This is a genomic window from Pseudalkalibacillus hwajinpoensis, from assembly GCF_015234585.1.
Lineage (GTDB): Bacteria > Bacillota > Bacilli > Bacillales > Guptibacillaceae > Guptibacillus > Guptibacillus hwajinpoensis_B.
Map to the genome: position 1 here is coordinate 807,402 of NZ_JADFCM010000001.1, position 230,686 is coordinate 1,038,087.

General features: G+C 39.3%; 249 protein-coding genes, 1 pseudogene and 4 riboswitches (2 of these 254 only partly in view). Of the genes and pseudogenes, 184 read left to right on the top strand and 66 right to left on the bottom strand.

Features of this window, described 5'->3' with window-relative positions:
* A protein-coding gene (locus IQ283_RS03780; RefSeq protein ID WP_194218805.1) for a DJ-1/PfpI family protein crosses the window boundary here: on the top strand, positions 1-509 show its 3' portion. It extends 43 nt beyond the left edge of the window; the window shows 509 of its 552 coding nt (coding positions 44-552); its start codon lies beyond the left edge, outside the window; it ends in the stop codon at positions 507-509.
* Positions 510-549: 40 nt separating this feature from the next.
* Here the strand turns inward: IQ283_RS03780 and IQ283_RS03785 are convergent, their stop codons facing one another.
* Together IQ283_RS03785 and IQ283_RS03790 are read right to left on the bottom strand one after the other, a co-directional pair.
* A complete protein-coding gene (locus tag IQ283_RS03785) occupies positions 550-1,092 on the bottom strand; it encodes a DUF6944 family repetitive protein (RefSeq protein ID WP_194218806.1) in 543 nt (180 codons plus the stop codon).
* 80 nt (positions 1,093-1,172) lie between these two features.
* Positions 1,173-2,375 carry an MFS transporter gene (locus IQ283_RS03790; RefSeq protein WP_194218807.1) on the bottom strand — a complete coding sequence of 401 codons (1,203 nt, stop codon included), beginning with the start codon at positions 2,373-2,375 and terminating at the stop codon, positions 1,173-1,175.
* A 171-nt stretch (positions 2,376-2,546) separates the two neighbouring features.
* Between IQ283_RS03790 and IQ283_RS03795 the strand changes: the two genes are divergently transcribed.
* Complete coding sequence (locus IQ283_RS03795; RefSeq protein ID WP_194218808.1) at positions 2,547-2,705, top strand: DUF1540 domain-containing protein; 159 nt, start codon at positions 2,547-2,549, stop codon at positions 2,703-2,705.
* 57 nt (positions 2,706-2,762) lie between these two features.
* Here IQ283_RS03795 and IQ283_RS03800 read toward each other — a convergent pair whose 3' ends face one another.
* Entirely contained in the window at positions 2,763-3,203 is a 441-nt protein-coding gene (locus IQ283_RS03800; RefSeq protein ID WP_194218809.1) for an SRPBCC family protein, read from the bottom strand.
* Positions 3,193-3,987, bottom strand: coding sequence for a helix-turn-helix domain-containing protein (locus IQ283_RS03805; RefSeq protein WP_194218810.1), 795 nt, complete (start codon positions 3,985-3,987; stop codon positions 3,193-3,195). The genes IQ283_RS03800 and IQ283_RS03805 overlap by 11 nt, the downstream gene beginning before the upstream one ends.
* Positions 3,988-4,231: 244 nt before the next feature.
* Here IQ283_RS03805 and ilvD point away from each other — a divergent pair, with 244 nt between their 5' ends.
* On the top strand, positions 4,232-5,926 hold the full coding sequence (gene ilvD / locus IQ283_RS03810) for a dihydroxy-acid dehydratase (protein ID WP_194218811.1): 1,695 nt from the start codon (positions 4,232-4,234) through the stop codon (positions 5,924-5,926).
* A 244-nt stretch (positions 5,927-6,170) separates the two neighbouring features.
* Entirely contained in the window at positions 6,171-7,043 is an 873-nt protein-coding gene (locus tag IQ283_RS03815; RefSeq protein ID WP_206759426.1) for an NERD domain-containing protein, read from the top strand.
* Between the two features lie 164 nt (positions 7,044-7,207).
* Here the strand turns inward: IQ283_RS03815 and IQ283_RS03820 are convergent, their stop codons facing one another.
* On the bottom strand, positions 7,208-7,630 hold the full coding sequence (locus tag IQ283_RS03820) for a VOC family protein (protein WP_194218813.1): 423 nt from the start codon (positions 7,628-7,630) through the stop codon (positions 7,208-7,210).
* 209 nt (positions 7,631-7,839) lie between these two features.
* Here IQ283_RS03820 and IQ283_RS03825 point away from each other — a divergent pair, with 209 nt between their 5' ends.
* Positions 7,840-8,253 (top strand): acyl-CoA thioesterase, encoded by a 414-nt coding sequence (locus IQ283_RS03825; protein ID WP_194218814.1) that lies wholly within the window; start codon positions 7,840-7,842, stop codon positions 8,251-8,253.
* A gap of 25 nt (positions 8,254-8,278) precedes the next feature.
* On the opposite strand, the gene IQ283_RS03830 is transcribed toward IQ283_RS03825, so the two are convergent.
* Positions 8,279-9,013: a SurA N-terminal domain-containing protein gene (locus IQ283_RS03830; protein WP_194218815.1), complete on the bottom strand. Its 735-nt coding sequence runs from the start codon at positions 9,011-9,013 to the stop codon at positions 8,279-8,281.
* Between the two features lie 190 nt (positions 9,014-9,203).
* Here IQ283_RS03830 and hpaB point away from each other — a divergent pair, with 190 nt between their 5' ends.
* Together hpaB and IQ283_RS03840 are read left to right on the top strand one after the other, a co-directional pair.
* Entirely contained in the window at positions 9,204-10,646 is a 1,443-nt protein-coding gene (gene hpaB, locus IQ283_RS03835; RefSeq protein WP_194218816.1) for a 4-hydroxyphenylacetate 3-monooxygenase, oxygenase component, read from the top strand.
* Positions 10,647-10,764: 118 nt separating this feature from the next.
* Positions 10,765-12,090, top strand: a complete 1,326-nt coding sequence (locus IQ283_RS03840) for a short-chain fatty acid transporter (protein ID WP_194218817.1) — start codon at positions 10,765-10,767, stop codon at positions 12,088-12,090.
* Between the two features lie 43 nt (positions 12,091-12,133).
* Here IQ283_RS03840 and IQ283_RS03845 read toward each other — a convergent pair whose 3' ends face one another.
* Positions 12,134-12,331 (bottom strand): hypothetical protein, encoded by a 198-nt coding sequence (locus tag IQ283_RS03845; protein ID WP_194218818.1) that lies wholly within the window; start codon positions 12,329-12,331, stop codon positions 12,134-12,136.
* A 193-nt stretch (positions 12,332-12,524) separates the two neighbouring features.
* Between IQ283_RS03845 and IQ283_RS03850 the strand changes: the two genes are divergently transcribed.
* The 3 genes from IQ283_RS03850 to IQ283_RS03860 all read left to right on the top strand — a co-directional run bounded on the left by IQ283_RS03850 (position 12,525) and on the right by IQ283_RS03860 (position 14,971).
* Positions 12,525-13,181 carry a GTP pyrophosphokinase gene (locus IQ283_RS03850; protein ID WP_194218819.1) on the top strand — a complete coding sequence of 219 codons (657 nt, stop codon included), beginning with the start codon at positions 12,525-12,527 and terminating at the stop codon, positions 13,179-13,181.
* 15 nt (positions 13,182-13,196) lie between these two features.
* A complete protein-coding gene (locus IQ283_RS03855; RefSeq protein ID WP_194218820.1) occupies positions 13,197-14,189 on the top strand; it encodes a Gfo/Idh/MocA family protein in 993 nt (330 codons plus the stop codon).
* A gap of 176 nt (positions 14,190-14,365) precedes the next feature.
* Complete coding sequence (locus tag IQ283_RS03860) at positions 14,366-14,971, top strand: nitroreductase family protein (protein WP_194218821.1); 606 nt, start codon at positions 14,366-14,368, stop codon at positions 14,969-14,971.
* 18 nt (positions 14,972-14,989) lie between these two features.
* Here the strand turns inward: IQ283_RS03860 and IQ283_RS03865 are convergent, their stop codons facing one another.
* Complete coding sequence (locus IQ283_RS03865; RefSeq protein WP_194218822.1) at positions 14,990-16,432, bottom strand: carbon starvation CstA family protein; 1,443 nt, start codon at positions 16,430-16,432, stop codon at positions 14,990-14,992.
* 338 nt (positions 16,433-16,770) lie between these two features.
* On the opposite strand from IQ283_RS03865, the gene IQ283_RS03870 reads away from it, so the two are divergent.
* Positions 16,771-17,748: an acyltransferase family protein gene (locus IQ283_RS03870; RefSeq protein ID WP_194218823.1), complete on the top strand. Its 978-nt coding sequence runs from the start codon at positions 16,771-16,773 to the stop codon at positions 17,746-17,748.
* A gap of 89 nt (positions 17,749-17,837) precedes the next feature.
* On the opposite strand, the gene IQ283_RS03875 is transcribed toward IQ283_RS03870, so the two are convergent.
* Positions 17,838-18,206, bottom strand: a complete 369-nt coding sequence (locus tag IQ283_RS03875; protein WP_194218824.1) for a winged helix-turn-helix transcriptional regulator — start codon at positions 18,204-18,206, stop codon at positions 17,838-17,840.
* A 240-nt stretch (positions 18,207-18,446) separates the two neighbouring features.
* On the opposite strand from IQ283_RS03875, the gene IQ283_RS03880 reads away from it, so the two are divergent.
* The 13 genes from IQ283_RS03880 to IQ283_RS03940 all read left to right on the top strand — a co-directional run bounded on the left by IQ283_RS03880 (position 18,447) and on the right by IQ283_RS03940 (position 26,792).
* Positions 18,447-18,944: a DM13 domain-containing protein gene (locus IQ283_RS03880; protein WP_206759427.1), complete on the top strand. Its 498-nt coding sequence runs from the start codon at positions 18,447-18,449 to the stop codon at positions 18,942-18,944.
* Between the two features lie 12 nt (positions 18,945-18,956).
* The gene (locus IQ283_RS03885; protein WP_194218826.1) at positions 18,957-19,649 is read left to right on the top strand and encodes a response regulator transcription factor; all 693 of its coding nucleotides are present in this window, start codon (positions 18,957-18,959) and stop codon (positions 19,647-19,649) included.
* The gene (locus IQ283_RS03890; RefSeq protein ID WP_194218827.1) at positions 19,646-20,689 is read left to right on the top strand and encodes a sensor histidine kinase; all 1,044 of its coding nucleotides are present in this window, start codon (positions 19,646-19,648) and stop codon (positions 20,687-20,689) included. Before IQ283_RS03885 ends, IQ283_RS03890 begins: the two co-directional genes overlap by 4 nt.
* Before the next feature lie 3 nt (positions 20,690-20,692).
* Entirely contained in the window at positions 20,693-21,820 is a 1,128-nt protein-coding gene (gene msrB / locus IQ283_RS03895; RefSeq protein ID WP_194218828.1) for a peptide-methionine (R)-S-oxide reductase MsrB, read from the top strand.
* A 113-nt stretch (positions 21,821-21,933) separates the two neighbouring features.
* Positions 21,934-22,302 carry a YidH family protein gene (locus tag IQ283_RS03900; protein WP_194218829.1) on the top strand — a complete coding sequence of 123 codons (369 nt, stop codon included), beginning with the start codon at positions 21,934-21,936 and terminating at the stop codon, positions 22,300-22,302.
* A gap of 138 nt (positions 22,303-22,440) precedes the next feature.
* A complete protein-coding gene (locus tag IQ283_RS03905) occupies positions 22,441-22,701 on the top strand; it encodes a metal-sensitive transcriptional regulator (protein ID WP_194218830.1) in 261 nt (86 codons plus the stop codon).
* A gap of 53 nt (positions 22,702-22,754) precedes the next feature.
* Positions 22,755-23,234 (top strand): DsrE/DsrF/DrsH-like family protein, encoded by a 480-nt coding sequence (locus IQ283_RS03910; protein WP_194218831.1) that lies wholly within the window; start codon positions 22,755-22,757, stop codon positions 23,232-23,234.
* 12 nt (positions 23,235-23,246) lie between these two features.
* Complete coding sequence (locus IQ283_RS03915; RefSeq protein ID WP_194218832.1) at positions 23,247-23,606, top strand: rhodanese-like domain-containing protein; 360 nt, start codon at positions 23,247-23,249, stop codon at positions 23,604-23,606.
* Between the two features lie 11 nt (positions 23,607-23,617).
* Positions 23,618-23,926, top strand: a complete 309-nt coding sequence (locus tag IQ283_RS03920; RefSeq protein WP_194218833.1) for a rhodanese-like domain-containing protein — start codon at positions 23,618-23,620, stop codon at positions 23,924-23,926.
* A 20-nt stretch (positions 23,927-23,946) separates the two neighbouring features.
* Positions 23,947-24,510: a sulfurtransferase TusA family protein gene (locus IQ283_RS03925; protein WP_194218834.1), complete on the top strand. Its 564-nt coding sequence runs from the start codon at positions 23,947-23,949 to the stop codon at positions 24,508-24,510.
* 80 nt (positions 24,511-24,590) lie between these two features.
* A complete protein-coding gene (locus tag IQ283_RS03930) occupies positions 24,591-25,712 on the top strand; it encodes an MBL fold metallo-hydrolase (RefSeq protein ID WP_242057232.1) in 1,122 nt (373 codons plus the stop codon).
* 16 nt (positions 25,713-25,728) lie between these two features.
* A complete protein-coding gene (locus tag IQ283_RS03935) occupies positions 25,729-25,956 on the top strand; it encodes a sulfurtransferase TusA family protein (RefSeq protein WP_194218836.1) in 228 nt (75 codons plus the stop codon).
* A 56-nt stretch (positions 25,957-26,012) separates the two neighbouring features.
* A complete protein-coding gene (locus IQ283_RS03940) occupies positions 26,013-26,792 on the top strand; it encodes a sulfite exporter TauE/SafE family protein (protein ID WP_194218837.1) in 780 nt (259 codons plus the stop codon).
* 54 nt (positions 26,793-26,846) lie between these two features.
* Here the strand turns inward: IQ283_RS03940 and IQ283_RS03945 are convergent, their stop codons facing one another.
* A complete protein-coding gene (locus IQ283_RS03945; RefSeq protein WP_194218838.1) occupies positions 26,847-28,133 on the bottom strand; it encodes a hemolysin family protein in 1,287 nt (428 codons plus the stop codon).
* Between the two features lie 354 nt (positions 28,134-28,487).
* On the opposite strand from IQ283_RS03945, the gene IQ283_RS03950 reads away from it, so the two are divergent.
* The 5 genes and pseudogenes from IQ283_RS03950 (at position 28,488) to IQ283_RS03970 (ending at position 30,889) form a co-directional block, all read left to right on the top strand.
* Positions 28,488-29,084, top strand: coding sequence for a TVP38/TMEM64 family protein (locus IQ283_RS03950; RefSeq protein ID WP_194218839.1), 597 nt, complete (start codon positions 28,488-28,490; stop codon positions 29,082-29,084).
* An 85-nt stretch (positions 29,085-29,169) separates the two neighbouring features.
* Positions 29,170-29,472 carry an EthD family reductase gene (locus tag IQ283_RS03955; protein ID WP_194218840.1) on the top strand — a complete coding sequence of 101 codons (303 nt, stop codon included), beginning with the start codon at positions 29,170-29,172 and terminating at the stop codon, positions 29,470-29,472.
* A 110-nt stretch (positions 29,473-29,582) separates the two neighbouring features.
* Positions 29,583-30,200, top strand: a complete 618-nt coding sequence (locus tag IQ283_RS03960) for a flavodoxin family protein (protein WP_194218841.1) — start codon at positions 29,583-29,585, stop codon at positions 30,198-30,200.
* A gap of 378 nt (positions 30,201-30,578) precedes the next feature.
* Positions 30,579-30,683, top strand: a pseudogene (locus tag IQ283_RS24075) (YjcZ family sporulation protein); the annotation flags it as partial.
* A gap of 119 nt (positions 30,684-30,802) precedes the next feature.
* Entirely contained in the window at positions 30,803-30,889 is an 87-nt protein-coding gene (locus IQ283_RS03970) for a YjcZ family sporulation protein (protein ID WP_136948892.1), read from the top strand.
* 43 nt (positions 30,890-30,932) lie between these two features.
* Here the strand turns inward: IQ283_RS03970 and purU are convergent, their stop codons facing one another.
* Positions 30,933-31,799, bottom strand: coding sequence for a formyltetrahydrofolate deformylase (purU, locus tag IQ283_RS03975; RefSeq protein ID WP_408962563.1), 867 nt, complete (start codon positions 31,797-31,799; stop codon positions 30,933-30,935).
* 285 nt (positions 31,800-32,084) lie between these two features.
* Here purU and IQ283_RS03980 point away from each other — a divergent pair, with 285 nt between their 5' ends.
* From IQ283_RS03980 to IQ283_RS04010, 7 genes are all read left to right on the top strand, one after another.
* Positions 32,085-32,846 (top strand): DeoR/GlpR family DNA-binding transcription regulator, encoded by a 762-nt coding sequence (locus IQ283_RS03980; RefSeq protein WP_194218844.1) that lies wholly within the window; start codon positions 32,085-32,087, stop codon positions 32,844-32,846.
* A 218-nt stretch (positions 32,847-33,064) separates the two neighbouring features.
* Entirely contained in the window at positions 33,065-34,072 is a 1,008-nt protein-coding gene (locus IQ283_RS03985) for an LLM class flavin-dependent oxidoreductase (protein ID WP_194218845.1), read from the top strand.
* 84 nt (positions 34,073-34,156) lie between these two features.
* A complete protein-coding gene (locus tag IQ283_RS03990) occupies positions 34,157-34,507 on the top strand; it encodes an IDEAL domain-containing protein (protein ID WP_242057233.1) in 351 nt (116 codons plus the stop codon).
* A gap of 70 nt (positions 34,508-34,577) precedes the next feature.
* Positions 34,578-34,994 carry an RrF2 family transcriptional regulator gene (locus IQ283_RS03995; RefSeq protein WP_194218847.1) on the top strand — a complete coding sequence of 139 codons (417 nt, stop codon included), beginning with the start codon at positions 34,578-34,580 and terminating at the stop codon, positions 34,992-34,994.
* Between the two features lie 71 nt (positions 34,995-35,065).
* Entirely contained in the window at positions 35,066-35,566 is a 501-nt protein-coding gene (locus IQ283_RS04000; protein ID WP_194218848.1) for a Crp/Fnr family transcriptional regulator, read from the top strand.
* 114 nt (positions 35,567-35,680) lie between these two features.
* The gene (locus tag IQ283_RS04005) at positions 35,681-36,316 is read left to right on the top strand and encodes a nitroreductase family protein (RefSeq protein WP_194218849.1); all 636 of its coding nucleotides are present in this window, start codon (positions 35,681-35,683) and stop codon (positions 36,314-36,316) included.
* A 219-nt stretch (positions 36,317-36,535) separates the two neighbouring features.
* Complete coding sequence (locus tag IQ283_RS04010; protein WP_194218850.1) at positions 36,536-38,290, top strand: ABC transporter ATP-binding protein; 1,755 nt, start codon at positions 36,536-36,538, stop codon at positions 38,288-38,290.
* A 38-nt stretch (positions 38,291-38,328) separates the two neighbouring features.
* On the opposite strand, the gene IQ283_RS04015 is transcribed toward IQ283_RS04010, so the two are convergent.
* Complete coding sequence (locus tag IQ283_RS04015; protein ID WP_194218851.1) at positions 38,329-39,681, bottom strand: alanine/glycine:cation symporter family protein; 1,353 nt, start codon at positions 39,679-39,681, stop codon at positions 38,329-38,331.
* 196 nt (positions 39,682-39,877) lie between these two features.
* Between IQ283_RS04015 and IQ283_RS04020 the strand changes: the two genes are divergently transcribed.
* From IQ283_RS04020 to IQ283_RS04055, 8 genes are all read left to right on the top strand, one after another.
* On the top strand, positions 39,878-40,645 hold the full coding sequence (locus IQ283_RS04020; protein WP_194218852.1) for an SDR family NAD(P)-dependent oxidoreductase: 768 nt from the start codon (positions 39,878-39,880) through the stop codon (positions 40,643-40,645).
* A 415-nt stretch (positions 40,646-41,060) separates the two neighbouring features.
* Positions 41,061-42,992: an endonuclease MutS2 gene (locus IQ283_RS04025; RefSeq protein ID WP_194218853.1), complete on the top strand. Its 1,932-nt coding sequence runs from the start codon at positions 41,061-41,063 to the stop codon at positions 42,990-42,992.
* 129 nt (positions 42,993-43,121) lie between these two features.
* Positions 43,122-43,493 (top strand): VOC family protein, encoded by a 372-nt coding sequence (locus IQ283_RS04030; RefSeq protein ID WP_194218854.1) that lies wholly within the window; start codon positions 43,122-43,124, stop codon positions 43,491-43,493.
* A gap of 183 nt (positions 43,494-43,676) precedes the next feature.
* Positions 43,677-44,144 carry a divergent PAP2 family protein gene (locus IQ283_RS04035; protein WP_194218855.1) on the top strand — a complete coding sequence of 156 codons (468 nt, stop codon included), beginning with the start codon at positions 43,677-43,679 and terminating at the stop codon, positions 44,142-44,144.
* A gap of 242 nt (positions 44,145-44,386) precedes the next feature.
* The gene (locus IQ283_RS04040) at positions 44,387-45,490 is read left to right on the top strand and encodes an NADH:flavin oxidoreductase (RefSeq protein WP_242057234.1); all 1,104 of its coding nucleotides are present in this window, start codon (positions 44,387-44,389) and stop codon (positions 45,488-45,490) included.
* A 187-nt stretch (positions 45,491-45,677) separates the two neighbouring features.
* Entirely contained in the window at positions 45,678-46,727 is a 1,050-nt protein-coding gene (locus IQ283_RS04045) for a GGDEF domain-containing protein (protein ID WP_194218857.1), read from the top strand.
* Between the two features lie 82 nt (positions 46,728-46,809).
* Positions 46,810-47,448, top strand: a complete 639-nt coding sequence (locus IQ283_RS04050) for an SDR family oxidoreductase (RefSeq protein ID WP_194218858.1) — start codon at positions 46,810-46,812, stop codon at positions 47,446-47,448.
* A gap of 209 nt (positions 47,449-47,657) precedes the next feature.
* Entirely contained in the window at positions 47,658-49,067 is a 1,410-nt protein-coding gene (locus IQ283_RS04055; RefSeq protein WP_194218859.1) for an alanine/glycine:cation symporter family protein, read from the top strand.
* Positions 49,068-49,143: 76 nt separating this feature from the next.
* Here the strand turns inward: IQ283_RS04055 and IQ283_RS04060 are convergent, their stop codons facing one another.
* The gene (locus IQ283_RS04060; RefSeq protein ID WP_194218860.1) at positions 49,144-50,112 is read right to left on the bottom strand and encodes a class F sortase; all 969 of its coding nucleotides are present in this window, start codon (positions 50,110-50,112) and stop codon (positions 49,144-49,146) included.
* Positions 50,113-50,299: 187 nt separating this feature from the next.
* On the opposite strand from IQ283_RS04060, the gene IQ283_RS04065 reads away from it, so the two are divergent.
* Genes IQ283_RS04065 through IQ283_RS04085 form a run of 5 tightly spaced genes read left to right on the top strand, consistent with a single transcriptional unit; the run spans position 50,300 to position 54,020 of the window.
* Complete coding sequence (locus IQ283_RS04065) at positions 50,300-51,070, top strand: hypothetical protein (RefSeq protein WP_194218861.1); 771 nt, start codon at positions 50,300-50,302, stop codon at positions 51,068-51,070.
* Positions 51,071-51,073: 3 nt separating this feature from the next.
* A complete protein-coding gene (locus tag IQ283_RS04070) occupies positions 51,074-51,454 on the top strand; it encodes a GntR family transcriptional regulator (protein WP_194218862.1) in 381 nt (126 codons plus the stop codon).
* A complete protein-coding gene (locus IQ283_RS04075) occupies positions 51,451-52,149 on the top strand; it encodes an ATP-binding cassette domain-containing protein (RefSeq protein ID WP_194218863.1) in 699 nt (232 codons plus the stop codon). Before IQ283_RS04070 ends, IQ283_RS04075 begins: the two co-directional genes overlap by 4 nt.
* Position 52,150: 1 nt before the next feature.
* Positions 52,151-53,077 (top strand): ABC transporter ATP-binding protein, encoded by a 927-nt coding sequence (locus tag IQ283_RS04080; protein WP_194218864.1) that lies wholly within the window; start codon positions 52,151-52,153, stop codon positions 53,075-53,077.
* A 1-nt stretch (position 53,078) separates the two neighbouring features.
* Positions 53,079-54,020: an ABC transporter permease gene (locus IQ283_RS04085; protein ID WP_242057283.1), complete on the top strand. Its 942-nt coding sequence runs from the start codon at positions 53,079-53,081 to the stop codon at positions 54,018-54,020.
* A gap of 11 nt (positions 54,021-54,031) precedes the next feature.
* Here the strand turns inward: IQ283_RS04085 and IQ283_RS04090 are convergent, their stop codons facing one another.
* Positions 54,032-54,931, bottom strand: coding sequence for a DUF4349 domain-containing protein (locus IQ283_RS04090; protein ID WP_194218866.1), 900 nt, complete (start codon positions 54,929-54,931; stop codon positions 54,032-54,034).
* Between the two features lie 135 nt (positions 54,932-55,066).
* Between IQ283_RS04090 and IQ283_RS04095 the strand changes: the two genes are divergently transcribed.
* The 11 genes from IQ283_RS04095 to IQ283_RS04145 all read left to right on the top strand — a co-directional run bounded on the left by IQ283_RS04095 (position 55,067) and on the right by IQ283_RS04145 (position 70,844).
* Positions 55,067-56,152 carry a mechanosensitive ion channel family protein gene (locus IQ283_RS04095; RefSeq protein ID WP_242057235.1) on the top strand — a complete coding sequence of 362 codons (1,086 nt, stop codon included), beginning with the start codon at positions 55,067-55,069 and terminating at the stop codon, positions 56,150-56,152.
* Positions 56,153-56,255: 103 nt separating this feature from the next.
* Positions 56,256-56,786: a hypothetical protein gene (locus IQ283_RS04100; RefSeq protein WP_194218868.1), complete on the top strand. Its 531-nt coding sequence runs from the start codon at positions 56,256-56,258 to the stop codon at positions 56,784-56,786.
* 147 nt (positions 56,787-56,933) lie between these two features.
* The gene (locus tag IQ283_RS04105) at positions 56,934-57,620 is read left to right on the top strand and encodes a response regulator transcription factor (RefSeq protein WP_194218869.1); all 687 of its coding nucleotides are present in this window, start codon (positions 56,934-56,936) and stop codon (positions 57,618-57,620) included.
* On the top strand, positions 57,592-58,929 hold the full coding sequence (locus IQ283_RS04110; protein WP_206759428.1) for a sensor histidine kinase: 1,338 nt from the start codon (positions 57,592-57,594) through the stop codon (positions 58,927-58,929). Before IQ283_RS04105 ends, IQ283_RS04110 begins: the two co-directional genes overlap by 29 nt.
* A 357-nt stretch (positions 58,930-59,286) precedes the next feature.
* Positions 59,287-59,461, top strand: a riboswitch (cobalamin riboswitch).
* Positions 59,462-59,615: 154 nt separating this feature from the next.
* Entirely contained in the window at positions 59,616-61,829 is a 2,214-nt protein-coding gene (locus tag IQ283_RS04115) for a ribonucleoside-diphosphate reductase subunit alpha (RefSeq protein ID WP_408962575.1), read from the top strand.
* A 14-nt stretch (positions 61,830-61,843) separates the two neighbouring features.
* The gene (locus IQ283_RS04120; RefSeq protein WP_194218872.1) at positions 61,844-62,881 is read left to right on the top strand and encodes a ribonucleotide-diphosphate reductase subunit beta; all 1,038 of its coding nucleotides are present in this window, start codon (positions 61,844-61,846) and stop codon (positions 62,879-62,881) included.
* Between the two features lie 158 nt (positions 62,882-63,039).
* Positions 63,040-64,134 (top strand): glutamate 5-kinase, encoded by a 1,095-nt coding sequence (proB, locus tag IQ283_RS04125; protein WP_194218873.1) that lies wholly within the window; start codon positions 63,040-63,042, stop codon positions 64,132-64,134.
* Positions 64,135-64,287: 153 nt separating this feature from the next.
* Positions 64,288-65,019, top strand: a complete 732-nt coding sequence (locus IQ283_RS04130; RefSeq protein ID WP_194218874.1) for a MurR/RpiR family transcriptional regulator — start codon at positions 64,288-64,290, stop codon at positions 65,017-65,019.
* 119 nt (positions 65,020-65,138) lie between these two features.
* Complete coding sequence (gene mngA, locus IQ283_RS04135; RefSeq protein WP_194218875.1) at positions 65,139-67,082, top strand: PTS 2-O-a-mannosyl-D-glycerate transporter subunit IIABC; 1,944 nt, start codon at positions 65,139-65,141, stop codon at positions 67,080-67,082.
* Positions 67,083-67,104: 22 nt separating this feature from the next.
* Positions 67,105-69,720: a mannosylglycerate hydrolase gene (gene mngB / locus IQ283_RS04140; protein ID WP_194218876.1), complete on the top strand. Its 2,616-nt coding sequence runs from the start codon at positions 67,105-67,107 to the stop codon at positions 69,718-69,720.
* Positions 69,721-69,737: 17 nt separating this feature from the next.
* Entirely contained in the window at positions 69,738-70,844 is a 1,107-nt protein-coding gene (locus IQ283_RS04145) for a glycerate kinase family protein (protein WP_194218877.1), read from the top strand.
* Positions 70,845-70,885: 41 nt separating this feature from the next.
* Here the strand turns inward: IQ283_RS04145 and IQ283_RS04150 are convergent, their stop codons facing one another.
* Complete coding sequence (locus IQ283_RS04150) at positions 70,886-71,254, bottom strand: MerR family transcriptional regulator (RefSeq protein WP_194218878.1); 369 nt, start codon at positions 71,252-71,254, stop codon at positions 70,886-70,888.
* A gap of 96 nt (positions 71,255-71,350) precedes the next feature.
* Between IQ283_RS04150 and IQ283_RS04155 the strand changes: the two genes are divergently transcribed.
* A complete protein-coding gene (locus tag IQ283_RS04155; protein WP_194218879.1) occupies positions 71,351-72,109 on the top strand; it encodes an SDR family NAD(P)-dependent oxidoreductase in 759 nt (252 codons plus the stop codon).
* Positions 72,110-72,147: 38 nt separating this feature from the next.
* On the opposite strand, the gene IQ283_RS04160 is transcribed toward IQ283_RS04155, so the two are convergent.
* Positions 72,148-73,164 (bottom strand): P1 family peptidase, encoded by a 1,017-nt coding sequence (locus IQ283_RS04160; RefSeq protein ID WP_194219591.1) that lies wholly within the window; start codon positions 73,162-73,164, stop codon positions 72,148-72,150.
* Positions 73,165-73,368: 204 nt separating this feature from the next.
* Between IQ283_RS04160 and IQ283_RS04165 the strand changes: the two genes are divergently transcribed.
* Entirely contained in the window at positions 73,369-74,091 is a 723-nt protein-coding gene (locus IQ283_RS04165) for a YebC/PmpR family DNA-binding transcriptional regulator (RefSeq protein WP_194218880.1), read from the top strand.
* 67 nt (positions 74,092-74,158) lie between these two features.
* Here the strand turns inward: IQ283_RS04165 and IQ283_RS04170 are convergent, their stop codons facing one another.
* Positions 74,159-74,455, bottom strand: a complete 297-nt coding sequence (locus IQ283_RS04170; protein ID WP_194218881.1) for a hypothetical protein — start codon at positions 74,453-74,455, stop codon at positions 74,159-74,161.
* Positions 74,456-74,842: 387 nt separating this feature from the next.
* Between IQ283_RS04170 and IQ283_RS04175 the strand changes: the two genes are divergently transcribed.
* The 4 genes from IQ283_RS04175 to IQ283_RS04190 are packed head-to-tail and all read left to right on the top strand — an operon-like array spanning position 74,843 to position 79,047.
* A complete protein-coding gene (locus IQ283_RS04175) occupies positions 74,843-75,919 on the top strand; it encodes a nucleotidyltransferase domain-containing protein (protein WP_194218882.1) in 1,077 nt (358 codons plus the stop codon).
* 2 nt (positions 75,920-75,921) lie between these two features.
* A complete protein-coding gene (locus tag IQ283_RS04180; RefSeq protein WP_194218883.1) occupies positions 75,922-77,622 on the top strand; it encodes a ThiF family adenylyltransferase in 1,701 nt (566 codons plus the stop codon).
* Complete coding sequence (locus IQ283_RS04185) at positions 77,619-78,116, top strand: Mov34/MPN/PAD-1 family protein (RefSeq protein WP_194218884.1); 498 nt, start codon at positions 77,619-77,621, stop codon at positions 78,114-78,116. Before IQ283_RS04180 ends, IQ283_RS04185 begins: the two co-directional genes overlap by 4 nt.
* Positions 78,094-79,047, top strand: a complete 954-nt coding sequence (locus tag IQ283_RS04190; protein WP_194218885.1) for an SAVED domain-containing protein — start codon at positions 78,094-78,096, stop codon at positions 79,045-79,047. Before IQ283_RS04185 ends, IQ283_RS04190 begins: the two co-directional genes overlap by 23 nt.
* A gap of 135 nt (positions 79,048-79,182) precedes the next feature.
* Here the strand turns inward: IQ283_RS04190 and IQ283_RS04195 are convergent, their stop codons facing one another.
* A complete protein-coding gene (locus tag IQ283_RS04195) occupies positions 79,183-79,671 on the bottom strand; it encodes a hypothetical protein (protein WP_194218886.1) in 489 nt (162 codons plus the stop codon).
* Positions 79,672-79,872: 201 nt separating this feature from the next.
* On the opposite strand from IQ283_RS04195, the gene IQ283_RS04200 reads away from it, so the two are divergent.
* The 16 genes from IQ283_RS04200 (at position 79,873) to IQ283_RS04275 (ending at position 91,852) form a co-directional block, all read left to right on the top strand.
* On the top strand, positions 79,873-80,256 hold the full coding sequence (locus tag IQ283_RS04200) for a hypothetical protein (protein ID WP_194218887.1): 384 nt from the start codon (positions 79,873-79,875) through the stop codon (positions 80,254-80,256).
* A gap of 136 nt (positions 80,257-80,392) precedes the next feature.
* Positions 80,393-81,295: an EamA family transporter gene (locus IQ283_RS04205; RefSeq protein ID WP_194218888.1), complete on the top strand. Its 903-nt coding sequence runs from the start codon at positions 80,393-80,395 to the stop codon at positions 81,293-81,295.
* Positions 81,296-81,522: 227 nt separating this feature from the next.
* On the top strand, positions 81,523-82,572 hold the full coding sequence (locus IQ283_RS04210) for an ArsR/SmtB family transcription factor (protein ID WP_194218889.1): 1,050 nt from the start codon (positions 81,523-81,525) through the stop codon (positions 82,570-82,572).
* Positions 82,573-82,589: 17 nt separating this feature from the next.
* Positions 82,590-83,822: an MFS transporter gene (locus tag IQ283_RS04215; protein ID WP_194218890.1), complete on the top strand. Its 1,233-nt coding sequence runs from the start codon at positions 82,590-82,592 to the stop codon at positions 83,820-83,822.
* Positions 83,823-84,168: 346 nt separating this feature from the next.
* Complete coding sequence (locus IQ283_RS04220; protein WP_194218891.1) at positions 84,169-84,603, top strand: hypothetical protein; 435 nt, start codon at positions 84,169-84,171, stop codon at positions 84,601-84,603.
* Positions 84,604-84,779: 176 nt separating this feature from the next.
* Positions 84,780-84,944 carry a hypothetical protein gene (locus IQ283_RS04225; protein WP_194218892.1) on the top strand — a complete coding sequence of 55 codons (165 nt, stop codon included), beginning with the start codon at positions 84,780-84,782 and terminating at the stop codon, positions 84,942-84,944.
* A gap of 481 nt (positions 84,945-85,425) precedes the next feature.
* Positions 85,426-85,590 carry a hypothetical protein gene (locus IQ283_RS04230; RefSeq protein ID WP_194218893.1) on the top strand — a complete coding sequence of 55 codons (165 nt, stop codon included), beginning with the start codon at positions 85,426-85,428 and terminating at the stop codon, positions 85,588-85,590.
* 26 nt (positions 85,591-85,616) lie between these two features.
* A complete protein-coding gene (locus IQ283_RS04235; protein WP_194218894.1) occupies positions 85,617-86,204 on the top strand; it encodes a hypothetical protein in 588 nt (195 codons plus the stop codon).
* Between the two features lie 233 nt (positions 86,205-86,437).
* Positions 86,438-86,587 carry a hypothetical protein gene (locus IQ283_RS04240; RefSeq protein WP_194218895.1) on the top strand — a complete coding sequence of 50 codons (150 nt, stop codon included), beginning with the start codon at positions 86,438-86,440 and terminating at the stop codon, positions 86,585-86,587.
* Positions 86,588-86,675: 88 nt separating this feature from the next.
* A complete protein-coding gene (locus tag IQ283_RS04245; RefSeq protein ID WP_194218896.1) occupies positions 86,676-87,008 on the top strand; it encodes a hypothetical protein in 333 nt (110 codons plus the stop codon).
* Positions 87,009-87,154: 146 nt separating this feature from the next.
* Positions 87,155-87,622, top strand: a complete 468-nt coding sequence (locus IQ283_RS04250) for a hypothetical protein (protein ID WP_194218897.1) — start codon at positions 87,155-87,157, stop codon at positions 87,620-87,622.
* A 17-nt stretch (positions 87,623-87,639) separates the two neighbouring features.
* Positions 87,640-88,398 (top strand): hypothetical protein, encoded by a 759-nt coding sequence (locus IQ283_RS04255; protein WP_194218898.1) that lies wholly within the window; start codon positions 87,640-87,642, stop codon positions 88,396-88,398.
* Between the two features lie 57 nt (positions 88,399-88,455).
* On the top strand, positions 88,456-88,686 hold the full coding sequence (locus tag IQ283_RS04260) for a hypothetical protein (RefSeq protein WP_194218899.1): 231 nt from the start codon (positions 88,456-88,458) through the stop codon (positions 88,684-88,686).
* 181 nt (positions 88,687-88,867) lie between these two features.
* Entirely contained in the window at positions 88,868-90,100 is a 1,233-nt protein-coding gene (locus tag IQ283_RS04265; RefSeq protein WP_194218900.1) for an MFS transporter, read from the top strand.
* 220 nt (positions 90,101-90,320) lie between these two features.
* The gene (locus IQ283_RS04270) at positions 90,321-90,503 is read left to right on the top strand and encodes a hypothetical protein (protein WP_194218901.1); all 183 of its coding nucleotides are present in this window, start codon (positions 90,321-90,323) and stop codon (positions 90,501-90,503) included.
* A gap of 557 nt (positions 90,504-91,060) precedes the next feature.
* The gene (locus IQ283_RS04275) at positions 91,061-91,852 is read left to right on the top strand and encodes a DUF2935 domain-containing protein (RefSeq protein WP_194218902.1); all 792 of its coding nucleotides are present in this window, start codon (positions 91,061-91,063) and stop codon (positions 91,850-91,852) included.
* 289 nt (positions 91,853-92,141) lie between these two features.
* Here the strand turns inward: IQ283_RS04275 and IQ283_RS04280 are convergent, their stop codons facing one another.
* From IQ283_RS04280 to IQ283_RS04300, 5 genes are all read right to left on the bottom strand, one after another.
* Positions 92,142-92,819: an ABC transporter ATP-binding protein gene (locus tag IQ283_RS04280; RefSeq protein WP_194218903.1), complete on the bottom strand. Its 678-nt coding sequence runs from the start codon at positions 92,817-92,819 to the stop codon at positions 92,142-92,144.
* Position 92,820: 1 nt separating this feature from the next.
* Positions 92,821-93,849: an ABC transporter permease gene (locus tag IQ283_RS04285; RefSeq protein ID WP_194218904.1), complete on the bottom strand. Its 1,029-nt coding sequence runs from the start codon at positions 93,847-93,849 to the stop codon at positions 92,821-92,823.
* Between the two features lie 89 nt (positions 93,850-93,938).
* Complete coding sequence (locus IQ283_RS04290) at positions 93,939-95,312, bottom strand: sensor histidine kinase (RefSeq protein WP_194218905.1); 1,374 nt, start codon at positions 95,310-95,312, stop codon at positions 93,939-93,941.
* Positions 95,312-95,986: a response regulator transcription factor gene (locus tag IQ283_RS04295; protein WP_194218906.1), complete on the bottom strand. Its 675-nt coding sequence runs from the start codon at positions 95,984-95,986 to the stop codon at positions 95,312-95,314. The genes IQ283_RS04290 and IQ283_RS04295 overlap by 1 nt, the downstream gene beginning before the upstream one ends.
* Before the next feature lie 157 nt (positions 95,987-96,143).
* On the bottom strand, positions 96,144-97,115 hold the full coding sequence (locus IQ283_RS04300) for a DMT family transporter (RefSeq protein ID WP_194218907.1): 972 nt from the start codon (positions 97,113-97,115) through the stop codon (positions 96,144-96,146).
* A 127-nt stretch (positions 97,116-97,242) separates the two neighbouring features.
* On the opposite strand from IQ283_RS04300, the gene IQ283_RS04305 reads away from it, so the two are divergent.
* The 14 genes from IQ283_RS04305 (at position 97,243) to IQ283_RS04370 (ending at position 108,614) form a co-directional block, all read left to right on the top strand.
* Complete coding sequence (locus IQ283_RS04305) at positions 97,243-98,631, top strand: PLP-dependent aminotransferase family protein (protein WP_194218908.1); 1,389 nt, start codon at positions 97,243-97,245, stop codon at positions 98,629-98,631.
* 36 nt (positions 98,632-98,667) lie between these two features.
* Entirely contained in the window at positions 98,668-99,576 is a 909-nt protein-coding gene (locus IQ283_RS04310) for a DMT family transporter (protein WP_194218909.1), read from the top strand.
* 473 nt (positions 99,577-100,049) lie between these two features.
* On the top strand, positions 100,050-100,259 hold the full coding sequence (locus IQ283_RS04315) for a hypothetical protein (RefSeq protein ID WP_194218910.1): 210 nt from the start codon (positions 100,050-100,052) through the stop codon (positions 100,257-100,259).
* Between the two features lie 57 nt (positions 100,260-100,316).
* Entirely contained in the window at positions 100,317-101,036 is a 720-nt protein-coding gene (locus tag IQ283_RS04320) for a cytochrome c biogenesis CcdA family protein (RefSeq protein ID WP_194218911.1), read from the top strand.
* Positions 101,037-101,173: 137 nt separating this feature from the next.
* A complete protein-coding gene (locus tag IQ283_RS04325; protein ID WP_194218912.1) occupies positions 101,174-101,569 on the top strand; it encodes a hypothetical protein in 396 nt (131 codons plus the stop codon).
* A gap of 163 nt (positions 101,570-101,732) precedes the next feature.
* The gene (locus IQ283_RS04330) at positions 101,733-101,882 is read left to right on the top strand and encodes a hypothetical protein (RefSeq protein WP_194218913.1); all 150 of its coding nucleotides are present in this window, start codon (positions 101,733-101,735) and stop codon (positions 101,880-101,882) included.
* A gap of 1,136 nt (positions 101,883-103,018) precedes the next feature.
* Positions 103,019-103,618 carry a hypothetical protein gene (locus IQ283_RS04335; RefSeq protein WP_206759429.1) on the top strand — a complete coding sequence of 200 codons (600 nt, stop codon included), beginning with the start codon at positions 103,019-103,021 and terminating at the stop codon, positions 103,616-103,618.
* Positions 103,619-103,818: 200 nt separating this feature from the next.
* Complete coding sequence (locus tag IQ283_RS04340; protein WP_194218915.1) at positions 103,819-104,244, top strand: SMI1/KNR4 family protein; 426 nt, start codon at positions 103,819-103,821, stop codon at positions 104,242-104,244.
* Positions 104,245-104,511: 267 nt separating this feature from the next.
* Positions 104,512-105,081, top strand: coding sequence for a sigma-70 family RNA polymerase sigma factor (locus tag IQ283_RS04345; RefSeq protein ID WP_194218916.1), 570 nt, complete (start codon positions 104,512-104,514; stop codon positions 105,079-105,081).
* Positions 105,071-106,144 carry a DUF4030 domain-containing protein gene (locus IQ283_RS04350; protein WP_194218917.1) on the top strand — a complete coding sequence of 358 codons (1,074 nt, stop codon included), beginning with the start codon at positions 105,071-105,073 and terminating at the stop codon, positions 106,142-106,144. The genes IQ283_RS04345 and IQ283_RS04350 overlap by 11 nt, the downstream gene beginning before the upstream one ends.
* 168 nt (positions 106,145-106,312) lie before the next feature.
* Positions 106,313-106,879: a hypothetical protein gene (locus IQ283_RS04355; RefSeq protein ID WP_194218918.1), complete on the top strand. Its 567-nt coding sequence runs from the start codon at positions 106,313-106,315 to the stop codon at positions 106,877-106,879.
* 182 nt (positions 106,880-107,061) lie between these two features.
* Positions 107,062-107,499, top strand: coding sequence for a GNAT family N-acetyltransferase (locus tag IQ283_RS04360; protein WP_194218919.1), 438 nt, complete (start codon positions 107,062-107,064; stop codon positions 107,497-107,499).
* A gap of 120 nt (positions 107,500-107,619) precedes the next feature.
* Complete coding sequence (locus IQ283_RS04365; protein ID WP_194218920.1) at positions 107,620-108,186, top strand: GNAT family N-acetyltransferase; 567 nt, start codon at positions 107,620-107,622, stop codon at positions 108,184-108,186.
* Between the two features lie 173 nt (positions 108,187-108,359).
* Positions 108,360-108,614 (top strand): hypothetical protein, encoded by a 255-nt coding sequence (locus tag IQ283_RS04370; protein ID WP_194218921.1) that lies wholly within the window; start codon positions 108,360-108,362, stop codon positions 108,612-108,614.
* Between the two features lie 472 nt (positions 108,615-109,086).
* On the opposite strand, the gene IQ283_RS04375 is transcribed toward IQ283_RS04370, so the two are convergent.
* Positions 109,087-110,154 (bottom strand): SDR family oxidoreductase, encoded by a 1,068-nt coding sequence (locus tag IQ283_RS04375; RefSeq protein ID WP_194218922.1) that lies wholly within the window; start codon positions 110,152-110,154, stop codon positions 109,087-109,089.
* A 410-nt stretch (positions 110,155-110,564) separates the two neighbouring features.
* On the opposite strand from IQ283_RS04375, the gene IQ283_RS04380 reads away from it, so the two are divergent.
* Together IQ283_RS04380 and IQ283_RS04385 are read left to right on the top strand one after the other, a co-directional pair.
* Positions 110,565-111,407, top strand: coding sequence for a tyrosine-type recombinase/integrase (locus tag IQ283_RS04380; RefSeq protein ID WP_194218923.1), 843 nt, complete (start codon positions 110,565-110,567; stop codon positions 111,405-111,407).
* Between the two features lie 265 nt (positions 111,408-111,672).
* A complete protein-coding gene (locus tag IQ283_RS04385) occupies positions 111,673-112,116 on the top strand; it encodes a cell wall hydrolase (protein WP_194218924.1) in 444 nt (147 codons plus the stop codon).
* Between the two features lie 79 nt (positions 112,117-112,195).
* On the opposite strand, the gene IQ283_RS04390 is transcribed toward IQ283_RS04385, so the two are convergent.
* The 3 genes from IQ283_RS04390 to IQ283_RS04400 are packed head-to-tail and all read right to left on the bottom strand — an operon-like array spanning position 112,196 to position 115,689.
* A complete protein-coding gene (locus IQ283_RS04390; protein ID WP_194218925.1) occupies positions 112,196-112,615 on the bottom strand; it encodes a GtrA family protein in 420 nt (139 codons plus the stop codon).
* Entirely contained in the window at positions 112,584-113,564 is a 981-nt protein-coding gene (locus IQ283_RS04395) for a glycosyltransferase family 2 protein (RefSeq protein ID WP_194218926.1), read from the bottom strand. The genes IQ283_RS04390 and IQ283_RS04395 overlap by 32 nt, the downstream gene beginning before the upstream one ends.
* Complete coding sequence (locus IQ283_RS04400; protein WP_194218927.1) at positions 113,557-115,689, bottom strand: glycosyltransferase family 39 protein; 2,133 nt, start codon at positions 115,687-115,689, stop codon at positions 113,557-113,559. The genes IQ283_RS04395 and IQ283_RS04400 overlap by 8 nt, the downstream gene beginning before the upstream one ends.
* A gap of 191 nt (positions 115,690-115,880) precedes the next feature.
* Here IQ283_RS04400 and IQ283_RS04405 point away from each other — a divergent pair, with 191 nt between their 5' ends.
* Together IQ283_RS04405 and IQ283_RS04410 are read left to right on the top strand one after the other, a co-directional pair.
* Positions 115,881-116,564: a response regulator transcription factor gene (locus IQ283_RS04405; protein WP_194218928.1), complete on the top strand. Its 684-nt coding sequence runs from the start codon at positions 115,881-115,883 to the stop codon at positions 116,562-116,564.
* The gene (locus IQ283_RS04410) at positions 116,561-118,027 is read left to right on the top strand and encodes a sensor histidine kinase (RefSeq protein ID WP_194218929.1); all 1,467 of its coding nucleotides are present in this window, start codon (positions 116,561-116,563) and stop codon (positions 118,025-118,027) included. Before IQ283_RS04405 ends, IQ283_RS04410 begins: the two co-directional genes overlap by 4 nt.
* A 73-nt stretch (positions 118,028-118,100) precedes the next feature.
* Here the strand turns inward: IQ283_RS04410 and IQ283_RS04415 are convergent, their stop codons facing one another.
* Both IQ283_RS04415 and IQ283_RS04420 read right to left on the bottom strand, forming a co-directional pair.
* A complete protein-coding gene (locus IQ283_RS04415; RefSeq protein WP_194218930.1) occupies positions 118,101-118,514 on the bottom strand; it encodes a DUF3021 domain-containing protein in 414 nt (137 codons plus the stop codon).
* Positions 118,515-118,970 carry a LytTR family DNA-binding domain-containing protein gene (locus IQ283_RS04420; RefSeq protein ID WP_194218931.1) on the bottom strand — a complete coding sequence of 152 codons (456 nt, stop codon included), beginning with the start codon at positions 118,968-118,970 and terminating at the stop codon, positions 118,515-118,517. It lies immediately after the preceding gene.
* 244 nt (positions 118,971-119,214) lie between these two features.
* Between IQ283_RS04420 and IQ283_RS04425 the strand changes: the two genes are divergently transcribed.
* From IQ283_RS04425 to IQ283_RS04440, 4 genes are all read left to right on the top strand, one after another.
* Positions 119,215-119,436, top strand: coding sequence for a hypothetical protein (locus IQ283_RS04425; RefSeq protein WP_194218932.1), 222 nt, complete (start codon positions 119,215-119,217; stop codon positions 119,434-119,436).
* 33 nt (positions 119,437-119,469) lie between these two features.
* Entirely contained in the window at positions 119,470-119,874 is a 405-nt protein-coding gene (locus tag IQ283_RS04430; RefSeq protein WP_194218933.1) for a hypothetical protein, read from the top strand.
* A gap of 41 nt (positions 119,875-119,915) precedes the next feature.
* The gene (locus IQ283_RS04435; RefSeq protein WP_194218934.1) at positions 119,916-120,059 is read left to right on the top strand and encodes a hypothetical protein; all 144 of its coding nucleotides are present in this window, start codon (positions 119,916-119,918) and stop codon (positions 120,057-120,059) included.
* A gap of 91 nt (positions 120,060-120,150) precedes the next feature.
* Positions 120,151-120,465: a TIGR04104 family putative zinc finger protein gene (locus IQ283_RS04440; RefSeq protein WP_194218935.1), complete on the top strand. Its 315-nt coding sequence runs from the start codon at positions 120,151-120,153 to the stop codon at positions 120,463-120,465.
* Between the two features lie 163 nt (positions 120,466-120,628).
* Here IQ283_RS04440 and IQ283_RS04445 read toward each other — a convergent pair whose 3' ends face one another.
* From IQ283_RS04445 to IQ283_RS04475, 7 genes are all read right to left on the bottom strand, one after another.
* Positions 120,629-120,790: a DUF4021 domain-containing protein gene (locus IQ283_RS04445; RefSeq protein WP_194218936.1), complete on the bottom strand. Its 162-nt coding sequence runs from the start codon at positions 120,788-120,790 to the stop codon at positions 120,629-120,631.
* 187 nt (positions 120,791-120,977) lie between these two features.
* Positions 120,978-122,084 carry a hypothetical protein gene (locus IQ283_RS04450; protein ID WP_194218937.1) on the bottom strand — a complete coding sequence of 369 codons (1,107 nt, stop codon included), beginning with the start codon at positions 122,082-122,084 and terminating at the stop codon, positions 120,978-120,980.
* Positions 122,085-122,318: 234 nt separating this feature from the next.
* A complete protein-coding gene (locus IQ283_RS04455) occupies positions 122,319-124,274 on the bottom strand; it encodes a beta-propeller fold lactonase family protein (RefSeq protein ID WP_194219592.1) in 1,956 nt (651 codons plus the stop codon).
* An 18-nt stretch (positions 124,275-124,292) separates the two neighbouring features.
* On the bottom strand, positions 124,293-126,368 hold the full coding sequence (locus IQ283_RS04460; RefSeq protein WP_242057237.1) for a hypothetical protein: 2,076 nt from the start codon (positions 126,366-126,368) through the stop codon (positions 124,293-124,295).
* 174 nt (positions 126,369-126,542) lie between these two features.
* Positions 126,543-126,998 (bottom strand): NUDIX hydrolase, encoded by a 456-nt coding sequence (locus tag IQ283_RS04465; protein ID WP_194218939.1) that lies wholly within the window; start codon positions 126,996-126,998, stop codon positions 126,543-126,545.
* 23 nt (positions 126,999-127,021) lie between these two features.
* Positions 127,022-127,828: an ABC transporter permease subunit gene (locus tag IQ283_RS04470; protein WP_194218940.1), complete on the bottom strand. Its 807-nt coding sequence runs from the start codon at positions 127,826-127,828 to the stop codon at positions 127,022-127,024.
* A complete protein-coding gene (locus IQ283_RS04475; protein ID WP_194218941.1) occupies positions 127,825-128,712 on the bottom strand; it encodes an ABC transporter ATP-binding protein in 888 nt (295 codons plus the stop codon). Before IQ283_RS04475 ends, IQ283_RS04470 begins: the two co-directional genes overlap by 4 nt.
* Positions 128,713-128,860: 148 nt before the next feature.
* Here IQ283_RS04475 and IQ283_RS04480 point away from each other — a divergent pair, with 148 nt between their 5' ends.
* The 3 genes from IQ283_RS04480 (at position 128,861) to IQ283_RS04490 (ending at position 130,448) form a co-directional block, all read left to right on the top strand.
* The gene (locus IQ283_RS04480) at positions 128,861-129,472 is read left to right on the top strand and encodes a TetR/AcrR family transcriptional regulator (RefSeq protein ID WP_194218942.1); all 612 of its coding nucleotides are present in this window, start codon (positions 128,861-128,863) and stop codon (positions 129,470-129,472) included.
* A 116-nt stretch (positions 129,473-129,588) separates the two neighbouring features.
* Positions 129,589-129,708 carry an FbpB family small basic protein gene (locus tag IQ283_RS04485; protein ID WP_370314259.1) on the top strand — a complete coding sequence of 40 codons (120 nt, stop codon included), beginning with the start codon at positions 129,589-129,591 and terminating at the stop codon, positions 129,706-129,708.
* Positions 129,709-129,806: 98 nt separating this feature from the next.
* A complete protein-coding gene (locus IQ283_RS04490) occupies positions 129,807-130,448 on the top strand; it encodes an MOSC domain-containing protein (RefSeq protein WP_194218943.1) in 642 nt (213 codons plus the stop codon).
* Between the two features lie 154 nt (positions 130,449-130,602).
* Here IQ283_RS04490 and IQ283_RS04495 read toward each other — a convergent pair whose 3' ends face one another.
* Entirely contained in the window at positions 130,603-130,875 is a 273-nt protein-coding gene (locus IQ283_RS04495; RefSeq protein ID WP_194218944.1) for an HU family DNA-binding protein, read from the bottom strand.
* Positions 130,876-131,010: 135 nt separating this feature from the next.
* The gene (locus IQ283_RS04500; protein WP_194218945.1) at positions 131,011-131,169 is read right to left on the bottom strand and encodes a Fur-regulated basic protein FbpA; all 159 of its coding nucleotides are present in this window, start codon (positions 131,167-131,169) and stop codon (positions 131,011-131,013) included.
* Between the two features lie 156 nt (positions 131,170-131,325).
* Between IQ283_RS04500 and IQ283_RS04505 the strand changes: the two genes are divergently transcribed.
* From IQ283_RS04505 to IQ283_RS04520, 4 genes are all read left to right on the top strand, one after another.
* The gene (locus tag IQ283_RS04505) at positions 131,326-132,096 is read left to right on the top strand and encodes a GNAT family N-acetyltransferase (RefSeq protein ID WP_194218946.1); all 771 of its coding nucleotides are present in this window, start codon (positions 131,326-131,328) and stop codon (positions 132,094-132,096) included.
* Between the two features lie 151 nt (positions 132,097-132,247).
* The gene (locus tag IQ283_RS04510) at positions 132,248-133,609 is read left to right on the top strand and encodes a PhoH family protein (RefSeq protein WP_194219593.1); all 1,362 of its coding nucleotides are present in this window, start codon (positions 132,248-132,250) and stop codon (positions 133,607-133,609) included.
* 114 nt (positions 133,610-133,723) lie between these two features.
* Positions 133,724-134,728 carry a S8 family peptidase gene (locus tag IQ283_RS04515; RefSeq protein WP_194218947.1) on the top strand — a complete coding sequence of 335 codons (1,005 nt, stop codon included), beginning with the start codon at positions 133,724-133,726 and terminating at the stop codon, positions 134,726-134,728.
* A 317-nt stretch (positions 134,729-135,045) separates the two neighbouring features.
* Positions 135,046-135,849, top strand: coding sequence for a cupin domain-containing protein (locus tag IQ283_RS04520; RefSeq protein WP_194218948.1), 804 nt, complete (start codon positions 135,046-135,048; stop codon positions 135,847-135,849).
* A gap of 150 nt (positions 135,850-135,999) precedes the next feature.
* Here IQ283_RS04520 and IQ283_RS04525 read toward each other — a convergent pair whose 3' ends face one another.
* From IQ283_RS04525 to IQ283_RS04565, 9 genes are all read right to left on the bottom strand, one after another.
* On the bottom strand, positions 136,000-136,758 hold the full coding sequence (locus IQ283_RS04525; RefSeq protein ID WP_194218949.1) for a potassium channel family protein: 759 nt from the start codon (positions 136,756-136,758) through the stop codon (positions 136,000-136,002).
* Positions 136,759-136,882: 124 nt separating this feature from the next.
* The gene (locus IQ283_RS04530) at positions 136,883-137,749 is read right to left on the bottom strand and encodes an ATP-binding cassette domain-containing protein (protein WP_194218950.1); all 867 of its coding nucleotides are present in this window, start codon (positions 137,747-137,749) and stop codon (positions 136,883-136,885) included.
* A 9-nt stretch (positions 137,750-137,758) separates the two neighbouring features.
* On the bottom strand, positions 137,759-138,559 hold the full coding sequence (locus IQ283_RS04535; protein WP_194218951.1) for a hypothetical protein: 801 nt from the start codon (positions 138,557-138,559) through the stop codon (positions 137,759-137,761).
* A complete protein-coding gene (locus IQ283_RS04540) occupies positions 138,540-139,106 on the bottom strand; it encodes an RNA polymerase sigma factor (RefSeq protein WP_194218952.1) in 567 nt (188 codons plus the stop codon). Before IQ283_RS04540 ends, IQ283_RS04535 begins: the two co-directional genes overlap by 20 nt.
* Complete coding sequence (locus IQ283_RS04545) at positions 139,103-141,358, bottom strand: ABC transporter permease/M1 family aminopeptidase (protein WP_194218953.1); 2,256 nt, start codon at positions 141,356-141,358, stop codon at positions 139,103-139,105. The genes IQ283_RS04540 and IQ283_RS04545 overlap by 4 nt, the downstream gene beginning before the upstream one ends.
* The gene (locus IQ283_RS04550; RefSeq protein WP_242057238.1) at positions 141,355-142,218 is read right to left on the bottom strand and encodes an ATP-binding cassette domain-containing protein; all 864 of its coding nucleotides are present in this window, start codon (positions 142,216-142,218) and stop codon (positions 141,355-141,357) included. Before IQ283_RS04550 ends, IQ283_RS04545 begins: the two co-directional genes overlap by 4 nt.
* Before the next feature lie 109 nt (positions 142,219-142,327).
* On the bottom strand, positions 142,328-142,972 hold the full coding sequence (gene trhA, locus IQ283_RS04555; protein ID WP_194219595.1) for a PAQR family membrane homeostasis protein TrhA: 645 nt from the start codon (positions 142,970-142,972) through the stop codon (positions 142,328-142,330).
* A 72-nt stretch (positions 142,973-143,044) separates the two neighbouring features.
* Positions 143,045-143,224 carry a hypothetical protein gene (locus IQ283_RS04560; RefSeq protein ID WP_194218954.1) on the bottom strand — a complete coding sequence of 60 codons (180 nt, stop codon included), beginning with the start codon at positions 143,222-143,224 and terminating at the stop codon, positions 143,045-143,047.
* 73 nt (positions 143,225-143,297) lie between these two features.
* Positions 143,298-144,779, bottom strand: coding sequence for an FAD-dependent oxidoreductase (locus tag IQ283_RS04565; protein ID WP_242057239.1), 1,482 nt, complete (start codon positions 144,777-144,779; stop codon positions 143,298-143,300).
* 385 nt (positions 144,780-145,164) lie between these two features.
* Here IQ283_RS04565 and IQ283_RS04570 point away from each other — a divergent pair, with 385 nt between their 5' ends.
* The 9 genes from IQ283_RS04570 (at position 145,165) to IQ283_RS04610 (ending at position 154,300) form a co-directional block, all read left to right on the top strand.
* Complete coding sequence (locus tag IQ283_RS04570; protein WP_194218955.1) at positions 145,165-145,497, top strand: hypothetical protein; 333 nt, start codon at positions 145,165-145,167, stop codon at positions 145,495-145,497.
* A 45-nt stretch (positions 145,498-145,542) separates the two neighbouring features.
* A complete protein-coding gene (locus IQ283_RS04575; RefSeq protein WP_194218956.1) occupies positions 145,543-145,818 on the top strand; it encodes a YusU family protein in 276 nt (91 codons plus the stop codon).
* Positions 145,819-146,257: 439 nt separating this feature from the next.
* Complete coding sequence (locus IQ283_RS04580; RefSeq protein WP_194218957.1) at positions 146,258-147,172, top strand: proline dehydrogenase family protein; 915 nt, start codon at positions 146,258-146,260, stop codon at positions 147,170-147,172.
* 186 nt (positions 147,173-147,358) lie between these two features.
* On the top strand, positions 147,359-149,755 hold the full coding sequence (locus IQ283_RS04585) for a 3-hydroxyacyl-CoA dehydrogenase/enoyl-CoA hydratase family protein (RefSeq protein WP_194218958.1): 2,397 nt from the start codon (positions 147,359-147,361) through the stop codon (positions 149,753-149,755).
* Between the two features lie 19 nt (positions 149,756-149,774).
* Positions 149,775-150,950 (top strand): acetyl-CoA C-acetyltransferase, encoded by a 1,176-nt coding sequence (locus IQ283_RS04590; protein WP_194218959.1) that lies wholly within the window; start codon positions 149,775-149,777, stop codon positions 150,948-150,950.
* A 30-nt stretch (positions 150,951-150,980) separates the two neighbouring features.
* Positions 150,981-152,765: an acyl-CoA dehydrogenase family protein gene (locus IQ283_RS04595; RefSeq protein WP_194218960.1), complete on the top strand. Its 1,785-nt coding sequence runs from the start codon at positions 150,981-150,983 to the stop codon at positions 152,763-152,765.
* A 272-nt stretch (positions 152,766-153,037) separates the two neighbouring features.
* Entirely contained in the window at positions 153,038-153,397 is a 360-nt protein-coding gene (locus IQ283_RS04600) for an arsenate reductase family protein (RefSeq protein WP_194218961.1), read from the top strand.
* A 101-nt stretch (positions 153,398-153,498) separates the two neighbouring features.
* Positions 153,499-153,888 (top strand): glycine cleavage system protein GcvH, encoded by a 390-nt coding sequence (gcvH, locus tag IQ283_RS04605; protein ID WP_194218962.1) that lies wholly within the window; start codon positions 153,499-153,501, stop codon positions 153,886-153,888.
* 163 nt (positions 153,889-154,051) lie between these two features.
* Positions 154,052-154,300 carry a YusG family protein gene (locus IQ283_RS04610; protein WP_194218963.1) on the top strand — a complete coding sequence of 83 codons (249 nt, stop codon included), beginning with the start codon at positions 154,052-154,054 and terminating at the stop codon, positions 154,298-154,300.
* A 101-nt stretch (positions 154,301-154,401) separates the two neighbouring features.
* Here IQ283_RS04610 and IQ283_RS04615 read toward each other — a convergent pair whose 3' ends face one another.
* Complete coding sequence (locus IQ283_RS04615; protein WP_194218964.1) at positions 154,402-154,905, bottom strand: peroxiredoxin family protein; 504 nt, start codon at positions 154,903-154,905, stop codon at positions 154,402-154,404.
* A 139-nt stretch (positions 154,906-155,044) separates the two neighbouring features.
* Between IQ283_RS04615 and IQ283_RS04620 the strand changes: the two genes are divergently transcribed.
* From IQ283_RS04620 to IQ283_RS04640, 5 genes are all read left to right on the top strand, one after another.
* Positions 155,045-155,572, top strand: a complete 528-nt coding sequence (locus IQ283_RS04620) for a TraR/DksA C4-type zinc finger protein (protein WP_194218965.1) — start codon at positions 155,045-155,047, stop codon at positions 155,570-155,572.
* A gap of 153 nt (positions 155,573-155,725) precedes the next feature.
* Positions 155,726-156,055: a toprim domain-containing protein gene (locus IQ283_RS04625; protein WP_194219597.1), complete on the top strand. Its 330-nt coding sequence runs from the start codon at positions 155,726-155,728 to the stop codon at positions 156,053-156,055.
* A 72-nt stretch (positions 156,056-156,127) separates the two neighbouring features.
* The gene (locus tag IQ283_RS04630) at positions 156,128-156,445 is read left to right on the top strand and encodes a thioredoxin family protein (protein ID WP_194218966.1); all 318 of its coding nucleotides are present in this window, start codon (positions 156,128-156,130) and stop codon (positions 156,443-156,445) included.
* A 336-nt stretch (positions 156,446-156,781) separates the two neighbouring features.
* Positions 156,782-157,546: an RNA polymerase sigma-I factor gene (gene sigI / locus IQ283_RS04635; protein ID WP_242057240.1), complete on the top strand. Its 765-nt coding sequence runs from the start codon at positions 156,782-156,784 to the stop codon at positions 157,544-157,546.
* Positions 157,547-157,567: 21 nt separating this feature from the next.
* Entirely contained in the window at positions 157,568-158,815 is a 1,248-nt protein-coding gene (locus IQ283_RS04640; protein ID WP_194218967.1) for an anti-sigma factor domain-containing protein, read from the top strand.
* Positions 158,816-158,891: 76 nt separating this feature from the next.
* On the opposite strand, the gene IQ283_RS04645 is transcribed toward IQ283_RS04640, so the two are convergent.
* Positions 158,892-159,317 (bottom strand): TlpA disulfide reductase family protein, encoded by a 426-nt coding sequence (locus IQ283_RS04645; RefSeq protein WP_242057241.1) that lies wholly within the window; start codon positions 159,315-159,317, stop codon positions 158,892-158,894.
* A gap of 213 nt (positions 159,318-159,530) precedes the next feature.
* Positions 159,531-159,641: riboswitch (SAM riboswitch) on the top strand.
* Between the two features lie 150 nt (positions 159,642-159,791).
* Here IQ283_RS04645 and metX point away from each other — a divergent pair.
* The 14 genes from metX (at position 159,792) to IQ283_RS04715 (ending at position 176,290) form a co-directional block, all read left to right on the top strand.
* Positions 159,792-160,880: a homoserine O-acetyltransferase MetX gene (gene metX / locus IQ283_RS04650; protein ID WP_242057242.1), complete on the top strand. Its 1,089-nt coding sequence runs from the start codon at positions 159,792-159,794 to the stop codon at positions 160,878-160,880.
* A 1-nt stretch (position 160,881) separates the two neighbouring features.
* Positions 160,882-162,180, top strand: a complete 1,299-nt coding sequence (locus tag IQ283_RS04655) for an O-acetylhomoserine aminocarboxypropyltransferase/cysteine synthase family protein (RefSeq protein WP_194218969.1) — start codon at positions 160,882-160,884, stop codon at positions 162,178-162,180.
* 865 nt (positions 162,181-163,045) lie between these two features.
* On the top strand, positions 163,046-163,951 hold the full coding sequence (gene ilvE / locus IQ283_RS04660; RefSeq protein ID WP_194218970.1) for a branched-chain-amino-acid transaminase: 906 nt from the start codon (positions 163,046-163,048) through the stop codon (positions 163,949-163,951).
* 374 nt (positions 163,952-164,325) lie between these two features.
* Positions 164,326-166,047 carry an acetolactate synthase large subunit gene (gene ilvB / locus IQ283_RS04665; protein WP_408962576.1) on the top strand — a complete coding sequence of 574 codons (1,722 nt, stop codon included), beginning with the start codon at positions 164,326-164,328 and terminating at the stop codon, positions 166,045-166,047.
* Positions 166,044-166,565: an acetolactate synthase small subunit gene (gene ilvN / locus IQ283_RS04670; protein WP_194218971.1), complete on the top strand. Its 522-nt coding sequence runs from the start codon at positions 166,044-166,046 to the stop codon at positions 166,563-166,565. The genes ilvB and ilvN overlap by 4 nt, the downstream gene beginning before the upstream one ends.
* A gap of 33 nt (positions 166,566-166,598) precedes the next feature.
* Complete coding sequence (gene ilvC / locus IQ283_RS04675; protein WP_194218972.1) at positions 166,599-167,624, top strand: ketol-acid reductoisomerase; 1,026 nt, start codon at positions 166,599-166,601, stop codon at positions 167,622-167,624.
* Positions 167,611-169,152: a 2-isopropylmalate synthase gene (locus IQ283_RS04680; protein WP_194218973.1), complete on the top strand. Its 1,542-nt coding sequence runs from the start codon at positions 167,611-167,613 to the stop codon at positions 169,150-169,152. Before ilvC ends, IQ283_RS04680 begins: the two co-directional genes overlap by 14 nt.
* 16 nt (positions 169,153-169,168) lie before the next feature.
* Entirely contained in the window at positions 169,169-170,275 is a 1,107-nt protein-coding gene (gene leuB / locus IQ283_RS04685) for a 3-isopropylmalate dehydrogenase (RefSeq protein ID WP_194218974.1), read from the top strand.
* A 27-nt stretch (positions 170,276-170,302) separates the two neighbouring features.
* Positions 170,303-171,709, top strand: a complete 1,407-nt coding sequence (gene leuC / locus IQ283_RS04690; protein WP_408962564.1) for a 3-isopropylmalate dehydratase large subunit — start codon at positions 170,303-170,305, stop codon at positions 171,707-171,709.
* A 15-nt stretch (positions 171,710-171,724) separates the two neighbouring features.
* Positions 171,725-172,315, top strand: a complete 591-nt coding sequence (gene leuD, locus IQ283_RS04695) for a 3-isopropylmalate dehydratase small subunit (RefSeq protein ID WP_194219601.1) — start codon at positions 171,725-171,727, stop codon at positions 172,313-172,315.
* Positions 172,312-173,322 (top strand): threonine ammonia-lyase, encoded by a 1,011-nt coding sequence (gene ilvA, locus IQ283_RS04700; RefSeq protein WP_242057243.1) that lies wholly within the window; start codon positions 172,312-172,314, stop codon positions 173,320-173,322. Before leuD ends, ilvA begins: the two co-directional genes overlap by 4 nt.
* A gap of 132 nt (positions 173,323-173,454) precedes the next feature.
* A riboswitch (SAM riboswitch) is annotated at positions 173,455-173,564 on the top strand.
* Between the two features lie 179 nt (positions 173,565-173,743).
* Positions 173,744-174,766: a methionine ABC transporter ATP-binding protein gene (locus IQ283_RS04705; protein WP_194218976.1), complete on the top strand. Its 1,023-nt coding sequence runs from the start codon at positions 173,744-173,746 to the stop codon at positions 174,764-174,766.
* Positions 174,759-175,427 (top strand): methionine ABC transporter permease, encoded by a 669-nt coding sequence (locus tag IQ283_RS04710; RefSeq protein ID WP_194218977.1) that lies wholly within the window; start codon positions 174,759-174,761, stop codon positions 175,425-175,427. The genes IQ283_RS04705 and IQ283_RS04710 overlap by 8 nt, the downstream gene beginning before the upstream one ends.
* A 23-nt stretch (positions 175,428-175,450) precedes the next feature.
* The gene (locus tag IQ283_RS04715; RefSeq protein ID WP_276511796.1) at positions 175,451-176,290 is read left to right on the top strand and encodes a MetQ/NlpA family ABC transporter substrate-binding protein; all 840 of its coding nucleotides are present in this window, start codon (positions 175,451-175,453) and stop codon (positions 176,288-176,290) included.
* 51 nt (positions 176,291-176,341) lie between these two features.
* Here IQ283_RS04715 and IQ283_RS04720 read toward each other — a convergent pair whose 3' ends face one another.
* Positions 176,342-177,292, bottom strand: coding sequence for an L-lactate dehydrogenase (locus tag IQ283_RS04720; RefSeq protein ID WP_194219603.1), 951 nt, complete (start codon positions 177,290-177,292; stop codon positions 176,342-176,344).
* A gap of 251 nt (positions 177,293-177,543) precedes the next feature.
* Between IQ283_RS04720 and IQ283_RS04725 the strand changes: the two genes are divergently transcribed.
* The 14 genes from IQ283_RS04725 to IQ283_RS04795 all read left to right on the top strand — a co-directional run bounded on the left by IQ283_RS04725 (position 177,544) and on the right by IQ283_RS04795 (position 192,351).
* The gene (locus IQ283_RS04725) at positions 177,544-177,846 is read left to right on the top strand and encodes a carboxymuconolactone decarboxylase family protein (protein ID WP_194219604.1); all 303 of its coding nucleotides are present in this window, start codon (positions 177,544-177,546) and stop codon (positions 177,844-177,846) included.
* Between the two features lie 749 nt (positions 177,847-178,595).
* Positions 178,596-179,381, top strand: coding sequence for a Fe-S cluster assembly ATPase SufC (gene sufC / locus IQ283_RS04735; protein WP_194218980.1), 786 nt, complete (start codon positions 178,596-178,598; stop codon positions 179,379-179,381).
* Positions 179,382-179,399: 18 nt separating this feature from the next.
* On the top strand, positions 179,400-180,707 hold the full coding sequence (sufD, locus tag IQ283_RS04740) for a Fe-S cluster assembly protein SufD (protein WP_194218981.1): 1,308 nt from the start codon (positions 179,400-179,402) through the stop codon (positions 180,705-180,707).
* Positions 180,708-180,710: 3 nt separating this feature from the next.
* Entirely contained in the window at positions 180,711-181,931 is a 1,221-nt protein-coding gene (locus IQ283_RS04745) for a cysteine desulfurase (protein WP_194219605.1), read from the top strand.
* A complete protein-coding gene (gene sufU, locus IQ283_RS04750; protein ID WP_194218982.1) occupies positions 181,921-182,364 on the top strand; it encodes a Fe-S cluster assembly sulfur transfer protein SufU in 444 nt (147 codons plus the stop codon). The genes IQ283_RS04745 and sufU overlap by 11 nt, the downstream gene beginning before the upstream one ends.
* Before the next feature lie 101 nt (positions 182,365-182,465).
* A complete protein-coding gene (gene sufB / locus IQ283_RS04755) occupies positions 182,466-183,863 on the top strand; it encodes a Fe-S cluster assembly protein SufB (protein WP_194218983.1) in 1,398 nt (465 codons plus the stop codon).
* Positions 183,864-184,031: 168 nt separating this feature from the next.
* Complete coding sequence (locus tag IQ283_RS04760) at positions 184,032-184,886, top strand: DUF72 domain-containing protein (RefSeq protein WP_194218984.1); 855 nt, start codon at positions 184,032-184,034, stop codon at positions 184,884-184,886.
* Positions 184,887-184,901: 15 nt separating this feature from the next.
* The gene (locus IQ283_RS04765) at positions 184,902-185,720 is read left to right on the top strand and encodes a sulfite exporter TauE/SafE family protein (RefSeq protein ID WP_194219606.1); all 819 of its coding nucleotides are present in this window, start codon (positions 184,902-184,904) and stop codon (positions 185,718-185,720) included.
* A 15-nt stretch (positions 185,721-185,735) separates the two neighbouring features.
* Positions 185,736-187,124: a bifunctional metallophosphatase/5'-nucleotidase gene (locus IQ283_RS04770; RefSeq protein ID WP_194218985.1), complete on the top strand. Its 1,389-nt coding sequence runs from the start codon at positions 185,736-185,738 to the stop codon at positions 187,122-187,124.
* A gap of 93 nt (positions 187,125-187,217) precedes the next feature.
* On the top strand, positions 187,218-187,511 hold the full coding sequence (locus tag IQ283_RS04775) for a YunC family protein (protein ID WP_408962577.1): 294 nt from the start codon (positions 187,218-187,220) through the stop codon (positions 187,509-187,511).
* Between the two features lie 137 nt (positions 187,512-187,648).
* Positions 187,649-188,419, top strand: a complete 771-nt coding sequence (yunB, locus tag IQ283_RS04780) for a sporulation protein YunB (RefSeq protein ID WP_194218987.1) — start codon at positions 187,649-187,651, stop codon at positions 188,417-188,419.
* 157 nt (positions 188,420-188,576) lie between these two features.
* Positions 188,577-188,757: riboswitch (Lysine riboswitch) on the top strand.
* A 150-nt stretch (positions 188,758-188,907) separates the two neighbouring features.
* A complete protein-coding gene (locus IQ283_RS04785; RefSeq protein ID WP_194218988.1) occupies positions 188,908-190,485 on the top strand; it encodes a Na+/H+ antiporter NhaC family protein in 1,578 nt (525 codons plus the stop codon).
* Between the two features lie 233 nt (positions 190,486-190,718).
* Positions 190,719-192,245, top strand: a complete 1,527-nt coding sequence (locus IQ283_RS04790) for a sodium-dependent transporter (protein WP_194218989.1) — start codon at positions 190,719-190,721, stop codon at positions 192,243-192,245.
* Position 192,246: 1 nt separating this feature from the next.
* On the top strand, positions 192,247-192,351 hold the full coding sequence (locus tag IQ283_RS04795) for a methionine/alanine import family NSS transporter small subunit (RefSeq protein ID WP_194218990.1): 105 nt from the start codon (positions 192,247-192,249) through the stop codon (positions 192,349-192,351).
* Between the two features lie 42 nt (positions 192,352-192,393).
* On the opposite strand, the gene IQ283_RS04800 is transcribed toward IQ283_RS04795, so the two are convergent.
* Entirely contained in the window at positions 192,394-193,380 is a 987-nt protein-coding gene (locus tag IQ283_RS04800) for a M23 family metallopeptidase (protein ID WP_276511797.1), read from the bottom strand.
* A 183-nt stretch (positions 193,381-193,563) separates the two neighbouring features.
* On the opposite strand from IQ283_RS04800, the gene lipA reads away from it, so the two are divergent.
* Positions 193,564-194,451: a lipoyl synthase gene (gene lipA / locus IQ283_RS04805; protein ID WP_194218991.1), complete on the top strand. Its 888-nt coding sequence runs from the start codon at positions 193,564-193,566 to the stop codon at positions 194,449-194,451.
* A 51-nt stretch (positions 194,452-194,502) separates the two neighbouring features.
* On the opposite strand, the gene IQ283_RS04810 is transcribed toward lipA, so the two are convergent.
* Positions 194,503-195,162 (bottom strand): YhcN/YlaJ family sporulation lipoprotein, encoded by a 660-nt coding sequence (locus IQ283_RS04810; RefSeq protein ID WP_194218992.1) that lies wholly within the window; start codon positions 195,160-195,162, stop codon positions 194,503-194,505.
* A 126-nt stretch (positions 195,163-195,288) separates the two neighbouring features.
* Between IQ283_RS04810 and IQ283_RS04815 the strand changes: the two genes are divergently transcribed.
* Positions 195,289-195,594 (top strand): YutD family protein, encoded by a 306-nt coding sequence (locus tag IQ283_RS04815; protein WP_194218993.1) that lies wholly within the window; start codon positions 195,289-195,291, stop codon positions 195,592-195,594.
* An 11-nt stretch (positions 195,595-195,605) separates the two neighbouring features.
* On the opposite strand, the gene IQ283_RS04820 is transcribed toward IQ283_RS04815, so the two are convergent.
* Both IQ283_RS04820 and IQ283_RS04825 read right to left on the bottom strand, forming a co-directional pair.
* The gene (locus IQ283_RS04820; RefSeq protein WP_194218994.1) at positions 195,606-195,875 is read right to left on the bottom strand and encodes a hypothetical protein; all 270 of its coding nucleotides are present in this window, start codon (positions 195,873-195,875) and stop codon (positions 195,606-195,608) included.
* 49 nt (positions 195,876-195,924) lie between these two features.
* Complete coding sequence (locus IQ283_RS04825; protein WP_098444844.1) at positions 195,925-196,197, bottom strand: DUF3055 domain-containing protein; 273 nt, start codon at positions 196,195-196,197, stop codon at positions 195,925-195,927.
* Between the two features lie 180 nt (positions 196,198-196,377).
* On the opposite strand from IQ283_RS04825, the gene IQ283_RS04830 reads away from it, so the two are divergent.
* Positions 196,378-196,824, top strand: coding sequence for a DUF86 domain-containing protein (locus IQ283_RS04830; RefSeq protein ID WP_194219608.1), 447 nt, complete (start codon positions 196,378-196,380; stop codon positions 196,822-196,824).
* A gap of 160 nt (positions 196,825-196,984) precedes the next feature.
* Positions 196,985-197,749 carry a TIGR01457 family HAD-type hydrolase gene (locus IQ283_RS04835; RefSeq protein ID WP_194218995.1) on the top strand — a complete coding sequence of 255 codons (765 nt, stop codon included), beginning with the start codon at positions 196,985-196,987 and terminating at the stop codon, positions 197,747-197,749.
* A gap of 31 nt (positions 197,750-197,780) precedes the next feature.
* Here the strand turns inward: IQ283_RS04835 and IQ283_RS04840 are convergent, their stop codons facing one another.
* Positions 197,781-198,278, bottom strand: a complete 498-nt coding sequence (locus tag IQ283_RS04840; protein ID WP_194218996.1) for a phosphatidylglycerophosphatase A family protein — start codon at positions 198,276-198,278, stop codon at positions 197,781-197,783.
* A 167-nt stretch (positions 198,279-198,445) separates the two neighbouring features.
* Here IQ283_RS04840 and IQ283_RS04845 point away from each other — a divergent pair, with 167 nt between their 5' ends.
* The gene (locus IQ283_RS04845) at positions 198,446-199,447 is read left to right on the top strand and encodes a hypothetical protein (RefSeq protein ID WP_194218997.1); all 1,002 of its coding nucleotides are present in this window, start codon (positions 198,446-198,448) and stop codon (positions 199,445-199,447) included.
* A gap of 44 nt (positions 199,448-199,491) precedes the next feature.
* On the opposite strand, the gene IQ283_RS04850 is transcribed toward IQ283_RS04845, so the two are convergent.
* The gene (locus tag IQ283_RS04850) at positions 199,492-199,716 is read right to left on the bottom strand and encodes a NifU family protein (RefSeq protein ID WP_194218998.1); all 225 of its coding nucleotides are present in this window, start codon (positions 199,714-199,716) and stop codon (positions 199,492-199,494) included.
* Between the two features lie 211 nt (positions 199,717-199,927).
* Between IQ283_RS04850 and IQ283_RS04855 the strand changes: the two genes are divergently transcribed.
* Entirely contained in the window at positions 199,928-200,236 is a 309-nt protein-coding gene (locus IQ283_RS04855; RefSeq protein WP_194218999.1) for a DUF1462 family protein, read from the top strand.
* A gap of 81 nt (positions 200,237-200,317) precedes the next feature.
* Here the strand turns inward: IQ283_RS04855 and IQ283_RS04860 are convergent, their stop codons facing one another.
* Positions 200,318-201,382 (bottom strand): NAD(P)/FAD-dependent oxidoreductase, encoded by a 1,065-nt coding sequence (locus IQ283_RS04860; RefSeq protein ID WP_194219000.1) that lies wholly within the window; start codon positions 201,380-201,382, stop codon positions 200,318-200,320.
* A 217-nt stretch (positions 201,383-201,599) separates the two neighbouring features.
* Here IQ283_RS04860 and IQ283_RS04865 point away from each other — a divergent pair, with 217 nt between their 5' ends.
* The 15 genes from IQ283_RS04865 (at position 201,600) to IQ283_RS04935 (ending at position 215,059) form a co-directional block, all read left to right on the top strand.
* Entirely contained in the window at positions 201,600-201,824 is a 225-nt protein-coding gene (locus IQ283_RS04865) for a DUF1450 domain-containing protein (RefSeq protein ID WP_194219001.1), read from the top strand.
* Positions 201,825-202,060: 236 nt separating this feature from the next.
* Positions 202,061-203,284: a NupC/NupG family nucleoside CNT transporter gene (locus IQ283_RS04870; RefSeq protein WP_194219002.1), complete on the top strand. Its 1,224-nt coding sequence runs from the start codon at positions 202,061-202,063 to the stop codon at positions 203,282-203,284.
* Positions 203,285-203,420: 136 nt separating this feature from the next.
* Positions 203,421-203,660, top strand: a complete 240-nt coding sequence (locus IQ283_RS04875; RefSeq protein ID WP_242057244.1) for a hypothetical protein — start codon at positions 203,421-203,423, stop codon at positions 203,658-203,660.
* 21 nt (positions 203,661-203,681) lie between these two features.
* The gene (gene dapF / locus IQ283_RS04880) at positions 203,682-204,542 is read left to right on the top strand and encodes a diaminopimelate epimerase (protein ID WP_194219003.1); all 861 of its coding nucleotides are present in this window, start codon (positions 203,682-203,684) and stop codon (positions 204,540-204,542) included.
* A gap of 42 nt (positions 204,543-204,584) precedes the next feature.
* Positions 204,585-204,794 carry an aspartyl-phosphate phosphatase Spo0E family protein gene (locus IQ283_RS04885; RefSeq protein WP_276511799.1) on the top strand — a complete coding sequence of 70 codons (210 nt, stop codon included), beginning with the start codon at positions 204,585-204,587 and terminating at the stop codon, positions 204,792-204,794.
* A gap of 75 nt (positions 204,795-204,869) precedes the next feature.
* Positions 204,870-205,226 (top strand): HesB/IscA family protein, encoded by a 357-nt coding sequence (locus IQ283_RS04890; RefSeq protein ID WP_194219005.1) that lies wholly within the window; start codon positions 204,870-204,872, stop codon positions 205,224-205,226.
* Between the two features lie 367 nt (positions 205,227-205,593).
* Positions 205,594-206,346 carry a sugar phosphate isomerase/epimerase family protein gene (locus IQ283_RS04895; protein ID WP_194219006.1) on the top strand — a complete coding sequence of 251 codons (753 nt, stop codon included), beginning with the start codon at positions 205,594-205,596 and terminating at the stop codon, positions 206,344-206,346.
* A 129-nt stretch (positions 206,347-206,475) separates the two neighbouring features.
* On the top strand, positions 206,476-207,465 hold the full coding sequence (locus IQ283_RS04900; RefSeq protein WP_194219007.1) for a LacI family DNA-binding transcriptional regulator: 990 nt from the start codon (positions 206,476-206,478) through the stop codon (positions 207,463-207,465).
* Positions 207,466-207,555: 90 nt separating this feature from the next.
* Positions 207,556-208,869 (top strand): ABC transporter substrate-binding protein, encoded by a 1,314-nt coding sequence (locus tag IQ283_RS04905; RefSeq protein ID WP_194219008.1) that lies wholly within the window; start codon positions 207,556-207,558, stop codon positions 208,867-208,869.
* Positions 208,870-209,019: 150 nt separating this feature from the next.
* A complete protein-coding gene (locus tag IQ283_RS04910; protein ID WP_194219009.1) occupies positions 209,020-210,366 on the top strand; it encodes a carbohydrate ABC transporter permease in 1,347 nt (448 codons plus the stop codon).
* A gap of 36 nt (positions 210,367-210,402) precedes the next feature.
* Positions 210,403-211,230, top strand: a complete 828-nt coding sequence (locus IQ283_RS04915; protein WP_194219010.1) for a carbohydrate ABC transporter permease — start codon at positions 210,403-210,405, stop codon at positions 211,228-211,230.
* Positions 211,231-211,251: 21 nt separating this feature from the next.
* A complete protein-coding gene (locus IQ283_RS04920; RefSeq protein WP_194219011.1) occupies positions 211,252-211,971 on the top strand; it encodes a ThuA domain-containing protein in 720 nt (239 codons plus the stop codon).
* Positions 211,972-211,995: 24 nt separating this feature from the next.
* Positions 211,996-213,024, top strand: coding sequence for a Gfo/Idh/MocA family protein (locus IQ283_RS04925; RefSeq protein ID WP_194219012.1), 1,029 nt, complete (start codon positions 211,996-211,998; stop codon positions 213,022-213,024).
* Between the two features lie 4 nt (positions 213,025-213,028).
* The gene (locus tag IQ283_RS04930; protein WP_194219013.1) at positions 213,029-214,069 is read left to right on the top strand and encodes a Gfo/Idh/MocA family protein; all 1,041 of its coding nucleotides are present in this window, start codon (positions 213,029-213,031) and stop codon (positions 214,067-214,069) included.
* A gap of 21 nt (positions 214,070-214,090) precedes the next feature.
* Entirely contained in the window at positions 214,091-215,059 is a 969-nt protein-coding gene (locus IQ283_RS04935) for a sugar phosphate isomerase/epimerase family protein (RefSeq protein WP_194219014.1), read from the top strand.
* A 55-nt stretch (positions 215,060-215,114) separates the two neighbouring features.
* Here the strand turns inward: IQ283_RS04935 and IQ283_RS04940 are convergent, their stop codons facing one another.
* Positions 215,115-215,936, bottom strand: a complete 822-nt coding sequence (locus IQ283_RS04940; protein ID WP_194219015.1) for an SDR family oxidoreductase — start codon at positions 215,934-215,936, stop codon at positions 215,115-215,117.
* Between the two features lie 191 nt (positions 215,937-216,127).
* Between IQ283_RS04940 and IQ283_RS04945 the strand changes: the two genes are divergently transcribed.
* Positions 216,128-216,319, top strand: coding sequence for a hypothetical protein (locus IQ283_RS04945; protein WP_194219016.1), 192 nt, complete (start codon positions 216,128-216,130; stop codon positions 216,317-216,319).
* Positions 216,320-216,368: 49 nt separating this feature from the next.
* On the opposite strand, the gene IQ283_RS24245 is transcribed toward IQ283_RS04945, so the two are convergent.
* Both IQ283_RS24245 and IQ283_RS04950 read right to left on the bottom strand, forming a co-directional pair.
* The gene (locus tag IQ283_RS24245) at positions 216,369-216,497 is read right to left on the bottom strand and encodes a hypothetical protein (RefSeq protein ID WP_276511800.1); all 129 of its coding nucleotides are present in this window, start codon (positions 216,495-216,497) and stop codon (positions 216,369-216,371) included.
* A 24-nt stretch (positions 216,498-216,521) separates the two neighbouring features.
* On the bottom strand, positions 216,522-217,529 hold the full coding sequence (locus tag IQ283_RS04950) for an NAD(P)/FAD-dependent oxidoreductase (RefSeq protein WP_194219017.1): 1,008 nt from the start codon (positions 217,527-217,529) through the stop codon (positions 216,522-216,524).
* 372 nt (positions 217,530-217,901) lie between these two features.
* On the opposite strand from IQ283_RS04950, the gene IQ283_RS04955 reads away from it, so the two are divergent.
* The 5 genes from IQ283_RS04955 (at position 217,902) to IQ283_RS04975 (ending at position 221,607) form a co-directional block, all read left to right on the top strand.
* Positions 217,902-219,104 carry an NAD(P)/FAD-dependent oxidoreductase gene (locus IQ283_RS04955; protein WP_194219018.1) on the top strand — a complete coding sequence of 401 codons (1,203 nt, stop codon included), beginning with the start codon at positions 217,902-217,904 and terminating at the stop codon, positions 219,102-219,104.
* A 214-nt stretch (positions 219,105-219,318) separates the two neighbouring features.
* Positions 219,319-219,801, top strand: coding sequence for an NUDIX hydrolase (locus tag IQ283_RS04960; protein ID WP_194219019.1), 483 nt, complete (start codon positions 219,319-219,321; stop codon positions 219,799-219,801).
* Positions 219,802-220,018: 217 nt separating this feature from the next.
* Positions 220,019-220,159, top strand: coding sequence for a YuiA family protein (locus IQ283_RS04965; RefSeq protein WP_194219020.1), 141 nt, complete (start codon positions 220,019-220,021; stop codon positions 220,157-220,159).
* A gap of 419 nt (positions 220,160-220,578) precedes the next feature.
* Positions 220,579-220,896: a YuiB family protein gene (locus tag IQ283_RS04970; RefSeq protein ID WP_194219021.1), complete on the top strand. Its 318-nt coding sequence runs from the start codon at positions 220,579-220,581 to the stop codon at positions 220,894-220,896.
* A 123-nt stretch (positions 220,897-221,019) separates the two neighbouring features.
* A complete protein-coding gene (locus IQ283_RS04975) occupies positions 221,020-221,607 on the top strand; it encodes a 3D domain-containing protein (RefSeq protein ID WP_276511808.1) in 588 nt (195 codons plus the stop codon).
* A gap of 46 nt (positions 221,608-221,653) precedes the next feature.
* Here the strand turns inward: IQ283_RS04975 and IQ283_RS04980 are convergent, their stop codons facing one another.
* The gene (locus tag IQ283_RS04980) at positions 221,654-222,463 is read right to left on the bottom strand and encodes a cobalamin-binding protein (RefSeq protein WP_194219023.1); all 810 of its coding nucleotides are present in this window, start codon (positions 222,461-222,463) and stop codon (positions 221,654-221,656) included.
* A 16-nt stretch (positions 222,464-222,479) separates the two neighbouring features.
* Positions 222,480-222,962, bottom strand: a complete 483-nt coding sequence (locus IQ283_RS04985) for a divergent PAP2 family protein (protein WP_194219610.1) — start codon at positions 222,960-222,962, stop codon at positions 222,480-222,482.
* 357 nt (positions 222,963-223,319) lie between these two features.
* Between IQ283_RS04985 and IQ283_RS04990 the strand changes: the two genes are divergently transcribed.
* The 3 genes from IQ283_RS04990 (at position 223,320) to IQ283_RS05000 (ending at position 226,345) form a co-directional block, all read left to right on the top strand.
* Positions 223,320-224,642 carry a Na+/H+ antiporter family protein gene (locus IQ283_RS04990; protein ID WP_194219024.1) on the top strand — a complete coding sequence of 441 codons (1,323 nt, stop codon included), beginning with the start codon at positions 223,320-223,322 and terminating at the stop codon, positions 224,640-224,642.
* Between the two features lie 122 nt (positions 224,643-224,764).
* The gene (locus tag IQ283_RS04995) at positions 224,765-225,361 is read left to right on the top strand and encodes a sulfite oxidase-like oxidoreductase (RefSeq protein ID WP_194219025.1); all 597 of its coding nucleotides are present in this window, start codon (positions 224,765-224,767) and stop codon (positions 225,359-225,361) included.
* Positions 225,362-225,607: 246 nt separating this feature from the next.
* Positions 225,608-226,345 (top strand): PAS domain-containing protein, encoded by a 738-nt coding sequence (locus IQ283_RS05000; protein WP_194219026.1) that lies wholly within the window; start codon positions 225,608-225,610, stop codon positions 226,343-226,345.
* Between the two features lie 45 nt (positions 226,346-226,390).
* On the opposite strand, the gene IQ283_RS05005 is transcribed toward IQ283_RS05000, so the two are convergent.
* Together IQ283_RS05005 and IQ283_RS05010 are read right to left on the bottom strand one after the other, a co-directional pair.
* Positions 226,391-227,773: an N-acetylmuramoyl-L-alanine amidase gene (locus IQ283_RS05005; RefSeq protein ID WP_194219027.1), complete on the bottom strand. Its 1,383-nt coding sequence runs from the start codon at positions 227,771-227,773 to the stop codon at positions 226,391-226,393.
* A gap of 154 nt (positions 227,774-227,927) precedes the next feature.
* Positions 227,928-228,512: a YiiX/YebB-like N1pC/P60 family cysteine hydrolase gene (locus IQ283_RS05010; RefSeq protein WP_194219028.1), complete on the bottom strand. Its 585-nt coding sequence runs from the start codon at positions 228,510-228,512 to the stop codon at positions 227,928-227,930.
* A 168-nt stretch (positions 228,513-228,680) separates the two neighbouring features.
* Between IQ283_RS05010 and IQ283_RS05015 the strand changes: the two genes are divergently transcribed.
* On the top strand, positions 228,681-229,400 hold the full coding sequence (locus IQ283_RS05015) for a hypothetical protein (protein ID WP_194219029.1): 720 nt from the start codon (positions 228,681-228,683) through the stop codon (positions 229,398-229,400).
* A 22-nt stretch (positions 229,401-229,422) separates the two neighbouring features.
* Here the strand turns inward: IQ283_RS05015 and modB are convergent, their stop codons facing one another.
* A complete protein-coding gene (gene modB, locus IQ283_RS05020; protein WP_194219030.1) occupies positions 229,423-230,082 on the bottom strand; it encodes a molybdate ABC transporter permease subunit in 660 nt (219 codons plus the stop codon).
* On the bottom strand, positions 230,075-230,686 hold the 3' portion of the coding sequence (modA, locus tag IQ283_RS05025; RefSeq protein ID WP_194219031.1) for a molybdate ABC transporter substrate-binding protein. It continues 147 nt past the right edge of the window; the window shows 612 of its 759 coding nt (coding positions 148-759); the start codon falls outside the window, past its right edge; it ends in the stop codon at positions 230,075-230,077. Before modA ends, modB begins: the two co-directional genes overlap by 8 nt.

Here is a 230,686-nt window from a genome sequence, read left to right on the forward strand (position 1 = left end):
CGCTTGAGATTTTCTACCCTTACTATCGCTGTCTAGAGGAAGGTTTTGACGTGACGATCGCATCCCCTACCGCTAAAAAACTACAAACGGTATGCCACGACTTTACAGATGAAATGGAAACGTTTGTTGAGAAGCAAGCCTATGGAATTGAATCACACGCAACGTTTGCAGAAATTAATCCGGCAGAGTACGATGGTTTAATTATTCCAGGCGGACGAGCACCAGAATACATTCGAATGGATGAGAGCGTACCTGGCATCGTAAGACATTTCTTTGAAGAAAATAAACCAGTAGGTGCAATTTGTCATGCGGCACAGGTTCTTAATGTGGTTCCTGATATTATGAAAGATCGCGAATATACCGCGTATCCAGCATGTAAACCAGATGTAACCGCATGTGGCGCTACATACATTGATGAAAAGGTTCATACGCGCGATAACCTCGTCTCGGGGCAGGCCTGGCCAGATTTACCAGGATTCATGAAAGAATTTCTCCGTTTATTAAAATAATGACACACGAAACCCCCTGATTGATCGATCAGGGGGTTCTTTAAGAGGAAGGATATTTTGTTTGGCCAATTGCTGAAATGACAGAGCCAACCGCCTGAATCCAGCTTCCTACGACATTAATATTTGTTGCTTCTTCATTATTGAGTTCTTTAATTCCTGAAATTGCTTGTAGTGAATTACCGACCGCCTGAAGGAAGTTCCCATAAATGCTATACAACGCTGAAGCAGAGACTTCTCCGTCTAATGCATCTGCAAGAGATACCCCTCCACCAAGAGCTTGGAGCCAGTTTCCGTCAATATTCAGTATTTGCTTCACTCGATCATCAAAATCAATCAGAATCCCTGTCACAACCGTCGAATTCCCAATTGCCTGAAGCTGATTGCCAATCTTGTCTAATGAAGGGGGAGTAATCGTATCAGCGATTAGAGCGTTTCCTGTTCCCTGCATCACATTTCCAATAAGATTTAAACTATCAAGTATTGAGGAGGGGATTTCTTTTATAGGTGTACTTCCAATAGCGGCTAAGATCGTTCCAATTGCCTGTACCCATGATCCAAATACACCTTTTATTTCATTGTTCATGATGTGATCGCCTTCTTCAAAAGTCGCCCTATTGTATTCTATACAAAATAGGAAAATCGGTTAATCAATTTGATTGGAAACTAACTCACATCAACATTCAAAGGCTTAATATAGACGTTCTGGCGATATTTAAAGAAGAAAATAGCTGTGATTGCCATCGACATTATTCCAAAGATGACAGACATCATTTGAAGTCCGATCAAATCAAGCATCAATCCCGTTAATAAGAGCACAACTTGAAAAATGATGCGATCAAGCATGTTGCGGAATGAGAAGAAACGACCGTGATATTCTTTAGGTACCCTCGTTTGGAAAATGGTAGCAGCTGTTGGAAAGAAGCAGCCGACTGAGAAACCGAATACCGCAAATGCTACAACGGAAAGAATCGGGCTGTTTGCGAAAAAGAGCAGCAGTTGAGAGAGGCCAATAATAAATGAAAAAAGAAATAAAATTGTGTATGGTGATTGTTTCCTAGAAAGCCTTTTGACTGCGAAAGCACCGATCATGAAGGAAAGACCTTCAGCGGTGTAAATCCAACTTTTGATGAGAGGATTATCTTGAAGCTCACTAATACTAATAACAAGCAAATTAAAACCACCAATAAACAAAAGAGGAACCATCGTCATAATTAGTGTCATTGTCACAATGGGCAGCTGTTTAATGATAGGAAACAAATGCTTAAAGCCACTTACTGCTTTTGAACGATGTGAAACAGAGGCGGTCGGTTCATCGATCGCAAGAAAAAGCGTAAAGATTACAAGTATAAGGTAGGCTCCTAAAGAAAGAATATACATAGTCGATAAAGACATGATCACAAGAAAGATTCCGGCAATAGCTGTACCCAGTACTCTTGAAAGTGTAGCGACATTCATATGAATCCCGTTCATTTGCAGGAGCTCTTTTTCTTTCACGACAAGTGGAATGGCGGCTTGGAGAGCAGGAAAGTAAAAAGCCGCAGCGGTCTGAATAAGAATGAGAAAAACAACCATCCAGAGTACGGACCCCGTTTGAAGAGCCACTAACATAAAGATCACGCTAATGGCTCGTGCAAGTCCAGCTACGATCATCACCGTCTTCTTTTTCACTTGATCGGTCACTCGTCCTGCATAGGGGCCAATCGCTACACCAGCAAGAAGTCCGATCGCAAGTATGACAGCTTTCATAAAATCAGAAGGCACTTTCTCTTGCATAAATTCTAAGTTACCAATAATACCGAGCCATAAGCCGAGTCCAGCTACAAATTCACCGGTTAATAAAATCCAGACATTTTTGTTCTGCCACATCATTTTGACCTCGATCTTCTTTAGTTTCTAATATCATACCATGAGCGGTAAACATAAATTACGGAATTCGAAGAAAGTTTTAATGCTAACGAATGGTAAAGGACCTAATATAATCCGATCGGTATGCCTTCAGCTTATTTTGTTTATGCTAGAAAGAAGGAGGTGAAGGGAATGGCTATGGATGTATTATGCGAGGTATCAAATTGTGTCCACAACCGAAATGGTAAGCAGTGTGGAGCAGACGAAATCTACGTTGTCAGTCATAAAGGAAATCAAGCAAGCAATAGTGAAGAAACGGATTGTAAAACATTTGAGCCTGGTACCCTTTAAACTCTTTGAGGCGTTACCATTAAAAAAAGCCGTCCTCAAGCGAGGGCGGCTTCTCGTTTACGCTTCCAATAGTTGTTTTAAATGAGCATAGTCTTTCTCAATGGAGCGCTGCACCAATTTACTCAGAACAGGACGAGCAAGTGAAAAGAGTCTTCCTGGATTTCCTTCAACGACAGCCTTAACGACACAACCTTCACCTGCAACTTGTACTTCTCTTGTGACTTTAATCGGAAACGTACTATCAACGCTTTCGATTTGAATTTTGTGGTACGGATTGTATTGGCGAACAATAAAAGTGGTTTTGATTTCTTTTCCGAGAAATTTAGCTACTTGATCGTATGTCGCCCCTTCTCTCAACACCCCATTGGTAAACTTAGCCGAAACCATACCGCTTTGCCAATCTGGATTGTTCTCGAAATTTGTGATGTAGTTAAAAACAACTTCAGGTGGCCGCTCAATCAAAATACTTGTTTTCACTTCGATTTTTTTAGTTTGCATTGTATCTTTTCCCTTGTTCTACATAATTTTTAAGGAATGTCCCAAGCAGCTCTTTCCACCCTTCCTCATAAGCGGAATGCCAGTTAGGATCAAGTAGACCTGATGCTTGATGAGAAAGGGAGAGGAGCGTTGCCCCACGATCTTCTTTTAGTGTATATGCGTAGCCACTCGTAACTGCCCCTGTCATGCCAAGAAGGCCATTTAAGCGAATTTCATATGGTGCATGTAGATAAGTGATGGTACCCCAAAGAGCCTGACTGTTTTTTCCCTTTTCTATAAATTGACCACCTATTTCATTTTCAAATGAAAGTGTTGAGTCTTCTCCACATAAGCGATAAGCCCACCAGGAGTTAATGTCTTCTGTCAATGAAGCAAAGACTTTTTCGATCGGTGCTTCAATGCGCACTTCCTGTTCAATTTGAAACGTATCTAGCTTAAATTCGTTCTCCATTTGAGTAATGCCCCTTTCAATAGTTGATTGTAATGTTAATAAAGAGGAAGCAACGTTTGATTGAACATGACTCATCCACCGATCAGCCATTTTTTGTAGCGAGACAGCGTTTAAAAAATTCAGCCGCTGTCTTCCTTTGCGGCGAACAAGCACAAGGTTGGCTTCTTCAAGTATTGTGAGATGCTTCATAACTGCATAGCGACTTATATTAGCGAAAGCCTCACTTATTTCACCCGTTGTTTTTGGACCGTTATTTAGCAAGTCCAATATCTCTCTTCGAATGGGGTGCGTTAATGCTCTGAATGTGATCGATAGTTCTTCTTCTTTGTTCATCTCATCACTCCGAAATGTGACTATAAGGTAACATAATAAGTGGCCCAATCGTAAGCTATTCTAACCAAACCAACAAGTGAGAATGACAGGTAATGAATGGAATATTTACTTGGCTATCAAATGTTTATAAGAAATTTCTGATATTTGTTTGCGTTAAAGCATGAAAACTAGTATCATCAAAGAATATAAATTTGGAATTGAATCAATTATCTAATTTTATAGGTGATGTGGAAGGGTGATTGGAATGGAAGGCAAAAAAGATCTTCGAATCAGAAGTAAAGTAATCAGTGAAGGTGTAAATCGAGTACCTAACCGCTCCATGCTTCGAGCAGTCGGTTTTACCGATGAAGATTTCAAAAAACCAATGATTGGTGTAGCGAGTACGTGGAGTGAAGTTACGCCGTGTAACGTACATATTGATTCTCTTGCGCGTGAGGCGAAAGCGGGCGCTAAGGATAACGGCGGCGCGCCAATGATTTTTAATACGATTACCGTTTCTGATGGTATTGCGATGGGGCATGAGGGGATGTTCTATTCTTTGCCAAGTCGCGAAATCATCGCGGATTCAATTGAAACGGTCACAAATGCAGAACGTCTTGATGGCATTGTAGCGATTGGCGGCTGTGACAAAACAACGCCAGGTTGCTTAATCGCAATTGGTCGTATGAACATTCCGTCCGTATACGTGTACGGTGGTACGATTCAGCCAGGTAAACTGAATGGAAATGATATCGACATTGTTTCATCATTTGAAGCGGTTGGACAATATCAAGCTGGTACGATTAACGATGAAGAGCTACACAAGGTTGAATGCTCTGCATGTCCTGGAGCAGGAGCATGTGGGGGTATGTATACCGCAAACACAATGGCATCTGCGGTTGAAGCACTTGGAATGAGTATTCCTGGATCATCTTCAACACCAGCAGTAAATGATTACAAAGAATCTGAATGTCGTCAGGCGGGGGAATTGGTGGTTTCACTTCTTGAGAAAGATATTTACCCTCGTGACATTATGACAAAAGAAGCATTTGAGAATGCGATCACAGTCGTAATGGCCCTTGGTGGATCAACTAATGCCTTCTTGCATCTAACGGCAATGGCTCACTCAGCTGGTGTCGACTTATCATTGGATGATTTCGAACGCGTTCGTGAACGTGTTCCATACATCGCAGACATGAAGCCGAGCGGTAAATATGTGATGCAAGATCTTTATGAGATTGGCGGCGTACCTGCCGTCATGAAGCTTCTTCATGAGCATGGCTTGCTTCACGGAGATTGCCTCACAGTGACTGGAAAAACGGTCGCAGAAAACTTGGCCGAAGCCCCATCGCTAAAAGAAGGACAAGAAATCATCCGTTCTCTAAATGATCCGATTAAAGCAAGCGGACCACTTGTTGTTCTTCGAGGTAATCTAGCTCCTGAAGGTTCTGTTGCAAAGATGTCCGGTCAAAAGATTAGCCATTTTGCAGGACCAGCTCGCGTTTATAATAACGAAGCAGAAGCAACTGCAGCAATCGAAGCGGATGATATTAAAGAAGGTGACGTTCTCGTTATTCGTAATGTAGGTCCTAAAGGCGGGCCAGGAATGCCGGAAATGCTATCCATTACTTCCATGATTGTTGGGAAAGGATTGAATGGGAAGGTAGCGCTTATGACAGACGGTCGCTTCTCAGGTGGATCACACGGTTTCGTTATCGGCCACGTATCTCCGGAAGCATTTGTTGGTGGACCGATTGGCCTCTTAAAAGAAGGCGACACCATTACCATCGATAGTGATAAGCAACAAATTAATTTTGATGTAACAGATGAAGAACTACAGCGTCGCCGTGCAGAATGGGTACGACCTGAGCTAAGATACAAAACAGGTATTCTCGGTAAGTACGCAAGACTCGTTTCCTCATCCGCAAAAGGCGCTGTAACGGATCTGGATATTGAATAAATTTTCGTTCGAAAGCCAGCTTTCTTCTGTATGAAGAAGCTGGCTTTTTCATTTTATTCAACAAAGGAAATGATCGAGTGGCGGAGAATGAATTTGTATACGTAAAATAAAAGCTAGAGGAGTGAGTACCCGTTTGATAATGAAAGAACACGATCCCCCGCTACATCTCCACAAATTAAGTACCTTATTGAATCGCCTCCCTTCTCATCATCTGTGCTATGAAGAAGTAAAGGAGCAACTTTCCATGTACCAAGCAGGAATATCAGGTGAGAAATCCATGGATTTCCCTCTAAGTTTTTTAGACGATAAGCGGTTTTCAATCTATCATGACTTGCGAATTTCTGACGGTGTTCATCATTTTCAAATAGATACGCTTGTAATCAGCCAGCACTATCTTCTGATTCTTGAAGTGAAAAACATTTCAGGCATTCTCAATTTTGATACTACGTTCAATCAATTAATACGCATTTCTGACACGAAAGAAGAAGCCTTCCCAAACCCCCTCACTCAGGTGGAACGTCAGCGTTCTCAACTTCGTGCTTTACTTCAAAAAATGAAAATACCTGAAGTACCTATTGAAACGCTTATTGTAGTGGCTAACCGAAGAGCAGTTTTAAAAGCGACCGAGGCGGTTCAGTTCATTTCTTCAAAAGTTATTCGAAGTGAGTACCTGCCTACAAAAGTGAAGTCACTGGATCAACGATATGGGGAATTATGGTTAACGATGAAGGAAGTACGAAAGCTGGGGCGTACTCTTGTTAAGCTACATGAGCCGCTTGACCGAGATGTACTGAAGCGATTTTCAATTTCTCGGAATGACTTGCTAGTTGGTGTAGCTTGTCCAGAGTGTGCTCGCCTGGCTATGAGGAGGCTGCACGGTAGGTGGTATTGCGAGAGGTGTGGTGCCTATTCGCGTGATGCCCACTTAAGAGCGCTTCAAGATTATGCGTTGCTTGTGTCTAGAGAGATTACGAATCAGGAGGCGAGACGGTTTTTGAGGATGGATTCCGTGTCTGCCGCATCAAAAATGTTAAGAGCCATGAACCTTCAGTGTAAGGGCATCAAAAAAGGTAGGAAGTACTATTTGGAAGTGGATTTGAACAGGTTTAGCCAATAAAATTCGATTTTGGACAATAAATCTCAGATTTGGCCAATATATTCTGGATTTAGCCAATAAAATCAAATTTTGGCCAATAAACGGCTATAGAGCCCCCGAATTTCGCTGGAGGCATCCAAACAACCACAAAAAAAGCCCCCCACACGCGTGGAGGACCCCCATCACTATTTAGACGACTCGGATTTCTCAAAATTAAGATCCCAAATCACTCCATAGGCATCCTTAACCTTCGCAAATGTCGCTCCCCAAAAGGTATCCTGAAGCTCCATATAAACGGTGCCTTTTTCTTTCAAGCGCGCATAGAGCGACTCAATTTCTTCAGCGCTATCAAGTTCGAGGGCAAGAGAGATGTTATTACCTACAGTTACGTTTTGGTTCAAAAAAGTATCCGATACCATGAAAAAGAGCTCATCTTTTTTGAATCGTGCGTGCATGATGTAATTGTCCATTTCTGGTGGTGTTTCGAAGTCTGCTTCTCCGAACGTTTGGAGATCGGTTATCTCGCCTTCAAAGACTTCTTCGTAGTATGCCAAAGCCTCTCGCGCTGTGCCTTCAAATGTGAAATAAGGAATCGGATGGTGCTTCATAGTCTTCACTCTCCTTTAAATGAGGTCGCTTGTCTATCTAGATCTAGTATAACGTTATGACTAGAAATACTAAAGAACATTCGTTCGTCACGAAATGTCGCAATTCAACGAGGGTTTTTCGTAGGGCATATGAAAGGAAACTCACGCTCTTTTAAAGAAAGGAAGAGTGGCTTTTCAGAGCGAATTAGTAAAACAATAGGAGGTGCTCTATGTATCAGAAAGTAATCGATCCAAGGGTCTCAGAAACAGATGGAGCAGGACATATTAATAATACGGTCATTCCAGTGTGGTTTGAATCTGGTCGAGATCCGATTTTTCGATTGTTTAATCCAGATTTAACCTTTCATGATTGGCACTGCGTCCTTCTAAAAATGAATGTGACATACATCTCCCAACTCTATTACGGAACGCCGATAACTGTATACACTTGGATCAAGAGAATTGGGCGAACGAGTTTTGAGGTTTATGAGGAAATTCATCAGAAAGAAAAAGTTTGTGTAACAGGATCGGCCACGTATGTGAACTACCATTTTGATCAACAAAAAAGCATGCCAATATCAGATGAAATACGAAGGCAGTTTGAAGCACATCTTTACACAAATCAAAAAGCCACTAGCGAGTAACTTTGCTAGTGGCTTTTCATAAAAGTTAGATGTTGATTTTAACGTCAGCATCTTTCTTTAATTTCTCAACTAATTCTTGAGTTTTCTTCGATTTTTGTTCATCTTCTAGACCTTTTTTGATCTGAGGTTTCACATCTTCATATGCTGGCATTTCTTCTGAAGTACCCTGTTCTTTTGCTTGATCATAGTATTCTTTCATTTCTTCTTCAGTCACTTCATCAACTTTGATTTCCTGGTCGATGTAAGTTGTATATTGGATGTTCTTCGCAATTTCTTTTTCAAGATCTTCCATTGTCATGTCGCTTTGTTCAAGTGCTGCTTCGAATTTCTTCTCATCTTCATAGCCCTCTTTAATACCAGCAAGCTCTTCTTTGATCTTATCGTCAGAAGCTTCAATGCCTTCTTTCTGAGCGGCTTGGAGAATTAATTCCTGTCCAACCATGCTTTCAGCGACTTGTTTTTTCATTTGGTCTAGCTGATCTTTAGGCACTTCCTGGCCCATTTGTACGTACTGCATTTGGCTCTGGCTATAAAGGGCATTGAAATCTTCCCCTTTAATTTCTTCACCATTAACGGTTGCTACTACCTTATCTGCATCAACTTTATCAACTTCCGGTTGTTCCTGCTCTCCGGATTGTGCTTGTTCTTCTGTATTTGTATCTTCTTCTTTCTTGTCATTACTGCTTTCTTCATTTCCTCCACAGGCAGCTAATACAACGATTAGTAAACCTGTTATGAGTAAGTAAGTTAATTTACGCAATTCACATGCTCCTTTCAAAAGGCTGTGTCTATTGTTCCACAAAAAGAGAGAGTTGAAAACCCCTAACAGTAAGTATGGGATAAATACCACATTCTTATTACATTCTTTCGTGATTCAGGTGGAAGCACTAACTTCTAGGATGCCTAGCGCATAGAGTAATAAGAAGTTTATTACTAAGAGGTGAGACTCCATGATTAATGGGAAGCAGTATGTTGAACGTATTGATGCACTTAATAATGAAGTATGGATTGCAGGGGAGAAGTGCTCAGGCAAAATATCGGAGTTAGCACCATTTAAAGGAATAGTGAAAAGCAAAGCTGCTCTATACGAGTATCAGTGTAAGGAGGAGAATGAAGAGCTTTTTCGTTATGCGTTACCTCATTTAAAGGAAGCATATGGGTTTTCCTATCATCAACCAAAACGAATAAAAGATTTATCCAATCGTCGAAAAGCAACACAGGAGTGGGCAAGGTTGAATGCGGGGTTAATGGGGCGCTCGCCTGACTATATGAATACATTACTTATGACACTTGGTGTTGCGGATAAACATTTTGCTGAGGACCGGGAAGTCTTTGGTGACAACATCAAAAGATTATATGAAAAAGCAAGAACAGAAGATCTATCCATAACGCATACATTTATTAATCCCCAGGTAAATCGGTCCATTGGTCAGTATTTTGATGACTCTACGATCACAGCTGCTAAGGTTGTAGAAGAAAAGAAGGAAGGCATTGTCATTCATGGTGCAAGATTGTTAGCGACACAGGGGGGATTGACGGATGAACTGCTCGTCTTGCCCGCAGGTGGGCATACGTTAGATGATTCGTATATCTTTGGTTTTATGATTCCATCAAACACAAAAGGTCTCAAATTTCTATGTAGGGAATCATTTTGCTATAGCGATTCGAAGTTCGACCATCCATTAGGCTCACAATTTGAGGAAATTGACTCTATTGTTGTGTTTGATCAAGTGCTTGTACCATGGGAATGTGTTTTTATATATAAGAATATCCAGACCGTTGCTGGAATGGAAGATGCGACTGGTATGTACACGTTTCTACAATTTCAATCAGTGTGCAGGCAGGTTGTGAAGTTAGAGTATATTCTTGGGCTTTGCGAATCAATGGGAGATGCCATTCAAATTCAAGAGTATGAGCATGTGAAGCAAAAAATGAGTGAAATTATCACAACTCTTGAGATTATGAAAGCTCTTTTACTAGCATCGGAGGTCAATAGTCAGCTCAATCAATATGGAACGCTTGTACCTGATAGTCAGCCGTTGAAAGCTGCCAGTCAATACTTTCCAGCTGTTTACCCGAGGTTAATTGAAATTATTCAGTTGCTCGGCGCAAGTGGATTAATTTCCATACCAACTGAAAAAGATTTCAATTCCGATATCCAAGAAGATTTAGCACAATATTTGCAAGGAGCGAATATTGAAGCGAAAGAGCGAGTCAGATTATTTCGAATGGCTTGGGACCTTGGTATGAGCGCCTTTGGTTCTCGTCAAACACAATTTGAAAGGTTCTTCTTTGGGGATCCCGTCCGTCTTGCAGCTGTTCATTATAACCGATATTATACTCAGCCATATGTCGATATGGTTGAGGCATTCTTAAATAAAGTAGGAGAATAAAGTCGCCGCTGTGCGGCTTTTGATTCAATTTGTAAGCGTTTTCTGAGGTGTGGAAGGAGACGGGATTGTTATTACCGAATGATGTGGAGGGGGCACAATACATAGAGGAGTTGAAGATATGCTAAAAGCATCTATTTCATTTTCGAATCGCATCATGCAACGCTATTTACCCGATCCGTTTTTATTTGTGATCATCCTCACTTTCGTGGTATTTGCATTTGGACTTGTTTTTACTGGAAGTTCACCGGTTCAGATGGTGCAATACTTTGGAGAAGGGTTTTGGAGTTTACTAGCTTTTTCTATGCAAATGGTACTCGTTCTTGTAACAGGATATGTTCTTGCGAGTAGTCCTCTTTTCAAGAAAGGCCTTCGTTTTCTTGCGGCGAGAGCGAAAACACCTGGACAAGCCATTGTGTATGTCACACTCGTATCGTTACTAGCAAGCTGGATCAACTGGGGATTTGGTCTTGTGATCGGGGCATTATATGCGAAAGAGCTTGCTAAAAAAGTAGAAAAAGTAGATTACCGATTGCTGATCGCAAGTGCCTATAGTGGATTTCTTGTGTGGCATGGTGGATTAGCTGGATCGATACCATTGACTATTGCAACACCTGATCATTTTACAGCCGATCTCATTGGAACCATATCAACGAAGGAAACGATCTTTTCCCTATTTAATCTCGTTATTGTCGCGTCATTATTTATTCTGTTACCCCTTATTAATTACTTTATGTCTCCAGCGGAAGAAGAGCGTGTCCAAATTGATCGCACTTTGCTAGAAGAAGGGAACCTTCATGCTGCAACTGTGGAGGGAGATTTAACACCTGCTGAGCGTCTCGAGAATAGTCGCGTCATCTCGATGATCATTTCATTTGTTGGGCTTGCTTATCTTGTTTATTATTTCGTAAACGCCGGATTTGAACTGAATTTAAATATCGTGAATTTTGGCTTTCTCTTCCTGGGAATTCTTTTTCATGGTACACCGCGTCTGTTTCTTGAATCTGTAGGTAATGCAGTTAAAGGAGCTAGCGGGATTATTATTCAATTTCCTTTTTATGCAGGAATAATGGGGATGATGGTGGCTTCTGGTCTTGCTGCTCAGCTTTCAGAAGGGTTTGTTTCCATCTCAAACGAATTTACCTTTCCATTCTTTGCTTTTTTAAGTGCGGGAATTGTGAATTTCTTTGTCCCTTCTGGTGGGGGACAATGGGCGGTTCAGGCACCTATTATGCTAGATGCAGCAAAAGCGCTTGAGGTTTCCGTTCCTAAAACGGCAATGGCTGTCGCATGGGGAGACGCCTGGACAAATATGATCCAACCGTTTTGGGCATTGCCTGCTCTTGCGATTGCGGGATTAAAAGCAAAAGACATTATGGGATACTGCTTTATTGTTCTAATCGTAAGTGGAGTGGCAATTTCGTTAGGGCTTGTTTTCATAAGTTAAGGGAGGGGATTTCCTCCCCTTTGCAATAGGGTAGTGGATTGATTTAATTCGCGCGATCTAGCTTTTGGTTTCGTATGATTCCATAGATTGCAGAAGAAGTGAAAAAGAGACAAAGTATAACAAAAGTAAGGGTGTAGGCTAATTTGCTCTCACTATACATATCATAGGCAAACATCCCCATTGCCACGGCGCTAATGAATAGATTGATCAGGGTGAACGGATGAAATTTTGGTTTATCCATTATTCTCCTCCTATTCCTGTTAGTTTAACATAATTTCTCAAAAGAATTAGGCGACAAAATAAAATCGACAGGCATAATAAATTTCTATCAATCCTAGGACGCGTAAAAGAATATTGTTTAGAGTTCGTCAAAGATCGTTCATACTCCATTCACAAAAATGTGGTACCGTATGTGGTGAGAGGATGATTTCAGTATGAAGAAGGAATTCCAAGAACGAATAGAAGAATGGAAGAATTTTTTATTTATTTATAAATTTGCTCTGGATGAAATTAATACAAAGTTAACTATCTTAAATGATGAATTTCAATTTGTACATCAACATAACCCTATTGAGCATGTAAAGTCTCGCATTAAGTCACCAGAAAGCATTATGGCAAAGCTTGAGCGTAAAGGTCTTGAAGTGACAACTGAAAATGTAAAAAAACATATAAACGATATTGCTGGAGTACGGGTGACGTGTTCCTTTACAAATGATATTTATCGAATCTATGAAATGATTGAAAGTCAGGATGACATTCGCTTAATTGATGTAAAAGATTATGTTAAGAATCCAAAGCCGAATGGCTATAAAAGTTTGCATCTGATTGTTGAAATTCCGGTCTTTTTATCAAAGGGTCCTGAGTTAGTAAGAGTTGAAATTCAACTGCGTACAATTGCAATGGATTTCTGGGCAAGCTTAGAGCACAAAATTTATTATAAATTTGAAGGTGAAATACCTGGAAATCTTAGTGATGAATTAAAAGAGGCAGCCGAGATTGTACATTATCTTGATGCCAAAATGATGAGAATTAAAGACGAAGTAAATGAATTTAAAGAGCATGAAAAAGAAGAGAAGCAAACAATAACTTAACTTAGGGGTGTTCATGTGAAGAAAATTCGCTGGGGAATCATCGGTTGTGGGAATGTGACAGAGAAGAAGAGCGGCCCGGGTTTTCAGAAAGCCGAGAACTCAGAGCTCGTTGCTGTTATGCGTCGAGACGCAACACTTGCTGAAGATTATGCTAAAAGACACAATGTTCCAAAGTGGTACACAAATGCAGAAGCACTCATTGATGATGAAGAAGTAGATGCGATTTATATCGCTACGCCACCATCAACACATAAAGAATACGCCATTCTTGCAGCTAGAGCATCAAAGCCTGTTTATGTGGAAAAGCCTATGGCACTAAATACAGAGGAGTGCGAGGAGATGATTAAGGCATGCGATGAGAACCACGTGCCACTGTTTGTTGCCTTCTATCGCCGTGCTATGCCTGCCTTACTGCAAGTGAAGGAAGTAATCGAGAGTGGAGCTCTTGGTAACATTCGATTTGTTACTACGGTGCACCATAAGAAAGCATCCGAACAAGAAAAGAACGGAAACTTGCCATGGCGCGTGCAGCCGGAAATTTCAGGCGGTGGTCACTTCTTTGACCTTGCAAGTCATACGTTAGATTTTCTTGATTATGTACTTGGACCTATTGAAAGTGTAAATGGATTTGCAACGAATCAGGCGGAGCTGTATCAGGCTGAAGATATTGTCTCTGGTTCATACGTCTTTGAATCAGGTGTTCACGGTACGGGGCAATGGTGCTTTAATTCTTATAAGAATGAAGATTGGAATGAGATTGTTGGTGATAAAGGGTCACTCCTCTATTCTACTCTCCAAGAGCGTCCAATGATTCTGAAAGATGAACAGGGCGAACGTGAAATCGAAGTCGACTACCCTGAGCATGTTCAACAGCCTTTGATTCAGACGATCGTGAATGAGTTGAATGGAGAAAGTCATTCACCAAGTACTGGTAAGACAGCTTTACGAACAAGTAAAGTAATGGATCAGCTTGTGGCAAATTATTATCAAAAGAGCGGAAGCCTATAAAGTAGGCTTCTTTTTTTATTCGTTAAAAGTGATCTAAGGGGTAAAATTCATAATATGATTATTTTCCATTTGACATTGATAATCATTATCAATAAAATAAGTATTAGAATAGTTTATCTGAATAGATCTAATTGCCACAACGATAAGCAGGTATATATAGAAAGGGTGCTTTAGACATGTATGAGATGATTCAGGATACAATTGTTTCGAGAAGAACGATTCGCAAATTTCATCCAGACGATATTCCTCTACATACAATTGTGGAGATACTTGAAGATGCCAAATGGGCTCCAAACCATAAATTTAGAGAACCATGGGAAGTTGTCCTATACAAAGGGGATGGGAAAGGTCAACTCATTGATCAAGTGCAGGAAAGCATTGTCCGAAATGAGTTGGATGAAGAGAAGAGCGAGAAGAAGAAGGAGAAAATCAATCAATTCATTAATGAAATCCCCATTCATTTAGTTGTTTATATGAAATCCTCTGAATCAGCTAAAGAAAGACATGAAGATTTTGCAGCTACATGTGCGTTCATACAAAATGTCCAGCTTCTTTCCTGGTCAAAAGGACTTGGGGTCGTGTGGAAAACAAATGGATTTATTTTTGATCCGGTGTTTCGAGAAGGAATCGGGCTAGAAGCTGATGATGTTATTGTTGGCATGCTTCATATTGGAAAGCCCGCTGTTATTCCGAATCCTAAAGAGCGGAAATCCATTAAGAACAGCCTCACAATTTGCGACACGGCGCCCCAATCTAAAAAAGAACATTCCTCTTATATGTAAAGAGGAATGTTCTTTTTTCTATGCTACTTTTTCTACTGGTACGTTTTCTTTTTTGCGTGCATTCCACAGCTGATAACCAAACCATCCAGCAGTTAAACATGTGATGCCTCCACCCATGAACATGGATGTCGCATAAGGTAGCTGAAATCCTTCTGGTGCAAGAAAGAGATAGGTAGCTACGGTCATAGTCATGAAAAGTGCTGGAACGCTACAAATCCAATGGAATTTTTGCTTTTTAACTAGATACATGGCCGCTGTCCAAAGCATCACAGTGGCAACAAGCTGATTCGTGAATCCTACGTATCTCCAAAGGAAAGTGTAATCAATTTGGGTTAAAAGAAAAGTTGGTGTGGCAACAGCTGCCGTTAACAAAAGCGTTTTGCCTTTTCCATCTGCCACTTCTGACTTTCCTTTTTTAGTAAACAAATCAGCTAACATCATTCGAGACGATCGAAGTGATGTATCCCCCGTTGTGATTGGAAGTATGATGACGCCAACGATTGCTAAGATGCCTCCAAACGTTCCAAGTAAGGATGAACTGATTTCATTTACAACCCCAGACGGTCCTCCTGCTGCAAGGGCACCTTGAAGTCCACCTGTACTTCCAAAGAAAGTCATTCCGGCAGCCGCCCAGATAAGAGCAATGACTCCCTCTGCAATCATCGCTCCATAGAAAACCTTTTTTCCATCGCTTTCACGTTTCATTGTTCTTGCAATGATTGGGCTTTGAGTCGAATGGAATCCTGAAATCGCTCCACAAGATACTGTGATCATTAAGAGTGGCCATAATGGCAAATTATCTGGATGAAGATTGGCTAGTGTTAAGTTTGGTACAGGATTGTCCATAAAGAACAAGCCGATTGCGATTGACACGGCCATCAGAATAAGAATGACGCCGAAAATCGGATAAATACGCCCAATAATTTTATTAACTGGAAGAATGGCTGCTAAAACGAAATAAGCAAAGATTAAGACTAAGCTCATTGTAAAATTAAGCGGTGTAACCTGCGCCATCAGTTGGGCAGGTCCAGCTGTAAAGGCAGCAGCTACTAGAATCATCAGAACGATCGAGATAATATTGATTGTTCCTTTTGCGCCCTTCCCAAGGTAACGACCTACGAGAGATGGATATTGTTCACCGTTATGTCTAAGCGACATCATACCGGAGAAATAATCATGAACAGCCCCTGCGAAGATGGAACCAATGACGATCCAAATAAACGCAACTGGTCCATAAAGAGCACCAAGAACGGCTCCAAAAATAGGACCTAGTCCAGCAATATTAAGTAGCTGAATCAAACTTCCTTTCCACCAGCTCATTGGCATAAAGTCCATGCCGTCTTGCTTTGTATATGCAGGCGTTTCACGATCATCGTCTATGCCGAAAATTCGTTCAACCACCTTAGAATAAACGTAATAGCCAACAATCAATAAACAAATGGCTCCGACAAATGTGATCATGTCTCCCGCCTCCTTTTCGATGTATGAAAATATAACATTCATTCTACTCACCACCGGGAGAAAAAACAATAGAATTATTCAGAAAAAATACATTTTTCTATTAATTCAAACGTTTTCACTAAAAATTGGTTCGTTTGACCTGGTGTTAACTAGTAAAAAGGGTGTGAATTACACGAAAAAATCATCTGAATATTCTTTCTTTTGGTGATATTGACAGATTAATATAGGTAAGGTGCGAATAACTTACAAAGATATAGGGTGAAAATACGAAAAAGTGGGTATATAGAGAAAGACGATACGTGTGATCGTCTTTCAATCCTTTGAGGAGGTTGTTTTTCGTGTCAGAACGTATTGCGTATTTTGATAATAGTAAAGCTATATTAATATTGTTAGTAGTGGGCGGACATATGCTGACTCCATTTATTGACGATTCACGTTTTTTGTATAGTCTCTACCACGTTATTTTTATTTTTCACATGCCTGCATTTATTTTCCTAGCTGGTTATTTCACTAGAAAAGCATCTGGAACTAGGTATTTCTGGAAAATATTCACAACATTTTTATTACCTTATGTGATTTTTCAAGTTGTTTATTCGATTTATTATACAAACCTTTATCAAAAGTCATTTGCAATCGAGTTTCTAACGCCGCGATGGGCAATGTGGTTCCTTTTATGTATAGCCGCTTATAAACTGATTTCACCGCTTTTGCTTAAAATGAAAGCAAGCATTTTGCTTCCATTAAGTATTGGTGCAGGGCTCGCTGTGGGTTATTTTGATGTTGAGAGATTTTTATCATTAGATCGACTTTTTGTTTTCTTGCCTTTCTTCGTACTTGGGATGGTCATGGGATGTCGAAAAAAACCGATCAGATTTCCACATATGAAGTGGATAGCCCCTGTTGTGCTCGGCGGATTGTTCCTACTGTTTTATTTATACAAAATAGAAGGACTTGCTGATCTACTTTATGGTACGTATGTTTATGAATCAAACACAGACTTGTTGATTCGACTAACTTATTATGTTGGTACAGCAATTGTGATGTTCTTGTTCTTTTCAATGATTCCAGAGGGACCAATTGTATTTACACCACTCGGATCAAGAACTTTTGCGATTTACTTGTTCCATGGATTTGTTATTAAATGGTTCTTAGAACAGCAGTCGTCTGAAGTTATCGCCACGATATGGGGCGTACCTTTTATTTTAGTCTTTACTTTATTTATTTCCACTTTGTTCGCAATGCCTTTCTTTTCGAAACTATTGGCGTTCGACAGGTGGCTACCATCTCCTGACAAATTGACATCTGCACGAAGATAACAAAAAAACGGTACGTCACTATTGAGTGGCGTACCGTTTTTTATATGGGATGGTTGATTCTGACATGAGCTCCGTGGAAAGAATGGCAATTAGGCTTTCATTGTGTCACGCTCTTCAGGCTGAAGAAGAACGTCTTCTTTACACGGATAGGTTTTCTCAATATGTTGTTCTCCCCAAGCGCAAAGTGAATCCAGAATTTCTTTTAAAGACCATCCATAGTCCGTAAGAGAATATTCAACCTTAGGGGGGATTTGGTTATAGACCTTTCTTAGTATCACACCATCTGTCTCTAACTCACGTAGCTGTTGGGTCAGCATTTTCTGAGTAATGCCAGGCATCAACTTTTTAAGTCCACCTGTACGCTTTGTGCCTTCTATTAAATGACAGAGTATGACGACTTTCCACTTTCCTCCGATCACTTCCAGGGCAGCTTCGACAGGAATATTATATTTTTTCATCGTATATACTCCTTACAATAAATATATGGTTGAATTCTATACTCATATCCTATCACCTATAGCTTTGTTTAACCAGAAAAATGATGATACACCCGGACCCCTTTTCAAAACCGATCAAACATCTACGCAACGTTTAAAATGAGTTACACTAGAGAAGAGTTAATCAAATCGTAATACTTTCTTCAGAAATCACTAATTTTTATTTCTTATGATGAGGATATCCTATAAGAGGAAGGAACGATGTTGATGAGTAAGAAAGGATGGATTGGAAGTATCTTTCTTGTGCTTTTGATCGTGGTTGGATGGTGGATGGTTTCTCCTCTTTTTCTTGATGAAGTGGTTGATGAAGATCTCCCGACAACGATTGAAGCAACAACTAATGCTGAAGAGACATCCAATGAAGAATCACCAGCTGTATCCCACTCAGGGATGTTCGTCGATGGTGATGATACCCATCATGCTTCAGGTGACGTCACATCGTTTTACACCGATTCGAAACAATGGGTTAGGTTTGAGAACTTCGAAGTGACGAATGGTCCTGACTTATATACTGTACTCGTAAAAGAAGGGCAGTCAACAGATGAAGGAACGATACTTGGGAAATTGAAAGGAAATGTTGGCAGTCAGAACTATCGCATTCCTGATTCGTCTTCACTTGAAGAAGGCGATCGGATTGTCGTTTGGTGCAAAGCTTTTGAAGTTGATTTCGGCTTTGCGGAACTGTTTCATAAGGAATAGAGGTGAAGTGCATTGGCAGAGAAAATCCTACTAGTGGATGATGAAGAATCCATACTTGACGTTAGTAGGAGGTATTTGGAGAGAGATGGGTATCACGTGATTACTGCAGCAGATGGAGAAGAGGCTATAAGTAGGTGGGAAAAAGAGAAGCCAGATCTCATTGTACTTGATTTGATGATGCCGTTAAAAGATGGAATGGAAACGGCGGAGGAGATTCGAGCGGTCGATGATGTTCCTATAATTATGCTGACAGCTTTAGGTCAGGAACGAGATCGTCTTTTAGGATTAACGGTCGGCGCGGATGATTATTTAACTAAACCGTTTAGCCCAAGAGAGCTTGTTCTTAGAGTGCGAAATATATTGCGTCGGACGAAACGACAACATGCGGAGAAGGCCTCTTTCTTAACGTACGGTGAGCTTACAATTGATGAATCTCGAAGAAAAGTAACAGTCGATCGGAATGAAGTGGAATTGACTGTTAAGGAATTTGAACTTCTCTATTTGTTAGCCAGTCATCCTACACGTGTCTTTCCTCGCTCACAATTGATTGAAGCGATATGGGGATATGAATTCGACGGTGATGGCAATACGATAAATGTTCATATAAGACGTCTACGTGAAAAAATTGAAAAAGATTCAGCAGAGCCTAAATGGATTAAAACCGTATGGGGCATCGGGTATAAGTTTGAAGGAGAATCAACATGAAATTGCGAACGATGCTAATGCTTGCCAATGGGATATCGATTGCTTTTATCCTAGTCTTTCTCATTATTAGTTACGTAAGAATGGTCCTTTCACCTGAACTGATCCTCACCCTTACGTTCATTACGATTGGAGCTGGTTCTCTATCGATGTTGGCTCATTTTATATTCACATCGCAAATTTTGAAGTCAGTGAATCAGATGACGGAAGATACGAGCAGAATCGCTGAAGGAAAGTTCGATGTCAAGGTGGCAGAGCAAGGGCCAACAGAAATACAGGAGCTTGCACAGCATTTCAATGTGATGTCCGAGAAGCTAAATCTAATGTTTTCAGAAGTGAAGCGTTCGGAGCAATACAAAACAGAATTGATTGCGAACGTTTCTCATGATTTAAGGACACCTGTTTCTTCGATTCGATCCTTTGCTGAAGCACTTCAAGATGGCGTCGTTACAGATGAGAAAACAAAAAGACAGTATCTAGATACGATCGAAAGAGAAACAGAACGGCTTAGCCACTTGATTGAAGAGCTGTTGAATTTATCTCAACTAGAAAGCGGCACTTTACCATATGAACCTAGATTCGTTCACCCTGACGTCGTTTTAGTTGAAACGCTACAGCAGTTCGATCGCAAGCTACAAGAGAGAGAGATTGAACTTGCAGTTGAAATTGATGAAGAGTTAGGTGTCATCCCTATGATGCCAGACCATATCAAACGCGTGCTTACGAACTTAATTCAAAATGCAATCGCGTTCTCAGATGATCATTCTACGATCCATATTACACTGAAAAAGGTTGAGACAGCTGCTCTCTTTTTTATAAGAGATGAAGGAAACGGAATTCCGAAAGAAGAACAAGAACGGATTTTTGATCGTTTTTACCGTGTTGAGAAATCGCGTAACACAAGGTACGGGGGTTCCGGACTGGGTCTAGCCATATCGAGACAATTGATTGAGCTTCATGGAGGGAAGATAGGCGTTGAAAGTAACGTAGGTCATGGCAGCGAATTTTGGTTTATGCTTCCACTTGAGAAGAAGGAGGAATAATGAATGAAGATAACGAGATGGTTTCTGTTAATTGGAATTGCGGCAGTGCTCGTATTTGCTATTCCAAAACTTTATGATGTGATTTTTAAACGTTCTTATGGAAGCGAGCCAGCACAAGCTGTACAGGATAATGAAGCGGTGGCGACTTTTGCAGGAGGATGTTTCTGGTGTATGGAGCCGCCGTTTGAGAAATTAGATGGCGTAAGAGAAGCGGTCTCAGGCTATACTGGCGGGAATACAGAAAACCCTTCTTATGAAGAGGTATCTTCTGGTGGAACCGGGCATGTAGAAGCTGTCCAAGTATATTATGACCCTTCCGTTGTGAGCTATGATACATTGTTAGATGTATTTTGGAGACAAATCGATCCTACTGATGATGAAGGACAGTTTGTTGATAGGGGAGACCAATATTTATCTGGAATTTTCTATCATAATGAAGAGCAAAAGAAAGCTGCTATAGCGTCTAAGGAAGAAATTCAAAGTTCAAACAGATTTAATAAACCTATTGTCACGCCTATCGAACAAGCAGAAACATTTTATGTAGCGGAAGAGTATCATCAAGATTATTACAAAGAAAATGAACTGCGTTATAAATATTATCGAAATAATTCAGGACGAGATCAGTTTCTTGAGAAAGCATGGGGAGATGATCTTGAGGTAGATGCACCAGAAGCGAAGACAAATCTCACGTATTCTGATGAAGAGCTAAAAGAGATGCTTACACCGATTCAATATAGTGTGACGCAAGAGGACGACACAGAGAAAGCTTTTGATAATGAGTATTGGGATAACAAAGAAGAAGGAATCTATGTCGATATCGTTTCAGGAGAACCTCTTTTTAGTTCAGCGGATAAATATAAATCAGGAACAGGATGGCCTAGCTTCACAAAGCCCCTTGTACCTGAGAACATTGTAGAGAAAGAGGATAAAAGCTGGTTTACGGTTAGGACGGAAGTAAGAAGTAAGAACGCTGACTCTCATTTAGGTCACGTGTTTGAAGATGGCCCTGAACCAACAGGTCTCCGCTATTGCTTAAACTCTGCAGCGCTTGATTTTATTCCAAAAGACGAAATGAAAGAAAAGGGTTACGGAGAATATTTGGATGAATTTGAAGAAGGGGCAGAATCCTAATGGATTCTGCTTTTTTTGTTCATGATAGAAGAATAAGAGTAGTTGAATAAGATTTCTACATTGAATACATACACTAAGGGGTATATAATACATATCATGTGAGGTGAATAAGGGTGGAAAATAAAAAGGCAGATGGACGTGTGCAACAGTTATTAGCGAATGAGCGCACGTTTCTAGCATGGGTTCGAACTTCTATTGCGATCATTGGTATTGGTTTTCTAACAGCAAGCTTACATTTTACTAGAGCTGCTGGAGAGAGAGCTGATGATCAGGTCGCCGTGTTCATTAGTTTCTCATCTTTATTTTTTGGATTATTAACGATCGCCGGAGGAGCGGTGCAGTTCTACCGAACGAAAAAACGCATTATGAAATTTGAGGTTCCTTCTTCTTCATGGATTGTTGTGTTTCTTCTTATAGTAGTGTTGTTAATGATTGCACTGATCGCCACGTATTTTATTATTCAAATCAATTGGTATTCTTAAAACCAGGGTGTTGACATTTCATACAGGTGCGTTATAATACCCCTATAGGTATTAAAAAACACAAACGAATTCGATTTACAGATAAATTTTTTTACTTGATTTTATACCCCGCAGGGTATAAGGTGAGGAGGAAATGCAATGCAATACGATAAAGCAGTTATGAATCGATTGAAGCGAATTGAAGGACAAATTCGCGGTGTTATCCAGATGATGGAACAAGAGAAAAGCTGTGAAGACATTGTAAATCAGCTTTCTGCCACTCGTTCTGGTATCGATCGTTCGATTGGATTAATTGTAAGTTCAAATCTTGAACAGTGTCTTCACCAACAGATTGAACAGGGAGAATCTACTGATGATGTTGTGAAGGAAGCTGTTAATCTTTTAGTAAGAAGTCGATAATAAAAAAATTTAACACATTATATACCCCTAGGTGTATAAGAGGAGGAAATAGAATGAGTGAACAAAAGAAAACAACGATTGTCCTATTTAGTGGAGATTACGACAAAGCAATGGCTGCCTACATTATCGCGAATGGTGCCGCCGCATATGACCATGAGGTAACCATTTTCCATACATTCTGGGGGTTAAACGCTCTTAGGAAAGATCAGCAAGTTGAAGTCAATAAAGGGTTCCTAGAGAAAATGTTTGGCAAAATGATGCCCCGCGGTGCTGATAAAATGGGTCTTTCAAAAATGAACTATGGTGGAATGGGTAAGAAGATGATTAAGAACGTCATTAAGAAGCACAATGTAACAGAACTTCCGCAGCTGATTGAGCTTGCGCAAGAACAGGAAGTGAAGCTCGTTGCTTGTACGATGACAATGGATCTTTTAGGTCTTCAAAAGGATGAGCTGCTAGAAGAAATCGAGTATGCAGGTGTTGCTGCATATCTAGGCGACGCTGAAGATGGTAACGTCAATCTCTTCATTTAAGGAGCGAAAAGAATGGAACTTTTGCTAATAGCTGTCATTGTGATAGCTGGATGGTTCATTTATAAAAAGGTAGGACCAGGAAAAGGTGTAACAACGATCACCTCTGAAGAAGCAAAAAGGAAGTTTGGCGATCGCAATGTTCAATTTATTGATGTTCGTACACCTGGTGAATATAAAGGTCAAAAAGTGAAGCAATTTAAAAATATGCCGCTCAACGAACTTAGCAAACGCACAAAAGAACTGGATCCTAATAAAGAAGTCGTCGTGATTTGTCAAAGTGGAATGAGAAGTTCAAAAGCTTGCGGAGAATTGAAGAGACAAGGATTCACGGCTGTATCGAATGTTCGCGGCGGAATGAATATGTGGAAATAGGGGGAATTAGAATGTCTGGTTATGTAAAAGATGTAACGCCAACTGAAGTGAATAACATGTTGAAGGAAAATAAATCAATTAGTATTGTCGATGTTCGCGGACCAGAAGAGGTGGCAGAAGGAAAGATTCCTGGTGCCTACAATCTACCGGTTAATGAATTACAGGGAAGAATGAATGAGCTTGATAAGGATACGGAGCATATTATCGTCTGCCGATCAGGTGGCAGAAGCAGCATGGCTTCTATGGTTCTAAAATCAAACGGGTATTCCGTGTTAAATATGACAGGCGGCATGCTTGAATGGACTGGAGAAACAGAATAACGACTACAGGAGGTAGACTAATGATACAAACTGATCACGTACTCGATGCAAAGGGCCTAGCGTGCCCGATGCCAATTGTGAAAACGAAGAAAATGATGAAGGATCTTGAATCAGGAGTCGTTCTTGAAATTCTAGCAACAGATAAAGGATCAAAAGCAGATCTTAAGGCATGGGCTGACAAAGTAGGGCATCACTATCTTGGAACAATTGAAGAAGGTGACGTTTTGAAACATTATCTTCGTAAGGCTTCAGATGGTGAGACGACACTTGAGCAGAGTCATCCACATGTGATTTCAAATGCAGATCTTACAGCTAAACTCTCAGATGATGAAATGACGATCGTTGACGTAAGAGAACCAGCAGAATATGCGTTCAGTCACCTTCCAAATGCGATTTCTTTGCCACTTGGCGATTTAGATAACCGTATGGCAGAGTTAGATAAAGGGAAGAAGATTTATGTAGTTTGTCGTACAGGTACAAGAAGCGATCTTGCGGCTCAAAAGTTATCTGAAAATGGCTATGATGTGATCAATGTTGTGCCAGGAATGTCCGAGTGGGATGGTCCTACTACATCTGATCTTTAGAAGATAAAAGGGCGGGGATTTTTTCCCCGCGTACAACTTAATTTTTTTTGGAATCATAAATACGGATGGGGGTATATGAGGTGGATTTGAAACAAAAACATGCAAGTGAAGTAGCAAAAAAAGTGATTAATAAGCAAGAGCTTTTTATTCTCGATGTAAGAAATGAAGAAGCTTATGGCGATTGGAAAATCGAAGGAGAATCTGTTACGTCTATGAATGTTCCTTACTTCGATTTAATTGACGGCGTTGAAGAGATCCTGCCAAAGCTTCCAAAGGATAAAGAAATTCTAGTTGTATGTGCAAAAGAAGGTTCTTCGATCTTTGTAGGTGAAGAACTCGTTGAAGCGGGAATGGAGAATGTATCTTATCTTTCTGGCGGAATGAAGGCATGGAGTGAATACCTTGAGCCTGTTAAAGTAGGCGATCTTCCGGGAGGAGCACTCTATCAATTTGTTCGCCTTGGTAAAGGGTGTCTTTCATATTTGATTGAATCAAATGGAGAGGCTGCTATTATGGATGCGAATCGAATGATTGAGAATTACACAACCTTTGCAGAAAACAAAGGTCTTACGATTAAAGCAACATTTGATACACATCTTCACGCAGATCACATTTCTGGGGGGAAGTCGTTAGCTGACCAGGTAAATGGAACGTATTACCTTCCAGAAGAAGATGCTGGTGAAGTAACCTTCGAATATTCAGCACTTAAAGAAGGAACTTCAGTGTCTATTGGAAACGTAACAGTTGAACCGATCTACTCTCCAGGACACACCATAGGAAGTACGTCACTTATGATCAATGATGCTTACCTTTTAACTGGTGATATTCTATTTGTTGAATCAATTGGTCGCCCGGATTTAGCTGGCAAAGCTGAAGATTGGGTTCTTGACCTTCGCACAACACTTTATAACCGGTATAAAGAGATGGCAGGGGAATTAGTTGTTCTTCCAGCTCACTTCTCAAAAATGGCTGAGCTTGATGAAAATGGAGCCGTGTCTGCAAAACTCCAGGATCTTTACCAAAAGAATGATGGTCTAAATGTGGAGAAGGAAGAAGATTTCAGAAAAATGGTAACCGAAAATCTTCCTCCACAGCCTAATGCTTATCAGGAAATTCGTGAAACAAATATGGGGAAAATTACCCCAGATGAAGAAACAAAAAGAGAAATGGAAATTGGACCAAACCGCTGTGCGGTTAACTAATAAGGAGGAATTACAAATGGATGCACAAAAAACATTAGATACAAAAGGGCTAGCATGCCCAATGCCAATCGTAAAAACAAAAAAAGCAATGAAAGACATGGAGTCAGGTGAAGTTCTTGAAGTTCAAGCGACTGATAAAGGAGCTCAAAGTGACCTTACTGCATGGGCGAAATCAGGTGGTCATGAACTAATGAAGTCTGAAGAAACAGACGGCGTGTTCTATTTCTGGATTAAAAAAGCTTAGTAAATGATAGGAGGTACTGGATAAGTACCTCCGTTTTAATGTAAGGGGTGAACAGGATGGATTTGAGTTTTATAATAACGATTTTTGCAATTGGATTTATTGGATCTTTTATTTCAGGAATGGTTGGAATCGGTGGCTCGATTATTAAATACCCGATGCTACTTTATATCCCACCACTACTCGGTTTTGCGGCATTTAGTGCCCACGAAGTTTCTGGTATTAGTGCAGTTCAGGTATTCTTCGCAACCATTGGTGGTGTTTGGGCTTACCGTAAAGGTGGTTATCTTAATAAGCAATTGATCCTCTACATGGGGGTTAGTATTCTAATCGGTAGTTTTATTGGAGGATATGGTTCGACCATTATGTCCGAACAGGGAATCAATGTCGTCTATGGACTGCTTGCTGCGATTGCAGCTGTCATGATGTTTATACCGAAAAAAGGCATTGATGATATACCGCTTGATCAGGTGAAATTCAATAAACTACTTTCATCAGCTCTTGCCTTTATTGTAGGTATTGGCGCTGGGATCGTTGGCGCCGCAGGAGCATTCCTTCTCGTTCCGATCATGCTCGTCGTGCTAAAGATTCCGACGCGGATGACGATTGCATCTTCTCTTGCGATCACGTTTATTTCTTCGATAGGTTCGACGGTTGGAAAACTCGCAACAGGGCAGGTTCTTTTACTTCCTGCTGCGATAATGATTGTCGCAAGCTTAATTGCTTCGCCACTTGGTGCGAATGCTGGTAAGAAAATAAATACAAAAATTCTTCAATGGGTGCTTGCTGCCCTTATTCTTGGAACGTCTATTAAGATTTGGATTGACCTTCTCTCATAATCGAAAAAAGCTGTCTCTCTCATTGCTACATGCAATTTGAGGAGACAGCTTTTTTTATACTTGTTGCTTAATTTCTAATTCTTTAATCTGATGTCCATCAACTTCACGAACTGTAAATTGATAGCCGTCTACGGTAAATGATGTTCCTTGTTCCGGTTCTATATCATGAGTTAAGATCCAGCCACCAATTGTATCCACTTCAGTATGATCAATTGATGTTCCGAGTAGCTCATTGATATCACTAATTAAAGCTTTTCCATCGACGATTGTTTGTCCATTTGAATCTTCTCGTATAGGCGCTTTTTCATCAAAATCAAATTCATCTTGAATTTCGCCAACAATTTCTTCAAGTATATCTTCCACAGTAACGAGTCCGGCCGTTCCACCATACTCATCGACTACGATCGCGATATGATTATGACTCTTTTGCATTTTCGCTAGCAGTGTCTTAATATGAGCTGTTTCAATAACGTGATTAATGGGGTGGATGTATTCATTAAGTATAAGCTCTTCGCCCCATTTGTACTGTGTTAAAATTTCTTTAATGTTTACGACCCCAACGATTTTATCTTTATCCCCATCAGCGACAGGATAACGTGTATATTTACCGTTCTTCATGATCTCAAGATTTTCTTCAGTAGTGTTGTCCAAAAATAGACAGGTCATTTCCGTTCTTGGAATCATGATTTCTCGGGCCATTCTTTCATCAAATTCAAAGATATTATTCACAAATTCCATTTCGGATTTATTGATTTCCCCACTTTTGTAGCTTTCAGATAAAATGAGTCGAAGTTCTTCTTCAGAATGGGCTTGTTCATGCTCATTCGCTGATTTAAGACCAAATAACTTTACCACGCCTCTAGCTGAACCATTTAATGCCCAAATAAACGGATACATTATACGATAGAACCAGATAAGTGGACCAGCTAGAAGTAAACTAACAGCTTCCGCTTTTTGAATTGCAAATGTCTTCGGAGCAAGCTCACCAAGAACAACGTGTAGGAAGGTTATAATCGCAAAGGCGAGCGCAATCGTAACAGGTGTAGCGATTGAGTCAGGAAGGTTAATAAGCTCAAATAAAGGATGCAGAAGCTGTTCAACGGTTTCTTCACCAAGCCAACCAAGAGCTAGCGCTGTAATGGTAATACCTAATTGACATGCTGAAAGATACCCATCTAAGTTACCAAGTACCTTTTGAACGGCTTTGGCTTTCTTATTTCCTTCACTCGCAAGTGCATCTATTCTCGTTCTTCGAATTTTTACGATCGCAAATTCAGATGCTACGAAAAATGCCGTTAATACAATTAACAATAGAACAGCAATTACTTTGATTAGTTCCAATAAGGCCCTTACAGAGTTGTAAGGGTTCACCTCCTATGTAATAGTTATTGTAACGTTATTATAACGATGTTTTCCTCTTTTGGGGTAACGTAAAACAAAAAATTCTACCTCAATGAGAATGTTTGAACGCTCCAGGTTGTAAGAAATAGATTTTATCATTCATAAGATGCTATGATCATTTTTGTGACCATACCTCACCAACCTGATAATGATATCGTGAGCGTTTATGTTATAGTTTTTTCAGAATCGGGGTTAATTATGAAAAAGTCCACCAAACCCTTGATAGGGATAGGAGTATGTCTCCTAATCGTTATTATAATCACCTTTTTAATCAATCCGCCATGGTTGGCTCAAATGCGTTCATTTATTTCGCTTGATTCACTCCCTCTTCTCGCTGATTACTTTCGCTCCTTAGGAATATGGGCGCCTGTTATTAGTATTGCTTTAATGATTGCGCAAGGAATTCTCGCGCCGCTCCCATCCTTTGTCATTACAGCAGCTAACGGTCTCGCTTTTGGAATTCCACTTGGCTTCCTCGTTTCTTGGTCAGGTGGAATGGCAGCTGCTCTCGTGATGTTTTGGCTGGCAAGGTGGTTTGGAGCCGCATTTGTTGAAAAAGTAACAAAGAAGAGCGACCTTCTTGAGAAGGCCAATCGGTACAGTGGGAAAAATGGTTTTTTCTTAATACTCGTAGCCAGATTAGTCCCGATTGTATCGTTTGATTTTATTAGCTTTCTTGCAGGGTTAAGTCGCATTTCATTTCGATCGTTTGTGTTAGCTACTGCGCTAGGTCAAATTCCTGGAACCATTTTATACACAATTGTAGGTCATGATTTAGCAAACTTAGAAAAATACCAAACGCGGTTTATATGGGCAAGTGCGATCATCATTGTTCTGCTTATATTCGGGAAAATGAGGTCGAATCGAAAAAAGCTAAGCGGATCAGTATAAACTTTAGCGGTGCATATTACTTTCTTATCAGCTTCACTGACCTTATGATGTAGATGAATAACTAAATCAATGGGAGCGATGAAAAGTGGCAAAAATCATAGTGATTTATCAAGAACCGAAAGATGTCGATGAGTTTAAGAACTATTATGAGAACAATCATATGGCTCTTGTAAAGGATGTTCCGAACGTTACGAATGCTGAAGTTAACTATGTGACGGCAGCAATGAATACAGACAAGAACTATTTCTTAACAGCTACTATTGAATTTAGTTCAAAAGAGCAATTAGAAGAAGCAATGCAGTCACCGGCATGGGCAAAAGTATCAGAAGATGGACAAAACATGATGAAGTTCTTAAATGAGGCTCCATTATTACTTATAACAGAATAGCAAAGGAAAGAGCACTTGAATCTTATTTCAAGTGCTCTTTTGTTTAAGTTTTTTTCTAGGAGGTAAATAGTTGGTAGGAATAACCAAAGGTGAAGGAGGAGTTTATTAATATGAAAGCACTATTTCTAAATTGTTCTCTTAAAACGAGTGAAACGACTTCTAACACGGATGCTCTTTATCAAGAAGCAGAAGCGATTTTTAAGAAAGAGGGAATTGAATCTGAAAGCATTCGCATAAGCGATTATAAGATCGCTTATGGTGTTTCGGAAGATGAAGGTCATGGAGATGAATGGCCAGTTATTTTTGAAAAAGTAAAAGAAGCGGATATTATCATACTAGGTACTCCTCTCTGGCTAGGTGAAAAGAGTAGTGTCGCTACGCTTGCAATCGAGCGATTATACGGAGGAAGCGGATTAACAAATGAGAAAGGGCAGTCGTTATACTACAATAAAGTAGGCGGCGTCGTGATTACAGGAAACGAAGATGGTGCTAAGCATGCAGCGGCTTCTGTGCTATACGGGTTTTCTCATATTGGCATTACCGTTCCTCCAAACGTAGATGCTTACTGGGTTGGAGAAGCCGGACCAGGCGCTTCTTATATCGAAGCGAACGGTCAAAAGAATGACTTTTCTACCGGTCATGCGAAAACAATGGCGTATAACTTAATTCATTTTGCACGAATCTTTAATGAAAATCCTATTCCTGCTAAAGGGAACACGATGGAATAATGCAATGAGCTAAGCCTCTTCCAATAGGAAGGGGCTTTTTTTTAGGCTATGGTAATGATTGTTGAATGACGGCTCATTCGAGATCTCAATAAGATGATCTGGTTATGAATTGGAAAACGAGAACGCGAATTCACCGGCGCGCCCAGAGTCACATATGTTATTAAACGACCAAATACGGGGGGATCTCAGTGGATGAACTGATTTTGTTTCTGATTCTTTTCATTCTTCTTGTCATTATTTTACTTGCTGTAGCAGGCATTATTTAAGCGTGACAAATAAGTAGAAATGATAATTCTATCTAACTATGGACACCAGCCTAATCCTTCTTTTTCTTACGACATATAGTATTAGTAACCTTCCAGGAAAGGGGGTTTTCTAATGAGTGGTGGAAAAGAGCAAGGGCATGGCGGAGGCTACGGTAAAGGCTTTGCGTTGATCGTAGTATTGTTTATTCTTTTGATTATCGTTGGAGCTGCGGCAGTTGGTGGAGCTAACTACGGCGGTCAGTGTGGTGGTTACGGAAAAGGTGGCTACGGCGGTTACGGCGGAGGATATGGCTACTAAACCTTTCTTGTTAAATTAGCATGAAGGGAGGGATACGCATGAGTTACGGTTATGGTCAAGGTTTCGCGCTAATCGTTGTATTGTTCATTCTTTTGATTATCGTTGGCGCAGTATGGGCTTACTAAAATAAGCAAAGCACCCGATTCGGGTGCTTTTTCTTATGGAACATTATTGAAAAACAATTGTTTTGTTGCCGTGAACAATAACACGCTTTTCAAGGTGCCATTTCACTGCGCGATAGAGGACGATGCGTTCAATGTCTTTGCCATGTCTTTTCAAATCGTTCACATTATAACGGTGAGTAATACGAGTGATGTCCTGTTCGATGATTGGACCTTCATCAAGCTTTGCATTCACATAATGGGCTGTTGCCCCGATAATCTTGACGCCTCGATCAAAGGCCTGTTGATAAGGATGACCACCGATAAAGGCTGGTAGGAATGAATGATGAATATTAATGATGTCGTTGTGATAAAGGTTAATAATTTCTTCAGGTATGATTTGCATGTACCTTGCAAGAATAACCGTATCGATCTGTTGCTCTTCAAGTAAATGAAGATGTTCAGCTGTTGCTTGTGCTTTCGAATCTTTTGTCACTGGAACATGATAAAAGGGGATCCCAGCGCTTTCCGTTAATTCTTTAAAGTCTAGATGATTACTAATAACCATTCCGATTTCCGCATGTAGCTCCCCCAATTGCCATCTCCATATCAACTCTTGAAGACAGTGATCTTCTTTCGTAGCAAAAATAGCGAGACGAGTTTTTTTAGAAGAAGCCGTTATGGACCACTCCATTTGAAATGGAGATGCCGTTTCTTCAAAAGCCCTTTTAAGTTCTCCTAATTGTTCGTTTAATTGAGGGTGGCTAAATTCGATGCGCATAAAAAAGTGTCCCAAAACAGGATCGGTCGAATGCTGGTCAGAGTGAATAATATTTGCACCATTTGTGAATAAAAACGTTGAGACAGCTGAAACAATTCCTTCTCTATCTGGGCAAGATATTAATAAAATGCCTTTATCTAAATTTCCCTTCATCATTAGCCTCCATTTATCTAGTAAATATTTTCAATAATACATTATTTCAAGGTAAAGCGCAAAAGGATTTTATGGTCTGAGATCTTTCTGTGAACGGACTATTTAAGTTCTATCTTGTTTACCATTGTAATGATGAGAAAAATCATCATGGAGCAATAAGAGGAAATAATAAAAATAAGTAGCATTACTTATAAAAACTTATATAAAATCGAAAACACTTAATAAATATTGATTTATTACTTACGAAAACTTATAATGTAAGTGCATGGAAATGAGGTGTAGGAAGTGTATCAAGAAGAAAGAATGCTAGCGATTTTAGATCATCTAAAAAAACACGGAAGAATATCCGTAGATCAAATTTGCGAGTTATTTCAAGTGTCAAGAGACACTGCGAGACGTGATCTTGTGAAGCTTGAAGAAGAAGAAGCCGTTACGAGGACAAGAGGTGGAGCCGTACTTCCTCAGCTTCGTCATGAGATCCAGTCTTATCATGATCGCTTAAAAGTTGTGTCAAAGGAAAAACAGCGAATAGGCAAAATGGCCGCAGGCTATGTTAACGCAGGTGACGTCGTTATTCTTGATGCATCCACAACCGTTCAGTCATGCGCTGAATTTCTATTTGAAAAACAAGCAACAGTGATTACAAATTCCATTCATCAAGCAGATATTCTATCGAGCGGAAGTCATATTGATATTCATCTTCTTGGAGGCAAACTCGAGAAAGATCATCGTTTCCTATATGGTTCGGCTGTAGTCGAAAAGGTGGCGACCTACAATGCAGATATTGCTTTTATAGGAGTCATAGGAATATCAGAGCAGGGATTAACCATTGCTCATGAAGAAGATGGAATGGTTAAAAGAAAGATGATTCAACAATCTCAGTATGTTATCGCTCTTGCTGATAATTCAAAGTTCTATCGTTCTGAGTTTTTTACTTTTGCTCATCTTGAAGATATTGATCTTATTATTACGGATCAAATTCCTGAAGAGAAAGTGCAGGAAATGCTAAGGCGACATCAGGTTAAGCTCGTTGTTGCAGAGACTTAAGTTTCTACAATGACGTCATATAAAGAGAGCTTATGATTTTCTAAAGAATGGACCGGCGTAACCAATTGGGCGTGACGGTCCGTTTTTTTGTGTCTTAAAAGGGTAACTACTAGTATGAAGAGGTTCATCTAATATTAAGCATATTTATTGGTCAACAATTTTTCATCTGATAAGATAAACTGTAATGATGATTTTTACATTAAAGGAGCGGAAAGAATATGAAGTTAAGCGTACTTGATCAATCACCTGTATCAAGAGGCAATACGCCAACAGAAGCACTTAGAGAAACAACAGTACTTGCACAAGAAGTTGAGAAGTTAGGCTTTCATCGATTCTGGGTTTCAGAACACCATAGTACGAAGAGTCTGGCTGGGTCTAGTCCTGAAGTCCTAATCTCACATCTGGCAGCGAACACAAAGCGTATGAGGATTGGCTCTGGTGGGGTCTTGTTACCACATTATAGTCCATACAAAGTAGCGGAAAACTTCCGTATGCTTGAAACGTTAAATCCCAATCGTATTGATCTTGGACTTGGACGCGCTCCAGGAGGGATGCCGAATGTTACAAAAGCTCTCGCTGGGGGAAACAGTATGGGGATTGATAACTATTTAGAGCAGGTGAACGAACTAGCTGCCTATTTAAAAGGGGAAGACCCTGAGAGAATGAACGTACGAGCAACACCGCTTGGAAGTACGGCACCTGAGATGTGGTTGTTAGGATCAAGTGGGGCAAGTGGAATGATGGCAGCGCAGCGCGGACTTGCGTTTACCTTTGCACATTTCATTAATGGATATGGTGGAACGAATGTGGTTGACAAATATCGTTCTCGTTTTGTACCATCTGAATTTAACGAGACACCGAAAACAAATGTAGCTATATTTGTCATTTGTGGTGAAACAGAAGAAGAAGCAGAATATTTGGCATCTAGTTTGGATTTATCGATCTTATTAATCGAACAAGGAAAGTCAGGTGACGGATTTCCATCCCCTGATGAAGCGCGTAGCTTTCCATATACAGTGTTTGATAAAGAACGGATTCGGGAAAACAGAAAAAGAATGATCGTAGGTAGTCCGACCCAGGTAAAAAAACAAATTGAAGAATTAGCAAATGCTTATCAAACAGATGAAGTGATCATTAATACGATTACACACGATTTTCAATCTCGACTGAAGTCTTATAAACTCATTGCAGATGCATTTCAAATAGATGAGAAACCCTCTTCTTGACAAAATGAACTGTAATAATTAGAATTACACTATACCTTGACTCAGTTGGAACACAAACTAGTCTTCCAAATAAGGAGGTAAATGATGATGAATCAATTACATCAACAAACTCAATATCAAAAAGGTGATTGGGTAAAAGGAAAGTCAGTCCATGATGAACTAATTCATGGATATGTTGAATCTGTAAATAACTATCTTGGAACGATTAAAGTATTTGTTCTAGAATGTGATAATCCTGAAACTGTAGGAAAAGTAATCGAAACTTTCCAGAATCGTATTTCCCAGCTGGAGGAACCAAATTTTGAACAGGATGAATCCTTCTTGTTAAACCTTATTGAAGTTTCTTTAATTACGAAAGATAAACAATGGTTCATGGAACTTTCTGCACAACTTAAGCAGCTTCGACATGAGTCGGAGGAAGCAGTTCCCTGTTAAAATTTTCTTGCCAGCTACAAAAGAAGTACGATAGGATGGAAGTGGAAGAAAGTGTTGGGAGGCGCTGCAATTGAATAGTGATTTTACTCTCGCCGTACACAGTCTGGCTTTGCTCGCAATTAAGCCAGGGCAGATGGCAACTAGTGATTATCTTGCCGGAAGTGCTTCTGTCCATCCCGTTCGTATGAGAAAAATTCTTAGTTTACTCAAGAAAAACGGTTATATCGTTTCAAAAGAGGGTGCTGGAGGTGGGTTTACTTTATCTTGTCGTGTAGAAGATGTCACGCTTGATAAGATCTATAACCTTACTTCTATAGGTACTCTTCAACCAAGATGTCCTGATTCGAATCAGTATTGTCTTGTGGGAGCGAATTTATCAAATGTACTGGGCGATATTTTTACAGATGCTGAGAATCATTTAACAGCATTCTTGAAACAATATACGATTCGTGATATTATTCAAAGCCTAAAACAAAAACAATTATAAGTAATTGTTTTTGTTTTATATCTTAACTGTAACAAAAAAAGTTTCAATAAAAACGTTGGGGGTGAGCAGACATGAGTACAGGTCTGGTGGTAAGAAATGAAGGAAGCAAGCTTAATATGAAAGATTGGAATCGATTAGAAAGATCCGGTCAGCTAATCAAGAGAAACAACGGAAGATTTTTGATAAAGCCAGAACATACAAATCGCGATGTATACATTATTAAAAGTGGTAGTATTGCCATTTATCATGCGGATAACATGAATGAGTCTCTAGCAGTTCTTGGGCCGAATGATGTTTTGGGCAATCGCTCTATTTTTGTACATCAAAACTTGTATGCAAAAACAATAACTAATGTTGAGCTCATTCAACTTGATCAAACGTCCTATCGTGCTTTGTATCTGGCTTACCCTGAATTAGCAATTAAACTAACAACGGAGCTATCAAGATTAAAATTAATCATTGATTTTCCTGAACGCACAGCAACTTCTTTTGTGAAGCAGGTTAAAAATGGATTTCAGAATTTGATTAATAAAAATACTAGCAAAAAGGGAAGATACTGCCACAATTGCTAATGATTTTTTGTTTTCTAACTGTAATGATATATGTTACATTATAGTATAGGTGAGATAGGTTATTAGACCATCAATAGAGAAATTTTATGGATAGAAAAAGGAGAGAAATAAACGATGTCTGTTAGTGTACAAGAGAACAATCGAGTTCTAGATGTTATGAAAGATCGTCATTCTGTAAGAAAATTTGAGAAAGGAATCGAAATTCCTGAGGAAGTTATGAATGAGATTTTAAATGCTACGATTGAAGCTCCGTCTTCTTGGAACCTTCAACATTGGAAGTTCCTTGTTATTGAAAGTGATGAGCAAAAAGAAAAACTACTTCCAATTGCTTTTAATCAGCAGCAAATCGTAGATAGCTCTGCTACTATTGTTATTCTAGGAGACCTTGAAGCTAATCTACATGCTGAAGAAATTTATGGCCAGGCAGTCGAATTAGGATTTATGGAAAATGCTATAAAAGAAACGCTTGTTAGCCAAATCAATGGCGCTTACGAAAGAGAAGGCTTTGCTTTAAGCGAAGCAATCAAGAATAGCTCGTTGGCTGCAATGCAATTGATGCTTGCTGCAAAAGCAAAAGACTATGACACAGTGGCAATGGGTGGTTTTAATCCAGTTGCGCTTGTAGAAGAGTTTAACATTCCTTCACGTTATGTTCCAACAATGCTTATTTCTGTTGGTAAAGCAGCTGTTGAAGCGCATGGAACAGCTCGCTTCCCACTTGAGCGTGTTGTCGTGAAAGAAAGCTTCTAATCTTAAATCATGTTAAAGGAAGGGCACTGTCCCTTCCTTTTTTCTGTCTTAACATAGTCTTGATAGCCAAACGCAATAGTCTCACTACACTTATTTTTCATAGTGTTTCTAGCGAGCGTGTATTTGAGAAATGATGAAACGTCGGAATGATTTCCATTCCGTTTTCTGATTTAACGATAAGACAAGGTATACTAAGAAGAGATCGTAAGGGGGAATATAATGGAACAAAAAGCAAATACGGAGAAAAAAATGAATTGGCGAGGACTATCAAAATTAATTCGTGATACAAATCCTTCAAAGCCTCTTGTAGCACTTGCTATTGCATTGAGTATGATTGGAACCGTAGCTGGATTAATCGTGCCATTTTTTACGAAAAATCTAGTTGATCAGCTCTCAGGTAGCTCGCTTTCTTCGGGAGTTATTACATTATTAATTGCTGCCTTTGTTGTTCAGGCGATCTTCTCTGGTTTATCTATGTACCTCCTGTTGTATATAGGGGAAACAGTGGTAGCTCGGTTGAGAGAGCGTTTAATGAAGAAAGTCCTTTCCCTTCAAATAACTTATTTTGACAGCAATAGGGTTGGGGATACGACAAGTCGTATTGTGAATGATACTGGAGTAATAAAAGATCTTGTCTCGAATCATTTAATTAGTTTGTTAACGAGTACGCTGTCGATTGTCGGTTCTATTGGGATATTACTATACCTTGATTGGAAATTAACAGCCATTTTACTTGCGGTTGTCCCTATTATGATGATTGGGATTCGTTTTATCGGAAAGCGAATGTATAAAGTATCAAAGGGATTGCAGGAAGAAACGGCTAAGTTTACAGCAACAATCACACAAGTATTATCAGAAGTTCGTCTTGTGAAATTCTCGATGGCAGAGAATGTGGAAGAAGAGAATGGGAAAAATGGCATTAAAAATGTCTTCTCTTACAGCATGAAGGAAGCGAAAATCTATGCCCTTCTTATGCCTCTTATGACGTTATTGTTAATGGGGGTTCTCGTCGTCATTGTTGGCTACGGTGGCGTTCGCGTATCAACAGGAGAACTATCAGCTGGTGAGCTTGTCGCTTTTCTTTTATACCTTTTTCAAATTATTATTCCATTCAGCTCAATGGCAAGGTTCTTAACAGCAATCCAAAAAGCAATGGGTGCAACAGAACGTCTGCAATTTTTACTTGATCATGATAGTGAAGAACGACTTAGCGGAGATGAAGTTGAAGATCCAGCAAAGATGCTTTCATTTCATAACGTTGAATTTTCCTATGGGAAAGAACTTGTGTTGAAAAAGGCTTCCTTTGAAGTACCACCAGGTAAAATCACTGCAATAGTTGGTCCAAGTGGTAGCGGTAAAACGACTACATTTTCATTAATTGAACGATTTTATCAACCTCAAAAAGGTGAAATCGCACTTGGCGGAAAAAACATTCATGAATTTTCACTTGTTTCATGGCGGAAGCAAATTGGATATGTCTCTCAGGAAAGTCCGCTCATAGCAGGAACAATTAAAGAGAATATTGTCTATGGGCTAGAAGAAGATGTTTCGGATGAGAAAATTGAAGAGGCAGCAAAGCAAGCTTATGCCCTGCCTTTCATTCAAGATCTTCCAAACGGTTTTGAGACAGAAATTGGCGAAAGAGGAATCAAGCTTTCTGGTGGGCAGCGACAGCGGATTGCAATTGCAAGAGCGATTGTTCGAAATCCATACATTCTTTTGTTGGATGAAGCTACATCTAGTCTTGATAGTACGTCAGAAGTTCAGGTTCAACGTGCGTTGAACAATTTAATGAAGGGACGTACGACGATTGTTATTGCTCATCGTCTTTCGACCGTTGTTCATGCCGATCAAATCTTAGTTATGGAAAACGGTATTGTATCAGATCAGGGCACACATGAAGAGCTATATATGACAAGCCGTCTTTATAAAGAGCTTGCTCAGCAACAGTTTCAAATTGAAGAAAGTTTATAAGAAAAGGTGTCGGGAGCTCCCGACACCTTTTTTAAGTATTAATTAGATACACCCGTTGAATGCGCTTCTCTCTTTTCTTCCTTCACTTTCTCCAGGAAGCGTTTTGTCTCAGCGACAACAACTCCTGAAAGACCGAGAAGTCCAATCAAGTTTGGTAGTGCCATTAAGCCATTAAAAATATCAGCTAGAAGCCAAACAACGTTTAGTTTTAATGTTGTTCCGACAAAAACGGCCAATACGAAAACGAGACGATAATATTTAATCGACGCGTCTCCAAAAAGATAAGAGAAGCATTTTTCGCCATAGTAAGACCATCCGAGAACAGTTGAATAAGCAAATAAAATAAGACCTATTGTAACGATAAGTGCTCCAGGAACACCCAGGAATTTCTCGAACGTCGCTGTCGTTAAGGCTGCTCCGTTCAAATCTCCACCATAGAGATCACCCATAACGAGCGCGATTCCAGTGATGGAACAGACAACAATCGTATCAATGAACACCTGTGTCATAGAGACAAGTGCCTGACGTCCTGGGTAATCGGTTTTAGCAGCAGCTGCCGCAATTGGCGCAGAGCCAAGACCAGCTTCATTCGAAAATACTCCACGTGCAACACCATAACGAATTACGGCACCAATGGCACCACCAGCAGCAGCTTCACCTGTAAAAGCGTCTGAGAAGATAAGGGAAACAGCAGCAGGAACAAGGCTAAGATTCATAAAGATCACGACTAGTCCACCAATAACATAAAATAAGGCCATAACTGGAACAAAGTAAGCCGTCACTTTACCGATGCTTTTAATCCCACCGAGAATAACCATTCCAGTAAAGAACATTAGGACAAGTCCAGTAATCCACGGAGCGATCCCGAAAGTAGCGACAGCATCTGCTACTGAGTTGGACTGTACCATATTTCCGATTCCAAAAGCTGCGAAAGCACCAAAAAAGGCAAAAATCATCCCAAGCCACTTCATATTAAGTCCTTTATCAAGGTAGTACATCGGCCCACCGGACATTTCACCATTCGAATTCACCGAACGGTACTTAACAGCAAGGATTGCCTCAGCATATTTCGTTGCCATTCCAAAGAGAGCACTGATCCACATCCAGAGAACGGCACCAGGTCCACCAACAAAAACAGCCGTTGCGACACCGGCAATGTTTCCTGTTCCGATCGTAGCGGCAAGTGCCGTCATCAAAGCCTGGAAGTGAGAGATATCCCCTTCTGCGTTTTTATCTTGTTTCTTCGTGAAGGCTTGCTTCAACGCATATGGAAGCATGGTAAACTGGAGAAACCCAAGGCGAATAGTGAGGTAAATACCCGTTCCCACAAGTAGGACGAGCAGAGGCCACCCCCATACAAATCCACTAATGTTATTTAATGCTGCTTCCAATAAGAACTCCTCCTTTATGTATCTTAATACTAAATATTCTAACAAATTACCACAATTACCTTTCAAATACAAAATAATTTTTTTAGGATGCTGTCGAATAATGATACAAACAAGGTTTTTACATCATCTTTGAAGCACTCTAATGGATGGAAATAAGAATATTTTGTATGGTAGATAAAGTAGAGGAGGATGCTAGATGAAGTATTTTGATTTCACAAATAAAGTGGCCGTCGTTACAGGTGGAGGCAGAGGGATTGGCAAAACAATTGCACGTGCTCTATCCGAAGCGGGAGCTACTGTCGCCATTGTTGGTAGAACAAAAGAAGTTCTTGAAGATGCAGCAAAAGAAATAAGTAAGGAAACAAATAGATCAGTCGTTGCATTTGTAGGAGATGTCACGAATGAGGGAAGCATTCAGCAAATCATAAGTGACATTCATGAAAGCATAGGGACAATTAACATTCTCGTTAATAATGCTGGGAAAACTGTTCGAAAAACAATTGAAGATCTTGAAGCGGATGAATGGGACGATGTGATGGAAACGAACGTGAAATCAGTTTATATGATGACTAGAGCAGTTCTCCCTGATTTAAAAGAAGGCGAAGGATCTAGGGTTATTAACATTGCATCGATGGCAAGTGAAGTTGGACTTCCTTTTTCCACCCCGTATGGCCCAAGTAAAGCGGCTGTAGTGCAATTAACAAAACAGTTATCACAGGAACTCTCCCCACTCGGGATCACTGTTAATGCGATAAGTCCTGGCTTTATTAAAACGCCGTTTAACGAAAAAGCATTAGAGAATCCTATTCTTTTAAATAAAATCAACGGAAGTAATCCGATGCATCGAGTTGGTCGGTTAGATGAATTGATTCCAGCCTTTTTATCTCTTGCATCACCGTATGCGAGCTATACGACCGGACAAAATATTGTTATTGATGGCGGAACGACTTCACACGCTTTCTAAAAAGCAACTTGAAAGAACAACGATTCCCATTTATAATAAATGTAACCTGAAAAGTAAAAGGGGCAAATTTTATGTTATCGGTGATTCTTAACTAACGTAATTTTATAGATGGATTGGCTTTTAAAGTAGCATGTATTCTATGCTTATTTAAATATGCCTTCTGTCAATTTAGTTAAGAACACAGAAAAGCTCAAGAATGACAACAACCATTCCAGCTGCACTCTGTGCGCAGCTTTTTGTATGCTTTTTAAGCATGGGGAGGATGGGTGTCGTCTACCCTTTTATAGAAGAGCTACGAATGAACCTGTGTTCATTCGTAGCTCTTTTTTTGTTGGAAAGGAAGTGACATGTATGTTAATTGAATGGAAGTTTTTCTTAAGATGCGCGAACATATACGAATCGAGGAGGAAGAACAATGAACGAACAAACTATGGTAACACTTGAATTTGATAAAATTCGAAGCGAAGTAGCTCACTATGCCCTTTCAGAAGAAGCAAAAAGTGAGATCCAGAAAATGAGACCGTTGCACGATAAAGAGGTTGTGCAAAATCGATTAAATGAAACGACAGAGGCGAAAGAAATTATTAAGAAAAGTTCAAGCGTCCCTCTTCATGGTCTTCATGGCATTATCCAGGTGATGAAACAATTAAACAAAGGTGTTCCTTTACGGCCAGATCAGCTGATAACTGTGCTTGATTTAATCGAAAGCGGCCGGAAACTGAAACAGTTTATGACGGGGAAAGAATGGCTGGCGCCTACAATTTCAACTTATATCTATTCTCTTTATGAGATTACGGATCTTGAAGAAGAATTGAAACGAGCGATCAGAAATGGTGAGATTGATGATGCAGCGAGTAAGGAGCTTGGGAGAATTAGAAAGAAAATAACCGTTTATGAAGAACGAGTGAAAGAAAAACTGAATCATCTTCTGCGTTCATCTTCGAAAAGGAAAGCACTTCAGGATACGATCATCAGCGATCGAAATGGCCACTATGTTGTCGCTGTGAAGAAAGAATATCGGAAACAAATAAAAGGAACTGTTCATGACCAATCTTCAAGCGGTTCGACTGTATATATTGAACCTGAAGAAGTTCGTAAAGTTCAAATGGAATTAAATGAAGTAAAGGCAGATGAATACTTGGAGGAACAGCGAATTCTAAGCAGATTAACTGGAGAAGTGGAGCGATATGCGCAAGAGATCTCAATCAACATTGAAACAATGACACACTACGATTATATTTTTGCAAAGGCGAAATATAGTGTAGCGATTGATGGCAATCAAGTAAAGCTATCAAGCGAGCCAATACTTGAGTTACAAAATGGTCGTCATCCCTTACTCTCTCATGAGGCTGTACCGCTTTCCCTTGAGTTAGGGAAAGCATATAAAGGACTTGTGATAACCGGTCCCAATACTGGTGGGAAAACCGTATCAATTAAAACAGTCGGGCTTCTTTCAATGATGGTGCAATCTGGTTTACACATACCTGCTGATGAGTCTTCTGTTTTTGGGATGTTTGGATCAATATTAGTTGATATTGGAGACGGACAGAGCATTGAACAATCGTTGAGTACTTTCTCTTCTCGAATATCGAACATTATTTCCATTTTACACGCAGCAGCGCCGGATTCTCTTGTTATTCTGGATGAACTTGGTTCGGGTACAGATCCCGGTGAGGGGATGGGTATTGCCGTTTCTATTTTAGAACAATTGAATCGTCTGGGGTCAACTATTCTATCCACAACACACTATAGTGAAATGAAAAATTTCGCTTCAGCTCATCCAGATTTTGAGAATGGATCAATGGAGTTCGATCCAGAGACATTGCGCCCAACGTTTAAACTACGGATGGGTGTTCCAGGAGAAAGTCAGGCATTTGCCATCGCATTACGTCTTGGTATGCATCCGAATATTATTGAGCGAGCTCATGAAATCACGTATCAAGAAAAGCAATCCTATCGAGAAGGGTTCAACCAAAAAGATCACTGGCACTATGAGCAGCAGCTAAAAAGTAAAAAAGTAGAGAAACCGCGAAGCCAGAAAAAAGTGGAGGTCGAGAAGATTTTTGAGAATTATTCGATTGGAGATAGTGTAGCGATCCCTTCGTTGAAAGAGAAAGGAATCGTTTATAAACCAATGGACGATTTTGGGAATTTGATTGTAATGATAAATGGCCAAAAAGAAACGATTCATACGAAGCGTGTAAAGTTACTCTTGCCTGCTAGCGAGCTTTATCCGGAGAATTATGATTTTGATATCCTATTTGAAACTGTTGAGAACAGAAAGAAAAAGAAATTGATGAATCGCAAGCATATTGATGGTGTGAAAATTGATTATGAAGAGTATTGAAAAGCAAAGAAAAAATTCTAGTTTGGAACCACACTATAAGTAACTTTATCTTAATCCAATTAAAAGAAGGTAGGAAAGGAGGGAATAGAGAAGAATCTTTTATAGCAACGATAATGAGGAGGTATAATTATGAATTTCGGAGCTTTTTCTGTAAGTTTAAGTGTAAAGGATATCCAAGCCTCAAAGCATTTTTACGAAAAATTAGGTTTTCAATCGTTTGGAGGAGATATTTCTCAAAATTGGCTCATTATGAAGAATGACAGTACCGTCATTGGCCTGTTTCAAGGGATGTTTGACAAAAATATTCTAACGTTTAATCCAGGTTGGGATGAGAACGCTGAAAATCTTGAAGTGTTTACAGATATTCGAACACTTCAAAAGCAGCTAAAAGAAAACGGAGTGAATATTCTTTCTGAAGCGGACGAATCAAGTAAAGGGCCAACGAGTTTTACAATAGAAGACCCTGATGGCAATCCCATTCTTGTTGATCAGCATAGATGAAATCGAGAATCGATTGTATCAGCTACTAAAGATTTCTTTGATTGCATGAAAGAAATTTGAATGTAAGCGTGGTAGATTTCCTGAAAAACAATTTCTCTGCGTAAAATTCCTTCCTAAAGGGTAATGCATCTAATAGAACATTCTGCTCAGGCAGAAAAGATGGCAAAGTGGAGGATGAGAGAGATGCAAAAAATGAACAGAGGAATTTTAACAGCAGTTTCCTCAATTGCGATTGCTCAGGGTTTGAAGATCCTAACTCATAAGGTGTTAAAAGGAGAATGGGATGTGAAGCAAGTTGCGACAACGGGTGGAATGCCTAGTTCGCATTCAGCTGGTGTTGCAGCCCTTACTTCTTACATTGCTTCAAATAAAGGATCTCGTCATACAGAAACGGCTCTCGCTACTATTTTCGGTGTGATTGTTATGTACGATGCCCAGGGGGTTAGGCGTCATACAGGAGAAATTGCTGCTCTAGTAAACGATCTAGAGGATAATCTAGCGACGATCTCTGGAGATTACCCTAGCATGGAATTTGTGGAAAGGGAAAAAGAGTTGAAAGAGCTTCTTGGACACCAGCCTGTTGAGGTTCTAGGTGGAGCCATATTAGGGGCAGCTTTAGGCTTTCTTTCAGCTAAATATGAGAATAAGTAGTAGAGAGAGGAAATCATAGGCGCTTCGCCTATGATTTTTTTCGTACATTGGAAGATCGCGGAAATAATCGCAAAATCGCGGATATATTTCAGTTATCGGGGAAAAAATCGACTTTTCGCGGAATTAATAGCTTTCTAGAGGATTCATTGGATCACCAGCACATTACATAAACAGATTTCTTTCTTTTGGAGTATGATTTTGAAATAATAATGAATGCAAACAGGTTAGAGGAGGAAATAAAATTGACACATACAACGAAAACAACTGAAGCGTTATTTAGAACGTTCAATAGTGAAAAATTATCTTTAGAAAATCGCACAGTTATGGCGCCAATGACCCGAGGCTTTTCACCAGGAAATGTACCAGGTGAAGATGTAGCTGCTTATTATCGACGTAGAGCAGAAAATGGCGTGGGGCTAATAGTGACAGAAGGAACTGGGATTAACCATCCTTCATCGGTTTCAGGTGCGAGCATTCCTGTCTTTCATGGTGAAGAAGCACTAGCAGGCTGGGGAAATGTTGTGAAAGAAGTTCATGAAGCTGGCGGTAAAATTGCACCTCAGCTTTGGCATGTTGGGATGACTCGAAAAATGGGCGAACTGCCAAACGAAGAAGCACAACCAGTTGGTCCTTCAGGTCTAGCACTATCTGGTGAGAAGGTAAACGAGCCTTTGACAACAGAAGAAGTGGAACAGCTAGTTGAAGCCTATGCAGATGCAGCAGCAGATGCGAAGCGACTTGGTTTTGATGCGATTGAACTTCACGGAGCCCATGGTTATTTGATCGACCAATTTTTCTATGAGCAGACAAATAAACGGACTGACCGCTATGGCGGCGATCTTGTAGGTAGAACTCAATTTGCTGTAGAAATCATCGAAGCCTGCCGTCGTAAAGTGGGGCCAGACTTCCCGATTATTTTCCGTTTTTCTCAATGGAAAATGAACGATTTTAAAGCGAAGCTTGCGACTACATCTGAGGAATTAGAACAGTTCCTAACGCCGCTCGTTGAAGCTGGAGTAGATATCTTCCACTGCTCAACACGTCGTTTCTGGGAGCCTGAATTTGAAGGTTCCGAATTGAATCTAGCTGGTTGGACGAAGAAACTAACTGGTAAGCCGGTTATTTCAGTAGGCTCAGTCGGACTAGATGGAGAATTTACAAGCTTTGCTGGAGCAAATACGACAAGTCTTGATGGTTTGATTGAAAAGCTAGATAGTGAAGAGTTTGATCTTGTAGCAATTGGTCGCTCATTATTAATGGACCCTGAATGGGTAAGTAAAGTACGTGAGGGCCGCGCAGATGATTTATTACCATTTGATAAAGAAGCTCTCCAAAAATTATACTAAATAAGTGAAGTGTTCATAATTTGACTGCTTATAATAAAACCAAGTATTTCTCTAGAAAGAGGGATACTTGGTTTTTATTCATAATACATAAATAATGTTCTATTATTTTCCAAAAAATGCTAAGATAGGTGTAAAATCTATAAGTAAGAATGATTAAAAAATAACCATTATGGAAGTGACACGGCAGATGCAATCTTTATTAGCGAACTTTTCCATCTTATTATTTATGCACCTATGCATCCAAAGCGTATACTATCTCGCTTTTCAGAAGCGGTGGCCCAGTCAGGTTGTCGCTGTCGCCCACATATTCATTGTGGCAATCGGTATTATTTGCCTTTATATGTTGCCGGTATCGTTAGACGGGTATCTATATGATTTACGAACCATTCCAATGGTGATACTAGTTTTGTACCATGGGTATCAATATGGCATACCCGTGCTCATAATGATTACACTAGCTCGCTTCGCCTTTCCAGGTGACTTTATTTACTTGGAGATCTTTTTCACCTTATTAATCCCAACAGTAGTAACAATGCTAGTGCGACAGAAGCTTTTTCGAAACCTCACATATTTGAAGCTGTTTTTTTATTTTGTTGGCATCTGGTTTATTTCAGATGCGATCGTTGGCTATATCATTTCAGAATATATCACGCTCTATTCTTATTTAATGCGATTTATCTCCTTTCAGCTATCTGCCCTAATTATGTATTTCTTTATTCAAATGAGCACTAATAATCTTGAGATGAGCAAGCAGCTTCGCTTTTATGCTGAACACGACTCTCTGACCGGACTACTTAATCTGAGAAGTTTTCTAAAGAAAGCGAAAGCTCATGAGACTCATTTGATAAAAATGGTAGCCATGCTTGATCTAGATTTTTTTAAGCAAGTTAATGATAAATATGGTCATCTTAACGGGGATCGCGTTTTGGCTGATTTTGCCATGTTCCTTTCAGATCAAGGCGATAATTGGCTCGTTGCACGATACGGAGGAGAAGAGTTTATTGTGATGCTTGAAGCATCAACGAAAGATGAGGCATATCACCGAATGAAGGATTTGCAGCACAATTTAAGTAAGCAGCGATTTATGACCGAGATGGGAGACGAAATAAAGGATGTTTCTGTTTCAATCGGATTAGCTGAACTCGATCTTGAAAAACCATTAATGGCATCCGTTGAACAAGCAGACAAGTCTCTTTACAGAGCGAAGAAAAATGGTCGAAACGAAGTATGCTTTTAGCATTTTGCACATTCGTTGGTTTAAAAAGGTGAATTTGCGGAATATAACAAGTGTTAAGGTTTTTAAAGGAGGACGAATTGTCATGAAAGTACTCGTTATTGGAGCAAACGGACAAGTAGGAACACATTTAATTACAAAATTAGCAGAACGCGGTCACGAGCCAGTTGGTATGATTCGCGATACAGACCAAGTTAAGGCGATTGAAGATGCAGGAGGTAAAACGGTGCTTGGCGATCTTGAAAAAGATTTCTCACAAGCGCTGTACGGCTGTGAAGCGGTTATCTTCGCTGCAGGTTCAGGACCGCATACTGGCGCAGATAAAACCATTATGATTGACCAGGAAGGTGCGATTAAAGCAGTTGATGAAGCGAAGCAACAAGGAATTAAACGCTTTGTCATGCTAAGTACTGTTGGATCTGATTATCCTGAAAAAGGTCCAGATAATATGAAGCCATATTTACATGCGAAGAAACGTGCTGATGAGCACTTGAAAGCAACGAACTTAACTTATACTATTCTTCGTCCAGGTCGTCTATCAAATGAGCCTGGAACAGGACAAATCAGAGCAGCCGAAACGCTTGAAGATAAATCTGGAGAAATACCACGTGAAGATGTGGCTGCTGTACTTACTGAAGTCTTGGAGAACAAGCATACGTTTAACCGAACATTTGAAGTTTTAAATGGCGATCAATCGATAAGTGATGCCATCGGTCAATTGTAAGAGCAGTTATCTAGAGAGACTTAACTTATGTTAAGTCTCTCTTTTACGTTGGAGAAAGTTACTAATTGAATTTCTTAATGGGCTATAGTAAAAATTGAATAGTGACTATTTCCCCAAATTTAAAGGTGGGAATTGCGCTTCAAGCTTACAAATGATAATGTGGTAAAGGTCAGTGCATGAAAGCGTTAACACAAAGGAGTAGAGAGAGAATGAACATCTTAGATTGGCTAGAGAAAATTAATGGAGTTCTTTGGGGAGCACCAAGCCTAATTTTATTATTTGGGACAGGTGTCTTTCTCACATTTATTCTGAAAGGACTGCAGTTTCGAAAGCTGGGATATGCTTTCAAATTAGCATTCTCAAAAGAAAAAGAAGAGGATAGCAGTGCTGAAGGTGACGTTAGTAACTATAAAGCTCTGATGACAGCACTAGCTGCCACGATAGGAAATGGTAATATTGCAGGAGTTGCTACAGCGATTACAATTGGGGGTCCAGGTGCGATTTTCTGGATGTGGATTGTAGGTCTTGTTGGAATGGCAACGAAGTATGGAGAAGCTTTGCTTGCGATGAAATATCGTGTGAAAAATGATAACGGAGAGTATGCCGGAGGGCCGATGTATTATGTCGAAAAGGGACTAGGGTCAAAATGGAAGTGGCTCGCTATCTCGTTCGCTTTATTTGGAGCGATTGCCTCACTCGGAATCGGAAATAGCGTACAATCAAATACAATCGCAAGTGTTGTTGATGAAAGCTTCCAAATTGATGGGTGGGTAACTGGGATTATCCTTGCTGCACTTACTTCGCTCATCATCTTCGGTGGCGTAAAGCGAATTAGTTCTGTTGCAGGTTTCTTTGTTCCGATTATGGCGGTTCTCTACGTAGTTGGTGCACTCATTATTATCGTCATTAACATAGATGCTGTTATCCCAGCTATGAAGCTGATTTTTACATATGCCTTTTCACCTATATCGGCGGTAGGAGGATTTTCAGGTGTTATTGTAATGGAAGCTGTAAAATCAGGAGTTTCCAAAGGGATTTTCTCGAACGAAGCAGGACTCGGTACGGCTGCCCTTATTGCTGGTAATGCGAAAGCCGATCATCCAGTGAAACAGGCTCTCGTAGCTATGACTGGTACATTTATCGTAACGATCATTGTTTGTACAATGACAGCCCTTGTGCTCCTTATTACAGGATTTTGGGACCCAACAGGAGGAGACCTTTCGGGAATCGTGCATGATCCGAATTTAGAAGCAGGTGCTTTGACAACGGCTGCATTCGGTTCAAGTCTTGGTTTAATCGGGGAATATATTGTGACCTTCTCCGTTATTTTCTTTGGGTTCTCAACCATTATTGGTTGGTATGTATATGGTTATAAATGCTTTGAATACCTAGTAGGTACGAAAGTAACCATTTATTATGGGGCAGTATATGTTTTGGCATGCTTTGTTGGTACGGTTGCGAATCTAACTACTGTTTGGGCTTTTGCGGATATGGCAAATGCTCTGATGATGATTCCAAACTTAATTGCGTTATTATTACTTTATAAAGTCATTCGAAGCGAAACAGATGATTATTTTAATCGTTATCTTGTAGAAGCTCAAATGAAAAAAGCGAGTTAATCATTTGAGGTATAGAGACATTTTCTTCTTTTAATGAAAGAAAAGCGCAGCTGGAAAACATCCAGCCGCGCTTTTCTTATTTTTCAGGAGTCATTTTTTTAGATGGAGCTGATTCGTTTCCAAATATATTTACAGAAGTTACATAGTATGAGGAGGTTGAAGCATCGGGATCTGAGAAGCTCTTACGTTCAAGGTTAGAAATGCTCTCAATTTGCTTATAAACACCGTATGCGTCAGCTTTGTAAATGCGGTATCCTACAACATTTTCGTCGCGCACAGCATGCCATGATAAGAAGTTCCCACTAACGCTAAGGTTTGTTGGAGCATCTGGAACTTCGTTAGGATCTGCTTCTTCCTTCTCTTTACTCGGATCTTCCTTTAACTCTGTAGAAACAACAAGTCTCTCCTCATGTGTTCCTTTTGAGCGATTAAATGTTCCAACACATGTAATAAGATTCAACGTGCGTGAATCAGTTGGTCCGAATATTTTTTCGATAGGGGAATCGTTGTAAGGGTATCGTTCTTTACCAGTGACAACGAACGTCATTTTTTCTCCCTCTATATCAGTCAAAATGATTTCGTCACCTTTTGAAAGCTTTTCAAGATAAAAGAAAATGGCCGGTCCTGTTTTACTATCGACGTGCCCAGCTAAGACAGCATTTCCTTTTGTTCCTGGTTTAAAGCCAGGTTCAAACCAACCAACTTTGTTGATGTCTTCAGGAACACCCATTTGTCCATTTTCTAATATGCCGACATTTTCAACGGGAGCTTTAACATCAATTGCAGGAATTTCTACTTGTACAGGCTCCATTCCCTCTTGAACGTTTTGGGATTCTTTGGCTTCTTCGATTTTATTCTTCTGATCATCTAGAAGAAGAAATTCGTCTGATAGCACATCAGGTTTCTCTATCTCTTCTACCTCTAACTCAGCATTCGTTTGTTCTTGTTCAACGGCTGTATTCGTTACGGGTTCAGCATAGTTATTGTACCCTGCGAGAACGAGCCAAATAATCGCACCAACTACGAGCAATAAGACTTTTTTCACGTTCTTCACCTCTTTTACTTAACTTATATCTTAGCGTTTTTTATTGACTATACTCTTACATAGCTAACGAAATCAATGTTCATATGGATCATTTTTTTGTGAAATTGAAAATAAAAAGTGTTGACCATTCCAAAGTACCGGTGTACTATGTAACTAATACACCAACACATTGAGGGGGAACTTTATCATGAAGAATTGGAGTGGGTTACTACGAAAGGAATTTCGTCTCTCAAGAGCCCTTCTATTAGGCGTTACAGCGTTTGATTTACTAGTAATGATTGGATTTTTTCTTGCCTCTGCAAGATGGGAAGTCCCTTATTTAACAGCTATTATTGGAGGCGTACTAACGGCTATGCACGTCTTCTTTTTGCCACTATATTTATTAATTAGCCTGAACACTGAAGGGAGGAACCTACACCTCTGGCTACACAATCCACAATCAGGAGCTCGTTTACTCGGGGCTAAATTGCTAAATGGGTTATTAGCATTACTGCTTTCTATTGGTATTGTCAGTAGTTTATCTCTTCTAGCTTATAACCTCGAACCGAGCCTAATTCAACTTCCAATTGATAATGTGTGGCTGTTCGGATTTTATTTTCTCACCGTTATTATTACAGGATCGGTCTACATGGGGATTTGGCTAATCTTTTATTGGACATTGTATCAAGTACTGAAAACGTATATCGGCAAGTGGGCACTTCTTCTTATTCTCTTAATCGTTGGTTTTATCAGTTGGTTTGGTTCATGGTTGAGTGGGACTCGTCTTTATGAAGTGATGATTGATTGGGGGTATGTCGAGCTACCGTCACCGTTAAATATGGAGGTTAGTCAGCAGGCATTTGAATTAACCGTTTCAACATTTCCGTTTGCAATTGGGAATGTAATATTTGATCTCATTACTATCGTCCTTGTTTTCATAATGACATGCTGGCTACTTGATCGAAAAGTGGAGGTGTAAGGGATGGGAGAAGAATTTAATCCCTCAAAGCCGATTTACCTGCAGCTAGTGGACCGCATTAGCTGGGAGATTATTAAAGGGGAACGAAAAACTGGTGAAAAACTTCCTTCTGTAAGGGATATGGCCATTCAATCAGGAGTAAATCCAAATACAGTGTCGAGAACTTACAATGAACTGGAGAGGATGGAGATTGTGGAGACGAAACGAGGGCAAGGGACGTTTGTAACGGAGCAAAAAGAAAGACTGACCGAACTTCGAGAACAGCTCAAGATTAACCACATCCAGAATTTCATTGATGAAATGAAGCAAATGGGATTTTCCTCGGAAGATATGATTGAAGGTATTCGAACTTATGTTACGAACGAAAAGGAGAATCAATCATGATTACATTCGAAAACGTGTCTAAACGGTATCTTAGAAAACAAGCTTTATCGGATGTGAACGTGAGAATTCCTGAAGGGAAAATCATTGGCCTTGTTGGCTCCAATGGTAGTGGGAAATCTACTTTCATGAAGATAATCGCAGGTCTTGTAGTGCCTAGTGAAGGCAAAGTAATGTTTAATGAAGAACATGTTTCGAGGCGTTCGGCAAATAAAGTTGCTTATTTATCAGAGTTAGACGCTTACTATTCATTCTTCACAGTGAAAGAGACAATCCGCTTTTTTGCAAGTCAATTTAGCGATTTTAATCTTGAAAAGGCCCACGATATTGTTAAATTTATGGAAGTGGATCAGGATCAAAAGGTGAAGCATTTATCTAAAGGAAATCGTGGGAGATTGAAGATTGCTCTTACCCTTGCGAGAGATGTACCTATTATTCTGATGGATGAGCCGTTATCAGGTCTTGATCCGATGGTGCGAGATTCAATTGTGAAAAGTTTACTTTCTTTTATCGACTTAGAAAAACAAACGGTGATCATCACGACACATGAAGTAACGGAAATCGAACCATTACTTGAAACGGTTATTGCGATTCGAAATGGTAAGGTTCTCGCGCTCGAAGATGTTGAAACCATTCGCGAGCGAGATCGTATGAGAATAGTAGAGTGGTTGAAAAAGTTGTATCAAGAGGAGGGGTAAAATGGCTGTAAAACCAGTTGTTCAGATTCGAGATTTAACAAAAGTAATTGGAAAGAAAACAATCATTGATCAACTTTCATTTGATGTATACCCAGGCGAAGTGTTTGGTTTTCTGGGGCCGAATGGAGCAGGAAAAACAACAACAATTCGGATGATGGTTGGTCTAATGAGAATGACGGAAGGCGAAGTTCTCATTGATGGAAGCAGTATTAAAACAGATTACGAGAATGCGATTGTAAAAGTAGGAGCGATTGTTGAAAATCCTGAAATGTACAAATTTTTGACTGGGTACCAAAACCTTGTCCATTATGCTCGAATGGTCAAAGGTGTTTCAAAAGAACGCATTCAAGAAGTCATTCAATTGGTTGGACTCCAAGGTCGTATCAATGAAAAAGTGAAGGGATATTCACTTGGAATGCGACAGCGTCTTGGACTTGCCCAGGCACTGCTACACCGACCTAAGCTACTCATTCTAGACGAGCCAACAAACGGACTAGACCCCGCGGGTATTCGAGAAATCAGACAATATTTACGAACGCTTGCAAGAGAAGAAAATGTTGCTGTAGTTGTTTCTAGTCATTTATTATCCGAAATCGAACTCATGTGTGATCGAATTGGCATTATTCAGGCCGGAAAAATGGTCGATGTGCAGCGAGTGAATGACTTTGTTCAAAATGATCACGCCGTTATGGTTTCATTTGAAGTCGATCCAGTAGAACACGCGGTTCACGCTGTTAAAGCAAATTTCCCTGATTGTGAGATGGAAAAATCGGAGCGTAAGTTGACGATTAAAATAGAACACGAGCTTATTCCAGAGGTAACAGCTGTTCTCGTGGAAAAGGGCGTCCGCGTATACGGTATTCAATCCTCTGTGAAAACGTTAGAAGATGTGTTCCTGGAAGTAACTGGGGGTGAGCAAGTTGTCTAGTATGCTACATTTAATACAAAATGAAAACATGAAGATTTATAGAAGAGTTGGAACGTGGGTGATGATCGGACTTGTGGTGGCAGCCGTACTTGTAGCAGGCATTTTTACTAATATGAATGCGAGTGATGAGACTACGAACTGGCGCACTGATTCTGAAAATGCGATCCAACAGGCAGAACAAACGCTAAAAGATTCAGAGGGAATGCCCAAAGCCTTTAAAGACAGTCAGGAACGTTCTATTGCGATAAATGAATATCGGTTAGAGAATGATATTCCCCCTTTAGAAAGTGATTCAATATGGAGTTTTATGGATAGTTCAACTGGCATTGTGAGTTTAATTTCCATCTTTACGATTATTATCGGCGCAGGTGTTATAGCGAGTGAATATTCGTGGGGAACCATTAAGTTATTGTTGATCCGACCTGCTTCACGCACGAAAATTCTTGCTTCTAAATTTATTTCAACGCTATTATTTGCGCTATTTTCTCTCGTCATCTTATACATTTCTTCTTTTATTATCGGCGGGTTATTCCTTGGTTTTAGTGCAGTCGATCAACCATACCTAACTTATTCAGGTGGGGAAGTGGCCGAAACGAGTATGGCCATTCATTATATTGTTGAATATGCACTTGCCAGTGTGAATTTGCTTATGATGGTAACATTTGCTTTCATGCTATCGAGTATCTTTAGAAGTTCCTCTCTTGCGATTGGATTAGCTATATTCCTTATGTTTACAGGGAGCCAACTTACTTTTATTCTTAGTCAATACGATTGGGTGAAGTATATCCTCTTTGCCAATACGGACTTAAGTGTTTATTTCGATGGTTCACCTATAATTGAAAGTATGACGCTCGGTTTCTCGTTGACCATGCTTCTCGTCTACTTTGTTTTGTTCTTGTCATTGTCATGGCTACTATTCACGAAACGTGATGTAGCATCATAAGGAAAAGCCGATCAGGTATGCTGATCGGCTTTTTGATTCTTCTTTTTTCGCTTTCTATACAAGAAAAATAATCCTATAAGAACGAGCGGGACCAAAATAGGTGAGAGACCAATCAAGAGTACAGCCGCTGTGGAGAAAAAGGAAAGGAGCCCATTTACAGTTGTCATTAGCATTTTTTTTGCCTCTGTTAGCGTTTGAAATTCATTCTTATCAATAGAAGGAACAATGATTTTCTGCTGCTCGAGTGAAATCGTAACAGTCGAATATTCACTTTGGTTATTGAGGTAATTTATTTGACCTTTCAGCTGTTCGACCTCTTCCTGTACACGGGAAAGCTCATTAAATATAGCTAACAGATCTTCTGTTTTGGTTGCTTCGTTAAGAAATGATTCCAGTCTTTTTTGAACAGCTTCCTTTGCTTTCAGCCTTGAGGTAAGATCAACGTAGTTTTCGGTGACATCGGTTCCGGATATCGATTTTTGAGGAGCTCCTTTCCCAAGCCCTTCAACTTCATTGAGATAAGAGTCAAATTCAGATTGGGGTATGCGTACGGTCATTGATCCAAAGAGAGAATCTTCTTCTGAAGCAATACTTTCTTCGACAACATAACCTTTATAAGTTCTAGTTAGATCTTTGATTTTGGCAGTAGCCTTAGGTAAATCTTCAACTGTTAAGGAAAGGTTTGCATTGAAGATTACCTTGCGATCTTGCTGTAAGGCAGGCGTTTCTGATTTTTCTATAGAAGACGAATTTTTCTCTTTTTCTCTTTCATTTCCTCCCTGGTTTTCATCTGTGGATTGATCAGTTGAAGTAGCTATATCGCTACTTTCATTTGAAAAGCTTCCATTATTAGAACTACATCCTGCTAGTAAAAGAATTGATGTACAGGTAAGAAGGATCCATCTTCTCATAAGTTTGTCCCCGCTTCGTGATTATTTGTAAATCGATTAGAAGTTTCTTAAAGAATTAGACGGTGTAAGACCTGCGGAGGTTACAATTTCCATGATATGATAAAGGATAACTGAATAAAAAAGGGGTTGCCTTTTGTGCATTCAATTTTAGAAAATGCGAACATTATAGACATAGTCATTACAATTTCTGTAATAATAGGTCTATTCCTGATTCGATTTCTGATCAAATTATGGCTGACAAAACGAGACAAAGAGGAAAATTACCCAAACGGTATTCGACCAGCATTCCTATCATTTATTAATTGGACAACAGGGTATGCCATCCTGCTATTTGTTTTATTTTATTTTTCCGATAACAGTTGGATGTTTAGCCAATTATTTGCAATTGGTAGTGTCGAAATTTCGTTGTTTCTTATATTAATTGCACTATTTATCATTACTCTTGCAAATCGATTTTCAAAGATTGCAACTTCCTTTCTTATGCCTCCGCTTTATGATCGATACAGCTTGGATACAGGTTTGCAATTTACGTTCAATCGTGTTTTTCATTACACATTGATGGTGATAGCGGTCGTTATTAGTTTAACGACAGTTGGGATTGATCTAAGTGCTTTAACGGTCTTTGCAGGAGTACTTGGGGTCGGAATCGGTTTTGGAATGCAGAACATCGCAAATAACTTTATTTCTGGTTTAATTATTTTATTTGAAAGACCAATTAAAGTAGGTGATCGAGTGATCATAAACGATGTTATTGGAGACATTGAAAAAATTAACATGCGTGCCACGATTATTCGAACACTAGACAATGAACGGATTATTATGCCAAATTCGTATTTTATCGAAGAGCAGGTTGTGAACCACTCTTATGGAGACTCAAGATTGCGGCTCGTTTTACCAATAGGAGTGGCATACGGTTCAGATGTGGAGCTTGTGAGATCGCTATTGCTCCAAGTAGCTGTGGAAGAAAAAGAGAATTCAATGTATGTGCTTGAGACTCCTCCTTCTTTTGTGAATTTCCTTGGTTTTGGTGATTCATCACTTGATTTTCAATTATTCATTTGGATCTCGTCACCAAAAGCAGCGGTAGAAACGAAGAGTAATTTAAACTTCCGCATCAACCGGATTCTTGCAGATCACAACGTAGAGATACCGTTTCCACAGCGCGATTTGCATGTACGTAGTTTGGATGCTAAAGTGATCGACCAATTAAAAAAGAGATAAAGCAAACTCACATCATTTTCACATCATTCTTACAAATTTCTTCGTAAGTTGTTGTCCATAATAGGTATTGTAAGAACATACCTATGAAGGGAGATTGATGAAGATGAACAAATGGATGATTGGTGTTGCCTCTATGGTTTTAGCTGGGGGGATAGCTGGAGCAAATGTTAATGCAGCAGATGACGAGTCAACTGAAATAGAAGAGCAGACAGTAGGGCAAACCAATGAGATGGCAGGTCCTAGAGGACATCATGGAAAAAGAGGTCACTTCGAAGACCGCTCTCTAGATCGCGAACTGAAAATGGAAACTGCTGAGAAAAAAGATCAATTAATTAACCTCCTGCTTGATCAAGATGCTTCTAGTGTTGAAGGCGTCGATGAGCTTCAAAAAGAGCTAGCTGATCTAAATTCTCAGCTTGATGCGATGCATGAAGAAGTACAAGCTGCTCATGAAGAGAGAGAGTCTAAGAAGCAGGATCTTGAAGAAAGTGGAGAGCGTCCAGAGTTAACTGACGAAGAGAAAGCCGCAAGAGAAGAAATGCGTGAAGAGATGGAAGCCAAGCGAGAGCAGGCTCAAGAAATTGTGAAACAAAAAAATGATATACTTGATCAGCTGATTGAAAAACTTAGCTAGTCTTAGCGAGAGATAGGGGCCCCCCTATCTCTTTCGTATGTCTTGAAGACATGTGGCTGATTTACTGTCAGATAAGGCTAGGATAATATAAAGAGTATGAAAAGCATATTTCGTCTAAGATGTGAAAAGGGAACGGAGTTGAGAGAGATGCAGCACGTTTTTGTGATAGATGATGAACAAAATATACGTGATATTTTAGAGAAGTATTTAAAAAAAGAAGGGTTTATTGTCTCAACCTTTACAGATGGGGCAGAAGTGTTAAGTGCTCTAGAAACAATTGAACCCGATTTATTAGTATTAGATATTATGATGCCAAATGTTGATGGACTTGAACTCCTTCGACGGTTAAGAAAGTATTCTTACATTCCCGTTATCGTTGTTTCCGCAAGAGATGAAGAGCTTGATCGGATACTAGGCCTTGAACTTGGCGCTGATGATTACTTAACGAAACCTTTTAGCCCTAGAGAACTTGTTGTGCGTATTAAGAATCTATTCAAACGGATGAATCGTCTAGAGAAAAACCATTCTTCACAAGAAATTACTGTTCAGAACGTACGTTTAAATAAGAAAAAACGACTGTTATTAGTGAATGAGGAAGAAATGCCTTTAACGCCGAAAGAGTACGATGTGCTCGCCTATCTCCTCCAACATCCAGGACAACCGTTTACAAGAGAGAGATTAATTGAAGCCATTTGGGGTTATCAATATGTAGGTGATGGTAGGATTATTGATGACCTTGTGAAAAGGCTACGTAAAAAGATGTCAGATGCAAATGCGCAAGCGAAGATTGCAACAGTTTGGGGGTATGGCTATAAAATCGATGAAGAAGTTTAATATCGGTACCAAATTGTTTCTTAGTTATATCGTTCTTATTGTTGTTATTCTGCTTATTACTACTATTTCATTTCAATATTTATTTCAAGAATATCTTGTGCGCGAAACGAGAGAACAGCTGCAAAAAGAGGGATTGCAAATTAGTCAGATGCTCGAAGATCGACAGTGGAAGGGCGAAAATCCACCTAATGGGTTACTTGATCGCAGAAGAATTGAAATGGCAGGCAATTTAATCTCATCTCAATTTATAATTTATAATGCAAACGAGAAGGCAATTTATTCGAATGTCGATGAAGTGGTTCGAATTGATTATGAAGAAAACAAAGGAAAATTATATGTTACAGAGGAAGTGCCAATTAGTCTTTCACGAGAGCAAGTTGGCAGTATTGTGCTATTTACGAAGGTAGAAAGTCTTGAAGGTTTCAATCGGATTATTCAGCAATCACAGGCTGTTAGTCTTTTAGTATCTGCTGCTGTTGCCGTGCTCCTTGCTGCTATTATGCAGAAAGGAATAGCGGGGCCAATTCGATTACTTGCCAATCACATGAGGGAATTTACGATGCGCAATGAACAACCCCCGTTGACGCTTAAAACAAAGGATGAAATCAATGAACTTGCTAAGACATTTCAAGAACTAACGGAGCAACTTCGAAAAAATGATTTTGATCAGAAGGAATTCCTTCAAAATGCGTCTCATGAATTAAAAACACCTCTAATGGCCATTCAAGGGAATGCGGAAGGGATTCTAGATGAAGTAATCGTAGGAGAGGACGTCGAGTATAGTCTTGAAGTGATTGTGAAAGAAACGCAGCGTTTAAAAAAGATCGTGCAGGACATTTCTTATTTAACTAGGTTAGAAACAGTAGATGAATCTTTTACTTATGAAGTAGTCGATCTTCATCACGTGTTGATGGAAGTCATCACTGCGGTAAAACCACTTGCACATCAACGGCAAATAGAGGTAAGGTATGACACTGATCATACCATAGACCTTAAGATGGACAGTGATAAAATGAAGCAAGCTTTTATGAATATTTTCGGTAATGCCCTTCGATTCGCTTCATCCGTTATAGAAGTACATGTCCACCAAGATAATCGTCAAGTTTATATTGAGGTTGAAGATGATGGTAAAGGCTTTGGCGAGAATCCAGAGCGCGTATTTGAACGATTTTATACAGGTGACAAGTCAGGTTCTGGCATTGGTCTATCGATTACGAAAACAATAGTAGAAAAGCATAATGGTAACATTTACGCCGAAGACAATAAAAAGGGAGGAAGGATCGTGATCTCGATTCCTTTTCAATCGTAGTTAGAACTTTATGTTTTATGCTCACTTAACTTTTGTAGAATTTCTTTGCTTTCTTGTTCACTCAAAATACCGAATTTCTGACAGAGTTGTGTATAGCCAGCCAATTTCTTAAAATTAACCGAAGATGATCTTTTCATCATACTCACCTTTCTTTCCTTCAGGAAACTTTTTTAGGTATCAACAATATATGCATGAGCTGGTTGAAAGTGATAGGTGAGTGTCTTTAGAGTTGAAATAAATCTAAGTCAATGTAACAATAAAGCTTGTGCTAAATTAAAGCATCATGTAAGATGGAGTTATCAATATTTAGTGATATATAAATGTTTGGAATACTATATATGGGTAAAATGTACGTAATTTAATAATTGAGTATACGGTGTCGTAGAACGACTTAATAGGGAATCCGGTCGAATCCGGAGCTGTCCCCGCAACTGTCGTGTGGACGAGGCAAGAAACCACTGGAGTTAATTCCGGGAAGGCTTGCCAAGGAAGAAGCACAAGCCAGTAGACCTGCCGTATAGTCAAAAACGTTTCTATTCTTCGGGGGTTGAGGGTGAGAAATGGCAGGGTAAATGTACGAGTACGTTCATTTATACGTTGTCGTTTTCTCCAGGCTCACTCTTCCGAGAGTGAGCTTTTTATTTTGGATGGATAAAGGAGAGAGGTATATGAGTACTGTAGCAGAAATGACAGTAACAAAAATGATAGAGGAAGTAAGAACGCTCCTAGATGAGTACCCGTTACTTGCTAGTGAGAGTTTTATTGAAAAAACAATTGATGGTATTTCAGAAGAATCAACGCAAGAAGAGGTTGGTAACATTCTAGTTTTAAATGCCCTTGAACGAATTAGCGCAACAGAACCTGACTGGACTTATGTGGCAGCAGCTTTTCATCTTCGTTCGCTCTATCGTAAGTCTCTTTCACATCGTTCTGAGAAAGAGGTATATGGTGGGGGAAGCTTCTATCGCCTTCTACAACAGCTGACAGATGAAGGGATTTATAACAAGGCACTCCTTCAGTCTTATTCCAAGAATGAAGTAGAGCATGTTGCTAAATTAATCGAGCCATCAAGAGATCGTTTGTTTACATACATCGGACTACGAACGCTCGCAGACCGCTATCTAGCTACAGATCATGATAAGAATGTGTATGAATTACCTCAAGAGCGCTTTCTAGTCATTGCTATGACACTCATGGTAAATGAACCAAAAGATAAGAGGTTAAATCTGATTGAAGAAGCGTATTGGGCGCTATCTAATTTATATATGACAGTAGCAACTCCTACTCTTTCAAATGCAGGGAAAAGCTATGGACAGCTAAGCTCATGCTTTATCGATACGGTGGATGACAGTCTTAGAGGAATCTATGACAGCAATACAGATGTAGCGACCGTTTCGAAAAATGGTGGAGGAATTGGAGCATATCTCGGGAAAATTCGTTCTCGTGGGAGTGATATTAAAGGATTTAAAGGAAATTCATCTGGGGTTTTACCATGGATGAAGCAGTTAAACAATACAGCTGTGAGCGTAGACCAGCTAGGACAGCGTCAAGGTGCTGTTGCTGTATATCTTGATGTCTGGCATAAAGACGTTTTCGAATTTCTTGATGCCAAGCTTAATAACGGAGACGAAAGAATGAGGACACACGATCTTTTCACGGGTCTTTGTATTCCAGATATCTTTATGGAAGCAGTGGAAGACCGTGGAGACTGGTATTTATTTGATCCGCATGAAGTCCGTCAGGTGATGGGGTTCTCTCTTGAAGATGCTTATGACAAAGAAAAAGGATCAGGAGAGTTTCGTATGAAATATAGGAAATGTGTGAACCATCCTGAACTTTCAAGAAAAACCGTGCCGGCGATTGAGATTATGAAGCGAGTTATGAAATCACAATTGGAAACTGGGACGCCTTATATGTTCTATCGAGATACGGTGAATCGAGCGAATCCGAATAAGCATGCTGGTATGATCTATGCTTCCAATCTTTGTACGGAAATTATGCAAAATATGAGTGCAACGACCGTTGAAGAGGAATTCACGAAAGACGGTAAGATTATCATTACGAAAACGCCTGGTGACTATGTCGTTTGTAATCTATCAAGTATTAATCTTGGGCGTGCGGTTACAGCTAATGCACTAGAGCGATTAATTCCAATTCAGGTAAGAATGCTGGATAACGTGATCGATATTAATACGATCGAAGTGCCTCAAGCCCAGTTAACGAATGAGAAGTATAGAAGCATTGGTCTTGGAACGTTTGGTTGGCATCACCTCCTTGCGAAAAAAGAGATTGTCTGGGAAAGTCATGAAGCGGCAGACTATGCGGACGAACTATATGAAACAATCAATTATTTAACGATACAGGCAAGTCATGAGCTTGCCGTTGAAAAAGGAAGCTACTCTCTCTTTGAAGGCTCTGATTGGCAAAATGGGGAGTACTTTAATCAACGAGGTTACGTTAGTGAAAAATGGCAGTCCCTTAAGGAAAGGGTCCAAACGAATGGTGTCAGAAACGCCTATCTTTTAGCGGTTGCCCCTAACAGTTCAACAAGTTTAATAGCCGGATCAACAGCATCAATCGATCCGATTTTTCAAAAAGAATACTCTGAGGAAAAGAAGAACTATAAAATTCCTGTTACAGCGCCTGATCTTTCACCTGAAACGACCTGGTATTACAAATCGGCTTATCACATTGATCAGCTTTGGAGTATTGAGCAGAATGCAGCCAGACAGCGTCATGTGGACCAATCAATATCGTTTAATATCTATGTGCAAAGTACTGTAAAAGCGAAAGACTTACTGAACATTCATATAACAGCCTGGAGAAAAGGTTTGAAAACAACCTACTATACACGAAGTACATCTGTAGATATTGACGACTGTGAAAGCTGCGCAAGCTAAAGGAGGAATTGGAATTGACTACGATTCAACAAAGAAAGCTATACGATGTCTCCGCACCGAATAGCTCGACTGGAATTATCAATGGGGAAAGCTCAAACGTTTTAAATTGGGATGATGTCCGTTTTAGCTGGGCATATCCTATGTACAAAAATATGCTAGGAAACTTTTGGACTCCGTTTGAAATTAATATGTCGAACGACGTGAAGCAATGGGAAGCATTAAGCGAAGATGAGCAAGATACGTTTAAGAAAATTATTGGCCTTCTTGCCTTCCTAGATTCGATTCAAACTGATTATTCAAGTAAGGTTGCGGATTATTTAACAGATTCAAGCCTTTCTGCGCTCATGCAGGTGCTTTCGTTCCAGGAAGTTGTACATAATCAGTCATATAGCTATGTACTTTCTTCCATTGTAAATAAAAATGAGCAAGACCGCATTTTTGAATATTGGAAGCATGATGACGTGCTCTTAGAACGAAACCAATTTATTGCTTCTGGTTATGAAGCATTTGTTAAAAATCCAACACCACAAACGTTTTTTGAATCGATTGTTTATGACATTATTCTTGAAGGACTTTTCTTCTACGCCGGGTTCGCTTTCTTTTATAACCTTGCTCGAAATCAAAAGATGGTGTCTACCTCAACAATGATTAACTATATTAATCGCGATGAGCAGCTGCATGTGACGTTGTTCGTTAATATAGTGAAAGAATTGTTCAATGAGCATCCTGAACTGAATACGAAAGAAAATCATGATTTCATCACGAATACATTTCGTGAAGCTGCTGAGCTTGAGATGAAATGGGGAGAATACATTATTGGTAATCGTTTCCCTGGAATTACAATGAACGAACTCAATGACTACATTAAATTTATGGCAAACAATCGCGTGAATCAGCTTGGTATCGAACGCCCATTTGAAGGTCACCGAGAGAACCCTATGCGGTGGATCAAAGCCTACGCGGATGTGAACGCTGGGAAAAGTGATTTCTTTGAACAGAAATCACGTCAGTATACAAAAGTGTCTGATGATAATGGGTTTGATGATTTATAACGAAATGAGAGAAAGGTCAACTCAAATAATGAGTTGATCTTTTTTTTAGACATTAAGAGTGAAAGTAATGTACGACAAAAAAGAATTTTTGTGGTAAGATACTTAAAATCATTTTGTACTTTAACGTGAAAGAACGTATTCATATAAGGAGATGTAACATGAGAAAGAAGCGAATTGTTGTTAAGATTGGGAGCAGTTCATTAACAAACGGTAAGGGAGAAATTGATCTAGTTAAGCTCATTGATCATGTTAACGCCCTCACATTACTTCGTCAGGAAGGACATGAAGTACTTCTTGTTTCTTCAGGAGCAGTTGCGGCAGGTTTTAAAGAACTTGGATATCCAGCAAGACCCGTCACGTTAAAAGGAAAGCAGGCTGCAGCCGCTCTTGGACAAAGTTTACTTATTAAATCTTATATCGAGGAATTCAATCAGCGAAACATTTCAGTCGCTCAAATTCTTTTAACACGCCCCGATTTCTCGAATCAAGAACGATACAAAAATGCGTTTGATACGCTTTCTGAATTGCTGGCAAGAGGGGTCATGCCGATTATTAATGAAAATGATACGGTTTCAACGGAAGAGTTAAAGTTTGGTGATAACGATATGCTTTCAGCTCTTGTAAGTGGACTTATTCATGCAAATGAGTTGATCATTTTGACGGATGTGAACGGTATATATGATTCCAACCCTGCGACAAATCCTGATGCGATCAAGTTTCATTCTATCACTGAAATTAGCGACAAGATGATTGGGCAAGCAGGGGGAGCTGGTTCGAGTGCTGGAACTGGGGGCATGAAATCAAAGCTAATCGCAGCAAAGACAGCTGTAAACCTGAGCGTTCGAGTTTTTATTGGTCATGAAACAGGCAGCGAAAAGTTACTTCGAATTCTCTCTGGTGTCGGAGATGGAACTTATATCAGTCGAGAGAAAGCAACATCTTTCCCGATTAAAAAACAATGGATTGCGATGCACTCTCACGTATCAGGTCAGCTTTATATTGATGAGGGTGCAGAAAAAGCGATTGTTTTAAATGGCAAGAGCTTGCTTTATGGCGGAATCAAGCAAGTAGTTGGCTCTTTTGAGGTTGGAGATGTTGTGGAAGTACTCGGAAAGAATGGAAAACTAGGAAAAGGACAGGTTCGATATTCATCTGCTTTCTTGGAGAACGTGATTCAAGATCACGAGAATGAGAGCTCCACAGTTGAAGTCATTCATAGAGATCAATGGGTGTCAGAGATGATGAGGTCATAAGAAAAAAAGAAGAGATGTGTCCGAAGAAGGAATGAGGGCGCATCTTTTTCTTCGAAGTAAAAATCGACGATACAAAAAAACATATGGCTTTAGTACATAATAGTAAAGGATGGTAGAATAGAGCTACTAATCTAACTGAAGGACTGGTATAGCATGTTATCTTTAGCAGATCGATATCGTAAATTTGAATTCCAATTAACGGATCTCGAAGATCAAATTATTCAATACATTCTCCAAAATCGATCGGATGTTGTCAACATGTCAGTGCAACATCTTGCCCAGCAAACTCATACAGTACCGAATTCTGTTATGAGACTTATGAAGAAATTGGAGTATGAAGGATTTACGCAATTGAAACTTAGATTGAAAGATGAAATGGCCACGAAAGAAACAAAAAGTCCGTCTTTTCAATATGAAATGGAACGAACGATGGAATTAACAGATAAGCGATTGATTCAATTGGCTAGTGAGTGGATTCATCATTCTCAACGTCTCCTAGTGTTTGGGGCGGGAGCACATTCTTATATAAGTGAATTAATTGTGATGAACATTAAGCCATTTCATAAAGATGTTACTTTTTCTGAACACCGTCATGAGAATATGGCATCCTTACAACGTTTTACTAAGAAAGACGTTGTCATTCTGCTAAGTCAATCAGGAGAAACAGAGCAAACTCTTGATCTTGGGAAATATGCGAAAAATCAAGGAGCTAGAATCATTGGAATGAGTCATATTGGCGAAAGTAGCTTAACTGAGCTAGCTGATTTAATGCTATATTGTTACGCTCCAAAAGAAGAGACAAAAGGCTATAACACTACAAATTTCGTTCCTATGGCCATGATTGCTCGGTTATTAGTTGAATCTTACCGTAAGCTCTGTGTATAAATACACAGAGCTTATCTATTTCTAATAGTTTTTGTGAATGCGCTAACAAAATGGCGATCCGAACCTTTAAAACAATTATGATAAATTTGTAAGCGATTACTTGATGGGGAGGTAAAAAAATGAATCTACAAAACGTCACTTCTCTCGATTTAATTAAGATAAATCAAAATTACGCTACAAAACGTGAAGCGATTGAATCATTAACTGAAGCACTGGAAGTAGCAGGAAAGCTATCAGATAGAGATCAATACTTCAACGCTGTGTTAGAACGAGAGAAGCTTTCACCGACAGGTTTTGAAGGTGGACTTGCGATTCCGCACGGTAAATCAAAAGGTGTGAAAGAGGCAGCCTTCGCTGTAGCGACGGTAAGTAAACCAATAGAAGATTGGGAAAGTGTTGATCCGACTAACGAGGTAGATTTGGTCTTTCTTCTAGCTATTCCTGAAGCAGAAGCAGGATCAACCCATGTCTCCCTCTTAGCAGAGTTAGTCACACGCCTATCGGATTCAACTTATAAAGATCAATTAGTCAAAATGAAAACAGCAAATGAGTTATATGAGGCTCTTGGTGACGCTGAAGATAAACCGGAAGAGGAAGAAGTCACAAGTAAGGAGACTCGACCGCTTGTGCTAGGTGTTACGGCCTGTCCAGCAGGGATTGCTCATACTTATATGGCAGCAGAGGCTTTAATGAAGGCTGCAAAAGAAATGAATGTAAGAATGAAAGTAGAGAAGCAAGGTGCGAATGGTATTGAAGGTCGTCATTCAAAGAAAGACTTAAGTGAAGCAGTAGGCGTAATTTTCGCAAATGATGTAGCTGTAAAGGATCAAGAACGCTTCAAACACTTACCAACTGTGAAAACGAATGTCGCTTCCCCAATGAAAGATGGCAAAGGATTAATTGAAAAAGTCCTTCAAAAGAAACAATCTTCCACTTCAAACACGGAACATCTAGATGAGATGAGTGAAGATGAAGACAACAAACCTTTTAAAACTGAAATAAAAGATTCAATTCTAACGGGAATCTCGTACATTATCCCAATCATCGTTGCAGGTGGAATGATTTCAGCATTTGCCACACTTATTGCGCAGGGATTTGGGTTAGAAGATGTGCTAGCAACCGAGGGATCGTGGTTATTCCAGGTTAAAACGTTAGGTGGACTGTTACTTAGCACACTAATGGTTCCAATTCTTGCTGCCTACATGGCATACTCCATCGCGGATAAACCTGGTCTCGGACCTGGATTTGCAGCTGGTGTCGCAGCCAATATGATTGGAAGCGGATTCCTTGGTGGTATGCTTGGTGGTTTCCTTGCTGGTTATCTACTGAAATACATGAAGCAAAAAATTAAGCCTAGTGGTACTTTCGCAGGATTTGTAAGCTTTTGGGTGTATCCGGTGCTCGGTTCTCTTATCACCATTTTAATTATGTTATTTGTCGTTGGCGAGCCAGTTACGTGGCTAAATGAAACGCTACTTAACTGGCTTGATGGTATGACAGGAACGAATGCGATTATTTTAGGAGCATTAATTGGAGGGTTTGTATCCTTTGATTTAGGCGGTCCAGTCAATAAAGCAGCATACACATTTTGTATTGGAGCCATGGCGAGCGGTAACTTTATTCCTTATGCCACTTTCGCTTCAGTCAAAATGGTATCAGCCTTCTCTGTTACTGCAGCTACTATCATTGCGAATAAATCGTTTAGTCAAAGTGAAAAAGCCGTTGGGAAACAAACGTGGATTCTTGGTTTAGCTGGAATTACGGAGGGGGCAATCCCGTTTATGATAAATGACCCTTTACGCGTTATTCCTTCACTAGTAGCAGGATCAGCTGTTACTGGAGCGATTATTTCAGTGGCTAACATTGGTTTGAATGTTCCAGGTGCAGGTATTTTTTCACTTGCTCTCCTTCAAGGAGGAACGGGCGGGATTATGAATGCAATCATTTGGTTTGGTGCCGCCGTAATTGGTGCAGCAATTTCAACTGTACTTCTTATTTTAACTAGAAAACAAAAGATCAAAAAATATGGATATGAAAAAGCATTAAAGCAACAAGCAGCATAATTTTTGAATGAGGTGAGCAGCTATGACAAAAAACGTCCACATCGTTCCTCACATGCACTGGGATCGAGAATGGTATTTTTCAACAGAAGAATCACGTATATTACTTGTGAATAATATGGAAGAAATATTAACAAGATTAGAAAATGATCCTGATTATCCTTATTATGTACTAGATGGACAGACAGCGATCTTAGAGGATTTCTTTGAGATTCGTCCGGACCAAAGAGAACGCGTGAAGAAACTTGTTCAAGCAGGTAAGTTGATTATTGGCCCGTGGTACACTCAGACGGACGAGATGGTGGTTGGGGGAGAGTCCATTGTACGAAATCTTTATTACGGTATGAAAGATAGCGCAGAATTTGGTGAGCCAATGAAAATTGGCTATCTCCCTGATTCTTTTGGACAATCTGCTCAGATGCCGCAAATTCTAAATGGGTTTGATATTAAATATTCGATTTTCTGGAGAGGAACTTCTGAGAATCACGGTACGGATAAAACCGAATTTTATTGGACTGCTCCTGGGGAGTCAAAAGTTCTTGTACAACTTATGCCGCTCGGTTATGCCATTGGGAAGTATCTACCTGAAGAAGAAGCTGCATTACAAAAAAGAATGGATAAATACTTTACTGTGCTCGATCGAGGCGCTACAGGCGAAGATGTGCTCCTTCCAAATGGACATGACCAGATGCCTATCCAGCAAAACATATATGAAGTAATCTCGGTATTGAAAAAACTTTATCCAGATAGAGAGTTTTTCTTAAGCAGGTACGAGGACTTACTCGAAAAAATCGAAAAAAATGAAGGTCTTGATGAGATTTACGGAGAGTTTCTTCACGGTAAATACCAGCGCGTCCACCGGAGCATTTATTCGACGCGTGCGGATATTAAAGCGGCCAATACACGCATCGAGAATAAACTTACGAATCATCTAGAACCTTTAGCATCACTCGCCTACAAACTAGGATTTGAGTATCATCACGGTTTAATTGAGCCGATATGGAAAGAAATTATGAAAAACCATGCACATGATAGTATCGGATGCTGCTGCTCTGATAAAGTTCATGCGGAGATTATGGCGCGTTTCAAGAATGCTGAAGAACGTGCTGATCGCTTGATTGATTTCTACAAACGGAAAATTACAGACCACATAAATACAGATCGGAAAGAGGATCGTCTTGTTTTCTTTAATCTTCTTCCTGAAGCGCGTGAGGATGTGATAACTACGACAGTAACAACAAAATTTAGTTCGTTTACACTCATGGATGATCGTGGAGAAGAACTTGAATACCAGATTCTTTCTACAGAAATGATTGATCCCGGTTTAATTGACCGTCAAATCGTACATTACGGGAACTATGATCCGTTTGTAGAATTTACAATTGAAGTGAAAACCCAACTTCCTGGTATCGGATATCACACTTACTATGTAGTTGAAACAAACGATTATCAGCTAGCACTTCCAAGAGAAAACCATCGCTCCGTTGAAACGGTTGCTTACTCGATTCAGTTTGAGCAAAACGGTACGTTATCACTAACTGATAAACAGACTGGTCAAACTCATGAAGGCGTTCTTGGACTTGAGAATGTTGGAGATGATGGAGATGAATATGATTTCTCGCCATTAGAAGGTGAAAAACCTCGCTTTAGTGTCGATGAAATAAAAGATGCTCAAATAAGCTTACAGTCAACCCAACAGACTCATCGTGCTACTATAACTTATCAATGGACTTTACCAGCAGATCTTGAAGCGAGGAAGCAGAATGGTAAACGTTCTGCTACAGTTGATTTTCACATTGAGCTTACAATTCCAATCAAAGGTAACGTGATAGAGGTTTCCTGTAATGTGATTAATAATGTGAAGGATCACCGAATTCGCGTCTTACTTCCAACACAGATTGCTAGCTCATTTTCCTTTGCAGATCAACAGTTCGGAACGATTGAACGAAAAGTCATTGATGATGGAATGGCCGTTTGGGAAAAAGAAGGTTGGGATGAGCGACCGGATGCGATTTATCCTTTCCTTAGTTATGTGGGACTAGAAGATGAGAAAAAAACAGCCGTGGTCATGACAAACAGCGTGAGAGAATATGAGATTATTGGAGAGCGTTTTGATACAATTGCGCTCACGCTCTTTAGAAGCGTTGGTGTTCTTGGTAAGGAAGAGCTTGTTCGACGTCCAGGGCGTCCATCAGGAATTAAATTACCGACCCCGGACTCCCAAATGCTCGGCGAGTACCAATTTGAATTTGGATTCGCTTATGTAAAAGGCAATCGAGATGAGGCAAAAGTAGCTCAGCTAGCAAAACGGTATGTGAGTCCTTTCATTTCATATAATAAAATTCCTCATAATGCGATGAAACTGAATCAAGAAGATATTCAAGTCCCATCTGTCTTTACTCTCTTCTCATTTGAAGAATCGAATTTGGTCATGAGTACATTGAAGAAAGCAGAGTTGGATGAAGGGCTATTGATTCGCTATTATAACCCAACAGCTCGTGAGGAAAAGGTACAGTTAGAGCATGAAGCTATTCAGCAAGTGAATGAAGTGAATTTAAATGAAGTGAAAACGAATGTTTCTCCAATTGAAGCATCTGTCGAACTGTCACCAAGCCAGGTGAGAAGCTTCTTAATTCAATAGCAAAAGGAGGTGGAGAAATGAATGTATTGATTGCGATGGACTCGTTCAAAGGTTCTTTATCCTCGAAGGATGCAGGTGAGGCGGTTAAGTTCGGGATTAAGCGAGTATTCCCTGATAGTGTCGTTGACGTTATTCCGGTAGCAGACGGAGGAGAAGGGTCATTGGAAGCGATCCAAACATTGCCGGGACACTTTGTAATGGTGCCGATCCACCAGCTAGACGGAAAAAAACGAAGCGCTCGTTATTATCGAACAGAGCAAGCCGCGTACATTGAATCGGCTGAAGCGGTGGGGCTGCATTTGATTTCATCAGACAACTTAGAACCTTCACGTTTAACAAGCTATGGTGTTGGTGAGCTGATCCAGGATGCTGAAGAAAAAGGCGCTAAAGACATATACGTCTTCCTGGGAGGGACGGGGACCACCGATGGAGGGCTAGGAATGTTACAGGCCCTAGGGTATACGTGTTTTGATCATTCATGCGAAGAACTTCCTCTCCACCAGAATCCTTTACTAGACACCGCATCCATCCGTGAAAGTAGTAGTCAGCTTAATGCGAATCTTTATATCGTGACGGATGTGGACAACCCTTATGCAGGTCAAAGGGGAGCTGCTGCTGTTTTTGGACCGCAAAAAGGCATGAAGAAAGAAGAAATTCCGACTTATGATGCTGCTCTTCATAGAGTAGCAGATCTTCTTTCTCTTCCTCCTTCTCAAAAAGGAGCAGGAGCGGCAGGAGGGATTGGGGGATCACTCTATTCTCTTGGAGCGACTTATGTCCCTGGAATTGAGTGGATGCTTGAACTGCTAAAAGTAGAAGAAAAGCTCGCAGTGGCTGACATCGCTTTTACTGGGGAAGGGCAAATGGATGATCAAACTGCTTATGGGAAAGTTCCGTCTGGAGTTGGAAAACTTGCGAAAAAACACAACATCCCATGCTTTGCCTTAGCAGGGCAGGTTGTTGAACTGGTGGATAACTTGTATGAAACATTATCGGGAGTACTTTCGATTCAGCAAGGATGTCATTCATTAGAACATGCTCTTAACCCAGACGTAACAAAATCTCAATTGGCCTTTTCAGCGGAGCAAGTGATGCGTATCTGGAGTAGCGGAAGAGGTAACTAAAGCAAGGAAAGTCCCGTTCCTTTAAGGAGCGGGACTTTTCATTATTTCATCAAGGATTTCTCCATCAGTTCTTTATATGTTGAAATTTTCTTGGATAACATATCATCCGTTCCAAGAAGGGTCTCGATTTGATCACGAATAAACTGCCGATGATCTTCAAGGAGTCTAAGGCGTGCATTCGCAGTGTGTTCTCCTTCAAGAAATAACCGCGTATATTCTTTAATTTGAGAGACGGGCATTTGGGTTTCTCTTAATTTTTTGACGAACTGCAACCATTGCAAGTGCTTTTCGTCGAATTGTCTAACACCACTATCATTACGAACAGGATCAATGATTCCTTCTTTTTCATAATAACGAAGGGTATGAGCACTTATGTCAACCTTTTCGGCTATTTCACTTATCGAGTACATTCAATCGCCTCTCACTTTTTAGTTATCGTTTGACTTAGAGTGCACTCAAACGTCTACAATAAGATTGTATCATAATGAATAAGTGGAGGGATTGGCATGAAGTACACCGTTATTACAGGAGCAAGTTCAGGTATTGGATATGAAGCTGCACTAGCGTTTGCGGCAAGAGGGAAGAACCTTGTCATTGCTGCGCGTCGCACAGCCAAATTAGAAGAGTTGAAAAGCGAAGTACACAAAATCAATTCTGACCTTGATGTGATTATTCGTGAAGCGGATTTATCTTTGAATGATAATGTTTACGCATTTTATGAAAGCTTAGAAAATATTGAAATTGAAACATTTATTAACAATGCAGGATTCGGTAATTTCGATCCAGTTGGTGAGCAGAAGCTTCCTAAAATTGAAACAATGCTTCGTTTGAACAATGAGGCGTTAACGATTCTTTCGTCCTTGTATGTTCGTGACTATGCGAATGTAGAAGGAACGCAATTGATTAACGTTTCATCTGGTGGAGGCTATACGATCGTAGCCGATGCCGTGACGTATTGTGCAACGAAATTCTTTGTAAGTGCCTTTACAGAAGGACTTGCACAGGAGCTTCAAGGACAGGGGGCAAAAATGCAGGCTAAAGTTCTGGCACCAGCAGCGACGGAGACAGAATTTGCAAACCGTTCAATGGATGTAGATAATTTCGAATATGAAGGCACTGTGCCAAAGTTCCATACAGCAAAAGAAATGGCAGACTTTATGCTAGATCTTTACGATAGCAATAAGGTCGTTGGAATCGTTGATGGCAATACGTATGAATTCCAATTGAAAAACCCAATCTATCCTTATGTAGCACGCAACCGTTAATAAAATCCTCCTGTCGTGATGACGGGAGGATTTTTATTTTATGTAAGTTTCATACTAAATTTCTGAAGTAAATCCATTAACGTTGGTCTCTCATTCCCTTTTCGTCCAATCACATTTGTTGCGGTTACTAACGAATTCAGAACGGCTTCTTCCGTCGCTTCCCCAACGGCACGAAAAGCGGTGTCGATTTCTTCTTCATGAATGGTTTCTAGTGATTGAGTTTGCGGTTTATATTGATGAGAGACTGTGTTAGCGGTGGAAAACCCAATGATAACTTCACCACTACCTGTTGTGATAATGGATCCTGTTCTTGCAAGACCTGTAGAAGCCCGTTTAATAATACGATGAAGCTGTCTTTCAGAAACGGGAAGATCTGTTGCAACCATCACCATGACGGACCCTTTATCTCTTTCTTCCCATGAATGAAGAAGAGCTTCTTTTAACTTCTTGCCTACTTTCTTTCCATTCACGTGCAGATCACGAAGAATACCAAAGTTCGTGACAACAAGGACACCAAGGGTATAGCTCCCATTTTGGAGTTTTATTTTTCTTGAAGCAGTGCCAATTCCACCTTTTAACGAGTAGCATAGCATGCCTCTCCCAGCTCCAACAGAGCCTTCTTCAAAAGTACTAGAAGTATTTGCGAGCGCTTCATGAACGTGATGCTTTCGAACGTGACGCCCTCGAATATCATTTAAGAACATATCATTGCATTCGCCTATAATAGGATTAACCGTCCCGGTCGTGTTGCCAATCTCAGGATTTTGTTCCAACATATAATCAAACACCGCATCGGCAGCCGTTCCGATACTTAACGTATTCGTTAAGATAATTGGCGTCTCAAGCGTACCAAGCTCATTCAGCTGAATGGTTCCCATTGTTTTACCAAACCCGTTAAGAATATAGGACGATGCAATTAGTTTATTCTGAAACAAATTCCCTTGATGGGGTAAGATCGCTGTTACGCCAGTTTGCACTTCCCCATTATTTAGAGTAGTATGTCCGACGGTTACTCCTTCCACGTCCGTAATCGCATTTTTTTCGCCTGGTTCCATTTCCCCAATGGTAACTCCGTAATCTCGCAATCTTTTCTGACTCAAATCATCACTCCTCTTTTCTATTAGTTTACTATTATTTCTATTTCATCCAAGTCCCTAAAGCAAATGTTAACTGTAAAATATGGTATAATTGACGAGACGTATAGAGAGTAATTTGAATTTGTCATGCAACAGATAACTAGTAGAAAAGAGTGAAATAGAATGGGCCGTAAATGGAATAACATTAAGGAAAAGAAAGCATCAAAAGATGCGAATACAAGTCGAATTTATGCTAAGTTTGGTCGTGAAATTTATGTAGCAGCAAAGCAGGGGGAACCGGATCCAGTAGCTAACCAGGCTCTTCGCTTAGTTCTCGAACGTGCGAAAACATACAACGTACCAAAAGCAATCATTGACCGTGCGATTGAAAAAGCGAAAGGCGGAGCAGATGAAAATTACGACACGCTTCGTTATGAAGGATTTGGTCCAAGCGGATCCATGGTGATCGTTGATACGTTAACAAACAACGTAAACCGCACGGCATCTGACGTTCGTTCAACATTTGGGAAAAATGGTGGAAACATGGGCGTGAACGGTTCAGTTGCCTACATGTTCGACTCAACAGCCGTATTCGGGATTGAAGGCAAATCAGCAGATGAAGTACTTGAGCTGTTAATGGAAGCAGATCTAGATGTGCGTGACATTATGGAAGAAGATGAGGTTGTTATCGTCTATGCTGAGCCTGACCAGTTCCATGCGGTGCAGGAAGCATTTAAAAATGCGGGGATTACTGAGTTTACCGTAGCTGAACTTACGATGCTTGCCCAAAATGACGTTGAGCTTGCCGGAGAAGATCAGGAGCAGTTCTTGAAAATGATCGATGCGCTTGAAGAATTAGAAGATGTGCAACAGGTATATCATAACGTTGAACTAGGCGAAGAATAAAACAAAGACAAAAGAGCGGGCTTCCGGATTTCGGAGGTCCGCTCTTTTAATATGGATTGACATTCGATTATGAAAAATGTTCTTTATTTCTTCTTTTCTTTTTTAATGCTAGAAGCGATGTCTTTAAAGATGCATAGTTTCCAATCGCTGCATATCCGTAAAAATAACCCATAAAGATACCAGCTACAAGGTGATGAGGATGGCTATAAAAGACTGAGATCACAAGTCCTAGAATGATCGCTAGTGTTGGAACAAAGGTACGAGGTATAGGTGTGAGAATCTTGATTAATTGTGTCAGAATCATCACTACAGGCACCGCAAGAACAGCGTCCCAGAAGTTTGTATGAATAACAGGAAATGTCATGATCAAATTCCTTCCCAATACAATAGAATGCTTCTAGTCTTTTCTTTTTTGAATGTTTCTAACCGAAGTTTATTAGAAAATATGTTTTGTGAATAGGGGAGTTCAGTGATTTTATGGAATAATATGTTAATATTGGTGATGAGGATAATAGAAGTAGTTGTTCAGTTAAAGGGCAGTTTAATGGAAGACTCAGTTTCGAGATAATAGGTTCAATTAAAAGCTTTATCAAAAAATATAGTTAAATCAATATGGATTTTCAACAAATATCTGAATGATTTATTTGTTCAGGCTATGAAGAAAAACTTTTAAGCATTTGTTCAATGATTTATCATTTCCAATTTTTGTAGTATATTTATAATTAAGAAAACGAAATTGGGGGGAATAAAAATGGCTGATATTCAAAGACAATTTGAAAGTTTTCACGATGAAATAAAACTAAAACGATTTAAAGAAAACAAAGAATTACGAGAGAAGCGAGATATAATTACCAGTAAAATTAAAGAAGGAGTTAAAGTCAAATTTGGAGAAAAAGGAGAAAATGTATCAGAAATTGAATTCATAGACCAAGGAAGTTATGCGGTAGACCTGGGCATTGTACCAGAAGATAAGGACTATGATATCGATGAAGGTGTAATTTTTAATCTTCATAAAGAAGATTATCCAGACCCCCTTGAACTTAAAAAAATTATAAGAGATATACTAAGTCACCACACTAACACTTCACCAAAGATAAAGAACCCCTGTGTAACAATAACCTACCTATCAGAAAATGAACCATTGTATCATGTAGATTTACCTGTTTATTTAAGATCTAAATATAATAATTATTTGTATCTTGCATGGGGAAAGGAATATTCTAGTGATGACAATAGATACTGGGACATCGCGGACCCACAAGGTCTAAAGGAGCATATAAGAAACTCTTTTACTGATAATGAGAAAAAACAATTTAAGAGAGTTGTTAGATACATGAAAAAATGGAAAGACATTTGTTTCGCATCATCTGGAAGTGCTCGGCCACCTAGTATTGGAATAACTATTGCAGCAGTTGATTTATTTTCATATAAACAAACTTATGACCCTATTACAGGTGATTTTAAAGACAACGATTTAATTGCTTTAAAACACTTTGTCAGCAACTTTAAAGGCAGATTTATTTCACAGTGGGACTATGAATTGGAGAGAAATGTTTTTACTGTTGAATATCAATTACCTGTACAACCATATAGCAATGTTTTTTCAAAGATGTCTAGATTGCAAATGGACTCTTTCTACCAAAAGCTAAACGATTTAGAAAGTGCACTTAATGAAGCAGAAACTAAAAGTGACCCACATGATTCATGTAAGATCTTAAGTCCTCGATTTTTTGGAGGGAAATTTCCTATTCCAGTATCTAAAGAAGCTAGATACAAACAGGTTGGTTTATCTAGTGCCCCTTCTTCTAGTTCAGCTAGAGGTATTTAAAAATGACCATCAATTACCAAAACTTACTCCATGAGAAAGTTTATTTATCGGGCATTGAAAGTTTAGATTCCTTTCAATATAAATTAATTTTCGAACTAAGAACTGGTTATCAAATTCCCTTAATTCTAACTTTTAGTCCTCTATTCCCAACCGAGTTACCAATCATCCACATAGATAAGGACGTTCATAGCATTCCTGATATTCCCCATGTTATGAGAAGTGGATTGATTTGCTTTTTAGATGAAGAAGGTGTTATTTGGAGTGATATACCCGAAAAAACGATTGATTTTGTTTTTGAAAGAGTAGAAAATGTATTGATTTCTAATCCTCCTCAAGAAGAATATCATCGAGAATTCAGTTATTATTTTGGAACTTTGGAAAATGCTGAATTTGTTTTATCATTATATCCCCCTGCAGATGAACCTGAAGAAATTTCTGTGTTTACAATTGGTAAGAAAGCATTCGCTTTTTTAAACGGTGATATGGGATCTAAAAAATTACTGGGAAGGTTATTTAGTACAAACATACACTCCAGAAGTCTTGAAAAAGCATATTATATTCCTTTAGACAAAACGTTTGAAGGAGCTGTTCCTCAATTAGATCGATTTTGGAGTAACAAGGAAATATCTAATATTATTCGAACACATATAAATGACGAGAAGCTAAGTGATATACAGAAATTTTCTATGAACAAAAGTAAGCATTATTATTTGATAAGAATACCATTGTTAAATGGTGAGCAAACAGTGATTGGATTGAAATACGAAAAGATAAATCAATCTCTTTCAAAAAGGGTTATTCCACTAATTGATGAGGGTATTACTGATGATTTTAAAGTAACCCCCTATTTTGTATTTAGAAATGATGACTCAACGTTACTCCAAAGAGGTGGCGGGGTTAAGAAGTCACTTAATGTTTTATTAATTGGGTGTGGATCTATAGGAAGTGATTTGTTATTCATATTAGCTCGATCTGGCATTAAACAGTTTACCCTGGTAGATAATGATGAATTAAAAATCGAAAATTCGTATAGACATTTCTTGGGGATGAATAAATCAATTGGAAGAAACACTAAAGTTGAACTACTAAAAGAAGAATTTGAAAAAAGATATCCGAACGTAAAAATTCAAATAAGCGCTAAGGAAGCAATAAGAACAATAAATACTGGGAAAGTAGATTTAAATGAATTTGATTTGATTTTAGTGGCTATTGGAAATCCAAATATTGAAAGAAAAATTAACAGGCTTATTTCTAAGTCATCTACTCCGGCAATTTTCACTTGGGTCGAAGCATATGGTTTAGGTGGGCATGCACTAGTTTTAAATAATGGTGATCAAGGTTGTTATGAATGTTTGATAGACAATGAGTTAAGAATGTATTCTTCATTTGCAGGTGAAAGCGATGTTCCTTTCACTAAAAACATGAATGGGTGTGCTGGCTCTTTTACCCCATATGGAAGTATAGACTCAATGGAAACAGCCTTACTTGCCTCAAGGTTAGTAATGAGATTTTTAGAGGGGGATGTAGAAGGCAATCCCTTAGTTTCTTGGAAAGGTTCTTCAGAAATTTTCCGATCTGAGGGTTTTCATACATCTCAACGATATAATAAATCAATAGATAGTTTGAAGCAGGATAACTACGAATATATTAATCCTACATGTGATGTCTGTGCTGATAATACAGATGTGGTCTATTACCCATGATTGTTATTAAATATGAGGAGGATTTGATATTAATAGAACAGCATGTAATAGAAGTAATAAAAGGGATGAGACAACAAAAGTCATATCATAAAGAGACAGGAGGCATGTTGCTTGGCTCAATTTTATCTGTTAACCATGGCATAGTTATAAGAGATTATACCAAACCTTTAGATGGAGATTACTGCTCTAGATATAGATATATTCGTCAGAAACAAAGTCATAATGCGATTCTACAGAAAAAATGGAAGCAAAGTAATCATACACTTATGTATCTGGGAGAGTGGCACACGCATCCTGAAAAAGAACCACATTATTCGAAGCAAGACATGAATAATTGGAAAAACCTATTGAAAAAATCAGATACTTTTACTGATTATTTATTGTTTATAATAGGCGGAATAGATGGTTTGAAAATATGGAGTGGTTGTCGTAAAACAGAAGAAATAGTTTTATTGTTTGAAGGAGAATATAATGAAGATAATTCGATCAGTTGAAGGGCTATTTAACCTAATTCAGAGTGATCCCGTTACGGCAATACTTATGTTATTAATTTTAATATTTTCAAGCATTATTCTCTACAAAAAGTGGGGATGGCTTCAAATTGTATACAACTGGGTTATTAATCACATCCTCCGTTTTATGAAGAGGGATTTTATATTGTTGGCTACTTTCACCAAGAAAGAGGCAAACTTTAATAGTGTGAAAAGAGAGTATCAGGAGCAGGGGTGTTTGTATATCACTCAAAATTTTTTAAAGAAAACTAATAATGATGGGAGCATTAACTATAAAGACCTTCAACAAATCTTAGATAAACAAAGGTCTAAAATGAAAATTTCAATAAAACGCAGTAAAAATTCTAACTCATTAATATATTTAGGGTTTCCTCATGTGCCAATAGCATTTTTAGATGGATACCATTTCAAAAGTACTGATGAAGCAATACTTTATGAATATCAAGGAGAAGACTCCGAATGTCTGGGTAAAGGATTTTACGAATTGAAAAGAAAGTACAATACTGATATGAAGATTATTAATGATTATGATATAAACACTAATTATGAGAAGGAGGTTGCATTAAAAATAGAACAATCATTTTCAATAATGAATGAAGAGATAAAAACAGCTTCAGGGGTAGAACAAGTTATTTCTTTAGGTTTAGAAACTCCAAGTCGCTGGTCTGTTACTAATTATGCTCAAATCGATTTATACGAAAAAAGATTCATAGAGTTACTTTCAAAATTGAAGAAGAGCGGAGTGAATAGGATTCATTTATTTGCTGCCACCCCTGTATCTCTCAGTTTTAGTCTGGGAAGAATGGTTGAACATTATCACCCAGAGGTAATAGTTTATAATTACAATAACAACTCTTATGATTGGGCTATTAACTTAAGGACAGAAAAAATATTGACTCTTAAGGATGAATAACATTCAATTTGCCTGAAATAAATGAGTAGTGCACTTATATTTTTGGTTTAAAATATTATGGCAATTGGTTAATAACCTTTTTCCATAATCTCGGAGCGTATCTTTAGTAAGATTGCTCCCTTAGAAAAAGTTCATTTAATTGTTTCTGCATTTCTCTGAAAGGTACACACGTTTGCCTTTTTCTTTGTCTTTACTTACTATGTCCCAAGAGGCAGTTCCTCGTCTAAGGGTTATCTTTACATTTGATCCGTCAATTGCCTTATATATAAGATATCCCACAAATGAATTATCATATTTCGGCGGTAATGACTCTTCTCCGCCTAAAATAAATAACATTTTCTCTCCTTGTGAAGCACCATTAAACAATGGAAATAAAGATTTAAGATGTGAGGTTTCGGTACCCTCAATTACTAGTGCTTTTTGTAAATCATCTATTGAATAGCGAATTGAATTGTTGCTTTTTAACAAAGGCATTAGTTCAGGATAACTCCTCGTAATGTCTTTCACTATTAATTGGTCTATATTACACAAGTGATTATCTTCTGAAAAAGCATAAGTGTCAGGTGAAGTTATTAGTGAGACAATGAGAAAAGATATAGTTAGGGCTGAAACTCTCAAAGACATAATTAAATCTCCTCATATCATAATGTTATTAATTTCACCTAAGATGAAGAAACTTATGACTAAATGAGGAGAAAATATTTAATCAGTATATTCAGGAGCATAGTCCATAATATCGGAGCAATATTTTAATATCACTGGTTCAAAAGGACTATAAAAGAAACGTCAACAATCGGATATGATTTCGCAAAAGGGGTATGAACGGTGAGAAGATTGCATGCTGTCAATGTAGCTTTATTTAGTATTTTGCTGATTAGTTTAGGGGTAATGGTGTTACTCGTTTATACGGATTCTGACAGTACCTTTGGGATTGTTACTGTTGTTGGTTGTTTAGTTTATTTGTTTCTATATCTGGTGTATCTAGCCATTTTTGCACTTATGAAAACTTTGAAAATGGAAAGAAGTGAGAAGAAGCTGAGGTTCTTTAAAGTCCTAGCATGGTTTGGAGCTCTTAGCGTAATAGATATCGCAACCTCATATCTTATTTCTTCAGAAGTACATGCTTATAATTTCTTTGTTACTTTTGGAATTGCGGTTGGGATTACTTTTTTCGATGTGATGTTTTTTAAACAGCGACGGTATTCGTAACGCTACATAGGTTTATAAAAGGACGTAACTCCTTATTGCATTGGGAGTGCGCCTTTTTCTATAAAAAGAAAAGTAGAAAGATGGTAGTGTCACGGCCTATAAAAAGAGAGAATCTTATATAAAGGGAGTACTTTTTATGAAGGTAAAAGGAATCGTATTTGTCTTATTGGGAGCTGGAAGCTTCGGGTTTACTCCTATATTTGTGAAAACTGGGTTTGAATATGGGTATTCCTTAGGGCAAATCAACATGGTACAGATGCTTCTCGCCTTCGTTTTGTTGTGGGGGATGAGCCTTGTTAATGGTTTGAAAATAAAGAATTTATCAAAATCTGATTTTATAAAAGTAATGTTCACAGGAACTGCGATGGGGTTAACAAGTGTTTTCTATTACGGATCAATGCAGTATTTAACTGCTTCGTTAGCGATCATTCTACTCTTTCAATTTGTATGGATCGGGATGATATACGAGTGGATCTTTAGCAAGATTAGACCAACAGTAATGAATTTCCTAGCTCTATTCGTGACGTTAACCGGGGTAGTTTTTGCCTCGAACATCATCGCTGGCGACGTCTCGGATTTGCATCCTGTCGGTTTAATTCTTGGACTTCTAGCAGCGGCTTCGTATGCAGGGTTTATTTTTTTTAGTGGACAAGTCGCCACTCGTTCGCATCCTATTATTCGAAGCTCGTTGATGGTTACAGGTTCTACGATTCTAGTATTGATCGTGTTCTTTCAAGACATTCCCTCTCTGAATCCGACTGACGGTCGCTTATGGTTATTAGGTGCTGGACTAGCTCTTGTTGGTGGTGTAATCCCTACCCTTTTCTTTGCGAAAGGAGCACCGTTGATCACAGGAAGACTTGCGAATGTGTTGAGCGCTATCGAGTTACCTGTCGCCATCATATCGGCTATGATGGTTCTCTCTGAATCTGTTTCGTTATTGCAGTGGATAGGCGTGTTATTAATCGTGGTAGCGATTATGATCAACGAACTTGGTGACGCTTTGAAGAAAGGTAAAGCAGTTGCCAATCATGATTAATTTTCAATAACTGTGTTCTGTTATATCGGAGCTTATCTGTAATAAGATAGCTTCCCATGAAAGCTAGTATATATGTTGAGGCGGTTTTAATCCAATGAAGCAACAACAAACAGATATTCTTAGAAAAGATCTTCTCTTCATGAGGAGATTTTTTTAAATTGAATTATTTTAAATATATTGAATTTTATATTCTATAATTATAGAATATATACCAAGAGGTGATAAATATGGAACTTATTTCTACTGGAACTAAACGAAGAAGGGAGAAATATAAGCTTGAGCTAAAAAGCTCTTTATTATGGGAAGTTGCTTTAGGCATAGCAGCTATAACGAATGAATCTTTGATTGATACACTTGATCTTTCTAAAGAAAAGAGAGAACTGATTCACCAATCTTTATCAAAAAGCATGATAGAAGAACTAGAATATGTACAAAAAAATAATACTTGGAAAACCATTCTTCAGCTTCTCCATCAAAAAGATTTCGAGAATTTATCTTCGTTTAATGATTATGTGAGGAGTTTATCTGACGAGCAATTAAAGAACATTTCTATACCTTATCTTGGTAATGAACAAGAAGTGTTGAAAAGAGATTTATTAAATGGATCTGCAAAAGCGCTTCAGGAATTACAAAAGAGGAATCATGAACATCCTTTCCTACCATCTTACCTTGAATTTATTACTAAAGTTTCCTGCGAGGAATTGAAAAGCCATCTTCTAGTAGTAATGTCTGGTTGGTATAGCGCAATTATCGAGCCCGATAAAAATAAACTCGAAGCAATACTTCAAAGGGACATGGCTTCAAAGGAAAAAATGCTTGGAAGTTTAGAACCAGAACAATTTGTTGAGTGGGCAACAGATGGAGTGAAATACCTGCCGGAACCAAGTGTTTATAAGGTTATTTTGATACCCCATTACATATATCGTCCATGGAATGTCGAAGCAGACTTAGAAGGCGTTAAGGTCTTTTATTATGCGGTCTCTAATGAAAGTATTTCAAGTGAGGATAAATTTGTTCCTAATAAACTGTTGGTACAAAAGTATAAAGCATTAGGAGATGAAACGCGTTTAAGGATTTTAAAGATGATTAAGGAAGAGCCGACATCTCTGCAAGAGTTAACCACTGAACTGAAGTTAGGTAAAACCACCGTTCACCATCATTTGAAAATTTTAAAATCTGCAAGGATCGTTTCTCAGAATTCCAATAAATATTCTATTGATGATAGTGTGCTAGATCATTTATCAACAGATTTAAAACTTTTCTTGGAAAGGGATTAGTAAAAGGGGGAAGTTTCATGGGAGTTCCTAATGCACAATTTGATTCAAAAGAAGTAGTACCTGAATTCAAAAAGAATTTCCAGGTATTTCGGTTTATAGGTGGAAATTTAGTTTCTTTTTTTGGAGACCAAATATATTTAATTGCTTTGCCACTAATCGTATTAGCTATTACTGGATCACCATTAAGTATGGGCATAGTTGCAGCACTAGAGAGGCTTCCTATCTTAATTCAGCCCTTTACAGGTGTTTTGGCGGATCGTTTCAATCGTAAAAAGTTACTAATGATTTGTGATTTAGGAAGATTTTTAACGGTTGGACTATTAGGTTGTTTGTATTTAACAGATCAACTTACTATATGGGGAATTTATGCAGGTGCACTGCTTGTTGGAGTGTTGACACAAGTATATAATACTTCGCAATTTGCATCTGTCCCTAAATTAGTGCAAAAAAGGGACTTACAATTAGTAAACTCCATTAATACAGGAATATTTCAAACGGCTGTATTTATAGCTCCAGGCTTAGGCGGAATCATTATAAGTATCTTCAATCCTGGTATGGGTTTGATAATAAACAGTTTGACTTTCTTAATCGGATTTTTAGTGGTATGGAGTTTGAATATTGAGAGTAACGTTCAAAAAGAAAAAATAACTAGCTCTAAGGTGTTTACTGATATAAAAGAAGGCTTTCATTTTGTTATCCAAAAGAAGCCGATCCTTTATACGAATTTAGCGATGTTTTTCTCAATATTTGGCTCGACACTCTTCTTAACAATGTTGGTCATTCATTTAAAATCCACTGCTGGATTAGATTCAATTTTAATAGGTTATGTGCTATCTATTGGTGGTATTGCCGCAATTGGAGGGGCGTTAATAACAAACATACTAAAAAAACACTTTTCTTACAGAACTATTTTATTCTTTGCATCACTTGTGGGGGGAGTGTCTATTATAGCTTTTGGTATGAATAATTCTTTTATATGGTTAGCGTTAATGAATGCACTTGGTACGATTTCTGCTTCTATTATGAATCCTTGTATTGTGACAATTCGCCAGAAGTTAACGCCAGATCATTTACTAGGTCGGGTACAAGCTACTAGTCGATTTATGACATGGATATTGATGCCCGTCGCAGCGTTGACTGCTGGAATTCTTGCTGAACAGTATAGCACAACTTTAACATTTTTTATTGGTGGTATAATTTCCACTTTTGCTTCCTTTATTTATTTACACCCTTCTTTAAAAAAGGCATAAGAATTCTAATACCACAAATGGATATAAGGAATTAGAAGTAAGAGATATCTCGATATCAAGTCTTTCACAATCTCGGAGCTTTTGCTGAAGATAAGGTAAGCGCTCTATACAGATAGTGCAGGGCGTGCGGTATTGATAGGAGGGATAATATGGGGATGGGCGGAATGAGCATAGCATTAATTTCTCTAGTTCCAATCATTCTAATAGTAGTTGCCATACTTCTTATAATGAGAAAAAGGAGATAACTCTTAGAAGGATTATTCCTTTAAATCGAAGCGTTTGCGTAATAAATTGTAAGGCTAAGTAGGCTTTAGGGAGAAGGGTAGAATAACCGGGAGGACAAATAATGAAAAGAAACCTATTGATTATGATTATACTTTCAATATCTCTAAGCGCCTGTTCAACTAACGAATTACAAAATGTTGAAAAAGTAGAAGCAAGCTTTTGGATTGGAAATGAAAAACAATCAGAAGAAGTAGCGTTTAAAGAGAAGGAAGAGGTAGATGTATTCGTTGGTGCCACCAACAATGCAAAAGAACTTGATGATCAAAAGGTAATTAAAACCCCTCCAGTATTGACCTACAATCTTATTATTGAAGGAAGCAATAATAAAGCATTTCAATTATGGATTACTGAAGATGGAGAAGGGTTCATTCAAAGTCTTTTACCAGAAGATAGCCTAACATACCGATTGGATGAAGGTTCGGTAAAAGATGTAACAAATATTTTAAACCAACAAGATAATGTTACGCTTCTACCAAACATCGAATTTGAAAAATGAATTAGTTTGTGAGGTGTTCCATAATCTCGGAGCTTATCTGTAATTAGGATAAGCTCTAATTTGAATAAAATAAAGATTGAGTTAGTCATTGGAATTTGAAATAATTGGTATTGAAATGATTGAGTAGATAAATGGAGTAAATAGAAATAATTAAAAGGAGAAGGTAGTGGATAATGATGGATAAACTTCTCTTGGTTCTATTGTTACTTGTTGGTGCTGTTTATCTTGGTTTCAACAGCGCTGGTTTAATGGCTGTTTTATTTAATGATGTTTTATGTGTCTTAATGCTAGTTTACATTTATACAGAAAGTGATGTGAAACCAAGTTATTCTCTTTATTGAATTAAATCGGAGCTTATCTTCAATAAGGTAGGCTCCTCTTTTAATGATCCATAACAGGTGGAATAATATAGAAATCATAAGGAGTATATTCCAGAATAAGGCTCTCCCTAATTAAGTGTGATTGACATTGAAAAAAGCATAATCTTCCTCTAATGTTTGTAAGCGTCAAATAATCCCCACCTTCCTTGGAAGATGGGGATTATTTGACGCTTACCTATCTAAATTTGATTTTGCAACTATTATAACTAAACATATAGCTAATATTGATGAAGTTTGGTCAAAAACAAAATAACAGGTGAAATGTCTTATTCAGTAAAAAGAGGACCAAGATTGTTGAGGACAAACAGACAAAAACCTTATGAATATTCGAGATAGAAAATTTTAAACTCTTGAAAACTCAGAAAATCGGCAATCCGACATTGACCTATTGTAACAATAATACTAAAATTTTACTATATTCCATTTAGTTAGGAGGTTACATATGAAACAAACTACTAAGGAATGGGTATATATTTTATGCTTATTTATCATTTCTATATTATTTTTCATTAATGATATAGACGAAACCTTTAAAGCAATTATTATAGTAGCTATTTTCTTGTTTGTAATTATTTTAAAGTTCTTTATCAAAGATTCGGATCACTAAAAAACTATTTATGAAGGGGATAAAAAATGTTAGTAAAAAATAATAAATTAATTCTGATTTTCACAGTTATTTTATTAGCATTTTCTATGACAAGTCTTTCTTTTAATAAAGCATATGCTGATGAAGTATATGATGGTGACTTAAGCTTACAAGAAGAACAATTAATTGAACTTTTAACAGCAATTGAAAATATGCCAGACCATGTCATCGAGCGAGGTAATCATGCTATTGAGGATTATTTAGAAAAAGAAAGTGATTTTGATTTTAATACTAATGAATTATCTAATGGTGAAATTGCTATACAACCTGCTAGTATTGGCGGTATTGCAAGCTGCGTTGGGGCAGTAGGAACTGCTATAGTTGTTAACTTTACCCCTGCAAAAATATTGAAAGTAAAATCAGCTTTAAAAACAGTAGGAGGAGCTACGAAATTTGTAAAAGCTCTAAAACCTTATTACAAAATGTCAAGAGAAGATAACTTGAGTAAAACAGCTTCGATAAAACAAGCTGTTAAACTGGCTGCTGGAGATGCTGGCCCTGATGCTAAGGAAGCTTTATTAGATTTATTTGGGGTTTCCACAGTTATTGGAGCTTGTTCAGGAGCTTTTGAATAAATCGAGTAGGGGACTAGCCATTGATTGGCTAGTCCCCTACTCGATTGGATTCTTTCGCAATTGGGCGTAATTTAAGAACAAGGAATTGTGTCTATTGTTCCGTAAACTCGGAGCTTATCTGTAATAGGATAGGCTTTTTTTGTAAAATAAATGATTGAGTTATTTACGCTCCTTTGAAACAATTGGAATAGAGTTTTAGATATTGAACTGAAGGTATAAAAGGTGGAATGAAGATGAAAGGATTATTTATTTCAATATTTACTTTTATAATAGTTTGGGCATTATATGGGGTATTTTTCAATGACTTTGAAGAGGATATTTTATTTCTTACAATAGTAGGGATTATTACTGGTTATAACATAGGTAAAAGGCAGCGTGATTAAAGTAGATGTAGAAAGTATTTCTTCCATTATCTCGGAGCGATTACTAAGTAGATGTAAACATAACAGTGCATAGATTGGTGGTGTATTAGTGTCCGAGTGGAAAGAAGTAGAAATCATCGGAATTTCTGCTATAAATAAATTCGTGGCGGAATTCCAAGTGTGGGAAATAGAAACAGTGCCTACAGGTAAATTTAAGGTGAAGATTTTTGAAAACAAAAGAGGCAGTTATAAAGGATTTACGAATGTTGGAGTGGTTGTAAATGAATCGCCAGAGTTTGGTGTAGGCTCTGGAAACACGATTGAAATGGCGTTAGAAGATACAATTAAAAACTTCCTAAGTGAATTAAACGATAAGAAGAACAGCAAATCTAATGAATTAGCAGATGAAGACTTTGTTTGGGCTGATCCGAACGATTTCTAGTTGCTAATGCGCAGACTTAATCTATCTGCACAGTTCAACAATCTCGGAGCGTTAACCTAAAAAGGATTACGCTCCTTTTTGTGTATTTAATTTAAGGGCATTTTAAATTAGCTTTCATATTATCTATTTGGCAGGGGTTGAGTGACTTGTTTCGAAGATTTACAAGGTTAGAGACATCATCCGATATTGATAATAGATATATTGAATTACCTCAAAGTAATATAAATGAAGGATTAAAAAAGAGAATCATTGATTTAGAGCAGTTGGCAATTAAGTTATGTACAGATTTGCAAAAGGATTATGTAAAACGCTTTGACGAAAGAGGAAAGAAAAACCTTAGGTTAAGGGTTGCCAGGGACATTGATGGCGATGAGTTTGAGAATTTAACTTATGAAAGTTGTTTGGAAAAAGAATACCGTTCCCAAATATCAATTGATTATGATGGTCTAAAATTTAGTGAAGAGTTCAATGCTGAGACGATTTCCCTTTGGTATTATTTTGGAGGCTATAGAAAGGGTACAGGAACCTTGTTTGATTTCAAGAATAATGATTTAAAAGCTGCTCTGGAGAAGAGCTTGCTTGAGTTATTAGACTTGGATAATGCTAATAAATAATTTGGGAGCGATGCAGAATGGGTGCTTGGGGAGTAGCGATATTATCCGACGATATAGCTGAAGATATTAGCTTAAGATATAAAGACTTACTAGGTGATAACTACTCTAGTGAAGAAGCAAGCAAAGTAGTAATTGATGAATTTGATAGTGAGCTAGATGAAGAAGAGATCACAACATTTTGGTTATCCTTTGCTTTAATACAATGGAAATTAGGAAGACTCCAAGACGAAGTGAAGGTTAAAGCACTTCAAGTTATTGATAGTGGTGATGATCTTATACGTTGGGATGAAGATCCTAAACTAAAACAGAAACGCGAAACAGTTCTACTTAAACTTAAAGAACAGTTAAATTCAACACAACCAGAAGCTAAAAAAGTGCGAAAAAGGTTTATTAGCGAAACATTTTTAGAAGCCGGTGACGCGATTAGTTATCGATTGCTTTCAGAAAGTTACATTATTTTGAAGGTGATTGGCATTCTTGAAGAATGGAATGGAGATAGATATCCTCTCTTTGAGATTTGTGATTGGCAAGGAACAGTAATACCTTCTAACGAAAAAATCAGTCAACTGCCCCTTAAAGAATGGACTTGGGAAAATGGTGAAAAAGAGCTAACTAAATTGGCAATTTTCCCAGCAGGAAAAAGAGATGATCCAATAAAACGGATTGAATTAGTAGCTGAAGATGTAAAAACAATATTGGATATGGAAGCCCCATATATGACATCTACTTGGAGAGAGTTTGACGATCAATTAAAACAATTTTATTACTTCAAATAGTGCAGTTTAGAGAAAGTATGAGGCGTGATGGGGGATAAGAGAGGATAAGAATCAAAGATGATTGAGGAACTATGGCTTCTGGTACCAACTATAATTGTTGTAGTAGGACTCTTAATCCTTTTTGGTGGATTAAGAGCAGCTTGGAAAGATTATGACGAATCCACTAGGGTAAAATCATTATTAATAACATTGTTTGATGTAATAACAGATCCAAATTCACCTAAAGGTTTTATTATATGGCTCGGAGCGATTCTGGTTGGTATGGGACTGATTTTCTTTATTCTTTAATTTGTGCTTGTTCCACATTATCGGAGCTTATCTTTAATAGAGATAGGCTCTCATTTTTATACAGTAAGAATTTGCGGTAAGTGGCTTTATTTGAAATAATTGGATTAAGAATAGATGCAGAATAAGGTAAAAATTCTTAGTTGAAAGAATAAAGGCACTTCTTAGAAAGGTTATATGTTGTATGTTCTATTTATTCAAAAATAGAGACTTTAAATTTTTAGTTATAGCAAGATTAATTCTTGATTTAGGAAAGAAAATCTCTTGGGTAGCCTTGGCATGGTTTGTTTATGAATTGACTAATTCTGCATCAGCTATCGGATTTGTCATTACTTCTGCTACCATTGCTCCACTTTTATCAAGTATTTTTGTAGGGTCGCTTTTAGATGAATTTAACAGACGTACGATCATGATTGCTGAAAATGTATTGAGAGGAATATTCATTTTATTAATTCCACTATTATATTGGGGAGATGAATTGACTCTTCCTATAATCTTAATAGTTGTTTTTATTAACGGTCTTTTATCAGCTTTTACTGATATCGGAAGTATGACCATATTGCCTGCTTTTGTAGATCAGGAAGATTTGCAAAGCGCTAATGCACTGGTAGCAATGGCTGGTCAATCTGGCTATTTAATCGGTCCTGCAATCGGAGGTTTTTCCGCAGCATACATAGGGGCGTCACTCACATTAATCGTTGCTGTTTTTTTCTTTTTCTTGGCAGCTATTCTCTACTTCTTCATTCCTTATAGTAGTTTCCAACAGGGAGTAGAACCAAGGCGATTGAAGAAAAGAAATTATAGAATCATAAAAGAAATCGTAGATGGGTTTACGTTCTTACGTAATCATAGAGTTCTAATCATCATATCCAGCGTCACGTTAATATTTAACATCACTTATGCTCCCTTAGAACCTGTGTTACCTGTTTTTGTAGGGAGTCATTTGGATTCTGGTCCAGATACTCTGGGTATGATTTGGACAGTTTTTGCGGTAGGAGCACTTTTAGGTTCGTTTATTTGGGTGAGGTTAAACATTACGATTTATTACTCTTATTCACTCGGTATCGTCATTAGTTTATGGGGAGTAGCTCCACTTCTAATCAGTTTTTTTACCAACGAAACTATTGTTTATTTGATTATGTTTTCTGGTGGAATGGTGTATGCACCTTATAACATTGTTGAACCTACTCTAGAGCAAAAACTGATCCCAAATCATTTGAGAGGAAGGGTCATAGGTGTCATGGGATTTATTGCAGGAATAGGCTTTCCTTTTGGTACATTTATCGGTGGTTTATTAGGAGAGTATTTTGGTGCTGCCAATACATTATTTATGTCTGGGTTAGCTACGATCATATTAGGTCTTACCGTTTCGTTCCAAAGATCTCTGCGCTTTAGTAATAAAGATGTTAATTATTAGGTGATATAAGTTACTTTCTAACGTTTTCCGTTGTTCAATTATCTCGGAGCTTATCTGTAATAAGATAGGCTTTTTTTATTTGAAATAAAAGATTGAGTTATTCAAGGTAATTTGAAATAATTGGTATTAAGTATTAAAAAAAGTCAATCTAATAAATGAATCATTAATTATTCTGAACCGTATATACCGTAAGTATAAAAAAATATGGGGGGTGTCAAATATGGGCAATGAAATGATTTTTATATTAGTTTTAGTATCCATGGTTATATGGGTTAAGGTATCTAAAGAAGCTGTAAAGCCTTCAAAAGAAATAAGCTGGTGGAAGATGGTTACATTACTGTCTGCTGGTTCATTATCTACTTTATTTATAACCCTTTCGCTTTTTCAAGGCATGTCTTTATAGTTCCATTATCTCGGAGCGATAGGTGCATATCTGCTTCAGTATCTCAATATGGAAAACGGTATGTATTAGGTTTCGTGATTTTTTTCTACTGTTAGCAAGTGTAAAGAGGTGTGTGCAAATGTTGGTGAGGTTGTTTTTTATTTTAGCAGCTTTAACTATTCCTGTTTCTATCCTGTTTAATCAGGAAGCTACTGGAATACTGGTAGCTTTCTTATTTATGCTATTAGGGGCGTATTTTAGTAAACCAAAATTCAAGAAGAGCTGATGAGATTGTTGTAAACAGAAATATCTTGATACTGAGTCTTCTGTAATCTCGGAGCATTTCTGAAGCAATACGCTCTTCTTAAAAAGTTGGGGGCGATTCCGGCACTAAGTGATCGTTATTCTCCGTTTAGCAGGACTCTGGTATAAGAGGTTCTAGTTATTAATTCACTATGAGGATATATATTTCTTGAAAATTAGTAAGACAAGTGAAGTACAAACAGGGAGTTCAGCCGACATATAGAATTTACAGGGTGCATATAATCTGAAGGGCGAAAACGTTAAGGGGGGAATGTATGGCTATTGAATTTGTATCCCGTTCATTAGATGAAATCCACTTCTGGTCTAGGATTATGAAAGAACATGCTTTGTTTCTAAGTCTAGGATTTAGTTTTAATGATTCGAAGCTAATTCAAGAAGCACAGGAATTCATTGACCTTTTTGAACGAATTGAAGAACAGCTAAGTCAATATTCTACGCAAACAGATCCTCAACAAATTGCAAAATTTAATAGCCAGGTATATCAAGCAGCTACTTCCATTTGGGCGTATAAGAGGAAAGTTCTAGGATTATCATTACGGTGTGAGATTACATCTAACAATTTTCCATTATTACTTGACCATACAAGTCGGGAGGCCGCTTATTTTGCAAAACGGTTAAAAGAATTAAATGAAGGAAAGTTACAACCAACAGCTGCCAAAATAATAAAAGAAAATGTATTCTTCTTAAGAATCATGGCAGATCACTCAAAGTTTATTGGTCACCTTCTTGACCCTTCAGAAAGGAAATTGGTTGATCAAGCCCAGGAGTTTAGTCATGATTTTGATCGATTAGTGTTTCAAGCGGTTGACCTAGATTCAATGCGACCACAATCAGAAACTCAACCACTATTAAATCAGTTCCTTGATGAAAATCGTGTATCAGCCGTTTCACTAAGGGATTTTAAGAAAGCAGCAAAAGAATTGATTGAAGAATGTAGGATCAAGAGTAATATCCATCCACTTCTTGCAGACCATGTCTTCCGTGAAGCAGAAAGGTTTCTCCATATTATTGATTTGTTTGAAACTAGCCTCACATCTAGTAATTAGTGTGTTAGTCGATTCTGTATCAAATATTTAAATTGATACTATTTCTTTTATTACTTACTTGGCTTCTAAGCAATTACTCTTAGCAGGACTCCAACCTCCAGTATAGGTTTCTCAGATTACTGAGATAAACTTGAGATGAAATGGCAGTTAAAAATATACAAAAGCGGTTTCTGTTTTCGAGCAGAAAACTTATTTCACACATAAAAAGGAGCGCCACATCACATTGATTTTGGCGCTCTTATTGTTGGTTGGTTTGCATAACTTAAACTCGATTATACTGTGGGAACTTCTAATTAACTATTTTTCCATCACTCATCCTAACAATATGATCCGCATAATCTAACATCTCATTATCATGAGTAACCGCTAAGGTAATCATATTTAAAGATCTAGTTAATTGCTGAATCAACTTCATCGTATCCCTCGACTTCTTTGAATCCAAACTCGCTGTTGGCTCATCAGCGAACAGTACTCTTGGATTGTGAATGATAGCACGTGCCACTGCTACACGTTGTTTTTCCCCTCCTGATAAGGACGATGGATAGGCTGTAATGCGATGAATCATTCCAACCTTTTTTAAAGTTTTCTTTATCTGTATTTGCTTGGCTCTTTTCGTTTCTTTCATTCCGGAGATTTCCATCATTAGTGAGAGTTGCTCTTCAACTGTCAAAAAAGGAACAAGGTGGGAAGATTGAAAAACAAAGCCGAAATGCTGCGCTCTAATTTTTCTTAAGTGGTCTGAATTCATTTCGGTTAGATTCTGATCTTCAAATACTACTCGACCATTTGAGAGAGGTTGAAGACCAGCGGCGATTGTAAGTAATGTACTTTTACCTGATCCTGAAGCACCTATTAATGCTGTCACTTCACCTTGCTTAAGTGATAAATCCACTCCTTTTAATACTTCTTCTTCAGATTTTCCATTTACAAATGACTTTCTTACGTTTTCTATCAGTAATTGACTCATGTTAGGACTCTCCTTGCTGAATAGCTTGTAAAGGTTCAACTTGCTTAATTTGATAGCCTGATAGGGTAGACCCTAAGAAGCCAACAATGACGAATACGATCGATAATTGAATCGTTGTTGTGATGGATAGGTTGTAAGGGATTGTTTCAGGAGCGAAGAATTGAAAAAACTGGCTTAATAACGCAGAAACAAGAAGCGCGGTTAGTGTAATAAGCCCCATCTGACTCCAAATCATCTTGAACAAATCACTGTTACGAATTCCTAGGGCTTTGAGTATTCCATACATACCTATCTTCTGGACATTCATCATATAAAAGAAAATGGCAAATAGCATTCCACTAATAACGACTAGAAACCAAACAATCATAGTAAGTGTCATTTGTTCTGCCTGGTAACTAGGAATTGTAGAAAGAAACTCCTTCTTAGAAAATGACTGTAGTCCATTCACATCCTCATTTTTTTGGGTTGAATAAATGAGCTGCAATTCTTCAGTTCTAAACATATTCTTAAAATCTACTCGATTAATAAAAGCAACTGGTGAGTGGTTGAATCGTTTGTCCTCAACAAAATCGATAACCTTAAAGGATGCTTCCGCAAGTGGGCTTGATAAGTGGTCACCGATCTTTATGCCTTCATCTTTTAACGAGCTATCGAGGATAATTTCTCCCTTTTCTACATTTTTAAAGAACGTATTATCTGTAGAAGTTACGAATGCAACGCTGTGTTGTTTTTTTGATTCACTTTTTAATGCGCCCATTTGAATTGAAAAAGCGAATGCATCATTATGACCTCTAACTAATTGATCCTGTTCTTGCTTTTCAATATGAGATTGTGAATATGACTTATCAGATTCTTCACTCATGTAAAACGTCCCAACGGGCATGTTTTTTATCAATGAGACATTATCATGAGATAATCCACTTGCTAAGCCGGAAATAATAAAAGTCAATAAACTAATGAGTAAAACAATAAACCCTACTATAAGAAATTTACTTTTATTCTTCTTCATTTCTTTCCATGCCATAAACATTGTCATCATTCCTTTCTAAAATTAAAAAACCTTTTGTTCTCCCACTGATTACTTTAAATCAGGTAAGTGAACAAAAGGTTAACAGTAAATTACGAATATGGAAGAACGACTTTAAATGTGGTACCTTTATTCTTTTGACTATCTACGTTAATGTGCCCTCCATGGAGCTCTACTATTTGTTTTACAATTGATAACCCTAGCCCTGTACCCTGTTTTGTCCTGGTCCTAGCTAAGTCTGCACGATAAAAGCGATCGAATATTTGTTCCTTTTCACTCTGCCCTAGGCCTATCCCCGTATCCCGAAAGGTAATTTCTATTTGTTCGTGTGCATTTTCTAGTGAAATCTGAATAGCCCCTCCTGGCTTATTATATTTAATGGCATTTGTTAAAAGGTTTTCCCAAACGGTATATAAAAGATCAGCATTGCCTTTAACAGTTACATCATCAAGAGAATAGGTTAATGAAAGGTTTTCTTCATTTATAAGCCAATAATATCTTTGTAGAAGACTACTAAATTGCCCAGATAATTCAACCCTTTCTTTAGAAAGAGTATTTTCTTTTGGATCAAGTGACGATAGGGTTAATAGCTGTTTTGTTAAAATAGACATCCGTTTCGTTTCATCTTGTATGACGTTTAAGTAAGAACGTTTTTCTTTTTCGGTAAGCGCGTCGTTCTCTAATAAACGACTATACCCCTGAATATTTAACAAGGGAGTTTGAATATCATGCGATACATTGGATACAAATGATTTTCTAAGCTTATCTAATTTTCCAAGACGTGAAATCATCTCATTGAAATTTTGAGTCAATTGGCCGATTTCATCTTTTCTATGAATATCCAACTGTACATTAAATCCTTCTTCACCAACAATATTCGTTGCGTGAGATAACTTTCGAATAGGGTGAATGATCATCACCGCCCATATAAGTACCGCAATTAGACTTAAGATGACGGTAGCTACGGCCATCCACCCCAAAAGGATGTGTATTTCATTAAATAATAGCTTAATGTTGGGTCTCATAAACAGAGCATACTGGTTACCATTGTATGAAAGAGGAACCCCTACTGAATTTTTCAACTCATTAGCAAAAAAGCCTGTAACGAACGTTGCTTTAGGGAACTCCTTCATTCCATGATAAATATCTCCGTTCAGGACTTTTTTTACTTCTTCGTGTGATAGATTCTCTTCATTAAAAGTGCCACCAAAGAAGCGTTTTTCTCCTTGTCCATTAACAAGGAAGAGTTGATAACCTGTAGATGATGTATGTTCAAGAAATCGCTCAAGACTTTCTTGGGATTCTGCGTATTCAGCAATTCTTGTAGCGATTTCTGTGTTCTTAGTATCGTTTTCAGGTTTCAAATTAGTTTGGTACAAGGTATTCGCAAACAAAAAACCGATCAGGGAACTTATAATCATAATGAATAACGTTGTAAGTAAAAATTTGGAATATAAAGACTTCATCATGATGTCACCTCTAATTTATAGCCAACTCCACGGACAGTAACAATTTCAATAGTGGAAGTGACATCCCGTAAACGTTCCCGTATTCTTTTTATATGGACATTTACAGTTCTCTCATCCCCCTGGAAATCAATCCCCCATATATTTTCGATTAAGTTATCTCGATTGAAAACTTGATTCGGTCTAGAAGCTAAGAGGGCTAATAATTCAAACTCCTTTAAAGGCATGATCAGGTGTTGTTTCCCTATTTGAACCTCATAGTTTCTTTTGTCAATTTTTACATCACCTAAGTTGATGGTATAAGTGGTAGGTTTATCATATCTTCTTAAGACGGCTTGAATACGAAAAATCAATTCCCTTAGCTCAAAAGGTTTCACGATATAATCATCTGTTCCAGCAATATACCCATTTTCTTTATCGTGTAGTTGACCCCTTGCGGTTAACAAGATTACGGGAATATCGTAGTTGTTTTTTATTTTTCTTGTAACTGTATACCCATCCATCTTAGGCATCATCACGTCCACTATTGCTAAATCGATCGCGTATCTTTCTAAAAGGGACAAGGCTTCTATTCCATTCATAGCTTTATGAGTATGGTATCCAGCGTCTCTTAGAGTGGCCTCTACAAGGTTCACAATGTGTGAATCATCATCAATAATTAATATGGTGTTCATGCTTTCACCCTTTCAACACTATTTTGATAGGGGGACTTCTCATACCTAGTTTACATTGTAAAAGTGAACAATACATTAACTGGTGCATACTTTAGTGAACAAGAAAGAAGAGACTCTTAAAAAGATAATATTACTACCTTTATCGTGAAACCGAGTATCATGAATAGTCATTTTCATGCTGCTTTGTTGAAATAGATTGTGAAGCTCTTCGTTTCTTTTGACCTCTCTTTTTATTTCTAGCAGGGGTAGTTAAGATTACGACAGCAACAATAATGCAGAGTCCACCAGCTAATTGTATGTAACCAAACGACTCATTTAACCACGTGACTGAAATGATGACAGCTACAAGAGGTTCAATACTGGATAAGATACTCGTTTCAGATGGTGATAAATAGTTTAAGCTACCAATATAAAGAAGAAATGAAAGTGTTCCACTTGCGATTATCCCTACTAACATAACAGAAGTATTAACTGTGAGATCGTCAGTTAAAACCTTAATACTAAAATCAAGGTTAAGCAAAAAGGAGAGCACTCCAGCGATTAGCATTCCCCATCCAACGACAAGCAAGACACCCCACCTTTTAATCAACGAAACAGGTTGAACGGTATAAAATGTAAAACCTAGCATTGTTAGAATGCCAAAGGAAATGGCTTCTTTGCTTAAAAGAATAGTGTTGTAGGAACCATTTGTAATCAAAAAAAAGAGTCCTATTAAAGCCATACCTATAGCAATCAATTGCCTTAATGTTGGCAACTTTTTGATTTGGATTGCTACATAAAATGTAATAAGGGTTGGAGCCAGAAATTGAAATAACATAGCTGTAACGGCATTACTTACATGGATTGTCTCAATAAAAAAGTATTGAGCACCAAGCATGCCTAAAGTTCCAAACAAAATGAGCTGAAGCCTGTGGCCTTTAAACTTCCAAATTTCAAAAATCTGCTTTTTTGAACAAGAAAGAAACAATAAAAGAAAAGTGCCAGCGAGTAATAAGCGAAAAACGAGAAAGTCGATCGATGAAATGTTGGAGTGTAGGAATAGCCACTGAATCATCGGCCCTGATACTCCCCAGAGTGCAGCTCCACTACTTATCATCATCAATCCGACATGTCGGTTTTGTAGTTTCATTTTTGATCCTCCATGATGTTAATTCCTATTGTATTTGGTATGTAAAATGTGTACCATTGACGTATTATAATAAATAACTGACACTGTTGTAAGGGTCAGTATTTTGTTAGTTAGGGGGGTCAGATTTATGTGGCAATTAACACCAAACCTTAATGGTGAGAGTAAAGACCCGCTTTATATTCAGTTATATCTGTATATTAAACATGAGATAAAGAGCGGAAGTTTAGTACCTGACATGAAGTTGCCTTCAAAGCGAAAGTTCGCTCAACATCTTTCAGTTAGTCAGAATACAGTAGAAACGGCATATGGACAATTGGTAGCAGAAGGCTACATAGAATCACGTCCGAGGAAAGGATATTTTGTATCACCTATTGATGAAGAGAACTTTAGCCTCCCCCGTGATGTTCATCATGTTGAAGAGAAACCGTGTAAACATCATGGCTACACGTATAATTTTGCCTATACTGGTGTGGATTTTGAATCGTTTCCATTGAGCCTCTATCGGAAATTAATGAATGAAGTTTTGCGAAGCGATAATAAAGAAATTTTCCAGCTAGGTCACCCTCAAGGGGAATTTGAATTGCGTAAATTGCTTTCGGAGTATGTTTACGAAGCGAGGGGAGTGAGATGTTCTCCTAGTCAAATCATCATAGGTTCTGGAACTCAAACCTTATTGAAATTACTATTTCAACTATTACCACATAGTAAATTTGCTGTGGAGGATCCTGGGTATCATCGTAAAGTGACGTTGTTTGAAAAAAAAGAAACTCAAGTAGAGTTAATTCCAATCGATTCAGACGGAATGCTTTTCTCCAATTTAAAAGGAAGTAGTGCTGATGTAGCGATTGTAACGCCATCTCATCAGTTTCCTTGTGGAATGATTATGCCAGTTTCAAGACGCTTGCAACTACTAAAGTGGGCAAGAGAGGAAGAAGACCGGTATATTATTGAAGATGATTATGATAGTGAATTCCGCTATAGTGGCAAGCCAATTCCCGCACTTCAAGGATTAGATACTGGAGAGAATGTGATATATATGGGTACGTTCTCGAAAGCGTTATTGCCTTCATTGCGGATTAGCTATATGGTTTTGCCTGCTTCACTTATCAAAACCTATCAAAATGAGTTTTTCTTTTATACCCAAACCGTCTCACGTATTGATCAGAAGGTCTTAAAAAAATTTTTAAAAAGAGGGCACTGGGAACGCCATATTCAAAAAATGAAAATGATTTATCGAAAAAAAAGAGATGTGCTTATAGATGAGATTGCGCAATACTTCCCTGAAACAGTTGAAGTCATCGGTCAAGATTCTGGTTTGCATCTCATGTTACGTCTTAATAACGGGATGACCGAACAAGAAGCTATTGATCGGGCAGCAAAGCTAGGTATAAAAGTGAACGCCGTGTCTGAATATGGAAAAAATGATGGTCAAACTGTTATTATGGGTTTTGCAGTGCTAACGACAGAACAAATAAAAGCAGGAGTTAAACTGCTTGCAAAAGCATGGTTTGATTAAGAAAGATAATGTAGTGGGTAAATTGGAGGTATATGCATGAATTCTAAAGTGTTTTTCTTGGCATTTATAACAATTGTTATATGGGGTTCTACCTTTGCAGCGATTAGAGCTAGCTTACATGGAGGGTATTCTTCAGGGCATTTAGTACTCGTTCGGTATCTGATCGCATCGAGTGCATTTTTAATGTATGCGTTATGGCCAGGGGTCAAATTCAGGCTTCCGAAAGGGGGAGATCTGCCTGGAATTCTTGCCCTCGGATGGATTGGAATTAGTATTTATCATATAGGCGTCACGTTTGGTGAACAAACGATTTCAGCAGGAACAACGGGGATGTTGATTGGATCTGCGCCAGTGTTTACAGCGTTAATCGCTGTTCTTGTGTTAAATGAGAAGTTAGGGACATTTGGATGGATTGGTCTCGGTATTGGTTTTATTGGAATTATCTTAATCACACTTGGGACATCGGGTCCTGCTTTTGAAATATCGAGTGGTGCGTTATTAGTCTTGATGGCAGCAATAGCAACGTCTTTTTTCTTCGTATTTCAAAAACCTTATTTTAAACGGTACAAACCAATAGAATTGGCAGCCTATTTTACATGGGCTGGTACATTGCCTTTCTTTTGTTTTACTCCAGATGTGCTTCAAACGATTCAAGGAGCCACCCTTGAAGCTAATTTGTCTGCCATTTATGTTGGGATATTCCCAGCAGCCATTGCCTATGTAACCTGGTCGACTGCACTTTCTTTGGGTAATGCTAGTTCTGTAACAAGTATGATGTATCTAGAGCCAGCAATAGCAATCTTTATTGCGTGGATTTGGTTAAATGAATGGCCAAGTACGTTGTCTCTTATAGGAGGCGTCGTTGCAATTACAGGCGTGATTGTCGTGAATGGGATAGGTAGTAAGCAACAACGAATTAGGAGTAAAGGCTTCAATGCTCTATAAAACAAGTGATATATTGAACTATCTAAAAAAATCGAGACAGGGTTAGATGACAAAGAATTTAGAGACATGCGTAATCGATTAGAAATAGAGAATGATGAACTGAACGATAGAACCATAGAGTTATTTAAAACGAACGCACGCTCACGTACCATTTCTTCAGTCAAAGATTTCTTTCCTAACAAAAGTTAAAGGGTCTATAACGCAAACCTTCAAAACATCAGAAGAACTTTTTCAAAAAGGGAGAATTGAGGGAAAACGTTTATCAAAAATATATGAGGAAATCGTATGGTAGCTATTTTTCTTATTCACTTAACGGGAGCGTTTACTTAATAAAAAGTAAGCGCTTTTTGTATGTTTAAAGCAGCACTTCTGATGCATAAGAAAAGATTGCCATTTGCAATTGGTTTTGAAATAATTGGTACTTGAATGATTAGAAATTTTTTTATTGAAAAGGTTGTAGTGAGGTGAATTTTATGGAAAAAAATACAGAAGATCGGATCCTTAAAGAACTTCAAAATATTAATCAATCTCTGAAGGTTATGAGTGAAAGTCAAGAAGTGAAGCCAGGGTGGGAATTATTAGGTATGGTCAAAGCATTGTTACTTGGCATCTTAATTGTTGGTCCTGGGATTGCAGTTGGCTACGGTCTTTTGCAGGTCTTAAGTAGTTGGATCGCGAATTAACAGCAGCACCTAAGGACAGTAAAAAGTTTTTTTGCCCTTTAGGGATTGGAGGAAGTAATGGAAGAAGTTACTGTAATGCTTGCTTTTGTTGGAGGTTTATTAGCATTTATTTCACCTTGTTGTTTACCACTTTACCCTTCTTTTCTCTCATACATAACAGGTGTTTCGGTAAGTGAATTAAAGGGAGATAATGGTGGATTTAATCGTAAAAAGGTATTGTTACATTCAATTTTGTTTTCGATCGGTTTTTCAATCATATATTATGTCCTAGGTTTTTCAGTAAGTAGCGCAAGTTCTATATTTGTAAAATATAAAGACCTCGTCAGAATGTTAGGTGGAATCTTTATTACTTTAATGGGCTTGTTCCTAATGGGAGTAATCCAACCTAAATTTATGATGAGAGAATTTAGGTTCAAGCAAAAGAAAAGAGGAGCAAACTATCTTAATTCTCTTCTAGTAGGTTTCATTTTTGCAGCTGGTTGGACTCCCTGCATTGGACCAATATTTGGTGCTATTATGTATGCAACTGCTTTAAATCCGGCACAAACTTTTATGAACATAACCGCCTATTCAATGGGTTTTTGTATTCCATTTATTTTAATGGCATTTTTCATTAGTAAGACGAGGTTCTTGTTGAAATACTCGGATATGCTGATGAAAATCGGGGGAACAATAATGGTTGTTTTAGGGGTAATGCTATATTTCAATAAGCTAGTTTATATCAATGTATGGTTTTCCCAATTTCAATATCGATTTTATGAATGGTTTGGTTTGTAAGAAACAAATATTGATCTTCAACAATCTCGGAGCATATCTCGAAATAGATATGTTCTTTTTTTGTATAAGAGATGGATTTTTCAGAACTATTTTGAAATAATTGGTATTGGAAGAATAAATAAATGGAGGGATATATTTTGAAAGTTGAATTTACAGGTCATGAATTAAACCCAGGTCACGACATGAAGAAATTATCGATAATGACGGCACAATGCCTAGTAGAGGAAATGCAAGATGGAGTCGAGGATCAGAGAAAGATTCAAATCACTACATCAAATTCCTTAATCATTGCAGATAAACTAAATACCGCAGAGCCAAATGAGAGCAAGATGACGTTACTTGATAAGGCGCTATTGAAATCTGAGGATACTATGTTCCCTCTAATAAATGAAGGCAGCGTGACAAACTTTAACGGGATGCTTGTTTTGAGTAATGTAAAGATTGTCCCATTTGCTAACCCTGACAATGTCATTGAGTATGATAGTTATGCTCTTTATACTGATCATATTATGGGGTTCGGTCTAACAGAGTAGTGGAAGAAGAAGTTTTGTTTTACTTCTTCCACAAAATCGGAGCTTATCTGTAATGGGGTAGGCTTTCTTTGTGAATAATTAGTCGAGTTATTTACGCTCCTTTGAAACAATTGGAATAAAGTTTTAGAGATATTGAATTGAAGATCTAAAAGGTGGAATGAAGTTGAAAGGATTATTTATTTCAATATTTACTTTTATAATAGTTTGGGCATTATATGGAATATTTTTTAATGACTTTGAAGAGGATATTTTATTTTTTACATTAGTAGGCATTATTACTGGTTATAACATTGGTAAAAGGCAGCATGATTAAAATAGATGAAGAAAGTATTTCTTCCATTATCTCGGAGCTTATCTGTAATAAGATAGGCTCTTTTTAGTGAAAAAGATGGATTTATTAGCTCTGATTTGAAATAATTGGTATTAAGCATTTTGATTAAAATTAGATGTTAATCGAACTACTTTATACTCTAGGAGAATTATTATTTGAATACCAAAAAACTTGATTTGATCATCTTATTAACCCTGACCGTTGCAGTTCCGGTATGTATAATTCTACCGTACCTGGGAATAGTTCCGGACCTTTTACTATTCATCATCTTGCCAGTAGGAATTATCTTTTGCCTCATAGGGGTAATGGCTTCTGTTCTAAGGATACAAACCAGTGGTTGGAAACAATCATAACAAATATTAATGTTCCATAATCTCGGAGCAACTCAAGAATATGGAATTGAGTCCATTGTTCTGTTAAATCGGAGCGTTTACTTAATAAAAAGTAAGCTCTCAATGTAGGTTTAGGAGATGATTCTGGAATGTTGGTAGGAGAATTAAGTCTTCTTACTCCTTTGTTACTGAATTAGAAAGAGACTATAAATAATTAATTTAAAGAGGTGATACTTTGAAGTCAGATAAGCCTTTACCTTTATCTTTAATACTTGTTTACTTATTTATAGTAATATCTACTTTTTTCGTATATTTCACAGTATCAAACCCTTATCTTAAGTCCTTTCTAATTATCGCTTTATTGGCATTAAGTACCGCATATAAATGGAAATATTTCCGAAAGAAAGAAAATTAGACTTGAGAGCAGCTTTTTCAATTTCAGTGGAGTTACTATTAGTGCATACAATAGATACTACGAGTCTTAAGCAATCTTGGAGCTTATCTGTAATAGGATAGGCTTTTTTTAATATGAAAGAAAAGATTGAGTTGTTCTAAATGATTTGAAATAATTGGTATTAAATGCCTGGGCAGGTTTATGGAAGATTTGAATTCGAGATAATCAGGTAATGAGTTGTTAGGAAATCCTCATAAATCTATGAATCTGAAAGTTGAACCATCATAAGATATAGACTAAGAAATGCATGAGACCAGATATATGAAACTTCTGTAGATTGAAATCGTATGAAAAAATATGGAGATTACTTATTCTATTAGGTGAAAGAAGTGATGCAGTTAATGTTTTCTACATACACCCACTTACAAATCAATCAAGATGGAATAATAAAGAGTAAAAGTAGTCAATACTCAATACGCTCTGATGGCAAACTAATAGGTACGATTGAGGAATCAATAGACACATCAAGAGATTGGAAAAATCAATTTTTGAATCTAATTAACCTTCATCCTGTGTCGAGTAAGAAGCTGAGAATTACTAATTCAAAGGGAAAAGTCGTAGCTCATACTATTAAAAATAGAGGTTTTAGCAAAGACATAGAAATTTATGACGAATTTGGAAGCAATGTTGTAATATTGCAACAAGAATTAAAAATGAGATCTCAAACGTTATTAGCAATGTATCCAGATGAAACTCTTTTTCTGAAAGCAACTGGGGGAAATGGTTCATTAGATTTTACGGTTATTGAAGAAGAAAGTGAAACAGAGATTTCGAGGATTAAAAAACGTTCTATCTCAAACCCAAACCTTAAAGAATCTTTATTTTCTGGAGATCTATATCATATTAATAATCATAAGCAGATAACGGTAAGGCAGCAACTCGTTGTGGTAATAATGACGATAGTGATCAGTGAGCAATTACACAATGCGTAAAAAAGTTAAAGGTACAAATTGCTTCTTACGACAATAACGATTGTTATTCGCAATAACTTAGAATCTTCCAGATAATCGGAGCGTTTACTTAATAAAAAGTAAGCGCTCTATGTAGATTTAGAGATAGCGTTGCTGTTTGGAAATAATTTAAGAATACCAGATCTTACTGTTTGATAGAGTTAGAAAGGAAGGGCATTTGAATGAAAGACGTAATCCACTTAATTGATTCAAAAAAAACTGGAATTACCGAATTAGATATTAAATCAACGGAAGAAAAATTAAATGTGGATTTCCCGGAACAATACAAAGAACTATTTAAACTATCTAATAATGCTCAGGTTGGTGAATGGACTCTGTTCCCTATTAAAGACTCTAAAAATTTAAAGAGAACGTGGGACGACATAGTAAGAGAAAATATTGGTATAAGAGATGAGGGAATGTCAGCAGAGCTTATATCTATTGGTGAAGATGGAACAGGGGACAAGTTATGTTTTAGAAATGTTGGTAGAGTATGTGAAAACAGGATATATATTTGGTACCACGAAACAGGACTAATTGAAGAAATAGCTTCAAGCTTAAAAGAATTTATCATTTCCTACTCTGAAGAAGTAGAAGAGGACGAATGAAACTTTTAGCTTTTCTTGTTCCATTAAATCGGAGCAATTGCGTAATAAAAATTTGCCCTTTAAGTAGGCAACTAAATTAAATAAGCTCAAGCAATTTTCAGCTAAGCTCAGAGTTATTGAACTCCGAGCTTTTTTTGTGTGAGGTTTGTAAATTAGTCCTTGAATTAAAGTCATATTACTTTATTAAAAATATTTAAGAAAATGAAACTGCTTTGATAAATGTATAGTCTATAAGGTGCAGGATGAAGGTTGAAAGGAGGTTAAAAAGTGAAAAATAGAGATTCATTATTTGATAGGGAAGGATTTGGCGATGAAATAGCTAGTGAAACGGAGATTGATCTTTTGATCAAAGAACACTCAAAGCAAGTGTTTATTTTAGCTTTTTCATATGTGAAAGATCATTCTTTAGCCGAGGATATAGCCCAAGAAGTTTTTTATAAGTGTTACAAAAACCTACATAAATTTAGAAAAGAATCATCAATAAAAACTTGGATTTCTCGTATCACAGTAAATACTTCAAAAGATTTTTTGAGAAAACGAAAATATAATTTATTTCATTCCCCCTCTCATCTTATGGAGGTGCTTGTTAAAAGGAAAAGTTCAGAAGATGAGTTTCTTGAGAAAGAGAATAGACAAAGTGTGATGGACGTCGTTCTGTCTCTTCAGCCAAAATATCGAGAAGTTATTATCCTTTTTTATTTTCAAGATTTCAATACAGAAGAAATAGCGCTGGCTTTAAAAATGAATAGGAATACAGTTAAAACGAGATTATCTCGGGGGAGACTTCTTTTAAAAGAAAAAATTAGTGGTTTGGAAGGAGGCAACTATGAAACGTGAAGTTCAAAAAGGAAAAAAAGAATTTGACGAGCAATTTTCTTTAGAGAGAGAAAACAGAATTAGAGAAAGAGTGAAAGAAAGGATTAAGGAACGCGATAATCCCACTTTTATCAATTATAAGCTTATCTATGCATCCTGTGCTGCAGTCTTGTTATTTGGTTTAATTGTCAGTTTATCATTCGTTTCACCATCAATGGCTTCTGTTATCTCTAATATACCGTTTCTAAATGAATTGATGGAGAAGGAAGATTCAATCGGTGTCGATTCTATCGGAGATCTCCTAATCCATGAACTAAGAGAAGACAACTTTAAAGTTAGTCAGGGAACAAATATTGATTTTAGGGAAAAAACCATATACGTAGGAGTAGAAGGCACTAAAGATTATTATCAAAAATACGAAAAAGATATTATTGAAAGAAGTAATAGCATTTTAGATGCGCATGGTCTTGGAGCATACACTGTTGAAGTGACCAATCCTCAAGTAGAAAAAGAGCCATACGATGATGGCATTACAGAAGAAATGCAAAAGAAGTACGATGATTATGAGAAGAGAAGTCTTGCTCTTAGCGATAAAATCATGAGTGAACTAAACGAGCAAAACTATCATGTTCAATCAGCTGATGTTCGAATTAATGACAAAGAGAGGTTTATACCACTTGAAATCCCTGTCTCTGAAACAAGAGTAGATGAGATTAAGGAAATTGTAAGGAAAGTTGCAGAAGAAAAAGAACCAGGTGAATTTAAAATAAAAGTTTATACATTTGATCCTATAAGAGAAGAAGCACAAGTACGATGGAGTCCTGTTATCGATACTCTAACAGAAGGATTAATTGGAAAAAGCGAGCTTAAAGTAGAATTAGTTGGTTTTACATTCTACTCAGATCCTTATACATTATCAGTTGACACTTCAATCGATAAGTCTAATCCTAATGCTTCAATGTTGGCAAATGAGATTGAAGATGAGATGAACACATTTATTAACTCAAAAGAGATAAAGAAAGTTGTAAATGGAGATGAATATCAGATTATTGTTAAAAGCAAAGACGGTAAAAAAATAAATTAAATCATGATATATATAGCTTAATATTTATGACCGATCGATCTTCAACAATCTCGGAGCGATAGTATAATAACCAAATAGCTTCAGTAATTGTCTTGTTTAAGTATTGAGTAGGAATACGAAGAGAAAATGTAGATCTGGATTATGAAAAGGAATAGGATGATATTGAAAATGGAATTCAAATACTACCTTAATGAAACAGGTTGGGCAAATTGTGTTGTGGAATTAAATTCACAAAAATTAGAGTTCTCAGCTAGTTATCTTACTGACTGTTTAGGTGATTTAGTAGAATCATTATTTTGGTTAAATCCATTACGAAGCGAAAAAGGCGAAAGAGTGTCTTTTGAATGGGAAGGTGAACCAGAAGGGATCCTTTGGACTCTTGAATTAAAAGAGAGCAACATCCTATTCATAGAGGCAATCTATTATGAGGACTTGGAAAACAAAGATAGCGGTAACAAAGTAATACAAACGGAGTATTCCTATGATGATTTTTTAAGGGTAGTGTTAATTGAAATTGATTCTTTAATCAAGAGACACGGGATTATTGGATACAGGGAACAATGGGTTATGGCTGATTTCCCATTGCGTACTTTCTTGGAACTAAAGCATTATCTCTTTAAAAAGGAGAATTATCCAATATCAGAGGTTAAGGGAGAGATAATGGGAGAAACGACGGAAGAGGTTAGAAGTTCACTAAAATATGATCTGGAATTATTGATGGAAAGTATCCAGTAATCTTGAAACTAAAACAACTAATAAAGTAAATTTGATATTCCACAATCTCGGAGCTTATCTGTAATAAGGTAGGCTCTTTTCTTTAGAAAAGGATGGATTTATTAGTGTTATTTTGAAATAATTGGTATATTTAGCGGCGAATTTGAAAAAAACATCCTATATTGGAAGGGTTGAGTTGATAAGTGGACATAAGAAAACCAAATGACGTAGAAATTGAAAAGATAATAGCACTTTCTCCACAGGCTATATTTGAGGGAACTTTAGGTGAAACTGAACCAACGATTGAAAAAGCGAAACAGCTAGTAAAATCTCTTTTAAAGAAGGGCTGTTATTATTTAATATCAACTGAAAATAATGTCATAACAGGTTGGATTCTTTTAGGAGGAAGTAAAGACCAGTTTTCCGATAAGAAACTAGGATTTATTTATGAATTATTTGTGATAGAGGAATGCAGAGGTAAAGGTATTTCAAAACAATTGATTAGTACTGGTATTGAACAATTGAAACAAGAAGGATACTCCGAAATTCGTTTAAGCGTATTTGATGGAAATCAAGCAATTAAGATATATGAAAATTTAGGCTTTAAGAACAGAACAATTTCTATGAGTATTTCATTATAGATAATACTCTTCCATTATCTCGGAGCGATTCTAGGTTAAAGTGTAAGCTTTTTAAATTACTATCAATAGTTGTACTTTAGATGCAATAAGAATTTTTCGTAGTTTGGAAGGGGAATTTTTATGGACACACATGAACAAGTAATCATTAAATTTTTAGAAGGAAAGAGAGTCTACTTGAGACCAATTGAAAATAGTGATCTAGATTTATTCTATACAAGAGCCCTATGGGATAAAGAAGGAAGAAGGTTAACAGGTACACAAACAGTCTTTAGTCGAGTAGGTGTTCAAAACTGGTTTGATAGAATATCGGTAGATAGTTCGAGGATTGATCTTATACTTTGTTTGCAAGAAACTGATCAACCTATTGGGGATATAGCCATGCTGGATATCGATCATCAAAACCGAAAAGCTGTTGTCAGAATTTCTATATTTGACAGTGCATTCTGGGGAAATGGTTTTGGGACTGAGGGAATGTCACTACTGCTAGAGTATGGATTTAATATATTGAATTTAAATAGAATCGGTTTAGATGTCTTTGGATTTAATGAGAGAGGAATAAAATCGTATAAGAAGTTAGGGTTCAAACAAGAAGGACGAATTAGAGAGGATCTATTTTATAATGGGGACTATCATGATTCAATTTTAATGGGCGTTATGAAAAATGAATTTCAGAAGTACAACTTATAGTGATTATATCTTCTTCTTAATTAGTTATCATAACGTTCAACCCCATTCTTCCAGAATCCGGAGCTTATCTGCAATAAAGAAAGGCTTCTTTTTATTTGAAATAATTGGTATTAGAGAATTGGTCAGTTTAGTTTAATAGAAAAGGTGAAGTTTTCTTAAAGGGGGGAGTTAAATTGAGAAAATACTTAGGAATAGTATCCATCATAATCCTTATTGCAACTTATTTAATTTTACAATCACTCGTTGGAACACAAATTGGACATTTGTGGATCTTAATAATCGCCATTGGATATTTGGCTTCAGCACTAGCTTCTTGGTATAGCAAAAGCGGTTTTTGGAGGAAAGCATCAGCTTCTATTTTGATTGTACTCCCTGTGGGGTATCTGTTAATAATAGCTTTATTTATATTTGGACTGTCTAGCTTTTAAATAATTGTTTACTCAACTAAATCGGAGCTTTAGTTAAATAAGCACAATATTTGTTAGTAATATCAACAAGAAACTTTAACAAAGCCTTAGAAAAAGAAGGTCGTAAACAACCGATAAAGGCTGTGCTTCTCTTAGACCGGATGGCTGTATAACCATAGTTCTTTCACCTGTGATTTTAGCAGTAAAATAAAGGATGGTCTGTTGTTTAGCAATAGGACTTTTCCTTATTCCGTACTTCATTTAGTGTAGTCACGAAGGGCGTTCGGTGGTACCCCTTGGAGGAACAACACGAGACGAAGATTCACTTGAGGCAGGTGGTCTTTCTGCCAAAGTTAGCTGAGGTTGTACCTGTGGTAAGCATCCACCGGTTAGCCGCACGTGGCCATCGAACCACTTTCGAATAACTCCACGGAACAACATACTTTTCATACAGATTGAGATCCACCCGTCATTCAAGTGGATCTTCATCCTTTTAATGCTTCGAAAAATCGGGAAGAATGGCTTCCTCCTGAAACTCATGAAATAGACGAGTAAACATTTCTACGCTGTCTACGAATTCATAGAATCCGAATTGCCTCAATTTCGTTGTAGCAGTCATCACATCATAGTCACAGTTGAAAATGAAATCTCCGAAACCCCATAAGGCAAGCTTGTCATAAGGAATGTCCTTAAGCTGATATTTCTGTTTCATTTGATCCCATAACTCCTGCTTATCGGCCATCATCTCAGAGAGTTGAATCGGCGGTTCAGCTCCGGCGGCTTCCATATCAAAGTAGTCGGCAATTGTTTTCCAAATGTGCTCCCAGCGGAAGAAATCTCCGTTCGTCACGTTGAAAATTTCAAATGCGCACGATTCCTCCACTGCTGCCCACTCGACACATTTAGCGAGAAGGGTTGCATCCGTTACTTGAGCAAGGTATGGGTGTGCTTTTCCCGGAAAACGAAGTGGTAGCCCAAGCTCCTTGGAGATCGAAGCGTACGCCCCTATGACCATTGCAAGGTTCATAGGCTTTCCGACAGAAAAGCCGCAAACGACATCCGGGCGGAGAATAGTCCAGCTCCAGCTTTTCCCTTTCTGAGCTCGGCGCATATAGTCTTCCTGATTAAAATAGAAGTTCGGCGGCATATGGCGAGCATCAGTTTCCTTCGCCGGTGTTTTAATCGGCCCAAGATGCACGCCGTAGGCTTTTGCTCCCTGCATCAATATGACACGATCCAGGTTGTCGGCGGTTTCTTCCACGGCATTTAATGTATTTTCAAACATCGTCTGGTTGACATCCACTTGCTTCTGCGGATCAGATTCATAGTCCTGATAAGCCGCATAAATAAAATGGGTCACTTCTGAGAACGACTCCAATTTTTTTCGGACATTTTGAGCATTCATCATATCCGCTGATATGTAGGTGATGTCCAATTCATCTTCCGGAATATGACGGGATATGCCAATGACATTCCAGTCTTCTAGTTTACTCAAGTGTTTGGCAATATAGCTTCCGATGACTCCTGTGGCTCCGGCAACCAAAGCTGTTTTTTTCTGCATATTCTATACCTCCAAGATTAGAAAAGAATATTTTACCAATGGATAGAATCTTCCCACGACTAACTCCTTTTAAACACCTTTTCCCAGGAATTCCTTGTGGAAGAATTCATCAAATGAGTGGATCGACGTCCTTAAATTTTTTATTGTTATAACGAACAGGAAAAAAAGAAGATGAATTTTCTCAAACAATTAAGGGACTTAAACTTCAAAAAGATCATTATCAACTATACGTAGGAACTTCTTTTAGTGGTGATACATCAAGCAATACTATCTTTACAACTCCCAGAGAATTTGAAGTAAAGTAATTAAGCTAAGAATGCGATTGTTGAATAACTCTAGCATAAACTTCCCACTTCCTGGACATAATAAAATCAAGATTACTAGATTCGTAACTTGGGGGAGTGAAGTGAATGTTGTTATCGCTTGTTTGGGAAAAGTATAATCTTGATAAGAAAATTGAAGGATATTCTCCATTAACGCTCAAGACTTACTATTTTCAGTACAATCAGCTCTTATGTCACTTTGGTAATGTTGATATGAATGTGATTACGACAAATCAGCTTAAATCATATTTATTGAAAATGGGGAGTCATTTAAAGCCTTCTAGCTTAGGGCATCGTATCCGGTGTATACGATCGTTGTTTAAATGGACTTATGATGAAGGGTTTATTCAGAAAAATCCAGCTGCTAAATTGAAAGAACCTAAGCTTGGTAAAAGGATACCAAAGTTTCTTACTGAAATAGAAATTGAACTCTTGAGAGAGGGTTGTCAGAACACGATGGAAAAAGCTTTGTTTGAATTCTTTTACTCAACTGGTTGTCGTATTGGTGAAGTTGTGAAGATCAATCGTGAAGATATTAATTTCCATACAAATTCAGTCATTGTTCATGGAAAAGGGGACAAAGAGAGAGAAGTGTATTTTAACACACGCTGCTCAATCTGGTTGAAACGCTATCTTGATGAGCGTGGTGATCTTGAACCTTGCTTATTTATAACTGAAAGAAGGCCAAAAAGACGGATGAGTATTGACCTTATTCGCTATATCATTAAACGAATTTCTAGAAATGCAGGGCTAAAAAAAGAGATTCACCCTCATCAATTAAGACATAGCTACGCGACGCATATGATTAACAACGGCGCTCCTCTCGAGGTAATCCAAAGTTTGATGGGGCACGAGAAAAGTGAAACAACCAAATTGTACGCCCAGCTTAGTGGAAAATTACGGTACGATTTCTATACGAAGTATTTCTGAGAAGCTCATTCCATTTGGAAGGGCTTTTTATTAGGAAAAACAATTTTGATTGAAAATCATTATCTTGATAACGTAGCACCAGAAGGTCATCTAAAAGACCTTGCTTAATATTGAGCGAACAGGCATAAGTGCTATTTAAATAATTCGTCAAGTCAGCATGTTCGCCTTTAAAACACCGATTTATTTCTTTTTTTATTCAGCAATATATATAAAATAATGACATCAAACTAGCCTTCTTTCATACAATACTGTTGGGGTGGAAAAAATGCCAAGAGTAAAATATACAAGTAAAGACATCGACTTAATGGCAAGGATGATGAGAGCAGAAGCCGAGGGTGAAGGAAAGCAAGGCATGTTATATGTAGGGAATGTCATTGTGAATCGTGCAAAAGCGAATTGTTTAGATTTCCAAGATGTGAGAACTATTCCTCAAGTTATTTATCAAGTCCAGGGAGGGAATTATTCTTTTGAAGCAGTTCAAAAGGGTAATGTCTTCTACAACAGAGCAAGATCGGCTGAGAAAAGGTTAGCGAAAAAGAATTTGGATTATTGGAGAGAACACCCAGGGAAATATTCTCTATGGTATTTCAATCCATATGGTCCTTGTCCTCCTACATGGTACGGTCAGCCTTTCGCTGGTCAATATAAAAATCATTGTTATTATGAACCAGCACCTGGAACATGTGGCAGCGTCTATATTGGAGGGTAATCTAATTGGTTTGGAAGTTAAGCAAAAAGTATTATTATAGAAATTCTAAAAAAGCGGGTGCCGATGGCATCCGCTTTTATCACTCGTTTTTCATAGAAGGTGCTATAAAGACCCATGTGTTCAACAGACTATAGTTAATTCCCATACCGAATAGAGTAGCAATCAATTTGGCGTTGAAGAGGGACAAGTTTAGCTGTTGCAAACCAATTTTTATAACGAGCGTTGAAAGTACGATCGTTATAAGGTTCACCGCTACAAAACGACTGAATTCGTTTCTATTTCTTTTACCAGTTTGTTGAAAAGTCCACTTGCGATTCACCATATAGCTGTTCACGACACCTGAACTGTATGAAATGCTTTGAGCAATCCAATAAGTCATTCCGATACTTGAGAATAAGAAAAAAACAATTAGATCGACGACAGTGTTTATGATTCCAGTAATTCCAAATTTCACGAATTTATTTGACTTATTTTTGGTTAACAACGACTTGATCAGCATTTCGAAGCTGTTCCTTTCTTCCGTACATTTCACGTACGATGTAAACGGGGCGATCTTTTGCTTCTTCATATATACGCCCAATGTATTCTCCCATCACACCTAATATCATGAGAACGAATCCGAAGAAGATTAACTGGATAACGATTAAGGAGGACCAACCCATAACCGTAGACTCTGTAAATAGCTTTTGATAGATAGCAAGGACCATATAGAGGAAACCAGTAATGGATAGAAGAACACCAGCATATGTGGCTAATTTCAATGGTTTATAAGAAAAGGACGTGATCCCGTCTAATGAGAGCTTTAACATCTTTTTTAGAGGGTACTTTGATTCTCCGTATAACCGTTCATCCCGTTCATACTCAACGGCTGTTTGTTTAAACCCCACCCAGCTAACAAGTCCCCTAACAAATCGATTTTTTTCATGGAGCTGATTCATTTGGTCGCATACTTTACGATCAATTAAACGAAAATCTCCTGTATCTACTGGAATATCAACGTCCGTTAAACTACGTAACGTACGATAGAAAAGAGAAGCTGTTACTCGTTTAAAGAACGTTTCGCCTTTCCGTTTTGTTCTTTTTGCATAGACGACTTCATATCCTTCTTTCCATTTATGAATCATCTGCTTAATTAGCTCAGGTGGATCTTGTAAATCCGCATCAATGACGACAACTGCGTCACCGCTAGCATAATCCATGCCAGCAGTAATCGCTATTTGATGACCAAAGTTACGAGAAAGATCAATTACTTTCACCTTTTTATCCCACTCACTATAATCTTTCACAATCTCAAGACTACGATCCTGACTCCCATCATTTACAAATATAAGCTCGTAAGGTTCTCCAATCTCATTCATTACTTTCTTCAGTCTTCTGTATGCCTCGACGATGACTTCTTCTTCGTTATACATCGGAATAATAATCGAATATCGGATAGGTTTATTCATTTGTATTTCCTCCTTCAGAAGCTGTTAGTTTATACAACTTTGTTGAGCCACCGCGAGGATCGCTGTTTGTGTTCTCATCGTTCGAAACAGTTGAATTCCATTCTTCTTCAGGAATCTCCTCTCCATTCGTAGTAATCCATTCTGCGAGTTCAGAACTTCCGCCTCTTCCTCCTTGATCTGATAATAAGAAGAAGCTGACTTCTCCATTTGAGATTAATTCTTTCATTTCCTCGACAGAATATACAGGATCTGTTCCAGAGAATCCGCCTGTAGTAATGACTTCTTCTTCTTCGTCAATAATGTAAGGAGCTGCCACTTGATAACTAGTTGTAGCAAACAAATATGTTTCACTCGTATTTTCTGATCTTAAATAAGTAAGTGTTTTTTCGTCAATTTCGATGTCCTCCATTCCTCCAGGAGAGCCCATTTGGGAACGATTATCCTGTGCCGAATCTTGGAGAGGCTCATCAAGCTGAATGTGACTCTGAGCGGCTACTCCATCTCCAACACTTTGCTCTGTGTTAGGTCCAGCTTCGGGTAGCGCGCTATTTCCACCATATACAATTGGTGTTGTCGCCCAATACAATGGACCAATGAGTAATATAAGCAACATAGTAATACTGATAGCTGATGTATGAGGAGATTTACGGTATTTCAAAATGGTTAATAGAAGGGTGAAAAGTACGCCTAAGATAAGAACACTTAATGACCACCCTACACCAATAACCTCATCATAAGGCTTCATAATAACCCATTGGAATAGTGAGGTGAGTCCAATGGAAATTGGGAGAAGCCAAGATTTCCAGTTGCTTTCATTGCGATAATATTCAAAGAGTTGAATCCCGCCAGTACCGAAAAGAGCTGCAATCGGTGGAGCTAACATAATGAGATAGTACTGGTGGAAAAAGCCTGCTATGCTAAAGAAAATACCGATTGGGATGAGCCATGCTAACCAAAAGATTGTTTCAATCTGTTTCATAGTTGTCTCTCTAAATCGGAAACCAATCAATAAACCGATGCTAGATAGAATTGCAAATGGTAGTAGCCAACTAGCTTGACCAGACAGTTCAGATTGGAAGAGTCGTAGTGGACCTTCTTCACCAGTTCCAAACATATTTCCTTGAGAGCCTCCGGGTTGACCACCTTGTGTTGCTTGCGCAGCATCTCCTACCGTGCCTCCTACCGCGCCTCCTTGATTTCCATTCTGGTTAGAAGGAGGGCCTTGTTGGGTTCTACCATTGTTTCCGATAACCTGATCACTAGCACCCTCTGGAGCATTCAATCCTGTAGGCGTATTATTTCCGGAGGTTCCACCATCGCCAGGCGTCCCATTCTGGTCACCTGTTAGTCTAGAGAGCCCGTTATATCCAAATGCCAGTTCTAGAACAGAGTTTGTATCGCTACTTCCAATGTAAGGTCGCTCATCTTCCGGAATCGAATCAACAATGACGGCCCATGAGAGCGAAATCGCTAGCAATACGGCTGTTGCACTTGCAAGAACCTTTGCTTTTTTCTTCCAATTGGTTTTGGCTGCAAGGAGATAGAAGAGATAGAATGCAGGCAATACCATATAAGCTTGAAGCATTTTCATATTAAAACCGATACCAATAATTGCAAATGCACCGATCAAACTCCAAGTGCTATTATTTTTCACGCCTTTGAATAAGAAATAAGTTGCAAGTAAGAGAGTAAAAACAAGCATGCTATCAATGTTGTTTGTTCGACTAACAGCAACGGCAATGGGTGTTGTTGCCATCGCTAATGCTGATAATCGAGCTGCTGTCGTTCCAAAAGATGGTTTAATGAGAAAATAAAGCAGAAGGACTGATCCAACACCAGCAAGCGCCTGTGGAAGAATCACGCTCCAACCGTGTAATCCAAAAATCTCTGCGCTCAGCGTTTGGATCCAGAATGTCACTGGTGGTTTATCTACTGTTACAGATCCAGCAGAATCAAGCGAAGCAAAGAAGAAATTATGGAAACTTTCCATCATACTTCCAACAGTCATTGTGTAATAGGTGTTAACATATTCATCCTTCCAAATATTAAAAGCGTTTAGAAATGCCGATAGTATGACGATAAAGACAAGTGTTACATCCAAACGAGATCTTAATTTGTTTATCAACGTTTATCACTCCATTTTCATTCATTCGTTATTTGTTTGTAGCTATAAATGTATTGTGCATGATGAAACTGATGTAGACTTTAAAACTAGCTGAAAGTTAGCTGAAAGCTGTATTTCTTTTTTAGTAAAGACCTTATAATGAAAAACAAAGGATGAGTTCTATGATTTCTGTCTAGAAAGTAGGTAACAAAATGAATGTAAATACCATTAGAATCTTATTAGTAGATGATGAAAAACATATTTTGCAGTTTTTAGAAATGGGTCTTGCGAACGAAGGCTATAAGGTGAAGACAGCTGCTGAAGGAATGAGTGCGGTGACGTTAGTGAAGGAGTTCAAACCACATGTCACGATCCTTGATGTCATGATGCCAGGTATCAATGGATTCGAGGTATGCAAGATGATTCGCAAGAGCGGTGTTCAAACTTCGGTTATTATGTTAACTGCGAAAGATGAAGTTGACGATCGGGTGAAAGGTTTAAGTCTAGGCGCAGATGATTATGTTGTTAAACCATTTAGCTTTGAAGAGCTATTGGCGAGGATTCAGGCACGACTTCGCAATCAGTTTCCTGATCTATTTGGCGAAGTGGTTTATGGTTCTTTTAAAATTGATGATCGGAGGAAAGAATTATCTTTTCAGAATAAACTTTTAGCACTATCACCAACCGAGTATGAATTACTAAAATATCTTATTCTCAATCATGGCATGGTTCTTAGTAAACTCATGATTCTTGATAAAGTATGGGGGTATACGTTTCAAGGCGAGGATAATATTGTAGAAGTTTACATTAGAGCACTTAGAGATAAGCTTCAAGACAAAGAACATAAACTGATCCGGACGATAAGAGGATCAGGGTATAGGTTGGATATCCAATGAAGAAAGTTAATGGCCAATTTTTTAAACGATTATTTTCGCCACGATCGTTAAGGTATCAACTATTAACAAGAATGTTGTTTATACTATCGTTTATTTTAATGGTTATCGGTTTACTCCAGTTTATTATCATGAAGGATTTTCTCTATGAAAATGAAGCGGCAAGTTTACGATCAAAGCTAATGACCATCCCTATCGAAGTCATATTAACAGAAGATAGTCTTACAAAACCGCCTAATGCTGGGGATCCTGGTTTACTTTCAAGAGAAGAATTTTCATTAGCTTTATTAAATGAGGAATATACCAATCTGTTAACAGAAGAGGGACTAGCCGTACCAGAAATTTCAGAAAGTGAGCGTGAGAAGCTCCAGAATGATTTTGATAGTCATCTTCCAATTGAACCTCTTCTTGTCGAGGATTCGAATGGAACAGAGCAGCTAGTCGTATTTAGACCAATCCCTCCTGATTCTCCTACTAATCAGAATGGAATGTTGCAAATGGGTATTAGTACTGCTTCACTTCAACAAATCTTATGGAAACAGCTTCTAACGTTTATGGTGCTGTCATTAGTCGCATTAATTGCGGGGCTCGGTATTTATTTATCTGTCATTCGTAAAACACTTAATCCTCTTTCGTCAATTGTTGATCAAGTGAAGAATATTAGTGCGTCAAATCTTACGAATAGAGTCCCTGATTATCAAGGGCAAGAAGAAATAGATAACTTAAGTAAGTCTTTTAACGACATGTTGGAGCGATTAGACACTTCGTTTGAACATGAGAAAGAATTAAAAGACCAAATGAGGCAATTTATTGCGGACGCTTCTCATGAATTAAGAACCCCTCTAACATCCATTTATGGATACATTGAAGTTCTTTTAAGAGGAGCTTCTGAGAAGCCTGAACAGTTAGCTATAATTCTAAATAGCATGCATGGTGAAACGAAAAGAGTGATTACTCTTGTTGAAGAATTATTGTTATTAGCCAAGTTAGATCGAGCTCCTGAACTTCATTTAAAAGAGACCAATTTAACAGAGCTCGTACGTGATATGATTCCTAACCTAACTTTACTAGCTGACGAGCGACCCGTTCATTTCGATCTTACAGAAGGGTTAAAAGTAATGGTGGACCCTGATAAAATCAAGCAGGTTATTTTAAATATCTTTCATAACGCCGTTCATCATACAGACCAAAGTGATGGAAGCATTCATTTATCACTAGTTGCAGAAAAAGACAAAGCTCTTATAAGTATAAAAGACAACGGACCAGGAATAAAAAAAGATAATCTTGCCCATGTATTTGATCGCTTCTATCGTGTAGATGACTCTAGAACGCGGAAATATGGTGGAGCCGGATTAGGTCTTTCTATTACGAAAACAATAGTGGAATCTCATAAAGGATCAGTTGAAGTGGAGAGTTCAGTCGGCGAAGGAGCTACTTTTAAAGTGTATCTAAATATAGAAGAATAAAAAAGGTGATCAAGCATTGTAAAAAGCGCTTGATCACCTTTTAAGTATTTATGGATGGAGATAAATAGGAGGGTTATTTAATATGTTGAAGGTCATCATTTAATTTCTTTGATTCATGCTTGAAGTATAGATAGAAAGCTATCCACATCAAGCTATAAAAAACGGTTGATATAATAAGGAATATAAGAATGTTTATTGCTCCACCTTCAATCCAACCGATTCCATACGCTAGGATAAAGTAAACGACCGTTACTGTGAAAAAATGTAAAGCCGTTTGCTGTGGAAGTTTTAGTGAACGAATTTCAAAGTATAGGGGGGTAACGGTAAATAACCATCCACAGAAAACGGCACCTAAGGAGTTTGTCACAAAAAGGCTTGAATCAAGTGTCGTTTGTTCTCCGAAAAAGATCACAGCGTACGTTAGCAAAACAGCCAGGAATCCCCCGAAAAATAGCCCTATCATACTTCTAAATAGAAATGTTTTCATTTATTTGTCCCTCCTATTCATTTTTAGAACGTCTTTTAATCTTCCAACATAGTGTCTTGAAGCATATTCTTTTTTACCAGAGTGGAAGTGTACAGCAAGTGTTCCGTTAAAAGATGGCTCAAAATGATTGATTTCATGGAGATTAGCAATAACGGATTTGGAGAGACGTATAAATGTATTAAATGGCAGACTCTCTTCTAGCTCATATAATTTCTCCTTCACTTTAAAATCACCATCAGAAGTTGTCGCCATGACCTGATCCCCCTCTGAATGGAAGTAGTGCACATGGTTTGGTTTTATAATGTGCTGCTGCTCGCCTTTTTTGCCTACAATGAACTCTGCTCTTTGTGTATTAAGATAACCGAGAATCTCTTTAATTGAATCATCCACTTCTTTGCAGTGAATCGTAACGCTAGTTTCTGGATACTTCCCGTCAACGTCGAGTGAAATTTTCACTAATTCACATCCTTTCTTTCGCGTCCTTCTTATGGTTTAGTATAGATCTGGAAAAGATGAATGTCATTAGAATGAAGGTAAGTGGTCATATCTTCAGGATAAGATGCATCTGGCGAAGTTTCTGTTACGTAGCAAGGACGGAGGTGACAAAGAAAAATTCATGCTGCTAGAAAAATGATTGCCAGCAAGATACTGTTTTGAAATAATTGGGAGTGAGGACAAAATGTGCGGAGGTTATATCATAGTGGGACATATTGTAGCAGCGATTTATGTAACGTTAGGGTTTTTATTATTTTCGTTTGCTTATTTTGATGGGTTTTATTTGACTTGGTTTGACGAGCTTGGTATTAGCATTATTGTATTTGGTATCGCGTTGCACCTAGTTATTTTTATAAGAGAAGATGAAAAGAAGAGAACTTACAATCAAAACCCAGAACAGGAAGTAGAAGATGATGAAGAATTTTAACCGTTTTACAGTTAACGAGCAAGGAGGAGATTGTTGAAAAGACCTATAGGCGTTTCACTCATAAGTTATTTCTATTTATTTGGAGCTGTTGTTTTACTAGTAACGTCAGTCTTTTATGATCCGAATGCGAATTCTATCGGAATGGCAGATCGATTTGGATTACCGAATGCACCGGAAAGGTTAGTGAGAGTATGTACCGGTTTTCTTTCTTTAGGGATGATTTATGGATATATGAGTCTGAAAAAGTGGGGATTCTGGATGATGATCACTTATTCCGTTGTTTTCGGATTCATTAGTTCAATCCTTGTTTCGAATCAATCTCAGCAACCCTTTTTGGGGAATATGCTTTTTTCAGTGGTTGTATTAGTTTATACCATATATGTTAGGAAATCTTTCCTGCAACCGTTCGATCAGGGGGAGCAAGTTATGGAACAATAAAACTGATGTGAATAAGTTAAAGAGAGTGGGCGGAAAGAGTCATGATTGTGATTGTTTTTATTTTCATTTTATTCTGGTCCTTAACGAAAACCTTAGAAAAAGTTGGGACGAAAATAACGGCTCAACTACAGGTACAAAACGAGTTATTAAGAGAGATTAAAAACAAAATAAAAGAAGTAGATTAGCAGATTTTAATCTTATCTTGAGTAGTTCATTTTTAGCTGAAAAAGGGTAGATGATGCTATAAATGAGTGTTAAAGAGAGAAGGAATGGTGCATGCCGAAATGTAAGAATTGTGGTTACCAATTTAAGTGGAAGGAGATGACAAAGAAAATAATTGGAATGAAGCAGTTTATTTCAGGGATAACATGTCCAAACTGTCAGGCACCTCATTATTCTCAATTAAGAAGATCTCGCTATATTCCTTTCTTTATTCTTTTTCATATTTATTTGATGTTCTTTCTTTTTTATAGCGAGAAATTCACAGTGTCTTTGTTTATTGGAGGTGTTGTCGTTTTCTTGCTATTATTGATCTTCCTCTTTCCATATATGATTACTTTGAAATATGGGAAACAACCGGATTTATATTGAATGCGTTTATAGGGTTGCAACATTAGCCTGTTTTTTGATGGAGGAGTTATAAAAATTGCTTGTGATGGGCCGATTTAAAGGTGAATAGAAACGGACATAAAGACACAATTCTTTTTAAAGAGAAAGGGCTCACCTTCTTATGTGATAAGGTGACCCCATCTAATCAGTTCTTCGCTTTTTTGTTCGCTCGATCTTCTTCCTCAGTTTCGAGCATGCCGTAATCACCATTCATCGCCTGTTCATCTAAATCCGCACCATATTCATTCGTAAATTTGTTTCTATTGTTTTGATTTATTTCGCTTTTGCTTGGTGTCTTTTTGTCCATGATATTCACCTCCACTGAATAGGTTGGCTAATCATGGAAAAAGTATACCTATTAAATGAGCCGGATAACCACTATTTCTGAAAAACGAAGGTACGTTCATTTGTGAGACTTGTTTTAAAAACAACTAAGATTAAAAAAAGCGCCTCGCCCTTATAGAAAAGGGTGAGGCGCTTTTGGGCGACATCCATTATTGATAATTAATGATCGCTGGATTTGGATCAAGTTGCAACACTTCGGATGGGGTTAGAACCGGTTTATCTTTGTTATAGAAAATTTTAAATCCGCCGTATTGAACAGGCTCATTTCGAACAAATTTACGGTAAAGCGACATTTTCGTTCCATAGTCGCCGTATCCGTCAAAGTTTAGAGCAACCTCTACGTTATCTGTTGGCTTGATTGCCTGTTTGTTCGTCACAGCGTGATCAGTGAACTGGTGGACGAGAACAATCTTATCAGGTAGATCATTATCTTCAACAAATTTAGATACATAGTCGACAACTTCCTGTACTTCTGAGCCATCCACACTACCTAGATCGATACCTGGTGTTTGACCTTCTTCTACGTGGAACTCCGTATCGATGGCAACATGAACGTAAGGAAACTTAAGCCATTTTTCAAGAAGCTTCACTTGATGAAGAGCAGTGTCACGACCAAGCTGAACATCTAGCATTAAAATGGCATTATGTTTCTTAGCAAGCTCTGCGTATTCGTCAATATCCTCTTCTGAGGTCATATGATAATATTTTCCATTCGGTCCTGGATCGCGCTGAGCAATCGTTGTGATTAACTCAATTGTTGGAATCGCTGGCCGGTTTGGATCAGCATCGGAATAAGCTTGTGTTTGTTCTTTTAATTTCGTCATCAGGGCTTCAGGTTCCATCTCACCGAGAATGCCCATTTGAGTGGAGTTCGGTTGACCATAGTAAGCAACAAGGCGGTAATCTTTTAGAATACCATCCGTTTCATCAGTTGTGCCTTCCATTAGCGTTTCGCCAACGGGTGTTTTTCTTGTGCGGTCTTCACCGTGGGCTTCAACGACAGGCATTTTCGCTAATTCTTCTTCGGTCATGGTTTCATCAAGCGGTTTAGCGTCCTCAGAAGGCTCCATGGCTTTGAAAGGTTGAGGAGTCTCTTCTTTTTTTTCCGTCTTTTCTTCTTTTTCTTTGTTTTCATCTTCATTCGTTGCTTGCTGATCAGCTTGTTCGTCAGTTTGCTCGTTTGTTGAGGCGGTGTTCGAACATGCGGTAACTAAAGCTACTAAAGCAACGAGAAGGAAAAGGAATAGCTTCCTCATGATATTCACTTCCTTATGTAAGTTAATGAGATTCATAGTTTTGTCAAAACGACCTTCTCATTCTAACACATCCCGAGTAAAACCGAACGAATAGACAGGTAATAAGGTGAAATGAGGTAATCAGTACTATATTTCATATCGAAAGCGATCGTTTACAAAGAAAAGCTGCCGTCCTTTTAAAGGGATGGCAGCTTTAAAGCTGTTGGAAGGTGAAACAATTTTACATGTAGAGGTTCATTCAATTAAGTCAATGGAACGCACGTACTCAGCGATTGCGGCAACTTCGCCTTCTTCGAATTGAGGCTTTGTTTCATATTCATGGCGTTCAATAGCGTCGTCGATGGTTTCAGCACTTCCATCGTGTAAATAAGGCGCTGTCGCAAAGACGCCAAGTAGCGTTGGAACATCAAACTGAGAAGGTGTTCTAGGATTTTGGAAGTGAGCTCTTGCATCGCCCTCAGATGGTTGATCTGTTTCATTCGCTGTTCCAATATCATAGAGGAAATCGGTGTTATCAGTTGATAACTTTCCGTCTGCATCTAGAGCATTCGCACTATTTGTAAATTGCGATCCGCCATGGCAAGAAAGACAGTTACCAGCACCTTCAAAAAGTTCTTTCCCGAGTTCAGCTTGATCCGTTAAGCTACCATCATCAGCTCGATAAGGACTCTCCGGAACTGGAAATGATTCTGGCTGATCCAGGTAAGCGAAGAGCGCATCATACATATGCTGTACGCCATCAGGAAGCTCTTCTCCAGCATCGTAATCAAGCATACCGCCCATTTCTCCCTGGATCGTTAAGATATAATCCGTGAAATCATCTCGACTTCCATCCCATAGGAACAAGCCGGTTTCGGTTGCTTTCACATTACTGGGCACGTTACGAGGTCCTTTCGGTGTCGTTAATGTTAACCCATTAATATCGCCATCAGCATGACAAGAGGCGCAGCTCATCCAGTTGTTTCCTGTGATATCAGTCGCATAATCATCGCTATTCCCACTATAAAAAATTTGTTTCCCTTCTCTCACAAGAGGGGAGAGGGGATCCTCTTTGATAAGTGGTAGATTATCACCAGACAGTTTCGCACGAGCATAAGCGCTATCGCCACCAGTATCGATTGTTGTGAGATCATGACTCATCGCATTGTGAACGTAAAGCTCACTTCCATCGGGAGAGATCGCGATTCCTCTTGGGTTATCACCAGGAATTCTTCTTAATACTTGAGTCGCATTACCGCCACGCGTAAGATCAAACACGACGAGATCCTCACTACCTGCCATAACGACGTATGCTTTTTTACCCTCTGGGTCAAATGCAACGTCATATGGATTAGAAACAATTAACGTTTCATTATTCACATCTAACACATTGATTTCTTCAAAAAGCTCTTTCCGTTGATCCACAAGCTCTTTATCTTCTTCTAGGTCAATGACAGAGATCGCTGGAAAGACGGTTTCTTCAAAATTGATCGGTGTATCCACATTTGTCACAAGATGAGGAACCCATGCGGTTTTGCCGTCTGGCGCTATGACAAACTGTTCTAACTTATTTGGGATTCCTTGACTCACTTTAGGATCATTCTGATCAGGTGAATCTGCTAGTTTGATGACGGAAGTGACGGCGTCTTCATTCGTTTCAATTACACTTATTTTTCCTGACAAATAGTGAGGAACGTAAATTTTTTGCCCATCTTTTGTCATTGTGAGCGTACGAGGACGTTCATCCACTTGAATGGTCTTTGTTGTTTTCTTTTCCCGTAAATCAATGACAGAGACAGAAGAAGAGCGGTAATTTGCAACATACAATGTTGTGCCGTCAGAACTTGTAACTAATCCAAATGGCTCATTATCTGTTGGAATCGAGTCTGTCACTTTCTTTTTCTTAAGATCAATGACATCGATCTGATTGCTGTACATCGTACTAACATAGAGCGTTTTTCCATCAGGACTTAATGCGAGCTGTCTTGGTTCTTGTCCAACAGGAATTTCGTCCATTACTTCCTTCGTTGATGGATCGACAATCGAAACGGAATTGACATCTATGTTGGCAATATAAAGAACTTCGCCACTTTCATCAAGAAGCGTATTTGTACTTGTACTTGTTTGCTCCCTTATCACTTCAGGATCCTCACTGCACGCAGTGAGGATCAGAAGGAGGATAAATGAGAGTGGGAAGAAGAGCTTTTTCATCATCACATACACCCTAATTTAATTTGATTTGCTAATTTCCACCGGTACTAGGACTGGGGAAATGCCGTTTTCTCCGTGACCTGCTTGAATTTGTGGAACCATGTCACCATCTGTATTTCCTGAATCATCATCCGTTTTATAGAAGTCTCCAGTATCCCAAAACTCACTTGCCTGCATTCCTTGATCAAGGGCTGGACCATCAATGACTTGATTGTAGAAATCAGTATAGCGCTGGGTGATAATTTCACGTTCGAGATTTTCAGGAGCATCCTGATCAGATCCTGTATTATTCAGAGTTAATAAAGCGTTTCTCAAGACTGCAGATACGGCACCGGCTATTTTCGGGCTATATGACATAGCCTCATCAGATGTATAGTACGCTTTTGCTTCGTCATTCCACAGTTCATTATCCATCGTGACGTATAGGTGTCTCGCTGCGTCACGGTATTTCGCATCATCTGTTGCAAGGTAGGCTGCTGTTAAGCCGCGAATCGCACCAAGGTTAGCTTCAAGAGTCGTGTTGTTACTTGCTTTCTTTTCATTGAGGTCATAACTTTCTGCTGCAAGTCCTGAGTCCAGGATAAGCTCTTTCATAATGAAGTCTGCTTGCTTCGTAATCATCTCAATCGCACGTTTTCCTTCATCTGTTCCTAAACCTTCCGCGTCTTCTCCGCTTGCATAGCCGACTGGAAGACCATCAATTGCTCTTTGGAAAATACGAAGGGATTCAACTGTATAGCCTGCATCGAAAGTGTTCACCGTCTGTCCTTGGTCTTGACCGTTGTTTTCACTTACAAAGGTACCGACTTCTTGATTAAAATGCATGGCGTCAATATTATGAAAGACTGCAAGCATAATATCGCGATTCACGGAATAAGCATCATTCGAATCCTCATCATTAGCTGGATCGGCATCAAGGTTTGCTTCAGGTGCAGATGTAAATGGTTCTCCGTCAAACAATGCCTGGAAAGATGGAGCAACCTGCTTGTTTTCTGAACGCTGATCGGTCATACCAAAAAATTCAGAAGTTGGCCATAGCATCGCCCATTGGTCTTCCAATAGAGAGCGTGTATCGGTTACTTCAAGGCTCTCTGCATCAGGAGCAACGCCTTCAGTTTTTTCAGTTACGCTAACTTCGTGAGGTAAGTATACAAAACCATTTGTTGGATCGTAGTTACTGATATCTGAAGATGCTTCTTTATTAGTAGAATCATAGAATAAATCGTCATGGATAAAATTGATCTTATTCCAGATTTCTTCTGTTAGGATCATCCCCTGCATGCCATCAGCGGAACTTACACCAAGAGCAATATTCTCATCATCGTCATCCTTCGCTGTTTCACCTGCAAGTTCCTCATCACCATCAACTGTGTGGAACCCACCAAGAAAATCACCGGCCCATAGAGTCTGCTTCAGGAAAGTAGCACCGTATGCAGAAGGAGTTAAGACTTTATCCATTCCATCGCGATCCCAGCGGAGAGAGTCAAAGTTCACCTGATAGTTAGGAACATACGTATCATCATCGCCAGACGCGTATTCCTCTGTATCCACTTGTTCAGCATAATGCGGATCTCCGCTTGAGTATTCAATCGTAGTCGGATACATATTGCGGAAAATTTCATCCTGTGGATAGCCAACTGAGTCTGCTAGAGAAAGGAATCTTTCTGAAAGCCATTCTTCAGGTTTTTGATTCGTTTCCTTTGAGGCTGTTTTTACGACTGGACCATTTATTAGGTGGAGACCAAGTCCGGATTTCTCAACCACTTCATACATCGCTTCCTCAGAATACTCATATGATTCAATTCCGGCAGTATAATCGAAGGGAGTAGGACTATCGACATTCTTAGAGTCAAGTACATCAAGATCAAGTCCCAGGCTTTCAGCAAGCGGTTCACCTGAAAGTTCAAACTCCGCATAAGCAAACATATTTCCGAATGTATCAAAATGATAATCAGCTACTTCTACATTATAAGCTGGCTTCTTTTTTTCTTCTTTTTTTGAGCTACTTGATTCTTCACTCGTAGTGGAAGAACAGCCAGCAATTAAAAGCGTTGAAGCTAATATAGCAGAAATTGTCTTTTTTTTATGTATCAATTCGTGCAACCCCTTTTGGATAGTAATGATAATCATTATCACTCATTAAGTATAAGGAAACCTTCATTTTATGTAAACCCTTTATTAACAATTGATTGAAAAGTCAGTGCTGTTTTGGAAAATGCGTTGAAATGTCAAAAAGCAGTGGAACGAGTTCCACTGCTTTTTGGGTATTTATTGTGTTTTATTTCTAATATAATCTCGTATCATTCGTCTGTGGCTTCCAACCATCAGCTCTGGAAGTTGGTCTGAAGAAAAGTATCCCAAAGCTATACTTTCTTCTGTGTGGGTGAGATCTCCAGCATACTCATTTGTAACATAAGCCGTAGTGACAGAGTAGAATTCATCACCGTTATCTGCTTTCGTAAAAAATTCTTCACCAGAATAGAGTTTAAAAAGAGTGAGCTTTTGGATTGTTAAACCCGTTTCTTCAAAAGACTCTCTTACGGCTGTTTCTTCCGTTGATTCTCCTGGTTCCATCAATCCACCCGGTAACCCCCAGCGTTTTTGTTTTTCGTTACGCTGTTGGAGTAGAATTTCTCCATTTTCGTTTAAGATTATTGCGACGGCCCCGACTAAGATCAGTGGCCGATGACCAACAACGTCACGCAATTCCTTCACATAATTCATGGCTATCGCTCCTTTTCTTCCTATTATAAAGGAAGATCTCTTTTCGCGAAGATCATGATGGCAAGGGCATAAAGGACGGTACCTAGTAAGAAAAGGAACGTCATGGATGGCCAGATTTCAACAGAACCTCTGGCAATCTCAACTGGCCGAAATGTTGAAAAGAGAGAGAGATTCACCATCCAATCGAGTTTATCGCTCATTTTCCCGATTAAATCCATACCATAGAAGACGATGGTGAGTAGTCCAGAAAGTCCTAGTGCTTGTCGCTCATCATTTAATAAGGAAGAGAATAGAAACGAGTAGGCTGAGATGACGTAGAACAAAAGAATACCGACGAGATTAACCTTCATAAACGTCATGGCTTCAAACGGCTTATCATCAATTAATATTTCTGTTCCAATGACTCCTGCAAGAGCAGTTGTTAATCCGATAATAAGAAGTCCGGTGAGCAGCACAAGAGATTGAGTGAACGCAATTTTCTTTCGTGAGTTTGGTGTTGCGAGAATGTAAGCCATTGATCCTCTTTCAATGTGACGAGCCATTAGCTGTGAAGCTGTCATTAAGCAAAAAATCGATAAAATGACTATATACAGCAATCCATAATATTCCCCTGCAATAAAGTCACTTACATGCTGAAATCCACCTTCCATTCCAAATGCAGCTAGAAAGCTTTCGGGCATAGACTCCATTAATTCATTCAAACCAGGTGCATCTGCAATCGAAGGGTAGATGCCGATGATAAGAAGCAGGTAAAGTGCAGAGCCAATTGCATAGCTAGAGATGGACTTGGCATGGACTTTTAGCATCCTCGCATAGAGTGTCATATTCATGATTTCTCTGCCTCCCTGTCGTAATAAGTAAGAAAGACTTCTTCAAGATTTTGTTCATGAATATCAATGTTCCGAATCTGATAATCTCCTAAAGCAGAAATAAATTGATTGTAGTCACCTTGCACCGCTATTTCTGCGCGGTTATCTATGATTGATACGACCTCGAGGTTACTTTCTTTGATACGCTTTGCTTCCGCTTCAGTAGCAAACGTAACATCAAAAAGACGACGCTGCTTTTGCTGCAGATCATGAATATTCTCGACGACAACAATTTTTCCATCTTTAATGATCGCAGCTCTGTCACACGTTCGTTCAATTTCGGAGAAGCTATGAGAAGACATAAGGAATGTAGTGCCTTTCTCTTTCTGCTCCATTACAATTTCAATGAAAATTCGCTGCATGAGTGGGTCAAGACCAGAGGTAGGTTCGTCTAATATAATAACTTCAGGTTCATGCATAAAAGCAGCTACGATTCCCACTTTTTGTTTCATTCCTTTGGACATTTTACGAATAGGAGTTTTTACATCGAATTGAAGTCTATCAATTAGCTGATCACGATATGCGGTGTTTTTTAGATCTCTCATTCCGCCAACTAATTGAAGGAAACCGATGCCATCCATTCCATCTAGAAAGGCTATTTCACCAGGGAGGTATCCGATCTTCCTCTGGATTTTGGCAGCATCTTTCCACGTATCCATTCCATCTATCATTGCCGTGCCTTTTGTAGGCTTCATGAATCCCATTAAGTGACGTATCGTTGTCGATTTACCAGCACCGTTCGGGCCGAGAAATCCAAATACTTCGCCTCTAGGAATGGAGAACGTAACATCGAAGATCCCTTTTCCGTTTGGAAATTGTTTTGTTAACCCGTTTAATTCGATCATTGAGGTGTCCCCCTCAGCTAATTTTTGAACTATAATTTATTATATATTTCATTATTATCATAAATGACTCTATGATAATAAGCAACATTTATTGAACTCATATTTAATGAAAAGTTCAATAAGTGATATACTAATGGTGGTGATGAGAATGAATGGATTTGAATTACGTAAACAACAGAAGCGCAAAGATATAGTGGCGTCAGCTTTTACGTTATTTAACGAAGAAGGTATAAAAAAGGTAAAGATTAGTGACATTGCTCGTTTTGCTAATGTCTCTCAGGTCACGATTTATAATCATTTTACGAGTAAGGAAGAGCTTGTAAGAGCAGTGCTAAAAGACTATATGAACAATCAATTTAAAGCCTTTAAAGAGGTAGTTCAGCAGGAGCATTCTTTCGCTGAAGTGATTGAATTGATTATTTTTGAAAAGCATAAGGCAGTCCAAAGCCTTAATCCATCGCTTCTAGCAGAAATGTTAACGACAGATGAAGAGCTAAAGGATTACGTAGAACATTTTTATCGAACTCAGACACTTCCATTGTTTGTGCAACTCTTAGAAAAGGCACGTGAACGAGGAGAAATTAATGCTTCACTTTCGATGGAGTCGATTATGCTATATCTCAATGCCTTAAAGACAGAGGTGCAGCGCATTCCAGCCGAAACATGGTCAGAGCGAAAGGACTTTCTCGACGATGTTCTTCAACTATTCTTTTATGGTTTAAGTGGTGGTCCAGTTTCAAGTAGGAATGAATCTGAATAATCATTCATAAACTGAAATGTGTGTAAATTTTCACAAAATTTTAATAGTTTGTTAATTTATCTAACACACACCTGTTGTATAATGAAGCCATACAGAGGGAAAGTTGGTGAATTTTGTTGAAAAAGCTGAAAAAGTTAACCTTTAAACAGCTCGTTGATCAAAATAAAGCAGAACTTCTTAAAAATGAAAAAGAACTAGCTGAAATAGAAAAACGTATTGATAACAGACACGTTTAATTCAAAGAAAACAGTCGTCAAGCGACTGTTTTTTTGCATGAATTAGACTCATATTTGTTGCTTCTCCCTGTGCTAAACTATAGAAAGGAGGCGATCGGATGGCGAAATTAGTAAGTTTGAATGTAGGGAAACCTATTGAAACGAGCTACAAAGGGAAGTTGATCTCTACAGGCATCTACAAACAACCAGTGAGTGAATCAGTTTATGTATCTAAATTACAAGTAGAAGGAGATGGGCAAGCGGATCTTGTTCATCACGGAGGATCAGAGAAAGCCATTTGTGTTTACCCAATGGAGCATTATGCCTATTGGGAAGAACGTTTAAGATGTGAACTGAAGGCTGGTGCATTTGGTGAGAATTTTACAGTAGCTGGAATGGATGAGACAGAAGCACGTATCGGTGATATTTATCGAATTGGTGAGATTCAAGTACAGGTTAGCTTACCGAGGCAGCCATGCTTTAAACTCGCGAAGAAGTTTGAAGTTGATAACATGCACTTATTTGTGATGGAAAATGGGTACAGTGGTTATTATCTCCGAGTGTTAGAAGAGGGAGAAGTTAAAGCTGGGGATGAAATAACCCTTGAGAGTCGTCCAGATCATGATGTAACTGTTGCTTTAGTCAATCGAGTTACGTACAATGATCAAAAAGATCGCGCTGGTCTCGAAAAGGTATTACTTGCAAAAGAACTGAATGAAAACTGGTATAACAAGCTAAGTAAACAGTTGAGCGCGCTTTAAGTTGCGCGCCATTATTTTTTAGCCATTCGATAATAAAAGACGATCAGCATAATGATCGTAACGAATGTAACGGTGTATTTAACAACCTGCATCAGTTCCATTGATTTCTCCTAAAATAAAAGCTGGAACCGAGTGGATCCAGCTTATCTGAATGTTAAACAACTTTTTCTTTTAATGCTTTCCCAGGTTTAAAAGCAGGTGTCTTTGAAGCTTGGATGAGAATTTCTTCACCAGTTTGCGGGTTTCGTCCTTTTCTGGCAGAGCGTTCCCTTACTTCAAAATTACCAAATCCCACAAGCTGCACTTTTTCCCCTTTCGCAAGTGCCTCAGCAATCGTATCCATTAACCTGTCTACCACTCTCGCAGTATCTTTCTTTGACATTTCCGATCTTTCCGCAACTGTCGTTAGAAGTTCCGCTTTATTCATTAAGTTTCATCCTTTCTAAATTTGCTAGTTTCAATGCTATGGCACTATTTTCGCCAGTACATCAGTGATTTATACATCGTGAATAAAAGAATATAAAAAAGAGACTCTTAACGAATCTCCAGTGATTATAGGATATTAATAGTTGGATAGTTGTTTGTACTCTTTTTGAAGGTCCGTCAGTGTACATTGATACAGATGGTGGTCAGCGGTGGAATAGGCTCCTGCCTCAATAAGCTTCGAAATGTAGTAATTTCTACGTTGCTCTAGTGCTTTTCTGAGCTGATTGGTTTCCATGAGCACACCCTCCTTAACGATTTTTTATTCCCAGTATGTCCTGGGGCTATGCATTTTAATCAAAATTAGATGTGACAGATTGGACAAAGGACATGTAGGATTCGTAGAGCGCCTTATACAGAAGTGAAGCTTTTTATAGAAATGAGATGATGAGCAATGAATGAGGAGCAAATTATTTGTGCAATTGAAGCCATTCAATGGGATTACGAAGAAGCTCTTGTACCTGAATCTATTCACTATATTCAAAAAGATGACCTAGTGATGATCAAAAATGATAAATCAGCAAGTGTCTATGCGAATAAGGTTGTTCGCTTCAGTCAAACTCTTAACGAGGTTGAAGAAGCGATAGCGTATTTTCAGGACAGTCCCTTCTCCTGGTGGATCCAAACAAGTTCTGAGTCTAGTGAACTTGAAAAACAGCTTATTAAATTGGGGATGAAGCACGCCGATACATACGTTGGTTTAGCAAAGGAAGTAACAGAAGAAATTCCGTCATCATCAGAATATATCCATAAAGAAGTGACAACGAAAGAAGACGTTCTTGGGCATGTAGAGATCGCAGGGAAGGTTTGGGGTTATGACAATCAGGCGATGAAAGCTGCTATTAATGAAAGAGCTTCTTATCTTCAGTTCGCTGAGCGAAGAGGAGGCTATACGCTCTTGCTAGACGGAAAGTATCCAATCGGTTATTCGAATTATCGCTATAGTAAGGATGGGAAAGCTCTTTATTTAAATGGAGCAGCGGTTCTGCCTGAATATAGAGGGAAAGGGATTTACAAAAACATGCTGAAGGCACGTTTATATAAAGCGAGTCAAAGAGGATGCGAGATAGCGGTGACGCAAGCGAGAGTCGGTACTTCTGAACCTATTCTACGAAAGCTGGGGTTTAGGGAGTATGCGGAGTATAAGCAATATATCCGAGAATAGAAGCGCAAACAGTAGCCAACCTTTTGTGAAGATGCTGTAAATCTCATTGTGTTTCTGTAAAAAAGGTAGGATTGCGAATATAGAATCTGGAATACTCCAACGTGAAGGATTAATCCTTCGCCTTCTTAAACTTTCGTTAAAAGGAGCTGTTCTGTTGTTGAAAACCTTTGTTCTAGACACCAATATTCTTTTGCATGATGCTCATTCCCTTTTTCGATTTGGCGACAATCACGTTGTGGTTCCAGCGATTGTGATTGAAGAAATCGATTCTAAGAAGCGGTTGATGAATGAGGTAGGTCGTAATGCACGAGAATTTAGCAGAATGTACAAAAAACTGCGAGATAAAAACAAAGGCAAGCTCGATGAACCGATTCCATTTGAATCTGGAGGAACATTTCGAATTGAGTTAAATCATCGCTCTTTTGATAAACTACGAAATGAGTTTAGTGAAGATTCCAATGATAACCGCATTATTGCAGTATCGATTAATTTAAGCGCGGATGATACAGGAGATGTCGTTCTTGTTTCAAATGACATGTTAATGATCGCGAAAGCAGATGCCTTAAAAAAATCACTTGAGTTACCATCTTTTTTTCCTGAACTATATGAAAATGATCGTCTTATTGAGCACGTCGATCGTCTTCATAGAGGCTATCATGAAATTCTAGTGCCTCCTGAAATCATTGACTCTCTTTATAAGAGCGGCGAACTCTCTATGAATATTCTGCGTGAGTATATGAACACAGAAGTTTATAGTCAAGATTTTATCCTTTTAAAAGATATTTTTGGAAGTAGTCATTCTGGGATTGGAAGAGTATTAATTCGAAATCAGAAAGTAGTAATTCAAGGCCTAAACCGAGAAAGTGAACATATTTGGGGAATCCTCCCAAAAAACGTGCAGCAGCGTATGTTAATGGAACTGTTGGTGGATAAAAGTGTTTCACTTGTTTGTGCAACTGGAAAGGCGGGAACGGGGAAAACGCTTCTTGCACTTGCTGCAGGACTTAGTCAGACGGAAGACGAGCAGCATTATCAAAAGCTACTTGTTTCAAAGCCCGTAATACCAGTTGGAAATGATATCGGCTTTTTGCCTGGTGAGAAAGAAGAGAAGCTTAGACCCTGGATTCAACCAATCTATGATAATCTAGAATTTTTATTTGATGCCAATAATGAAGAAGAGTTAACAAACATTTTAACTGGCTTGAGGACGCTAAAAGTCGAAGCGTTAACGTACATAAGAGGGAGGAGCATCCCTCATCAATTTGTGATTATTGATGAAGTTCAAAACTTATCTCCACATGAAGTGAAAACGATTTTAACAAGAGTAGGCGAGGGAACGAAGATTGTTCTAATTGGGGACCCCGAACAGATTGATCATCCTTACCTTGATTCAGTGAACAATGGTTTAACGTATGCTGTTGAACGGCTAAAGCAGGAAGATGAGGTAGGAATTGTCCACTTAACGAGTACAGAGCGAAGTAAGCTTGCTGAAATAGCTGCTCGACTTCTTTAAGTAGTACGAAGGGATGATATCCTCAAAAAATAAAATGGGAAATTAGACCATATGGAACTAGACAAACCGAGCTTTTCTATCAGATAATTCAGTTAAAAGAGAGGGGCGCTAAACATGAGTGATGTTAGATTAATACCATTCGAAGTTAATGCAGTCGTTCAAGAAGCAGGAATTCTTCCAGATGGGATTGAAATGATTCAAGCACCAGCGGTATGGGAAGAATCTGAAAAAGGAAAAGGACGAATCATTGCGGTAGTAGACACAGGTTGTCAAATTGATCATCCTGATCTTCAATCACGTATTATTGGAGGTAAGAACTTTACGCAAGATTTCGGTGGAGATGCAGATCGTTATGATGATAATAATGGTCACGGTACGCATGTCGCCGGAACGATTGCAGCAACGAACGGAGAAAAAGGGGTTCAAGGTGTTGCCCCAGATTCAAAGCTCTTGATCGTTAAAGTACTGAATGAAGCCGGAAGTGGTTCATATCAATCTATCATTAATGGGATTCGGTATGCCATCGATTGGAAGGGGACAGAAGGTGAACGGGTAAATGTGATCTCGATGTCGCTCGGTGGACCATCTGATGTACCAGAACTTCACGATGTTATTAAAGATGCCGTGAATCAAAATATTTCAGTTGTGTGCGCCGCTGGTAATGAAGGAGACGATAGAGAAGACACATCTGAATTCGCTTATCCAGGTGCCTATAATGAAGTAATTGAAGTAGGAGCGGCCTCTTTCCAACGCACGCTCGCTCCATTTTCCAATACGAATAATGAGATTGACTTAATTGCACCAGGTGTAGATATTCTTTCAACTTATCCGGGTAGTGAATATGCTGTTCTTTCTGGAACCTCAATGGCTGCTCCGCACGTATCAGGGGCACTGGCACTTCTCATGAATGTTTCTGAGAAGGAATTTAAGCGCACGCTTAGTGAAGCTGAAATTTATTCACAGCTTATCAAGAGAACCGTGCCAATCGGTTGTACAAAGCAAGCTGAAGGAAATGGCCTTCTGGCTTTAAATTTTATGAATCAGCTCGATTCGCTCTTTAATATTTATACAACCGCGTGGGATCAAACAGAAGTGAAATCAGAAAAAGTAACGAAATAACTTCACAAGTAAAGTGAAATCAATATTATCATTTACATCAAAAATCGTAGTGCGAATTAAGATTCGCACTACGATTTTTGTGTTATATAACTATGTTGGTGCATGATATTTCCAATCTAAGGTGGTGAATCAGGTTCAAAAGAAGTGGACTTGAGAAAAAGTATGTAAAAGGATTCACTATGCAACAAAGCATTCATTTTTGATGTGAGCTGGGAGAACCTTCATAAGGTTAGATGATATTTTCTTAATACTTTTTAAGTACACACCCATGATAGATGCATAGGATAATTTATACATTGTGAAGGGATTGAGAAACTATGTACTATGATCCTTCTATGCATCCTTATCATCACTATCAACGTCCGCCAACTTATAACGAGGAGAGACAGCCTGGTTACGAACCTTTGCCTCAAGTGACAAAGCAAGGTCTTACATCTCGATTTTCCAATAATGCTGGAAGTAGGGAATTCAAAGATTATGGACCGAAACCATTTGTCGCTAATATTAATGAAGCAACGAAGCAAAACGATACCTTTCGCACAGCTTTATGGACAGGTGAACATTTACAATTAACGTTAATGAGTATCGATGTTGGTGAAGACATTGGTTTGGAAATGCACCCGAACCTTGACCAATTTTTGCGAATTGAACAAGGGCAGGGAAAGGTGCAAATGGGGAAACGTAAAGATTCTTTGAATTATGAACGAGAGGTTTATGATGATTATGCTGTATTTATACCCGCTGGCACATGGCACAATCTCACAAATACTGGAGATGTTCCGATTAAGCTTTACTCGATCTATGCTCCACCTAATCATCCTTTTGGAACGGTTCATGAGACAAAAGAAGATGCTATAGCGGCGGAAGAAGGCGAGCGTAATCGAAACTCAGCTGTGTTTGGCAAAACGCCAGATGAATGGGTGAAATACACGGAATTCTTAGTAAATGAAGGGTTGGAAGATGTCGAAAGAGGCATAAATGCAACACACATTCTTCAAGAGTTTATTCTAATGGGAGTGCTGGTTGGAAAGGGTTACTCTCCTGAAAAAGCCTATGAAATAGTGGAAGATTGGGAGCGAACTGGACAGTCCAAACTTCTTCAACAAAGCAAAAACATGTAGAAATAGCTTAGGAAAATGAACAAGATGCTTTACGGTCGTAGTTTGATCAGGATTCGAATTGTTTAACAGAAATTTTTCACCCCAGAAGAGCTTAAAAAGCATTAGCTCTTCTGAGGTGAAATCATATTTGTGCTAATTGTAGGTTTAACTTCAAAAGAAGTCATCATTTTCTTTCGTGTTTTGTGCGTCATTCGTTCTATTTGCTTCTTGTATCTTTATTTTTTCAAGTTGTTCGATCATATGCTTGTAGTCTAGCTGGCTAATATTAGGGTAATGATTGATTTTTCTTTTAATGTCATCTAACTCAGTAGGGAGTTTATTTCGACTGTTATTTGAAAACATAGCCGCAACGGTTCCTGTAATAACACCGATCGTTCCAATTCCGACCATCATTAATACCGCAGCAACCAGTTTGCCTGCAGCTGTTTCAGGATAGAGATCTCCATACCCCACCGTAGTGGTAGTCACAACTGCCCACCAGAGGGCATCACCATATGTCTCAAATTCTGGTTCAATCCATTTCATCGAAAGCGCTGAAATGAAGAGGAGTGAGATAACATAGACAAACGCACGATCAATTTTATATTTGGTTAGAAAGAGTTCAAAAACAGACGTGCGGTGATTAATGAGTGCGACTAATCGTATCACCCGTATAAAGCGGACAAGTCTCGCGGTCCGAAACAATTGATCGAGCGGAATAATAGCAATCAAATCCAGCGGATGCTGTTTGATAAAAGTCCATTTGTGATCACTTAAAAAAAGCCGCGTCGCATAATCAAGTAAGAATAAGATCCAAATAAAAAAATCGAGCGCAGCGCCTTCGGGATCGGGTAAATCAATGACGAGTGAAAAAATAAGGAGAAGGGCGAGTACAAATTCATAAATCATTCCTAGAGACTGCTTTTGCAATGGATCACCTTCTTTTGTCTATTTATCACTATTTCGCTATCAAGAAGAATCTCCCTGCAAAAAAAGAAGTCCTCCATAAAGTGGGGGACTGAAGTTAAGCTTCTTTGATAAAAGCAAAAGAACTTTAGATTGGGATGATGTCTCCATCCCATGATTTCTTGCGAATGAAGTAGGCATCTTCAATGGTTGCTTCCGCTTCAAGAAAATGATCGAAGGGTTTTGTGATATCAATGTATTTAATCATGTACTGTTTATTTAATCGTTTCATGTGAATAATCCGCTCCTGCTCAAGTTGAGCGATTTCGTTAAGAAGGATTTTCCCTTCCCACACACGTAAAGGAAGCTCTCTTTTCCAAAGAGGAATGGACCCATGAAAAAGAATTTCCCCTTCTTGAAGCCATATTAAATCGTCAGCAATATCTTCCCATTCATTTAACTCATGTGTCGCGATAAGAACAAGCCTTTTTTCGGCATATCTTGATAGAAGGGAGACGACGTTCTTTCGTTCACGACTATCGAGGTAGTTTAACGGTTCATCAAGTAGCAAAATAGGAGGACAGTCAAGAATGGCTTGTGCGATACCGACACGCTGTTTCACTCCTTGAGAGAGAGCTTTAATTTTCTTCCTTTTACATGTTTGAATATGTAGGGCTTCCATCGTTTGATCAACGGCATCTTGATGAAGGACCCCTTTTAATTCACACATATACCTAAGGAACCTCTTCATTCTCATTTCTTCATATAATTCGATACCTGTTGGAAGAAAGCCGATATTCTTACGAATAAAGGGGAGGGAGGTATCAACTGTTCTCCCACCATATTCGATGATGCCTCTTTGGGGCCTTATTGCTGTTGCTAGAAGTTGAAGCAAGGTAGATTTACCAGCGCCGTTCTTACCAACTAGAATGGTGATCCCGGAACCAAGTGTTAATTCGGGAATCGCAAGTGAGAACTGTTTTCGAGTATATTTGATGTTTTGTAGTTGAATCATGGCCTAATCTCACAAATATTGAAGATGCAAACTCTTCCGATACGATAAGAAGAGCATGGCAACTCCAAGTCCAAGTATAATAAGGTAGGAGACAACAAAGAGTAAGTCTTGTTGAAGTGCTTCACCAGATAGTTCGAAAACAGTATAAGGTAATACAAGAAAAGTAAGCGCCCATCCAGCAAGTGAGGCGATAAATCCGGCAATTACCCCTTTATGGAACATGACAAAGGCAAGCAAACCTGTCAGAAAGAGAAGCGGCGCGAACCAATGCAAAAGAAACGTAGCGGGGTTAACCATCGTATTATCTTTCACAATATATAAGGTAGATAACAGGGCCAAACCAATGTTTACGACTAAGACAACAAGCAATTTACTTAAGAGAAGAAGTGCTGGAGGGAATGGGGTAATCGATTCGACCATCCGCATTTCTTTGTTCCAGGTTTTATAACTATAAAGCACACCAAATAATAGATAAATGGGAACAACGATAGGAAATAAACTGTCTGATTCCATGCTTCCAGCCGAAATCATCGTTAACATTGCAAAAATCAATACGCTAATCAGCCAGTAGGCCCAGTGATAAGAACGGAATTGATTAAGGCATTGTTTTGTTAGTGACGGCTTTGCAGGCTCAGGTTCTTGATCGAAATCAATTCCGATTTGAGAAGGTTTAAGTTCATCGAAAGAATCCTGTAACGAAAGAAGCAGCTTCTGTGTATCCTCTGAACGGGGTGACGTTGCCAGATATGACTTGATCGGCTGCTCTAGATCTTCTTCTAACTTTTCTAATTCAAGATCGGTGTCTTGCATGGCTAACTTCCTCCTTTCGTTCTATTGAAGCTTTTAGTTTCTTCAATGCGTGAAATAAGTTCGACTTTACTGTACCGAGTGGAAGTTCCAAAGCTTCTGCAATTTCTTGATACTTTAATTCCTGGTAAAACCGTAAATACACAATTTCTCTTTGCGTCTCAGAAAGCGTATCGAGCTGCTTGAGAAACTCCACACGTGATTCTTGCCTTTCAAATAGTTCCACTACTGATGGTTCTCGGTCAGCTTGATCTGGAATGAAGTCGAGAATTTGCTTTTCTGACCTAAATCCCGCGCTTTTCCAATAATCTCGGCATTGATTTGTGGCCACCTGGTAAAGCCAGGGCTTGATCTTTTCTGGGGTTTTCTTTGTTTTTAGTTGTTTAATTAATTTCAGGAAGGTTTCTTGAACAACATCTTCGGCCTTTCTTCTATCACGTAACATCCGTTCTAGATAACCAAGAAGCGGAGCATGATAACGATGAACAAGGGCTTCGAAAGCAGCCTGATTTCCACGTACCATAGCGACTACTAGTTCCTCATCTGTCATGAACCATCCTCCTTTCTAGTCTGATGATCTTGCATCACTTCATCCCATATTTTCTGCCATTCTTCGTAAGGAATGAGAGTAGAAGGTTCTCGAAACAAGGTGAAATCTGCTGCAAATCCCGGGTCTACCCAGGGTTCGCTATATATTCGGTCTAGGACTTCTTTCACTTTCTTACTATCTCCATCAGCGATGGCTTCGTTGATCATTGTGAAAATCTGGTTAGCTTTGATTTCTTCCTCACTGTAGTCTTCCAGTGGGATATCATCTTGAATCGTGATAACAAGGTCGCGGATTTGACTGGCCTTTTTTTTATTTCCATTTTCTAATTCATAAATGTACGTATAAGCACTTTGGATGGCACTTGTTACTAGCTCGCCGTCCTCATACCCATAAATCTCAGTACCATCATGGAATAGACTCACTTGAAAGAGCAATTTCATAAGATAAGTTTCATCCATTTGATAGAAAGTGGATTCGCTTAGGATATAGTTTTGATCAATAAAACCTTGTTGTCTCACGTAATTGGCCCAGCGAATATTCTCTACAGGAACGATAAAAAAATGACGCATAGGCTCTGTTTTTTTCGTTAAATAGTGGTTGGTGTATAGAAGGCGTTTGTCCAATTCCTTCATGAGCTCAACAGCGCGATCCAGATTGTAACTGTCCGTTACGATTGACATTGGATAATAAGTAGAATCAACTTCAGTCAGATCTCCAGCATAAAGGTCTAATTTAGAAGTTTTCCCTTGAAGTTTATAGGTTCCAACATTTGTTTTAAGTTCATCGATTGTGCCATATAAGGGTAGTGCCATACCTGAAACTTCGACATTAAAAGTGGCTCTATTCGAAATCCCAATATTCGTTTGTGATTCTCCGTTCATGTCATATAAATATTGATGCCCTGGCAATGGATACCAGGCTGTTTGAGAAGGCATAATCATTTGATCATTTCCAACATGGCCCGGATAGTATTCCTGACCATTATTAGATGCCCATAGTTTGTATGGTCCTTCATATTGAATACGAATAACAGGTTCTTTCATATTTTCAGGTAAAGTAACGGTCAGAAAATCATTCTCTTGAGTAAATGGAATTGGATGTTGATCAATCGTGACTTGGTTAACTGAAAATGTCTGATTCAATGTGAATTTCATGAACTCCTTTGTTTGAAATTCTGCTGATGGTAGAGTGAGAGATGCATCAATGAAAAGTGATTGATCTTCATGCTGAATGGATAAGTCAAACTGTTTTATTTCAAAACGTTCTGGTTGATAGAGCTCTTCTTCCTCTTTCATAAGAGTATTAGGAGAAGAAAGGGAAGGGAAAGACATGTAACTAGCTTGACCGTTTTGTTCGTCTGTTATCAATGGAGATTCTTGTTTAATCTTACTAAATTCATCAGTTCGTTCCTTCCAGAAAGAAGCATATGGAAGATACGACATCACGACAATTCCTATACTGATCATGAGTGCAACCTTCCACAGCCACGTATATGGATGAGGTCGGCGTTTATTGAGAATGAAAATGATGAGTACCAGGAGAAAGGAAGAAACCGTTAAAACAAAAATGCGCTGTAACTGTAATTCTTCTTTCATTAATTCAATTCCCCAGGTGCCATTAACAAGAACAGAATCGACAAATAAGTAGGTTAGATGGAACGCTTTAAGATAAAAGTGTCCGCCTTGATCAATAATGAAAATTTCCATGAATAGCGTACCAAACATCCAGGCACAGAAGGCGATTAAGTAAACAAAGCGATTTTTAATAAGTACCGATAAAAGCATGCCAAGAGTTAAACTAATGAAGAACGCTACTTCGTATTGAGTCCCATAGAAACGCAGAATTGTGAACGTTTCTTCTATCGGAATGTTATCTCTCATAGCAAAGATAAAGTAGGTTCCACTCATTAGGACCGTATATATCGTCATATAGATGAGCGCGGACATCAATTTTGCTGATATGAATACGAAATTGGACACGGGAAATGATTGATGCCACTCAAATGATTCATTCCCAACGTCTCGTCGTATTAAATAAACGCCAATCAGAATACTTAAGCCAATAACGAGAATGAATATAAGAGAGTGCGTTGTTTCATATGTTGTTCTGTAGAGGTTGCCATGTCCTCCTTCTTGATCTGCACTCATGCTAAAAAGTAACCAGATCAAATATAAGAAAGGAAGAGGTGCGAAAAACCAGTTTTTATACAAAAAAGAAAATTCAAGCTTATACTGGATAAGCCATTTTCTCATAGTCCATCACGCCCAATCAGTGCCATGTACCCTTCTTCAAGGGTAGGATCCACGGCTTCGGCAAATTCAAATGGTGCTACTGGAGATATTGCTCGACACCTTAATCCTGTTGCTTTTCGTTTTGTAAGCGTCATTTGTAATCCATTTAATTGGTCCCAGTTATTATCAAAGAGGTCGAACTCCCAAACAAGTCCATTCCCCTTACGTTGAAGCTCATCTGGTGTGCCTTGAAAAAGAATGCGCCCTTTATTTAGAACGATCAGCGTATCACAGCTTCCTTCAATGTCTTCTACAATATGCGTAGAAAGAATGACGGTTTTTCGGCTAGAAACATCAGCTAGTAAGTTGCGAAAGCGTAAGCGTTCTTCAGGATCAAGTCCAGCAGAAGGTTCGTCGAATATCATCACAGCGGGTTCTCCATAAAGTGCCTGGGCAATGCCGAGACGTTGCTGCATTCCATTTGAGAACGTCTTGATTTTTTGATTCTGTTGCTTTTCTAAATTAAGGGCATGAAGCAATCGTTTTTTTTCTAGCTCATGATCATAATGGTGGTCTCGTTTCAACTTCCCAACATAGTCCAAAAACTGAGATGCAGTAAGCTGCGGATACAGCTTGAAATGTTGAGGGAGGTAACCAATTTCTTTCCGAACACTTGAAGCTTCTCGGTTAAGTGAATAACCTTTAAGATAGATTTCTCCGGAAGAAGGCTTTGAGACCGCAGCTAGCATTCTCATAAATGTTGTTTTTCCAGCACCATTTGGACCAATAAGCCCTACCATGCCTCCTTCGATGGACAAAGTGAGGTCATGTAGAATCTTCTCCTTTTTGAACTGTTTAGTTAGATGAGATACTTCAATCAAAATCGTTCATCCTTTTACTAGTATTCTATGGCTAAGACGATTATAGTCGATAAAAGGTTTTGTTATGGAAAACAAAAATCCTCTGCACAATGCGTGCAGAGGATTGGTTTTAAAGAGGTAATACATAGAAGAGAACACAGAAGAAATGAGCAAGTGTTCCAGCTACCACGAAAAGATGCCAAACTGCATGATGGTATTTAAAAGCTCTCCAGACATAGAATACCGCTCCGATTGTGTAGAGAACACCTCCAACAATGAGAAGCATCATTCCGTTTGGAGCCAAGTTCTGCGTGAGTGGATTCCAGGCAAGAACGATCAGCCAGCCCATTAAGACGTAGAGAATAGTTGAGATAAATAGAAACTTTTTTACAAAATAAGCTTTGAATACTGTTCCAATAATCGCGAGTCCCCACACGATGCCAAATAGTGTCCAACCTAGCCAACCTTCAATTACAATAAACAAGAAGGGAGTGTAAGTACCAGCGATAAAGAAATAGATAGAAGAGTGATCAAGTATTTCGAAAAAGTCTTTCGCTTTCCCAGGTGGAAAGCTGTGAACGAGTGTAGAGGCCGTATAAAGCATCAGCATCGTTGTACCGAAAAGTGTAAAACTTACAATATGCCAGGCAGTTCCATAGAGAGACGCAAACACAATTAAGATGACTAGAGCGGCAACGCTTATGATAGCTCCAATTCCGTGAGTAATATAATTTGCTCGCTCCTCGCCAACTGTAAACGTATGAGTTGTCATGATTCGCATCATTCCTTTAGATCAATTACTAGAAGTATACTACATGATTCCCCGAACGTCATTTCTGATCGAACCTTATTTCTTAAGATTACGTAGTTTTTCTGCTTCTTTTAAGAGATGATAAGTGTAAAAATCTTTTTCTTCTACTTGTTCTGTGGCAGCTTCCATAACGAGAAACTCTTCCGCAATTTCTTCTCGCATTGAAGTAAGTAACTTTTCACTGTCAGTAGTAACTAATTTATTCTTTTGATCCACGGTTGGTTCGCTCCTTCAACATTAAATGATAGTCTCATTGTGCCTTAAGGAAGCGATTTTATTCTAAAATGACTTATTTTATTTTCACCATTTCCTTAGTGATAGAGCGATAGACATGATATCCACTAGTAGATACCCCAATAGTACCTGCTCCAGGGAAAACGCTGTCGCCACAAAGCCACAATCCCTTGAGGCCAGTACGGTGAGAAAGACTGTTGAACAAACTATATTCATTCGTTTGTGGGAAACCTCCAACCATGCCTTTAGGTCTTTTCGTAAATCTTTCCCATGCTCGTGGTGCACCTGTCATTTGCAATTCGATTCCACTTCTTACATTAGGTATCACTCTTTCAATACCTGTGAGCATTTTCTCAGTTAGCTCCTTTTTATATTGATCGTATTTCTCTTTCGTATCCCAATGGTGAAGCTCTGTATGTGTACTGACTGTTAATGTGCGAAAGCCCTCTGGCGCACGAAAGAGATCATTGGATTTTGAAAGTGACAAGAAGAGGTGATTTCCTTCGGTCATTTTTCCATTATCCGAAAAGACTTGACTAAAGAGGGACGTATATTCAGGGATGATTTTTTCATCTAAAGCAAGATACATCGTAAAAGCTCCCCACTGAGTCATTTGACTTCGTTTTCTTAACTTAGTGGGGAGTTGTTCTTGAAGTGGTTCTGGAAGAAGTGGAACAAAGCCCTGTACAGGTAAGTTATTAATAAGGTGATCAGCTCTCCAACTCTCCCCTTTTTGATCGACAGCTACCCAACGGTTGTTTTCACGCCGAATCGATTGAATTTGCTTTCTCAGGTAAGTTCGACCACCGTTCTGTTCAATATATTGCTGTAGTGTTTCAGCGATGCGATACAATCCACCTTCAGAGTAATATGCCCCTTCGTGATAAATATCGAGAGCAAGAGCACCCATAAGTGCTGAGCACTCTTCACTAGTTGTTTGCATGCTATCAATTAATTGTCCATCAATAAAATGGTGAAAGTCTAGTGCATCATTAAGATTATGTTTTTTTAGAAGATCTCCCATTGTTTTCCGAAGGTAGGGAACCAGTCCGGGAGTTCCTGGTTTGAGAGATAGGAGAAGCCCTTTCCATTCTGATAGGGTGACTGGAGGTACAACAGGGAGAGGTCCAATTAACTTACGTACTTCGGCTCCAATTTTCCATATTTCTCGATAGAAAGAAACAATTTGTTTGGAGTGTTCTGGAAACTGGGTAGCGCATTCTGATAAATGGCGATTTCGATCTGTATAATAAGGCATGACGCGATTGCCATCGTATATTCTCATAATTTCATCCAACGAAAAAACAGGGAAGGACAAACCGAGTTCTTGGAAAATGCGATAGTGTAATCCACCTTCTTCGAACCCCATCCCCATCGTCGCTCCAACAGGGAAGAGAAAATGCCCTCGTGTAAATTTTCCTGCTGATCCACCCCATTCATTCGATGCTTCAAGTATTGTTACGTTGTAGCCTTCTTTCGTCAGTAATGCTCCAGCAGTCAGTCCGCCAATGCCACCACCAATAACAACAATATCCATAATGATCCCTCCAAGATGGTCCGAGCTTGATATCCTTCTATTATAATAGGTATGATGTTGCAAATCATGTATGAGTGTGTCGAGAAGAAGCTTAATGAATGAGAAATTTCCATGTTTGTACCGGGGTACTTGTCCAGCCACAAAGTTAAAAGAAACATAAGATAAATTAAAGAGTGAGGTCAGGTCCCCCCTCTGTATATACTCACTCTTTGTGACCCATTGTAGAGTCAGAATTTATTCTGACTCTTTTTTTTGGCTATGTTAGATAATGCATGTATAATAGCCTATTGATTCGGATCAAAGCGCATGAAATGAGTGCATTCCACTTTCGGCCCTCTATCAGAGCAGTTTGCTTTCGAATCTTGTAAAGAAGGGGGAATCAACCTTGCTTGAAATTATCGAAATAGGAACAAATGAGCATGGAAGAGAGCTGACGATTCGAGAGCTGATTAAGAAACTTGAAGAACATCCTCTTGATCCTGCATTTGAACAAAGTGGAAATTTTATTTTTCCTTATCAGCCAGTCCGTGATGCAAAACGATATGCTGGTTGCAGAGCATTTTTTGGCGACTTCGCGATGATATCATGCCGTTTCTTTATTGTGACGGATGAAAAGGTACTTATAGAAGAGTTGATAAAGGCAATTAAAGAAAATCAAGAACGCATTGATTATGGAAGGTTAAGAGAAGTTCAGGTGAACGGTCGAGTATCCCATTAATTATGCTATAATCAGGATATTCTGCTAGTGATTGGAGTGAATGAAATGAGTCTTGAAACACTTCAGGAACAAGTCGATGGATTGATGGATAAATACACCGAGCTTCTCCTTGGAGATACGAGCCCTGAGCTGAAGGAAAAAGTGAAGCTATGGGCGATGTACACGCATCTTTCAAAAACGATGCCTCCTCTTGCGAAACATTGGAATCAAACGTATCCTGATGCGAAGGATGCCATGAAAGAGCTAGTGACCGAAATCAAAACTATGAACGAAGAGCATCGTAAAGCCCAACAGGATAACCAGAAAGAATCAGATAAGTGAAACCAGGACTTCCCTGGTTTCTTTTTTTTTGGCTACATTAACGAACGTTTTTGATTTTAGCTTATTCGAGAATCAACCATTTAAGCTAATATAGGATTTTGTTTCATTTCAGAAGCTCATCCCTTGAGAAATGAGGTGGTTGTTAAGAAAAAAGGTTATGAAAATAGATGAGAAGAGAAGTATCCGATTTTGTAACATTTAAATATACTATTTTAAGTTCCAGTTTTTTTCGTGAAGAGCGGGGTATAGAATACTAATTCAAGTAAATATTTAACAAAATTTATTACGGAGAAAATCTATCAAAAATAGACTAAACGACAGCATATCATGGTAGAATAGCATTAAAGGCGAAATATGGCGGTATTTGATACTATATGCCGATTTTCTCCACTATATATTTTTTTAGACGTTTTGTATGCGTTTACATGGAGGGGTTATGATGGAACAAGTAATGCGTAATTTCTTTTTATACATGGGGAAGAATAAAGTAGCTACAAAAGTAGCGAAACGGTATGGTATGCGCTTTGGAGCTAGCCGGTTTGTAGCCGGTGCGTCTCTTAATAGCTCTGTAAATGCTATTAAGAAACTAAATGAAAAGGGACTTTCTGTTACAATCGATCATCTTGGTGAGTTTGTAGATAACGCCGCTGAGGCTGATGAAATGACAAACCACTGTATTGAAGCAATTGAGCGAATTGCAGCAGAAAATCTTGATTCTCAGCTTTCTCTTAAACTCACATCAATGGGGTTAGACATTGATTACGATATGACGATGAAAAATATGCGCCGAATTCTTGAAGCTGCTGATCAGCACAATGTCTTTGTTACGATTGATATGGAAGATTTCGAGAGGTGCGGAAAAACAATAGAGATTTTTACTAACCTAAAGAGGGAGTATACGAACATTGGTACAGTTCTTCAAGCCTACTTATACCGCGTAGCTGAAGATGTAGAAAAGCTGAACGATCTATCTCCAAATCTTAGACTTGTTAAAGGTGCTTATAAAGAGTCACCAAAAGTCGCATTTCCGGATAAAAAGGATGTCGACGAGAATTTCAAAAAAATCATTAAAATGCACTTATTGAATGGAAATTACACAGCCATTGCGACCCATGATGATCGCATCATTGAATACACAAAGAAGCTCGTAGAGGAATACAATATCCCCCGTTCTCAATTTGAATTTCAAATGCTATATGGTATTTGTGTAGATAAACAAGATGAGCTCCTTAAAGAAGGTTTCAAAATGCGTGTCTACGTACCCTATGGAAAAGACTGGTATGGATATTTTATGAGAAGACTTGCTGAGAGGCCTGCAAACGTAGCTTTCGTCCTTAAAGGAATGATGAAATAGTGAAAAGCGGACGAATGTCCGCTTTAAAATAAGCTTTGTTTAAATTTATAAAATTTTGTCAAAAAAATCCGTGTGATATATTGCTAAATTTCAGAATATATTTTATAGTATAGACAGAGGAAATGATCTCGCTCTTTTTTTTGAATTAAAAATGAATGAGCATTCATTCAACAGGGGAGGTTCGCTATGACACGTAGCATTCATAAAGTAGCTGTATTAGGAGCAGGAGTAATGGGATCAGGCATTGCCGCCCACCTGGCGAATGTAGGAATTCCAAGTTTGCTATTGGATATTGCACCAAAGGAACCGAATGAAAAGGAAAAAGTCAAAGGACTTACACTCGCTGACCGTTCTGTCAGAAATAGACTTGCGGCAGAAGCGATTGAGAAACTTAAGAAACAAAAACCGGCACCGCTTTCTAAGAAAGATCACATTCAATTAATTGAAGCGGGAAATATGGAAGACGATATGGAGCGCTTGCAAGAAGTTGACTGGATCATTGAAGTTGTTGTCGAAAACCTGGAGATCAAGAAAAAAGTATATGAAAAAGTAGATGAATATAGACGACCTGGAACCATTGTTAGTTCGAATACTTCCGGTATTTCCGTAGAAGCAATGGCTGAAGGTAGATCAGAAGATTTTAGGAAGCACTTCCTTGGTACGCACTTTTTTAACCCACCAAGATATTTAAAGCTTCTTGAAGTGATTCCAACGAAAGACACGGATCCAGACGTCCTTTCCTATATGAAAACATTTGGTGAAGATACTCTCGGCAAAGGTGTTGTAGAAACGAAAGACACGCCAAACTTCATTGCCAATCGAATTGGAACTTATGGCCTGCTTGTCACAGTTAGAGAAATGATGAATCGCGGCTTTTCAGTTGGAGAAGTAGATTCTGTAACTGGCCCAGCAATCGGCCGTCCAAAAAGTGCAACGTTTCGAACACTCGATGTAGTTGGACTTGATACGTTTATTCACGTAGCGAACAACGTTTTTGAACAGGTTGAAGGTGATGAGAAAGAAGTATTCCGGATTCCTGAATTTATGCAACAGATGAAAGAAAAAGGCTGGATTGGAGCAAAGGCGGGTCAGGGCTTTTTCATAAAACAAAAAGGGGCAAAAGGAAGCGAAATTCTAGAGTTAAATCCATCTACGCTTGAATATGAACCACGACAGAAATTAAAAACAGCTTCTGTTGAGGCAAGTAAACAAGCGAAGTCAAAAGCGGATAAACTGAAAGCGCTTGCTTACGCGAATGACCGCGCAGGTGAATTAATTTGGAACATCATGAAGCCTGTTTTGCTTTACTCTGCTGAGAAAACCTATGAAATCGCTGATGATATCGACGCCGTCGATCGTGCCATGAAATGGGGCTTTGGATGGGAAATGGGTCCTTTTGAAACGTGGGATGCTCTTGGAGTTGAGAAATCAGTGGCTCGAATGAAGGAAGAAGGCGAAACGATTCCTGAATGGGTTGATCAAATGCTTGCCTCAGGGCAAACGTCTTTCTATAAGCAGGAAGGTGCCACTCAATCTTTCTACCATAATGGTGAGCAAAGAGTAGTGGAGGAAAGCAAGAAAATTATCCACCTTAAAGGATTAAAAGCGCAAAATCGCGTGATTAAGAAAAATACCGGAGCAACGCTTCTTGATCTTGGAGACGGGGTTGCAGGACTTGAATTCCATTCCCCAAACAATGCAATTGGAATGGATATTCTCCAGATGATTAATGAAGCCGTTGATGAAACGGAGAAAAACTTCGAAGGACTTGTGATTGGAAACCAGGGCAAAAACTTCTGTGTTGGTGCCAACGTCGCGTATATGTTAATGGAAGCTCAAGATGATAATTTCTTTGAAATCGAAATGGTTGCAAGGAAGTTTCAACAGTCCATGGCACGTATTCGCTACTCTCAAAAACCAGTCGTAGCAGCGCCGTTTCAGATGACGCTCGGCGGTGGGGCAGAAGTATGTATGCCAGCAGCTTCCATTCAAGCTTCTTCAGAAACATATATGGGCCTCGTAGAAGTAGGTGTTGGCTTGATTCCGGGTGGAGGCGGAAATAAAGAACTTTACATGCGTCAGCTAGAGCAAACGCCTCCAGGAGTTAATGTTAATTTAACTGATATTGCCGCCAACGTTTTTGAAACGATTGCGATGGCGAAAGTTTCAACATCAGCACATGAAGCAATGGAGCGAGGATTTATTCGACCTCAGGATGGTATTAGTGCAAACGCGGATCACGTTCTCCATGATGCAAAGGAAAAAGTGCTTTTCCTTGCTGAACAAGGTTATCAGCCACCTGTTGCTAAAAAGATCCCAGTTGCTGGAGAAGCAGGTTATGCTGCAATGTTAATGGGAGCGAAAACGATGAAATGGAGCGGTTACCTTTCCGATCACGATTTAACGATTGCGACCAAACTTGCTCACGTCATTGCGGGCGGAAAAGTAAAAGAAGGAACATTAGTCGATGAGCAGTATCTTCTGGATCTTGAGCGTGAAGCGTTCCTCAGCCTGCTAGGAGAGCCAAAAACGCAAGCAAGAATGCAGCATATGTTACTTAAAGGAAAACCGCTGCGCAACTAGTATGGAGGAGGGAAGTTTGATGAAAGAAGCAGTTATTGTAGCCGGTGCTAGAACACCTGTTGGAAAAGCAAACCGTGGAACGCTTGCCAATATGCGTCCAGATGATCTTGGAGCACTTACCGTTAAGGAAACGTTAAAGCGTGCCGGCGGTTATGATGGTGAAATAGATGATGTGATTATGGGGTGCGCTATTCCTGAAGCAGAACAAGGGCTGAATGTAGCTAGAATGATTGGAGCTAGAGCAGGTCTTGCTGAGACAGTTCCAGCCATTACAATCAACCGATATTGTTCTTCAGGTTTACAGAGTATCGCTTATGCTTCAGAACGCATAATGCTTGGCCAATCTGGTGCCATATTGGCTGGTGGAGTGGAATCTATGAGCCTTGTGCCGATGGGCGGTCATGTGATAAAGCCCAACCCTACTCTTGTAGAAGAAAAACCTGAATATATTATGGGAATGGGACACACAGCGGAAGAAGTCGCACGTCGCTTTGAGATTAGCAGAGCAGATCAGGATGCTTTTGCACTAAGGAGTCATCAGCGTGCAGCTCAGGCAATCAAAGATGGGAAGTTTCAGGATGAAATTGTTCCGATCGAAGTGACGAAAAGATGGATTGATGAGAAAAACAAATTACAGGAAAAGAAAGTTCTTTTCTCACAAGATGAAGGTGTTCGGGCAGATACGTCACTTGATGTTCTCGGTAAGCTACGTCCAGTATTTAATGTTAGAGGCTCTGTTACCGCCGGAAATTCATCACAAACAAGTGACGGAGCAGCAAGTGTTCTCGTCATGGATCGAGAAAAAGCTGAAAGTGAAGGCTTAGCGCCTATGGCTAAGTTCAGATCATTTGCTGTTGCTGGTGTAGCACCCGAAATAATGGGGGTCGGACCGATTGAAGCGATTCCTAAAGCTCTTCGACTCGCTGGACTTGAGCTATCTGATATTGGGTTATTCGAATTAAATGAAGCTTTTGCATCACAATCTCTTCGCGTCATTAGAAAGCTTGGACTTGATGAAGACAAAGTGAATGTAAATGGTGGAGCAATTGCACTTGGTCATCCACTTGGATGTACAGGGACGAAGTTAACCTTAAGCTTAATTCATGAGATGAAACGCCGCGGAGAACAATTTGGTGTTGTGACGATGTGTATTGGCGGAGGAATGGGCGCTGCTGGAGTGTTTGAAATTCTTTAAAAGCAACGAAAACAAGGGAGGAAAACAAGCATGTCTAATACAATGAACAAAACGGTTAAAGGTGCAAGCTTCTTGATTGAGGATCAAAAGGCAGAAGATATTTTCACACCGGAGGATTTTTCAGATGAGCATGTCATGATGGGGAAAACAACGGAAGACTTTGTAGTAAAGGAAGTCGTTCCAGCGCTTGATAAAATTGAGAATCATGAATTTGAAATTTCACGGAAGCTTCTCGAAAAAGCTGGTGATCTCGGACTTCTTGGAGCGGACGTCCCAGAAGAATACGGCGGTCTTGGCCTTGATAAAATCAGTTCATCTGTTATTACTGAGAAATTCGCTCGTGCTCGTTCGTTTTCCCTAAGTTATGGCGCCCATGTTGGAATCGGTTCTCTACCTATCGTCTTTTTCGGAAACGAAGAGCAGAAGAAAAAGTATCTTCCAGGTCTTGCGTCAGGAGCTACAATTGCTGCTTATGCTTTGACTGAGCCTGGTTCAGGTTCTGATGCTCTTGGGGCTAAAACAACGGCTAAGCTCAATGCTGAAGGAACACACTATCTTCTAAGCGGTGAAAAGCAGTGGATCACGAACTCCGCTTTCGCAGATGTATTCATTGTCTATGCAAAAATTGATGGCGAACATTTCTCTGCTTTCATTGTTGAGCGGGATTCCAAAGGTCTTTCAACTGGTCCCGAAGAAAAGAAAATGGGCATCAAAGGCTCTTCTACAAGAACATTGATTCTTGAAGATGTAGCCGTGCCAAAAGAAAATTTACTAGGAGAAGCAGGTAAAGGGCACATCATTGCGTTTAACATCTTGAACGTTGGTCGCTATAAGCTAGCAGTAGGTACAATTGGTGGAATGAAGCGTTCGATCGAACTTTCCGCTAAGTATGCGTTAGAGCGTAAGCAGTTTAACACGCCAATTGCAAAGTTCTCTCTCATACAAGAGAAACTGGCGAATATGGCAGTAGCAACATACGCGACAGAAAGTTCTACTTACCGCACAGGAGGTCTTTTTGAGCAGAAGTTAGGAAAGCTTTCGGATGAAGAACAAAAAGACGGAGCGAAAGTCGCAGAAGCGATTGCAGAGTATGCGATTGAGTGTTCACTAAATAAAGTGTTTGCTTCAGAAGCGCTAGATTATGTTGTAGATGAGGCTGTGCAAATTCACGGTGGATACGGCTTTATGTCTGAATATGAAGTTGAGAAAATGTACCGTGATTCTCGTATCAATCGTATTTTTGAAGGAACGAATGAAATCAATCGCCTTCTAGTTCCAGGCACGCTTGTCCGTAAAACAATGAAAGGCGAGCTTCCATTCCTTGAAAAGGCTACTGCACTTCAAGAAGAGCTCATGATGTTAACGCCACAAGAAATTGGTGATGCACCACTTGAACAGGAAAAGCATCTCGTTAAGATGGCAAAGAAGATTATGCTTATGACTGCAGGTACAGCTGTTCAAAAATATGGCAAGGCTCTTGATAAAGAACAAGAAGTTTTATCAAACATGGCAGATATCGTAAGCGAAATTTACTCTATGGAATCAGCCGTACTTCGCACAGAGAAAGCGATTAATAAAACTGGTGCAGAAAAGCAACAGAATAAACTTCTTCTAACACAAGTTTTCTGTCAGGAAGCTTTCAACCGTATTGAAGCTCATGCTAAAGAGACTTTGGTTGCCGTCGAAACAGGCGATTCACTTCGTATGATGATATCTGCTCTTCGTAAACTATCACGTTATACGCCAATTAATGTTATTGCGAAGAAACGTGAAATCGCTGCAAGCATTCTTGAACAACAGCGTTTTACGGTTTAATAAGCTATCATCGCTATACTAATGTAAAATAACAATTTGAATTGGTCATAACCGACAGGATCAAAACTAACCTCCAAACCATGTTCTCTATTGTCCCTCCAGAAATGGGGGGATTTTTTTCTCTTAATTAGGAAAAATAGTGAGTGGAATAATGAAAGGATTTTGTTAATAGATGACGAAATTTACTTTTAGGTGCATCTGTATTTGTCCAACTCCTCTCATGTGGTAAACTAACGTTATAATCACTTGAGTGTCTTTAAGGAGGAACAGATTTGCCCATTACATTCTATGCATATCCCAAATGTGGTACATGCCGTAAAGCGAAGAAATGGTTCGAGCAAAACGATATTGAAGTAAATGAAGTACACATCGTCGAAAATCCGCCCTCAAAAGATGAGTTAGCTGTCCTGCTTAATCATAGCGGCTTACCAATTAAGAAATTCTTTAATACGAGTGGACAGAAATATCGAGAGCTTGGATTAAAAGATAAGGTCGCTACATCGACTCAAGACGAATTGCTTGAAATCCTTGCTTCTGATGGGATGTTAATCAAACGTCCAATCGTAACTGACGGAGAAAAAGTTACTGTTGGGTTTAAAGAGGATGTATTTGAGGAAACATGGAAACGATAAAATAGTTGCTTAATTAATAATAACTATTATACGATAGTTATTGTAAATAATATTGACTACTAACCTTTATTAAGAGGAATTATTTCAGGGAGGAATTACTAATGAACTTACCAAAAGATTTTCGCTACTCAGAAGAACACGAATGGGTGCAAGTACAAGAAGACGGAAACATCCGCATCGGTATTACAGACTTCGCACAATCAGAACTTGGAGATATCGTTTTTGTTGAGCTTCCAGAAGAAGGCGACACGATTGAATCTGACGAGCCGTTCGGTAGCGTGGAATCTGTAAAAACTGTTTCTGAGCTATACGCACCAATCTCAGGCAAAGTTCTTTCTGTCAATGAGGATTTAGAAGACAGCCCTGAATTCGTTAATGATTCACCATACGAAAAAGCATGGATGGTCGTTGTAGAACCTTCTGAGCCTTCTCAAGTAGAAGAACTAATGACAGCTGAAGCATACGAAAAAATGGTAAGCGAAGACGAATAAATCAGTCATTCATTTTATAGCTCTCCATTGCTAGTCGAATTATGAGCGTAAAAGTCCACTCATCATCGTAAACTCTTATTAATGAATGTGTTTCCTAATTTCAGTCATAGAATGAATCCATGATGGCTTTACGGAATGACACAATAAAGAGGGGATGATACCAATGATTGAGACACCTCGCCCAATGCAAAGAATCGACGTTACTCGAAAGGTATATGGTAAATTTGATCAACAAGCGATGAACTTGTTTATGGACAAGGAAAGAATTGGCCGTATCTTATTCTCAGATCAAGGAAATCAATATGAGTTTCTTGAAGGATTTGAGATGGAGCAGAACAAAATTTATCATTACGAACAAGTAATCGAGCAAAATGGAAGGTATGTAGAAGACTGCGACCTCGGCTGGTGTTAATAAGAAAAGCGAATACGCTCGTTAAGGCCCGACAAGCACTTCTCTTCTAACGCCAACGACTTTATTACTGCATAAAAAACCGGCCATTTGGCCGGTCTTTTTTATGCTTTGTTTTTGCGAATATATTTAATCGTTTTGATTAAACCATCAGCTGATGGTCTTCCAAATGGGCTCGACTGTAAATATTGTGCCATTAATTTGCCGTTCTCATCGATAAGAAAGATGGCAGGCTCTCCATGCTCACCGTGATCTTCATAGGGGTCATCTTCTCGATGCATCATAACGCCATAGGAATCAATTGCCGCATTCTCTTTGTCACTTAGTACTGGGAACTCGAGGTTATGCTTTTCTTTCATTTTTCTAAGAGATTCTAAGCTATCTTTTGCAATTGCAATTGGATGGACGTCTAACTTTCTAAAAGCACCTAGATGCTCTTGAAGCTCTTCTAATTGCTCATTACATACAGGGCACCATTCTCCTCTGAAAAATACGAGCATATGCCAACGCTTGTCTTCCTTTTGGTGCTGTTCAAATTGAAACAGTTCACCTTCTGTATTAATTAACGAAAAGGATGGTACTTCCTGTCCAAGTTTTAACTTTGCCATTATGACCACTCCAATCTTTAATCTTATTGATTTATTTCCACCAGTTGAGCATGATAAAACATAATTGTGTGGTTTAGTGTGAGTAGGGTAAAGGGAAAATAGGTACTGGAAAAGAAAATGACCTATGGAGGGAATTACTATGGCTTTGTCGAAACAAGAATTACAGCATTTTAAAAAACAATTATTAGATCAAAAGAAAGATCTTTTAGATGGTGGTGCAAGTCACCGAGATGAAAATGCCGCACTATCTGAGGAAACAGGAGAATTAACATCGTACGACAATCATTTTGCTGATATGGCTTCTGAATTGGATCAACGCGAGAAAGATATTACACTAGAAGATGCAGCTAGAGAACGACTAAGCTTAATTAATACAGCACTTGATCGTATTCGAGAAGGTAATTACGGAATATGTGTGGATACTGGTGAAGAAATTGATAAAGAACGTCTTGAAGCCATTCCTTATGCAATACGTACCAAAGAAGCACAAGATCAATTGGAAGAGGCCAAAGACAGCAATAGACCGGATGATGAGGCTACATTTGAAACGTCAGGCAATAGAGTCGATGATCGCCTTCGCACAGTGGATGATCTTCAGAATGAACACGGTAATTCAACTTCTGAAACATATTTAGAAGAGGACGATCCTGATCAAGACAATGATTAACAAAGCTTTCATTCATCTGGCTCAATGAGTAGCTGTTGTATCTAACACTTCAAAATGAGTAAATTAAATCATATGCCTTGAAACGAAATGCTTCAACTACCATATGCTATAGTAAATGAATTGATACGACAGCTTGAAATGGAGCGTTGTGCCATGTCTGATAAAGTAATTATTGTAGAAGGAAAGACAGATAAAGAACAGTTAATGAGAGTGTTAGATGAGCAAGTGGAGATTATCTGCACTTATGGAACGATTAGTTTTGACAGGCTAGAAGAACTTAGTGAAGAGCTTGAGGAGAAGGATGTATATGTTCTTGTAGATGCTGATGATGCCGGAGAGAAATTAAGACGGCAGCTTACACAAGAAATTCCACATGCCGAACACCTCTACATTACAATGCTTCATCGTGAAGTAGCTGAAACACCTCTAAATTATTTAAATAGGATTTTAAGGGCGGCGAAATTTAAAGTAGTGACCGTCTAATAATCAAGAAATGAACGAAAAGGAAGCTTAACGAAGCTTCCTTTTCGCTCTTACATAGAATGGGGTATAAAAATGCAAGACATAACCGATGAATCCGTGGTTAGTGAACTTTTACAAAAGGAAGGCACAGTTTTTTTCTTTTACACGCCTTTTTGTCAGACGTGTAAAATTGCAGAGCGAATGTTACAAATTGTTTCGAGCTCTAAAGGTGTTGAATCACATATCTACTCATGTAATTTAAATTATTTTCCTTGGGTAGCGGAAGCACTTAAAATACAAAGTGTTCCTGCATTAACAGTTATTAGGGATAACGGTGGAAATAACACCCTTTTTGCCTTCGAATCAGTCGTAACTGTGGATGCATTTCTTAGTAAAAACAAATTCTTTTGACGAAATTTGACCAATTTATCGTTATTTTCTGCTTATAGAAAATCGCTTCAAGACGGGCTTGAACGAATACGCAATTCGCTGAAAATTAAGCAAGATTAATAATGATAAATTAATATAACAGGAAGTAAAGAAACAGTAACATTGTCATAAAATTGTATTTTCGTTCATGCTGATTGAATGGTATAACTGAATAGAGTCACCTTTCCGATGTTTGATACGAATGGTGACGCATTTTATTTTAATTACTAATTTAGAATTCTCAAACTAAAAACATCTAAGAATCCAACCCGAGAAGCAATCAATTAGAAATTGACTGCAAGATGAGAGGTGTATAACATGACAACCATTTCAATCAGCACAATGGGAAATTTCGCAAATCATAAAGAAAATAAAAAAGATAGCATTACATTAGAAGATAAAATTGAGAGTGTACAAAATGGAAACCAATTATTAAGAAACCAGCTATTAGAAGATTACCAACCGTTTATTAAGAAAATCACATCCAAAGTTTGTAATCGTTATATTAATCATTCGATGGATGAGTTCAGTATTGGACTTTCGGCTTTTAACGAAGCGATGGATCAGTTTCGAAAAGGACAGGGAAGTAGATTTTTAACCTTTGCCGACATGGTGATTAGAAGAAGAGTTATCGACCATATCCGTAAAGAAGCGAGACAAAATAAGTATATTTATCTTGAGCCTGAGGAACTTGATGAGGAAGGCCGACTGGAAGATAGTTTTGCAGAACAGAAAGCTGCACTTGATGTATACGAAATGGACAGACAGCGTGAAGTAAGAATGTATGAAATTGAGGAATATGAACAATTGTTAAAGAAATTTAGCATTACGTTTAAAGTTCTGAGCAAAAACTGTCCTAAACATATTGATGCAAGAGAAAATGCAAAGATGATCGCGCAATTGATAGCTCAAGATGACATTCTTTCAAGTTATTTGCTAGAAAAAAAGCAGCTCCCTATAAAAGATTTGCTAGCGCTCGTTACATGCAGTCGAAAAACGATTGAACGTAATCGAAAGTATATAATAGCAGTTGCGTTAATTCATCTGGGTGGATTTAATGCGCTGAAATCTTATATACAGTAGTTGAATTAAGGGGGCCAGGGGATGAAAAATGGGGTCATTATGGACATTCGTGGACGCAAAGCGGTTGTATTAACACCCGATGGGGAGTTTACTACGATCAATTTGAAGCGAAATCATACGTTAACAATCGGCTCTGAAATTAAACTTACACCAAAACCATTAAACAAGAAAAAAGGTTATTTTACCCCCTCTATGCCCACCCTGGCCGGTATGGCAGCAGTTTTGTTATTAGTTGTAATCGTGACAGGTGTGATTCCTGTTAGACAAAATGACGCAGTTGCGGCCTATGTAAGCTTTGATATCAATCCAAGTATTGAGGTTGGAGTGAACTCTGACCTTGAAGTTGTTCAATATCAAGCGTGGAATTCGGACGGTGAAGGGTTAAACTTAGATCAAGAGGTAACGAACATGCCTCTAAGCGAATTTGGAGGGCTCCTAGTCTCGAAACTCGACAAAGAGGGGTATCTAACAGAAGATAGAAAACTGCTTATTGTCGCCTCAAATGTAGAGAAGAAAGAGCGTTATCAGGCGATTAAGGGTCAGCTCGAGAATACGATTCAAGGAATTGAACAGAATGAAGCATTAGTCAATCAAGCAGTTGCTATTACAACCATCCTTGATGCTGACTATAGTACTCGTGCAAAAGCTATAGAAAATGGGATAACACCAGGAAAATATATGACATATCTTGCTGCTGTTGATCGGGGAGCTACGTTATCAATAGAGGAAGTACGGAATTTGTCTGTCAAAAACATGGATGAATTACAGTCCGAAAGCATGACCGCAGTGGAAGAAAAGTCGAAAGATAGCTCTTTGGAGCTAGAAGATTCTGTCGTCCAGTTGAACGATAAGACGGTGCCTAATAAGAATCAAGAAGACAGTGATTTAGTTCTTCAGGAGTCGGAGCAAAGCTCTTCTGATAAGGTTGAAAAGGTGGAGAAAGAACAAAAGGACACGCCTTCAGAACCAGAAACCAGCCCGTCAGATCAAACTGAAGACTCTAAAGATAACAACAAAGTGCAAAAAGATAAAATAGAGAAAAACGAAGAAAAATCTAAGTCTAAAATAGCTAAAGAACAAGACAAAGAAAAGAAGAAAGCTGAAAAAGCAAACGAGAAAATAGAGAAATCTCAGGAGAAATCGGATAAAAAAATAGAAAAAGCTCAAGAAAAAGAGGATAAAAACGACGAAAAGAAAGACGAGAAGCAGGATAAAGACAAGAAAGATAAAAAAGATAAAAAAGACAAAAAAGACAAAAAAGACAAATAACGCAACATGCTATTATTTATTTTATTTTCATTATTTTAAAGCCAGAGGGATCCCTCTGGCTTTTTTTATGGTGTGATTATTTTGATGTCATGATGTCGGGCAATGCCTTTGCGATATCAAGAAATGATGATTTGTCATCGAACAGATGCACAATTTGATGATCTTGATTAAGTAATACAGTTGTCGGCACACCTGTACAACCAAATTTGTCGTAAGTTTCTCGTCCACTGTCTTGTAGAACTAGGAAAGGAAGATTGTTTTTGATCGTGAAATCTTTACCGGCTTCTTCTGACCGTTCACGACCTGTCACGTTAATTGTTAAGAATGCTAATGTATCAGCATCTGCATGCTGGTAGAACTGTTCTTTCATCGGTAAATCTTTCATACAATCGGGGCACCAGGAAGCCCAGAATGTAATCATAACTGGTTTCCCCTTGAAGTCCGTTAAGCTGATGACTTCTCCGCTTTGTACTTCTTCTAACGCAAAGGACGGCGCTTGCACTATCAATCACCTCTTCAAAATTATTCTAAGGCTACTTTATCAAAAATTCGATTCTAATCAAACTTAATACATTGTAGGCTCTACATCACGATAATTTGGATTAACATAGACATTCTTTAAAAAAATGAAAAGAATGATAATTCCGAAAAAGTGTTTGACACTAATGCGCCACCTTGCTAAAATAAACTCAATTAAACAAAAACAAAATATTCTTACTTATCTAGAGAGGCGGAGGGACTGGCCCTATGAAGCCCGGCAACCGTCAAACCAATTGTGGTTTGAAAAGGTGCCAAATCCTGCAGGAGAAATCCTGAAAGATAAGCGGAGCTGATGAATAAATCAAGCCTCTCTGTCTTTCAGAGAGGTTTTTTTATATTGAAGCGAAGTTTTCTTATAGCATTGGTTCTAGATTTATGGCTCATTATTATAGCTTTAATGAATAAAGACGGATTGCTCGAAAGAGGTGATAGGGGTTTGGAAAGAGAGACGAGATACGAAGCTCAGAACGTATTGATTGGATCGTTCACACTTGAGTCGGGCGAGACGCTACATGAAGTAGAACTCGCTTATGAACGCGTTGGACCAGAAGACGCTCCCGTTATTCTTGTCTGTCATGCATTAACAGGAAATCAATATACAATTGGTGATTCGGAGCCCGGCTGGTGGAAAGGATTAATAGGAAAGGATGGCTATATCGATACTTCCGAATTTCAAGTTATAACGTTTAACGTTCTTGGAGGATGTAACGGTTCTACAGGACCGCTATCGATTAATCCAGTCACCAGAGAACGGTATAAAGCGGACTTCCCATTTGTTTCAGTGAGAGATATGGTGCACTCACAGAAAAAGGCACTTGAAGTGCTAGGTATCGATCACCTTCATGCTGTGATTGGTGGATCACTTGGAGGAATGCAGGTTCTTGAATGGGGTGCCCTTTACCCAGATGGAATGGAGCATCTGATTCCACTTGCAGTAACTCCAAGCTTGAGTACGTATGGAATAGCTTATAACGCGATTTCTAGATTTGCTATTACAAACGATCCTGATTGGAAGGATGGATACTACGATCCTCATCACCAGCCAACATCGGGGCTTGCAACTGCAAGAATGATCGGTATGATCTCTTATCGGACAGATGAAATGTTTCAAAAAAAATTCGGTCGAGCGGCGATCGAAACTTCAGAAGAAAATCATAAAGAAGCACAGTACGAAGTGGAATCTTATTTACACTATCAAGGAAATAAGCTTGTAAGCCGATTTGATGCAAATAGCTATTTGTATTTATTACGGGCAATGGACACACATGATATTAGTAAAGGCCGAGGTAATCTTACATCTATCATCAAGAACATTAAAGCAAGCATTCTTGCTATTGGTTTTAAAGGGGATTTAATCTATCCTCCAGAAGATTTAGAAAAATTGTTTGCTCAAGTTCATTCTTCTCCGTTTTATCTAATCAACACGAAATTTGGTCATGATGGTTTTCTCGTTGAGTTTGATAAATGGGGACCGCTTATAAAGGAACAAGTAACATTAACTAAAAATATCGAAGGAGTGAAGTGAAATGGCAGAGAAAAAATATAATTTGGAGACAATTGGAATTCATGGAGGTTTACAAGCTGATCCAGCTACAGGCGCAAGGGCTCTACCGATTTATCAATCGAATGCTTATCGATTTAATAGTACTGATCACGCAGCCGATTTATTTGCCTTAAAGGAAGAAGGGTTTATCTATTCGCGCATCGGCAACCCTACAGTCGGTACACTTGAAGAACGTATTGCTCAACTAGAAGGTGGTGTTGGAGCTCTTGCTCTTGCAAGTGGCATGGCTGCCATTACAACTGCCATTCTAAATGTAGCCAATAGCGGAGACGAAATTGTTTCTGCTTCGACTTTATACGGTGGAACGTATAACCTCTTTTCTGCTACACTTCCGAAATACGGAATAAAGACCAATTTTGTTGATCCTGAAGATCTGGAATCATTTAAATCAGCCATTACTCCAAATACGAAAGCTATTTTTGCAGAAACGATTGGTAACCCGGGTCTCCATGTATTAGATATTGAAAAAGTAGCAGATATTGCACATGAAGCTGGAATCCCACTTATTATAGACAATACATTTGCTACTCCATATCTTTGTAGACCAATTGAGCATGGGGCAGATATCGTCGTTCATTCCGCCACAAAATGGCTTGGCGGAAACGGGTCCACAATGGGAGGAATTATTGTCGATGGTGGCAAATTTGATTGGAATTCACCTAAGTTCCCGGGCTTCACAGAACCCGATCACACGTACCATGGCATAGTATTCGCAGAAGCACTACCCGAAGCTGCGTATATCGTGAAAGCAAGGGTACAGCTCCTAAGAGATACAGGTGCTGCGCTTAGTCCATTTAACGCTTTTCAAATTGCCCTAGGTGTAGAAACACTCCATGTTCGTATGAAAGAGCACGTTGCAAATACTCGGAAAATCGTTTCTTACTTAAAAGATCATCCGGCAGTTGAGTGGGTGAGCTATCCTGAAGATGAGAATCATGTATCGAATCAATTGGTGCCAAAGTATCTACCTAAAGGCGCTGGAGCTGTCGTCGTATTCGGAATAAAGGGAGGACGCGAAACCGGAGCAGGAATCATTAATTCAGTTGAACTTTGGTCTCATGTAGCGAACGTGGGAGATGCGAAAAGTTTAATTATTCATCCTGCCAGCACAACCCACCAGCAGCTAAGCGCGGAAGAGCTAACAGCTTCCGGCGTGCGAGATGACCTCATTCGTTTATCTGTTGGAATTGAACATATTGATGATTTAATCGCTGACCTGGATCAGGCCATTGCACAAGCCAAAGTTGAAGCTAACGTATAATTCAGCACTAAAGCTCTCTTCCATTTGAAGAGAGCTTTTTAGTTTAGCGGTTTCTTATTTAATTAAGTCCAATATTGAATGAGAGATTAAGATGACATGTCCTCTAATCTCATCATATATACACATGACAACTGTAAATAACCATAAAGAATGAATCGTTACCTTTTTTGGCCATGTAATGGCCAATTACGAAAGAGAGCTAAGTCGTTTGGTCGTTCCCAGTTTAATCTTTTTCTTTTCAATAAGTAAATCGAGTCGTAATTTTCTTCCATGCTTTTTCATTAAAACGAGAGTTTGGCTATGATGCTACTCATTGAGATAGGTTTGTTGTTTCATTCAATTCGTATCAAATTGGATAAAATAATTAGAACAATCCAGGTTTATACTTGAATGAGTTATAGCTCAATATAGGAATTCTCACAGAAGATAGCACTGCGGATGGCGTTGGCAGGTGTAAAGTATATAAGATAGATTTACAATTGTTTAGGAATAGTTTAAAGATCAGGAGAGGGCTTGGCCAAGAAAAGGTACAGATAGATCCAGATCTTTCTTTTAAATTTCCTTGTCATAAAACAACCAAAACTGTAAGCGTTTTATTAAATTTATAATTAAAAATTTTCGTGTGATTAAATCTCACGCACACCAACGTTGTAAGCGTTTGCAAATAGATTGATATATCGAAATTATCAAAAAACTTCTATTTTAGGTGTTGACCTTAAGTCCAAACCGGCGTAATATAATCCTCAATTAAACAAAGTATTCAAATAACTCAAACACACAATTAGGACCCCGGATTACGTTGGTCCTATCATTAGACACTAACGCTTTACTGCGTCTACTTAACAAACAGAAAGGAGTGAACAAGGTGAGTGAACAGTGGATCTACCTTAACGGAGAATTTGTGAAGAAAGAAGATGCCAAAGTATCTGTATACGATCATGGTTTTCTCTATGGCGATGGGGTATTCGAAGGAATTCGCATGTATGACGGAAATGTCTTTCGATTAGAACATCATTTACAACGGCTTTATGATTCAGCTCATTCAATTATGCTTAAAATAACGCACACTATGGAGGAAATGACCGCCATTATTGTGGAAACGCTGAAGAAAAACAACCTTCAGGATGCCTATATCCGCATTGTTGTATCACGCGGAGTTGGGAACCTGGGACTTGATCCTTTCACATGTAAGGAACCTCAAGTGATCGTTATTGCAGAATCACTAGCCTTGTTCCCTAAGCGATTATATGAAACAGGAATTGATATTGTAACGGTAGCAAGTAGAAGAAACCGATCGGATGTCTTAAGTCCGAAGGTTAAATCGCTCAACTATTTAAATAACATTCTTGTAAAAATCGAAGCGAATTTAGCTGGTGTCAGCGAAGCTCTAATGTTAAATGATCAGGGATATGTCGCTGAAGGATCAGCTGATAATATATTCATCGTAAAAGGCAATGTGATCAAAACACCACCTGGATATGTTGGTGCATTAGAAGGAATTACGCGAAATGCCATTATGGAATTAGCAAGACAAAAGGGATATGACATGAGAGAAGAAACTTTCACACGTCATGATGTCTATGTTGCAGATGAAGTGTTCCTAACTGGAACAGCTGCTGAAGTTATTGCGGTCGTAAAAGTAGATGGTCGAGAAATTGGTGAAGCAAAGCCGGGTAAGACGACGAACGAGTTGCTTGAAGCATTTCGAGATATCGTCACTGTTGATGGTGTTAGTGTTTACCCTTCAAAGCGAGACGTTCAAGCAGGATAATCCTTACAAAAATAAATATCAATAATCGATGACGAGGCAAAAGAAACAGGAATTGGTATTAACCAGAGAACCGGTAGTGGTGGAAGCCGGTATTACCCCCTGTATCGACATCCCCTCCGAGTGCTGATCTGAATCAAGTAACATAGGATCAGCCAAGTGTTCTAAAAACACTTGTTATCAAAACGAGCAGTTTGCTCATGAGGCGGCATCTTTTTGTCGCAAAGTAGGGTGGTACCGTGAAGTCTTTTCGCCCCTATGGACCGTAAAAAAAGCGGCGTAGGGATGAGAAGGCTTTTTTTTATTAGTAATAAACAGTGAAATACGCAAACCCGTTATCGAACGGAGGCGTGCAACACAATAAAGCATTGGAGGGTATGAATATGCGGGCGAAGGCTAAACCAGAAGCCGAAGCGGTAACAGCGGAAATGACCGGGGCAGACGTATTGATTGACTCTTTAAAAAAAGAAAATGTTGAAGTTCTCTTCGGATATCCGGGAGGAGCAGTTCTTCCGATCTATGATGCACTTTATCGATCGCCAATTAAACACATTCTCTCAAAGCATGAACAAGGTTCCATTCATGCGGCTGAAGGATATGCGAGGGTTAGTGGGAAACCAGGTGTAGTTATTGCAACATCAGGTCCAGGAGCAACAAACCTCGTAACGGGGATTACAGATGCCATGATGGATTCATTACCACTGGTTATCTTCACTGGGCAGGTTGCAAGTACGGTGATTGGTACAGATGCTTTTCAAGAAGCAGATATTATGGGAATTACAGCACCAATTACAAAACATAATTATCAGGTGCGTGACGTTCAGGATCTACCAAGAATTATTAAAGAAGCGTTCCATATTGCAACAACAGGACGTCCCGGTCCAGTTCTAGTTGATATCCCTAAGGATGTGGCGAACAAAACCATTTCACCCGGCTATGATTCTACTATTCATCTACCCGGCTATCAGCCAACTTTCTCGCCAAACATTTTGCAGATCAAGAAGCTCGCGGATGCGGTTGGTGCAGCAAAAAAACCGGTGATTTTAGCTGGAGCTGGTGTTCTCCATGCGAATGCAGGAAAAGAACTCGTCGCTTTTTCTGAGAAGCATCGCATTCCAGTCATCAATACATTACTTGGTTTAGGAAGCTATCCTGGCAATCATCCTCTATTCCTTGGAATGGGAGGAATGCACGGAACGTACACAGCGAATATGGCACTTTATGAATGTGACTTGTTAATTAGCATTGGTGCACGATTTGATGATCGATTAACAGGTAACCTTGACCATTTTGCCATTCATGCAACGGTTGCTCACATCGACGTTGATCCTGCAGAAATTGGGAAAAACGTTCCAACTCAGATTCCAATCGTATCTGATGCAAGAGAGGCATTGAAGAAGCTTCTAGATATTGATTCACCAGTTCCAGATACAGAGGATTGGCGTAAGGTGCTAACTCAAAATAGTGAAGATTTCCCACTTTGGAAGAAAACATCTTCAACGGAATTTCTTCCACAGCGAGTAGTTGAACTCGTGCATGAATACACGAAGGGAGACGCTATTGTTACGACGGACGTTGGTCAACATCAAATGTGGGCGGCTCAGTACTACGCATTTGCAGATGCCAACCGATGGGTAACATCTGGTGGACTTGGCACGATGGGCTTTGGTTTCCCTTCCGCGATTGGAGCACAGCTCGCATTCCCAGAACAAACGGTTGTGGCTCTTACAGGCGACGGAGGATTTCAGATGACATTACAGGAGCTATCGACTCTGCAAGAGTTAAACCTTCCTGTGAAAGTAGTCATCATGAACAATCAGACGCTTGGAATGGTGAGGCAGTGGCAGGAAGCTTTCTATGAAGAACGCTATTCTCAATCCCTTATACCTGTACAGCCAGATTTTGTGAAGCTTGGTGAAGCTTACGGTATCCAATCTTTTAAAGTAACTAATGAAGAAGAAGCAAAAGTTGTTTTTGAAGAAGCCTTTTCTCACCGAGATCCAGTTTTGATCGACTGTAGAGTAGCTGGAAAGGAAAATGTATATCCAATGATTGCGCCTGGTAAAGGGCTTCATCAGATGATTGGGGTGAAACCATGAAACGAATCGTAACTGCAACAGTGATTAACCAAAGTGGTGTTCTAAACCGTATTACGGGGTTAATGACTAAGCGGCAATTTAACATTGAAAGCATAACGGTTGGTCATACCGAGACAGAAGGGGTATCCAAAATGACCTTTGTCGTTAATGTCGACGGTGATGCGAAGATTGAGCAGCTGATCAAACAGCTCAATAAGCAGATCGATGTTTTGAAAGTAACTGATATAACGGATCAAGCTATCGTTGTCCGTGAATTAGCGTTAATTAAAGTTATAAGTAACGCTCAAATTAGAAGTGAGATTTCAGGAATTATTGAGCCGTTTAGGGCTTCTATCATCGATGTCAGTCGAGAGAGCATTACCGTACAAGTAACGGGTAACTCCGACAAAATTGAAGCGATTCTAGACCTTCTTAGGCCATATGGCATTAAGGAAATGGTTCGAACAGGTATAACGGCTTTCCCAAGAGGAAGTCAAAAGTCAGTAACAGATTTGAAGCAGTATTCCATTTTAAATTAACTAATAAACCTAAATATGAAGGGATGAATGAAAATGGCAAAAGTATACTATAACGGTGATATCAACGAGGGAATGCTAAAAGGAAAGAAAATCGCAGTAGTTGGTTACGGATCTCAAGGTCATGCACATGCACTAAATCTTCGCGAAAGTGGTTTTGATGTAACAGTCGGCTTACGTAAAGGGCGTTCATGGAATCAAGCAGAGGAAGATGGTTTTGATGTAAAAACAGTAAAGCAAGCAAGCGATGAAGCAGATGTTATCATGATTCTTCTTCCAGATGAGTATCAGCCTGAAGTGTACAAAGAGGAAATCGAACCAGGTCTTCGTGCTGGAAATGCGCTAGTCTTTGCTCACGGCTTTAACGTTCACTTCAATCAAGTTGTCCCCCCATCAGATGTGGATGTTTTCCTTGTTGCTCCAAAAGGACCTGGACATCTTGTAAGAAGAACATTTGAAGATGGTGCAGGAGTTCCAGCACTATTTGGTGTTTATCAGGACGTATCGGGTAACGCAAAAGAGCTTGCGCTAGCTTATGCAAAAGGAATCGGCGGTGCTCGTGCTGGGGTACTTGAAACATCCTTTAAAGAAGAAACCGAAACAGATCTTTTTGGTGAACAAGCAGTTCTATGTGGTGGATTGTCATCACTAGTGAAAGCTGGATTTGAAACGCTCACGGAAGCGGGATATCAACCAGAAGTCGCTTACTTCGAATGTTTGCACGAGCTAAAGCTCATTGTTGACTTGATGTATGAAGATGGTATTGCTGGTATGCGTTATTCGATCTCTGACACAGCTCAGTGGGGGGACTTCGTATCTGGACCACGTGTTGTTGATGCTGATACAAAAGCGCGTATGAAAGATATTCTTGAAGATATCCAAACAGGTAAATTTGCTAAGGGCTGGATCCTAGAAAATAAACTAAATCGTCCAGAATTCCACGCGATCAACGAGAAAGAGAAGAATCATCCAATCGAGCAAGTAGGAAAAGAGCTTCGTGCGATGATGCCATTCGTTAAACCAAAATCAAAGAAGGAAGTGGTTGCCAGTGCGAAAGATTAATGTATTCGATACAACGCTTCGTGACGGAGAACAGTCAGCCGGAGTCAATCTGAATGCATTAGAGAAGCTGGAAATCGCGAAGCAGCTTGAGAGACTTGGAGTCGATATTATGGAAGCAGGCTTTCCTGCTGCTTCCAAAGGTGACTTCCAGGGTGTGAAGAACATTGCTGATACTGTAAGGAATGTATCCGTAACTGGTCTTGCGAGAGCGAATATGAAAGACATTGATGCGGCGTGGGATGCTTTAAAAGGTGGCGCTGATCCAAGACTTCATGTTTTTCTTGCAACGTCTCCCATTCATATGACTCACAAGCTAAAGAAGACTCCTGATGAAGTAGTTGAAACAGCTGTTGAAGCAGTGAAGTATGCCAAGAAATTCTTCCCGAAAGTGCAGTGGTCAGCAGAAGATGCTTGCCGCTCCGACCGCTCCTTTCTTGCAAAGATTATTAAAGAAGTAATTGATGCAGGAGCATCTGTCATTAATATTCCAGATACAGTTGGATACAGAAGTCCACAGGAATACGGAGAACTGTTCACTTATTTGCGAAACAATGTTCCGAACATTGAGGGCGTTGATCTTTCTGCCCATTGCCATAATGACCTAGGGATGGCGGTAGCGAATTCCCTAGCTGCGATTGAATGTGGCGCGACTCAAATAGAAGGAACGATTAATGGTATTGGAGAACGCGCTGGTAACGCAGCAATTGAGGAAGTTGCCGTTGCGCTTCGAATTCGCAATGATTTCTACCAAGCAGAAACAGGATTGAAGCTTGATGAAATTAAACGAACAAGCAACCTTGTCAGCAAGCTTACTGGCATGGCGGTTCCTGGTAATAAAGCAGTTGTTGGGGCGAATGCTTTTGCTCATGAATCAGGCATTCACCAGGATGGGGTATTAAAAGAAAAAACAACCTATGAAATTATTAGTCCACAGCTTATCGGTGTTCAGTCGAATAGTCTTGTTCTTGGAAAACACTCTGGCCGTCACGCCTTCAGAGATAAAGTGAAGGATTTAGGCTTTGAACTTGACGAAGCGAAGATTAATGAGGCATTTGCAGACTTTAAAGATCTTGCTGATAAGAAGAAGCAGGTTACGGAAGATGACCTTTTCGCATTGTTAACTGATATTCAAACAGATGAATTTGTTGATAAATATGAGATTCAAAGTATTCAAGTACAGTATGGAACTGCAAACATTCCGACGGCTACTATTTCAATTGAGAAGCCTGATGGAACCATGATTCAACAAGCTGGAACAGGATCGGGTAGTGTAGAAGCGATCTATAACACGCTTGAAGCAATGATTCCTGGCACACTTCAGCTTCAGGACTATCGAATTAATTCCGTCGGTGGTGGAAGAGATGCTCTTGCTGAAGTTCATGTGCGAGTCATGTATAACGGGGTTGAGTCGAATGGTCGCGGCACAGCGCAGGATGTTCTTGAATCTTCCGCTATTGCTTACTTGAATGCAGTGAATCGCGTTCTTGCTCGTGAAAGCTATCAAGTTAATAAAAAAGCGCACGTCTAACAGGGAGGTTAGAAGGATGAAGAGAAAAGTTGCGGTATTACCCGGTGATGGAATTGGTAAAGAAGTAATGGAAGGAACGATGAAAGTTCTGAATGCCGTGGCAGATCGATTTGGCCATACGTTTGAATTTCAACAGGGAAAAATTGGAGGGGCTGCTATTGATGAGGATGGCTCGCCACTACCAGATGAAACACTGCGCATCTGTAGGGAAAGCGATGCTGTTCTACTAGGTGCTGTCGGTGGTCCTAAGTGGGAAACTCTTCCTGGCCATCTTCGTCCTGAACGAGGTCTTCTTGGTATTCGAAAAGAACTAGGCTTGTTTGCGAACCTTCGTCCTGTGACGGCATTTGAAAGTCTATTAGATGCATCTCCACTTAAACCGGATCGGATTAAAGGTGTGGATATGTTAATTGTTCGCGAATTAACGGGTGGTTTGTACTTCGGTACTCCGAGTGAGCGTCGTCAAAATGGGAAAGAAGTTGTTGATACGCTTCATTACACAAGAGAAGAAATCGAACGTATTGTGGATCAGGGATTTGAAGCTGCAAGTAAGCGAAACAAGAAATTAACGAGCGTAGATAAAGCGAACGTTCTAGAATCAAGCCGAATGTGGAGAGAAATCGTTGAAGAAAAAGCGAAGAATTATCCTGAAGTAGAAGTGGAGCATATGCTTGTCGATGCGGCAGCAATGAAACTGGTTCAAAACCCGGCTCACTTTGATGTTATTGTAACGGAGAATCTATTTGGAGATATTTTGAGCGATGAAGCCTCGATGATCACAGGATCACTTGGAATGTTGCCTTCCGCAAGTCTTCGTAGCGACGGTTTTGGAATGTATGAACCAGTACACGGTTCAGCGCCAGACATCGCAGGGAAAAACCTTGCGAATCCCCTGGCGATGATTTTATCAAGTGCAATGATGCTGAAGTATTCATTCGATATGAATGAAGAAGCGGAGTCAATCGAAAAGGCTGTGAAAGAAGTACTTGATGCCGGATATTATACGAATGATCTTGCAAATGGCTCGCCGAAAGCTCTTGGGACAGACGCTATGATCAAGAAAGTGATTTATCAATTAGAAGAAGCGGATGCTACAGCAGGCATCATGGAAGCATACGCTTAATGACAAACAGGTAAGAGGAGGATGGGTGTGGAGCCGAAAACGATTATTGAAAAGATTTGGGATAAACACGTTGTGCATGAAGAAGAAGGTAGCCCGGATCTCCTATATATAGACTTGCATCTTGTTCATGAAGTGACTTCTCCGCAGGCCTTTGAGGGTCTGCGGATGAATAGTAGAAGTGTAAGAAGACCAGATTTAACCTTTGCTACTATGGACCACAACGTTCCAACCATTGCACGTCATATTATTAATGACCCTGTATCAAAAGTTCAAATGGAGAAGCTTGAAGAGAACTGTCATGAATTTGGAGTGGAAATCGCCGATATTAATCATCCAGATCAAGGGATTGTTCACGTCATTGGTCCTGAGCTGGGCTTAACGCAGCCAGGAAAAACGATCGTTTGTGGTGACAGTCATACCTCAACACATGGGGCGTTTGGTGCCCTTGCCTTTGGGATTGGAACGAGTGAAGTAGAGCATGTTCTTTCTACTCAAACGCTATGGCAATCAAGACCCAAAACAATTGAAATACGTGTGAACGGACGCCTTGGTTCTGGGGTGACCGCTAAAGATTTAATTCTTGCTGTTATTGCTAAATTTGGTGTTAATGCAGGTACTGGCGCGGTTGTGGAGTACACAGGCGAAGCGATTCGAAATATGACAATGGAAGAACGTATGACTGTTTGTAACATGTCAATTGAAGCTGGCGCAAAAGCAGGGCTTATTAGCCCAGATGAGACTACCTTTTCCTATTTAAAAGGAAAAAGACATGTTCCAGAAGATTTTGATCGAGCTGTTGCTGAGTGGAAAGAACTCGCATCTGATCCAGGAGCAATGTATGATGAAGTGCTCGAAATTGGAGCTGACGAAATCGAGCCACAAGTAACATGGGGGACGAATCCTTCAATGGGATCATCTGTCTATGCTCGCGTTCCTTTCCCTGAGGATTATGCAGATCCAGGTGACCAAAAAGCAATTAAGCAAGCTCTTGCCTATATGGATCTTAAACCGGGAACGCCTATTCAAAATATAGATATTCAATATGTTTTCATCGGATCGTGTACGAATTCACGATTAAGTGATCTGCGTTCGGCCGCTGATATTGTTCGTGGTCGAAAAGTTCACGAAGGTGTGACTGCTCTCGTAGTACCAGGATCTAAATCAGTGAAGGATGCAGCTGAAGCAGAAGGGTTAGATACAATCTTTAAAGAAGCTGGGTTTGAGTGGCGAGAAGCAGGATGTAGCATGTGTCTTGCGATGAATGATGACATTGTTCCACCAGGCGAGCGCTGCGCGTCTACATCTAACCGTAATTTTGAAGGGCGTCAGGGGAATGGCGCTAGAACACATCTTGTCAGCCCAGCTATGGCTGCAGCTGCTGCCATTGAAGGCCGATTTACAGACGCTAGAAAAATAAAACCTCTTGTAGTGTAAAAGGAGTGAGACGTCCTGGAACCGATTAATAAATACAAAGGGATCGTTTATCCCCTTGAGCAGGTTAACGTAGATACAGATCAAATTATTCCGAAGCAGTTTTTAAAGAGAATTGAACGGCAAGGCTTTGGTCAGTTTCTTTTTTACAATTGGCGGTTTGATGATGATGGTCAACCGCGTGAAGATTTTAATTTGAACGAACAACAATACCAGCATGCTTCTATTCTAGTGTCGGGTAAAAACTTTGGGTGTGGTTCATCAAGAGAACATGCTCCATGGGCCCTTCTAGATTATGGGTTTCGAATTGTCATTGCGACAAGCTTTGCTGATATCTTTTATAACAACTGTGTAAAAAACGGTATACTTCCTATCGCTCTTGATCAAGAAACGATCTCGGAGCTTTTTCAAAAAGCGAAGGATGGATACGAACTTAGCGTAGACCTAAGTAAACAGCAAGTAATTGATGGAGAAGGACTAAATGCGTCGTTCGAGATCGATCCTTATTGGAAAGAAATGCTGTTAAATGGATGGGATGAAGTATCTCGAACTTTATCTCTCGAAGATAAAATTAAATTATATGAAGAAAAACAACTTGTAGGAGAGTGAATGACGTTGGGAATTACCAGGAGAAATATAACGTTCATGTCGTAAAAGCAATGGAGAATTTGCTGGAAGCCGTCCACAGGACCCCGCTTCAGCAGTCGACAACGCTTAATGATTATACAAATAGAGATGTCTTCATGAAGATGGAAAACCTTCAACGAACGGGTTCCTTCAAACTTCGAGGTGCCTATAACAAAGTTGCGTCGCTAACGGATATTGAGGCAGCGCGAGGGATTGTTGCTGCATCGGCTGGAAACCATGCTCAGGGAGTGGCGCTTTCTGCTAGAGAGCGTGGAATTAAAGCTAAGATTTATATGCCCGTCCATACACCGACAAGCAAAATTGATGCGACGCGATCTTATGGAGCAGAGGTTGTTCTTGAAGGAGAATCGTATAACGAAGCGTTTAGTGGAGCGGATCGTGAGCGTGTTGAGAAAGGGGCCACATTCGTTCATGCTTTCGATGATCCTGAAGTAATGGCAGGACAGGGAACGGTTGCACTCGAAATGATGCAACAATGTCCTGACTTAGATGCGATTCTCGTGCCTGTTGGAGGTGGAGGATTGTTAGCTGGAATGGCGATGGCGATTAAGTCGTTCTTTCCTCACGTGAAAATCATCGGAGTCCAGGCTTCTGAAGCATCTGCGACATGGAATCGATTTAAAGGTACTGGTCCTCTTGTCCTTCAATCTGTCAAATCGATTGCAGACGGTATTTCTGTGAAAGAAGCTGGAAAATTAACCTTTCCAATTATTGAAGAGCTTGTTGATGATATGCTAACCGTGTCAGAAGAAGAAATTGCTACAGCGATTGTCTTTATGCTTGAGAGACACAAAACGCTTGTAGAAGGTGCGGGTGCTGCATCGGTAGCTGCTGTCTTATGCAAGTCTAATCGTTTAGAAGGTAAGAGAATTGGTGTTGTTGTTAGTGGAGGGAATGCGGATCTTGCGAAAATATCCCTTTATAAACAACTTTCTCAACGAGCGAAAACCATCAGGCGAATAAGCTGATGGTTTTCTAATGGGATTCAAGGCATATATTTTAGATTATTCCGACTTTTTGCTCAGTAATTGACACTCATAAAGTACCATGCTAGAATTCATTTAGCACTTAACCACAGTAAAGTAATAACAACTATATATCTCTTATTCAGAGAGGTGGAGGGACTGGCCCTATGAAGCCCGGCAACCGTCAAACGACTCGTTTGAAAAGGTGCCAATTCCTGCAAAGCGATTGCTTTGAGAAATGAGAGGAAGACATCGATTTATCAAATGCCTTTCTGCTCAAAGCAGAAGGGCATTTTTTTACTTTACTATACAAAGTGATAAGCGAATTAGGTTTCTAAGTGCATAGAAATAAAGAACAAAGGCATGGGACTGAAGTCCTTTTTCAGGTAGCTGATCATGCAAATGCATAAAGGATGTGAGACATGTGATTGAGCTTAAAGGCATTAATAAGACCTTCTTTTCGAAATCCGGGAAGGTGGAAGCCGTTAAGGAAGTTAACCTTGAAGTCAAAAAAGGCGAAATATTTGGTGTTATTGGCTATAGTGGTGCTGGGAAAAGTACGCTAATTCGAATGCTTAACCTTCTTGAGAGACCTACTGATGGGACAGTCACAGTGGCTGGTAATAATCTATCTTCTCTTAAGGGAAAAGATCTTCGTGCAGCAAGACAGGAAATCGGAATGATTTTCCAGCATTTTAATATTCTCTGGTCAAGAACGGTACGGGATAACATCGCGTTCCCTCTTGAAATATCAGGTTTTCCGAAAGAAAAGAGAATGAAGCGTGTTGATGAATTAATTAACCTTGTTGGACTCGAAGGTAGAGAAGGAGCTTATCCTTCACAACTAAGTGGTGGACAAAAGCAGCGAGTGGGTATTGCGAGAGCACTTGCTAACAATCCAAAGGTTTTGCTTTGTGATGAAGCTACTTCTGCTTTAGATCCTAAAACGACGGATAGCATTCTAGAACTTCTGACTGAAATTAATCAGAAGCTTGGCCTTACGATTGTCCTTATCACGCATGAAATGCACGTCATACGAAAAATTTGCCATCGTGTAGCCGTTATGGAGAATGGACGAGTAGTGGAGAATGGTTCTGTCCTTGAAGTTTTCCACCATCCGCAGGAAGAGATTACGAAAGACTTTGTTAATCAGCTAAGCGAGCCTGAAGAAATGAAGGAATCGATTGCACATCTGGCAACGAGTCAGGATGGAAAACTTGTTCAGTTTACCTTTGTGAAAGGAAAAACAGGTTCACCACTTGTGACAGAGTTGATTCGTAAATTTGATGTAGAAGTCAACATTATTCAAGGGAAGATTTCTCATACACAGGATGGTCCTTATGGAAAACTTTCTGTGTTCCTTAAAGGGGAACCAGCTGTGGTAGAAAAGGCCTTGAATTATGTGCAAGCCCAAGGTGTTAAAGCGGAGGTGATTACGAATGACTGAATCGTTATTTCCTAACGTCAGGTGGGAATCTATGTGGGAAGCCACTCTACAAACAGCGTACATGACGGCAATTTCGGTGCTGGCAACGTTTATTCTCGGAATCCTCCTTGGATTATTGTTGTTTCTAACAGGTAGAGGGAACATATGGGAAAACAAATTTGTGAATAGTATTATTGCCGGAGTCGTGAACTTATTTCGCTCCATACCATTTATCATTTTGATTATCTTGCTGATCCCTCTTTCGGTTTACATTATAGGGACGATGCTAGGTGCTAATGCTGCCCTTCCAGCCCTTATTGCAGGAGCGGCGCCATTTTATGCGAGAATGGTTGAAATTGCTTTACGTGAAGTGGATAAAGGGGTCATTGAAGCTTCTCAGTCAATGGGAGCATCCAATGGTTCGATTATTTTTAAAGTGCTTCTACCAGAAGCAATGCCAGCCCTTATTTCAGGAATCACTGTGACGGCGATAGCTCTTGTAAGCTATACCGCTATGGCTGGTGTCGTAGGCGCAGGGGGTCTCGGAAACCTCGCTTATCTTGAAGGTTTCCAACGGAACAATCCTGACGTGACACTTGTTGCAACAGTATTGATATTAGTAATTGTTGCGATTCTTCAGGTTTGTGGAGACGTTGCAACACGAGTAATAGATAAAAGATAATGAGGAGAAAAGGAGAGATTATGTTGAAAAAGTTTTTATCACTAATAGCAGTTCTTGCTCTTGCAGTTCTTGCTGCATGTGGCAACAATGGTGGAAACAGCGAAGGTTCTGGTGAAGGTGAAGATTCGAAGAAAATCGTAGTAGGTGCATCAAACATTCCCCATGCTGAAATTCTTGAAGAAGCTAAGCCGATGTTAGAGGAAAAAGGAATAGAGCTTGAAATTAAAACATTCCAGGATTACATTCTACCTAATAAGACGCTTGCAAATGGTGAATTAGATGCAAACTACTTCCAAACAATACCTTATATGGACTTGCAAATGGAAGAAAACGATAATTATGACTTCGTGAACGCTGGAGGCATTCATATCGAGCCAATCGGTGTTTACTCTCAGGATTACAAGAGCTTAGATGAGCTTCCTGATGGTGCTCAAATCATAATGAGTAACTCTGTTTCTGACCATGGACGTATGCTTTCATTACTTGAAGCACAGGGCCTTATCACATTAAAAGAAGGTGTAAAGGCTTCAGATGCAACAGTTGAAGATATTGCTGAAAACCCTAAGAATATTGATTTCAAAACAGATGTTGAGGCTTCACTGCTTCCACAGATTTACCAGCAAGGTGAAGGTGATGCAGTGATGATCAATACAAACTATGCGATTGATGCAGGACTTAATCCTCAAGAGGATGCCATTGCACTTGAAAATTCAGACTCACCATATGTGAATGTGATTACAGTAAACAAAGGTGACGAAGACAATGAAGCGATCCAGGCGTTAGTAGAAGTTCTTCATTCTGATGAAATTCAAAGCTTTATTGAAGAAGAATACGATGGCGCTGTTGTACCAGTAGACAAATAAGAAAGAAAAAAGGTTCTCCGTCATTTCGCGGAGAACCTTTTTTTACTCATTTTAATGTTGGAAAACTGGCTTCATCGCTTCTTTTAACGTTTTTGCAGAATGGTGCAATTGATCTAGCTCGGTTTGATCAAGGTCAAGTTCAATAATTTCACGAATGCCGTTGTTGTTCACAATTGCGGGAACGCCGATATACAAATCATCTAAACCATACTCGCCTTCAAGTAACGTAGAGATGGTAAGAATAGAGTTTTCATTTCGAATAATCGCTCTTGTTAACCGTACGAGCCCCATTGCGATACCGTAGTATGTTGCTCCCTTACGATTAATGATATGATAAGCCGCATCGCGAACATTGACGAAAAGCGCATCAAGATCTTCTTTAGCCTCTGGTTTATCTTTAATAAGAGACATGATTGGTCGACTACCGATTGTAGCATGACTCCAGACAGGAAGTTCGGTATCACCATGTTCTCCAAGAATATAACCATGTACATTTCTAGAATCTACATTAAAATAGTCACTCAGTAAATAACGGAATCGAGCTGTATCGAGAATCGTACCTGAGCCGATAACCCGTTCTTTAGGCAAGCCTGAGAACTTCCATGTCGCATAAGTAAGCACGTCTACAGGATTCGTTGCAACGATAAAAATACCATCAAATCCGCTTCCCATAACGCTTGAAACGATTGTTTTAAAGATCGCTGTGTTTTTATCAATAAGGTCTAAGCGTGTTTCACCTGGTGCTTGATTTGCACCCGCTGCGATAACGACAATATCTGCGTCTTTGCAATCGGGATAGTCCCCAGCCCAAATTTTCATTGGAGCGCCAAAAGGAAGACCGTGATTTAAGTCTCTTGCTTCCCCTTCCGCTTTTTCTTTATTTACATCGATAAGTACAAGTTCGTTTACTAGTTCTTGATTCAATAACGAGAAGGCATAGCTTGTCCCTACAAATCCAGTGCCAATTAATGCTACGCGCGTTGTTTTTCCTTCATACATCATCTTCACCTCTGCTAGTAGATATTGTCTTCATAAGCATCATACCGTATCCCTTTACTTATTAGTGTGACATACATCACATGTAAACGCACTCATCCAAAAACAATTTAAAGAAAATGATGGATAGCTTTGTTACCCAATTCTCATACTAGTACGGATGATATTGAATAAAGGAGGCCTGTGTCTTGAAACAGGAACAGGAATTTAACAACTTTGCAGAAGCGGCGCTACATGATTATAAAGAAGGATTAGGAATGTTTACAGAGAAAATGCCGCAGTTAGCTAAGAAGTATTCGGCATTTACTGAAGCGTGTTTTAAAGATGGGGAAGTGAGTCAAAAGGAGAAACAAATGATTGCGCTCGGAATATCTATTTTTTCACAAGATGAATATTGCATTATCTACCATACGAAAGGATGTCTTGACCAAGGATGTTCTGAACAAGAAATACTTGAAACGGTAGGAGTGACAGCTGCATTTGGTGGTGGCGCAGCGATGAGCCAAGCCGTTACTCTCGTACAGGAGTGTATGAAGGATTTGAACCAACCGAAGCATTAATGAATTCGTGTTTCTACTATTTAAATAGTGTATTGTGTCGAAGGGGTGAAATAGGGTGGATATGAGAGGAAAAGTAAGAATGAATGTTTTTTAACTATTCAGAACTTCTTTCACCACTCCGGAAACCCCCTCAACCCTTAAAATGCTGTTTGTAGCTACTAATGTAACGTGGTAAAGTAATTTTTGTAAGTAAAACGATATTGAAAGGATTGATTCATTATTAGCCCCATGCGGTTAAACCACACACCTGAAATGGAAAAGGCGATGTACCAGTCTCACGGAGTTGGCTATGCGGAGTATAGTCGTAATTTCAATAAGCGAATGCAAGTCGAGCGAGAGCGTGAGATGGATCACCGTCGGAGTCTCAAAATGGTTAGTGAATTCGACCGTAAACTATCTAGATGAATCAGCATCCAAAATAACCATGATATACGAAAAACCAGTCTTACGACTGGTTTTTTTGTATGAAGATAATCACGTGTATTCGTTGTAGCTGTGGTGATTAAATGGTAGGCTTAGAAAGGTATGCAACGAAAAAATAAACGATTCATTCTCAATTTGAATAGCAAGCTATACCTTGGCTAACGCTATAAAGTATGAGTCTTGCGTTCCTTGATATTAGTTTGGATTTGTTATAAAATAAGAATGAAAATAGATTGAGAATGACTCAGCACACATTCCTTGACATACACCTTATAGGTACTACAATAAGGAAGGAATAGTATAAACGTTATTGGAGGTATTCACAAATGGCAGCATCAACTCTAAAGATTGAGAATCTTCATGTTTCCATTGAGGGAAAAGAGATTATCAAAGGATTGAACCTTGAAATAAATGGTGGAGAAATTCACGCAGTAATGGGGCCGAACGGTACAGGTAAATCTACCCTTGCTTCAGCAATTATGGGCCATCCGAAATACGAAATCACTGAAGGCAGTGTCTTCCTTGATAATGAAGATGTACTTGAAATGGAAGTTGATGAGCGTGCAAAAGCTGGACTCTTCCTTGCAATGCAGTATCCAAGTGAAGTAAGTGGCGTAACAAACGCTGATTTCCTTCGTTCTGCAATCAATGCTCGTCGCGAAGAAGGCGATGAAATTTCTCTAATGAAATTCATCAAAAAGCTAGACGGTAAAATGGCTGAACTTGATATGGGTGAAGAATTTGCACAGCGTTACCTTAACGAAGGTTTCTCTGGTGGTGAAAAGAAACGTAACGAAATTCTTCAGCTTATGATGCTTGAACCAAAAATCGCTGTTCTGGATGAAATTGACTCCGGTCTAGATATCGATGCGCTTAAAGTTGTTTCTAAAGGTGTTAATGCTATGCGCAATGAGAGCTTCGGTTGCTTAATTATCACTCACTATCAGCGTCTATTGAACTACATTACACCTGACAAAGTACACGTTATGATGCAGGGTCGTATTGTGAAATCTGGCGGCGCAGAACTAGCACAGCGTCTTGAAGAAGAAGGTTATGATTGGATTAAAGAAGAACTCGGTATTAAAGACGAAACAGTTGGTCAAGAAGCGTAAGCAGTAAGGAGGATGACAATGTCAGTGGATACGAAAATTGCATTCGATCAAGAATACATTAAAGCTTATTCAGAAAAGCGTCAGGAGCCGAAATGGATGGCTTCCCTTCGTTTAAAGGCGTTAGAGAAGTCAGAAAGTCTTCCAATGCCAAAACCTGATAAAACAAAAATTGATAAGTGGAATTTCACTTCATTTAAACATGATGTAGCAGGAGAAGCGATTTCATCACTTGATGATCTTCCTGAAGATGTGCGCGATCTTGTTGCTAAAGATCAACAGTCAGGGAATCTTCTTGTGCACCGTAACTCAACACCTGTTTTCAGTCAGCTATCGAATGAGCTGAAAGAACAAGGTGTGATTTTCACAGATATTCAAACTGCTCTACAAAATCACGGAGATCTTGTAGAGAAGTATTTCATGAAAGACGTTATGAAGGTTGACGAGAACCGTTTAACGGCCGTTCACGCAGCTCTTCTTAATAGCGGTACTTTCTTATATGTACCTCGCAATGTAGAAGTTGAAGTGCCAATTCAAGCACTATATTGGCAAGAAGACCCTGAAGCTGGGCTATTCAACCACGTGATTATCGTAGCAGAGGACAATAGCTCTGTGACATATGTTGAGAACTTCTTATCTTATAGTCACGATGTGGAGTCTGTTGCAAACATTATTGCTGAAGTTCATGTAGGACAGAATGCCCGCGTTACGTTTGGTTCTGTTGATAACCTTGCAAAAGGTGTCACTACTTACGTAAACCGCCGTGCTAATGTGGCACGCGACGGTAAAGTTGATTGGGCACTTGCTCAAATGAACGATGGTAACACGGTTTCTACAAATACAACGCACCTTATTGGTGATGGTTCTTATGCTGATTCTAAAACCGTAACGATCGGTCGCGGAAGCCAGAGTCAGAACTTCACTAATCAGATTTTCCATCACGGTCAAAACTCTGAGGGTGTTCTTCTCGTGCACGGTGTTCAAAAAGATAGTGCTAGTGCCATCTTTAACGGTGTTACGAAGATTGAACACGGTGCTAAGAAATCAAACGGTGAGCAAACACAGCGTGTTCTTATGATGAATGAGAAAGCGCGTGGGGATGCAAACCCGATCCTTCTTATTGACGAAGATGATGTTATGGCAGGCCACGCTGCATCAGTTGGTAAAGTTGATCCAATTCAGCTTTATTACTTGCAAAGCCGCGGGATTTCCCGTCATGAAGCTGAACGTTTGATCATCCATGGTTTCCTCGCTCCAGTTATTAACGAACTTCCGATCGAAGGCGTTCGTAAACGTGCGGTTGAGGTAACTGAAGGGAAAGTTAATTAAATGATGAATGTCCAGGACATTCGCAAGCAGTTTCCCATTTTACATCAAGAGGTAAATGGGAAACCTCTTGTTTACCTTGATAGTGCAGCAACGTCTCAGAAACCTACTCAAGTAATTGACGCAGTAGAGCGTTACTACAAGGAAATTAACTCAAACGTTCACCGTGGTGTTCATACGCTTGGGACACATGCAACAGATGCTTATGAAGGCGCTCGTGAAAAGGTTCGTGAATTTATTCATGCTTCTTCAACGGAAGAAGTGATTTTTACTCGCGGAACAACCACAGCCCTTAATATGGTCGCTTCAAGCTATGGACGTGCAAATCTTCAAGAAGGTGATGAAGTTGTCATCACACCGATGGAGCATCACAGCAACATTATTCCATGGCAACAGGTTGTAAAAGCAACTGGAGCCACTCTAAAATATATTCCTCTTCAACCAGACGGAACAATTGCGCTGGAAGACGTTGAGAAAACGGTAACAGCAAACACAAAAATTGTTTCTGTTATGCAGGTTTCGAATGTGCTTGGGACAATTAACCCGATTAAAGAGATTGCCGCGATTGCGCACCGAAATGGCGCTGTTATGGTTGTTGATGGGGCTCAAAGCACCCCTCACATGAACATTGATGTTCAGGATCTTGACTGCGATTTCTTTGCATTTTCTGGTCATAAAATGTGCGGACCTACTGGAATAGGCGTCCTTTACGGGAAGAAGAAGCTGCTTGAAAACATGGAGCCGTTTGAATTCGGGGGAGAAATGATTGATTTTGTTGGTCTCTACGATTCGACGTGGAAAGATCTACCTTGGAAATTTGAAGGTGGTACTCCAATCATTGCCGGCGCCGTTGGTCTAGGAGCTGCGATCGATTTCTTAAATGAAATTGGGATGGATAACATTCAGCAGCATGAGACACACCTCGCTAAATATGCCATGGAGCAGCTATCGACGATCGAAGGCGTATCCATTTACGGACCAGAAAAACGTGCTGGAGTTGTCACTTTCAATAGTGATGAAGTACACCCACACGATGTGGCCACCGTACTTGACACAGAAGGCATCGCTGTTCGTGCTGGACACCATTGTGCTCAGCCGCTAATGAAGTGGCTTGAAGTATCGGCTACTGCGCGTGCTAGCTTCTATTTATACAATACTGAAGAAGACGTAGATACTTTTGTAGCCGGATTACGAAAAGCAAAGGAGTTTTTCGGTAATGTCTTTTAATAATCTAGACCAGTTGTACAGACAGGTCATTATGGATCATTATAAAAACCCAAGAAATAAAGGGGAGCTTGAAGAAGGCGACCTTAAGATTAATATGAACAACCCTACATGCGGTGACGCCATTCAGCTTCAGCTGAAAGTAGATGATGGGAAGATTTCGGATGCGAAGTTTATTGGAGAAGGTTGCTCTATAAGCCTGGCATCAGCGTCGATGATGACACAGTCAGTCAAAGGACTTGAAGTTGATCAGGCCTTGAAGCTATCCGGAATTTTCTCTGATATGATGCAGGGGAAAGAATATGAAGAAGAAGATTTCGATCTAGGCGACATTGAAGCACTTCAAGGCGTTTCGAAGTTCCCTGCTCGTATTAAATGTGCAACACTCTCCTGGAAGGCAATGGAGAAGGGTTTCAAGGAACAGGATGAAGCTTAACCCGCTTCCAGGTGTTGTCACCGCTTCTTTTTCATACTAGAATGATGGAAAGAGAACATCAGCCAAACACTGACATGTGTAATGTCAAGGAGGGAAATAGAATGGCTAAAAAAATGCCTGAAGTTGGCGAATACCAATATGGTTTTAGTGATAAAGACGTTTCGATCTTCCGTTCAGAGCGTGGATTAACTCCTGAAATTGTAAAAGAAATTTCTCGCATGAAGGATGAACCACAGTGGATGCTTGATTTCCGCTTGAAATCGCTTGAACATTTCTACAGCATGCCAATGCCTCAATGGGGCGGAAACCTTGCTGATCTAGATTTTGATGAAATTACGTACTACGTAAAGCCTTCTGAGAAGTCCGAAAGATCATGGGATGAAGTACCAGAAGAAATCAAAGCGACATTTGATAAGTTAGGTATCCCTGAAGCTGAGCAAAAATACCTTGCGGGTGTTTCTGCACAGTACGAATCTGAAGTAGTTTACCATAACATGCAAGAAGACCTTGAGAACATGGGGATTGTGTTTAAAGATACAGATACTGCACTTAAAGAGAACGAAGATCTTTTTAAAGAGTATTTTGCGAAAACAATTCCTCCAACGGATAACAAGTTCTCAGCTCTTAACTCTGCTGTATGGTCAGGTGGTTCATTCATCTACGTTCCTAAAGGTGTGAAAGTCGATACGCCTCTACAAGCATACTTCCGAATTAACTCTGAGAACATGGGTCAGTTCGAGCGTACGCTTATCATCGCTGATGAAGGTTCTTCTGTCCATTACGTTGAAGGTTGTACTGCACCGGTTTATACAACTAACTCTCTACACAGTGCTGTAGTTGAGATCATTGTTAAGAAGGATGCATACTGCCGTTATACGACGATTCAGAACTGGGCTAACAACGTGTTTAACCTTGTTACGAAGCGTGCAGTTGCGGAAGAAAATGCTACGATGGAATGGATCGATGGTAACATTGGTTCCAAACTTACAATGAAGTATCCAGCTGTTATCTTAAAGGGTGAAGGCGCTCGTGGTATGACGCTTTCAATCGCTCTTGCTGGTAAAGGACAGCACCAGGATGCTGGCGCTAAGATGATTCATTTAGCACCTAACACTTCTTCGACAATTGTTTCGAAATCTATTTCAAAACAAGGCGGTAAAGTAACGTACCGTGGTATCGTTCACTTTGGCCGCAAAGCGGAAGGTGCTCGCTCAAACGTTGAGTGTGATACGCTTATCATGGATAACGAGTCTACTTCTGATACAATTCCTTACAATGAAATCCTTAACGATAACATTTCACTTGAACACGAAGCGAAAGTATCGAAGGTTTCTGAAGAGCAGCTCTTCTATCTGATGAGCCGTGGCGTATCTGAAGAAGAAGCAACTGAAATGATCGTAATGGGCTTCATCGAGCCATTTACGAAAGAACTTCCTATGGAATATGCGGTTGAAATGAACCGTCTCATTAAATTTGAGATGGAAGGTTCAATCGGTTAAGCTTCCATTTTAAACGAACCGGATCTTCCGGTTCGTTTTTTATATGTGAAAGTGTAAAGGGCGAAATCCTAATTGTTATTTCAAAATAGTATGAGGGATTTTCACTTGCTATTTTCGGGTAATGATATGAGAATAGAGAAAGAGAATCGAGATGAGAGGAAGAATTGCATGATTTACATAGGCGTAACAGGGTGGGGAGACCATGATGATCTTTACCCACCAGGTGTAAAAAGCAATGAAAAACTTTCGATATATGGTTCGCACTTTCCTACTGTTGAAGTTGATTCGTCCTTCTATGCTGTGCAACCAGAACGTAATTTTCAGAAATGGGTAGATGAGACACCAGAAGGGTTTCGGTTTGTCGTTAAGGCTTACCAGGGTATGACTGGCCATCAACGTGGGGATATTCCCTTTGAAACAAGAGATGAAATGTTTCAAGCTTTCAAGGAATCGGTTCGTCCCCTGCGAAATGCAGGAAAGCTTGCGATGGTGCTTTTTCAATTTCCTCCCTGGTTTGATGTGAATAAAGATAATGTTAACATCTTGAGAGACTGTAAACAGCGGATGGGAGATATTCCATGTGCGGTAGAATTTCGACATCAGTCCTGGTATCATGAAGCTTTTCGTGATAAGACGCTCTCATTTCTAGAGGAACAGGGTTTTATCCATACGATTTGCGATGAGCCACAAGCTGGCGAGGGATCGGTTCCTTTAGTGATGGAAACCCTAAATCAGGATCAGGTCCTTGTAAGGTTACATGGTCGAAATACAAATGGATGGACGAATCCAGGTAATCGCCATAACTGGAGGGAAGTTCGGTATTTATATGATTATAATCAAGAAGAACTCTTACAATGGAAGGAACAAATATTAGAATTAGAACGACAATGTAAAAATGTATTTATTTTATTTAATAATAATTCAGGAGGTCATGCTGCTAATAATGCTAAGGAAATGATTCAAATGCTTGATATTGAGTACACGAATTTAAACCCGAAGCAACTTGATCTCTTTGATTTATAAGGAGTAAACCCTATGGTGACGTGGATCTTATTATTTATCATTGGTCTATTAGCAGGTACGATCGGAAGCCTTGTCGGTCTTGGGGGAGGCATTATTATCGTTCCTGTTCTTCTCATTATCGATCAATATACGAACTGGCTCTCTGATTTAACGCCTCAGAAAATTGTAGGTAGCTCGATCGTTGTCCTCGTCGTGATAGGTCTTTCCTCTACACTTGCTTACATGAAAAAGAAAAGCGTTGATTATAAAAGCGGAGCGCTTTTTTTTCTAGGAAGTGGACCAGGGGCTATTCTAGGGGCGTGGCTAAATAAATTTATTCAGGTTGATTATTTTTCCATTTATTTTGGGGTATTTATGGTGCTTGTTTCCATATTATTAATGGTAAGGAACCGTTTACGCCCTATGAAACTAAATGGTCAATTTGAACGAACGTATACGGATCCGAATGGGACTGAGATGAACTATAACTTTTCTGCCGTAGCAGCTGTTATTGTTTCATTTATCGTTGGGGTCATTTCAGGTCTATTCGGAATTGGTGGCGGCTCACTTATGGTTCCTGCCATGATTCTACTATTTGGTTTTCCAACATCGGTTGCTGTTGCAACCTCAATGTTTATGATTTTTCTTTCAAGTATAACGGGTACCCTGACGCATTTAGCACTTGGTAACATTCAGTGGTTTTTACTAATCGGTCTCATTCCAGGTGCGTGGATTGGAGCAAAATGCGGTTCATTTATTAATCAGAAACTTTCGGACAAATCAGTGGTTAGTATTTTACGATGGATGTTAATCATTGTAGGTGTCCGATTAATCTGGCAGGGAACGATGGGATAAGAAAGGAAGAGTGTCTTGACTTCTAGAACATTACAATTTTATTATACAAACGATCTTCACAGTCATTTCGCAAATTGGTCAAAAGTCTCTTCATATTTGAAAGAGAAGAAGCGAATGCATGAGCTTCAAGGGACACCTTATCTCCTTCTTGATTTAGGAGATCACTCTGATAAGGTGCATCCAATGACAGAAGGAACTGTCGGGAAAGGTAACGTTCAGTTACTGAATGAGCTTGAATATGATTATGCCACTATAGGTAACAATGAGGGTATTACCTTTTCAAAAAAAGAACTAGAAGAACTTTATTCAGACGCAAAGTTCGGTGTAATTGTCGCCAATCTCTATCACCAAGATGGTACAAGGCCTTCCTGGGCTGTGCCTTATAAGATCCATGAGTTAAATGGCATTAAAGTAGGAATTATTGGTGTTACCATCCCTTATGAACAATTCTACTCACTACTTGGATGGCAGATAGATTCTCCTTTCCATTTCTTACAGTCCCTCATTGATGAAGTACGCAGTCAATCAGATGTTGTCGTATTGATGTCTCATATGGGCTTAGGTAATGATGAACAGCTAGCAAGGGAAATGAATGGGCTTGACGTTATTATTGGAGCCCATACCCATCATGTGCTGAAGCATGGCATGCTTGTAGAGGATACGCTTATTACTCAGTCTGGTAAAAACGGGAATTACGTTGGAGAAGTTTCGATTTGTTTTGATATGGAAACAAAGAAAGTGATTGAGAAGGAAGCATATGCGATAACCGTCCGGAATCGTAAAGAAGACGAGGAAGCGAAGGCGATGATTCAACAACTAAGTATCGATGCACATAAGATGCTTGAAGAGGTCGTCTGTCGTCTTGAACAGCCTCTTGAATCTGAATGGTTTCAACGCTCGGTTCTAGCTGATGAGTTAGCTGCCGCTCTTAGAGAGTGGTGTGGAGCGGATATTGGCATGATTAACGCTGGTATGTTGCTTGATGGGTTACCAGAAGGAAATGTATCAAGAGAAGATCTTCATCGCATTTGCCCTCATCCTGTTAATCCTTGCAAAGTGGTGTTAAAAGGAAGTGAGTTAAGAGAAATCATCTCTTATTCTATGTCAGATGAAATAGTGAATTTAAGTTTTAAAGGTCTCGGTTTCAGAGGTGAGGTAATGGGGATTATGGCATTTGATGGACTTGAGGTTACCTCTGTCAAAATGGACGACGGCCTCTATCATGTAACAGATGTTTTTCACAACGGAAAGAAGCTTGTTTCTGATGAAGAATATGCTGTTGCTACGGCTGATATGTTCACATTTGGGAAATTCTATCCTCAAATGAAGCATGCTAAAAAGAAATACTTTTTACCTGAAATGCTTCGAGATCTCCTTGCATGGCGTTTAGAAAATAGACATTAAAACTTTCAGCGTTTGATTGTCAAACATGCTCTTTGTCTCATATAGATATAGTGATATTCATTCAGGTCAGGAGGCGGGAATGACGTGATCACTATGTCACCAATCATGATTGACGGTCATCCTTTTACAGCGGTAAGTATGCAGCTTCCGAAAACGAATTTTCTAGCGGTCATGAATGATAATGGGTATATCATGTGCGGCGCACTCGATGTAGCCTTACTTAATGAAAAGTTAAGTGACCGAAAGATTATCGCAGGAAGAGCTGTTGGTGTACGGTCTATTGAACAATTGCTTGATGCACCGCTCGAATCTGTTACGCTTGAAGCAGAAGCGCGAGGCATTACGATTGGAACTAAGGGTAGAGACGCGATGCTTAAGATGATTTGAAGAAAGCCGTAGCACTTGCTACGGCTTTCTTTTCGATTATGACACATCTAGTTGCTTGATTTTGGCTCTTTCTAGGAAATTGTCCATACTTCTCTTCTCCATGGCATATACATGAAGAAGAGAAGGGAGGGTTCACGTTGTTTCGAACTCGTAGAAAATTCTTTAGAAAGGGTCCGCTTCCCTTTCGATATGTTTTTGTCATCTCCTTTATTATTTTTATCTTTACTACGGTTCAAGGATTATGGATTGTTAATAAAGGAATTGAACCAAGCTTAATCAGTATTGCTGAAACAAAAACACGTCAAGTTGCTGCGCAAGCAATAAATGATGCCATTTCAAAGAAGATCGCAGACGGTATTGACGTTGAGAATTTAATTATCGTTCATGGTAATGATTCCGAAAAAGTACCAAGTTATAGCTTTAACTCGCAAGTTTATAATCGATTGATTTCAGAGGCCACAGAACGAGTTCAAACTTACTTAGATTATGTTGAAGCTGGTGATTTAGATAAGCTGGAAACCTTTAAGAATGATATAGATATCGATTACGAAGGTACCGAAAATCAACAAGGAATCGTATACTCCATACCTTTAGGGATGGCTACAAATAATGTTCTTCTCTCAAATTTTGGACCTAGGATTCCAGTGCGGTTTGAAATGATTGGAGATGTGGTTTCTAATATTGATACAAAGGTGAAAGAAACAGGAATTAACAACACGTATCTTGAAGTGTATATCAATATTAAAGTTGAGATGAACGTAATTATTCCTTTCTCTACAAAGAATACTGAGGTTTCGAACTCCGTAAAAATCGGAGATCTATTTATTCAGGGAGACGTTCCTTATTATTATAATGGTGATAATGGAAATGGTGGGAATCCATCGATCGTTTTGCCAAAGCCCGATTAAGACAAGGAACCCATTAATCATCTTTATTGTTTAATGTCGATAGATAAGAAAATGGTTCCTTTATAATAGAAATATCTCTGGAATAATCTACAATTGCACAAACAACGAAAGTAAGGTATACTTTAAAACTGAACTTAATATTGTTCCTTATCTTATACGATGAGGTAGAGGAGCAGATCCTCATGAGTACGTGTTGGGAGAATGACACCAATGATCAGCATCGAAAGGGAGATCTGCCGAAGCATAAATAACGGTCACATTATTTATGTTGGGGCGACATTGAAGAAGTGTCGAACTGTCATTATGAGTCTAACTTGTAATGGAGAACTACTGATCGGGGTGGACACTTAACATTGACTCGGTGAAGCGAGCAATGATAGGACCAATCCTATCATTGCTCGCTTTTTTGCGTTCGAACACGACGAGAAGGCTGAGGGATAGGCGTCCATTCCGGTTATGATGACCAATCATTTATTAGGAGGATATTCATGGAGAATTCAGTTCTATCCATTATTCCACCACTCGTAGCTTTGCTAATGGTAGTGGTGACTAGAAAAGTGCTTCCTTCTCTAGGAGTAGGCATTATTCTTGGTGCGCTAATGATCAACAATTGGAGTGTACCAAATTCATTAGAAGAAATTTATACAATCGTAAAAGGGATCTTCATTGATTCCGAGAGCGGTGGTTTAAATACTTGGAACATGTACATTATTTTCTTCCTACTTTTATTAGGTATGATGACGGCCTTTATTTCGATCTCAGGTGGAAGTCGCGCATTTGGCGAGTGGGCCATGAAACGTGTGAAAACAAGAGTAGGCGCCCAGATTGTCACAGCGGTATTTGGTATTATTATTTTTATTGATGATTACTTTAATTCGCTCGCAGTTGGAAACGTTAGTAGACCGATTACGGACAGGCACAATGTTTCAAGGGCAAAGCTTGCCTATATCATTGATTCAACTGCAGCACCAATGTGTATTATTTCCCCTATTTCAAGCTGGGGTGCTTATATCATCGCGTTAATTGGTGGTGTATTAGCAACGCATAGCATTACAGGTGTTGGCGCGTTAGAAGCTTTTATCAGAATGATTCCAATGAATTTGTATGCTCTCTTCGCACTGGCGATGGTGTTCTTTGTTAGTTATTTTGACATTAATCTTAAGGCGATGAGAGTACATGAAGACCGTGCACAGAAAACAGGAGAAGTGCTTGATCCGAATCAAGGTGCCGTACCTGGTCAAACATCTGGACTACCTGAAAGTGAGAAGGGGAAAGTAGCTGATCTTGCATGGCCCATTATTATGCTAATTGCTGGTACTGTGACGTTTATGATCATCACAGGAATCCAGGCTGTTAGCGGAACGGATACAGCCGTGACAGCTTTGTCTGTCTTTGAAAATACAGACGTTGCTGCTTCTCTCCTTTATGGTGGAATTATTGGACTTATAACTTCTCTCCTCTTCTTCTTTCCAAAAAGAATGGGTGGATCGGTTCTTGGAAAAGGAATTTGGGAAGGCATTAAATCAATGCTTCCAGCCGTATACATTCTTTTCTTTGCATGGACATTGATTGAAATTATCGGCTCACTAGGGACTGGTAAGTATCTTGCAGGACTTGTTAATGACCACATCGTGATTGGCTTCTTACCAGCTATTTTGTTCCTACTTGCAGGTGTTATGGCGTTTGCAACGGGGACTTCGTGGGGAACATTTGGCATTATGCTTCCGATCGCAGGAGAGATTGCCGCTGCTACGGATCCTACCTATATGCTTCCTGTACTTGCCGCTGTTCTTGCAGGAGCTGTATTTGGAGATCACTGCTCACCAATTTCGGATACAACGATTCTTTCTTCCACAGGCGCAGGTAGTCACCATATCGATCATGTGATGACCCAGTTGCCTTATGCATTGCTCGTTGCAGGTATTTCGTTACTAGGATATTTGGTTCTTGGCTTTACTGGTAGTTCCATTCTTGGTCTTGTGGCAACAGCGATTCTATTCGGATTATTAATTTTCATGCTAAAAGGAAAATATGCCAACAGACCAGTTGAAATGGCAAATCATTAATCAAACAGGAGGATATTCCTCCTGTTTTTTTATGTATTTTCACAAAAAAGGAGAGATTTATATAGAAAATTGAACGATTCATACGAAAAATGTAAAAAGATTGTTTTGACAAGGACATACGTACTAGATATACTATAAACAAAATAATCTGAATTTACTTAAAAGTCTTAACCTTTTTCTGGAAGGGGGCTTATGGTGAAAAAGGTTAACATTTGTCTAAGGGGGTAATTTATTTGGAAAATCGTGCGCAATGGGGGACAAGGGCTGGTTTTATATTAGCCGCAGTTGGTTCAGCAATAGGTCTAGGGAACATTTGGAGATTTCCAGCCGTAGCCTATGACAATGGTGGTGGGGCATTTTTTATTCCTTATTTATTTGCATTATTAACAGCCGGAATCCCAATTCTTATTCTTGAATTTACATTGGGTCATAAATTCCGTGGATCCGCACCACTTTCATTCTTTAGAATGAATAAGAAGATGGAATGGCTAGGGTGGTGGGGCGTTATCGTTGCATTCGTCATCTCCACATACTACGCGGTAATTATTGCGTGGGCCATCTCTTATAGCTATTTTGCATTTAATCAAAGTTGGGGTTCTGATACAGAAGCATTCCTCTTCAATGATTATTTGAAATTAACGGTTGATCCTGGACAAACAGGTAGTATCGTACCAGGCGTATTTCTCCCATTAATTGCAGTATGGATTATTACACTTGGTGTTCTTCTTGCAGGTGTTAAAAAGGGAATTGAGCGTGCTAATAAAATTTTCATTCCTACATTAATTGTTCTTTTCTTAATCATTGTGATTCGAGCAGTGACACTGCCTGGTGCTGCTGAAGGTCTAAATGCATTCTTTACACCGAATTTTGACAGCATTACTTCAGGAAGTGTTTGGGTTGCTGCATACGGACAAATTTTCTTCAGTTTATCCATTGCTTTTGCTATTATGATTACTTATTCTAGTTACTTACCTAAGAAATCAGATATTACGAATAACGCGTTTATTACTGGTTTTGGTAACTCGGCGTTTGAGCTTCTAGCAGGTATTGGGGTATTCTCAGCGCTTGGATTTATGGCTCAGCAGCAGGGGCTTAGCGTTGGCGAAGTAGTGAGCGGTGGCGTAGGACTAGCCTTCGTTGTCTTCCCTCAAATTATCAATGAGTTCCCAGCTTTGAACGGGTTGTTCGGATTCTTATTCTTTGCTTCACTTGTACTTGCAGGTTTGTCTTCACTCATTTCCATTTCAGAAACATATGTTGCAGGTGTTTCTGAGAAGTTCGGAATTTCTCGTACGAAAGCTGTTCTAATTGGTGGAGGGATTTCCTCTATTATCTCGATTCTGTTTGCAACGCAAGGCGGATTGTTCTTCCTTGACGCAGCTGACTACTTTATTAACCAGTTCGGAATTGCCTTTGTAGGACTAGTGGAAGTCGTTGTTGTAGCATGGGTACTTCGTGAGCTTAATACGCTTGAGTCACATGCAAACGGCATTTCAGACATTTCACTGAAGTACTGGTGGAAAGCTTGTCTTGGAGTCATTACTCCTCTCGTACTTGGTTATATGATGTTCGATCTCTTTAAGACAAATCTTCTTCGTCAGTTTGATACACCGACTGGGAACTATGAAGGCTACTCAAACGGCTTTATTCTTTATAGTGGCTGGGCTGTCGCAGGATTCGCCCTTCTGGTTGGAATTCTATTCAGCCTAAAGAAATGGGACGCGAAAGCTGAACAGCAAAAGTATAAGGAGGTAAGCTAATATGGGTGGTAGCGCGATTTTCATGATGGTAGTTGGAATGGTTATTATATGGGGTGGTCTTGCGGCTAGCATTTTGAATGCTGTAAGAGTATCAAAGAAACAATAGAACATAAAAAGAAGAACTAGCGAGCTAGTTCTTCTTTTTTGCTTACTTTTTGTTGCGTATTCGTTCCTGTCGTTCCCAGAGCCTCAACGAAGGATAGGGGTCATACGACCATTCTGTTCTTCCGTTGTCTTTATAGATGCCATAGTGAAGATGTGGCGGGAACTTTCCAGCCGTTCCTTTTGGTCCATATCCAGAGCTACCAACATACCCAATGATTTCACCTGGCTGTACAACATGACCTTTCTCAATGCCTTTTTCAAAACCATTTAGGTGAGCATAGTAGTGGTAATTGCCATCGATATCCCGAATCCCGATCCGCCAACCGCCATATTCATTCCATCCCTTCGTCTCGACCGTTCCGTAACTTGTCGCTTTCACTCCAACACCATAAGAAGCGAAAATATCCGTTCCTTCGTGAATTCGAAGTCCGCCCCAGCCACGTCGATCGCCCCATGTGCTTCGGTAACTATAGTTTGCGTGAAGAGGCACGGGAAAAGCATGCTTATCGAGTTTAAGCGTTTTGAATGTATGATAAACAGCACTATTACTTGTAATCGTCCTTACTGCCTGGTCACGATGATAATAATCCCAAAGACCAATTTGAATATCTTCTAAAGAACTTCCATACTGTTGTATGAAAGACCCAATTGTATAAAGTAGATCTTCGTCATTAGTACGCTCGGCTTTGCCATCTCCATTGCCATCGAGGCCAATTCCATTAAAGAACGATATCGAGATAGGATCATGATCTTCTTTATTTGGATTCGTACCTCCAGACCATTTCTCAGGCGTAATATAGATAGCTATTGCACCTTTTTCACGAGGAATATCTTTTTGTGAGCGCCTAATGCTTCGTTCATATTGATCAATACCAGCATAGATGTACCAGGGGACCTGTGTGACGGCTTCCATCTTATGAAATAACATCTTCCGTTCGCTTCTTAGTTTATCTTCGTCTATATCAGCACCTCGAACGTTTATAGGGATGAGGAAGAAAAGAATAAGGATAAGAAAACTATATTTTCTCAAGTGTTTCTTCTCCTTTCGTAATTTGTCATTACCCTTAGTTTGGTTTTCCGTGCGTAAATCATTAGAACTAAATAATGGAAGGTCTAAAGTCTTAATCCTCAATAGATTCACACTTTTTATAGAAATGAATGAGTTACCTATGGTATTCTTTATTACAGAAAAGTAATAGGTGAGGTGAGTGTAGTGAGTAAGAAAGAAGAATATTTAAGAAAACCAGAGTGGTTGAAAATAAAACTAAATACAAACGAAAATTATAAAGGCTTAAAAAAGATGATGCGCGAGAAAAAGTTACATACGGTCTGTGAGGAAGCGCGTTGTCCGAATATCCATGAATGTTGGGCTGTTCGTAAGACGGCAACCTTTATGATTCTTGGTGATGTTTGTACTCGTGCATGCCGTTTCTGTGCAGTAAAAACTGGTCTTCCAACTGAGCTTGATTGGGCAGAGCCTGAACGCGTTGCGGATTCCGTTGAACAGATGGGACTAAAACACGTGGTCATTACCGCTGTAGCACGAGATGATTTAAAAGATGGTGGTGCGGCTGTTTTTGCTGAAACCGTACGTGCTATTCGTCGTAAAAATCCGTTCTGTTCGATCGAAGTTCTTCCATCAGACATGGGTGGCCAATATGAAGCGCTTGAAACACTCATGGATGCGAAACCGGATATTATGAACCACAATATCGAAACAGTGGAGCGCCTAACGCCAAGAGTGAGAGCACGCGCAAAATATCGTCGTACACTAGAGTTTCTTCAGCGTGCAAAAGAAATGAATCCTGAGATTCCGACTAAATCCAGCATCATGCTAGGATTAGGTGAAACAAAAGAGGAAATCATTCAAACACTTGATGATCTTCGTGCACATGATGTTGATATTGTTACACTTGGACAATACTTACAACCATCGAAAAAGCATTTAAAAGTAGAAAAATACTGGACGCCTCAAGAGTTTCTTGAGCTAAAAGATATCGCACTGGAAAAAGGCTTTAAACACTGTGAATCTGGTCCAATGGTTCGTTCGTCTTATCATGCTGACGAGCAAGTAAATGCAGCCAAGCAAGCTTCGAAGTAATGGATAAGTAATTAGAAAGATAAAAAATCGGCCTTTATCGGGCCGATTTTTTTACTTCGACATCATTTCTTTTCCATCTGTATCATTTAAGTCTTCATTCATTTCGCCCTTCATCTCACCGTTCTCATTCTCTCCATCACTTACTTTTTTCCCTTGTGGCGCTTTCTTCATTTTGGCAATCGTTTCTTCTATGCTCTTCTCGAGTTCTCCATTTGCAGTGGAGGCATTTTGATATCGCTCGACCTCAGCAATCATTCCTTCTTCGTCAGAAACATAGACGTGATAATATCTTGGAATGACAGAAAGAGCCGTTTTCTTTACTTGATCCGCAGTGGCATCACGATCTTTTGTTGTTGTTTTATAGCCAATGAGAACTTCTTCATCTGTTACTAGCGTTGCGACATCATTGACATAAGGTAAAACAATTGCCATTGAACCGATCATATCTGACATACGATCACGATCAAGGTAGGCAATGTTCTCGGGTTGTTTTTGAGAATTCATGTTGTTTGTATTTCGTGTATGACGCACATATCCAAAGCCACCCTTTTTGGACTTTTCCTGAGAGTTAGCGGTGTTCATACCGTAATCATCGGGATCCGTTTTAACAGGTGTTAAATCTGCGTGGTCAAAGGAATCTGTTGCATTTTCTCCCTGGCATGCCCCAAGTCCTAATACGAGTGGCAGTATGAGCAGAATTTGTTTTTTCAATAACCTTCACCTCCATACTGTTATCATGACCGAACTCTGTTCCTTTTTTACTGGTATTACTTGGACAAATCGAATAAAAAAGGTATCATAAGACTAATGAGCCCATTTTGAAATGAGGGATAAAGAATGATAAAAGTAAATCAACATACGTTTGAGTTGATGAAGGATGAAAGAGAAGGTTGGAACGAAGAAGCTTTTCTTGCTCGATATAGTGAGATTCTGGATAAATATGATTACATTGTTGGGGATTGGGGATATGGTCAGCTTAGATTAAAAGGATTCTTTGAGGACCGTAACCAAAAAGCAACTTTCGATACAAAATTCAGCACGGTGCTTGATTATTTATATGAATACTGCAACTTCGGCTGCCCTTATTTTGTATTAAAGAAGCAGAAGAAGGAAAAACCGAAGAAACAACAACAAGAAGCATAAGCCCTAAGGGCTTATGCTTTGTATGGTTTTTCGGAGTCTTTTTTTGGATCATCATGTGGTGGATGTGAGCTAGGGTCCTGACGAGGTAAATGTTGGTGAAGATTTTTATTTTCGTAATTAAATGCACTATAGGAACGCTGCCCTTCTCGCCAAGGTGAGGTTTTACCGAGCTTTTTATTCACCGGTGAACCGTATGGACCTTCTGGCGTATCTTCAGGGAGGACGTAATTTCGCCCTTTCTCTACGTTAGCAAAGTCTTGATAATCTTCTTCATCAAACATGAATAAACACCACCTTTAGGAGGTAGTGTATTCATTGTCTGATAAAATATTAGTGACTTAAGACTTCTCTCAAGAAGTTGCGAAGTTCTTCAGCATCTTCCTCATTGAGAGAGTAGGCATGCTCGAGATTTCCAGGCTCATTTAGATCATCGTGGCCGATAATTGCAAATTTGCCTCCTTGAATATCGAGGACTAACGATTTTCCATAAAAGCGATCTGATTTTACAATACAAAGGTCAAACCGATGATTGCTTCCCATAAAGCAGACGAACCTGGCTTCAGTGGCCTCCTGTTCGTCGTAGATGAGTCGTTCATCTTCCATCATAGCACCCTCCTTTTCTAGTTAACGCTATCATACCATCTTATGAGGCGTTCTCATACAAGCTTTCATTAGAAAATGTAAGCCGTTGCATTTTAAGATATGATAAAATGTAGAGAAGTATTTAATACCGTTTTAGAAAATGGTGATTGAATCATAAGTGTTAGAGGTAGGTGCATGAGTATGTATTTTGTGGATCGTAAGAAAATAGAAGAACAGCTGGTTTATTTCGATAAAATGATTGTTCTCATGAAGGAAAGTTCTTTTCAAACAGAACTTCATTTTCTCGGATTAGAGCGAATTCATCACGTTGTCATTGAGAGCATGATTGACGTAGGGAACAGCATCATTGATGGATTCATTATGCGAGATCCCGGGAGCTATGAAGATATTATTGAAATCCTAGCTGATGAAAAAGTAATTTCAACTGAAAATACTATTATGTTAAAAGAAGTCGTGGGCATGAGAAAACCACTAATGCAGCAATATGTTATGCTTGATCATGAAGCATTGGAGCAAAATCTTCGGAAAAACCTCAGTGCACTAGAGCAGTTTCCTACTGATATAAGAACATACTTAAATCAAGAATTAGGGGCTGTTTCAGCTTTTCTTCCAGATAATGAAGATTGATGTTAAGGTAAACACACATTGTAAAGAAAGTAAGGTGTTTTTGATGAAAAGAGTAAGAAACGATCAGCTGACATTTTTTATTCAAAAACCCGAATATATGAACCGCTTTCATTAATGAAAGCGGTTTTCTTATGGATTGGATAAGGAGGATAATAAGTACATGAAAAACTATAAAGGCTATTTAATTGATCTAGATGGTACAATGTATCGAGGCACTGAAAAAATTCACGAAGCAGTCGAGTTTGTGAAGCGTTTAAAGGAAGCAAATATTCCCTATTTATTTGTGACGAACAATTCATCAAAACGGAAAGAACAAGTTTCTGAAAAGCTAGAGGCGTTTGGTGTACCATGTACGCCAAATCACGTGTTTACAACAAGCATGGCAACAGCAAGTTATATCTCTAATGAAAAGCAAGATGCATCGGTTTATGTGATTGGAGAAGAAGGCATTCGCGATGCCTTAACGGATGAAGGTTTAATGATTCAAGACGACAATCCAGACTATGTTGTCGTTGGGATTGACCGCTCGATCACATACGAGAAATTTGCGAAGGCGTGCATTGCCGTTCGAAACGGAGCTACTTTTATATCGACAAACGGAGATATTGCGATTCCAACAGAACGAGGATTGTTACCCGGTAATGGTTCATTGACGGCAGTGGTGTCTGTTTCAACGGAAGTAGACCCTATTTTTATTGGGAAGCCTGAACCGATTATTATGGAACAAGCTCTTGCTCAACTTGGAACACCGAAAGAAGGGACGTTGATGGTTGGGGATAATTATCGCACCGATATTCTTGCAGGTATCAATGCCGGTTTGGATACATTGCTTGTTCATACAGGCGTAACAACGAAAGAGCACTTGTTATCAGTCGAAAAGCAACCCGAGTATACGGCTCTTACGCTAGATGAATGGCAAATATAAAAACGCCCATTGGGCGTTTTTATATTTGCCGTTATTCTGTTTTTTGAGCTCTATGGGCAAGTCGACTAGATGCAGCTGCCGCAATAGCTCCCACAATATCGTCAAGGTAGGTATGGCATGCACCACTGGATTTATCATTTAACTTTTCGAGAATACCAGGCTTTTGTTTATCGATAAAACCATAGTTCGTAAGGCCAATCGATCCGTATACATTTACAATTGAAAGAGCGATGATTTCGTCTACTCCATATAGACCTTCATCTTTCATTAATATATCTTGTAGAGGCTGATCAAGCAGTTTTCTTTCCGTAAGTTCGTCAAGCTGAATTCCCGTGAGCACTGCATTTTGCACTTCTCTTTTTGAAAGTACACGTTCTACATTTTGTATGCAAGTTTCCATTTCAAGGTTAGGGTGATATTTTTCTTGGAGATAGAAAACAAGGTCTGCGATATCTTTGATCTCGACACCACGTTCTTTTAATTTACTTCTCGCTGCTTGTTCTACAAGGTCCATAGGTTCTTGGCCCATTCTTGTCCCACCTAACTTTATAGTAAATTGGTATTGGATGTTATTGATTATATTAGTATATGGTAAGTCAGGAAGAAATATGACACTAAACTTCTGTGACTACTTTACACCGATTGGGCGCGCGGGGCATATAGTACGGTATTAAGACGAATTGCCGGAGGGTTAATATGCTTGAACGAGAGGTTTTTCATCAATATGGCATCGTTATAGATCAACATAATGTTAAAAATAGTGGATATTTGCTTCGTACATCTGATCAATCTGAATTTATTTTGAGACGTGCACTAAGTGAACAAGAGAGTGAATTTCCCTGGTATGTAATGGTTGCAAACTTTCTTAATCAACAGAATGAACCTACAATGTTACCGATTTCTTCAAGAAGAGGGAAGTATATAGAGACAATTCAAAATGAGGCGTATGTTCTTTATCAAAAACCGTATGATCGAAATAATCGCATTCATCACAGTGATGGGAGTCGGCTAGCGCTATTTCATAGGAAAGCAGGTAATCTCCTTGCAGCTTATAATGAATTACCAGAAATTCAACCGTGGCAGATGAGGTGGCAGTACAGGATAGACCAACTTGAATCTTTTCGTGAGGAATTGAAGAATCAGACTCAGCCTCTCAGAGAATTTGATGAATGGTTTATAGAAACATTCCCCTATTATTCTGGCTTATCAGAGAATGCGATTCAGTACATTGTGGACTGTGGCATCGACATGGGAATGAATCCATTTCAGATTAGAACTCTTGCGTTTAATCGGTATACGGCCAATTATCACCGTACATCTGAAGGGCTATTTCCGAATGATCTCATCCTTGACCATCCAGCGAGAGATCTTGCTGAGTGGATTAGATATGAGCTAGTGGAGGGCGAAGGGAATTTTGAAGGCATCAGGCAATTTATGTGGGATTATCATGAGAGGCGTACGTTAACTCAAATGGATTGGAACCTACTGTATGCTCGTTTGTTATTCCCTCTTCCATATGTAGAGACAGTCGAGCATTACTATAGTGATGGCAATTTGAAGGAGAAAGAAAAGAGCTTTGTGAATTTAAAGGAACTTGTGAGAAGAGAAGGCGAAAGGGAGGAAATGTACCGTTTGTTGTTTCAGGAATTGATGGGTGAATATGGTAAGCAAATGAGAAGAGTAGATTGGTTAAGTTAAAAATAAAAACCCCCTCCATGACAGAGGGGGTGGATGTGTTTGGTTTAAAATACTTGCTCGAGTTCAGTTACGCCAGGAACTTCTTCAAGAAGTGCGCGTTCAATACCTGCTTTAAGTGTGATAGTGGAACTAGGGCAACTGCCGCATGCTCCCATTAAACGTACTTTAACTACGCCTTCTTCGATGTCTACAAGCTCTACGTCTCCACCGTCACGCAGAAGGAATGGACGTAGTTTATTCAATACATCTTGTACTTGCTCTTGCATCATTCATCGACTCCCTTCATACTTCCATTATACTAATGATTATGTTAAAAATCTATGTGCTAATGTAGAATGATTATAATTCTCATCCTAACTTTATCATGGTATGAATCCATATTCAAGATTGGAACATGAAAAAGGCGAATGCTTCTTTTCTACATGATAGGAATAGGGTACAATGAAGGTAAATTGATTGAATAGAAAGGACGTTTTCACCATGGAAGAAGTACTCGTCTATGGAGCAGGTGAGCGCTGTGCGAGCTGTGTTAACTTACCTTCTTCAGAGGAAACGGCTGAATGGCTTAAAGCGGCCCTCGACCGCAAGTATCCAGATCGCCAAATAGTCGTTCGATATATTGATATTCATAGTAAACTTTCCGGATATGAGGCGGCTTTCGCTTCAAAAGTGATTGATGAAGATCTGTTCTATCCAGTTGTTGTCGTCCGAAATGAAATTGTGTCAGAAGGTAACCCTAAATTAAAAGACTTATATGCTGTTCTAGAAGACCGTTCTGCAACGGCTTAAATGATAAAACCCGTGAACAAATTTGTTCACGGGTTTTATATTACGAAAAAGTATATTTGCTTCTTATAAAGTTCAACATTATTAACCGTTATGGTTCTTATACATCCATAATATACCTGACTTAAGTAGGCGAGGAACTCGGCCAGTAAGTGGACGATTGGCCATGACACCAAAGCCGTGCTTGCTTCCGAGTGAACCAAGCGTTCCTTTAATTTTAATTGGTGGAAGCGCAGGTGGTGTTTCTTTTTTCCATTGTTTCTGCAATACGAGAGCAATTTGTTCTGCTTGTTCCTCAGCAAGCTGAGCACTTGGTGCGTGTGGCAAGCTTGCACAGTCTCCTACAACAAAAACATTCTCATGACTTGGAACAGAATGATAGTCATTTAAGACGATTCGCTTCTGGGCATCTTTTTCAACGTCAAGATCTCTTACGATTTTGTTAGGTTGGATGCCAGCTGTCCAAACAATCGAATCACAGTGGACAGGCTCTCCATGATTAAAGAGCGTATTAGGTTCCACCTTTGTAATATTCGATTCACTAACAACTTCTACGTTACGCTCCTCAAACCAGGATTGAACGTATTTTCCAAGTCGTTCTGGGAAGGCAGAAAGAATAGTGTGTCCTCGATCAAATAGCTTAATTTGAAGATCTGGCCTACTTTCATGAAGTTCACTTGCTAGCTCCACTCCGCTAAGTCCTGCACCAACAATACCAACGACAGATTTAGCGCCGAGGTTGTTCAATACTTCATACGTTCTTCGAGATGAATCAATCGTTTGAATGCTTAGCGTATGAACATCTGCACCTGGTACGTTATGATACTTATCTTCACATCCTAGTCCAATGACGAGCGTGTCATATGCAAGGTTATCATCGTCATTTAGGTGAATAACATTTGAGTCAAGATTAATACTAGTGATTTCGCCGTATTTGATTTCTAGCTTCTTATGAACAGGGAATTGAACACGTATGTGATGATCACTTGCTGTTCCGGCAGCAAGTGCATAATACTCGGTTTTCATACTGTGATAAGGGTTTCGGTCAACAAGCGTAATTGTGAGGTCTTCTGGTAGATCAGATGCAAATAATTTCTGTAGGATACGCATACCGCCGTATCCGCCGCCTAATAGCACTAGCCTTTTCATGATAAGAGGTCCCCTTTAATAAAATTACATAACGCTGTCTCCCTATAATAAGTAGAAAAGATGTAGAAGAAATGATGAATTAGGAAGAAAAAAGGAAGCGACACGCGCTATAATATAGTTATACGATTCATTATGTTATGACAGTTAAAAGTATAGCGAAACTGTGACTTATGTACAATAACATTTCTTAAATGCTTAACTGGGGAGTGGCTTTACTTTGAAGACAATCGAATTTTGTGCGGGAAACTTGAGAGAGAATAAGCGCGTATGGGAGGCCCTGGAGAAGATCCACGATATTGAATTAATTGACTACGGCTGTCTTGGTTATTGTGGGAACTGCTACTCTGAGTCTTTTGCTATCGTAGATGGACGTTTAGTAAATGCAGATACATCTGAAGCTTTAATAGAAAAAATAATGCGAAAATTAAACGAAAAAAATTAAGGGCTTTCACTGCTCAGTTTCTGTGTTATAATGACAAAGGTCCATTGAAGTCTAATAGAGAGAGAACGGACTTTTTATTTTCCGCGTACGCGCGAAAAATGTCGAATATTCAGATAACAAAACACTGTTTGTAAGCGCTGTATTTAGCTAATTGCTATAATATTTCTATTTAAAATCTGGTAATGGGGTAGGCTATGCTTATAAATGGGTTCAATAATTAACAAGGGGTGTAAAATATGCAAATTTTATGGGGATTCGGTGGTATGGCTGTGTTATTTGCCATCGCACTAATCTTTTCTACAAATCGCAAAGCGATTAACCTTCGTACGGTACTGGGGGCACTTGCCATTCAGGTTGCTTTTGCATTTGTAGTATTAAAATGGGAAGCAGGTAAGACTGCTTTAAAGCAACTATCATTATTCGTTCAGGATATTATTGGATATGCTAATGAGGGAATTGGCTTTCTTTTCGGTGGCTTAATTGGAAATGAAGACATTGGAATGATCTTTGCATTTCAAGTACTAACGATCATTATTTTCTTCTCTTCTCTTATTTCTGTTCTTTATTACCTTGGAATTATGCAGTGGGTTATCCGTCTACTTGGTGGAGCGATTTCATGGGCGCTTGGAACAAGTAAAGCGGAGTCACTATCAGCTACTGCAAATATCTTTGTTGGTCAAACGGAAGCGCCACTTGTCATCAAACCTTATTTAGATAAAATGACGAAATCAGAACTTTTTGCAGTTATGACAGGAGGACTTGCTTCGGTAGCTGGTTCTGTCCTGATTGGTTATTCTTTATTAGGTGTACCACTTGAGTATTTACTAGCGGCAAGTTTCATGGCAGCACCAGGTGGTTTGTTAATGGCTAAGCTCATCATGCCAGAGACAGAAACACCAGAAACAGCGAAAGAAATTAAGATGGAAAGAAACGAAGATCACGTAAACGTGATTGACGCTGCTGCACATGGTGCATCAGACGGTCTGAAACTTGCTTTAAACGTTGGAGCGATGCTTCTTGCGTTTATCGCATTGATTGCCTTGCTAAACGGTTTACTTGGAGCAGTTGGTGGATGGTTTGGCGCAGGAAGCATAACGATTCAGCAAATTCTTGGGTATATCTTCTCACCACTTGCCTTTGTTATTGGTGTTCCGTGGCAAGATGCTGTTCAAGCAGGTAACTACATTGGACAGAAGTTAATTCTTAATGAATTTGTAGCTTTCTCTTCTTTCGGTCCAGAAATTAGTGCTGGAAACCTAACTGACAAATCAGTTGCGATTATCAGTTTTGCTCTTTGTGGATTTGCGAACTTCTCTTCTCTTGCTATTTTACTTGGAGGCCTTGGAGGTCTGGCGCCTAAACGTCGCCCTGAAATTGCAAAGCTTGGAATGCGCGCAATCCTTGCAGGTACGCTTGCGAACCTTTTAAATGCTGCAATCGCAGGTATGCTTATTTTCTAAATTTGAAAGCCTCTTTTATAGAGGCTTTTTTTTGTATCGTTTAGATTGTTAATGTCGTAAACTCAAGGCGAAGCGGTGTTGTTTTTTGCCTGTTTTACGGTATACTTGTCTAAATAATAGACAGGAGGGGTCACTCGTGGGTAGCTTTGAACATACTTTGCCATATGATCGTATGATGGGGGACATCTATGTTCCACACTGTCCATTTTGTCATAGTGAGAATGTCTTAACGCCTATGACAGAACGAGATTATCAACAAGGTTGTGAAGAAATTAAAACAAGACTCGTGATGCCTTGCTGTAACGGCAAGCTCATGATTGAGAAAATTGATAGTGATTATTTCTGGACGACAGAAGCCGTTCGAAAAAGCCATTAAAATATAGAAAGAGTGAAAGCATTGCAAGAGATAACATATACAAAAATGCATGGTCTCGGTAACAATTACATTTACATCAACTTATTTGAGCAAAAGTTAGAAGAAAAGAACCTTCCTCAATACGCAAGAGAAGTATCGGATGTTTACACGGGTATAGGATCGGATGGAATGATCTTGATTTGCCCATCCGATCGAGCAGAAGTGAAGATGAGGATTTTTAATAAAGATGGGTCTGAAGGGAAAAACTGTGGGAATGGCCTCCGCTGCGTAGCTAAGTATGCATATGAAAACAAGCTGGTTTCTTCAACGAAATTTGCCATTGAAACGCTAGCAGGACTTGTACAGGCAGAAGTTCATTTAGCGGATGATCGTGTGGAGACTGTTACGATTGATATGGGGAGACCGGAGTGGACAAGAGGTAGTCTTCCGATGAACGGAAATTCAGAAGACGAAGTGATTGATGAAACGGTGTTTTATGAAGAAAAACCGCTTCAAATGACGGGAGTATCGATGGGGAATCCTCACATGGTGATGTTTGTCGATGATATAGAAAAGGCTCCTCTCACAACAGCAGGACCTTATTTTACAGATCACCAGCTATTCCCAGAAAGTATTAATGTTGAATTTGTTGAAGTAGTCTCTAGCAGTGAATACCATTTTCGGGTATGGGAGAGAGGCTCTGGTATTACTCAAGCTTGTGGAACAGGCGCATGTGCAGCAGTAGTAGCAGGCGTATTAAATAACAAAACATTAAAGGGTACAGAGGTGACAGTTCATCTTGCAGGCGGCGATCTGGAAATTACGTGGGATGAAGATGATCATGTCTGGATGACAGGACCAGCAGTAACGATATCAACTGGAGTTTATTATACCAGGAAATAATAGGGTGATTGTAAATAAAAGGTTATTCATATAGAATAATAGGTGGTTATAAATCGAAAGTTCATTCAAGACTCCGACTGTGAAGAGATACTGCGTGAAATTCTACGTACAAAAATGACTCAAGCGGCTATAGCCCTTGGCTTGAATCATCCGGAAGTATTGACATATAGTCAAAAACTTGATGAGAAGCATAATCTGATATTACAGTTGAAATACAAACATCAGGCTAGCGAAGTGAGTATTTCTGTTTGATAGTGTTCAATTGTTGAGCTTAGTTCTATAGCACGATATACTAATAGTAGCATTATGGTGATTGGAGGGATTTAAATGATCCATTTATCTGAAGCTGCAGCAGCACAGGTAAAAGAAATGATGAAGCAAGAAGAAGGCGACAGTCTTTATTTACGCGTAGGCGTTAAAGGTGGCGGCTGTACTGGTTTAAGCTACGGCATGGGCTTTGATACAGAAATGAAGGAAGATGATCAAGCTCTCGACGCTCAGCACGGCGTAACGATTATTATGGATAGCGAAAGCGCACCCGTTCTAAACGGTGTGAAGATTGATTATAAACAAAACATGATGGGCGGCGGATTCACAATCGACAATCCGAACGCAATCGCATCATGCGGCTGTGGTTCTTCGTTTAAGACAGCGACGAATGCTGGTACACCGGAGAATTGTTAAGAAATTAATTATCGGATAGGGTGAGTCATTACCCTTATTTTAAAGCTTCTCCAACGTTCAATTATTTATTGAACGTGTGGGGGAGTTTTTTTATTACTCTCTTTCCATTATAGGTTTTGCCTTAAACTCTCTGAACAATTTATGAGCTTTTTAAATGTAATCTTAATCGAGATTCCATAATGAAAAATTTCTTTTTTTATGTCTAAAAAAAGGGATTTTAGTCGTTCCATCGAACACAGTGATGGTGAAGAAAATTTATCTTCTATGAGAGTTAATATTCAAACGATCAATTTGTAAATTTACAAATTGATGGACTTTGCCAGGAAGAATGGAATGTTTATTCTAATTATGAAAAGGAGTGTCACATATGACTGAAATTGGAGTTGGGTTACAACTTTACACGTTGCGAAACGAATGTGAGAAGGATTTATTCGGAACGTTAATAAGAGTAGAGGGCATTGGCTACGAAGGTGTTGAACTTGCGGGATTGCATGGCCATGAACCATCAGTGGTGAAAAACAAATTAGATGAACTTGGGTTAAGCGTCATTGGACATCATATCCCAATTGAGCGGATTGAAAACGAATTGGAAGCTGTTATAGAGGAGCAAAAAGTACTTGGAAACAGCCGAATTATTTGCCCATGGCTTCCACCTGAAAGAAGAAGTCATGAGGACTTTTTAAAGGTAGCTAAGATCATGAAGAATGCAGCGGAAATTTGTACTGAGCATCAAATGGAATTAGGATATCACCATCATGATTTTGAACTTGGTCGAAGTATTGAAGGTAGTGAGCTGTTCGGAATTTTAGAGGCGCATTCTTCCATTCAGGCTGAATTTGATATTTATTGGCTTAACCAGGTTGGTCATGATCCAGTTGAGTGGATGCAAAAGTTCTCAGGTAGAACACCAATCATTCATTTAAAGGACCGCTCGGATGATGAGAGAGAAGCAACGGCTATTCTTGGCACTGGTAACATTGCGATTCAGGAAGTAGTGGAGCAGGGGCAGGCATGCGGCGTAAAATGGTGGGTTGTTGAGCAGGACGAATGTGATGTTGATCCGATTGAAAGTGTGACTCAGAGTTATAAATATTTAAGAGAAATACAGCTAAAAAAATAAAATGGTTAAAATATTCAAAAAATAATGTTGAAGATTCTGTGAACTTACGTTATGCTGTTTGTAATCGATTTCATGAAATCGGTTACAAACGAAGGGAGGTTCTTTTGTACTTTCTGAGGAGGATGAAACATGGCAACAATTGCTGATGTCGCACACTATACAGGTCTATCACGAGCGACTGTGTCACGTGTCATCAATGATTATCCACACGTAACTAAAGACAAGCGTGAATTAGTTCATAAGGCAATGAGGGAACTAGGTTACTTTCCTAATACATCAGCTAGAAACTTGCGAAATCGAAGAACAAATCTAGTAGCTGTGTTAATTCCAAGATTAACGAATCCGTTTTTTACACTGGTTCTTAATGGAATTGAAAGCGTGGCTGAAGCGAATGGATTTCAATTGATCATTTGTCAGACGAAATCTAGTAAAAAGAAGGAACTCGAATACTTGAATTTGTTACAGACGAAGCAAGTTGATGGTGTTATTTTCACTTCGATTGAAAATAATTGGGAAGAAATTCAGTCCTACACGGCACATGGACCGATTATACTTTGTAATGAATATCATCACGATGCGACGGTACCAATGGTTCGATTGAATCAAGTTCAGGGGAGTTATTTAGGAACAAAGCATTTAATTGAGCGAGGACATAAGCGGATTGCTTATTGTATGGGCTCAACAAGCGGGTTGTCTAATGATCGCCGTAAAGGAGTCTTTCAAGCGATTGAAGAAGCTGGCCTAGAAATAAAGCCAGAATGGATCTTCCAAGATACATACACAATGGAAGACGGCGTAAGAACGTTTAACAAAATTCTTGAATTAACTGAACGACCAACGGCTATCTTTACCGGAGGAGATGAAGTGGCAGCTGCAATGGTGAAGGAAGCAAAGCGAAATGGATTAGATGTTCCGAAAGATATAGCGATACTCGGATTTGACGATCAGCCAATTGCCAGCTTAATTGAGCCAGAGCTAACAACTATTTATCAACCCGGGGCTGAAATTGGCGGACAAGCTATGACTATTTTTATTGACTGTTTAAAAGGGCAGTGTGAGCGTACTACTCAAAGTGTTAAAGAATTACCACTATCGCTTGTTATTCGTAACTCTACATAACTTGCGATAAATGTAAGCGTTAACTAGTTTATTGAAATCGATTACAATTTTGAAATCGATTTCAACCAAATTTAAGGGGGATTTAGTATTATGCGAATTATGAAGAATAGTAAACTACTTTTTATCGTTTTGGCTCTTATTCTAGTTCTATCGGCATGTAGTTCTTCAAACAATTCTTCAAGTAATAACAACAGCTCTGGTGATGAAAATGCAAGTTCAGGTGACGAAGAGAAAGTAACACTAGTTTATGCGCGTGGTAAAGATGCTACTGGATCAACCGATGTAATGGTTGAGGAATTTATGAAGCAAAACCCGAATATCGAAATCGAATTCCGCGAGATGCCGACCGACACAGGAGCACAACATGATGCTTATGTCACAATGTTGAACGCTGAATCATCAGAAATTGATGTATTCGATATCGATGTAATCTGGCCAGCTGAATTCGCTCAAGCAGGATATGTGCTTCCATTAGACCGTTTTATTGAAAAAGACGGTATTAACATGGACGACTACAACCAGGGACCAGTTACGGCAGCAACTTTTAACGGAAAGCAGTGGGCGATGCCTAAATTCATTGATACTGGTATGCTTTTCTATCGCTCTGACTTAGTATCTGAAGCTCCAAAAACGTGGGATGACTTGATGACTCAAGCTTCTGAGTTAAAAGGTGAAGACGGTACCAAGTTTGGTTACCTCATGCAAGCGAAGCAATATGAAGGTCTTGTAACAAACGCAGTTGAATTTGTCGGTTCTTACGGCGGTGCGTTTATTGATGAGAATGGAGAAGTTGTTATCAATAGCCCTGAAGCGATCAAAGGTATTTCAAAAATGGTTGAAATCGCAAACTCTGATTTCGTTCCAGGTAACATCAATACGTTTACTGAAGTAGAATCTCATACTGCGTTTATTGAAGGTCAATCTCCATTTATCCGTAACTGGCCATATCAGTTCGCACTTGCAAATGATGAAGAACAGTCTAAGATTGTTGGAAACGTAGAAGTAGCTCCACTTCCTGAAGGTGACGCTGGTTCTGCTTCAGCCCTTGGCGGTTGGATGGCAGCCATCAATAATTTCTCTGAACATCCTCAAGAAGCATGGGAGTTCTTGAAGTTTATGACTGGTAAAGAAGGACAAAAGATTGATGCAATTAAAGGTTCACACGCTCCAACAATCCCTGCTTTGTTCGAAGATGAAGAAATTATCGAAGCGAACCCATTCTTTGGAGAAGAAGGATTCCAAACAGCACTTGAAGCAGCGGTTTCACGACCTGTAGCACCAAACTACCCTGAAATCTCTGAAATCATCCAAATTCACATTTCTAAAGCGATCGCAGGAGAAGAAACTCCTGAAGAAGCAGCGGCTGCAATGGAAAAAGAAATGAATGAAAAGCTAGAAAAATAATAGAGAAGGTCATTAGCCTTCAATACGAAGGCTAATGTCTTTCCTACATATTCTCTGAAAGAAATTTCGTAGTATCAAAAAGCGGTGTCTTGTAGCGATCGTAACTAAGTGAGCAACAAGACACTTTTTCCTAAAGAGAGGAGCGTTGGTATGCAGACAGATATCGATCCAAAAGAGCCTATTAAAGTGGACAACCAGCCCAAAAAGAAGAAAAAAAACGATGCGGTTGTCGGTTATTTACTTCTTGCCCCGGCACTGATCCTTATTCTAGCGATTTCTATTTGGCCAGTTTTCCAGTCATTTTATTTTAGTCTTTTCGACCTTCGTCTCAATGAACCAACTAAATCAGAAGTCCATCTCGATTATCAAATTGACCTAGACCGCTATTTGCAAAACTATCCCTTCCTAGTCGGGGCAATTAATTCTGAAATTGATAATGGAAATTCAAGTGAAGAGCTGACCGAGATGAAAACAACATTAGAAAATCTCGATGCCAGTATTAAAGAAAACCCGCAAGCAGCAGAAAATTATGACGTGATTAATGAAAAGCTAGACAAGTTTGAAAATATTCCTGACGATATGAAGTACGTTGAAATTGATGAAAGCGTAGCAGAGGATTTTACGTCTTCCGTTAAAGCAATCAATAATGATTTAATGACGATCAATGAAAATGGAAGTTTGGAAAAAGGCGATAAGATTGTTGGTTTATCATCCGCACTAACTGAAATTGTTGTTGAACCGAACTTCATTGGACTTGAGCATTACAAAGAAAATTTAACTGATCAGCGGATGTGGAAGTCTCTTTGGAACACGAGTGTATTTACATTTATTTCTGTTCTAGCTGAGCTCATACTTGGTCTAGCGATTGCTCTCCTTATTAACAAAGCTTTCTTAGGGCGAGGATTAATTCGTGCAAGTATCCTAATTCCGTGGGCGATTCCAACAGCGGTAGCAGCCCTCATGTGGAAGTTCCTTTATGATGGTCAAAACGGTATTGTAGCGAAGCTCTTTGAAGATGTTGGATTGATCGATCGCATGTCGATGCTTCTCACTACGGATACAGGTGCAATGTTCTCCGTTATCTTTGCTGATGTTTGGAAAACGACCCCTTACATGGCTTTGCTTCTTCTAGCAGGACTTCAAACGATTCCATCTTCACTTTATGAAGCAGCGTCCATTGATGGGGCAAGTAAATGGAAGCAGTTTGTTAATATCACACTGCCGCTACTAAAAACTAGTCTTCTCGTTGCTCTCTTATTCCGGACTCTAGATGCATTCCGAGTGTTTGACTTAATTTATGTATTAACTGGCGGAGGTCCAGCGAACTCAACCGAAACGATCTCAATGCTCGCTTATACATTGATGTTTACTCAGACTAACTTTGGTGAAGGTTCAGCTATTTCAGTTGTTGTTTTCATCTGTGTCGCCATTATTTCTGGAATCTTTATTAAATTACTCGGAGCTGAACTAATAAACGACGGAACTGGAAAGAAATGAGAATGTATTTTATCATGAAGAAGGAGGGCCAGCCAGATGAATAAGAAAGCGGGACCGATGTTTTACGTTTTCCTAGTTGTGTTTGTTTTTGTTGTCATGTTTCCGTTCTTATGGATGCTTGCAAGTTCGATTAAACCACTAACAGAGCTCTTTGGTGAAAAAGCGTTCAATCCTTTTACGAATAACCCAACTCTACAAAACTATGTATCCGTTTTCGTAGATTATCCTTTCCCTCGCTATCTATGGAACAGTACCGTTGTGGCGACGATTACGACTGTGTACACCGTTCTAGTCGCTTCATTCGCTGCTTATTCCATCGCGCGTCTGAATTTTAAAGGAAAACCGATTATATTGGGGATTGTCTTATCTGTATCCATGTTCCCACAAGTAGCGACGATTTCACCAATCTATATTTTTCTAAAAAACTTAGGTCTTACAAATAGCTATCTTGGCTTAATCATCCCGTACACAACAATCACGCTGCCATTATCGATCTGGCTTCTCGTTACGTTCTTCCGTAAAATTCCGTTCGATCTTGAAGAAGCAGCGAAGATCGATGGAGCATCATTATGGCAAACGTATTGGAGAGTCATTATGCCACTAGCAGTACCTGGTATTTTCACAACAGCCATTCTCGTATTTATTGCAGCATGGAATGAGTTCTTGTTTGCCCTTACGATTAACACGGCTGATAAGTTTAAAACGGTGCCGGTCGGAATTGCCCTATTCCAGGGTCAGTATACGATCCCGTGGGGAGAAATTTCAGCAGCGACTGTTGTTGTAACCGTTCCTCTTGTCATTATGGTATTGATTTTCCAAAGAAGAATTGTGTCAGGATTAACATCAGGTTCAGTTAAAGAATAGAAAAAATAGGAGTGGATTTTAATGCTTAACGTAACCGTATGGAATGAAAATCGTCATGAGCAGAGTAGTGAAGAAGTAAGAAGAGTTTATCCTAACGGGATTCATGGAGCGATTGCGGAATTTCTGAAAGAAGATTTTGAAGTGAGAACGGCTACTTTGGACGAGCCAGAACACGGTTTATCTGAAGAAGTGCTAAATGGTACTGATGTGCTTCTGTGGTGGGGACATATCGCGCATGAAGAAGTGTCTGATGAAATTGTGAACCGCGTTCATCAACGAGTTCTTGATGGGATGGGGCTTATCGTCCTTCATTCTGGTCACTTTTCTAAAATTTTCAAGAAGCTAATGGGGACAGGCTGCGATTTGAAATGGCGTGAAGCGGATGAGAAAGAGAGAATGTGGATTGTAGATCCAACCCATCCGATTGCGGAGGGACTTGGTGAGAAAATTGAGCTTGAGAGAGAAGAAATGTATGGCGAGCATTTTGATATCCCAGCACCAGATGAACTTGTGTTTGTAAGCTGGTTTGAAGGCGGAGAAGTTTTCAGAAGCGGTTGTACATATAAGAGGGGACAAGGAAAGGTCTTCTATTTCAGACCTGGTCATGAGACATATCCAACCTATTATAATAAAGAGATCCAGCAGGTTATGAAAAATGCTGTAGCCTGGGCTAAACCGACGACGATACCAAAACCAGTCTATGGAAATGCAAAACCGCTAGAAACCATCGCGTCTAAATAAGAGATTGATTGAGGAGGAGAAACCATGAATGAATTAAAAATTGGTGTTATCGGATGTGGGAGTATTGCGAAACACCGCCATTTACCAGAATACGCGGCAAACACACAAATAAAAATTGCTGCTGTGTGCGATATTGTGAAAACAAGAGCAGATGAAACAGCGGTTCTTTACGGAGCAAAGTCCTATGAAAGCTATGAGGAGCTATTGCAAAATAGTGAGATTGATGCTGTAAGTGTTTGTACGCCAAACTACCTTCATGCCCCGATTTCTATTGCTGCATTAAAAGCAGGAAAGCATGTTCTTTGCGAAAAGCCAATGGCAACGTCACGTGCAGATGCAGAAGAGATGATTGAGGCGGCTCGCACAAGTGGGAAAAAGTTAATGATTGCTCACAATCAACGCTTCGTTCCTTCCCACGCAAAGGCGAGAGATATTCTAGCAAGCGGTGAAATTGGCAAAGTGTATAGCTTTAGAACAGCTTTTGGACATCCTGGACCTGAAGGTTGGAGTGTGGATGGGAAAGATAGCTGGTTCTTCGAGAAAGAGAAAGCATTTATTGGAGCAATGGGAGATCTTGGTGTGCATAAGACCGATCTTATCCGCTATTTATTAAATGAAGAGATCGTAGAGGTAGGCTCGTTTGTTGAAACAAGTGCGAAGGAGTTTGCTACAGTTGATGATAATGCAGTGTGTATTTTAAAATCTGAAAGCGGTATTATTGGAACGCTAGCTGCAAGCTGGGCTTATACAGCGAGTGAAGATAATTCAACGATTATCTATGGCGAAAAAGCGATTCTTAGACTTGAAGACGATCCAGTGAATTCGCTTGTGGTTCAGTATCAGACAGGTGAAGTGGTGAAATATGAGCTTGGTGGTATTCAAACAAATGATAGCGGCGGCCAATCGAGTTCACAGGTTATCGACAAGTTCGTAGATAGCATTGTGTCGGATAGAGACGTTCCTGTAAGCGGTATGGAAGGGATGAATTCTCTTCAAGTGGTTCTCGCAGCACTAGAATCAAATGAAACGAAGAAAATCGTTAACCTGAGGTGATCAAGTGAATAAATTACGTATGGGGATTATCGGGTCTGGCGGCATCGCCCAGTCCCGGCATATCCCAGCATACCAGCAGCTCTCTGAACAAGTAGAGTTGTTTGGTGTTTATGATGTCGATTATGAAAAAGCGCAGCAGGTAGGGCTTTCTTGTCATATTCCTAATGTGTACGAGCATGTACAGGATATGCTAAATGAAGTAGATGCCGTTACGATTTGCACACCGAATAAATTTCATGCGGATCTAGCTGAGCAAGCTCTACTCGCAGGTGTTCATGTTCTCTGTGAAAAGCCAATGGCGATGACAGTTGCAGAATGTGATCGGATGATTGCAGCAGAGAAAAAGTCTGGCAAAATCTTATCCATCGCTTATCATTATCGCTTCATGAAGGAACCGCGTGCGGCACGTCAACTTATTCAAGAGAATGAAATCGGTGATCCAATGGTTGCAAGAGTTCAAGCCCTTCGTCGCCGAAAGGTTCCTGGCTGGGGCGTGTTTACGAATAAACAGCTTCAAGGCGGCGGTAGCTTAATAGATTATGGATGCCACTTTCTTGATTTAAGTATTTGGCTAATGGGCAACGCGAAGCCTGTTGAAGTGTCAGGAACAACATACAATCGTTTAAGCAAAACGCCTGAACAAGTGAACCAGTGGGGAGCATTTGATCACGAGACGTTTAATGTGGATGATCATGTCACGGCATATATCCGTTTTGATAATAATATTTCTATGCTCTTTGAAACATCCTGGTCAGCCAACATTGCAGAGGACAAAGAGTCTGTTAGTATCTCCGGTAGTGATGGGGGTCTCGATGTTTTTCCATTTCAATTAAATAAAGCTCAGCACGGCATGCTTTTAAATACGAGCAGTCAATGGGTACCAGGAGATGAGGACCCAGGATTGCCTCAAGCTGCGAATTTTGTGAACAGCTGTCTTGGACTAGAGGAACCGATCGTAAAATCGGAAGAGGCGAGACGTGTGTCACAAGTAATTGAAGCAATTTATGAAAGCTGTACAACTGGGAGAAGCATTCGACTTGATTAAAAACATAAGAGGAGTGGTCCTATGAAACTAGGTGTATTTACTGTACTATTCTCAGATAAGTCATTCGAAGAGATGCTCGATCATGCGAAAGCATCTGGACTTAAAGCGGTGGAAATCGGAACGGGAGGTTATCCAGGTAATGCTCATTGCAATCTGGATGAATTGCTCGAAAGTGAAGAGAAGCGCTCGGAATATCTTGATAAAGTTCATTCAAGAGGACTCGAAATTAGTGCGTTTAGCTGTCACGGGAATCCTATTTCTCCTGATAAGAAATTTGCTGAGGAGTGCCACGACACTTTCGTTAAGACTGTGAAATTAGCATCGGCAATGAACGTTCCGGTAGTGAATACATTCTCAGGAACGCCCGGTGATAGCGAAGACGCGAAAAACCCAAATTGGCCAGTAACGCCATGGCCAGCGGAGTACTCAGATATTTTGAAGTGGCAATGGGAAGAGAAGCTAGTTCCTTATTGGAAAGAGTGGGGGCAATTTGCTAAGGATCATAATGTGAAAATAGGTCTTGAGCTTCATGGCGGGTTTCTTGTACATACACCTTACACGATGCTTAAGCTTCGTGAGCTAACGTGTGACGCAATCGGTGCAAACTTCGATCCAAGTCACATGTGGTGGCAAGGAATTGACCCTGTCGCAGCCATAAAAATTCTTGGAAAAGAAAATGCGATCCATCATTTCCATGCGAAAGACACGTATATCGATCAGGATAATGTGAACATGCATGGATTAACAGACATGCAGCCTTATGGAGAAGTGAAGACACGAGCATGGACTTTCCGTTCTGTTGGTTGTGGACATAGTAATCAAGAATGGTCTCACATGATGAGCGCACTTCGTACATATGGCTATGACCATGTTGTAAGCATTGAACACGAAGATCCACTCATGTCTATTAACGAAGGCTTCCAAACGGCTGTTAAGAACCTTCAATCTGTTTTAATTGTTGAAGAGCCAACTGAAATGTGGTGGGCTTAAGTTTATTCATAAAGAAACCCCGATGCTCGTTGCATCGGGGTTTTGCTTCCTTGTCTTACTCTGTTTCCTTTTTCCATTGCTCATCGATTAACATCTTACCAGGCCAAGTATACGCCATAATACCACCATCAGCTGTAATATCCTCACCTGTCACATAAGAGCTATCATCAGATGCTAAGAAAAGAGCGACCTTCGCCATTTCATCCGGGCGGCCAAGTCTACCAAGTGGTGTAATCCACTTATTCGCATCTCTAAATTTCTGACCCATTTCTTCTTCTTTTGAACCGGCAAGCTCATCAATTAGTGGCGTTTCAATCGTACCTGGAGAGAGAGAGTTTACTCGAATTCCCTGTCTTGCATAGTCAATCGCCATGGCTTTCGTAAAGTTAGTAATACCACCTTTTGCTGCGTTGTAGCCTGAACGATCCAGATCAGCTGCTCGACCTGACATCGATGACGTATTAATAATCGATCCACCATTATCCATCATGAGTGGAAGTAAGTATTTGCTTGTTAAAAATGTACCGCGCAAGTCAACTGAAACAATGCGATCGAATAATTCGACTGGGTATTCGTGGACTTTTCCACCTTCCTGGTCAACCCCTGCGTTATTAAAGAGAACATCAATCGTGCCATATTCCTCTTTGACTTGGTTAGCAAAACTCGTTACGCTTTCCTCACTTGATACATCAACGTGGAAAGTTTTTACATTACCTCCGTTGTTATTTAGCTTCTCAGCTGTTTTACTCATCTCTTCTGTATTAACATCAGCACATAAAACTGTAGCTCCTTCTTTTGCGAAAAGCTCAACAGTGGCTTGTCCAATACCAGTTGCAGCTCCAGTAATTACCGCTGTTTTATTTTGTAATCTACTCATTGATAAGTCCTCCTGTAAACAGATTATTTTAAGTCTATTTTGGGTTTACCCGCTTCAAGAAGAAAATAATCACAAGGAATGTGCTGTTAAGAAAATATCTTTCATGGAAAAATACGGTACTAGTGTAAACTATTTGTCATATCTCAAGAATTCTGACGGTGATAAAATGACTGTATAAGGAGGGGATTTTGTTGTTTACTGTAAAGATACATGAAGAGGGATCTGGAGATTTAGAGGCAGAGGATTTTGAAGTGCGCTATCAGGCTAATGTCGCATTTAAAGAAAAAACACTCGCATACTCTAATCGTTCAGGGCGTTATGAAATTACGTTGAATGGTTCAGGTGAAGAAATTCTAGCAACCAAAGTAGGGCTTGGATGGTGAAAACATACATATTAAAAACCCCGTACAAGTGTACGGGGTTTTTAACGTCTTAGTGAGAAGAATGGAAAAGGTTTTGTTTAACGGTTTTCCAGTTCGGTTTTGGCGTATCTTTAAGACTTTTATAAAGAGAGAAGCCAAGACCTGCTATCATCACGATGATAAAGAGAATCTCATCCATGTGTACCCCTCACTTTCCTTGAACTTACTTTTTTTTATCGAAAAGACTAGTGCTGTGAAGCGGCTGTACTTTTGCATCAGGATCCATATAGGATTTTGCATTATTAACAGCTGTTGGTGCTTCACCAAATCCAGAGGCGATAAGCTTTACTTTGCCGTCATATGTAGCAACATCACCAGCTGCATAAATACCAGGAATGTTTGTTTCCATTTTGGTATTAACAACAATGGAGTTCTTTTCAATATCAAGGCCCCATTCTTTAATTGGTCCAAGAGAAGAAATGAAGCCGTAGTTCACAATAACTGCATCCACGTCTTTCGTTATTTTCTCTTCACCTTTAACTTGCTCGAGAACAACCTGGTTAATGCGTTCTCCGTCACCAATGAACTCAGTAATGTTATACGGCGTTTGAATGTTTACAGAAGAGTTCATAAGCTGTTCAACGCTGTGTTCGTGAGCTCTGAACTTATCTCGACGGTGAATGAGTGTTACTTCTTCAGCAATTGGCTCAAGCATATTAGCCCAATCCACTGCTGAATCTCCTCCACCAGCAATAAGAACTTTTTGTCCTGCAAATGCTGTGAGATCATTTACGAAATAGTGAAGGTTCTTTCCTTCATAAAGATCAGCACCTTCTACTTTCAAGCGACGAGGTTGGAAGGCCCCAACACCAGCAGTAATAATAACTGCTCGCGTATAATGCTCGTCTCCTGTGTTTGAACGAAGGTAAAGAGTGCCGTCTTCTTGTTTTGTTACTTCTTCCACCGACTGCTCCAAAGCAACCTCTGGTTGAAATTGATTCGCCTGTTCGACAAGATTATCGACAAGATCTTGTGCGAGAACTTTTGGAAAGCCAGCGACGTCATAAATGTATTTTTCAGGATAGAGTGCAGAGAGCTGCCCTCCAAGCTGTGGCATACTTTCAATAATCTTTACTTTAAGTTGGCGCATACCACCGTAGAATGCGGTAAATAAGCCAACAGGACCTCCACCAATAATCGTTATATCATAAAGTTCATGTTGGTCAGTCATAAGTCAGTCCCCCTATAATTTATTCAATGTGCTTTCATTATTATAATCATAATAAAAACGGAACTAAACCCCTAAGGTGAAAACACCTCTAGAACTTTCATTATAAAGGTTGAAAAAGAAAAAAAAAAAGAATATGATTAGAATGGAGCGTCAGATTTGAAAATTTTATGACAAAGTGCGGGCTAGATCACCATTTTTTTCGGTCTAGAACGTGAAATACTTAACAATGTCTCTTGATCCTATTCAATATTGTTCATTTTTGAGAAAGAGATTCCTTATATTTAGCGTTTATTGACGTTTCACGATGGGACAATGCAGGGAAATCTACAATATGTCCTAAAAAAATACCGATAAAAGGTGGATGTGATTCAAGTGAGTAGGCCAAAAATCGCAATTTTAGGTGCAGGGTACGGCGGTATTATGACAGCAGCTCGTCTTCAAAAAGAGATGGGAACAAATGAAGTGGAAGTTACGCTTGTGAATAAGCATGACTATCATTACCAAACAACATGGCTTCATGAACCAGCTGCAGGAACAATGCACCATGACAAAACAAGAATTATGATCAAAGATGTCATTGATATGAACAAAATCAAATTTATTAAAGACACAGTCGTAGAAGTAAAGCCGGATGAAAAGCGCGTCATTCTCTCTAACGGTGAACTTGAATACGATTACCTTGTGCTAGCACTTGGTTTTGAACCAGCTACGTTTGGTATTAAGGGTCTTAAAGAAAATGCCTTCAGTATTCGTAGCGTAAACTCCGTTCGAAAAATTCGTGAACACATTGAATACCAGTTCGCAAGCTACAATAATGAGTCTAAGCGTCGCGATGATCTTCTAACCATTATTGTCGGTGGCGCAGGATTCACTGGAATTGAATTTGTTGGTGAACTTGCTGAACGTGTTCCTGAACTGTGCAAAGAGTTCGATATCCCTCGTGATCGCGTTAAAATCATTAATGTGGAAGCGTCCCCAACTGTTCTTCCTGGTTTTGATGAGGAGCTTGTAGAATACGGAATGAATCTACTTGAACGTAAAGGTGTGGAATTCCGTACGAGCACAATGATCAAAGAAGTAACAGAAGACGGCGTTATTTTGGGTGAGGATGAAGAAGTAAAAGCGGCGACAGTTGTTTGGACTGGTGGCGTGCAAGGTAACTCCATCGTTGCAAATTCTGGCTTCGAAACAAACCGCGGCCGTGTTCCTGTTCGTAAAGATCAGCGTACACCGGATTACGATAATGTTTTCGTTGTTGGAGATTGTGCTCTTCTTATTAACGAAGAAATCAATCGTCCATTCCCTCCGACGGCTCAGGTTGCGATCCAAGCTGCTGGAGCTGTATCTAAGAACTTATTGAGCCTTGTGCGCGGGAAAGAGCTTGAGAGCTTTACTCCTGACATCAAAGGTACGGTTGCTTCACTTGGTAAAGGCGAAGCGATTGGTAAAGTTGGGAATAAAAAGCTCTATGGTAGCACAGCGTCTGCTATGAAAAAAGTGATTGATAATCGCTATCTCTTCATGCTTGGTGGGCCAGGGCTTGTCTGGAAAAAAGGTAAGCTTAAGCTATTTTAAGATCATTCGATAAAGAGGGCAAAGACGTCATGTCTTTGCCTTTTTTTGCTCTTATGAAATGATTCATTTGTGATCAGCGCAATAAGAAAAACGAAGGCGATCGTCATAAAGGAGATGACGATCAGCCAAGTTTTTCTAATCTATTCAATAGAATAGGGGCTATAGTAAAGTCTATGAACGTACTACTTTATTTATTCCAGGGGAGGATTTCGATTTGACCGAAAGAGGAAAAGTATGGTTGGCAGCAGCAGGCATTGTGGAATTTGAGGGGAAGTATCTCGTCGTGATGAAGAAGTATGGTGGTTTAAAAGGGAAATGGTCTTTTCCTGCTGGATTTGTGGATCCGGGTGAAACGGTTGATGAAGCAGCTGTCCGAGAAATTTTTGAAGAAACGGGTATTGTTGCAGAAACGACTGGAATAGCAGGAATTCGTTCAGGTGTCATTAACAAAGATGTAAGTGATAACTTAGTGGTTTTTTATATGAGAAGAACCGGAGGCACGCTAACGTCCGAAACGAATGAAATTGGAGAGTCCCGATTTTTAACAAAGGAGGAACTGCTTACTGATCCACGTACGTCGTCTATGATTCCTTCTTTTCTGAATGGAATGGATCAGTTTATAACGGAGATGAATCCTGGAAATCAATTTCAGTACACGTCTTACAAATTGTTATATTCGAGCTTCAATAAAAAGTGAAAACTTTAAAACGAATGGAAACACCTCGGTTATAGATGGAAAGGTCCGATTCGCTCACATCACCTACTAATGGTTGAAATGATTTGATAAATGACGAAATAATCTGATAACTAAGGATGTATTCGCTTACACGGGCTGTCAGTGTGAAATTTGGTGTTTTTCTTTTTCAACGTTTCTTGATATATTATCAGAAAATTACAACAAAGGAGTGGTTGATGTGAGAAGACAACAAAATAAGGCGAAAGCAACTGATTGCCCTTATTGCCAGGGAAAGGGGTACTTTCAACTACTTCTTGGTGGATCGGAAACATGTGATAACTGTGGAGGAAGTGGAGCAAAACAAAATCCAACTAACTAAGCGTTTGAGAGCGCTTAGTTTTTCTTTTGGTTCAAAATAAGAATGTATGGATTGAGGTCTAGCTCCAGCGCTTGTCGGACCTACCGGACGCTTGCGCTTTTCATTGATCTAGCTCCAGCGCCCAGGTCCTCGAGTCGCTTCAGCCTTTCAGTTGAACACAAGGAACCGTGTTCAATTGAAAGGCTTCCAGCGCTTGTCGGACCTACCGGACGCTTGCGCTTTTCTTGATCTAGCTCCAGCGCCTACCTGCTCGAGGTCTTAAGCCGATCCTCATTGTGGCAAAGAACGCCACATTGAGGATCGTCTTAAGCTTGTCGCAGGTAAACAAGGCGCTTGCGCTTTTCTTTTGTTCACCCTCTGTTCATTGACTAAAATGGGACAATCCAGTAAACTAACAATGATTACTCGGGGGTGAAACGATGGCGATTCCACAGCTGATTATTTCGATGCTGCTGTTTATTGTGCTTTTCTTTGGAATTGGATTCCTGCTTAACATGCTTCTTCGCTCGACATGGATTATGGCAGTTGTCTATCCTGTAATCGTTATCATGATTATTGATAACGTTACGTTTTTTCAATATTTTTCCTCACCAGGTTCATCATTTAAAGCGTTAGGTACTGATCTTCTTTCACTAGGAAGTGCCGATGCGATTATTTTAACTGCTGGACTTGTTGGAGCTGTGTTCGCAGGTGTTGCGATCAGAATGCTTCGTGTAAGAGGATATCAGATGTTTTAAAAGCTTCGCCAATTGTTGGCAGAAGCTTTTTATATGTGTAAAAGCACGTTATCTTGATGAATAGGTTTTCACTTCTCTGGAAATGAATAGATCATGAGAGGAGTGGAAAATGTGCGATTTATCATGCTGATCGCAAAAGGGATGATCTTTACAGGACTTTTTGCAGCAGCGTTGCTATCAACTTATTTATTATTATCGGGTTTATCAATGCAAGATGTAACGAAGTGGATTTTTCCTCAGCAGACTGTACTCAGTGAAAAGGATAGGACAAGCCTAGCGACGTCTCAGGATTGGTCACAGTATCCAACGCATACCGTAACGGCTACAGGCTATACGGCAGGTGAGGAATCAACAGGGAAAACACCTGAGCACCCTGCATATGGCATCACCTATTCTGGCGTAAAGGTAAAGCGGGATCTTTATTCTACGATCGCTGCTGATACGTCCGTCTTTCCAATTGGTAGTGTACTCTTTATTCCTGAGTATGGCTTTGGGGTTGTAGCAGATACAGGAAGTGCGATAACTGGGAAGCGAATTGATCTCTATTACGACACAGTTAATGATGTTTATAATGAGTGGGGGAAAAAGACACTCGACGTATATCTGATCGAAAAAGGTGATGGAACCTTAACGGAAGAAATGTTGTTAACATTGAATGAAGAAGAGTCGATGCAAGTTTTCAGACAAGAGTTAATGAGTGAGAAAGAATAACAGAAGCTACAAAACGTCGGAGAGTATACTCTCCGACGTTTTGCGTTTACCTCTCATTTTCTAAGAAAGCATCTTCTCCTTCAAAAGAGGGATAGCGATCAGGATGAAGAATGGCTGCAAGTTTGACGAGGCCGGTCAATAAACGTGGTGAAGGGCGACAATAAAGCCATTCTTCAAGTACATGAATGGGACTTTCTTGAAGCTTATCCCAGTCCTGACGTTTTTGAACGATTTTTGGATTTACTTTATTCTGTCGAACGCCAACCCAGGCAAGACAAATATGGTCTGGTCTTCGCTTTACGACATCTGCCCAATCTGTTTGAACAGAAGCGAGTTCCACATCACGAAAAGAATTTCTCGCTCCTGCCAGTTCACTAATCTCAGTCAGCCAGTTTGTTTTACCAGGTGTGAAAATGGGCTTTGGCCACCATTCCCAATAAATATCCGGCTTCTCTGGGATTTGATCACTGATTTCCTTGTACTCCTGAATCAATTTCCTGAAACGATTGGAAAGAGAGAGGGCTTCCTGCTTTTTATTTGTAAGCTCTCCCAGAGTAACGAGATCGTTACAAATGTCCTCAAGGGAATTGGGATTTAATACTGTATAAGATAGACCAAGTTCATCCATACCTTCAATATTTTTCTCCATTCCTGGAACGCTCAGTGATGCGAGAATAAGGTCTGGTTTCAACGCTTCAACTTGCTTCAAATCAATTGAAAGATCGGGACCAAGACGTGGAAGACTCCTGATTTGTTCTGGCCAGTCGGAAAAGTCGTCAACACCGACAAGCTGATCTGTTAAACCAAGGTAGGCGCATAGCTCAGTATTACTAGGACACAATGAAACAATTCGCATTTAAGTCCTCCTATAATTAAGCGATTTGAAAAGCGTAGTATAAAATTAAAGTTGAAATAATTCCAAGCAAGCCACCAACGAGAACTTCAATTGGCTTATGCCCTAATAACTCTTTTAATTCTTCAATTTTCTCTCGTTCTTGCTTTTGCTGCCAATTTTTCGCTTCAGAAACGAATCTATTGAAATTAAGAACAAGCTGGTTTAGTACAATGGCTTGCTCTCCTGTTTGTCTGCGAACACCTGTTGAATCAAACATCACAATAATGCTGAACATCGCTGCTACGGCAAATATAGGAGAATCAAGGCCAGTCTCAAGTGCAACTCCTGTCGCTAAAGCTGTCGTAGCGGCGGAATGAGAGCTTGGCATCCCTCCTGTTGCATTAAAAAGGGACCAATTAATTTGTTTCGTTGCAATAAAATAAATCGGTACTTTCAGAAACTGGGCAAATACAACGCCAAATAGCGCTGCCCAAAGGGGGAAATTTAGCAAAATATCCATGAGTGACAACATCTTCCTTTCTAAACTGATCCTATGAATGGTGTACCCGAAGAAATTTACTTTCAATCGAGTGAATGATTGAAGTAATGAAGACGGTTGAGGATAAACTTTCAAGTCTTTACTCATTTGGTGGTTCATTTCGATCTTTGTGAATGAAATCCTTACCTAACTTCCATTTCAAACAAAGAATATTATGCATAAAATTGTCAGTCTATTATACCATATCCCTAAGAAGTTGTGACTTGCCACATGGTAAGATGGGGAAGCACCAGCGTCTTCCATTGACACGATTGCTCTTTCGTGTTAACTTATTAGTGATTTACCAAACTAAAGGATTAATTGAAAGGTTGTTACGTTATGAATGCCGTTATTCTTGCAGTTCTCATCATGCTAGGGCTAAGCCTTTTTCGTATACATGTTGTCATTGCACTTGTTATTGGAGCGATCGCCGGTGGTTTATTAGGGGGACTTTCTCTTAATGATACAATCGAAGCGTTTAGTTCAGGACTTGGAGGAGGAGCGACTGTTGCACTGAGCTATGCGTTGCTTGGTAGCTTTGCTGTAGGTCTTACTCGCACTGGACTTCCTGAATTAATTGTTGAGCGTGCTCTAAAGATGGTTAATCGTCGTGGAGGAGATCGGAAGAAGGGACTTGCTAAAGTTCTCATTCTCTTTGTCATTCTTCTCATCTCATGTTTCTCTCAGAACCTAGTACCTGTTCACATTGCGTTCATTCCCATTCTTATCCCACCTATTCTTCAGGTGTTAAATGAACTTGGAATGGATCGTAGAGCGGTAGCAGCTGTTCTGACTTTTGGACTAACCGCACCATACATTCTGTTACCGGCTGGTTTCGGTAAAATATTTCACGAAATTCTTCAGTCGAATATGGCTGATAGTGGCATGGAAATTGAACTTTCCTCTATACCGACAGCTATGCTGTTGCCAACAGCTGGACTCGTCGTTGGTCTCCTTATTGCGGTCTTCATTTCATACCGCAAGCCAAGGGCGTATAAACAACTATCTATTGCTCAGGAAGATACATCTGAGACATATAGTTATTCAAATCGCTCCATCCTATTTGCAATTTTATCTGTAGTCGTTACCCTTGCCGTTCAGATTCCAACTGAATCAATGATTCTAGGCGCACTTTCAGGTATTATCGTCCTTTATATTACGGGGAGCATTCGATTGGCTGAATCTGAAGCGATTTTAACAGACGGTATGAAAATGATGGCATTCATTGGTTTTGTGATGCTTGCAGCGAATGGGTTCGCTGAAGTTCTAAGACAAACGGGTGAAGTTCAATCGCTTGTAACACAAGCATCCGGATTAATAGGCGATAATAAAGCGCTAGCGGCTCTTTTGATGTTAATCGTCGGATTGTTTATTACGATGGGAATCGGATCATCATTCTCAACCATTCCAATTATTGCAGCGATTTATGTTCCACTTGCTATGGAATTAGGATTTAGCCCAATGGCAACAATTGCGCTTGTCGGAACTGCCGCAGCCCTCGGAGATGCGGGTTCACCTGCATCAGATAGTACATTAGGCCCTACATCAGGACTAAATGCAGATGGTCAGCATAATCACATTTGGGATACGGTTGTCCCAACGTTCCTACACTATAATATCCCGCTTATCTTATTTGGCTGGATTGCAGCTATGATCTTTTAACTAAGAAAAACACGGAGAGTGCTCTCCGTGTTTTTCTTTTTGCTTATTATAGAGCATTCTATAAAAGAAGGTTCGGTGTATTCTGTTACACTAAATAAAACAGCTATGAAATGAGGTGGCGTATGTACTTTGGTAAAGTAAAGGAGCAAAACAGCGATCGTGTTCCTCCTAATCAACGCGTAACGAAGGGATGGCCAGTTCTACACGTTGGGGACGTTCCATATTATGAAAAAAATCTTTCAAATTGGGATTTAAGAATAGGAGGCCTTGTTGAGCGCCCTACGGTTCTAACCTTTGAACAGCTAATGGCTCTACCTGAGATGTCAAAAACAAATGATATTCACTGTGTGACAGGCTGGTCGAAGTTTGATAATGAATGGGAAGGCATTGCAACACGGACGATAGCAGATCATGTAGGCATTCGAAAGGAAGCCAGGTTTGTTATGTTAGAGGCAGAAGAAGGGTGGACTACGAATCTTCCGCTTGAAGATTTTCTTGCAGAATCGAGCCTTCTTGCTTACAAACATAATGGGGAAATGTTAACCCCAGAACACGGCTATCCGATCAGAATGGTAGTACCCCATCTGTATTTCTGGAAAAGTGCGAAATGGATTCGCGCCATTAAATTTCGGTCAGAAAATCAGCAGGGCTTTTGGGAACGGAATGGTTATCATATGTATGGTGACCCGTGGAAAGAACAGCGGTTTGCTTGGGATTGAAAACTGCCTTATAGGCAGTTTTTTTGTGTTCAGAAAGTTACTAGATATGGAGAGAAATTTATAGTAGACAAAATGTTTCATTTACAAAGACAGGGAAATAAAGTTTGATGTAGAATGTAATATTTAGAATAAATACGAATGGGAAAGCTGGTAGCTCCATAATAGACTGACAGAGATGTAATGGACGAATTGAGTAGGCGATCCTCTCCTTTTGTTTCATGACCCTGATCTAATAGGAGTGATGTAGTGAGTATAGTGCAGGATCATATATTGAACCATATATCATGTGGTATTTTAGCGATCGATTTGGATTTTCGCATCATACACATGAACGAAGTAGCGGAAAAGTTACTAAAAGTTAAGCGTGAAGATGTGTTAGGGGAAAATGTATACGAAATTTTCCCGTTAGCGCCAGAAGAAGTGCGTCATGTGGAGAGGACGATTGAAACGGGAGAAGAGTATTTCGTCGAAGCTATGCCGTATAGTTGGGGGATATATAACCTGTATTTAACCATTCAAACAAGGGTTTTACGGGAATCTGATAAAATGTATGGAGCAATGGTAGAATTCCGGGATATGACTCATTTGTATGAAAAACAAGAAGAACTGATTGATCGCATGGAGAACATGGCAGTGAACGTAATCCCTCTTATGGATCAACTGGGATTATTACCTCTTCAACCTGTTGTGGAAGAAGTAGGTTTTCAATTCCTTCTTGATATAGGACTTCAAAAAGTAGCTGATATGAAGGTGAATACTCTTATTATCGATTTATCGTCTGTTACCTCTCTCAATCAAGAGTTTTCTGAAATGATGGTAAAGTTATGCGGCTCATTGAACCTCCTTGGGGTGGATATCATGATTACTGGGGTACGTGCAGAAACGGCAATAAAGTGGATTTCATCAGGAACGGATTACATAAAAACAACCTATCATCCGCACGTTCAGGCTGCTATTTCAAAGTATAAGAATAGCCGGTTATAAAAAAGAGCGTTCTCCTAAAGTGGGGAACGCTCTTTCATCTAAATGTTAAATTTCAAGGTTTTTGAGTGTTGTTTGCAATGTTGCCTGTTCTTTTTCGATTTTGACTAATGCCGTTTCGATCATTTTTTTGTACAAAGAGAGAATGAGCTCACCGTAATTGGAACCAGGCACTGCCCATTTTCCATTCAATGCCTGCCATGTTGTGGCAGAGCCACGTGTCACAAGATCGAATCTTGGATCGACTTTTTCGTCCCATGCCGGAAGAGGTGATGTCGAAGCATATGCATAGAGGTGTTGGATATGAGCAAGAACGCCAGTCGAAGCATTTGGAAAGGCGGCACCTGCTGCTCCGCCTCCGGTCGCTCCAATTCCTGCGAAATTATTTTGCTCTGGTTTCACATCACCAGTAAAACGAAAGAAATTTGTTTCGTGAAGTGCTTGAGCATACGCAATATCACCGCGAATGGAATATTTCTTACTATGCGCCAAATATAGGGCAGCAAGGTCTGGTGCTCCAGGATTAATGGTTCTTGTATAAGCATCCATTTGCTCGGCTGACAACACCGCATTGCCCTGTATTTTATAGCCTTTGTCTGGCTCCGGCTCGGGGACCACCACGGGCGGGTTTCCTTTTTCAACTAGTATAAATGTTTCAATACCTGCTTTGTTTAACTTTTCTGCTAAGACTTCTGCATTTGCTTTTTCCTTAAATGCGCCAACTTGAATGCGGTAGATTGTTTCCTTGTTGACGACAGTGGTGGCTATAAAACCCCCAAAGCCTTTTTGGATTAACATGTTGAGATAGGTTTCTGCATTATCTCGCTTGCTAAAAGCTCCCGCAATCACTTTATATAAAGTGCCATCGACCGGCTTAGGTTTTAACGGAAGTTTCATGGCGGTTGCAGTTGCATCAGCAATGACAGTCGATATGTCTGTCATAAATGCGGGGTTGGTGAGGAGTTTAAGGTCTTTTTCACTATCAACAAATAACACTTCAATTAGCAATGCATTCATTTTCGTTTCGCGTAAGACATGAAAGTTGGCGCGTTTTTTTCCGCGATCCAAGATGTTGTATTTCTTTAATATCTCAGTTGAAATTTTGTTGTGAATGGTCGATTGTAGTTGGACGGTTTCATTTGGAACAGTGCCATTAAAAATATATGTTTCAAACCCGCTTCCCCCTGCAGCATTATGGTGAATGCTAAGATAGAAATCAGCTTTGATCGCATTTGCAAAATTTGTTCTAGGTTTTAAGTCAATGGTTTTATCGGATTCGCGTGTTAATGCCACTTCAACTTCGTATTTTGAAAATAAACGATCTCTTACCATACGAGCAATGGCAAGGTTGAAATTTTTCTCTTGATAACTTTTATACGTTGCACCAGGGTCTGTACCACCGTGCCCTGGATCAATTACGATTAACGTCAAGTGACTCCCTCCATCATTGTCGGATACTATTAGTATATTTATACCAATTCAATCTGTCTGGACAAACCGTACAATTAGGAGGAGTTTCTTGAAAATAGGCTTTTTACCACAATAAATAGTGTAATTGTGCTATAAAAAATCATGATGGTTCATGTTACGGAATGAGTTTATATAGTGGTTGAACAGCTGGATCACTTGCAATATGCTCTGGATAAATGAAGCCTCGACCATCGTCTGAGAAAGAGATGCCTGCTTTTTGGAAACACTCCTGAATAAACTCTGAACAGATGTATTTGTCATTTGGTATCGATTCAAGGTCGCCAATCACGACGCTTGCCAGGATTTTAAGGATTTCTTCTATGTCATAAAGCTTTCCTGTTAGATCAGCGCCTCTTCTTAGCATTGCATTACGCTTACTTTCGTCTAAGTTCTTTGTGAGAGAATGCCTTGCAAGATAAAGCTTTCCTTTGTATGGGTGCCCTGAATTTCGATAGTCCTGGAAATAATGAGATAGCGGTACGATGCGTACACCGTAACTTTCCACGCTTTCTAGCATCATAATGCGATCCATCCACCGAAATAGAAGAGCAACGTGACTGAATTGAGATTTGGATACATTCTGAATGATTTTACTAACTGGGTATGAGCCACTACAAAGGAGAAGGTCGCCTGTTTGAATGTCATTTCGAACAGACAAGTAGTTTTTGACGGTTAAGTTAACGTAACGGTTTGCTGACATGATGAACCTCCTATAAATGAGCCTACTCTTGTAGTTAGATACATAAACCATTTCTCCTTCTTTTTACCATTGGAACTATAGGACCAAAACTGTTTCGACATAATAGTGAAGAAAATGGTTGTATTTGCTGAACAAATAATCTTATAGTTAATTGTGAGGTGAATGAGAATGGATTTCTTAAAAGCAGTGGTGGTTATCGCATTTCTTCTTATGACGGCTAATATCATTAAACCCTTTGTAACATCTTCTAGAAAAAGAGCAGCAATGTTTGCCGGTTTTTGGCTATTGTTATACATAGTCGTCTGGGGCGTTCCGGCCTTTGGCGGTGCGCCTACTGATGAAGCGATCGGGAATGGAAATGAATCATCAGGAAACAGTCAGCAAAATGAGGACGAAGCCCCGAATGATGTGAAGGAAGAAGAAGCTCAGATTGAAGAAGAGATTGATTTTGAACCTTCATCGATTGAATTGATTGTAAATGCTCCGGAGTTACTAGGTTTATCACGTGAGGAATTTCTATCGAACTTCCCTAAGAGCATTGAGCCAGATCGCAAGGATCCAATGAAAATGACATTTGAAAATGGTGAAGTTATTTTCAAAGATAATGTCGCCGTTGAGATGAATTATTTTCCAGAAGGGCTGCATTATCTTGAGGATAACCGCCTTCTCCTCGCGAGTTTAGGTTTTGAAGTTGAAGAGGTTAGAAAAGGGTCGAATCCATTTGAGAAGCCTGTAACGATCTATCTTATTGAAGGATTTACTGATGTGACGATTTATGGAACGGAAGGTAAGAGTGAAGACCCTTTCATTGAGAAAATTCATTTGCGGAAAGAATTCTATCCAGCATCGGCTGAGCCTGAGGAAGAAGAAATGAATACAGAAGAGTAAAAAACTCGCGTAAGCGAGTTTTTTATATTTTAATCGCTACTCGGTAAGATAAAAAAAGCATGATCGTTGAGATGGTAATGGTTACGATCACCCAGGACCAGGCAAGTGTCATTTGACCAGAATCAATGGCAACATAAATAGCCGTGGGCATGGTTTGTGTTTTTCCGGGGAGGTTTCCGGCGAACATTAAAGTCGCTCCAAATTCCCCAAGTGCACGAGCGAAGCTTAAGATAATCCCAGAGATAAGAGCGTTTGAAGCAAGTGGAATTGAGATGATTCTTAAAACCGTCCATTTTCCTGCTCCATCTACCCGTGCTGCATCCTCAATATCTCGATCAACTGACTCAAAACCGACTTTAGCTGATTGATACATGAGCGGGAATGCAACGACACTTGCCGCGACAACACCTGCTTGCCACGTGAAAATGAGTGAGTGCTCGAAGATCGTCTCAATCCACTGACCAATTGGACTTGAAGCGCCAAAGAGGACGAGTAGAATAAAGCCGACAACCGAAGGAGGCAGCACAAGCGGGAGCATTATAACGGTGTCGATCAAACTTTTCCCGCGAAAATTCTTTCCTGCCATTAGGTGACTAATGATAATACCGAGGACTGTCACGATGATACTTGCGACGAGAGAGATTTTAAGTGAAATTAGTATAGGATCAAGGAATTCAGTCATTTGCAGTCACGTCACTTTGGAAACCATAGGATTCAAAAATCGCTAATGCTTCATCGCTTTGTAAGAATGTGAAGTAGTCACTGGCACCTTCGTTAGCTCCTTTGACGATCCCGGCAGGATAAATGATCGGTGAATACGATTGGATAGGTACATCTTCTACCAAGGTTACTTTGCTAGAAGAGCGATAGTCGGTTTCATAAACAATACCTGCATCGGCATTACCTGTTTCAACGTAAGTCAGAACCTGTCGCACATCTTTACTGAAGATTAGCTGATCTTCTAGCTTATCCCACTTGTTTGCGTATTGCAGCGCTTCTTTTGCATAGGCTCCAGCTGGGACCGTTTCAGGGGTTCCGATCGCAAAACGACCTTCATGACTTTCATCTAATTGGTCAAAGCTACTCAATTTAGATGATTGGCTTTTAATTAGAACGAGTTTATTTCGCAGTAAATTTGTTTCGATTTCAAGCAGGTCTTCCTTTTTAATATCATCGAAATAAGACTCTGATGCAGAGAAGTAGACATCTATAGGTGCGCCTTGCTTGATCTGATTGGCTAGAACACCGGATGATGCAAGATTTAGAGTGATTTCTGTATCAGGGTG

Excerpts from the sequence above, each read along its gene's own strand:
- IQ283_RS04895 (WP_194219006.1), top strand. The coding sequence starts at position 205,594 with ATGACTGAAATTGGAGTTGGGTTACAACTTTACACGTTGCGAAACGAA.
- hpaB (WP_194218816.1), top strand. The coding sequence starts at position 9,204 with ATGATTAATGGGAAGCAGTATGTTGAACGTATTGATGCACTTAATAAT.
- IQ283_RS04775 (WP_408962577.1), top strand. The coding sequence starts at position 187,218 with ATGTCACCAATCATGATTGACGGTCATCCTTTTACAGCGGTAAGTATG.
- IQ283_RS04385 (WP_194218924.1), top strand. The coding sequence starts at position 111,673 with ATGCCAAGAGTAAAATATACAAGTAAAGACATCGACTTAATGGCAAGG.
- IQ283_RS04440 (WP_194218935.1), top strand. The coding sequence starts at position 120,151 with ATGCCGAAATGTAAGAATTGTGGTTACCAATTTAAGTGGAAGGAGATG.
- IQ283_RS04520 (WP_194218948.1), top strand. The coding sequence starts at position 135,046 with ATGTACTATGATCCTTCTATGCATCCTTATCATCACTATCAACGTCCG.
- IQ283_RS04820 (WP_194218994.1), bottom strand. The coding sequence starts at position 195,875 with ATGTTTGATGAAGAAGATTATCAAGACTTTGCTAACGTAGAGAAAGGG.
- mngB (WP_194218876.1), top strand. The coding sequence starts at position 67,105 with ATGACAAAAAACGTCCACATCGTTCCTCACATGCACTGGGATCGAGAA.
- IQ283_RS04915 (WP_194219010.1), top strand. The coding sequence starts at position 210,403 with ATGAATAAGAAAGCGGGACCGATGTTTTACGTTTTCCTAGTTGTGTTT.
- IQ283_RS04215 (WP_194218890.1), top strand. The coding sequence starts at position 82,590 with ATGGGAGTTCCTAATGCACAATTTGATTCAAAAGAAGTAGTACCTGAA.
- IQ283_RS03925 (WP_194218834.1), top strand. The coding sequence starts at position 23,947 with ATGATACAAACTGATCACGTACTCGATGCAAAGGGCCTAGCGTGCCCG.
- IQ283_RS04225 (WP_194218892.1), top strand. The coding sequence starts at position 84,780 with ATGGATAAACTTCTCTTGGTTCTATTGTTACTTGTTGGTGCTGTTTAT.
- IQ283_RS04495 (WP_194218944.1), bottom strand. The coding sequence starts at position 130,875 with ATGAATAAAGCGGAACTTCTAACGACAGTTGCGGAAAGATCGGAAATG.
- IQ283_RS03890 (WP_194218827.1), top strand. The coding sequence starts at position 19,646 with ATGAAATTGCGAACGATGCTAATGCTTGCCAATGGGATATCGATTGCT.
- IQ283_RS04745 (WP_194219605.1), top strand. The coding sequence starts at position 180,711 with ATGAATGTCCAGGACATTCGCAAGCAGTTTCCCATTTTACATCAAGAG.
- IQ283_RS04405 (WP_194218928.1), top strand. The coding sequence starts at position 115,881 with ATGAATGTAAATACCATTAGAATCTTATTAGTAGATGATGAAAAACAT.
- IQ283_RS03970 (WP_136948892.1), top strand. The coding sequence starts at position 30,803 with ATGAGTTACGGTTATGGTCAAGGTTTCGCGCTAATCGTTGTATTGTTC.
- IQ283_RS03845 (WP_194218818.1), bottom strand. The coding sequence starts at position 12,331 with ATGGATAAACCAAAATTTCATCCGTTCACCCTGATCAATCTATTCATT.
- IQ283_RS04000 (WP_194218848.1), top strand. The coding sequence starts at position 35,066 with ATGAGTACAGGTCTGGTGGTAAGAAATGAAGGAAGCAAGCTTAATATG.
- IQ283_RS04835 (WP_194218995.1), top strand. The coding sequence starts at position 196,985 with ATGAAAAACTATAAAGGCTATTTAATTGATCTAGATGGTACAATGTAT.
- IQ283_RS04980 (WP_194219023.1), bottom strand. The coding sequence starts at position 222,463 with ATGCGAATTGTTTCATTGTGTCCTAGTAATACTGAGCTATGCGCCTAC.
- IQ283_RS04565 (WP_242057239.1), bottom strand. The coding sequence starts at position 144,779 with ATGGATATTGTTGTTATTGGTGGTGGCATTGGCGGACTGACTGCTGGA.
- IQ283_RS03860 (WP_194218821.1), top strand. The coding sequence starts at position 14,366 with ATGTATGAGATGATTCAGGATACAATTGTTTCGAGAAGAACGATTCGC.
- IQ283_RS03880 (WP_206759427.1), top strand. The coding sequence starts at position 18,447 with ATGTTGATGAGTAAGAAAGGATGGATTGGAAGTATCTTTCTTGTGCTT.
- IQ283_RS04950 (WP_194219017.1), bottom strand. The coding sequence starts at position 217,529 with ATGACTGACCAACATGAACTTTATGATATAACGATTATTGGTGGAGGT.
- IQ283_RS04435 (WP_194218934.1), top strand. The coding sequence starts at position 119,916 with ATGATTGTGATTGTTTTTATTTTCATTTTATTCTGGTCCTTAACGAAA.
- IQ283_RS04920 (WP_194219011.1), top strand. The coding sequence starts at position 211,252 with ATGCTTAACGTAACCGTATGGAATGAAAATCGTCATGAGCAGAGTAGT.
- IQ283_RS04275 (WP_194218902.1), top strand. The coding sequence starts at position 91,061 with ATGGCTATTGAATTTGTATCCCGTTCATTAGATGAAATCCACTTCTGG.
- sufC (WP_194218980.1), top strand. The coding sequence starts at position 178,596 with ATGGCAGCATCAACTCTAAAGATTGAGAATCTTCATGTTTCCATTGAG.
- IQ283_RS04165 (WP_194218880.1), top strand. The coding sequence starts at position 73,369 with ATGGGCCGTAAATGGAATAACATTAAGGAAAAGAAAGCATCAAAAGAT.
- IQ283_RS04990 (WP_194219024.1), top strand. The coding sequence starts at position 223,320 with ATGAATGCCGTTATTCTTGCAGTTCTCATCATGCTAGGGCTAAGCCTT.
- IQ283_RS04130 (WP_194218874.1), top strand. The coding sequence starts at position 64,288 with ATGTTATCTTTAGCAGATCGATATCGTAAATTTGAATTCCAATTAACG.
- IQ283_RS04505 (WP_194218946.1), top strand. The coding sequence starts at position 131,326 with ATGAATGAGGAGCAAATTATTTGTGCAATTGAAGCCATTCAATGGGAT.
- IQ283_RS04270 (WP_194218901.1), top strand. The coding sequence starts at position 90,321 with ATGGGCAATGAAATGATTTTTATATTAGTTTTAGTATCCATGGTTATA.
- IQ283_RS04655 (WP_194218969.1), top strand. The coding sequence starts at position 160,882 with ATGGCAGAGAAAAAATATAATTTGGAGACAATTGGAATTCATGGAGGT.
- IQ283_RS04640 (WP_194218967.1), top strand. The coding sequence starts at position 157,568 with ATGAAAAATGGGGTCATTATGGACATTCGTGGACGCAAAGCGGTTGTA.
- IQ283_RS04310 (WP_194218909.1), top strand. The coding sequence starts at position 98,668 with ATGAATTCTAAAGTGTTTTTCTTGGCATTTATAACAATTGTTATATGG.
- IQ283_RS04305 (WP_194218908.1), top strand. The coding sequence starts at position 97,243 with ATGTGGCAATTAACACCAAACCTTAATGGTGAGAGTAAAGACCCGCTT.
- IQ283_RS03935 (WP_194218836.1), top strand. The coding sequence starts at position 25,729 with ATGGATGCACAAAAAACATTAGATACAAAAGGGCTAGCATGCCCAATG.
- IQ283_RS04230 (WP_194218893.1), top strand. The coding sequence starts at position 85,426 with ATGAAACAAACTACTAAGGAATGGGTATATATTTTATGCTTATTTATC.
- IQ283_RS04575 (WP_194218956.1), top strand. The coding sequence starts at position 145,543 with ATGAGTCTTGAAACACTTCAGGAACAAGTCGATGGATTGATGGATAAA.
- IQ283_RS04725 (WP_194219604.1), top strand. The coding sequence starts at position 177,544 with ATGTTTACAGAGAAAATGCCGCAGTTAGCTAAGAAGTATTCGGCATTT.
- IQ283_RS04890 (WP_194219005.1), top strand. The coding sequence starts at position 204,870 with ATGATCCATTTATCTGAAGCTGCAGCAGCACAGGTAAAAGAAATGATG.
- IQ283_RS04455 (WP_194219592.1), bottom strand. The coding sequence starts at position 124,274 with ATGAAAAAGCTCTTCTTCCCACTCTCATTTATCCTCCTTCTGATCCTC.
- IQ283_RS04155 (WP_194218879.1), top strand. The coding sequence starts at position 71,351 with ATGAAGTACACCGTTATTACAGGAGCAAGTTCAGGTATTGGATATGAA.
- IQ283_RS03940 (WP_194218837.1), top strand. The coding sequence starts at position 26,013 with ATGGATTTGAGTTTTATAATAACGATTTTTGCAATTGGATTTATTGGA.
- IQ283_RS04545 (WP_194218953.1), bottom strand. The coding sequence starts at position 141,358 with ATGAGAAAATGGCTTATCCAGTATAAGCTTGAATTTTCTTTTTTGTAT.
- IQ283_RS04350 (WP_194218917.1), top strand. The coding sequence starts at position 105,071 with ATGAAACGTGAAGTTCAAAAAGGAAAAAAAGAATTTGACGAGCAATTT.
- IQ283_RS04465 (WP_194218939.1), bottom strand. The coding sequence starts at position 126,998 with ATGAATTATGTGAAGGAATTGCGTGACGTTGTTGGTCATCGGCCACTG.
- IQ283_RS04375 (WP_194218922.1), bottom strand. The coding sequence starts at position 110,154 with ATGCAGAAAAAAACAGCTTTGGTTGCCGGAGCCACAGGAGTCATCGGA.
- IQ283_RS04180 (WP_194218883.1), top strand. The coding sequence starts at position 75,922 with ATGACCATCAATTACCAAAACTTACTCCATGAGAAAGTTTATTTATCG.
- IQ283_RS04970 (WP_194219021.1), top strand. The coding sequence starts at position 220,579 with ATGGCGATTCCACAGCTGATTATTTCGATGCTGCTGTTTATTGTGCTT.
- IQ283_RS04035 (WP_194218855.1), top strand. The coding sequence starts at position 43,677 with ATGCAAAAAATGAACAGAGGAATTTTAACAGCAGTTTCCTCAATTGCG.
- IQ283_RS04540 (WP_194218952.1), bottom strand. The coding sequence starts at position 139,106 with ATGACAGATGAGGAACTAGTAGTCGCTATGGTACGTGGAAATCAGGCT.
- purU (WP_408962563.1), bottom strand. The coding sequence starts at position 31,799 with ATGAAGGGAAATTTAGATAAAGGCATTTTATTAATATCTTGCCCAGAT.
- IQ283_RS03910 (WP_194218831.1), top strand. The coding sequence starts at position 22,755 with ATGAGTGAACAAAAGAAAACAACGATTGTCCTATTTAGTGGAGATTAC.
- IQ283_RS03805 (WP_194218810.1), bottom strand. The coding sequence starts at position 3,987 with ATGAACAAAGAAGAAGAACTATCGATCACATTCAGAGCATTAACGCAC.
- IQ283_RS04585 (WP_194218958.1), top strand. The coding sequence starts at position 147,359 with ATGACACGTAGCATTCATAAAGTAGCTGTATTAGGAGCAGGAGTAATG.
- IQ283_RS04380 (WP_194218923.1), top strand. The coding sequence starts at position 110,565 with ATGTTGTTATCGCTTGTTTGGGAAAAGTATAATCTTGATAAGAAAATT.
- IQ283_RS04935 (WP_194219014.1), top strand. The coding sequence starts at position 214,091 with ATGAAACTAGGTGTATTTACTGTACTATTCTCAGATAAGTCATTCGAA.
- IQ283_RS04925 (WP_194219012.1), top strand. The coding sequence starts at position 211,996 with ATGAATGAATTAAAAATTGGTGTTATCGGATGTGGGAGTATTGCGAAA.
- IQ283_RS04005 (WP_194218849.1), top strand. The coding sequence starts at position 35,681 with ATGTCTGTTAGTGTACAAGAGAACAATCGAGTTCTAGATGTTATGAAA.
- IQ283_RS04630 (WP_194218966.1), top strand. The coding sequence starts at position 156,128 with ATGCAAGACATAACCGATGAATCCGTGGTTAGTGAACTTTTACAAAAG.
- IQ283_RS04050 (WP_194218858.1), top strand. The coding sequence starts at position 46,810 with ATGAAAGTACTCGTTATTGGAGCAAACGGACAAGTAGGAACACATTTA.
- IQ283_RS04185 (WP_194218884.1), top strand. The coding sequence starts at position 77,619 with ATGATTGTTATTAAATATGAGGAGGATTTGATATTAATAGAACAGCAT.
- IQ283_RS24245 (WP_276511800.1), bottom strand. The coding sequence starts at position 216,497 with ATGGATGAGATTCTCTTTATCATCGTGATGATAGCAGGTCTTGGCTTC.
- IQ283_RS04595 (WP_194218960.1), top strand. The coding sequence starts at position 150,981 with ATGTCTAATACAATGAACAAAACGGTTAAAGGTGCAAGCTTCTTGATT.
- IQ283_RS04195 (WP_194218886.1), bottom strand. The coding sequence starts at position 79,671 with ATGTCTTTGAGAGTTTCAGCCCTAACTATATCTTTTCTCATTGTCTCA.
- IQ283_RS04365 (WP_194218920.1), top strand. The coding sequence starts at position 107,620 with ATGGACACACATGAACAAGTAATCATTAAATTTTTAGAAGGAAAGAGA.
- IQ283_RS04490 (WP_194218943.1), top strand. The coding sequence starts at position 129,807 with ATGGCGAAATTAGTAAGTTTGAATGTAGGGAAACCTATTGAAACGAGC.
- mngA (WP_194218875.1), top strand. The coding sequence starts at position 65,139 with ATGAATCTACAAAACGTCACTTCTCTCGATTTAATTAAGATAAATCAA.
- msrB (WP_194218828.1), top strand. The coding sequence starts at position 20,693 with ATGAAGATAACGAGATGGTTTCTGTTAATTGGAATTGCGGCAGTGCTC.
- IQ283_RS04025 (WP_194218853.1), top strand. The coding sequence starts at position 41,061 with ATGAACGAACAAACTATGGTAACACTTGAATTTGATAAAATTCGAAGC.
- IQ283_RS04845 (WP_194218997.1), top strand. The coding sequence starts at position 198,446 with ATGCTTGAACGAGAGGTTTTTCATCAATATGGCATCGTTATAGATCAA.
- IQ283_RS03950 (WP_194218839.1), top strand. The coding sequence starts at position 28,488 with ATGCGTTCATTTATTTCGCTTGATTCACTCCCTCTTCTCGCTGATTAC.
- IQ283_RS03800 (WP_194218809.1), bottom strand. The coding sequence starts at position 3,203 with ATGCAAACTAAAAAAATCGAAGTGAAAACAAGTATTTTGATTGAGCGG.
- IQ283_RS03795 (WP_194218808.1), top strand. The coding sequence starts at position 2,547 with ATGGCTATGGATGTATTATGCGAGGTATCAAATTGTGTCCACAACCGA.
- IQ283_RS04860 (WP_194219000.1), bottom strand. The coding sequence starts at position 201,382 with ATGAAAAGGCTAGTGCTATTAGGCGGCGGATACGGCGGTATGCGTATC.
- IQ283_RS04105 (WP_194218869.1), top strand. The coding sequence starts at position 56,934 with ATGCAGCACGTTTTTGTGATAGATGATGAACAAAATATACGTGATATT.
- IQ283_RS04045 (WP_194218857.1), top strand. The coding sequence starts at position 45,678 with ATGCAATCTTTATTAGCGAACTTTTCCATCTTATTATTTATGCACCTA.
- IQ283_RS03785 (WP_194218806.1), bottom strand. The coding sequence starts at position 1,092 with ATGAACAATGAAATAAAAGGTGTATTTGGATCATGGGTACAGGCAATT.
- proB (WP_194218873.1), top strand. The coding sequence starts at position 63,040 with ATGAGAAAGAAGCGAATTGTTGTTAAGATTGGGAGCAGTTCATTAACA.
- IQ283_RS04340 (WP_194218915.1), top strand. The coding sequence starts at position 103,819 with ATGAAAGACGTAATCCACTTAATTGATTCAAAAAAAACTGGAATTACC.
- IQ283_RS04115 (WP_408962575.1), top strand. The coding sequence starts at position 59,616 with ATGACAGTAACAAAAATGATAGAGGAAGTAAGAACGCTCCTAGATGAG.
- IQ283_RS04175 (WP_194218882.1), top strand. The coding sequence starts at position 74,843 with ATGGCTGATATTCAAAGACAATTTGAAAGTTTTCACGATGAAATAAAA.
- IQ283_RS04995 (WP_194219025.1), top strand. The coding sequence starts at position 224,765 with ATGTACTTTGGTAAAGTAAAGGAGCAAAACAGCGATCGTGTTCCTCCT.
- IQ283_RS03790 (WP_194218807.1), bottom strand. The coding sequence starts at position 2,375 with ATGTGGCAGAACAAAAATGTCTGGATTTTATTAACCGGTGAATTTGTA.
- IQ283_RS04010 (WP_194218850.1), top strand. The coding sequence starts at position 36,536 with ATGGAACAAAAAGCAAATACGGAGAAAAAAATGAATTGGCGAGGACTA.
- IQ283_RS04530 (WP_194218950.1), bottom strand. The coding sequence starts at position 137,749 with ATGATTCAACTACAAAACATCAAATATACTCGAAAACAGTTCTCACTT.
- IQ283_RS05015 (WP_194219029.1), top strand. The coding sequence starts at position 228,681 with ATGGATTTCTTAAAAGCAGTGGTGGTTATCGCATTTCTTCTTATGACG.
- IQ283_RS04110 (WP_206759428.1), top strand. The coding sequence starts at position 57,592 with ATGGCTATAAAATCGATGAAGAAGTTTAATATCGGTACCAAATTGTTT.
- IQ283_RS04020 (WP_194218852.1), top strand. The coding sequence starts at position 39,878 with ATGAAGTATTTTGATTTCACAAATAAAGTGGCCGTCGTTACAGGTGGA.
- IQ283_RS04065 (WP_194218861.1), top strand. The coding sequence starts at position 50,300 with ATGAAGAATTGGAGTGGGTTACTACGAAAGGAATTTCGTCTCTCAAGA.
- IQ283_RS03920 (WP_194218833.1), top strand. The coding sequence starts at position 23,618 with ATGTCTGGTTATGTAAAAGATGTAACGCCAACTGAAGTGAATAACATG.
- IQ283_RS04055 (WP_194218859.1), top strand. The coding sequence starts at position 47,658 with ATGAACATCTTAGATTGGCTAGAGAAAATTAATGGAGTTCTTTGGGGA.
- IQ283_RS04475 (WP_194218941.1), bottom strand. The coding sequence starts at position 128,712 with ATGATCGAATTAAACGGGTTAACAAAACAATTTCCAAACGGAAAAGGG.
- IQ283_RS04300 (WP_194218907.1), bottom strand. The coding sequence starts at position 97,115 with ATGAAACTACAAAACCGACATGTCGGATTGATGATGATAAGTAGTGGA.
- IQ283_RS04975 (WP_276511808.1), top strand. The coding sequence starts at position 221,020 with ATGCTGATCGCAAAAGGGATGATCTTTACAGGACTTTTTGCAGCAGCG.
- IQ283_RS03915 (WP_194218832.1), top strand. The coding sequence starts at position 23,247 with ATGGAACTTTTGCTAATAGCTGTCATTGTGATAGCTGGATGGTTCATT.
- IQ283_RS03815 (WP_206759426.1), top strand. The coding sequence starts at position 6,171 with ATGTACCAAGCAGGAATATCAGGTGAGAAATCCATGGATTTCCCTCTA.
- IQ283_RS04080 (WP_194218864.1), top strand. The coding sequence starts at position 52,151 with ATGGCTGTAAAACCAGTTGTTCAGATTCGAGATTTAACAAAAGTAATT.
- IQ283_RS04900 (WP_194219007.1), top strand. The coding sequence starts at position 206,476 with ATGGCAACAATTGCTGATGTCGCACACTATACAGGTCTATCACGAGCG.
- IQ283_RS03820 (WP_194218813.1), bottom strand. The coding sequence starts at position 7,630 with ATGAAGCACCATCCGATTCCTTATTTCACATTTGAAGGCACAGCGCGA.
- IQ283_RS04840 (WP_194218996.1), bottom strand. The coding sequence starts at position 198,278 with ATGGGCCAAGAACCTATGGACCTTGTAGAACAAGCAGCGAGAAGTAAA.
- ilvB (WP_408962576.1), top strand. The coding sequence starts at position 164,326 with ATGAATATGCGGGCGAAGGCTAAACCAGAAGCCGAAGCGGTAACAGCG.
- IQ283_RS03990 (WP_242057233.1), top strand. The coding sequence starts at position 34,157 with ATGATGAATCAATTACATCAACAAACTCAATATCAAAAAGGTGATTGG.
- IQ283_RS04285 (WP_194218904.1), bottom strand. The coding sequence starts at position 93,849 with ATGTTTATGGCATGGAAAGAAATGAAGAAGAATAAAAGTAAATTTCTT.
- IQ283_RS04870 (WP_194219002.1), top strand. The coding sequence starts at position 202,061 with ATGCAAATTTTATGGGGATTCGGTGGTATGGCTGTGTTATTTGCCATC.
- IQ283_RS03985 (WP_194218845.1), top strand. The coding sequence starts at position 33,065 with ATGAAGTTAAGCGTACTTGATCAATCACCTGTATCAAGAGGCAATACG.
- IQ283_RS04075 (WP_194218863.1), top strand. The coding sequence starts at position 51,451 with ATGATTACATTCGAAAACGTGTCTAAACGGTATCTTAGAAAACAAGCT.
- IQ283_RS03905 (WP_194218830.1), top strand. The coding sequence starts at position 22,441 with ATGCAATACGATAAAGCAGTTATGAATCGATTGAAGCGAATTGAAGGA.
- IQ283_RS04620 (WP_194218965.1), top strand. The coding sequence starts at position 155,045 with ATGGCTTTGTCGAAACAAGAATTACAGCATTTTAAAAAACAATTATTA.
- IQ283_RS04260 (WP_194218899.1), top strand. The coding sequence starts at position 88,456 with ATGATTGAGGAACTATGGCTTCTGGTACCAACTATAATTGTTGTAGTA.
- IQ283_RS04315 (WP_194218910.1), top strand. The coding sequence starts at position 100,050 with ATGGAAAAAAATACAGAAGATCGGATCCTTAAAGAACTTCAAAATATT.
- IQ283_RS04290 (WP_194218905.1), bottom strand. The coding sequence starts at position 95,312 with ATGAAGTCTTTATATTCCAAATTTTTACTTACAACGTTATTCATTATG.
- sufB (WP_194218983.1), top strand. The coding sequence starts at position 182,466 with ATGGCTAAAAAAATGCCTGAAGTTGGCGAATACCAATATGGTTTTAGT.
- IQ283_RS04905 (WP_194219008.1), top strand. The coding sequence starts at position 207,556 with ATGCGAATTATGAAGAATAGTAAACTACTTTTTATCGTTTTGGCTCTT.
- IQ283_RS04030 (WP_194218854.1), top strand. The coding sequence starts at position 43,122 with ATGAATTTCGGAGCTTTTTCTGTAAGTTTAAGTGTAAAGGATATCCAA.
- IQ283_RS04625 (WP_194219597.1), top strand. The coding sequence starts at position 155,726 with ATGTCTGATAAAGTAATTATTGTAGAAGGAAAGACAGATAAAGAACAG.
- IQ283_RS04830 (WP_194219608.1), top strand. The coding sequence starts at position 196,378 with ATGTATTTTGTGGATCGTAAGAAAATAGAAGAACAGCTGGTTTATTTC.
- IQ283_RS04240 (WP_194218895.1), top strand. The coding sequence starts at position 86,438 with ATGAAAGGATTATTTATTTCAATATTTACTTTTATAATAGTTTGGGCA.
- IQ283_RS04265 (WP_194218900.1), top strand. The coding sequence starts at position 88,868 with ATGTTCTATTTATTCAAAAATAGAGACTTTAAATTTTTAGTTATAGCA.
- IQ283_RS04160 (WP_194219591.1), bottom strand. The coding sequence starts at position 73,164 with ATGGAACCAGGCGAAAAAAATGCGATTACGGACGTGGAAGGAGTAACC.
- IQ283_RS04150 (WP_194218878.1), bottom strand. The coding sequence starts at position 71,254 with ATGTACTCGATAAGTGAAATAGCCGAAAAGGTTGACATAAGTGCTCAT.
- IQ283_RS04825 (WP_098444844.1), bottom strand. The coding sequence starts at position 196,197 with ATGGAAGATGAACGACTCATCTACGACGAACAGGAGGCCACTGAAGCC.
- IQ283_RS04450 (WP_194218937.1), bottom strand. The coding sequence starts at position 122,084 with ATGAGGAAGCTATTCCTTTTCCTTCTCGTTGCTTTAGTAGCTTTAGTT.
- IQ283_RS04910 (WP_194219009.1), top strand. The coding sequence starts at position 209,020 with ATGCAGACAGATATCGATCCAAAAGAGCCTATTAAAGTGGACAACCAG.
- IQ283_RS04070 (WP_194218862.1), top strand. The coding sequence starts at position 51,074 with ATGGGAGAAGAATTTAATCCCTCAAAGCCGATTTACCTGCAGCTAGTG.
- leuB (WP_194218974.1), top strand. The coding sequence starts at position 169,169 with ATGAAGAGAAAAGTTGCGGTATTACCCGGTGATGGAATTGGTAAAGAA.
- IQ283_RS04470 (WP_194218940.1), bottom strand. The coding sequence starts at position 127,828 with ATGAATATGACACTCTATGCGAGGATGCTAAAAGTCCATGCCAAGTCC.
- IQ283_RS04615 (WP_194218964.1), bottom strand. The coding sequence starts at position 154,905 with ATGGCAAAGTTAAAACTTGGACAGGAAGTACCATCCTTTTCGTTAATT.
- IQ283_RS04710 (WP_194218977.1), top strand. The coding sequence starts at position 174,759 with ATGACTGAATCGTTATTTCCTAACGTCAGGTGGGAATCTATGTGGGAA.
- IQ283_RS04410 (WP_194218929.1), top strand. The coding sequence starts at position 116,561 with ATGAAGAAAGTTAATGGCCAATTTTTTAAACGATTATTTTCGCCACGA.
- IQ283_RS04280 (WP_194218903.1), bottom strand. The coding sequence starts at position 92,819 with ATGAGTCAATTACTGATAGAAAACGTAAGAAAGTCATTTGTAAATGGA.
- IQ283_RS04500 (WP_194218945.1), bottom strand. The coding sequence starts at position 131,169 with ATGGAAACCAATCAGCTCAGAAAAGCACTAGAGCAACGTAGAAATTAC.
- IQ283_RS04760 (WP_194218984.1), top strand. The coding sequence starts at position 184,032 with ATGATTTACATAGGCGTAACAGGGTGGGGAGACCATGATGATCTTTAC.
- IQ283_RS03865 (WP_194218822.1), bottom strand. The coding sequence starts at position 16,432 with ATGATCACATTTGTCGGAGCCATTTGTTTATTGATTGTTGGCTATTAC.
- IQ283_RS04395 (WP_194218926.1), bottom strand. The coding sequence starts at position 113,564 with ATGAATAAACCTATCCGATATTCGATTATTATTCCGATGTATAACGAA.
- IQ283_RS04090 (WP_194218866.1), bottom strand. The coding sequence starts at position 54,931 with ATGAGAAGATGGATCCTTCTTACCTGTACATCAATTCTTTTACTAGCA.
- IQ283_RS04850 (WP_194218998.1), bottom strand. The coding sequence starts at position 199,716 with ATGATGCAAGAGCAAGTACAAGATGTATTGAATAAACTACGTCCATTC.
- IQ283_RS04795 (WP_194218990.1), top strand. The coding sequence starts at position 192,247 with ATGGGTGGTAGCGCGATTTTCATGATGGTAGTTGGAATGGTTATTATA.
- IQ283_RS04170 (WP_194218881.1), bottom strand. The coding sequence starts at position 74,455 with ATGACATTTCCTGTTATTCATACAAACTTCTGGGACGCTGTTCTTGCG.
- IQ283_RS04815 (WP_194218993.1), top strand. The coding sequence starts at position 195,289 with ATGATAAAAGTAAATCAACATACGTTTGAGTTGATGAAGGATGAAAGA.
- IQ283_RS04415 (WP_194218930.1), bottom strand. The coding sequence starts at position 118,514 with ATGAAAACATTTCTATTTAGAAGTATGATAGGGCTATTTTTCGGGGGA.
- ilvN (WP_194218971.1), top strand. The coding sequence starts at position 166,044 with ATGAAACGAATCGTAACTGCAACAGTGATTAACCAAAGTGGTGTTCTA.
- IQ283_RS04940 (WP_194219015.1), bottom strand. The coding sequence starts at position 215,936 with ATGAGTAGATTACAAAATAAAACAGCGGTAATTACTGGAGCTGCAACT.
- IQ283_RS04085 (WP_242057283.1), top strand. The coding sequence starts at position 53,079 with ATGCTACATTTAATACAAAATGAAAACATGAAGATTTATAGAAGAGTT.
- IQ283_RS04390 (WP_194218925.1), bottom strand. The coding sequence starts at position 112,615 with ATGCTGATCAAGTCGTTGTTAACCAAAAATAAGTCAAATAAATTCGTG.
- IQ283_RS04610 (WP_194218963.1), top strand. The coding sequence starts at position 154,052 with ATGATTGAGACACCTCGCCCAATGCAAAGAATCGACGTTACTCGAAAG.
- gcvH (WP_194218962.1), top strand. The coding sequence starts at position 153,499 with ATGAACTTACCAAAAGATTTTCGCTACTCAGAAGAACACGAATGGGTG.
- IQ283_RS04535 (WP_194218951.1), bottom strand. The coding sequence starts at position 138,559 with ATGCAAGACACCGATCTTGAATTAGAAAAGTTAGAAGAAGATCTAGAG.
- IQ283_RS04320 (WP_194218911.1), top strand. The coding sequence starts at position 100,317 with ATGGAAGAAGTTACTGTAATGCTTGCTTTTGTTGGAGGTTTATTAGCA.
- IQ283_RS04515 (WP_194218947.1), top strand. The coding sequence starts at position 133,724 with ATGAGTGATGTTAGATTAATACCATTCGAAGTTAATGCAGTCGTTCAA.
- IQ283_RS03960 (WP_194218841.1), top strand. The coding sequence starts at position 29,583 with ATGAAAGCACTATTTCTAAATTGTTCTCTTAAAACGAGTGAAACGACT.
- IQ283_RS04295 (WP_194218906.1), bottom strand. The coding sequence starts at position 95,986 with ATGAACACCATATTAATTATTGATGATGATTCACACATTGTGAACCTT.
- IQ283_RS04855 (WP_194218999.1), top strand. The coding sequence starts at position 199,928 with ATGGAAGAAGTACTCGTCTATGGAGCAGGTGAGCGCTGTGCGAGCTGT.
- IQ283_RS04210 (WP_194218889.1), top strand. The coding sequence starts at position 81,523 with ATGGAACTTATTTCTACTGGAACTAAACGAAGAAGGGAGAAATATAAG.
- IQ283_RS04985 (WP_194219610.1), bottom strand. The coding sequence starts at position 222,962 with ATGGATATTTTGCTAAATTTCCCCCTTTGGGCAGCGCTATTTGGCGTT.
- IQ283_RS04785 (WP_194218988.1), top strand. The coding sequence starts at position 188,908 with ATGGAGAATTCAGTTCTATCCATTATTCCACCACTCGTAGCTTTGCTA.
- IQ283_RS04100 (WP_194218868.1), top strand. The coding sequence starts at position 56,256 with ATGAACAAATGGATGATTGGTGTTGCCTCTATGGTTTTAGCTGGGGGG.
- IQ283_RS03840 (WP_194218817.1), top strand. The coding sequence starts at position 10,765 with ATGCTAAAAGCATCTATTTCATTTTCGAATCGCATCATGCAACGCTAT.
- IQ283_RS04355 (WP_194218918.1), top strand. The coding sequence starts at position 106,313 with ATGGAATTCAAATACTACCTTAATGAAACAGGTTGGGCAAATTGTGTT.
- IQ283_RS04145 (WP_194218877.1), top strand. The coding sequence starts at position 69,738 with ATGAATGTATTGATTGCGATGGACTCGTTCAAAGGTTCTTTATCCTCG.
- IQ283_RS03875 (WP_194218824.1), bottom strand. The coding sequence starts at position 18,206 with ATGAAAAAATATAATATTCCTGTCGAAGCTGCCCTGGAAGTGATCGGA.
- modB (WP_194219030.1), bottom strand. The coding sequence starts at position 230,082 with ATGACTGAATTCCTTGATCCTATACTAATTTCACTTAAAATCTCTCTC.
- sigI (WP_242057240.1), top strand. The coding sequence starts at position 156,782 with ATGACAACCATTTCAATCAGCACAATGGGAAATTTCGCAAATCATAAA.
- IQ283_RS04335 (WP_206759429.1), top strand. The coding sequence starts at position 103,019 with ATGCAGTTAATGTTTTCTACATACACCCACTTACAAATCAATCAAGAT.
- IQ283_RS04590 (WP_194218959.1), top strand. The coding sequence starts at position 149,775 with ATGAAAGAAGCAGTTATTGTAGCCGGTGCTAGAACACCTGTTGGAAAA.
- IQ283_RS04580 (WP_194218957.1), top strand. The coding sequence starts at position 146,258 with ATGGAACAAGTAATGCGTAATTTCTTTTTATACATGGGGAAGAATAAA.
- IQ283_RS04190 (WP_194218885.1), top strand. The coding sequence starts at position 78,094 with ATGAAGATAATTCGATCAGTTGAAGGGCTATTTAACCTAATTCAGAGT.
- IQ283_RS04445 (WP_194218936.1), bottom strand. The coding sequence starts at position 120,790 with ATGGACAAAAAGACACCAAGCAAAAGCGAAATAAATCAAAACAATAGA.
- sufU (WP_194218982.1), top strand. The coding sequence starts at position 181,921 with ATGTCTTTTAATAATCTAGACCAGTTGTACAGACAGGTCATTATGGAT.
- IQ283_RS03825 (WP_194218814.1), top strand. The coding sequence starts at position 7,840 with ATGTATCAGAAAGTAATCGATCCAAGGGTCTCAGAAACAGATGGAGCA.
- sufD (WP_194218981.1), top strand. The coding sequence starts at position 179,400 with ATGTCAGTGGATACGAAAATTGCATTCGATCAAGAATACATTAAAGCT.
- ilvD (WP_194218811.1), top strand. The coding sequence starts at position 4,232 with ATGGAAGGCAAAAAAGATCTTCGAATCAGAAGTAAAGTAATCAGTGAA.
- ilvC (WP_194218972.1), top strand. The coding sequence starts at position 166,599 with ATGGCAAAAGTATACTATAACGGTGATATCAACGAGGGAATGCTAAAA.
- IQ283_RS04255 (WP_194218898.1), top strand. The coding sequence starts at position 87,640 with ATGGGTGCTTGGGGAGTAGCGATATTATCCGACGATATAGCTGAAGAT.
- IQ283_RS04720 (WP_194219603.1), bottom strand. The coding sequence starts at position 177,292 with ATGATGTATGAAGGAAAAACAACGCGCGTAGCATTAATTGGCACTGGA.
- IQ283_RS04480 (WP_194218942.1), top strand. The coding sequence starts at position 128,861 with ATGAATGGATTTGAATTACGTAAACAACAGAAGCGCAAAGATATAGTG.
- IQ283_RS04235 (WP_194218894.1), top strand. The coding sequence starts at position 85,617 with ATGTTAGTAAAAAATAATAAATTAATTCTGATTTTCACAGTTATTTTA.
- IQ283_RS04205 (WP_194218888.1), top strand. The coding sequence starts at position 80,393 with ATGAAGGTAAAAGGAATCGTATTTGTCTTATTGGGAGCTGGAAGCTTC.
- IQ283_RS04220 (WP_194218891.1), top strand. The coding sequence starts at position 84,169 with ATGAAAAGAAACCTATTGATTATGATTATACTTTCAATATCTCTAAGC.
- IQ283_RS05010 (WP_194219028.1), bottom strand. The coding sequence starts at position 228,512 with ATGTCAGCAAACCGTTACGTTAACTTAACCGTCAAAAACTACTTGTCT.
- IQ283_RS03850 (WP_194218819.1), top strand. The coding sequence starts at position 12,525 with ATGAAGAAGGAATTCCAAGAACGAATAGAAGAATGGAAGAATTTTTTA.